Source organism: Curvibacter lanceolatus ATCC 14669 (assembly GCF_000381265.1).
In the GTDB taxonomy this organism is placed as follows: Bacteria; Pseudomonadota; Gammaproteobacteria; order Burkholderiales; family Burkholderiaceae_C; genus Curvibacter; species Curvibacter lanceolatus.
Genome location: NZ_KB906256.1, coordinates 170,564 through 380,084 on the forward strand (window position 1 = coordinate 170,564; position 209,521 = coordinate 380,084).

182 protein-coding genes, 1 other RNA gene, 2 pseudogenes and 1 riboswitch (1 of these 186 only partly in view) are annotated in these 209,521 nt (G+C 67.9%); of the genes and pseudogenes, 111 read left to right on the plus strand and 74 right to left on the minus strand.

Features of this window, described 5'->3' with window-relative positions:
• Positions 1-1,101 carry the 5' portion of a rod shape-determining protein RodA gene (rodA, locus tag F624_RS0109595; protein ID WP_019574081.1) on the minus strand. The gene continues 54 nt to the left of window position 1, outside the view, so 1,101 of the gene's 1,155 nt are visible here — the first part of the coding sequence; it begins with the start codon at positions 1,099-1,101; its stop codon lies off the left edge, out of view.
• 92 nt (positions 1,102-1,193) lie between these two features.
• Positions 1,194-3,296, minus strand: a complete 2,103-nt coding sequence (locus F624_RS32405; protein ID WP_019574082.1) for an HDOD domain-containing protein — start codon at positions 3,294-3,296, stop codon at positions 1,194-1,196.
• Positions 3,297-3,453: 157 nt separating this feature from the next.
• Between F624_RS32405 and F624_RS0109605 the strand changes: the two genes are divergently transcribed.
• The 5 genes from F624_RS0109605 to mtgA all read left to right on the plus strand — a co-directional run bounded on the left by F624_RS0109605 (position 3,454) and on the right by mtgA (position 8,661).
• Entirely contained in the window at positions 3,454-4,041 is a 588-nt protein-coding gene (locus F624_RS0109605) for a YqiA/YcfP family alpha/beta fold hydrolase (protein ID WP_019574083.1), read from the plus strand.
• A 14-nt stretch (positions 4,042-4,055) separates the two neighbouring features.
• On the plus strand, positions 4,056-6,116 hold the full coding sequence (locus F624_RS0109610) for a ribonuclease catalytic domain-containing protein (protein WP_019574084.1): 2,061 nt from the start codon (positions 4,056-4,058) through the stop codon (positions 6,114-6,116).
• A gap of 26 nt (positions 6,117-6,142) precedes the next feature.
• The gene (locus F624_RS0109615) at positions 6,143-7,003 is read left to right on the plus strand and encodes an energy transducer TonB (protein WP_019574085.1); all 861 of its coding nucleotides are present in this window, start codon (positions 6,143-6,145) and stop codon (positions 7,001-7,003) included.
• A gap of 79 nt (positions 7,004-7,082) precedes the next feature.
• Positions 7,083-7,913 (plus strand): shikimate dehydrogenase, encoded by an 831-nt coding sequence (aroE, locus tag F624_RS0109620; RefSeq protein ID WP_031254605.1) that lies wholly within the window; start codon positions 7,083-7,085, stop codon positions 7,911-7,913.
• A gap of 16 nt (positions 7,914-7,929) precedes the next feature.
• Entirely contained in the window at positions 7,930-8,661 is a 732-nt protein-coding gene (gene mtgA / locus F624_RS0109625) for a monofunctional biosynthetic peptidoglycan transglycosylase (protein WP_019574087.1), read from the plus strand.
• A 9-nt stretch (positions 8,662-8,670) separates the two neighbouring features.
• Here the strand turns inward: mtgA and F624_RS0109630 are convergent, their stop codons facing one another.
• Positions 8,671-9,291 carry a hypothetical protein gene (locus F624_RS0109630; RefSeq protein WP_019574088.1) on the minus strand — a complete coding sequence of 207 codons (621 nt, stop codon included), beginning with the start codon at positions 9,289-9,291 and terminating at the stop codon, positions 8,671-8,673.
• 131 nt (positions 9,292-9,422) lie between these two features.
• Between F624_RS0109630 and ruvC the strand changes: the two genes are divergently transcribed.
• Positions 9,423-9,974, plus strand: a complete 552-nt coding sequence (gene ruvC / locus F624_RS0109635; protein ID WP_027476225.1) for a crossover junction endodeoxyribonuclease RuvC — start codon at positions 9,423-9,425, stop codon at positions 9,972-9,974.
• Between the two features lie 133 nt (positions 9,975-10,107).
• Positions 10,108-10,425, plus strand: coding sequence for a hypothetical protein (locus F624_RS35745; RefSeq protein WP_019574090.1), 318 nt, complete (start codon positions 10,108-10,110; stop codon positions 10,423-10,425).
• A gap of 69 nt (positions 10,426-10,494) precedes the next feature.
• Here F624_RS35745 and thiC read toward each other — a convergent pair whose 3' ends face one another.
• From thiC to lpxC, 3 genes are all read right to left on the minus strand, one after another.
• The gene (thiC, locus tag F624_RS0109645; protein ID WP_019574091.1) at positions 10,495-12,360 is read right to left on the minus strand and encodes a phosphomethylpyrimidine synthase ThiC; all 1,866 of its coding nucleotides are present in this window, start codon (positions 12,358-12,360) and stop codon (positions 10,495-10,497) included.
• 109 nt (positions 12,361-12,469) lie between these two features.
• Positions 12,470-12,592: riboswitch (TPP riboswitch) on the minus strand.
• A 27-nt stretch (positions 12,593-12,619) separates the two neighbouring features.
• Entirely contained in the window at positions 12,620-12,796 is a 177-nt protein-coding gene (locus tag F624_RS35340) for a hypothetical protein (protein WP_019574092.1), read from the minus strand.
• Between the two features lie 23 nt (positions 12,797-12,819).
• On the minus strand, positions 12,820-13,743 hold the full coding sequence (gene lpxC / locus F624_RS0109655) for a UDP-3-O-acyl-N-acetylglucosamine deacetylase (RefSeq protein ID WP_019574093.1): 924 nt from the start codon (positions 13,741-13,743) through the stop codon (positions 12,820-12,822).
• Positions 13,744-14,053: 310 nt separating this feature from the next.
• On the opposite strand from lpxC, the gene F624_RS0109660 reads away from it, so the two are divergent.
• Both F624_RS0109660 and F624_RS0109665 read left to right on the plus strand, forming a co-directional pair.
• A complete protein-coding gene (locus tag F624_RS0109660) occupies positions 14,054-15,844 on the plus strand; it encodes a methyl-accepting chemotaxis protein (protein WP_019574094.1) in 1,791 nt (596 codons plus the stop codon).
• A 121-nt stretch (positions 15,845-15,965) separates the two neighbouring features.
• The gene (locus tag F624_RS0109665) at positions 15,966-16,982 is read left to right on the plus strand and encodes an SGNH/GDSL hydrolase family protein (RefSeq protein WP_019574095.1); all 1,017 of its coding nucleotides are present in this window, start codon (positions 15,966-15,968) and stop codon (positions 16,980-16,982) included.
• 72 nt (positions 16,983-17,054) lie between these two features.
• Here F624_RS0109665 and ftsZ read toward each other — a convergent pair whose 3' ends face one another.
• The 15 genes from ftsZ to mraZ form a co-directional block, all read right to left on the minus strand.
• Complete coding sequence (gene ftsZ, locus F624_RS0109670; RefSeq protein ID WP_019574096.1) at positions 17,055-18,290, minus strand: cell division protein FtsZ; 1,236 nt, start codon at positions 18,288-18,290, stop codon at positions 17,055-17,057.
• A gap of 226 nt (positions 18,291-18,516) precedes the next feature.
• A complete protein-coding gene (gene ftsA, locus F624_RS0109675; RefSeq protein ID WP_019574097.1) occupies positions 18,517-19,746 on the minus strand; it encodes a cell division protein FtsA in 1,230 nt (409 codons plus the stop codon).
• A 41-nt stretch (positions 19,747-19,787) separates the two neighbouring features.
• A complete protein-coding gene (locus F624_RS0109680; RefSeq protein ID WP_019574098.1) occupies positions 19,788-20,582 on the minus strand; it encodes a cell division protein FtsQ/DivIB in 795 nt (264 codons plus the stop codon).
• 6 nt (positions 20,583-20,588) lie between these two features.
• A complete protein-coding gene (locus F624_RS0109685) occupies positions 20,589-21,566 on the minus strand; it encodes a D-alanine--D-alanine ligase (protein ID WP_019574099.1) in 978 nt (325 codons plus the stop codon).
• Entirely contained in the window at positions 21,566-23,020 is a 1,455-nt protein-coding gene (gene murC, locus F624_RS0109690; protein ID WP_019574100.1) for a UDP-N-acetylmuramate--L-alanine ligase, read from the minus strand. The genes F624_RS0109685 and murC overlap by 1 nt, the downstream gene beginning before the upstream one ends.
• Positions 23,017-24,081, minus strand: a complete 1,065-nt coding sequence (gene murG / locus F624_RS0109695; RefSeq protein ID WP_019574101.1) for an undecaprenyldiphospho-muramoylpentapeptide beta-N-acetylglucosaminyltransferase — start codon at positions 24,079-24,081, stop codon at positions 23,017-23,019. The genes murC and murG overlap by 4 nt, the downstream gene beginning before the upstream one ends.
• Positions 24,078-25,352 (minus strand): putative lipid II flippase FtsW, encoded by a 1,275-nt coding sequence (gene ftsW, locus F624_RS0109700; protein ID WP_019574102.1) that lies wholly within the window; start codon positions 25,350-25,352, stop codon positions 24,078-24,080. Before ftsW ends, murG begins: the two co-directional genes overlap by 4 nt.
• Positions 25,349-26,995: a UDP-N-acetylmuramoyl-L-alanine--D-glutamate ligase gene (gene murD, locus F624_RS0109705; protein ID WP_019574103.1), complete on the minus strand. Its 1,647-nt coding sequence runs from the start codon at positions 26,993-26,995 to the stop codon at positions 25,349-25,351. The genes ftsW and murD overlap by 4 nt, the downstream gene beginning before the upstream one ends.
• Positions 26,996-26,998: 3 nt before the next feature.
• Positions 26,999-28,177 carry a phospho-N-acetylmuramoyl-pentapeptide-transferase gene (gene mraY / locus F624_RS0109710; RefSeq protein WP_019574104.1) on the minus strand — a complete coding sequence of 393 codons (1,179 nt, stop codon included), beginning with the start codon at positions 28,175-28,177 and terminating at the stop codon, positions 26,999-27,001.
• A gap of 30 nt (positions 28,178-28,207) precedes the next feature.
• The gene (locus F624_RS0109715) at positions 28,208-29,632 is read right to left on the minus strand and encodes a UDP-N-acetylmuramoyl-tripeptide--D-alanyl-D-alanine ligase (RefSeq protein WP_019574105.1); all 1,425 of its coding nucleotides are present in this window, start codon (positions 29,630-29,632) and stop codon (positions 28,208-28,210) included.
• An 8-nt stretch (positions 29,633-29,640) separates the two neighbouring features.
• A complete protein-coding gene (locus F624_RS0109720) occupies positions 29,641-31,164 on the minus strand; it encodes a UDP-N-acetylmuramoyl-L-alanyl-D-glutamate--2,6-diaminopimelate ligase (RefSeq protein ID WP_019574106.1) in 1,524 nt (507 codons plus the stop codon).
• Positions 31,164-32,897 (minus strand): peptidoglycan D,D-transpeptidase FtsI family protein, encoded by a 1,734-nt coding sequence (locus F624_RS0109725; protein ID WP_019574107.1) that lies wholly within the window; start codon positions 32,895-32,897, stop codon positions 31,164-31,166. Before F624_RS0109725 ends, F624_RS0109720 begins: the two co-directional genes overlap by 1 nt.
• Positions 32,894-33,193, minus strand: coding sequence for a cell division protein FtsL (ftsL, locus tag F624_RS0109730; protein WP_019574108.1), 300 nt, complete (start codon positions 33,191-33,193; stop codon positions 32,894-32,896). The genes F624_RS0109725 and ftsL overlap by 4 nt, the downstream gene beginning before the upstream one ends.
• A 61-nt stretch (positions 33,194-33,254) precedes the next feature.
• Positions 33,255-34,181 carry a 16S rRNA (cytosine(1402)-N(4))-methyltransferase RsmH gene (rsmH, locus tag F624_RS0109735; protein ID WP_019574109.1) on the minus strand — a complete coding sequence of 309 codons (927 nt, stop codon included), beginning with the start codon at positions 34,179-34,181 and terminating at the stop codon, positions 33,255-33,257.
• Between the two features lie 9 nt (positions 34,182-34,190).
• Positions 34,191-34,619, minus strand: a complete 429-nt coding sequence (gene mraZ / locus F624_RS0109740; RefSeq protein ID WP_027476242.1) for a division/cell wall cluster transcriptional repressor MraZ — start codon at positions 34,617-34,619, stop codon at positions 34,191-34,193.
• Positions 34,620-34,635: 16 nt separating this feature from the next.
• Here mraZ and F624_RS34820 point away from each other — a divergent pair, with 16 nt between their 5' ends.
• Complete coding sequence (locus tag F624_RS34820) at positions 34,636-34,908, plus strand: hypothetical protein (protein ID WP_157443401.1); 273 nt, start codon at positions 34,636-34,638, stop codon at positions 34,906-34,908.
• 16 nt (positions 34,909-34,924) lie between these two features.
• On the opposite strand, the gene hslU is transcribed toward F624_RS34820, so the two are convergent.
• The 7 genes from hslU to lepB all read right to left on the minus strand — a co-directional run bounded on the left by hslU (position 34,925) and on the right by lepB (position 43,081).
• The gene (hslU, locus tag F624_RS0109745) at positions 34,925-36,259 is read right to left on the minus strand and encodes an ATP-dependent protease ATPase subunit HslU (RefSeq protein WP_031254611.1); all 1,335 of its coding nucleotides are present in this window, start codon (positions 36,257-36,259) and stop codon (positions 34,925-34,927) included.
• A gap of 57 nt (positions 36,260-36,316) precedes the next feature.
• Positions 36,317-36,865 (minus strand): ATP-dependent protease subunit HslV, encoded by a 549-nt coding sequence (gene hslV, locus F624_RS0109750; protein WP_019574112.1) that lies wholly within the window; start codon positions 36,863-36,865, stop codon positions 36,317-36,319.
• A 100-nt stretch (positions 36,866-36,965) separates the two neighbouring features.
• Positions 36,966-38,825 (minus strand): STAS domain-containing protein, encoded by a 1,860-nt coding sequence (locus F624_RS0109755; protein WP_019574113.1) that lies wholly within the window; start codon positions 38,823-38,825, stop codon positions 36,966-36,968.
• A 36-nt stretch (positions 38,826-38,861) separates the two neighbouring features.
• Positions 38,862-39,347, minus strand: a complete 486-nt coding sequence (gene dksA / locus F624_RS36490; RefSeq protein WP_019574114.1) for an RNA polymerase-binding protein DksA — start codon at positions 39,345-39,347, stop codon at positions 38,862-38,864.
• 563 nt (positions 39,348-39,910) lie between these two features.
• Positions 39,911-40,966, minus strand: a complete 1,056-nt coding sequence (locus F624_RS0109765; RefSeq protein WP_019574115.1) for a CobW family GTP-binding protein — start codon at positions 40,964-40,966, stop codon at positions 39,911-39,913.
• 165 nt (positions 40,967-41,131) lie between these two features.
• Positions 41,132-42,334 carry a class I SAM-dependent rRNA methyltransferase gene (locus tag F624_RS0109770; RefSeq protein ID WP_019574116.1) on the minus strand — a complete coding sequence of 401 codons (1,203 nt, stop codon included), beginning with the start codon at positions 42,332-42,334 and terminating at the stop codon, positions 41,132-41,134.
• A gap of 81 nt (positions 42,335-42,415) precedes the next feature.
• The gene (gene lepB, locus F624_RS0109775) at positions 42,416-43,081 is read right to left on the minus strand and encodes a signal peptidase I (RefSeq protein ID WP_031254614.1); all 666 of its coding nucleotides are present in this window, start codon (positions 43,079-43,081) and stop codon (positions 42,416-42,418) included.
• Between the two features lie 186 nt (positions 43,082-43,267).
• Between lepB and F624_RS36580 the strand changes: the two are divergent.
• From F624_RS36580 to F624_RS0109785, 3 genes and pseudogenes are all read left to right on the plus strand, one after another.
• A pseudogene (locus F624_RS36580) lies at positions 43,268-43,951 on the plus strand (HlyD family secretion protein); the annotation flags it as partial.
• Positions 43,952-44,266: 315 nt separating this feature from the next.
• Positions 44,267-45,262 (plus strand): heme ABC exporter ATP-binding protein CcmA, encoded by a 996-nt coding sequence (gene ccmA, locus F624_RS35750; RefSeq protein WP_031254615.1) that lies wholly within the window; start codon positions 44,267-44,269, stop codon positions 45,260-45,262.
• Positions 45,259-46,410, plus strand: coding sequence for an ABC transporter permease (locus tag F624_RS0109785; RefSeq protein WP_019574119.1), 1,152 nt, complete (start codon positions 45,259-45,261; stop codon positions 46,408-46,410). The genes ccmA and F624_RS0109785 overlap by 4 nt, the downstream gene beginning before the upstream one ends.
• A gap of 13 nt (positions 46,411-46,423) precedes the next feature.
• Here the strand turns inward: F624_RS0109785 and F624_RS0109790 are convergent, their stop codons facing one another.
• The 4 genes from F624_RS0109790 to F624_RS0109805 all read right to left on the minus strand — a co-directional run bounded on the left by F624_RS0109790 (position 46,424) and on the right by F624_RS0109805 (position 50,126).
• On the minus strand, positions 46,424-47,389 hold the full coding sequence (locus tag F624_RS0109790; RefSeq protein ID WP_019574120.1) for a tyrosine-type recombinase/integrase: 966 nt from the start codon (positions 47,387-47,389) through the stop codon (positions 46,424-46,426).
• A 62-nt stretch (positions 47,390-47,451) separates the two neighbouring features.
• A complete protein-coding gene (locus F624_RS0109795; protein ID WP_019574121.1) occupies positions 47,452-48,150 on the minus strand; it encodes a DUF484 family protein in 699 nt (232 codons plus the stop codon).
• 35 nt (positions 48,151-48,185) lie between these two features.
• Positions 48,186-49,061 carry a diaminopimelate epimerase gene (gene dapF, locus F624_RS0109800; RefSeq protein ID WP_019574122.1) on the minus strand — a complete coding sequence of 292 codons (876 nt, stop codon included), beginning with the start codon at positions 49,059-49,061 and terminating at the stop codon, positions 48,186-48,188.
• 57 nt (positions 49,062-49,118) lie between these two features.
• Positions 49,119-50,126: a Bug family tripartite tricarboxylate transporter substrate binding protein gene (locus F624_RS0109805; RefSeq protein ID WP_019574123.1), complete on the minus strand. Its 1,008-nt coding sequence runs from the start codon at positions 50,124-50,126 to the stop codon at positions 49,119-49,121.
• 204 nt (positions 50,127-50,330) lie between these two features.
• On the opposite strand from F624_RS0109805, the gene F624_RS0109810 reads away from it, so the two are divergent.
• The 3 genes from F624_RS0109810 to F624_RS0109820 all read left to right on the plus strand — a co-directional run bounded on the left by F624_RS0109810 (position 50,331) and on the right by F624_RS0109820 (position 54,010).
• Complete coding sequence (locus F624_RS0109810; RefSeq protein WP_031254618.1) at positions 50,331-52,004, plus strand: MBL fold metallo-hydrolase; 1,674 nt, start codon at positions 50,331-50,333, stop codon at positions 52,002-52,004.
• A 77-nt stretch (positions 52,005-52,081) separates the two neighbouring features.
• Entirely contained in the window at positions 52,082-53,215 is a 1,134-nt protein-coding gene (locus tag F624_RS0109815) for an ATP-binding protein (RefSeq protein ID WP_019574125.1), read from the plus strand.
• 66 nt (positions 53,216-53,281) lie between these two features.
• Positions 53,282-54,010 carry a S4 domain-containing protein gene (locus F624_RS0109820; RefSeq protein WP_019574126.1) on the plus strand — a complete coding sequence of 243 codons (729 nt, stop codon included), beginning with the start codon at positions 53,282-53,284 and terminating at the stop codon, positions 54,008-54,010.
• A gap of 27 nt (positions 54,011-54,037) precedes the next feature.
• Here F624_RS0109820 and F624_RS0109825 read toward each other — a convergent pair whose 3' ends face one another.
• Positions 54,038-55,513, minus strand: coding sequence for a catalase (locus F624_RS0109825; protein ID WP_019574127.1), 1,476 nt, complete (start codon positions 55,511-55,513; stop codon positions 54,038-54,040).
• Between F624_RS0109825 and F624_RS35755 the strand changes: the two genes are divergently transcribed.
• Positions 55,397-55,807: a hypothetical protein gene (locus tag F624_RS35755; RefSeq protein ID WP_245573610.1), complete on the plus strand. Its 411-nt coding sequence runs from the start codon at positions 55,397-55,399 to the stop codon at positions 55,805-55,807. The genes F624_RS0109825 and F624_RS35755 overlap by 117 nt on opposite strands.
• 1 nt (position 55,808) lies before the next feature.
• On the opposite strand, the gene rnpB is transcribed toward F624_RS35755, so the two are convergent.
• An RNA gene (rnpB, locus tag F624_RS33380) (RNase P RNA component class A) lies at positions 55,809-56,269 on the minus strand.
• A gap of 130 nt (positions 56,270-56,399) precedes the next feature.
• Between rnpB and cysK the strand changes: the two genes are divergently transcribed.
• The gene (gene cysK / locus F624_RS0109830) at positions 56,400-57,317 is read left to right on the plus strand and encodes a cysteine synthase A (protein ID WP_019574128.1); all 918 of its coding nucleotides are present in this window, start codon (positions 56,400-56,402) and stop codon (positions 57,315-57,317) included.
• Positions 57,318-57,449: 132 nt separating this feature from the next.
• On the plus strand, positions 57,450-59,189 hold the full coding sequence (locus F624_RS0109835) for an NAD(P)/FAD-dependent oxidoreductase (RefSeq protein WP_019574129.1): 1,740 nt from the start codon (positions 57,450-57,452) through the stop codon (positions 59,187-59,189).
• A gap of 4 nt (positions 59,190-59,193) precedes the next feature.
• Here the strand turns inward: F624_RS0109835 and F624_RS0109840 are convergent, their stop codons facing one another.
• Both F624_RS0109840 and F624_RS0109845 read right to left on the minus strand, forming a co-directional pair.
• Positions 59,194-60,789, minus strand: a complete 1,596-nt coding sequence (locus F624_RS0109840) for a methyl-accepting chemotaxis protein (RefSeq protein WP_019574130.1) — start codon at positions 60,787-60,789, stop codon at positions 59,194-59,196.
• 92 nt (positions 60,790-60,881) lie between these two features.
• Positions 60,882-62,234: an amidohydrolase gene (locus F624_RS0109845; RefSeq protein WP_019574131.1), complete on the minus strand. Its 1,353-nt coding sequence runs from the start codon at positions 62,232-62,234 to the stop codon at positions 60,882-60,884.
• Positions 62,235-62,377: 143 nt separating this feature from the next.
• On the opposite strand from F624_RS0109845, the gene F624_RS0109850 reads away from it, so the two are divergent.
• On the plus strand, positions 62,378-63,544 hold the full coding sequence (locus F624_RS0109850) for a GlxA family transcriptional regulator (RefSeq protein ID WP_019574132.1): 1,167 nt from the start codon (positions 62,378-62,380) through the stop codon (positions 63,542-63,544).
• A gap of 24 nt (positions 63,545-63,568) precedes the next feature.
• On the opposite strand, the gene htpX is transcribed toward F624_RS0109850, so the two are convergent.
• From htpX to rnk, 4 genes are all read right to left on the minus strand, one after another.
• Positions 63,569-64,438: a protease HtpX gene (gene htpX / locus F624_RS0109855; protein WP_031254624.1), complete on the minus strand. Its 870-nt coding sequence runs from the start codon at positions 64,436-64,438 to the stop codon at positions 63,569-63,571.
• A gap of 200 nt (positions 64,439-64,638) precedes the next feature.
• The gene (locus F624_RS0109860) at positions 64,639-65,475 is read right to left on the minus strand and encodes a DUF3025 domain-containing protein (protein WP_019574134.1); all 837 of its coding nucleotides are present in this window, start codon (positions 65,473-65,475) and stop codon (positions 64,639-64,641) included.
• Entirely contained in the window at positions 65,460-66,491 is a 1,032-nt protein-coding gene (gene pyrC, locus F624_RS0109865) for a dihydroorotase (protein WP_019574135.1), read from the minus strand. The genes F624_RS0109860 and pyrC overlap by 16 nt, the downstream gene beginning before the upstream one ends.
• A 72-nt stretch (positions 66,492-66,563) precedes the next feature.
• Complete coding sequence (gene rnk / locus F624_RS0109870) at positions 66,564-67,004, minus strand: nucleoside diphosphate kinase regulator (protein ID WP_031254627.1); 441 nt, start codon at positions 67,002-67,004, stop codon at positions 66,564-66,566.
• A gap of 466 nt (positions 67,005-67,470) precedes the next feature.
• Here rnk and F624_RS0109875 point away from each other — a divergent pair, with 466 nt between their 5' ends.
• The 3 genes from F624_RS0109875 (at position 67,471) to F624_RS0109885 (ending at position 70,437) form a co-directional block, all read left to right on the plus strand.
• The gene (locus F624_RS0109875) at positions 67,471-68,025 is read left to right on the plus strand and encodes a TRAP transporter small permease (protein ID WP_019574137.1); all 555 of its coding nucleotides are present in this window, start codon (positions 67,471-67,473) and stop codon (positions 68,023-68,025) included.
• The gene (locus F624_RS0109880; RefSeq protein ID WP_019574138.1) at positions 68,022-69,320 is read left to right on the plus strand and encodes a TRAP transporter large permease; all 1,299 of its coding nucleotides are present in this window, start codon (positions 68,022-68,024) and stop codon (positions 69,318-69,320) included. Before F624_RS0109875 ends, F624_RS0109880 begins: the two co-directional genes overlap by 4 nt.
• Before the next feature lie 67 nt (positions 69,321-69,387).
• On the plus strand, positions 69,388-70,437 hold the full coding sequence (locus F624_RS0109885) for a DctP family TRAP transporter solute-binding subunit (RefSeq protein WP_019574139.1): 1,050 nt from the start codon (positions 69,388-69,390) through the stop codon (positions 70,435-70,437).
• A 99-nt stretch (positions 70,438-70,536) separates the two neighbouring features.
• On the opposite strand, the gene F624_RS0109890 is transcribed toward F624_RS0109885, so the two are convergent.
• The 7 genes and pseudogenes from F624_RS0109890 to F624_RS32415 all read right to left on the minus strand — a co-directional run bounded on the left by F624_RS0109890 (position 70,537) and on the right by F624_RS32415 (position 78,062).
• Positions 70,537-71,274, minus strand: coding sequence for an amino acid ABC transporter ATP-binding protein (locus tag F624_RS0109890; RefSeq protein ID WP_019574140.1), 738 nt, complete (start codon positions 71,272-71,274; stop codon positions 70,537-70,539).
• Between the two features lie 26 nt (positions 71,275-71,300).
• Entirely contained in the window at positions 71,301-71,966 is a 666-nt protein-coding gene (locus tag F624_RS0109895) for an amino acid ABC transporter permease (protein WP_019574141.1), read from the minus strand.
• The gene (locus F624_RS0109900) at positions 71,966-72,691 is read right to left on the minus strand and encodes an amino acid ABC transporter permease (protein ID WP_031254628.1); all 726 of its coding nucleotides are present in this window, start codon (positions 72,689-72,691) and stop codon (positions 71,966-71,968) included. The genes F624_RS0109895 and F624_RS0109900 overlap by 1 nt, the downstream gene beginning before the upstream one ends.
• 149 nt (positions 72,692-72,840) lie before the next feature.
• Positions 72,841-73,740 (minus strand): transporter substrate-binding domain-containing protein, encoded by a 900-nt coding sequence (locus F624_RS0109910; RefSeq protein WP_019574144.1) that lies wholly within the window; start codon positions 73,738-73,740, stop codon positions 72,841-72,843.
• A gap of 512 nt (positions 73,741-74,252) precedes the next feature.
• Positions 74,253-75,209, minus strand: coding sequence for a LysR substrate-binding domain-containing protein (locus F624_RS0109915; protein WP_019574145.1), 957 nt, complete (start codon positions 75,207-75,209; stop codon positions 74,253-74,255).
• 35 nt (positions 75,210-75,244) lie between these two features.
• Positions 75,245-76,186 carry a 2-hydroxyacid dehydrogenase gene (locus F624_RS0109920; RefSeq protein ID WP_019574146.1) on the minus strand — a complete coding sequence of 314 codons (942 nt, stop codon included), beginning with the start codon at positions 76,184-76,186 and terminating at the stop codon, positions 75,245-75,247.
• Positions 76,187-76,240: 54 nt separating this feature from the next.
• Positions 76,241-78,062, minus strand: a pseudogene (locus F624_RS32415) (ABCB family ABC transporter ATP-binding protein/permease).
• Between the two features lie 41 nt (positions 78,063-78,103).
• On the opposite strand from F624_RS32415, the gene F624_RS0109930 reads away from it, so the two are divergent.
• The 6 genes from F624_RS0109930 to F624_RS0109955 all read left to right on the plus strand — a co-directional run bounded on the left by F624_RS0109930 (position 78,104) and on the right by F624_RS0109955 (position 84,264).
• The gene (locus F624_RS0109930) at positions 78,104-78,523 is read left to right on the plus strand and encodes an acyl-CoA thioesterase (protein ID WP_019574147.1); all 420 of its coding nucleotides are present in this window, start codon (positions 78,104-78,106) and stop codon (positions 78,521-78,523) included.
• Positions 78,524-78,737: 214 nt separating this feature from the next.
• Complete coding sequence (locus tag F624_RS0109935; RefSeq protein WP_019574148.1) at positions 78,738-79,613, plus strand: branched-chain amino acid ABC transporter permease; 876 nt, start codon at positions 78,738-78,740, stop codon at positions 79,611-79,613.
• A gap of 6 nt (positions 79,614-79,619) precedes the next feature.
• A complete protein-coding gene (locus tag F624_RS0109940; protein WP_019574149.1) occupies positions 79,620-80,696 on the plus strand; it encodes a branched-chain amino acid ABC transporter permease in 1,077 nt (358 codons plus the stop codon).
• A gap of 8 nt (positions 80,697-80,704) precedes the next feature.
• Complete coding sequence (locus F624_RS0109945; protein WP_019574150.1) at positions 80,705-81,550, plus strand: ABC transporter ATP-binding protein; 846 nt, start codon at positions 80,705-80,707, stop codon at positions 81,548-81,550.
• On the plus strand, positions 81,547-82,407 hold the full coding sequence (locus F624_RS0109950; RefSeq protein ID WP_019574151.1) for an ABC transporter ATP-binding protein: 861 nt from the start codon (positions 81,547-81,549) through the stop codon (positions 82,405-82,407). The genes F624_RS0109945 and F624_RS0109950 overlap by 4 nt, the downstream gene beginning before the upstream one ends.
• 3 nt (positions 82,408-82,410) lie before the next feature.
• Positions 82,411-84,264 carry an AMP-dependent synthetase/ligase gene (locus F624_RS0109955; protein ID WP_019574152.1) on the plus strand — a complete coding sequence of 618 codons (1,854 nt, stop codon included), beginning with the start codon at positions 82,411-82,413 and terminating at the stop codon, positions 84,262-84,264.
• A 67-nt stretch (positions 84,265-84,331) separates the two neighbouring features.
• On the opposite strand, the gene F624_RS36225 is transcribed toward F624_RS0109955, so the two are convergent.
• Positions 84,332-88,057 carry a glycosyltransferase gene (locus tag F624_RS36225; RefSeq protein ID WP_019574153.1) on the minus strand — a complete coding sequence of 1,242 codons (3,726 nt, stop codon included), beginning with the start codon at positions 88,055-88,057 and terminating at the stop codon, positions 84,332-84,334.
• 160 nt (positions 88,058-88,217) lie between these two features.
• A complete protein-coding gene (locus tag F624_RS0109965; protein WP_019574154.1) occupies positions 88,218-90,584 on the minus strand; it encodes a penicillin-binding protein 1A in 2,367 nt (788 codons plus the stop codon).
• Positions 90,585-90,712: 128 nt separating this feature from the next.
• On the opposite strand from F624_RS0109965, the gene F624_RS0109970 reads away from it, so the two are divergent.
• Positions 90,713-91,876 carry an ABC transporter substrate-binding protein gene (locus F624_RS0109970; protein WP_019574155.1) on the plus strand — a complete coding sequence of 388 codons (1,164 nt, stop codon included), beginning with the start codon at positions 90,713-90,715 and terminating at the stop codon, positions 91,874-91,876.
• Positions 91,877-91,879: 3 nt separating this feature from the next.
• On the opposite strand, the gene F624_RS0109975 is transcribed toward F624_RS0109970, so the two are convergent.
• Positions 91,880-92,479: a lipocalin family protein gene (locus F624_RS0109975; protein ID WP_084679477.1), complete on the minus strand. Its 600-nt coding sequence runs from the start codon at positions 92,477-92,479 to the stop codon at positions 91,880-91,882.
• A gap of 265 nt (positions 92,480-92,744) precedes the next feature.
• Between F624_RS0109975 and scpC the strand changes: the two genes are divergently transcribed.
• The 15 genes from scpC (at position 92,745) to F624_RS36230 (ending at position 109,610) form a co-directional block, all read left to right on the plus strand.
• Positions 92,745-94,259 (plus strand): succinyl-CoA:acetate CoA-transferase ScpC, encoded by a 1,515-nt coding sequence (gene scpC, locus F624_RS0109980; protein ID WP_019574157.1) that lies wholly within the window; start codon positions 92,745-92,747, stop codon positions 94,257-94,259.
• A 52-nt stretch (positions 94,260-94,311) separates the two neighbouring features.
• Entirely contained in the window at positions 94,312-95,238 is a 927-nt protein-coding gene (locus F624_RS0109985; RefSeq protein WP_019574158.1) for a bestrophin family protein, read from the plus strand.
• Positions 95,239-95,338: 100 nt separating this feature from the next.
• Positions 95,339-96,757: a phospholipase D-like domain-containing protein gene (locus tag F624_RS0109990; RefSeq protein ID WP_019574159.1), complete on the plus strand. Its 1,419-nt coding sequence runs from the start codon at positions 95,339-95,341 to the stop codon at positions 96,755-96,757.
• 100 nt (positions 96,758-96,857) lie between these two features.
• The gene (locus F624_RS0109995; protein ID WP_019574160.1) at positions 96,858-97,850 is read left to right on the plus strand and encodes a tripartite tricarboxylate transporter substrate-binding protein; all 993 of its coding nucleotides are present in this window, start codon (positions 96,858-96,860) and stop codon (positions 97,848-97,850) included.
• 100 nt (positions 97,851-97,950) lie between these two features.
• A complete protein-coding gene (locus F624_RS0110000) occupies positions 97,951-98,475 on the plus strand; it encodes a 3'-5' exonuclease (protein ID WP_019574161.1) in 525 nt (174 codons plus the stop codon).
• 75 nt (positions 98,476-98,550) lie between these two features.
• On the plus strand, positions 98,551-99,309 hold the full coding sequence (locus F624_RS0110005; RefSeq protein WP_019574162.1) for a TetR/AcrR family transcriptional regulator: 759 nt from the start codon (positions 98,551-98,553) through the stop codon (positions 99,307-99,309).
• Positions 99,306-100,247, plus strand: a complete 942-nt coding sequence (locus tag F624_RS0110010) for an SDR family oxidoreductase (protein WP_031254636.1) — start codon at positions 99,306-99,308, stop codon at positions 100,245-100,247. Before F624_RS0110005 ends, F624_RS0110010 begins: the two co-directional genes overlap by 4 nt.
• The gene (locus tag F624_RS0110015; RefSeq protein WP_019574164.1) at positions 100,244-101,857 is read left to right on the plus strand and encodes an acyl-CoA carboxylase subunit beta; all 1,614 of its coding nucleotides are present in this window, start codon (positions 100,244-100,246) and stop codon (positions 101,855-101,857) included. Before F624_RS0110010 ends, F624_RS0110015 begins: the two co-directional genes overlap by 4 nt.
• A 59-nt stretch (positions 101,858-101,916) precedes the next feature.
• Positions 101,917-103,095 (plus strand): acyl-CoA dehydrogenase family protein, encoded by a 1,179-nt coding sequence (locus tag F624_RS0110020; protein ID WP_019574165.1) that lies wholly within the window; start codon positions 101,917-101,919, stop codon positions 103,093-103,095.
• A 21-nt stretch (positions 103,096-103,116) separates the two neighbouring features.
• A complete protein-coding gene (locus F624_RS0110025; protein WP_019574166.1) occupies positions 103,117-103,932 on the plus strand; it encodes an enoyl-CoA hydratase/isomerase family protein in 816 nt (271 codons plus the stop codon).
• The gene (locus F624_RS0110030; RefSeq protein ID WP_019574167.1) at positions 103,932-105,929 is read left to right on the plus strand and encodes an ATP-binding protein; all 1,998 of its coding nucleotides are present in this window, start codon (positions 103,932-103,934) and stop codon (positions 105,927-105,929) included. The genes F624_RS0110025 and F624_RS0110030 overlap by 1 nt, the downstream gene beginning before the upstream one ends.
• The gene (locus tag F624_RS0110035; protein ID WP_019574168.1) at positions 105,926-107,092 is read left to right on the plus strand and encodes an acyl-CoA dehydrogenase family protein; all 1,167 of its coding nucleotides are present in this window, start codon (positions 105,926-105,928) and stop codon (positions 107,090-107,092) included. Before F624_RS0110030 ends, F624_RS0110035 begins: the two co-directional genes overlap by 4 nt.
• Positions 107,089-107,574: a thioesterase family protein gene (locus F624_RS0110040; RefSeq protein ID WP_019574169.1), complete on the plus strand. Its 486-nt coding sequence runs from the start codon at positions 107,089-107,091 to the stop codon at positions 107,572-107,574. The genes F624_RS0110035 and F624_RS0110040 overlap by 4 nt, the downstream gene beginning before the upstream one ends.
• A 48-nt stretch (positions 107,575-107,622) precedes the next feature.
• Positions 107,623-108,519, plus strand: a complete 897-nt coding sequence (locus F624_RS0110045) for a beta-keto acid cleavage family enzyme (protein ID WP_019574170.1) — start codon at positions 107,623-107,625, stop codon at positions 108,517-108,519.
• Between the two features lie 122 nt (positions 108,520-108,641).
• Positions 108,642-109,610, plus strand: a complete 969-nt coding sequence (locus F624_RS36230) for a tetratricopeptide repeat protein (protein ID WP_157443403.1) — start codon at positions 108,642-108,644, stop codon at positions 109,608-109,610.
• 908 nt (positions 109,611-110,518) lie between these two features.
• Here F624_RS36230 and F624_RS0110060 read toward each other — a convergent pair.
• The 10 genes from F624_RS0110060 to F624_RS0110105 form a co-directional block, all read right to left on the minus strand.
• On the minus strand, positions 110,519-111,286 hold the full coding sequence (locus tag F624_RS0110060) for an enoyl-CoA hydratase (protein WP_019574172.1): 768 nt from the start codon (positions 111,284-111,286) through the stop codon (positions 110,519-110,521).
• A 52-nt stretch (positions 111,287-111,338) separates the two neighbouring features.
• Complete coding sequence (locus F624_RS0110065; RefSeq protein ID WP_019574173.1) at positions 111,339-112,199, minus strand: acyl-CoA thioesterase; 861 nt, start codon at positions 112,197-112,199, stop codon at positions 111,339-111,341.
• A gap of 29 nt (positions 112,200-112,228) precedes the next feature.
• Positions 112,229-113,125 carry an alpha/beta hydrolase family protein gene (locus tag F624_RS0110070; RefSeq protein ID WP_019574174.1) on the minus strand — a complete coding sequence of 299 codons (897 nt, stop codon included), beginning with the start codon at positions 113,123-113,125 and terminating at the stop codon, positions 112,229-112,231.
• A gap of 100 nt (positions 113,126-113,225) precedes the next feature.
• On the minus strand, positions 113,226-114,425 hold the full coding sequence (locus F624_RS0110075; RefSeq protein ID WP_019574175.1) for an acetyl-CoA C-acyltransferase: 1,200 nt from the start codon (positions 114,423-114,425) through the stop codon (positions 113,226-113,228).
• A 12-nt stretch (positions 114,426-114,437) separates the two neighbouring features.
• Positions 114,438-114,944: a DUF4442 domain-containing protein gene (locus F624_RS0110080; RefSeq protein ID WP_019574176.1), complete on the minus strand. Its 507-nt coding sequence runs from the start codon at positions 114,942-114,944 to the stop codon at positions 114,438-114,440.
• A 44-nt stretch (positions 114,945-114,988) separates the two neighbouring features.
• The gene (locus F624_RS0110085; protein WP_019574177.1) at positions 114,989-117,388 is read right to left on the minus strand and encodes a 3-hydroxyacyl-CoA dehydrogenase/enoyl-CoA hydratase family protein; all 2,400 of its coding nucleotides are present in this window, start codon (positions 117,386-117,388) and stop codon (positions 114,989-114,991) included.
• 44 nt (positions 117,389-117,432) lie between these two features.
• A complete protein-coding gene (locus F624_RS0110090; RefSeq protein ID WP_019574178.1) occupies positions 117,433-117,867 on the minus strand; it encodes a DUF2147 domain-containing protein in 435 nt (144 codons plus the stop codon).
• Between the two features lie 31 nt (positions 117,868-117,898).
• Positions 117,899-119,695: an acyl-CoA dehydrogenase C-terminal domain-containing protein gene (locus F624_RS0110095; RefSeq protein WP_019574179.1), complete on the minus strand. Its 1,797-nt coding sequence runs from the start codon at positions 119,693-119,695 to the stop codon at positions 117,899-117,901.
• Positions 119,696-119,699: 4 nt separating this feature from the next.
• Positions 119,700-120,425, minus strand: coding sequence for a TetR/AcrR family transcriptional regulator (locus F624_RS0110100; RefSeq protein WP_019574180.1), 726 nt, complete (start codon positions 120,423-120,425; stop codon positions 119,700-119,702).
• A gap of 199 nt (positions 120,426-120,624) precedes the next feature.
• Positions 120,625-121,491, minus strand: coding sequence for a siderophore-interacting protein (locus tag F624_RS0110105; protein WP_051107356.1), 867 nt, complete (start codon positions 121,489-121,491; stop codon positions 120,625-120,627).
• 61 nt (positions 121,492-121,552) lie between these two features.
• On the opposite strand from F624_RS0110105, the gene F624_RS32420 reads away from it, so the two are divergent.
• Positions 121,553-122,032: a MarR family winged helix-turn-helix transcriptional regulator gene (locus F624_RS32420; RefSeq protein WP_019574182.1), complete on the plus strand. Its 480-nt coding sequence runs from the start codon at positions 121,553-121,555 to the stop codon at positions 122,030-122,032.
• A 35-nt stretch (positions 122,033-122,067) separates the two neighbouring features.
• On the opposite strand, the gene F624_RS0110115 is transcribed toward F624_RS32420, so the two are convergent.
• Positions 122,068-122,883 (minus strand): SDR family NAD(P)-dependent oxidoreductase, encoded by an 816-nt coding sequence (locus tag F624_RS0110115; RefSeq protein WP_051107358.1) that lies wholly within the window; start codon positions 122,881-122,883, stop codon positions 122,068-122,070.
• Between the two features lie 124 nt (positions 122,884-123,007).
• Between F624_RS0110115 and F624_RS0110120 the strand changes: the two genes are divergently transcribed.
• On the plus strand, positions 123,008-123,991 hold the full coding sequence (locus tag F624_RS0110120; protein ID WP_019574184.1) for a LysR family transcriptional regulator: 984 nt from the start codon (positions 123,008-123,010) through the stop codon (positions 123,989-123,991).
• Here F624_RS0110120 and F624_RS0110125 read toward each other — a convergent pair.
• Positions 123,898-124,638: a Crp/Fnr family transcriptional regulator gene (locus F624_RS0110125; protein WP_019574185.1), complete on the minus strand. Its 741-nt coding sequence runs from the start codon at positions 124,636-124,638 to the stop codon at positions 123,898-123,900. The genes F624_RS0110120 and F624_RS0110125 overlap by 94 nt on opposite strands.
• Positions 124,639-124,783: 145 nt before the next feature.
• Here F624_RS0110125 and F624_RS0110130 point away from each other — a divergent pair, with 145 nt between their 5' ends.
• A complete protein-coding gene (locus F624_RS0110130) occupies positions 124,784-125,308 on the plus strand; it encodes an Mpo1 family 2-hydroxy fatty acid dioxygenase (protein ID WP_019574186.1) in 525 nt (174 codons plus the stop codon).
• A 30-nt stretch (positions 125,309-125,338) separates the two neighbouring features.
• On the opposite strand, the gene gntR is transcribed toward F624_RS0110130, so the two are convergent.
• A complete protein-coding gene (gene gntR, locus F624_RS0110135) occupies positions 125,339-126,364 on the minus strand; it encodes an HTH-type transcriptional regulator GntR (protein WP_019574187.1) in 1,026 nt (341 codons plus the stop codon).
• 168 nt (positions 126,365-126,532) lie between these two features.
• On the opposite strand from gntR, the gene F624_RS0110140 reads away from it, so the two are divergent.
• From F624_RS0110140 to F624_RS0110165, 6 genes are all read left to right on the plus strand, one after another.
• Positions 126,533-127,063, plus strand: coding sequence for a gluconokinase (locus F624_RS0110140; RefSeq protein WP_245573602.1), 531 nt, complete (start codon positions 126,533-126,535; stop codon positions 127,061-127,063).
• Complete coding sequence (locus F624_RS0110145; RefSeq protein ID WP_019574189.1) at positions 127,060-127,569, plus strand: TRAP transporter small permease; 510 nt, start codon at positions 127,060-127,062, stop codon at positions 127,567-127,569. The genes F624_RS0110140 and F624_RS0110145 overlap by 4 nt, the downstream gene beginning before the upstream one ends.
• A gap of 5 nt (positions 127,570-127,574) precedes the next feature.
• Positions 127,575-128,867, plus strand: a complete 1,293-nt coding sequence (locus F624_RS0110150; protein ID WP_019574190.1) for a TRAP transporter large permease — start codon at positions 127,575-127,577, stop codon at positions 128,865-128,867.
• A 72-nt stretch (positions 128,868-128,939) separates the two neighbouring features.
• A complete protein-coding gene (locus F624_RS0110155) occupies positions 128,940-129,962 on the plus strand; it encodes a TRAP transporter substrate-binding protein (RefSeq protein WP_019574191.1) in 1,023 nt (340 codons plus the stop codon).
• A gap of 105 nt (positions 129,963-130,067) precedes the next feature.
• Positions 130,068-130,943, plus strand: a complete 876-nt coding sequence (locus F624_RS0110160; protein ID WP_019574192.1) for a phosphate/phosphite/phosphonate ABC transporter substrate-binding protein — start codon at positions 130,068-130,070, stop codon at positions 130,941-130,943.
• A gap of 8 nt (positions 130,944-130,951) precedes the next feature.
• Positions 130,952-133,264: a PAS domain-containing sensor histidine kinase gene (locus tag F624_RS0110165; RefSeq protein ID WP_019574193.1), complete on the plus strand. Its 2,313-nt coding sequence runs from the start codon at positions 130,952-130,954 to the stop codon at positions 133,262-133,264.
• A gap of 71 nt (positions 133,265-133,335) precedes the next feature.
• Here the strand turns inward: F624_RS0110165 and F624_RS0110170 are convergent, their stop codons facing one another.
• On the minus strand, positions 133,336-133,905 hold the full coding sequence (locus F624_RS0110170) for a DUF7482 domain-containing protein (RefSeq protein ID WP_019574194.1): 570 nt from the start codon (positions 133,903-133,905) through the stop codon (positions 133,336-133,338).
• Positions 133,906-134,008: 103 nt separating this feature from the next.
• On the opposite strand from F624_RS0110170, the gene F624_RS0110175 reads away from it, so the two are divergent.
• Positions 134,009-135,235 carry a DUF2252 domain-containing protein gene (locus tag F624_RS0110175; protein WP_019574195.1) on the plus strand — a complete coding sequence of 409 codons (1,227 nt, stop codon included), beginning with the start codon at positions 134,009-134,011 and terminating at the stop codon, positions 135,233-135,235.
• 19 nt (positions 135,236-135,254) lie between these two features.
• On the opposite strand, the gene F624_RS0110180 is transcribed toward F624_RS0110175, so the two are convergent.
• Positions 135,255-135,533 (minus strand): hypothetical protein, encoded by a 279-nt coding sequence (locus F624_RS0110180; RefSeq protein ID WP_019574196.1) that lies wholly within the window; start codon positions 135,531-135,533, stop codon positions 135,255-135,257.
• 118 nt (positions 135,534-135,651) lie between these two features.
• The gene (locus F624_RS35345; RefSeq protein ID WP_019574197.1) at positions 135,652-136,320 is read right to left on the minus strand and encodes a TetR/AcrR family transcriptional regulator; all 669 of its coding nucleotides are present in this window, start codon (positions 136,318-136,320) and stop codon (positions 135,652-135,654) included.
• Between the two features lie 150 nt (positions 136,321-136,470).
• Here F624_RS35345 and F624_RS0110190 point away from each other — a divergent pair, with 150 nt between their 5' ends.
• The 10 genes from F624_RS0110190 to F624_RS0110235 all read left to right on the plus strand — a co-directional run bounded on the left by F624_RS0110190 (position 136,471) and on the right by F624_RS0110235 (position 148,991).
• Positions 136,471-138,231 carry a PHA/PHB synthase family protein gene (locus tag F624_RS0110190; protein WP_019574198.1) on the plus strand — a complete coding sequence of 587 codons (1,761 nt, stop codon included), beginning with the start codon at positions 136,471-136,473 and terminating at the stop codon, positions 138,229-138,231.
• Positions 138,232-138,999, plus strand: a complete 768-nt coding sequence (gene fabI / locus F624_RS0110195) for an enoyl-ACP reductase FabI (RefSeq protein WP_019574199.1) — start codon at positions 138,232-138,234, stop codon at positions 138,997-138,999.
• A 94-nt stretch (positions 139,000-139,093) separates the two neighbouring features.
• Positions 139,094-140,536 carry an efflux transporter outer membrane subunit gene (locus F624_RS0110200; RefSeq protein ID WP_019574200.1) on the plus strand — a complete coding sequence of 481 codons (1,443 nt, stop codon included), beginning with the start codon at positions 139,094-139,096 and terminating at the stop codon, positions 140,534-140,536.
• Between the two features lie 29 nt (positions 140,537-140,565).
• Positions 140,566-141,645 carry an HlyD family secretion protein gene (locus tag F624_RS0110205; RefSeq protein WP_031254647.1) on the plus strand — a complete coding sequence of 360 codons (1,080 nt, stop codon included), beginning with the start codon at positions 140,566-140,568 and terminating at the stop codon, positions 141,643-141,645.
• The gene (rbbA, locus tag F624_RS0110210) at positions 141,642-144,416 is read left to right on the plus strand and encodes a ribosome-associated ATPase/putative transporter RbbA (RefSeq protein WP_019574202.1); all 2,775 of its coding nucleotides are present in this window, start codon (positions 141,642-141,644) and stop codon (positions 144,414-144,416) included. The genes F624_RS0110205 and rbbA overlap by 4 nt, the downstream gene beginning before the upstream one ends.
• Before the next feature lie 3 nt (positions 144,417-144,419).
• Positions 144,420-145,544 (plus strand): ABC transporter permease, encoded by a 1,125-nt coding sequence (locus F624_RS0110215; RefSeq protein ID WP_019574203.1) that lies wholly within the window; start codon positions 144,420-144,422, stop codon positions 145,542-145,544.
• A gap of 110 nt (positions 145,545-145,654) precedes the next feature.
• The gene (locus F624_RS0110220) at positions 145,655-147,088 is read left to right on the plus strand and encodes a bifunctional enoyl-CoA hydratase/phosphate acetyltransferase (RefSeq protein WP_019574204.1); all 1,434 of its coding nucleotides are present in this window, start codon (positions 145,655-145,657) and stop codon (positions 147,086-147,088) included.
• Positions 147,089-147,122: 34 nt separating this feature from the next.
• Entirely contained in the window at positions 147,123-148,343 is a 1,221-nt protein-coding gene (locus tag F624_RS0110225) for an acetate/propionate family kinase (protein WP_019574205.1), read from the plus strand.
• 10 nt (positions 148,344-148,353) lie between these two features.
• Positions 148,354-148,599, plus strand: a complete 246-nt coding sequence (locus F624_RS0110230; protein WP_019574206.1) for an AbrB/MazE/SpoVT family DNA-binding domain-containing protein — start codon at positions 148,354-148,356, stop codon at positions 148,597-148,599.
• A complete protein-coding gene (locus F624_RS0110235; protein WP_019574207.1) occupies positions 148,596-148,991 on the plus strand; it encodes a type II toxin-antitoxin system VapC family toxin in 396 nt (131 codons plus the stop codon). Before F624_RS0110230 ends, F624_RS0110235 begins: the two co-directional genes overlap by 4 nt.
• A 16-nt stretch (positions 148,992-149,007) precedes the next feature.
• Here the strand turns inward: F624_RS0110235 and F624_RS0110240 are convergent, their stop codons facing one another.
• A complete protein-coding gene (locus tag F624_RS0110240) occupies positions 149,008-150,270 on the minus strand; it encodes a glutamate carboxypeptidase (RefSeq protein WP_019574208.1) in 1,263 nt (420 codons plus the stop codon).
• Positions 150,271-150,410: 140 nt separating this feature from the next.
• On the opposite strand from F624_RS0110240, the gene F624_RS0110245 reads away from it, so the two are divergent.
• The 10 genes from F624_RS0110245 to F624_RS0110290 all read left to right on the plus strand — a co-directional run bounded on the left by F624_RS0110245 (position 150,411) and on the right by F624_RS0110290 (position 160,842).
• Positions 150,411-150,869 carry an acyl-CoA thioesterase gene (locus tag F624_RS0110245; protein WP_019574209.1) on the plus strand — a complete coding sequence of 153 codons (459 nt, stop codon included), beginning with the start codon at positions 150,411-150,413 and terminating at the stop codon, positions 150,867-150,869.
• A gap of 73 nt (positions 150,870-150,942) precedes the next feature.
• Positions 150,943-151,716, plus strand: a complete 774-nt coding sequence (locus F624_RS0110250) for a bestrophin-like domain (protein ID WP_019574210.1) — start codon at positions 150,943-150,945, stop codon at positions 151,714-151,716.
• A gap of 187 nt (positions 151,717-151,903) precedes the next feature.
• Positions 151,904-153,583: a glycosyltransferase family 39 protein gene (locus F624_RS0110255; protein ID WP_019574211.1), complete on the plus strand. Its 1,680-nt coding sequence runs from the start codon at positions 151,904-151,906 to the stop codon at positions 153,581-153,583.
• A 27-nt stretch (positions 153,584-153,610) separates the two neighbouring features.
• The gene (locus F624_RS0110260; RefSeq protein WP_019574212.1) at positions 153,611-153,979 is read left to right on the plus strand and encodes an EamA family transporter; all 369 of its coding nucleotides are present in this window, start codon (positions 153,611-153,613) and stop codon (positions 153,977-153,979) included.
• Positions 153,980-154,000: 21 nt separating this feature from the next.
• On the plus strand, positions 154,001-155,107 hold the full coding sequence (locus F624_RS0110265; protein WP_019574213.1) for a DegT/DnrJ/EryC1/StrS family aminotransferase: 1,107 nt from the start codon (positions 154,001-154,003) through the stop codon (positions 155,105-155,107).
• Between the two features lie 19 nt (positions 155,108-155,126).
• Positions 155,127-156,107: a glycosyltransferase gene (locus tag F624_RS0110270; protein WP_019574214.1), complete on the plus strand. Its 981-nt coding sequence runs from the start codon at positions 155,127-155,129 to the stop codon at positions 156,105-156,107.
• Positions 156,104-157,087, plus strand: coding sequence for a formyltransferase (locus tag F624_RS0110275; protein ID WP_019574215.1), 984 nt, complete (start codon positions 156,104-156,106; stop codon positions 157,085-157,087). Before F624_RS0110270 ends, F624_RS0110275 begins: the two co-directional genes overlap by 4 nt.
• Before the next feature lie 31 nt (positions 157,088-157,118).
• Positions 157,119-158,162: a bifunctional UDP-4-keto-pentose/UDP-xylose synthase gene (locus F624_RS0110280; RefSeq protein WP_019574216.1), complete on the plus strand. Its 1,044-nt coding sequence runs from the start codon at positions 157,119-157,121 to the stop codon at positions 158,160-158,162.
• 284 nt (positions 158,163-158,446) lie between these two features.
• Positions 158,447-159,358 (plus strand): polysaccharide deacetylase family protein, encoded by a 912-nt coding sequence (locus F624_RS0110285; RefSeq protein WP_019574217.1) that lies wholly within the window; start codon positions 158,447-158,449, stop codon positions 159,356-159,358.
• A 68-nt stretch (positions 159,359-159,426) separates the two neighbouring features.
• Positions 159,427-160,842 (plus strand): MFS transporter, encoded by a 1,416-nt coding sequence (locus F624_RS0110290; RefSeq protein WP_019574218.1) that lies wholly within the window; start codon positions 159,427-159,429, stop codon positions 160,840-160,842.
• 13 nt (positions 160,843-160,855) lie between these two features.
• Here F624_RS0110290 and F624_RS33370 read toward each other — a convergent pair whose 3' ends face one another.
• Entirely contained in the window at positions 160,856-163,168 is a 2,313-nt protein-coding gene (locus F624_RS33370; RefSeq protein ID WP_019574219.1) for a methyl-accepting chemotaxis protein, read from the minus strand.
• A 305-nt stretch (positions 163,169-163,473) separates the two neighbouring features.
• Between F624_RS33370 and F624_RS0110300 the strand changes: the two genes are divergently transcribed.
• The 5 genes from F624_RS0110300 (at position 163,474) to F624_RS0110320 (ending at position 170,994) form a co-directional block, all read left to right on the plus strand.
• A complete protein-coding gene (locus F624_RS0110300; protein WP_019574220.1) occupies positions 163,474-164,013 on the plus strand; it encodes a putative pterin-binding protein in 540 nt (179 codons plus the stop codon).
• 15 nt (positions 164,014-164,028) lie between these two features.
• Positions 164,029-166,929: an HD domain-containing phosphohydrolase gene (locus F624_RS0110305; RefSeq protein ID WP_019574221.1), complete on the plus strand. Its 2,901-nt coding sequence runs from the start codon at positions 164,029-164,031 to the stop codon at positions 166,927-166,929.
• Between the two features lie 102 nt (positions 166,930-167,031).
• A complete protein-coding gene (locus F624_RS0110310) occupies positions 167,032-168,156 on the plus strand; it encodes a sensor histidine kinase (protein WP_019574222.1) in 1,125 nt (374 codons plus the stop codon).
• Positions 168,153-168,938 (plus strand): response regulator transcription factor, encoded by a 786-nt coding sequence (locus F624_RS0110315; protein ID WP_019574223.1) that lies wholly within the window; start codon positions 168,153-168,155, stop codon positions 168,936-168,938. The genes F624_RS0110310 and F624_RS0110315 overlap by 4 nt, the downstream gene beginning before the upstream one ends.
• 292 nt (positions 168,939-169,230) lie before the next feature.
• Positions 169,231-170,994 (plus strand): methyl-accepting chemotaxis protein, encoded by a 1,764-nt coding sequence (locus tag F624_RS0110320; protein ID WP_031254655.1) that lies wholly within the window; start codon positions 169,231-169,233, stop codon positions 170,992-170,994.
• Positions 170,995-171,133: 139 nt separating this feature from the next.
• Here the strand turns inward: F624_RS0110320 and F624_RS0110325 are convergent, their stop codons facing one another.
• Positions 171,134-173,371 (minus strand): NADP-dependent isocitrate dehydrogenase, encoded by a 2,238-nt coding sequence (locus tag F624_RS0110325; protein WP_019574225.1) that lies wholly within the window; start codon positions 173,369-173,371, stop codon positions 171,134-171,136.
• A gap of 519 nt (positions 173,372-173,890) precedes the next feature.
• On the opposite strand from F624_RS0110325, the gene F624_RS0110330 reads away from it, so the two are divergent.
• The 7 genes from F624_RS0110330 to F624_RS0110360 all read left to right on the plus strand — a co-directional run bounded on the left by F624_RS0110330 (position 173,891) and on the right by F624_RS0110360 (position 182,578).
• Complete coding sequence (locus tag F624_RS0110330; protein WP_019574226.1) at positions 173,891-175,042, plus strand: ABC transporter substrate-binding protein; 1,152 nt, start codon at positions 173,891-173,893, stop codon at positions 175,040-175,042.
• A gap of 59 nt (positions 175,043-175,101) precedes the next feature.
• Complete coding sequence (locus tag F624_RS0110335; RefSeq protein WP_019574227.1) at positions 175,102-175,977, plus strand: branched-chain amino acid ABC transporter permease; 876 nt, start codon at positions 175,102-175,104, stop codon at positions 175,975-175,977.
• Positions 175,974-176,972, plus strand: a complete 999-nt coding sequence (locus tag F624_RS0110340) for a branched-chain amino acid ABC transporter permease (protein WP_019574228.1) — start codon at positions 175,974-175,976, stop codon at positions 176,970-176,972. The genes F624_RS0110335 and F624_RS0110340 overlap by 4 nt, the downstream gene beginning before the upstream one ends.
• 5 nt (positions 176,973-176,977) lie before the next feature.
• Positions 176,978-177,724, plus strand: a complete 747-nt coding sequence (locus F624_RS0110345; RefSeq protein ID WP_019574229.1) for an ABC transporter ATP-binding protein — start codon at positions 176,978-176,980, stop codon at positions 177,722-177,724.
• Positions 177,725-177,726: 2 nt separating this feature from the next.
• Positions 177,727-178,488 (plus strand): ABC transporter ATP-binding protein, encoded by a 762-nt coding sequence (locus tag F624_RS0110350; RefSeq protein ID WP_019574230.1) that lies wholly within the window; start codon positions 177,727-177,729, stop codon positions 178,486-178,488.
• Between the two features lie 220 nt (positions 178,489-178,708).
• Complete coding sequence (locus tag F624_RS0110355; RefSeq protein WP_019574231.1) at positions 178,709-181,315, plus strand: chemotaxis protein CheW; 2,607 nt, start codon at positions 178,709-178,711, stop codon at positions 181,313-181,315.
• A 279-nt stretch (positions 181,316-181,594) separates the two neighbouring features.
• The gene (locus tag F624_RS0110360; protein WP_019574232.1) at positions 181,595-182,578 is read left to right on the plus strand and encodes a PDDEXK nuclease domain-containing protein; all 984 of its coding nucleotides are present in this window, start codon (positions 181,595-181,597) and stop codon (positions 182,576-182,578) included.
• An 8-nt stretch (positions 182,579-182,586) separates the two neighbouring features.
• On the opposite strand, the gene F624_RS33375 is transcribed toward F624_RS0110360, so the two are convergent.
• Both F624_RS33375 and F624_RS0110370 read right to left on the minus strand, forming a co-directional pair.
• Positions 182,587-183,468, minus strand: coding sequence for a glycosyltransferase family 32 protein (locus F624_RS33375; RefSeq protein WP_019574233.1), 882 nt, complete (start codon positions 183,466-183,468; stop codon positions 182,587-182,589).
• Positions 183,469-183,515: 47 nt separating this feature from the next.
• Positions 183,516-184,955 (minus strand): NAD-dependent succinate-semialdehyde dehydrogenase, encoded by a 1,440-nt coding sequence (locus tag F624_RS0110370; RefSeq protein WP_019574234.1) that lies wholly within the window; start codon positions 184,953-184,955, stop codon positions 183,516-183,518.
• A gap of 285 nt (positions 184,956-185,240) precedes the next feature.
• On the opposite strand from F624_RS0110370, the gene F624_RS0110375 reads away from it, so the two are divergent.
• The 22 genes from F624_RS0110375 (at position 185,241) to F624_RS0110480 (ending at position 205,259) form a co-directional block, all read left to right on the plus strand.
• Positions 185,241-185,513 (plus strand): cupin domain-containing protein, encoded by a 273-nt coding sequence (locus F624_RS0110375; protein ID WP_019574235.1) that lies wholly within the window; start codon positions 185,241-185,243, stop codon positions 185,511-185,513.
• 458 nt (positions 185,514-185,971) lie between these two features.
• Positions 185,972-187,048, plus strand: a complete 1,077-nt coding sequence (locus F624_RS0110380) for a hydrogenase small subunit (RefSeq protein WP_019574236.1) — start codon at positions 185,972-185,974, stop codon at positions 187,046-187,048.
• 27 nt (positions 187,049-187,075) lie between these two features.
• Positions 187,076-188,932: a nickel-dependent hydrogenase large subunit gene (locus F624_RS0110385; RefSeq protein ID WP_019574237.1), complete on the plus strand. Its 1,857-nt coding sequence runs from the start codon at positions 187,076-187,078 to the stop codon at positions 188,930-188,932.
• A 58-nt stretch (positions 188,933-188,990) separates the two neighbouring features.
• A complete protein-coding gene (locus tag F624_RS0110390) occupies positions 188,991-189,563 on the plus strand; it encodes a HupE/UreJ family protein (protein ID WP_157443405.1) in 573 nt (190 codons plus the stop codon).
• A 38-nt stretch (positions 189,564-189,601) separates the two neighbouring features.
• The gene (gene cybH, locus F624_RS0110395) at positions 189,602-190,351 is read left to right on the plus strand and encodes a Ni/Fe-hydrogenase, b-type cytochrome subunit (RefSeq protein ID WP_019574239.1); all 750 of its coding nucleotides are present in this window, start codon (positions 189,602-189,604) and stop codon (positions 190,349-190,351) included.
• Between the two features lie 4 nt (positions 190,352-190,355).
• Positions 190,356-190,982 (plus strand): HyaD/HybD family hydrogenase maturation endopeptidase, encoded by a 627-nt coding sequence (locus tag F624_RS0110400; protein WP_019574240.1) that lies wholly within the window; start codon positions 190,356-190,358, stop codon positions 190,980-190,982.
• Between the two features lie 4 nt (positions 190,983-190,986).
• On the plus strand, positions 190,987-191,316 hold the full coding sequence (locus F624_RS0110405) for a HypC/HybG/HupF family hydrogenase formation chaperone (RefSeq protein WP_019574241.1): 330 nt from the start codon (positions 190,987-190,989) through the stop codon (positions 191,314-191,316).
• Positions 191,313-191,819: a thioredoxin domain-containing protein gene (locus tag F624_RS0110410; protein WP_027476506.1), complete on the plus strand. Its 507-nt coding sequence runs from the start codon at positions 191,313-191,315 to the stop codon at positions 191,817-191,819. The genes F624_RS0110405 and F624_RS0110410 overlap by 4 nt, the downstream gene beginning before the upstream one ends.
• A gap of 12 nt (positions 191,820-191,831) precedes the next feature.
• Entirely contained in the window at positions 191,832-192,698 is an 867-nt protein-coding gene (locus F624_RS0110415; RefSeq protein ID WP_019574243.1) for a hydrogenase expression/formation protein, read from the plus strand.
• Positions 192,695-192,934 carry a rubredoxin gene (locus F624_RS0110420; RefSeq protein ID WP_019574244.1) on the plus strand — a complete coding sequence of 80 codons (240 nt, stop codon included), beginning with the start codon at positions 192,695-192,697 and terminating at the stop codon, positions 192,932-192,934. Before F624_RS0110415 ends, F624_RS0110420 begins: the two co-directional genes overlap by 4 nt.
• Before the next feature lie 16 nt (positions 192,935-192,950).
• The gene (hybE, locus tag F624_RS0110425; RefSeq protein WP_019574245.1) at positions 192,951-193,631 is read left to right on the plus strand and encodes a [NiFe]-hydrogenase assembly chaperone HybE; all 681 of its coding nucleotides are present in this window, start codon (positions 192,951-192,953) and stop codon (positions 193,629-193,631) included.
• Positions 193,628-194,761 (plus strand): hypothetical protein, encoded by a 1,134-nt coding sequence (locus F624_RS0110430; protein ID WP_019574246.1) that lies wholly within the window; start codon positions 193,628-193,630, stop codon positions 194,759-194,761. The genes hybE and F624_RS0110430 overlap by 4 nt, the downstream gene beginning before the upstream one ends.
• Positions 194,754-195,101 (plus strand): hydrogenase maturation nickel metallochaperone HypA/HybF, encoded by a 348-nt coding sequence (locus tag F624_RS0110435; protein ID WP_019574247.1) that lies wholly within the window; start codon positions 194,754-194,756, stop codon positions 195,099-195,101. Before F624_RS0110430 ends, F624_RS0110435 begins: the two co-directional genes overlap by 8 nt.
• Positions 195,102-195,169: 68 nt before the next feature.
• Positions 195,170-196,153, plus strand: a complete 984-nt coding sequence (hypB, locus tag F624_RS0110440; RefSeq protein WP_425387282.1) for a hydrogenase nickel incorporation protein HypB — start codon at positions 195,170-195,172, stop codon at positions 196,151-196,153.
• Between the two features lie 28 nt (positions 196,154-196,181).
• Positions 196,182-197,372: a Kae1-like domain-containing protein gene (locus tag F624_RS0110445; RefSeq protein WP_019574249.1), complete on the plus strand. Its 1,191-nt coding sequence runs from the start codon at positions 196,182-196,184 to the stop codon at positions 197,370-197,372.
• Entirely contained in the window at positions 197,345-197,626 is a 282-nt protein-coding gene (locus F624_RS0110450) for a HypC/HybG/HupF family hydrogenase formation chaperone (RefSeq protein ID WP_019574250.1), read from the plus strand. Before F624_RS0110445 ends, F624_RS0110450 begins: the two co-directional genes overlap by 28 nt.
• On the plus strand, positions 197,623-198,768 hold the full coding sequence (gene hypD / locus F624_RS0110455; RefSeq protein ID WP_019574251.1) for a hydrogenase formation protein HypD: 1,146 nt from the start codon (positions 197,623-197,625) through the stop codon (positions 198,766-198,768). Before F624_RS0110450 ends, hypD begins: the two co-directional genes overlap by 4 nt.
• Positions 198,769-198,794: 26 nt before the next feature.
• Positions 198,795-199,844 (plus strand): hydrogenase expression/formation protein HypE, encoded by a 1,050-nt coding sequence (gene hypE / locus F624_RS0110460; protein ID WP_019574252.1) that lies wholly within the window; start codon positions 198,795-198,797, stop codon positions 199,842-199,844.
• A gap of 88 nt (positions 199,845-199,932) precedes the next feature.
• Positions 199,933-201,378 (plus strand): sigma-54-dependent transcriptional regulator, encoded by a 1,446-nt coding sequence (locus F624_RS0110465; RefSeq protein WP_031254659.1) that lies wholly within the window; start codon positions 199,933-199,935, stop codon positions 201,376-201,378.
• Positions 201,379-201,382: 4 nt separating this feature from the next.
• Positions 201,383-202,393, plus strand: coding sequence for an NADH-quinone oxidoreductase subunit B family protein (locus tag F624_RS0110470; protein WP_019574254.1), 1,011 nt, complete (start codon positions 201,383-201,385; stop codon positions 202,391-202,393).
• A complete protein-coding gene (locus F624_RS0110475; RefSeq protein WP_019574255.1) occupies positions 202,390-203,850 on the plus strand; it encodes a nickel-dependent hydrogenase large subunit in 1,461 nt (486 codons plus the stop codon). The genes F624_RS0110470 and F624_RS0110475 overlap by 4 nt, the downstream gene beginning before the upstream one ends.
• An 8-nt stretch (positions 203,851-203,858) precedes the next feature.
• Complete coding sequence (locus F624_RS0110480) at positions 203,859-205,259, plus strand: PAS domain-containing sensor histidine kinase (protein WP_019574256.1); 1,401 nt, start codon at positions 203,859-203,861, stop codon at positions 205,257-205,259.
• 277 nt (positions 205,260-205,536) lie between these two features.
• Here the strand turns inward: F624_RS0110480 and F624_RS0110485 are convergent, their stop codons facing one another.
• On the minus strand, positions 205,537-206,472 hold the full coding sequence (locus F624_RS0110485) for a LysR family transcriptional regulator (RefSeq protein WP_019574257.1): 936 nt from the start codon (positions 206,470-206,472) through the stop codon (positions 205,537-205,539).
• Between the two features lie 135 nt (positions 206,473-206,607).
• Here F624_RS0110485 and F624_RS0110490 point away from each other — a divergent pair, with 135 nt between their 5' ends.
• Positions 206,608-207,372: an SDR family oxidoreductase gene (locus tag F624_RS0110490; protein ID WP_031254660.1), complete on the plus strand. Its 765-nt coding sequence runs from the start codon at positions 206,608-206,610 to the stop codon at positions 207,370-207,372.
• Between the two features lie 385 nt (positions 207,373-207,757).
• A complete protein-coding gene (locus F624_RS0110495; RefSeq protein WP_019574259.1) occupies positions 207,758-207,976 on the plus strand; it encodes a hypothetical protein in 219 nt (72 codons plus the stop codon).
• Positions 207,977-208,320: 344 nt separating this feature from the next.
• Here the strand turns inward: F624_RS0110495 and F624_RS0110500 are convergent, their stop codons facing one another.
• Both F624_RS0110500 and F624_RS0110505 read right to left on the minus strand, forming a co-directional pair.
• Positions 208,321-209,253: an AraC family transcriptional regulator gene (locus F624_RS0110500; RefSeq protein WP_019574260.1), complete on the minus strand. Its 933-nt coding sequence runs from the start codon at positions 209,251-209,253 to the stop codon at positions 208,321-208,323.
• Between the two features lie 38 nt (positions 209,254-209,291).
• Positions 209,292-209,521 (minus strand): integrase core domain-containing protein (locus tag F624_RS0110505; RefSeq protein WP_031254661.1); only part of this gene is annotated, 230 nt, incomplete at its 5' end.

Below are 209,521 nucleotides of genomic sequence, written 5' to 3' on the forward strand. Positions count from 1 at the left end.
CATGCCCAGCGTGACCATGGCCGTGCCCCCATAGCTGATGAAGGGCAGCGGCACCCCCACCACGGGCAGGATGCCGCTCACCATGCCCATGTTCACAAAGGCGTAGGTGAAGAAGATGCAGCACACGGCCCCGGCCAGCAGGCGCGAGAACAGGGTGGGCGCCTCCAGCGCGATCATCAGGCCACGCCCGACCAGGAACAGAAACGACACGATCAGGCACAGGTTGCCGATCAGGCCGAACTCCTCCGAGAAGGCGGCAAAAATGAAGTCGGTGGTGCGCTCGGGGATGAACTCCAGGTGGGTCTGGGTGCCGGCCATGAAGCCTTTGCCGAACACGCCGCCCGAGCCGATGGCGATCATGCCCTGGATGATGTGAAAGCCCTTGCCCAGCGGGTCGCGCGAGGGGTCGAGCAAGGTGCAGATGCGCTGCTGCTGGTAGTCGTGCAGCACCGGCCAGCGCACCCCATCGGCGCACAGCCGGGGCTCGAACCACACGACCAGGGCCACGCCGATCACCCCCAGCAGCACCGGCGGCAGGATCAGGCGCCAGCTGAGGCCGGCAAAGAAGATCACCGACAGGCCCGCCGCCAGCACCAGCAGCGAGGTGCCCAGGTCGGGCTGCTTCATGATCAGGCCCACCGGCAGCACCAGCAGCAGCCCGGCCACCAGAAAATCAAGGGGGCGCAACTGCCCCTCGCGGCGCTGGAACCACCAGGCCAGCATCAGCGGCATGGCGATCTTGAGGATTTCGCTGGGCTGGATGACCACCCCCAGGTTGATCCAGCGCCGCGCGCCCTTCTTGGTCAGGCCGAACAAGGCCACGGCCACCAGCAGCGACACCCCCAACACATACAGGGGCACGGCGAAGGTCATCAAACGCTGGGGCGGCACCTGGGCCACCACGAACATGATCATGCCCGCCAGGATCATGTTGCGCCCATGGTCGACAAAGCGTGTGCCATGGTCATAGCCGGAGGAGTACATGGTGAGCAGGCCAGCGCACACCAGCAGGAAGACGGCAAACGCCAAGGGCCCGTCAAAGCCCTGGAACAAGGGCATCAGACGCTGGCGCAGGGACGGCTTTTCAAAGACGGCGGACATGGCGCGATTATCGGCCCAGCGGCAAGTCAGACCGGCCGGCACGGCTTCTGCGCGCACCGGCAGACCCCAGCAGACCGCAGCAGAAGAGTCGCTCAAGCCGCCTTGTCGGGCCGGGCCTGGCGCAGGCGGAACAGCTGTACCAGTTGCCCGCCCAGCCGGCGCAGCAGCTCGCGCGAGCCCGGGTCCATCAACAAGGTGCCGGGCTCGGCCGCGTCGGCATACAACAGGGCGAACACCTGGTCACGGTGCAGCAGGGGCAGCAGCCAATAGGCGGCGGGCGGTGCGGGATCGCACAACCAGGCCGGCAATTGCCGGCGCAGCAACGGGTCAGACGCCACATCGGGCACCACCGCGAGTTCGCCGCTGCGGCAGGCCTGGCCCAGCGCCCCGCCCTGCCCCGGCCCCAACTCGACGCGGAAAACCGCTTGCAGCGGCGCCGCCCCCGTGCCCACGGCCAGGCGGGCCGACACGGCAGCGGCCTGGGGGTCGCGCAGGCAGAACACCACCCGATCGGTCTCCAGCGCGCCATGCAGGCCGGTGACCAGCTTGCGCAAGCCCTCGGCCAACGGCACCTGGCGGGCCGCATCGGGTTCGTCCAGCCAGGACTGCAGGCTGCGCTCTAGCGCGCGCAGGGCCTCATGCTGGCGGCCCAAGCGGCTCGTGCGGGCCTGGGTGGACGAGGGCCCGGCGGCTGGCCCCAAGGGTGCGGGCCGCGAATGGGTGACGGCCGGGGCTGGCTCGGCAGCGGGTGGCCGCACCCCAGGTACCGCCACCGCGGCCGCCTTGGGCGCCGAGACCACGGGCGCTGGCGCGGCCGCCTGCGCAGGCGCCGGTGCAGCCACGGACACGGGGGCCGCCGGGGTTGCCAAAGAGGGGGCTACCGCCGGAGGTACAGCTTGGGGTGCGGGTTGCGGTACAGCTTGGGTAAGGCTGCGCGTCTGGCTGGCCGGAAAGCCCAGGGCATCGGCCATGCCCTTGAGACGGGCCTGGGCCTGGATCACGCCGTCCTGGAAATCTTCGGCCGCCAGGCCCAGCACCCGGGCATAGCGGTCGGTGACGGTCTTGAGGCGCTGCGCCGGCTCGATGGTGTCGGGGCCGGTCAGGGCGGCGGTGAGGTCGTTGGCGGCCACGGCCAACCAGCGCAGGTACTCGCGCCCGGCCTGCGGGCGGCGGGCCGGTGGGCGCCCGAAGGGTCGGCGCATGCAATACAGCAGATCAGCGGGCAGGCCCCAGCTGCGGGCCACGCCGCAGCCGAAGTCCTCCAGGCTCAGGCCCAGGTAATGAAGGGCCGCCGTGACCTCGCCGCCCGAAAAGCGCCCCTCGGCCACGGCCCGCTCCATTTGCACCGCCTCGGCCGGAAAGTAATAGCCCAGCAGCATGCGGCCCAGGTTCTGGAACAGTGCGGCCAAAAAGGCGTCTTCGCGCAGGTGCGGCGAGGCGCACAGCTCGCTGGCCAGCGAGCCCGCCATCAGCGCACGCAGAAACTGGGTCTTGAGTTGCCCCGCATGCGCCTGATCGGGCATGCGCTCCAGCAGTTTCAGGCTCAGGGCCAGGTTGCGCACGCCATTGAAGCCCACCAGGCCCACGGCGCGCGACACCGTGGTCACCATGCCACTGACCTGGGCGTACTGCGCGCTGTTGACCACCCGCAACAGCTGCTGCGTCAGGGCCACGTCGCGCAGGATCTCGCGCGCCAGGTCTTCCAGGCTGTGGTCGTCGGAGCCGGCCACCTGCAGGATGCGCCCCATGGAATCGGCCAGGGCCGGAAAGTCGCCCTGGCGGCGCATGCGCGCCAGCAGGGCTTCGAGGGTTCGCGCCGCTGCCGTGCCGGCCCAGGCCGACAAGGCGGCCTGAAACTCGCTGACCTCGGCAAAGCGCAGCTCGGGCTCGGGGTTCAGGGCCCGGGTGATCTGGGCCTGCAACGGTGGGTCCAGGTTGCGCCCCCAGTCCTCGGGCAGGTCCTGGAAGCGCCGCTCCAGTGCGTCGTGCGAACGTGCCGCTGTGCGCTGCTCAGAGGCCGTGCCGGTGAGCATTTCGGCCAGCAGCACCCCGGCGGCAAACACGCCCTCTTCGGGGGTCTCGGCCAGGCCCTGCTCCCAGCGGGCCTGAGGCCAGGCCAGCGCGGCAGCCACCGCCTCGTGGGGCAGCAGGATCCCCGCCTCAGGTGGGCGGGCAGCGGACTGGGGCTCACTCATGTCGCAAAATAGAAGAATCGGGGCGTTTCAGGGCCGGGCAGGCAAGCGCCGGCCACGCCAGCCAGTTTAGGGCCAGTTGACCGGCCCCGGCCTCAACTGCAACCCCAACTTCAGACTTCAACCTGCCCGCCCGACGGCCCCAGCGCCAGACCCAACCATGCCCCACACCACCCATCTGCTGTATCTGCACGGTTTCCGATCCTCCCCGCAATCGGCCAAGGCCCGGCAGATGGCCGCGGCGGTGGCCGAACGGCACCCCCAGGCGCACTGGTGGTGCCCCCAGTTGCCGCCCTCGCCACGCGCCGCCGCCGAGCTGCTGAGCGAAGGCCTGCGCGACTGGCCCCACGCCCGCATGGCGGTGGTGGGCTCGTCGCTGGGCGGGTTTTACGCCTCCTGGGTGGCGCGCCAGACGGGCTGCCGCTCGGTGCTGATCAACCCGGCGGTGGACCCGGCGCGTGACCTGGCCCGCTACATCGGCGAGCAGACCTTCTGGCACCAGCCCGAGCAGCGCTTCTATTTCGAGCCCCGTTTTGTCGACGAATTGCGGGCCATGGCCACGGAAGGCCGCTGTGCCCCGGGCCCCGAACTGGCCCTGATCGCCAAGGGCGACGAGGTGCTGGACTGGCGCGAGATGAGCGCCCGCTACGCCCATGCGCGCCTGCAGGTGCTGGAGGGCGGCGACCATGCGCTCAGTGATTTTCCGGCCCACCTCGATGAGGTCCTGGGTTTTCTGGATCTGGTCTAGGGGACAATCGCCGCATGTACGCACTGTTTGATGAAGCCGGCAAATTTCAGGCCGGACGCATTCTGTCGGAAGCCGATAGCTCCCTGCAGGTGGAACTGGAATCGGGTAAGCGGGTCAAGGTCAAGGCCGCCAACCTGCTGCTCAAATTTGAAAAGCCCGCCCCGTCCGAGCTGATCGCCCAGGCCCAGGCCGCGGCCGAAGGCATCGAGCTGGAGCTGGCCTGGGAGTTCGCGCCCGAAGAAGACTTCGGCTTTGCCGAGCTGGCCCGCGACTATTTCAGCGAACAAGCCACCCTGGTGCAGCAGACCGCGGCCCTGTTCCGCCTGCACGAGGCCCCGCACTACTTCCGCCGCGCCGGCAAGGGCCGCTACAAAAAGGCCCCGGCCGAGATCGTGCAGCAGGCGCTGGCCGCCATCGAAAAGAAAAAGCTGCTGCTGCAGCAGATCGCCGACTGGGCCGCCGAGCTGGGCCGGGGCGAATGCCCGCAGCCGATCCGTGATCAGCTCTACAAGATCCTGTTCCGCCCCGACAAGAACGCGCCTGAATACAAGGCGGTGGTCGAGGCCTCGCGCGCCACCCAGACGGCCCCGCTGGACCTGCTGCGCCAGGCCGGCGCCATCGATTCGGCCTACCAGTTCCACTGGAAGCGCTTTCTGTTCGACAACTTCCCCAAGGGCACGGGTTTTCCGCCCCTGCAGGCCCCCGACATCACCGACGAGCTGCCGCTGGCGAATGTGCAGGCCTACTCGATCGACGACTCGCAGACCACCGAAATCGACGATGCGCTGTCGGTTCAGGGCCTGGGCAGCGGCACGGTGACCCTGGGCGTGCACATCGCGGCGCCCGGCCTGGCGCTGCACACCGGCACCCCGATCGACCAGGTGGCCCGCAACCGCCTGTCCACCGTGTACATGCCGGGCTACAAGATCACCATGCTGCCCGACGAGGTGGTGCAGCGCTACACCCTGGCCGAAGGCCGCGCTTGCCCGGCCGTGTCGCTGTACGTGAGTTTTGACGAGGCCAGCCTGGAGATCCAGGCCAGCGAAACCAAGCTCGAACGCGTGCCGATCGCGGCCAACCTGCGCCACGACCAGCTCGACAAGGTGGTCACCGAAGCCTGGATGGAGAGCGACAACCCGGGCCAGACCGAGTTGCCCGGCGGCATGACGCATGCCACCATGGCCTTTCTGTGGCGCCTGGCCAAAACCCTGAAGGCCCGCCGTGAGGTGGTGCGCGGCAAGCCCGAAACCTTCAACCGGCCCGACTACAACTTCCGCCTGGTCGGCAACGACGGCGCCGAACCCACCGGGCAGGAGACTGTGCAGATCAGCGTGCGCCAGCGTGGCGCCCCGCTCGACCTGATCGTGGCCGAGGCCATGATCCTGGCCAACAGCCACTGGGGCCTGTGGCTGGCCGAATGCGGCGTGCCCGGCATCTACCGCAGCCAGGCCAGCCTGGCGCCGGGCGTGAAGGTGCGCATGGGCACCAAGGCCCAGCCGCACGCGGGCATCGGGGTCAAGGCCTATGCCTGGAGCACCTCGCCCCTGCGCCGCTACACCGACCTGGTCAACCAGTGGCAGATCATTGCCTGTGCCCGCCACGGCAAGACGGCAGCCCTGGCGGCCCCCTTCAAGCCCAAGGATGCCGAACTGTTCTCGATCATCAGCGGCTTCGATGCGGCCTACAGCGCCTACAACGGCTACCAGGCCGGCATGGAGCGCTTCTGGACGCTGAAGTACGTGCAGCAGAACGCCATCACCGAGCTGACCGCCGCAGTCTTCAAGGAAGGCCCCAATGGCAGCGTGCTGGTGCGCGCCGACGACCTGCCCCTGGTGCTGGCGGCCCACGGCATGAGCGGCCTGCCGCGCGGCGCCCGGGTGCGGGTGAAGCTGGGTGAGATCGACGAGATCGCGCTCGACCTCAGCGGCACCATCGCGGAACGCCTCGACGCCGAGCTGCCGCTGGACGGTGCCGACGAGGACGAGGGTGACGACGAGCCGGTGGCCGGCCCGATCGCGATCGCGGTGGACGTGAACGAAGCAGAGCCCGCTGCGGGTGAAGCGAGCCCCGCCTGAAGCCCTGATCCAGACCCGCTCCAGCCGTGCGCGCCCTCGCCTTCCTGCACCACCTCAGCACCCTGCAGATCACGCTGGCCGTGTCAGCGCTGGTGCATGCCGGCCTGCTGACGCTGCGCATCGTCGACCCCGAGTCCTTCAACCGGGTGTTCCAGGACACCCCGCTGGAGGTGATTCTGGTGAACGCCAAGTCGGATGCCCGGGCCGAGCGGCCCACAGCCATCGCCCAGGCCAACCTGGCCGGCGGGGGCGAGGCCAGCCGGGGCCGAGCCACCTCGCCCTTGCCGAGCTCGGCGCTCAGCAGCGTGGGCGACACCCTCGAGGAAAGCCAGCGCCAGCTGGCCGCGCTGGAGCAACTGCAGGCCCGCATGCTGACCAGCGTGCACCAGCAGCTTGCCAGCCTGCCCCGGCCGGACCCGAACCGCAGCACCCTGACGCCCCAGGAGCAGGCCCAGGAAGAAAAACGCCGCCAGTTGCTCAAGCTGCTGGCCGAGATCGAGCGGCGCATCAATGAAGAGAATGCGCGCCCCAAGAAGCGCTACATCAGCCCGGCCACCCGCGAAGAGGTGTACGCCACCTACTACGACCAGCTGCGCCACAAGGTGGAAGACAAGGGCACCGAGAACTTCCCCGAAAAAGACGGCAAGAAGCTGTACGGTGAACTCACCATGACGCTGACCATCAACGCCAGCGGCCGCCTGCTGTCCACCGAGATCGTGCAAAGCTCGGGCAACCGCACCCTGGACCGGCGTGCCGAGGCCATTGCCCGCTCGGCCGAGCCTTTTGGCAACTTCAGCCCGGCCATGCGGCGCCAGGCCGACCAGATCGTGGTGGTGTCGCGCTTTCGCTTCACCCGCGATGAAACCCTGGAAGCCAACGTCCGATAATCGCGCCTGAATTCCGAGGCCCCCAAGCCAAAACCGAGACAAACCCGGCCTGCACACCAGGCCCCAGCCAGCCCTCTTCATGAGCCAAGACCACTATTGCGTGTTGGGCAACCCGGTTGAACACAGCCGCTCGCCCTGGATCCACACCCGTTTTGCCGAGCTGACCGGCCAGAGCCTGCAGTACGGGCGCCAGCTCGTCGAGCTCGACAAGTTCCACGAGACCCTGCACCGCCTGCAGCTCGAAGGCTGCAAAGGCTGCAACGTGACCGTGCCCTTCAAGTTCGAGGCGGCCCAGGCGGCCAAGGTGCGGAGCCCGCGGGCCGCGCTGGCCGGTGCGGCCAATGTGCTGAGCCTGCGCGCCGATGGCCTGTACGCCGACAACAGCGACGGCATCGGCCTGGTCAACGACCTGCAGAACAACGCCGGCGTGCCGCTGCGGGGCAAGGCGCTGCTGCTGATCGGCGCCGGTGGTGCCGCGGCCGGGGTGCTGGGGCCTTTGCTGGAGGCGGGCCCGGCCCGCCTGACCGTGGTCAACCGCACCCACGACAAGGCCACGGCCCTGGTGGCCCGCCACCAGGCGCTGGCGCAGAGCCACGGCGTGGCGCTGGATGCGCCGGCGCTGGAGGCCCTGCAGGGCAGCTTCGACGTGGTGATCAATGCCACCGCCAGCAGCCTGAGCGGCGCCGGGGTGCCTGTACCGGCCAGCGTGCTGCGCCCGGGCAGCCTGGCCCTGGACATGATGTACGGGCCCGCCGCGCAGGGCTTTCTCGACTGGGCACAGGCCCACGGGGCCCAGGGCCGCGACGGCCTGGGCATGCTGGTGGAACAGGCGGCCGAGGCCTTTGCGCTGTGGCGCGGTGTGCGCCCACCCTCGGCCCAGGTGTTGGCCGAACTGCGCCAGCAACTCTGAGCCGGACCGCCAGGCCATGAAAGCCCTGCTGCGTTGGAGCGCCTGTCTGTTGCTGGCCTGGCTGGCACTGGAGCTGTTCTTTGTGCTGCGGGTGGCCACGCTGGCCGTGCTGGACCCGGCCTCGAGCGCGTTTCAGCGCTCCGAGGCGGTGCGCATCCAGCGCGAGACCGGGCACCTGCGCTGGCAGCAGCAATGGGTGCCCTACGGCCAGATCTCGGACCACCTCAAGCGGGCGGTGATTGCCTCGGAGGACGACGGCTTCACCCAGCACGATGGCGTGGACTGGGAGGCCATCCAGAAGGCCTGGAAACGCAACGCCCAGGCCGAGGCCCGCGTGCAGGGCCTGCGCCCCGGCAACGGCAGCAAGACCCGCTCACCCAAGGTGGTGGGCGGCTCCACCATCACCCAGCAACTGGCCAAGAACCTGCTGCTCTCGGGCGAGCGCACCCTGCCGCGCAAGGCCCAGGAGCTGGTGCTGACGCTGCTGCTGGAGGCCTTTCTGAGCAAGCAGCGCATCCTGGAGATCTACCTCAACAGCGTGGAATGGGGTGAAGGGGTGTTTGGGGCCGAGGCCGCCGCCCAGCACTACTTCCGCAAGCCGGCAGCCAAATTGAACGCTGCGGAGGCGGCCCGACTGGCCGTGATGTTGCCGCGGCCCAAATACTTTGAACAACTGCCCAACTCGCCCTACCTGGCCAGCCGCAGCAGCGTGATCCAGGGCCGCATGGGCAACTCGATCCTGCCCTGAAGGGGGCGCTCACAACATGGTCTGACCCGTCGGCGGTTCGCCGCGCAGCCGGCGCTCGCGGCGTTCAAGGCCGCGGCGCCAACGCTCGATGCCCAGCACCAGACGCCGCGCCGCGTAACGCAGAGTCACCCCGGCCGCGTCCAGCAGCGCAAAACGACGCAACGCACCGCCAAGATCATGGCGCCACATGGCCGTGCACACCGCACTGAGAAAGCTGAGGGGCAGGCGCCCCCGCCGATGCAGGGCCACACGGGCATAGGTGGGCAGAAACAGGCTGGCCGGGTATTCACGGCGCTCGACGAACTGCCCAGGGTACAAGCCGATCGGCTGCAGCAGCCGCCCGCCCGGGTCGAACTGCACGCTGCTCAGGTCCAGGGCCTGTGCATCGTCAAAACGCACGGCCCAGTGGTCCACGAAATCGTCCTCGCCCACCACCCGCCAGCGCAGCAGGGTGACGGCCAAGCCCCGCTTGTGGGCGTCCAGCGCCAGGTCCAATGAGCATGAGAAGCAGCGCCCGCGCGCATGCACCGCCGAGCGCAGGCGGTGCCGGGCCGCCAGACGCAGCAGCAGGCGTTGCTGCGGCGTGACCTGGCGCGCGTCAGAGCGCGCACGCTCTGCTCTCAAGTTCATGAAGGGTGCCTCATCAGAAATTCGTTTCCGATTGTAAATCTGTGGTCGAACCGCCTCCGCGAGCCTGTGTCAGCGCTTGGCAAAGCGCGGCCGGCCAAGGCCTGGGTGAGACCCTCTACACTGGCGGCCTCATGAGAATTCTTGGCATCGACCCCGGTCTGCAGACCACCGGCTTTGGCGTGATCGACGTCCAGGGCTCACAACTGGGCTACGTGGCCAGCGGCACCATCAAGACCACCCACCTGGCCCTGGGCGACCTGCCCGGGCGGCTGAAAGTGCTGTACGACGGCATCCGTGAGGTGAGTGCCCGCTACCAGCCCGAGGTGGCCACGGTGGAGATCATCTTTGTCAACGTCAACCCCCAGTCGACCCTGCTGCTGGGCCAGGCCCGGGGCGCCTGTGTGACGGCCCTGGTGTCCTGCGATCTGCCGGTAGCGGAGTACACCGCCTTGCAGATGAAAAAAGCGGTGGTCGGTCATGGGCGGGCCGCGAAGTCGCAAGTGCAGGAGATGGTGCGGCGTCTGCTGCGCCTGCCCGGCTTGCCGGGCACCGATGCCGCCGATGCTCTGGGCATGGCCATCACCCACGCCCATGCCGGCCAGGCCATGAGTCGGCTGACCGAGGCCGGCGGCACCCTGCAACGCAAGACCCACGCCATGTACAAAAGCGGGCGCAGCTACTGAGGCCCTGAACCGGGGCGCAAATTGGGGGGGCATTTGCCATCTGCTCGGCGGTTTTGACAGGCCCATGTGGGTTACGCTCGACCTACCGCTGGCAGGGATTCTCCTGCCGGCCGGCACCGGCCCCCGATCACCCATGTTCTCCACCCTTGACGACGCTTTCGAGCTGCCCGCGGCCGAAGAAGCCCTTCCTTGCGCCGCTGTCGGCGCGGCCCCGGCAAGCCCGGTGACGGGCGTTGCGGCGACCGCCGAGGCACCCGTGACGCCGGTGACCTACCGGCTGGCCCTGTACAAACCGGGCAGCAGCGTGGAATGGCAAGGCCGGGACATGACCGTCAGCCACGTGCTGCTGCGGCGTGGCCGCCTGATGGTGTACCTGCAGGGCCACCCCGATCCGGTGGAGCCCGAAACCCTCACCATGCCCCTGACCCGGCTCGTCCTGCAGCGCACCTGAGTTCATCGACGGGCCACCTCACCCGGCCTGCGGGCAGGCAGGCCGGCGTGGGGTCAGCGGCCTGCGCGCTCAGGCCACCGGCTTGATCGGCACGTACAGGTCGCCCCCGCCGCGCTTGAACTCGTCGGACTTCTCGGCCATGCCCTGGGCGGCGAATTCACGCACCTCCTGGGTGATCTTCATCGAGCAGAACTTGGGCCCGCACATCGAACAGAAGTGGGCCACCTTGGCCGAGTCCTTGGGCAGGGTCTCGTCGTGGAAGTTGCGCGCCGTGTCGGGGTCCAGGCTCAGGTTGAACTGGTCCATCCAGCGGAAATCGAAGCGGGCCTGCGACAGCGCATCGTCGCGGGCTCGTGAACCCGGGTGCCCCTTGGCCACATCCGCTGCATGGGCCGCGATCTTGTAGGCGATGATGCCCTGCTTGACGTCTTCACGGTCGGGCAGGCCCAGGTGCTCCTTGGGCGTGACGTAGCACAGCATGGCCGTGCCCATCCAGCCGATCATGGCCGCGCCGATGGCGCTGGCGATGTGGTCGTAGCCCGGGGCGATGTCGATGGTCAACGGGCCCAGGGTGTAGAACGGGGCCTCGTGGCAGTGCTTGAGCTGCTCGGTCATGTTGGCCTGGATCATGTGCATGGGCACGTGGCCGGGGCCTTCGATCATGGTCTGCACATCGTGCTTCCAGGCCACCTGGGTCAGCTCGCCCAGGGTGTGCAGCTCGGCAAACTGGGCTTCGTCGTTGGCGTCCGAGCCCGAGCCCGGGCGCAGGCCGTCGCCCAGCGAGAAGCTCACGTCGTAGGCCTTCATGATGTCGCAGATGTCTTCGAAGTGCTCGTACAGAAAGCTTTCCTTGTGGTGGGCGATGCACCACTTGGCCATGATCGAGCCCCCACGCGAGACGATGCCGGTGCGGCGGTTGGCCGTCAGGTGGATGTGGGCCAGGCGGATGCCGGCGTGGATGGTGAAATAGTCCACACCCTGCTCGGCCTGCTCGATCAGCGTGTCGCGGAAGATCTCCCAGGTCAGGTCTTCGGCCACGCCGCCCACCTTCTCCAGCGCCTGGTAGATGGGCACCGTGCCGATGGGCACCGGGCTGTTGCGCACGATCCAGTCACGCGTGGTGTGGATGTTGCGACCGGTGGACAGGTCCATCACGTTGTCGGCGCCCCAGCGGATGGCCCAGACGAGTTTCTCAACCTCTTCCTCGATGCTCGAGGTGACGGCCGAGTTGCCGATGTTGGCATTGATCTTGACCAGGAAGTTGCGTCCGATGGCCATGGGCTCGACCTCGGGGTGGTTGATGTTGGCCGGGATGATGGCGCGGCCGCGGGCCACCTCGTCGCGCACAAATTCCGGCGTGATGATCTTCGGGATCAGCGCGCCCATGGGGTTGCCCTGCAGGCGCTTTTCGCGCGCCTCGTCGGCCAGGTACTGGGCCATCCATTCACGGCGGCCGTTCTCACGGATGGCGACAAACTCCATCTCGGGCGTGATGATGCCCCGGCGGGCGTAATGCATCTGGCTCACGTTGCGGCCGGCCTTGGCCCGGATCGGGCGGCGCTGCAGGCCCGCCGCCTCTTCACGCAGGGCCTGCAGGCGGGCATCCTCGGCGTCGCCCTTCTGGCCGTCGTCCAGGGCCACGCGGGCCCGGCCTTCGTAGGTCTCGGTGTCGCCCCGGCGGGCAATCCAGTCGCCGCGCACGCTGGGCAGGCCACGGCGCACATCGATGGCGGCAGTGGGCTCGGTGTAGGGGCCCGAGGTGTCGTACACCGTGACCTGCTCGCCATTGCTCAGGTCGATGCGGCGCATGGGCACGCGCAGATCCGGGTGCAGGGCGCCGGTCTCATAGACCTTGGTGGAGGCGGGGAAGGGTTCGCGGGTGAGCGACAGCAACTCGGCGAATTTCTCGCGGGCTTGGAGATCGGGAGCGTTCATGGTGTGGGTCCTTTCCGGCAGGCTGACTGAAAGCCCCGGAGTGAACCCTGCAACCGAGCCCCCTCGCCGGGGGTGTTGCGGCCCGCCGCCCTCCGCAGGGAGGGCTCGAGGCCGGAAGTTCAGCTCTTCTTACGCCGGTATTAACCGGATCAAGTTCGTCGGGTTCAGCGTGCCTGCTGGATTCGATCCAACAGCCGCCGTCTCAGCACATGGTGCACCCCGGAGCAGCGCGAAGTATACGCGGCACAGGGCGTCGGCGTCAGGCCAGTCGCTCGAGGATCAGCACCGCAAAAAAGACAAAGGCCGCGATCAGCGTCCACTTGAGCACGGTCCAGCCCCAGCGCTTGAAGCGGAGCTGACCTGTGCCGGCGTAAAACGCGAAGCACACCGCCGCGCCCAACAGCAGCATCAGCACCAACCAGCGAAACAACAGCATGAGGGAGGCCTGAGGAAAAGCGCCTACCAGGCGCGGGCAGGCTGGGCGAAGCCGGCCGGGGCCTGGCGCTCGTCCTCGAAGGTGACCATGTCCCAGCACTCGGGGTGGGCCAGCAGTTCGCGCAGCAGCCGGTTGTTCATGGCATGGCCCGAACGGAAGGCGGTGTACTCGGCCAGCAGGGGTTTGCCGATCAGGTACAGATCGCCCATGGCGTCGAGGATCTTGTGCTTGACGAACTCGTCGTCGTAACGGAGGCCGTCGCTGTTGAGCACCTTGTAGTCGTCCATCACGATGGCATTGTCGAGACCGCCGCCCAGGGCCAGGCCATTGGAGCGCAGCATCTCGAAGTCGCGCGTGAAGCCGAAGGTGCGGGCCCGGGCGATGTCGCGGCTGTAGTTGCCGCTGCCCAGGTCAAAGGCCACGTACTGGCCGGTGGAGTCCACCGCGGGGTGACCGAAGTCAATCTCGAAATTGAGCTTGTAGCCGTGGTAAGGCGTCAGGCGGGCCCATTTGGCCTGGGCGCCCTCACCCTCGCGCACTTCCACCGGATGCTTGACGCGGATGAAGCGGCGCGGCGCCTTCTGCAGTTCGATGCCGGCACTCTGCAGCAAAAACACGAAGGAGGCCGAGGAGCCGTCGAGGATGGGCACCTCTTCGGCGGTGATGTCCACGTACAGGTTGTCGATGCCCAGGCCGGCGCAGGCCGACATCAGGTGCTCCACCGTGTGCACCTTGGCACCACCGGCCGAGATGGTGGAGGCCAGCCGGGTGTCGGTGACCGCCTGTGCGGTGATCGGGATGTCCACCGGCTCGGGCAGATCGATGCGGCGAAAGACGATGCCGGTGTCAGGCTGTGCAGGCCTCAGGGTCAGTTCGACCCGTTGCCCGCTGTGCAGGCCGACGCCCACGGCGCGGGTCAGGGTCTTGAGGGTTCGTTGCTGCAGCATGGTGTCATTTTAAGTCGAGGCCATGCCCCCCGGGGGCGACAGGGGCATCGGGCGCCCCACGCCAGATCCAGCGTGAGTGCCATCTGCGAACTCTGCAAGAAAGCCGCCCTGCGGCCCGGTGTTGGGCCGCACAGCGAACACGGGTCAAGCCAACCCATGACCCAGATCATAGGGTCTTTACTTAATGGCCCGACCCGACTCCCCTGCCCCGGATCTCCCATTGAAAATAAGAGGAAACAGTGTGTAAAGCGCGTACATCAGGCCGCAAACCGCTCTCGATCCACCCCCTCATTTTTCAGCCCACTCCACCATGAACAAACTCAGTTTCAAAACCAAGATCCTGCTGCTGATGTCCATGGCCCTGCTGGCCATCGCGGTGCTGGCCATCGGCTCGCTGCTGCAGCAGCGGCGCATGATCATCGACGCCCGACAGGAACAGCTGACCACCGCCGTGCAAGGGGCCTACAGCATCGTGGCGGCCTACCAGGCCAAGGCCGCCAGCGGGGCCCTGTCGGTCGAGGACGCCCAGACCGCGGCCAAGAACGCACTGCGCGTGTCGCGCTACGGCGGCCCTGAAGGCAAGACCGAGTACTTCTACATCTGGACCCTGGACGGCAAGGGGGTGATGCACCCGATCAAGCCCGAATGGGAAGGCAAGGACATGGCCGGCCAGATCAAGGACGGTGCCGGTACCGACATCATCAGGCTGCTGGCCGACGCGATCCGCGCCAGCAAGGACGGCCGAGCCTTCGTGCCCACCCAGTTTGCGCGACCGGGCCAGCAGACCCTGGTGCCCAAGACCCTGTATGCCATCCGCGTGGAGCCCTGGAACTGGATGGTGGGCTCAGGGGTGTACACCGACGACGTCGATCAGATGGTGCGCGACACCCTGTTGTTCAACCTGGGCATCGTGGCCTTCGTGATCCTGGCCGTGGGGGGCATCGGCGTGCTGGTGTCGCGCTCCGTGATCCAGCAGATCGGCGGCGACCCGACCGTGGCCATGGCGGCCATGTCGGAAGTGGCCGAAGGCAATCTGGACGTGAAGATCCCGCCCTCGCCCGCCGGCTCGCTGCTCGACGTGCTGGAGCACATGGTGGTGTCGCTGCGCCGGCTGGTGACCGAGGTGCGCTCGGCCACCGACAGCATCGCCACCGCCTCGAGCGAGATCGCCCAGGGCAACACCGACCTGTCGCAACGCACCGAACAGACCGCCAGCAACCTGCAGGCCGCCGCCGGCAGCATGGAAGAGCTGACCAGCACGGTGCAACAGACCTCGGACTCGGCCCAGACCGCCAACCAGATGGCCAACTCGGCCGCCGAAGTGGCGCAGCGCGGTGGCCAGGTGGTGTCGGAGGTGGTGTCGACCATGGAAGAGATCAACGCCAGCAGCAAGAAGATCTCCGACATCATCGGCGTGATCGACGGCATCGCCTTCCAGACCAACATCCTGGCCCTGAACGCCGCGGTGGAAGCAGCCCGGGCTGGCGAGCAGGGCCGCGGCTTTGCCGTGGTGGCCGGCGAAGTGCGCAGCCTGGCCGGCCGCAGCGCCGAAGCGGCCAAGGAGATCAAGTCGCTGATCGGCGCCTCGGTCGAGAAGGTGGAAAGCGGCACCCGCCTGGTGGGCAATGCCGGCAACACGATGACCGAGATCGTGGCCAGCGTGCAGCGTGTGACCGACATCATCGGCGAGATCCGCGCCGCCACCTCGGAGCAAAGCCAGGGCATTGCCCAGGTGAACACCGCCGTCAACCAGCTCGACCAGATGACGCAGCAGAACTCGGCCCTGGTCGAGCAATCGGCCGCCGCTGCCGACAGCCTGCGCGAGCAGGCCATGCGCCTGACCGAGGTGGTGGCTCGCTTCCGCGTGCATGGCAGCGAGGTCGCAGCCCCCCGCCCCCGCCTCGCCCCCACAGCTCGCCCTGCCCCGGCCCGTGCCGCACCAGCCCCGCGTGTGAGCGCCTCCCCCGCCAAGGCCCTGCCCAGCAAGCCGGCCACGGCACCGGCCGTTGCAGTCAAAGCAACGCCAGCGCCAGCCCCCGCACCCCGCCTCAGCGCGGCCGCACCGGCGCAGAGCTCCGAGGGCGATTGGGAGTCGTTCTGAGCTGTTGCGAGGGGCTGCGGCACCGCCGGTGCCCCCCGAGCCAACCATCCGGCCGGCGCTCGTCCGGCTGAGCGCCGGGCCTTCCTAGAGTGGCTGCTTTCTTTTTCCAGGAGGCAGCACCATGAAGACGCCCACCCCACCCCGCCTGAGCCTCTGGCTCTCACTGGCCCTGCTGCTGAGCAGCTGCGGCGGCAGCGATGCCCCCACCGCCCCAGGCCTGCACGTGCAACAGGTCACCGTGTTCGGCGACAGCCTCAGCGATGTCGGTACCTATGGCCCCTTGACTGGCGAGGCCGCCAAGCCGGGCAAGTTCACGGTCAATCCAGGGCTGGTCTGGGCCGAAGTGGTGGCGGCCCGCTACGGGGTGACACTGAAACCCCGGCGCCTGGTCGGAGACGGCCCCCAGGCCCAGGTGGTGGGGGGCAACGACTACGCCGAGGGCGGCGCCCGTGTGGCCCTGCTGCCCGGTGTGAGCGCCCTGGGCCGCAATGATGATGTGACACCGGTGCGGGCCCAGATCTCGGCCCGGCTGGCCCAGGGGCCGATGGGCAGCAACGAACTGGTTCTGCTGGCCGCCGGTGGCAACGACCTCTACGCCCAGTTCGACGCCGCGTTCTGGTCGCGCCCAGCCGGGCAGGATGAAGGCGAGGCGCTGGCCCAGGCCACGGCGGGTGTCGAGCAGGCGGCCGACGATCTGGCAGCCGAGGTGCAGCGCCTGTTGCAACATGGCGCGCCGCTGGTGGTGCTGGGGCTGGCCCTCGACTTCTCCAGCAACCCCTTTGCGCAGCGCTGGCTCGATGAGAAGCAGCGGCGCCAGGTGCGCGCCTGGGCGCAGCGCTTCGAGCAGCGACTGCAGGCAACCCTGGGCCAGCCGCCCGGCCTGGTCTGGGTCGACTGGGGCCCGCTGGGTGAACGCATCGTGGCCCAGCCCGCCACCTATGGCCTGATCGATGTGCAGACCCCTGCGTGCAGCAACACCACGCCCTCACCCAGCGCCGTCTTCTGCTCTGCCGAGACCCTGGTGCAGCCCGCCGCCGCCGATCGCTTTCTGTATGCGGACGACTTTCACTTCACGCCCCGGGGCCACGCCCTGCTGGCCGAAGAGGTGCTGAAAAAACTCAAGGCCCTGGCACATTGACGTGCACAGGGCCTCTGGGCTTTGGCAGTGGGCCCCGCAGGGGGCCCATCCGACGAGGGGATCAGGCGGCGATCAGTCGGCTTGCTTGCGCAGGAAGGCCGGGATCTCCAGGTCGTCCATGCCACCCGACACCAGGGCGTCGACCTTGGCGGCGGCCTGGGTGCGGTTGGTGCGCCACACGCTGGGCACGCTCATGCTGCCGTAGTCCGAACCGCCCACGGTGCTGCCCATGCCCACCTGGGCCACGCCGCCCACGCTGCCACCGGCCGAGGCCACGGGCAGGTTGAAGCCGACGTTGTCGGTGCCGGTGCGCAGCACCTGCAGCGGAGGCGCGGCGCGCCGGGCGTTCTGGCGGCTCAGGCCGGTGGCCACCACGGTCACGCGGATGTTCTCACCCAGCGAGTCGTCGTAGGCGGCACCATAGATCACGTGCGCATCGGGCGATGCGTAGGCGTTGATGGTGCTCATGGCGAGCTTGGACTCGGACAGCTTCAGGCTGCCCTTGGCAGCCGTCACCAGCACCAGCACGCCCTTGGCGCCCGACAGGTCGATGCCTTCGAGCAGCGGGCAGGCCACGGCCTGTTCGGCGGCGATGCGGGCGCGGTCCGGGCCACTGGCCACGGCGGTGCCCATCATGGCCTTGCCGGGTTCGCCCATCACGGTGCGCACGTCTTCGAAGTCGACGTTCACATGGCCGTATTCGTTGATGATTTCGGCAATGCCGCCGACGGCGTTCTTCAGCACGTCGTTGGCGTGGGCAAAGGCTTCGTCTTGCGTGATGTCGTCACCCAGCACGTCGAGCAGCTTCTCGTTGAGCACCACGATCAGCGAGTCGACATTGGCTTCGAGTTCGGCCAGGCCATCATCGGCATTGGCCATGCGGCGCTTGCCTTCCCAGTCGAAGGGTTTGGTCACCACACCGACGGTGAGGATGCCCATTTCCTTGGCCACGCGGGCGATCACAGGCGCGGCGCCGGTGCCGGTGCCACCGCCCATGCCGGCGGTGATGAACAGCATGTGCGCGCCCGAGATGGCGGCACGGATGTCTTCCAGGGCGGCCTCGGCGGCATCACGGCCCTTGTCGGGCTTGCTGCCGGCGCCCAGGCCGCTTTGGCCCAGCTGGATGGTGCGGTGTGCCGCGCTGCGACCCAGGGCCTGCGCATCGGTGTTGGCGCAGACGAATTCCACGCCCTGCACATGACGCTGGATCATGTGCTCCACGGCGTTGCCGCCCCCCCCACCAACGCCAATCACCTTGATCTGAGTGCCCATGTTGAATTCTTCAACTTCGATCATTTCGATGGTCATCTTGTCGCTCCTGAATCTGCCTGCTTTGCAATTGCCAAAAATTTCTTACTGACGGAATTGTGACTTGCCTTGAGCGTCTTACGGCGGTCCTGTAGAGTGCCAGCGCCCATTTTTTTGCAGCGGCGGGCTGCCTCTGGCCAGCCAGCGTTTGCGAGGCGGCGGCCCCAAGGCCGGCACCCCCGAAAACGGGGCGCTTCCGGCCAGGAAAAGAGGCCGCTGGGCCATGTCAGAAGTTCCCCACGATGAAGTCCTTGAAGCGGCCGAAGGCCGTCTTCATGGAGCCACTCTTCTGCGCCACCTTGAAGCCGCGGATGCGGGCCTGGCGGGCTTCTTCCATCAGGCCCATCACGGTGGCGGCACGCGGCTGGGCCACCATGTCGGACAGGGCGCTGGAGTACTTGGGCAGGCCACGGCGCACCGGCTTCAGGAAGATGTCTTCGGCCAGCTCGACCATGCCCGGCATGACGGCACTGCCGCCCGTGAGCACGATGCCCGAGGACAGCACCTCTTCATAACCCGACTCGCGGATCACCTGCTGCACCAGCGAGAAGATCTCCTCAACACGCGGCTCGATCACGCCGGCCAGGGCCTGGCGGCTCAGCATGCGCGGGCCGCGGTCGCCCAGGCCGGGCACTTCGACCTGGGTCTCGGCATCGGCCAGCAGTTGCTTGGCATAGCCCGATTCGACCTTGATGTCTTCGGCGTCCTTGGTCGGGGTACGCAGGGCCATGGCGATGTCGCTGGTGATCAGGTCGCCCGCGATCGGGATCACGGCAGTGTGGCGGATCGCCCCATTGGTGAAGATGGCCACATCGGTGGTGCCGGCGCCGATGTCGACCACGGCCACGCCCAGTTCACGCTCGTCATCGGTCAGCACGGCCTGGCTGGAGGCCAGCGGGTTGAGCATCAACTGCTCGACATCGAGGCCGCAGCGGCGCACGCACTTGATGATGTTCTCGGCCGCGCTCTGGGCGCCGGTCACGATGTGCACCTTGGCCTCCAGGCGCAGGCCGCTCATGCCGATGGGTTCCTTGACGTCCTGGCCGTCGATCACGAACTCTTGCGGCTCCACCAGCAGCAGGCGCTGGTCGGTCGAGATGTTGATGGCCTTGGCCGTCTCCACCACGCGGGCCACGTCGGCCGGGGTGACTTCCTTGTCCTTGACGGCCACCATGCCGCTGGAGTTGAGGCCGCGGATGTGGCTGCCGGTGATGCCGGTGTAGACGCGGGTGATCTTGCAGTCGGCCATCAACTCGGCCTCTTTGAGCGCCTGCTGGATGCTTTGCACCGTGGCGTCGATGTTCACCACCACGCCGCGCTTCAAGCCGTTGCTGGGGGCCACGCCCAAGCCCGCCAGCTTGAGCTCGCCACCGGGCAGGACCTCGGCCACCACCGCCATGACCTTGGCAGTGCCAATGTCCAGGCCCACCACCAGATCCTTGTATTCCTTTGCCATATGTGTACCTGTTCTATTCTGTGTTGGTTGGGTCTGTGTTCTTATTTCTTGGGCAACTTGGGCACATCAGCGCTGACCGTGGTCACGCCGCGCAAGCGCAGCGCATAGCCTTCGGTGTGGCGCAGATCGGCCGATTCGAGCGAGCCCGGGCGGCGTCCGTAGCGCGAGGTGACCTGGGTCAGCGTGGCCACGAAGCGGCGCGTGCGGGCCAGCACCTCGTTGACGCTGCCACTGCCCAGTTCGATCGTGGCGCCCGAGTCCAGCGTGGCACGCCAGCCCCCCCGCGGGGTCAGTTCCAGCTCGGCCAGGTCGAGTTCGACCTGCTGCAGGATGGGGCGCAGGCGGCCATACATGTCGAGCACCTCGACCGATTGGCCGGCCGGGCCGTACAGGCGCGGCAGGTCGTCCTGGTCCACGTCGTCGACATTGGCCTCGAACACCTCGCCAAAGCTGTTGAGCATGCCCGAGCCACTCTCAGGCCCCCACAAGGCCACCGGCACATGCTCTTCGAGCGTGATCTGCAATTGATTCGGGAACTGGCGCCGCACTGCAGCATGGCGCACCCAGGGCACGCCTTCGAAGGCCTCGCGCACCTGGCGCAGGTCAACCGTGAAGAAGTTGCCCATCAGCTTGTGCGCCACGTTGGCGCGCAGGGTGACCGCGTTGTTGTGCGTGAACTCACCCTGCACCGACAGACTGCCGATGGAAAACGCCGGGTGCCGCAGCACCCACCAGCCGCCCGAGGCCACGACCAGGGCGACACAGCCCATGAACAGGACCGACGCGGTCAGGTTCATCAGCTTGACGTCCAGGGGTACGGCCAGGGGATCACTCATGGGGCATCAGGCTCCGGCTTGCGGTTTGACGGGGCTGTCGAGCGTGGCACCGGCCAGCACCTGCAGGCACAGGTCTTCGTAGCTCAGGCCGATGGCGCGGGCCGACATCGGCACCAGCGAGTGGCCCGTCATGCCTGGGGAGGTGTTCATCTCGAGCAGGAAGGGCTTGCGGTCACTGGCGCGGATCATCAGGTCGGCACGGCCCCAGCCGCGGCAGCCCAGGGCACGGTACGAGGCCAGCACGATGCGCTGGATCTCGGCCTCTTCCTCGGGCGGCAGGCCGCTCGGGCACTGGTACTTCACGTCGTCGGTGAAGTACTTGTTCTGGTAGTCGTAGGCGCCTTCGGGCGCGACGATGCGGATCACCGGCAGCGCCCGGGCCTCGGCGCCGCTGCCCAGCACCGGGCAGGTCACCTCTTCGCCCTCGATGAATTCCTCGCACAGCACGTCGGGGTCATAGCGGGCCGACAGCGTGACCGCGTCCTGCATCTGGGAATAGCCGCGCACCTTGGTCACACCGATGGACGAGCCTTCACGCGGGGGCTTGATGATCAGGGGCAGGCCCAGTTCATCGGGCACCTGGCGCACTTGCTCGCGGGTCTGCTGCTCGGGCGACAGCCACACATAGCGCGGCGTGGGCAGGCCCTCGGCGCTCCACAGGCGCTTGGTCATGACCTTGTCCATGGCCACACTCGAGGCCATCACGCCCGAGCCGGTGTAGGGGATGCCCAGCAGTTCCAGCGCGCCTTGCACCGTGCCGTCTTCGCCATGGCGGCCGTGCAAGGCGATGAAGCAGCGCTGAAAGCCATGCTTCTTGAGTTCGCTGAGGTCACGCCCGGCCGGGTCGAAGGGGTGGGCGTCCACGCCGCGCGACAACAGGGCCTGCAACACGCCCTGGCCCGACATCAACGACACCTCGCGCTCGGCCGAGGTGCCGCCCAGCAGCACCGCCACCTTGCCCAGATCACTTGCCTGGATGTTCATCAAACCTGCCCTCCCACACCACTCACAACACCACTCACCACACCTTGTTGTGCCTGCTGCTGCAGCCACTCCACCACCTTGGCCGGCACCCCGCCGATGGAGCCCGCGCCCATGCACATCACCACATCGCCGGCCCGGGCGTTGGCGGCAATCGCCTGCGGCAGCTCCTCGACCCGGTCGACGAACAAGGGCTCGACCTTGCCGGCCACACGCAATGCCCGGGCCAGTGCCCGGCCGTCGGCGGCCACGATGGGGGCCTCGCCCGCGGCATACACCTCGGTCAGCAGCACCGCATCGGCGTGGCCGATGACCTTGATGAAATCCTCGAAGCAGTCGCGCGTGCGGGTGAAACGGTGCGGCTGGAAGGCCAGCACCAGGCGCCGGCCCGGAAAGGCGCCGCGCGCGGCCGCCAGGGTGGCGGCCATCTCCACCGGGTGGTGGCCGTAGTCGTCGATCAGGGTGAAATGCCCGCCGTCGGCCGAGGGCAGCTCGCCATAGCGCTGGAAGCGCCGGCCCACGCCCTTGAACTGGGCCAGGCCGCGCTGCAGGGCCTCGTCAGGGATGCTGAGCTCGACGGCGATCGCCACCGCTGCCAGCGCATTGCGCACATTGTGTTCGCCGGCCAGGTTCAGCACCACGGGCAGGTCCGGCAGGGTGACGCCGTTGCGCCGTTGCACGGTGAAGTGCATCTGGCCGTCCACGGCGCGCACATCCACGGCGCGCACCTGGGCTTCTTCACCGAAGCCGTAGCTGGTGATGGGGCACTGCACGCGGGGCATGATCTCGCGGATGGCCGCGTCGTCCGAGCACAGGATGGCCGTGCCATAAAAGGGCATGCGGTGCAGGAAATCCACGAACGCCGACTTCAGCTTGTTGAAGTCGTGGCCGTAGGTCTCCATGTGGTCGGCATCGATGTTGGTCACCACCGCCATCACCGGCAGCAGGTTCAGGAACGAGGCATCCGACTCGTCGGCCTCGACCACGATGTAGTCGCCGCTGCCCAGCTTGGCATTGGCGCCAGCGCTGTTGAGCCGGCCACCGATCACGAAGGTGGGGTCCAGACCGGCCTCGGCCAGCACGCTGGTGACCAGGCTGGTGGTGGTGGTCTTGCCATGGGTGCCGGCAATCGCGATGCCGCGCTTGAGGCGCATCAGCTCGGCCAGCATGACCGCGCGCGGCACCACCGGAATGCGTTTTTCACGCGCCTTCAGCACCTCGGGGTTGTCGGCCTGCACGGCCGTCGAGGTGACCACGCAGTCCACGTCTTCAAGGTGGGCCGCGTCGTGGCCCACGAAGGTGCGGATGCCCAGGCCTTGCAGGCGGCGCAGGGTGGCGCTGTCGGCCAGGTCGGAGCCCGAGATGGTGTAGCCCAGGTTGTGCAGCACTTCGGCAATGCCGCTCATGCCGGCCCCGCCGAGGCCCACGAAATGGATGTGACGGATGGCGTGCTTCATCGGGCCAGCTCCTCACAGGCGCTCACCACCTCGGTGGTGGCTTCAATCTTTTGCATCTTCTTGGCTTGCTCTGCCCGCGCCAGCAGATCGGCGCGGGTGGTTTGGAGAATCAGCCCGGCCAGGTGCTCGGGCGTGAGTTCGGGCTGCGGCATCAGCCAGCCCCCGCCGGCTTCGACCAGGAAGCGGGCATTGGTGGTCTGGTGGTCGTCCACCGCAAAGGGGAAGGGAACATACACCGCTGCAGCGCCCACCGCCGCGATTTCGGTCACGGTGCTGGCGCCGGCGCGGCAGATGACCAGGTCGGCCTCGGCAAAAGCCGTGGCGGTGTCGTCGATGAAAGGCGTCAGTTCGGCCTGTACGCCGGCGGCACGGTAGGCCTCGCGCAGCGCGTCGATCTGTTTGGCGCCGCTTTGGTGGATCACCTGCGGGCGCTGGGCCTCGGGGATGCGGGCCAGCGCCAGCGGCACGGTGTCGTTCAAGGCCTTGGCGCCCAGGCTGCCGCCCACCACCAGCACGCGCAGCGGGCCACTGCGACCGGCAAAGCGCTCGGCCGGGGCGGGCTGCGAGGTGAAGCCGGCGCGCAGCGGGTTGCCCACCCAGCGGCCCTTGGCCATCACCTGGGGGAAGGCGGTGAACACGCGGTCGGCCACACCGGCCAGGATCTTGTTGGCCATGCCGGCCACCGAGTTCTGCTCGTGCAGCACCAGGGGCTTGCCCAGCAGCACGGCCATCATGCCGGCCGGGAAGGTGATGTAGCCGCCCAGGCCCACCACCACATCGGGCTGCACGCGGCGCACCACCTGCAGGCTTTGCCAGAAGGCCTTGAGCAGGCGCAGGGGCAGCAGGAACAGGGTCTTCAGGCCCTTGCCGCGCACGCCCGAGAAATCCACCGTCTCGAAGGTGAAGCCACGCGGCGGCACCAGCCGGCTTTCCATGCTGTCGGGCCCGCCCAGCCAGTGCACGCGCCAGCCGCGCTCGCGCAGGGCTTCGGCCACGGCCAGGCCCGGGAAGATGTGGCCGCCGGTGCCACCGGCCATGATCAGGGCGGTCTTGGTGCTCATACGCGGCCCCCCTTCATCATCACCTTGTTCTCGTAATCGATGCGCAGCACCACGGCGATGGTCACCAGGTTCATGAGCACAGCCGAGCCGCCGTAGCTCATCAGCGGCAGGGTCAGGCCCTTGGTGGGCAGTGCGCCCAGGTTCACGCCCATGTTGATGAAGGCCTGGAAGCCCATCCAGATGCCCACGCCCTGCGCCACCAGACCGGGGAACACCCGGTCGAGGGCAATCGCCTGGCGCCCGATGTGCATCATGCGGCGCGTCATCCACAGGAACAGACCGATCACGCACAGCACGCCCACCAGGCCGAACTCTTCGCCGATCACGGCCAGCAGAAAGTCGGTGTGGGCTTCGGGCAGCCAGTGCAGCTTCTCGACGCTGCCGCCCAGGCCGACACCGAAGATCTCGCCCCGGCCGATGGCGATCAGCGAGTGCGACAGCTGGTAGCCCTTGCCCAGCGCGTTGTGCTCGCTCCAGGGGTCGAGGTAGGCAAAAATGCGCTCGCGCCGCCAGGGCGAGGCGGCGATCATCAGGCCGAAGGCGCCCACCAGCACGGCCGCGATCAGGAAGAACATGCGGGCGTTGACCCCGCCCAGGAACAGAATGCCCATGGCAATCACGGCGATCACCATGAAGGCGCCCATGTCGGGCTCGGCCAGCAGCAAGGCGCCCACCAGGGCCACCGCAGCGCCCATGGGCCAGACGGCCTGGAAGAAGCGCTCTTTCACTTCCATCTTGCGCACCATGTAGTCGGAGGCATAGAGCAGCACGGCAAACTTGGCCAGCTCGGAGGGCTGAAAGCTCAGCGGGCCCAGGCCGATCCAGCGACGGGCGCCGTACACCACCTTGCCCACGTGCGGGATCAGCACCAGGATCAGCAGCACCAGCGAAACCACGAACAACCAGGGCGCGGCCTTCTCCCAGACCTTCATCGGCACCTGGAAGGTGAGCAGCGCGGCCACAAAGCCCATCACCAGCCACAGGGTGTGGCGGGTCAGGAAGTAGGTCGGCGTGTAATTGGCAAAGCGCGGGTTGTCGGGCATGGCCACCGAGGCCGAATACACCATCACCAGGCCCCAGGCCAGCAGGGCCACCGTGACCCAGACCAGCGCCTGGTCCACCCCCAGCATGCTGGCGCGCATCGGCTCGCCCCGGCCCTCGTCGGCCGACCAGGTGCGGATGGGCAGCACCTCGCCCGCGGCCTTGGACACGCCGCTGAACCAGCCCGAAAGCCGGCCCGAAAAGCCGAGGGTGGCGTTGCGCGTGTTCATGCGAAGCCGCCCTCCAGGGTCTGGCCAGCCTCTTCGGCCAGCAGCTGCACCGTGTCGCAGAACACGCGGGCCCGGTGGGCGTAGTTGTCGAACATGTCCAGGCTGGCGCAGGCCGGCGACATCAGCACCGCGTCGCCCGGCTGGGCCAGCTCGGCCGCCAGGCGCACGGCCTCGGGCAATGTGGCGCAGTTGTCGCAGCGCACACCGCTGTCTTGCAAGGCGGCAGCGATCTGCGGGCCGTCGCGGCCGATCAGCACCACGGCGCGGGCAAAGCGGCTGACCGGCTCGGCCAGGGGCGAGAAATCCTGCCCCTTGCCGTCGCCGCCCAGGATGACCACCAGGCGCCGGTCGGCGCCCAGGCCCTGAAGGGCCGCCACGGTGGCGCCCACATTGGTGCCCTTGCTGTCGTCAAAGTATTCAACCTCGCGCACCAGGGCCACCGACTCGACCCGGTGCGGCTCGCCCAGGTATTCGCGCAGGCCATACAGCATGGGGCCGATGGCGCAGCCGGCCGCGCTGGCCAGCGCCAGCGCCGCCAGGGCGTTGGTGGCGTTGTGGCGGCCGCGGATGCGCAGGGCATCGGCGGGCATCAGGCGCTGGATGTGCAGTTCTTCGGCTTCGTCCTTGCGGCGCTTGCGGGTTTCGTCGGCCTCGAGTGCGCGCACCAGCCAGGCCATGCCGTTGACCACCTCGATGCCGAAATCGCCCGGGCGCTGCGGCATGCCGGCACCGAAGGTGACGTGGGCGCGGATCTGGGGTTTTTGCAGCTTGACCCGCTGCGGCGCCGGCAGCATGGCCATGACCGCCGCATCGTCGCGGTTGAGCACCATCAGCGAGCGCTCGCCGAACACCCGGGCCTTGGCCTGGGCATAGGCCTGCAGGCTGCCATGCCAGTCGAGGTGGTCTTGCGTGACGTTGAGCACGGTGGCCGCGGTGGGCTCGAAGCCGGTGATGCCGTCGAGCTGGAAGCTGGACAGCTCCAGCACCCAGACCTGGGGCAAGGTGCCGGCGTCCAGGTGCTGTTGCAGCGTGTCGAGCAAGGTGGGGCCGATGTTGCCGGCCACGGCCACGGTCTTGCCGGCACGCTCGACCAGTTGTCCGGTCAGCGAGGTGACGGTGGTCTTGCCGTTGGTGCCGGTGATGGCCAGCACGGCCGGGGTGTAGGCCTTGCGGGCAGGCGCAGGTGCCTCGGCTTCGGGCGGAAGGTCGGAAGAAGGATGGGTCGGGCCGTCTGACGGGAGTTCAGCGGGGGTGTCAATCACCACCTCAGGCACATCTGTCACCACAGGCAGCTCGGCCAGTTGCGCCAGCGCGTGGGTGAACAGGCTCAGTTCGCCCCCCACCCACAGTCCGACGGCGCGCGCCGGTTCACAGACCGCGGCCACCGAGGCCGGCGACAGGCCGGGCGAGCGGAACACGGCACGCACATCGGTGCCTTCGACCAGCGCGGCGCTGAAGGGGCCGCCCACAAAGCGCACCTCGGGCCATTCGGCGTGCAGGGTGGCCAGTTGCGGCGGCTGTTCGCGGGTGTCGGCCACGGTCACGCGGGCACCCTGACGCGCGCACCAGCGCGCCATCGCCAGGCCGGACGCGCCCAGGCCCAGGATGAGCACGTGTTGATCTTGCAGGGAGGGCTGGCTCACGGCTTACCTCAGCTTCAGGGTGGTCAGGCCCAGCAGGCACAGCAGCATGGTGATGATCCAGAAGCGGACCACGACCTGGGTCTCTTTCCAGCCACACTTTTCGAAGTGGTGGTGCAGCGGCGCCATCTTGAGCAGGCGCCGGCCTTCGCCGTACTTGCGCTTGGTGTACTTGAACCAGCTCACCTGCAGCATCACCGACAGGGCTTCGACCACGAAGATGCCGCCCATGATAGCCAGCACCACTTCCTGGCGCACGATGATGGCGATCGTGCCCAGCGCACCGCCCAGGGCCAGGGCCCCGACGTCACCCATGAAGACCTGGGCCGGGTGGGTGTTGAACCACAAAAAAGCCAGGCCGGCACCGGCCATGGCCGAGCAGAAGATCAGCAGCTCGCCCGAGCCCGGGATGTGCGGGAACAGCAGGTATTTGCTGTAGACCGCGCTGCCCGTGACGTAGGCGAACACGCCCAGCGACGAGCCCACCATCACCACCGGCATGATGGCCAGGCCGTCCAGCCCGTCGGTCAGGTTGACAGCGTTGCTGGAGCCGACGATCACGAGGTAGGTCAGGATCACGAAGCCAAACACGCCCAGTGGGTAGCTGACCTCTTTGAAGAAGGGCAGCAGCAGGCCGGCCTTGGGCGGCAGGTTGACGTCAAAGCCCGAGCGCACCCAGGTGATGAACAACTCCAGCACGCGCAGGTTGGACACCTCGGAGATGCTGAACACCAGGTACAGCGCCGCCAGCAGGCCGATCACCGATTGCCAGAAATACTTTTCGCGTGAGCGCATGCCCTCGGGGTCTTTGTTGACCACCTTGCGCCAGTCGTCCACCCAGCCGATGGCGCCAAAGCCCAGCGTGACCAGCAGCACGATCCAGACGAAGCGGTTGCTCAGGTCCGACCACAGCAGGGTCGAGATGGCGATCGACAGCAGGATCAGCACGCCGCCCATGGTGGGGGTGCCGCTCTTGCTGAGGTGGCTTTCCATGGCGTAGCCGCGGATCGGCTGGCCGATCTTCAGGGCCCGCAGGCGGCGGATCACGGCGGGGCCGGCCAGCAGGCCGATCAGCAAGGCGGTGGTGGCGCCCATGACGGCGCGAAAGGTCAGGTACTGGAACACCCGGAAAAATCCGAACTCGGGCGACAGCGTCTGCAACCATTGGGCAAGACTCAGCAGCATGGTTGCTTCTCCTCAAATACAAACACAGTCTCAGGCGAGCGGCGCATGGGGCACCTCCTGAGCGGGGCGGGTGGCGGCTTCGATCGCCGCGATCACGCGCTCCATCTTCATGAAACGAGACCCCTTCACCAGCACCGAGGCATGGGCCGGTAAGGCGGCCAGCACCTCGTCGCGCAAGGCGTCGAAATCGGTGAAATGCCGGCCCCCCGCAAAGGCGCGGGTGGTTTCGGCGGTCAACTCGCCCAGCGTCAGCACCTGGTCGATGCCACGCTCGCGGGCGTAGGCGCCGACCTCGGCGTGGAAGGCCGGGCCCTGCTCGCCCACCTCGCCGAAATCGCCCAGCACCAGCAGGCGTGGGGCCGGCAGGCTGATCAGCACATCGATGGCGGCGCGCACCGAATCGGGGTTGGCGTTGTAGGTGTCGTCCACCACGGTCAGCGGATGGGCGGGGGCGCCCTCGCCCTCGCCCAACACGGCCTGCCAGGCGCGCGAGCGACCTTTGACCGGGGTGAAGGCGGCAATGCCTTGCTCGATGGCGGCCACCGGCACGCCGGCGCCCAGCGCGCAGGCCACGGTGGCCAGCGAGTTGCGCACGTTGTGCAGGCCGGCCAGGGCCAGGGTGTAGTTCAGCGCGCCGGCCGGGCTGTGCACCTGCACGGCCCAGGCCGCGCCGGTCCAGCGGGCCGAGCCGAGCGTGACCTCGGCGGCCACGCCGTCGGTGGCCGAGAAGCGCAGCAGCCGAGCCGCCGGGCCGGCCAGGCCGGCCCACAACTCGGCATAAGGCTCGTCGGCCGGGAACACCGCCACGCCACCAGCAGGCAGCTGGGTCAGCACCTGGCCGTTTTCGCGCGCCACGGCTTCCACCGTGCCCATGAACTCCTGGTGCTCGCGCTGGGCGTTGTTGACCAGGGCCACGGTGGGGCGGGCCAGCGGGGCCAGGTAGGCGATCTCGCCGGGGTGGTTCATGCCCAGTTCGACCACGGCGGCTTGGTGACCAGGGCGCAGGCGCAACAGGGTCAGCGGCACCCCGATGTCGTTGTTGAAATTGCCGGCCGTGGCCAGCGCGGCCTCGCCCCAGTGGGCGCGCAGCACCGAGGCCAGCATCTGGGTGGTGGTGGTCTTGCCATTGCTGCCGGTGACCGCGATCAGCGGGCCGGTGAAACGCTGGCGCCAGGCAGCCGCCAGCGTGCCCAGGGCCAGGCGGCTGTCGGCCACCTCGACACCGCTCAGGCCGGCCGCGCTCAGGCCACGTTCGGCCAGGGCGGCGCTGGCGCCGGCTGCGGCGGCCTGGGGCAGGAAGTCGTGGGCGTCGAAGCGCTCGCCGCGCAGGGCCACGAACAGGTCACCGGCCTGCAGCGTGCGGGTGTCGGTGTGCACCCGCTGCAAAGGGGTGTCGGGCTGGCCCAGCAGGCGCGCGCCGGGCAAGGCGGCGGCCACTTCAGCCAGGGTGAGCATGCAGGTCGTCAAAGGCCTTCTCCGTTGTGGCGCAGGGCCTCTTCAATGATTTGGTGGTCGGAGAACGGCAGGCGCACGCCTTCGATCTCCTGGTAGGCCTCGTGGCCCTTGCCCGCCACCAGCACCACATCGGCCGGAGCGGCCTGGGCCAGCACCTCGCGGATGGCGGCGGCGCGGTCCACCTGCACCTCCACGCAGTCGCGGTGGCTCAGGCCCAGCAGGATCTGGCTGATGATGAGTTCGGGCTTTTCGAAGCGCGGGTTGTCGCTGGTCACCATGACCGCATCGGCGTGCCTTTCGGCCACCGCGGCCATCAGCGGGCGCTTGATCGGGTCGCGGTCGCCGCCACAGCCGAACACGCACCACAGGCGGCCACCGCGCTCGGTCGCTGCCGGGCGCAGGGCCTGCAAGGCTTTTTCGAGGGCATCGGGGGTGTGGGCGTAGTCCACCACCACCAGGGGCTGGCCGTCGCCGCCGCGGCAATCCATGCGGCCGGGCACGGGCAGCAGGGTCTGGCAGACCGCCACCGCGTCGGCCAGGGGCACGCCCAGCGCGCGCTGGGCCGCGATCACGCCCAGCAGATTGCTGACGTTGTAGGCGCCGATCAGCGCGGTGTGCAGGGTGTGGCTGTGCTCACCCTCGTGGATCTCGAAGCTGAGGCCGCGCGCGCCATGGCGCAGGCCGCTGGCGCGCAGGCGGGCGGGCGCATTCAGCGACACAGTCCAGAGGTCGAGGGGGCTGGCCTGCAGGCGCTCGGCCAGCGCGGCGCCCTGGGCATCGTCCACATTGAGCACGGCGGCCTGCAGGCCGGGCCAGCTGAACAGCGCCTCTTTGGCCTGCCAGTAGGCGGCCATGCTGCCGTGGTAGTCCAGGTGGTCCTGGGTGAAATTGCTGAACAGGGCCACGCGCACGCGGCAGCCATCGAGCCGGTGCTCGGCCAGGCCGATGGAAGACGCCTCGATGGCACAGGCCTTCAGGCCCTGGGCCACGAAGCGGCGCAACTGGCGTTGCAGCAGCACCGGGTCGGGGGTGGTCATGCCCGTGCCGCTGATGTGGGCCAGGGGGTCGATCGCGCCCGGGGCGGGCACGCGGCCGGTGCCCAGGGTGCCGACCATGGCGCAGGGGTGGGCCACGGCGGCCGGCAGGTTGGACAGGGCCTGGGCCAGCCACCAGGCGGTGGAGGTCTTGCCGTTGGTGCCGGTGATGGCCAGCAGGTCGATCTGCTCGCTGGGGTGTTCAAACCACTGGGCGGCAATCAGGCCGGTGGCGGCCTTGAGACCTTCGAAACGGGCCACGGGCGCGTCGGTGGGCCAATCGGCCAGGGCTTCGACACCGCTGTCTTCGACCACACAGGCGACCGCGCCCTGGGCCAGGGCAGCGCGCACATAACGGCGCCCGTCGGTGGCGGCACCGGGCCAGGCGATGAAGGCCGCACCGGGGCTGAGCTGGCGGCTGTCGGGCACGATGTCGGTGGCGCCCTGGGCGCGCAGCCAGGACACCAGCTCGGCGGGGCTGTGGAGGGGCTTCAGCATCAGAAGGACTCCTCGACTTCCTTGGCCACGATCTGCGGCTTGACCGACAGGTCGGGCTGCACACCCATCATGCGCAGGGTCTGCTGCACCACCTCGCTGAACACCGGGGCGGCCACGGTGCCGCCGTAGTACTGGCCGGCGCTGGGCTCGTCGACCATCACGCCCACGATGATGCGGGGCTTGTCGATGGGCGCCATGCCCGTGAACCACGAGCGGTATTTGTTGCTGGCATAGCCCTTGCCCACCTGCTTGTGCGCCGTGCCCGACTTGCCGCCGACCGAGTAGCCCACGGTCTGGGCCTTCATGCCGGTGCCGCCCGGGCCGGCCGCCATCTGCAGCATCTTGCGCACCGCAGTGGCGGTCTGGGGCGAGAACACCTTGACGCCGCTGGCGCGGTTGTCGTTCTTGAGGATGGTGGCGGGGATGATCTCGCCGTCGTGGGCAAACGCGGTGTACGAACGCACCATCTGGAACAGCGAGGCCGACAGGCCATAGCCGTAGGACATGGTGGCCTGCTCGATGGGGCGCCAGCTCTTGTAGGGGCGCACCCGGCCCGACACGGCGCCGGGGAAGGAGATCTGCGGCTTCTGGCCGAAACCAAGCGCGGAGTAGGTGTCCCACATCTCGTGCGGGCTCATGCGCTGGGCGATCTTGGTGGCGCCCACGTTGCTCGACTTCTGGATCACGCCCTCGACCGTCAGCACGCCGTAGTTGTGGGTGTCGGTGATGGTCGATCCGGTGATGGTGAGGCGGCCCGGGGTGGTGTCGATGATGGTCTGGGGCGTGATGCGGCCCGCCTCCAGCGCCATGCCGACGGTGATCGGCTTCATGGTCGAGCCGGGCTCGAAGGTGTCGGTCAGGGCGCGGTTGCGCAGCTGCTCGCCGCTCAGGTTCTGGCGCTTGTCGGGCTGGTAGCTGGGGTAGTTGGCCAGGGCCAGCACCTCGCCGGTGCTGGAGTCGATCACCACCACGCTGCCCGCCTTGGCCTTGTTGGCGATCACCGCCTCACGCAGGCGCTGGTAGGCAAAGAACTGCACCTTGCTGTCGATGCTGAGTTCGATGTCGCGGCCATCCATCGGGGGAATCTGCTCGCCCACGTCTTCCACCACGCGGCCCAGGCGGTCCTTGATCACGCGGCGCGAACCGGGCTTGCCGCCCAGGTCCTTGTTGAAGGCCAGCTCGATGCCTTCCTGGCCCTGGTCTTCGACATTGGTGAAGCCGACCACGTGGGCCGCGCTTTCGCCTTCGGGGTACTGGCGCTTGTATTCCTTGCGCTGGTAGATGCCCTTGATGCCGAGCTCGGCCACCTTGCGGGCCACGGGCTCGTCCACCTGGCGCTTGATCCAGACAAAGGTCTTGTCTTCGTCTTCGAGCTTCTTGTTGAGCTCGGCCAGAGGCATCTCGATCAGGCGAGCCAGCTCGCGCAGCTTGACCGGGTCGCGGTCGACGTCTTCGGGAATGGCCCACAGGCTGGGCGCCGGCACGCTGGAGGCCAGGATCAGGCCATTGCGGTCCAGGATGCGGCCCCGGCTGGCCGGCAGCTCGAGCGTGCGGGCGAAACGCACCTCACCCTGGCGCTGGAAGAAGGCATTGGCCACCACCTGGATGTAGGCCGCACGGGCGGCCAGGCCGAGAAAGCCCAGCGCCACCACCGCGACGATGAATTTGCTGCGCCAGACCGGGGTCTTGCTGGCCAGCAAGGGACTGGAGGTGTAGAGCACGCTGCGGCTCATGGCTTGCCCCCTGCCCCGTCAGTCTGAGCATTGCCGCCGTACTGCACGTACTGGGTGATCGACGGCGCGGCATTGCGCATCTGCAGCTGCGTGCGCGCCAGCCGTTCGATGCGCGAGGGCGTGGCCTGGGCCCGCTTCTCGACTTGCAGGCGGTCGTTCTCGAGTTCGATCTTGCGCGCCTCGGCCTGGGCCTTGTCCAGCGCCATGAACAGGCGACGCGACTCATACTGGTTGTGCACCAGGTACAGCGCGCTGAGCACGATGGCCACCAGCAGGACCAGGTTGAGGCGGGTCACGCGCGCAGCTCCCCGCAGCCGGCGGCGGCAGCCAGGGCGAGCTCGGGCAAGCGCCAGGCGCTCATGCCACCTCCGTGCGTTGGGCCACCCGCATGATGGCGCTGCGTGCGCGTGGGTTGCGAGCCACTTCGGCCTCACCGGGCTTGATGCGGTCGAGCGCCTCGAATTTCATGGGCTGAGGTGCAGCAAAGGGGGCACGGCGGTCGTACACCTCTTTGGAGTGCTTGGCCACGAACTGCTTGACGATGCGGTCTTCCAGCGAATGGAAGCTGATCACCGCCAGCCGTCCGCCGGGCGCCAGCACCGACAGCGAAGCCTCTAGCGCTTGTTGCAGCTCTTCAAGCTCGGCGTTGATGAAAATCCGAAGAGCCTGAAATGTGCGCGTTGCAGGGTTCTGGCCCTGCTCGCGGGTTTTGACCGTGCCAGCCACGAGCTCGGCCAGCTCGGCGGTGGTTGAAATTGGGCCCCGTTCCTGTCGGCGAGCAACAATCGCCTTTGCAATCGGAAAAGCAAACCGTTCTTCGCCGTAGTCACGTATCACCTCCGAAATCTGTTGAACCTCCGCCGTGGCCAGCCACTCGGCCACGCTCTCGCCGCGCGTGGTATCCATGCGCATGTCCAGCGGGCCATCGAAGCGGAAACTGAATCCGCGCTGCGGGTTGTCGATCTGGGGTGAGCTCACCCCCAGATCCATGAGAACACCCTGGACGCTGCCCGTCGGCAGCTCGCCCAGGTGGCAAAAACCTTCGTGCCGGATGGAAAAACGCGCATCGGTGATGCGCGCGGCTTCCTGGATGGCATCGGGGTCTTTGTCGAATGCGATCAGCCGGTCATGCGGCCTCAGCCGCGAGAGCAGAAGGCGCGAATGGCCGCCGCGCCCGAAGGTGGCGTCCACATAGGTGGCCGGGCCGTCGGGCGGCGGGTTGCCCAGCAAGGCGTCAACCGCCTCGTCAAGCAGGACCGTGGTGTGTTGGAAAGGGTTGTCCACCGAGGGGCCTCAAAAAGAAAAGTCCTTGAAGACCTCGGGCATCTCGCCCTGCATGGCCTTGGCTTCCTGCTCGTCGTAGGTCGCCTTGTCCCAGAGCTCGAAGTGATTGCCCATGCCCAGCAGCATGGTGTCTTTGGCGATGCCGGCCGCCTGGCGCAGCTCGGGCGAAACCAGCACGCGGCCGGTACCGTCCATCTCGACGTCCATCGCGTTGCCCAGAAAGATGCGCTTCCACCACTGGGCGGACATCGGCAGCTCGGCCACGCGTTCGCGGAATTTCTCCCATTCAGGGCGCGGAAAGATCATCAGGCAGCCGTGGGGGTGCTTGGTGATGGTCAGTTGACCGGCAGCCGTCGCGCTCAGGACGTCACGATGCCGGGTCGGCACAGAAAGCCGGCCCTTCGCATCCAGACTCAGAGACGAAGCCCCTTGAAACACGACAGAACACCCCAGGTTGATTTCCGGCGCTCAAGTAGCGAAAACAGCTTTTGAAGGCACTTTTCACCACTTAATTGCACTTTTTTCCACTGTAGCAGGAAATGCTCACGCCGCAAGGGGACTTGCCACAATTTTTTGTAATGAAATCAAGGACTTAGAGACCAAACCGAAAGTCGAGCTTGGTCAAAAATCCTTCCAGGTGAAGCACTTAGCTCAGGCTCTGAAAGTGAACTGTGAAGCTCCAGTGAAGCCCGGCAACGCGCAGCGGCCCATTGCGGGCCACCTGTGAAACCGGGCTCGAATTGTCAGAGGATGTAACGCGACAAATCCTCGTCCTGGCTCAGTTCGGCCAAGCGTCCATCGACAAAGGCTGCGTCGATGCGCACGGTCTGACCCTGGAGACGGGCCGCGTCAAAGCTCACCTCGTCGAGCAGGCGCTCCATGACGGTGGACAAGCGGCGCGCACCGATGTTCTCGGTGCGTTCGTTGACCTGGAAGGCCGTCTGGGCCAGGCGGGTGATGCCTTCGGGGGTGAACTCGAGGGTGACGCCTTCGGTGGCCAGCAGGGCCTGGTATTGCTTGACCAGGGAGGCATGGGTCTGCACCAGGATGGCCTCGAAATCCTCGACCGAGAGCGACTGCAGCTCGACGCGGATCGGGAAGCGCCCCTGCAACTCGGGGATCAGGTCGCTGGGCTTGCTCAGGTGGAAGGCCCCCGAGGCAATGAACAGGATGTGGTCGGTCTTGATGATGCCGTACTTGGTGGACACGGCCGTGCCCTCCACCAAGGGCAGCAGGTCGCGCTGCACGCCCTGGCGCGACACCTCGGCACCGCTGCCTTCGCTGCGCGAGGTGACCTTGTCGATCTCGTCGATGAAGACGATGCCGCTTTGCTCGGCGTGGCTGAGGGCCTGGGCCCGGATTTCTTCTTCGTTGACCAGTTTGGCGGCCTCTTCGTCGACCAGCTGGCGCAACGCATCGGCGATGCGCAGCTTGCGCGTCTTGCGCTTGCCCTGCCCCATCTGGCTGAACATGCCACGCAGTTGCTCGGTCATTTCCTCCATGCCGGCCGGGCCCATGATCTCCAGGGGCTGCTTGTTGTCGGCCAGGTCGATCTCGATCTCGCGATCGTCCAGCTGGCCTTCACGCAGCTTCTTGCGGAAGGCCTGGCGCGCGGCGCCATCGGGCACCGGCTCGGCGGGCTCGCTGCCGAACACCGGGCGGGCCGGCGGGATCAGGATGTCGAGGATGCGGTCTTCGGCGGCGTCTTCGGCACGGGTGCGCACCTGGCGCTTGGCGGTTTCACGGGCCTGCTTGACGGCCACCTCGGCCAGATCGCGGATGATGGAATCCACGTCCTTGCCCACATAGCCCACCTCGGTGAACTTGGTGGCCTCGACCTTGATGAAGGGCGCGTCGGCCAGGCGGGCCAGTCGGCGTGCGATCTCGGTCTTGCCCACGCCGGTGGGGCCGATCATGAGGATGTTCTTGGGGGTGATCTCGGGGCGCAGCTTGGCATCCACCTGCTGACGGCGCCAGCGGTTGCGCAGCGCAATCGCGACCGCGCGCTTGGCACTGGCCTGGCCGACGATGTGGTTGTCCAGTTCGGACACGATTTCCTGGGGGGTCATGGAAGACATAGGCAGATCCTGGGGCGCCCGCCAGCGCCTGTGGCCAGACGGGCTGAAACGGGCAAATCAGTCGAGGGTCTCGATCGTGTGGTGCATGTTGGTGTAGATGCACAGCTCGCCGGCGATCGCCAACGACTTGCGCACCACCTGCTCGGGCGGCAGGTCGGTGTTCTCGATCAGGGCCTTGGCGGCCGAGTGCGCATAGGAGCCCCCCGAACCGATGGCCACGATGCCCTGCTCGGGCTCCAGCACGTCGCCATTGCCGGTGATGATCAAGGAGGCCTCGCGGTCGGCCACGGCCAGCATGGCCTCCAGGCGCCGCAGCACGCGGTCAGTGCGCCACTCCTTGGTCAGTTCGATGGCCGAACGCACCAGGTGGCCCTGGTGCTTTTCCAGCTTGGCCTCGAAGCGCTCGAACAGGGTGAAGGCATCGGCGGTGGCGCCGGCAAAGCCGGCCAGCACGCGGCCGTGGTGCAGCTTGCGCACTTTGCGGGCCGTGCCTTTGACAACGATGTTGCCCAGGGTCACCTGGCCATCGCCACCGATGGCCACCAAGACGCCGGAGGGGGTTTGCCGACGCACGCTGAGGATGGTCGTTCCGTGAAATTGTTCCATAGGGTTTTGAAATATGGGCGCGGCGCCAATTTGCAACGGGTCATCAACCGCTCATCGCGCCGCTGGTCAGCCCGAGCGCCCTGGGCGACGGGACGGGGGGTCAATCCTGCCGGGGAATCACCCTGGCATGCTCGTTGATACCGATGACATTGAAGAACACGGCCACCAGCCGGTTCAGGTGCTGGAATTGCACCTGGGTGCCCTCGGCCTGGCGAGCTGCAGCCCAGTTCAGCACCGAGCCCGCCGCCAGAAAGTCGATGCGTACCAGACGGGCGCAATCGACCACCAGCACGCGGGGAATCTGGTACCCCGGCAAAGGCACAGGCAAGGTGCCCTCGATGTCCGTGGTCACCTCACCCGCCAGCGCCACCGAGATCGGCGAAGACGCGCCCATGCTGGTGTCGAGCTGGGACATCTCGCCCACCAGTGCGGTCGGCGCAAATTCGGTCTGGTAGCGCGACGCCTGGGCCGGCACGATGTCCACCGTGGGCGGCTGGACGGACATGGCGGAGCCGTCACCCGAGAGGATCAGACACTCACAATACGGCGCCTGCCAGGACGGCGGCGACAACTCGTAGGTCACGCAGTAATCCAGCGCCACCAGTTCGAACTCTTCGGCACGGCCCAGCAGACGCAGCGACTCCATGCGCAGGCGCCACCAAGACGGTGGTGTGTCGGCGTGCCCGGAAGGGGTGTGCGCCCGCAGCAGGTCATCCAGCACGGCCAGGCCCTGCCAGCGCAGGCGCACGCGCGAACTGGCCCAGTCGGCCACCAGATCCGCCAGGGGATCCACCGCCGAGGGCTCAATGCGGCTCAGGCGCGTCCAATCAAGCAACCAGGGCGAAGCAGCCCGCTCGAGTGCGGTCTTGAGCGCCTGCAGCACTTCGGAGGTCAGTACCGGTGGAGCGATCCACTGGTAACCCGGCCCCTGATCAGCCACATCAAAGCTGTGCTGCCGTGGCCGCCCTGGCTCTTCCGGCCCATGACCCCACAGGGGACCGGACTTGCCAAAGATGCCGGCAAAGTCGATCGCAGCGCCGTCAAAACGCTCCTGCTGGCCGGTTGAGCGGTACAGGTCGAACAAAGCCATCCACAGCGGTTCGCGCCGGATCAGGCTGGGCTGGCGCAACAACTCCAGCAAGGCCGACTCTGCCGCCTCGACATCACCATTGGCGTAGCGGATGGCGGCCTCTTCGAGCTCGGGCAGGTGCACAAAAACCAGCGAATCGGGCACAAAAGACTGCGTCGGCCCGAAATCGATGCCGGCGGACGAGGCCTGCGGCTGCACGGCCGTGGGCGCAAAGGCCGGGAAATGAGTGGCGGGCTGGGTCGCATCCCAGCGCGTGCCGGCAGGAACGGTGCTGGGCATCAGGCTGCCCGGCTGGGTGGTGAAGTTGCGCAGCATCGACGGACTGACCGTCGAACTGGGCATGCTCAGGGGCATGGCATCGGAGGGGGCCACCTGCGGCTTGCCGGTGGGAGCGGGGGCCACGGCAGGCGAGGCGCTGGCCATCAACGGCGCGGCGGCAGAGTCCATCCCGAGAGGGCGGGTGGGCGCAAAGGCGTTGGGGGATACAGCGGCTGCACCGGGCGGCGGCTGCCCCTGCTTGGCGCGCCACCACTGCATCGACATCTGGGCCTCGATCTCGTCGATCTTCTTGAGGGTGCCTGCACGGTCTTCGATGCGCGAGGCCAGGCTGCTCTGAAAGAACGAGGGACGGGCCGGGTCAACCGGGGGGTTGAGGGCTTCGCGTTTGCGCAACTTGCGCAGTTGGTCGAACTCACGGCGGCGCACAAAGTCGTTGCGCCGCTTGCGCTCGATCATTTCCTTGAGCGCCTGCTTGTTGTACTGGCTGTCGCGGTCTTCCTCCGGCTGGTTCAGATCGCTCCAATTGGTGGTGGGGCTCGTGACGAAACGCACCACCTTGGACAAGAGGCCGGAGGGATCTTCTTTGGTCATCGGGACGCCAGCTACCAAGCCAAGGCGAACGCAGGATCAGTCGCCGAACATTTTCTGCTTGAGCTCGCGGCGCTGCTGCGCCTCGAGCGACAGCGTGGCGGTGGGACGGGCCAGCAAGCGACCCACGCCGATGGGCTCACCGGTTTCGTCGCAATAGCCATAGTCACCGGCATCGATGCGGACGATCGACTGCTCGATCTTCTTGAGCAGCTTGCGTTCGCGGTCGCGGGTGCGCAGCTCCAGGGCGTGCTCTTCTTCGATGGTGGCGCGGTCGGCCGGATCGGGCACCACCACGGTGTCTTCGCGCAGGTGCTCGGTGGTTTCACCGGCGTTGTTCAGCATGTCCTGCTTGAGACGGGTCAGCTTGAGGCGGAAGAAAGCCGTCTGCTTTTCGTTCATGTACTCGCTGTCGGGCATGGCGAGCACTTCTTCGTCCGTCAGCTGGTCAACGGACTTGGTCTTCCAGTTGTTGGCCAGCTTGGGGTCTTTCTTGATCGCCGAAAGGGCGGGCGAAGCGTTCATTGTCGTAGGCATGGTGTTGAGAAAGCTGGCTTTGGCGGCGGTAGACGCCACGGCTGAAGCCGTGGCCATGGATGGTACGGTTAATTGGGTCAGTCTGGAAGATGGGCGCGCACTGCGCTGCGGAGACCCATCTTCGGCGGGGGCAGGAACCTCGTTCCCGGCACGCACGGCTGACGCTGGGTTGGCCGGCTTGCGAGATACCGTCTTGGCCGCTTCCGGGGGTGCCGGAGGGGCTGCCGCCTTCACCGCCGCGCTGGCCGTCTTGGCCACAGCGGGTGCTGCCGTCTTGGTTTTGCTGGCAGGGGCTTTCAAAGACTGTCTCCTCGCAAGGCCGGCGCCATCGCCTCAAGCCCGCGTGCCGGCTTGAAAGAGCCGGTGCGCAGGCCCGCTCTTTGACCGGGGCGCGATTGTATAGGGATGCGCCCGCGCGCCGTCAACCGTTGCAGAATCGAGACATTCATGAGCCACCGCCCCCGCAAAAAGACGCAAGTCTAGGGCTTTTGCCCGCTCAGGCAAGCCCATCTGCTGCATTTTTGATACGGAATGACGATCGAGTCACGAACTCAGACGAGACACTGCTCCAACCCTTGCAAAAAGATGTCGCGCGGCAGGTCGATGCCGATGAACACCATCTTGCTGATGCGGGCTTCGTCCGGCCCCCACTGCGGCCCCAGATCGCTGCCCATCAACTGGTGCACGCCCTGGAAGATCACCTTGCGCTCGGTGCCCTGCATGTTGAGCACGCCCTTGTAGCGCAGCATGCGCGGGCCGTAGATGTTGACGATGGCGCCCAGGAAGTCTTCCAGCTTGGCCGGGTCAAAAGGACGTTCGGCCTTGTAGGCAAAGCTCTTCACGTCGTCATCGTGGTGGTGGTGATGGCCATGACCGCCGTGCTGGTGCGAGGGGTGGTTGCAAGCCTCGCCCGGGGCATGGTCGTGGTGATCATGGTGGTCGTGATCGTCTTCCTTCAGGAAGTCGGGGTCGATGTCGAGCTTGGCGTTCAGGTTGAAGCCACGCAGGTCGAACACCTCGCTGAGCGCCACCTCGCCGAAATGCACGGCCTTCTGGGCGGCGCGCGGGTTCATGTGGGCCAGGCGATGCTTCAGGGCCTCGACCTCTTCGGGCGCCACCAGGTCGGTCTTGCTGATGAAGATCTGGTCGGCAAAGCCCACCTGGCGACGGGCTTCCTGGCGGTCATTGAGCTGCTGGGCCGCGTGCTTGGCGCCCACCAGGGTCAGGATGGAGTCGAGCAGGTAGGTTTCGGCGATCTCTTCGTCCATGAAGAAGGTCTGCGCCACCGGCCCCGGGTCGGCCAGGCCGGTGGTCTCGATCACGATGCGCTCGAAATCGAGCATGCCTTTGCGGCGCTTGGCGGCCAGCAGTTGCAGGGTTTCGCGCAGGTCTTCGCGGATGGTGCAGCAGATGCAGCCATTGCTCATCTGGATGATCTGCTCTTCGGTGTTGCTGACCAGGATGTCGTTGTCGATGTTCTCTTCACCGAACTCGTTCTCGATCACGGCGATCTTCTGGCCGTGCGCCTCGGTGAGCACGCGCTTGAGCAAGGTGGTTTTACCGGAACCCAGAAAACCGGTGAGGATGGTGACGGGAATGAGGGCCATGACAGGACTTTCAGCAAATGAGAGACGGCGGAGGTGAGGCGGCGGCGACGGCGGCGGGCGCAGGGCCTGGGGGCAGACGCGGCGTGGGCATGCAACACCCGGGCCAAACCCCTGATCTGAGGAGTTTAGCCCCGGTTTTCAAGCCCTGCCGGACAAGGGTTGACCTCAGCGCCGCACCACCACCAGGCCCTTGAGGTACTCGCCCTCGGGGAAGGCGATGGTCATCGGGTGGTCCGGGGCGCCGCCCAGGCGTTCGGTGATGTAGCCGTCCACCCCGGCATCGCTGCCGGCCGAGGCCACGATCTTGTGGAACAGATCGGCACTGATACCGCCCGAGCACGAGTAGGTGAACAGCACGCCCCCAGGCGCCAGCAGCTTGAAGGCCAGGCGGTTGATGTCCTTGTAGGCACGGGCGGCCCGGTCGGCATGGGCCGCCGTGGGGGCGAACTTGGGCGGGTCCAGGATGATCGCGTCGAAGGTGCGCCCTTCGGCACCGAAACGGCGCAGCGAGGCATTCACGTCGGCATCCAAAAACTCGGCGCGCTCGGCGGCAAAGCCGTTCAGCGCCACATGGGCCCGGGCCCGCTCCAGGGCCGGGGCCGAGGAATCGATCGAGGTGACATGGCCCGCGCCGCCCGACAGTGCCGCCACGGTGAAGCCACCGGTGTAGCAATAGCAATTGAGCACCGTGCCGAACTGGCGCTGCCGGGTCACCTCGGCAAAGCGCTGGCGGCTGTCGCGCTGGTCCAGGTAGAAGCCGGTCTTGTGGCCCTCGGCCACGTCCAGCGTCAGTTGCCAGTCGTGCTCACGCAGGGTGATGCCGGTGGGCGCCGGTTCGCCGTCGGCCAAGGTGCCGCCACGCAACCAACCGGTGGCCTCGGGCAGGCCTTCCAGCGCGCGCGAACTCGCGTCCGAGCGTTCGTAGAGCTTGCTCAAGCCGGTTTCACGCAGCAGGGCATCGGCCAGCACGTCTTTCCAGCGCTCCATGCCGGCGGTGCCGAACTGGGCCACCAGGGTGTCGTCGTAGCGGTCCACCACCAGGCCGGGCAGGCCGTCCGACTCGCCGTGCACCAGGCGGATGCCATTGCTCTGCACATCGAACCAGGCACGCGCCGCGATGGAGCGCTGCACCGCCGCGCCCATGAAGGCGGCATCGATGCGCTGGGTTTCGTCAAAGCTCCAGACCCGTGCCTTGATCTTGGAGGCCGGGCTGAAGGCAGCCCAGGCCAGGAAGCGCCCGTCCGAGGCCTCGACGCGCACGGTCTCACCGGCGTCGCCACCGCCCTTGGCAATGGCCGAGTCAAAAATCCAGGGGTGGCGGCGCAGCAGCGAGCGCTCCTTGCCTTCGCGCAGTCGAATCGTTTTCATGGGGCGGAATTGTCCGCCCTTTTGCCGCTCGATCTAAAAATTCAACCGGTCAACCGCCCTCCCCGCACCTCAGAAGCTCCATCAGAGGCGTTGCCCAAAGCGCTCGAAGCGCGGCATCCAATGCCCCAGGATGTCGGCCGACACCAGCACGCCGCGGGCCTGGCCGATCAGCAAGGCCCTGGGCACGAAGCCGATGTAGCGCGAATCGGCACTGTTGTCGCGGTTGTCGCCCAGCATCAGGTACTGCCCCTCGGGCACGGTGACCGGGCCGAAGCTGGAGCGCGCCGACACGCCCTGCAGCCACTGCACCCGGCGCTGGTGGCCCTGGATGGACTCTGTCAGGCGGGTGGCGGGCCGCTGCACGCCGGGTTGCACGGGCTCGCTCAAGGCCTCGGCCTGCTCGTAGCGGGCCTGCTCGCCATTGATCCAGAGCACTTCATCGCGCATCTCGACCACATCGCCGGGCAGGGCCACCAGGCGCTTGATCAGGCGGGTGCCGTCCTGCGGTGACGAGAAGGTGACCACATCGCCGCGCCGCGGCTCACCCAGGTGGGCCAGCACCACATCGGTCAGCGGCAGCTTGAGGTCGTAGGCCAGGCGGTTGACCAGCACCACATCGCCCTCCAGCAGGCTGGGGCGCATGGAGCCCGAGGGGATGGGGTTCCAGTCGGCCACGGCGGTGCGGAACAGGCCGAAGCCGATCAGCAGCAACAGGAAGGAACGGTTGGATCGGAGCCAATGCCACATGGTGTTTTTGCCTTTCTCGGCAGACCGCCCCTCGGTGGGGCCATTCGTCTGCTCGGCCGCAGTATGGGGCCGGCGCGGTGGGTCAGAACGCCCGGCGCAGCGCGCTTAAGTTTGGGCTAAGCCACCGCCCCAGCAGCACTTGACATGCATCAAGCCCGCGCCGGGACACGACGACCAGAATGCCCCATGCCCGCCCTCGCCCACCCCTTCAGAAACGTCGCCTGGCGTCTGGCCCTGCCTTGCGGCCTGTTGACGCTGCTGGGCGCCTGCCAGCCCGCCCCTGAGCCCGCATGGTCAGGCTATGCGGAGGGCGACTATGTCTACATCGCCGCCCCCGTGGCCGGCACCCTGCGCGCGCTGCCGGTGCAAAAAGGCCAGACCGTGGCGGCCCAGGCCCTGCTGTTCAGCCTGGACGACCAGCCGGCCCAGGCCGCCCGCGCCGAGGCCGATGCCCGCCTGGACACGGCGCGCCACCAGGCCGACGACAGCGCCAAGGGCCGGCGGCGCGATGAGATCGCCGTGACCGAAGCCCAACTGGCCCAGGCCCGCGCCCAGGCCGAGCGGGCGCAGACCGAATGGCAACGCAACCAGCAGCTGGTGAACCAGTCCTTTGTCTCTCGCTCGCGCCTGGACGACGCGGCCACGGCCGCCCGCCAGGCCCAGGACCGGGTGGATGAGCTGCAGGCGGCGCTGCGCGTGGCCCGGCTGCCGGCCCGCAGCGATGAACAGGCGGCCGCCCAGGCCAGCCGCCGCGCCGCGGCACAGGCCCGCGAACAGGCCCTGTGGCGCGAGCAGCAGGCCCGCCAATACGCCCCGACCGCCGGCCTGGTGGCCGACACCTTCTTCCGCGTGGGCGAGTACGTGAACGCCGGGCAGCCCGTGCTGGCCCTGTTGCCCCCCCGAGCGGCGCAAGGCCCGTTTCTACGTGCCCGAGGCGCAGCGCGGCGCGCTGGCCCCGGGGCAGGCGGTGAGCCTGCGCTGCGACGGCTGCGGCGCGCCCATGGCGGCGCGCATCAGCTTCATCTCGCCCCAGGCCGAATACACGCCGCCGGTGATCTACTCCAACAGCCAGCGCGCGCGCCTGGTGTTTCTGGTCGAAGCCTTGCCCTCCCCCGCCGATGCCCTGCGCCTGCCGCCGGGCCAGCCGCTGGATGTGCGCGTGGACGTGAGCGCCGAGGCCAGGCCATGAACCCGGCGCCGGACGGGCAGGACGGGCCGGACGCCCCCCGCTGGGCCATCGATGTGCGCGGCCTGACCAAACGCTACAACGGTCGCGAGGTGGTGCGCCAGGTGAACCTGCAGGTGGCACCTGGGCGCATCTGCGGCTTTCTGGGGCCGAACGGCAGCGGCAAGACCACCACCATCCGCATGCTGTGCGGCCTGCTCACGCCCGATGCCGGCGAGGGCCAGTGCCTGGGGCTGGACATCCGACAGCAGGCCGCGGCCATCAAGCGGCAGGTCGGCTACATGACGCAGAAGTTCGGGCTGTACGAGGACCTGTCGATCCGCGAGAACCTCGACTTCGTGGCCCGACTGTTCGAGCTGGACCAGCGCCGCCAACGGGTGGATCAGGCGCTGGAACGCCTGGGCCTGGCCAGCCGGCAAAAGCAGCTGGCCGGCGCCCTGTCGGGGGGCTGGAAGCAACGCCTGGCGCTGGCGGCCTGCCTGCTGCACGAGCCCCGCCTGCTCTTGCTGGACGAGCCCACGGCCGGCGTCGACCCCAAGGCCCGGCGCGACTTCTGGGACGAGATCCACCACCTGGCCGCCGAGGGCATCACCGTGCTGGTGTCCACCCACTACATGGACGAGGCCGAGCGCTGCCACGAGCTGGTCTACATCGCCTATGGCGAGGTGCTGGCGCGCGGCTCGGCCCCTCAGATCGTGGCCGACTCAGGCCTGTGCGTGTGGTCGGTGCAGGCGCAGGTGGCTGGGGCCGATCTCGCCGCCCTGGTCGCACCCCTGAAAGCCGCCGAGGGGGTGCTCAGCGTGGCGGCCTTTGGCCAGTCGGTGCATGTGGCGGGCCGCGACCCGGCCCGGCTGCAGGCGGCGATCGCGCCTTGGCAGCAACGCGCCGACCTGCGCTGGGCGCCGGCCGAGCCCGATCTGGAGGATGTGTTCATCAACCTGATCGGGCGGGCGGCCGACAACTTTGGCCCCAACAGCCCCCAGGAGGCCGCATGAACCACGCCCGCGGCGAACGCCGCTTCAGCCTGGCGCGCATGCTGGCCATCTTCATCAAGGAATGCCAGCAGATGCTGCGCGACCGGCCCACCTTTGCCATGGCCGTGGGGGTGCCGATTCTGCAGCTGGTGCTGTTCGGCTACGCCATCAACACCGACCCCAAGGGCCTGCCCACGGCCCTGGTGAGCACCGATGCCAGCCCCATCGCCCGCAGCCTGGTGGCGGCGATGCAGAACACCGGCTACTTCCACATCACCCGGCAGCCCGCCAGCGAGGGCGAAGGCGATCGCCTGATTGAAGACGGCGAGGTGCAGTTCCTGATCGTGATTCCGCCGGATTTCTCGCGCCGCCTGGTGCGGGGCGAGCACCCGGCCCTGCTGGTGAGCGTGGACGCCACCGACCCCTCGGCGGCCAGCAACGCCGTGGCGGCCCTGGGCCAGTTGGCGCCCACAGCCTTGCAGCATGAACTGGTGGGGCCACTGCAGTCGCTGCGGCCGGGGGCGGCCCCGTTCGAGCTGCGCATCCACAAGCGCTACAACCCGGAGGGCCTGTCGCGCTACAACATCGTGCCGGGCCTGATCGGCACCATCCTGACCATGACCATGGTGATGCTGACCGGCCTGGCCATGACCCGCGAGCGCGAACGCGGCACCATGGAGAACCTGCTGGCCACCCCGGTGCGCCCGCTGGAAGTGATGGTGGGCAAGATCCTGCCCTACGTGGTGCTGGGCTATGTGCAGCTGAGCGTGATCCTGGCGGCGGCCTGGGCCCTGTTCGAGGTGCCCATGGTGGGCAGCTTTGCCTTGCTGATGGGCATGATCGGCCTGTTCATGCTGGCCAACCTGGCCGTGGGCTTCACCTTCTCGACACTGGCGCGCAACCAGTTGCAGGCGCTGCAGGCGACCTTTTTCTTCTTCCTGCCCTCGATGCTGTTGTCGGGCTTCATGTTCCCGTTCCGGGGCATGCCGGTGTGGGCCCAGCGGGTGGGCGAGGTGCTGCCGCCGACGCACTTTCTGCGCATCGTGCGCGGCATCCTGCTCAAGGGCAATGGGCTGGCCCAGCTCTGGCCCGAGGTGTGGCCGCTGCTGGCCTTTCTGGGCGTGGCAGGCGCCCTGGCGCTGCTGCGCTATCGGCAGACGCTGGACTGAGCCGCACCCGGCCTCAACAGTCGGGCTTGCTCTGCGGCCCCTTTTTGGGCGGGCCGCCCTTGCGGGCCCGCGGGTGGGCCGCGTCATACGCCTTGGCCAGGTGCTGGAAGTCAAGCCGGGTGTAGACCTGGGTGGTGCTGATGTTGGCGTGGCCCAGCAGCTCCTGCACGGCGCGCAGGTCGCCGCTGGACTGCAGCACGTGGCTGGCGAACGAGTGGCGCAGCATGTGCGGGTGCACCGCGGCCGGCAGCCCGGCCTGCAGGCTGCGCCGGCGCAGCCGCTGCCACACCGACTGCGGGGTCAGCCGGGTGCCGTGGCGCCCCATGAACAGGGCGGGCTGGGTGCTGGCGGCACCGGCGCCCGCGCCGCCGCGCAGCGTCAGCCAGCGCTGCAGCGCCTGCAGGGCGGCGCGGCCCAACGGCACGCTGCGCCGCTTGCTGCCCTTGCCCATGACATGCACCTCGGCCTCGTGCAGATCGACCCAGCCGCGCCCCTGCTGGTGCGCCTCGGCGCTGGCCTGCACGTCCAGCCCCACCAGCTCGCTGACCCGCAGGCCGCAGCCGTACAGCAGCTCGACCATGGCGGCATCGCGCGCCTCCAGCCAGGGGTCGTCGTCGGGGTTGTCGTGTTCGGCCAGTTGCACTGCCGCGTCCACCCCCAGGGCCTTGGGCAGGGGTTGGGGTGACTTGGGCGCGCGCACATCGGCCACGGGGTTGCTGGTGATCAGCCCTTCGCGCCCCAGCCAGGCGTAGAAACCGCGCCAGGACGACAACACCAGCGCGATGCTGCGCCCGCCCAGGCCGGCGCCATGCAGTTGGGCGGCCCAGCGGCGCACCTGGGCCGGGGGCACGGCGGGCAGGGCCAGGCCTGCGGTGCCGGCCAGGCTTTGCAGGCGGATCAGGTGCTCGGTGTAGAGGGCCAGGGTGCGGGTGGCCAGGCGCTTCTCGTAGCGCACGTGGTCCAGGTAGCGCTGGACCAAGGGCTGGACCAGGGGTGGGACCTGGGGCGGTTGAGCAGGCGCCGCGGCGTCCACGGGGCCGCTCAGTCGCGCAGGCGGGTCAGGGCGGCGCTGGCCAGTTCGGACATGCGCTCCAGGAAGTCGGTGCCCATGCCGCTGTGGAAGCGTTGCGGGTCGGGCGAGGCCAGCACCAGCATGCCGAAGGCCGGCGAGGCGCTGCCGATCGCGCCCACGCGCAGCGGCAGCAGGGCCAGCGAGACCACGGCCGCCGGCTCGGCCAGCCACTGCACCGCCTCGAAGCCCGGGTTGGCGCCGCAGAACGGGGCCGTCAGGGACGAGGCGAAGGTCTTGGCGTCGTCGCTCACGCCCAGGGCAAAGGGCTGCTCGGCGTGCGCGGCGGACACGCCCCACACCTTGATGGCCACCTGCGGCACCTGGAACTGGCTGCGCACATCGGCCGCGATGCGCTCGGGCAGCTCCAGCGGGTTTTCGGTGCGCAGCAGGCCCAGCGCCCAGCGCTGCAGCTTGTCGGCAATGATGGCGTTCTCGTTGCTGTGCCGGATCATGTCCATGATGCGGCCTTCGAGCGTCTTGATCTTGTCGCGCAGCATCTCGGCCTGGCGCTCTTGCAGGCTGACGGCCCGGTTGCCATGCGGGCTGGTCATCTGCACGCTGGCCAGCACCTCGGCGTGGCGCTCGAAGAAATCGGGCGAGTTGGCCAGGTAGTTGGCAATGTCGTCTTCGGTGATCGGGTTCATGCCAGGGGTTTGGATTGCGGTCATGGGGAGGGCGGGCTCAAGAAGACGGTCAGGAAAAATCAGAGGGTGTCGGGCACATCGATCTGGCCCTCGAACACGGTCACTGCGGGGCCGGTCATGCGCACGGGCTGGCCCAGGCCGGCCCATTCGATGGTCAGTTGCCCGCCGCGGGTCTGCACGTCGACTCGGGCGTCGAGCAGGCCCAGGCGGATGCCGGCCACCACGGCCGCGCAGGCGCCGGTGCCACAGGCCAGGGTTTCGCCCGTGCCGCGCTCGAACACGCGCAGGCGCACCTGGCTGCGCGACACCACCTGCAAAAAGCCTACGTTGACCCGGCGCGGAAAGCGCGGGTGGCTTTCCACCAGGGGGCCTACGGTGGCCACGGGTGCGGTGTCCACATCGGCCACCAGGGTCACGGCGTGGGGGTTGCCCATGGAGACCACGGCCGCGGCCACCGCATCCAGCGCCGGCTGGCCCGCCAGGGCCAGCGGCCACAGCTGCCACGCGCCCTCGGGCCGCGCCTGCAGGCCGGTGGCATCAAAGGGGATGTCGGCCAGCTCGAACACCGGCGCGCCCATGTCGACGGTGACGCGGCCATCGGGGTTGAGCACGGGCTCGATGATGCCGGCGCGGGTGTGCACGCGGATCGCGTCCTTGGTGGTCAGGCCTTTGTCGCGCACATAGCGGGCAAAGCAGCGCGAGCCGTTGCCGCACTGCTCGACCTCACCGCCGTCGGCGTTGTGGATGATGTATTCGAAATCGATGCCGGGGGCGGGGCCGGGGCGCACGGTCAGGATCTGGTCGGCGCCCACGCCGAAGTGGCGGTCGGCCAGGTAGCGGTAGTGCGCCGGGCTCAGGGGCAGGCGGGCGGCGGTCTCGTCGAGCACGACGAAATCATTGCCGGCGCCCTGCATCTTGGTGAAGCGGATCTGCATGCCCCGATTATCGGGGCTTCCGGCGCCGCAGCGAAAGCCGGGGCGCCGGGCCGGGGTTCACTCCAGGGTGATGTTGGCGGCTTTCACCACCTCGGCCCACTTGTGGCGGTTGGCCTTGACGGTGGCCTTGAACTGCTCGGGGTTCTCCAGGCGCACGCTGTTGCCCGCGCTTTCGAGCTTGGCCTTGACCTCGGGGTTCTCCAGCACCGCCTGTACCGCGCTGTTGAGGCGCTGCACGGTGCGCGCATCCGTGCCCTTGGGGGCAAAGATGCCGAACCAGATCGAGCTGTCGAAGCCCTTGGTGCCGGGCAGGCCGCTTTCGGCGATGGTGGGCACCTCGGACACCGCGCCCACACGCTTGGCGGTGGTCACGCCCAGCAGGCGCACCTTGCCGGCCTTGTACTGGTTCAGCACGGTCTGCACCTGGTTCATGATGCAGCAGGTCTCGCCGCGCAGCACCGCGGTCATGGCCTCTGGGCCGCCCTTGTAAGGCACGTGGATCATGTCCAGCCCGACCCGCGAGTTGAACTCGGCAAAGGCCATGTGAGTACCGGTGCCGTTGCCGGTGGAGGCAAAGTTGTACTTGCCGGGGTTGGCCTTGACCAGCTCGACGAACTCCTTGAGCGTCTTCACGTTGATCACATCGGGGTTGATGGTGAGCACATTCGACACGTCCAGCACCGGGGCCACCGGCACGAAGTCGTTCTCGACGTCAAACGACAGCTTCTTGTACAGCGCCGCATTGCTGCCGTGGGTGGCCGCGGTGCCGAACACCAGGGTGTAGCCATCGGGCTTGGCCCGGGCCACGTACTCGCTGGCAATGTTGCCGGCCGCACCGGGTTTGTAATCGATCACCACGGGCTGGCCCAGCTGCTTGCCCAGGGGCTCCTGGATGTGGCGCGCCACCACATCGACGCCCGAACCAGCCGGAAAGGTCATGACCAGGGTCAGCGCGTGCTGCGGCCAGTCGCCCTGGGCCAGCACCGGCCCGGCCACGCCGAGCAGGCCGGCGGCCAGCCAGTTGAAGCCATGGCGCCACAGGGGTTGGCGAAGGGTTGTTGTCATCAAGGCTCTCCCGAAATATCAGCAAAAGGGGGTGAAACGGAATCCAATGGAGTCGCAGCATTGTGACCAGATGCTCATGCTTTGCCGGTCTTTGCTTATGCCATCGGAACCACGAGCAAGCGCCGTGCCGGCCCCGGTGGCCTGGGGGAAACCCCAGTCCTGAAGGTGTCAGTGCCCGCAGCAGCGCTGCCGATAATGGCCCGCATGACCCGTTCAAGCCAGCTTTTGCACCCTTCACGCGAAACCGCCCCCCTGCGCCAGGCTGCCACCGTGCTGCTGCTGCGCGATGCCACCGGCCCCGATGGCCGGCCCGGCATCGAGGTGCTGATGACCCGGCGCTCGATGAGCGCCAGCTTTGCCCCGGGGGCCTATGTGTTTCCAGGCGGTGGTATTGATGCGACGGACGCAGCCTCGCACGCCCAGGCCCGGCGCCGTGCAGGCCAGAGCGATCTGAACCTGACACGCGCCATCGCCGCCATCCGCGAGAGTTTCGAGGAGCTGGGCGTGCTGCTGGCCTGGCAGGCCGATGGCCGCGCGGCCGATGGGGCCACCATTGCCCAACTGGACCGCAGCCAGCCCTTTGCCGCCCAATGCCAGGCCCTGGGCCTGCAGATGGCGGCCGACCAGGTGTTTGTGCTGGCGCACTGGATCACCGACCGCGACCTGCCGCGGCGCTTTGACGTGCCCTTTCTGGTGGCCCGCATGCCGGCCGACCAGACCCCGGTGGCCGACGAGGCCGAGCAGTTCGAACCGGTGTGGGTCAGCCCGGCCGAGGCACTGGCCCGGCACGCCGCCGGCCAGTTCTTCATCATCTTCCCGACCATCCGCACCCTGCAGCGGCTGCAGGGCTACACCACGGTCGATGCGGTGCTGGCCGCCTGCGCCAGCGAACAGCCGCTGTGGACCAGTTGCCCGCGTGCCGGCCTGCTCAATGGCCACGAAGCCCGTTACATGGAGCATGAGCAACCTTATGGCGAACTGGCCCTGGTCTGCCCCGACGGGCAGATCGTGCACGAGCTGGAATGGCAGACCGAGCGCCCGGTGTCGCTGTTGAAGAACGTGCAGCGCCTGACCGCCCCCAACCCGGGCGTGATGACCGGCCCAGGCACCAACAGCTACCTGGTGGGCGACCCCGACACCGGCTACATCGCCATCGACCCCGGCCCGGCCGATGCCGAACACCTGGAAAAGCTCTGGCGCGCCGCCGGAGGCGATATCCGCCACATCGTGTGCACGCATTCGCACCCCGACCACTCGCCCGGTGCCGCACCGCTGCAGGCCCTGTGCCGGCGCCATGGCCGCCCGGTGCCCGACATCCTGGGCCTGGCCTCGGCGCCCACCGCCCGTGCCGCCAGCGAATTCAGCCCCGAGCGCGCGCTGGCGCATGGCGAACGCCTGGTGCTGCAAGCCCCCGGTGAAACCAGCCCTCGCCACACCCTGGAGGTGCTGCACACCCCGGGCCACGCGGCCAACCACCTGTGCCTGCTGTTGCTGGAAGACGGCCTGCTGTTCTCGGGCGACCACATCCTCAATGGCAGCACCACCGTGGTCGACCCACCCGACGGCAACATGGCGGACTACATCAACTCACTCGATCTGCTCGACCAGGCCTGCGAGCGCGCAGGGGTGGACTTCATCCTGCCCGCCCACGGCTACGTGCTGGGCCAGGCGCGGGCCGCCATCGCCCAACTCAAGGCACACCGGCTGCAGCGCGAGGCCAAGGTGTTGGCCGCCATGCGCGAACGCCCTGAAGGCACGCCCGAGCAATGGGTGGAGCTGGCCTACGCCGACGTACCGACCCGCCTGTGGCCGGTGGCCAAGCGCTCGCTGCTGGCCCATGTGGAGCGCCTGCGCAGCCTGGAGGTGACATTGGGCTGAGGTCCAAAACTGCGACTTTTTTGCAGCCGGCTGGAAGAAAGTCGCGACTTTCTTCCAGTGCCCGATAAAATAGTCGCATGCAACGCGACTTGATGCCACTGATTCAACACGACCTGCTGCGCAAGGTCGTGCTGCTCAGCGGCCCCAGGCAGGTCGGCAAGACCACGCTGAGTCAGCAACTGATGGCGGATCGCCCGGGCAGCCAATACCTGAACTACGACGTGGCGGCCCACCGGGCCGTGATCACGGCCCAAAGCTGGCGCCAGAGCGCGCCGCTGCTGGTGTTCGATGAAATTCACAAGATGCCCCGCTGGAAGTCCTGGCTCAAGGGCGTGTGCGATGGCCGTCCACCCGAACAGCAGGTCCTGGTCACCGGCAGCGCCCGGCTGGAAACCTTCCGCCAGGCTGGCGACTCTCTGGCCGGCCGGACCTTGCGATGGCGTCTGCTGCCCTTGTCGGTGCGCGAATGGTGTGGGCAGCAACACGCCCAACCCGCCCAGGCTTTGACCCATCTGCTGAGCCGAGGGGGCTTTCCAGAGCCGGCCCTGGCCGAGACCGACGAGCAGGCCCAGCGCTGGCGCGCGGGCTACTTTGAAGGCCTGGTGCGCGAAGACGTGCTGGAGTTCTCGCGCCTGCAGGACATTCGGGCCATGCGTCTGTTTGCAGAAATGCTGCGCTCACGGGTGGGTTCTCCGCTGTCGCTGGCCTCTCTGGCGCGTGACCTGCAGGTGTCGCCCAGCACCCTGGCCCGCTACCTGGACATCCTGGAAGCCTTGTTCATCGTCTTCGTCGTGCGCCCTTGGCACCACAACATCGCCCGCGCCACCTTGCAATCGCCCAAGGTCTACTTCTATGACAACGGGCTGGTGCGGGGTGACGAGGGCCTGCGCTTCGAGAACCTGGTGGCCTGCCACCTGCTCAAGCAGGTTCAGTGGCAGCAGGACAGCCGAGGCAGCGCCAGCGGCTTGCACTACATCCGCACCAAAGACGGAGCCGAGGTGGACTTTGTCCTCAGCGAAGGCGAAAGCCTGACGCACCTGATCGAATGCAAGCTGAGCGATGCCAAGCCCCATCGTGCCTTGGCCCGGTTTGCCGACGCATGGCCAGAGGCCCAAGCGGTGCAACTGCTGCGTGAATGCCAGGTCGAGGCGGATCTCGGCCGGATCCAGCTTCGGGCTGCCGCAGATTGGCTGGCCCATCTGCAGGCCTGACACACGCCCCCGCCAGACGCGTAAACTCGGCCCCCCAGCCCGCCAGACGCGACACCCCCTCCCCCCATGAACGACCCCATCCGACTCTCCAAACACGTGGCCGACCAGGCCGCCTGCTCACGCCGCGAGGCCGAATTGCTGATCGAGGGCGGTTGGGTGAAGGTCAACGGGCAGATCGTGGAGGAGCCGCAGCACCGCGTGAGCCCTGGCAGCGACGAGGTGTGGGTCGACCCGCAGGCGCGCCCCGAAAGCGTGCCGCCGGCCACCCTGCTGTGGTACCGGCCCGACCCCAAGACCCCCTGCGATGCGCAGGCCCTGCAAGGCAGCGCCCCGATCAGCCGGTTTCCGGTGCGAGTGCTGAAACGTCACTTCACCCAGCAGCAGGCCATTGCCGGGCTGGAGGGCCTGGCCACCGGTCTGGTGGTGTTCACGCAGGACGGCCGCATGCGGCGGCGCCTGCTGGAGGACGAAGCCGAGATCGAGCAGGAATTCATGCTGGAGTTGCCGGGCCAGTTGACCAACGAGGCCATCGACCAATTGGCGGCACGCCTGCAGCAGGCCCGCCTGTGGCCCCTGGTGCCGGTGGTGGGCAAAGTGAGTCTGAATGCGCGCGGGCCGCAGGGCACGCGGCTGCGCTTTGCCCTGAAGGCCAGCAGCGCCCAAGGGGTGCTGGCCTTGTGCGCCCAGGCCGGCCTGCGGCCCCAGGCGCTGCGCCGCACCCGGCTGGGCCGGGTGGGGCTGACCGGGCTGGAGCCCGGCCAGTGGCGTTTCATGGGCCCGCACGAGAAGTTCTGAGCGGGCCCACCGCCTGCGCCAGGCGGCTTACTCGCTGAGGCGAGCCGCGCGGCGCTGGATCGAGGCCGGATCGACCGACAGGGCCTGGGCGATGGCCCGGCCGTAGTCGGCGTCGGCCTTGTAGAAGAAGGCCAGCACCGTGTCACGGGTTTCAGCGTTCTTCACCTGGCCCAGATCGCCAGCCAGGTTGGACACCAGGTTCTTGCGCTCGGCCGGGCTGAGGCTGCGGTAGAACTCGCCGGCCTGGCGGAAGTTCAGGGTCTTGCTGATGGCCGCTTGCTGCGTGCTGCCGGCCAGCGGCAAGGCGCTGGACTTGAACTGCGCGTCGTCCTTCACATTGACCTGGCGGCTGGGCTCGTAGTTGACCGAGCCACTGCGCTGGCCGGCATTCATGGCGCCGTCCTGGTTGTTCGAGACCACCTCGTTGCGCGGGCGGTTCACCGGCAGTTGCAGCGCATTCACGCCCACCCGGTGCATCTGGGTGTCGGCGTACGAGAACACACGGCCCTGCAGCAGGCGGTCTTCCGAGGCCTCGATGCCCGGCACCAGGTTGGAGGGCGCAAACGCGGCCTGCTCGGTCTCCTGGAACACATTGGCCGGGTTGCGGTTCAGGGTCATGGTGCCCAGCTTGCGCTCCGGCACCCCGGTCCAGATCTTGGTCGGGTCGAGCGGGTTGAAGTCAAAGCTGTTGAGCTGCTCGGGGCGCAGCACCTGCACGTACAGATCCCACTGCGGGTATCGGCCGCGTTCGATCTCCTGCATCAAGGCGCGGGTGGCGTGGTTGAAATCCTGCGCCTGCAGGGCGCTGGCTTCGGCCGCACTCAGGTTGTGCTCGCCCTGCACCGAGGCCCAGTGGAATTTGACATACACATACTGGCCCTTGGCATTGACCATTTTGTAGGCGTGCACGCTGTTGCCATCCATCAAATGGTAGCCCTTGGGGGTTCCATAATCCGAATAAAGACGCGTCAGCATGTGGGTGGCCTCGGGCACATGCGAGAAGAAATCAAAGAACCGATTCGGATCCTGCAAATTCGTGTCGGGCGCCGGCTTCAGCGAATGCACCATGTCCGGGAACTTGATGGCATCGCGAATAAAGAACACCGGCAGGTTATTGCCGACCAGGTCCCAATTGCCTTCGCTGGTATAGAACTTGGTGGCAAAACCGCGCGGATCACGCAGGGTTTCGGGCGAATGCTGGCCGTGCACCACGGTCGAGAAACGCACGAAGACCGGGGTTTCCAGCCCAGGCGTGAAGACCTTGGCACGGGTCAGTTCGGCCACATCGGCCGTGGCCTTGAACACCCCGTGGGCGCCGGCGCCGCGGGCGTGCACCACGCGCTCGGGCACGCGTTCACGGTCAAAGCGTTGCAGCTTCTGGATCAGGTGAACGTCTTGCAGCAAGGTGGGGCCAGTGGCACCCGCCGTCTGGGAGTTTTGATTATCACCCACCGGGGCGCCATTATCACGCGTCAGCACATCTGCCGAAGCAGCACCTGCCATAAAAGCAGAAACCATTACAGCACTTACAGAACGAAGCACAAAATCTCTCATGAAATTCAAAATCCAATCAATGAAGGGAAAATGATTCTAGGAGCAGGATATTCAGGCCCCGCTCATGACAGGGGCATTGTCGAGATAATAAAAATCAATCTAAAGAAATGCATTTCAGCCAAACACCACGGCTGGCGAACAGAAATGACAGAACCGGAAGTCAATAAAGAAAAAAACAGGTCGGATGGTCGGCCTGACCAGGGGGTTCGAGGTATTCCAGCGGCGTGGAAACGAATGAAATAAAGTGTGAAGTCAGCCGATAAGCCGGATTCTGTGCACCGTGCTTGCGCACGGCGTGACCGCCATTACTCTGGGCCGAGGGTCACCCACCCGGCTCGATGCTACCTACCCGCCAACTCTGCGGAACCACATCAACGTTGGCCTACTTGGTATTGCTGCGCGTAGAGATTGCCCGTTTCACCCTGATCGGTTCCCGATCAGGGTGGCTGGGGGGATCACGCTTGCGCGTGACCGGGTCGGTTGACACCGACCCCACTGTGGCTTGCGCCACAGCCCCCAGAACACCTTGGTCTGGAGTGGCCGAACAGACTCGTCTCTGTTGCTCTGATCCTCACCTCACGGTGGAGAGCCGTTAGCTCCTACGCTGTCCTGTGCAGTCCGGACGTTCCTCCAGTGCGGTGTTTCCACACGGCGACTTGCGTCGCCGCCCTTTCGGCTAGCACCAGCGGCGGTCTGGCTGACTTCACGGGCGCCATTATGACGGCAACGCATGAGCTTAGACCGGCAAACAGAGAACAAGCACGGCAGAATGTGCGGGTCACGGGCCGGTTCCGGCCCCTCCCCCGCCTCTTGCAACATCTACCTTGGAGTCCGCATGAAAGCCGACAACATTCTCCAGACCATTGGCAACACCCCCCATGTGCGCATCAACCGCCTGTTCGGCCCCTCGGCCCAGGTGTGGATCAAGTCCGAGCGCGGCAACCCGGGGGGCTCGATCAAGGACCGCATTGCGCTGGCCATGATCGAAGACGCTGAGAAGTCGGGCCACCTGCAGCCCGGTGGCACCATCATCGAGCCCACCTCGGGCAACACCGGTGTGGGCCTGGCCATGGTGGCGGCCGTCAAGGGTTACAAGCTGATCCTGGTGATGCCCGACAGCATGTCGATCGAGCGCCGCCGCCTGATGCTGGCCTATGGCGCCAGCTTCGACCTGACCCCGCGTGAAAAAGGCATGAAGGGCGCAATCGCCCGCGCCGAAGAACTGGCCGCCCAGACCCCGGGCGCCTGGATTCCGCAGCAGTTCGAGAACCCGGCCAACATCGAGGTGCATGTGCGCACCACGGCGCAAGAGATCCTGGCCGACTTCCCCGAGGGTCTGGATGCACTGATCACCGGCGTGGGCACCGGCGGCCACATCACCGGCACGGCCCGCGTGTTGAAGGCCAAGTTCCCCCAGCTCAAGGTGTTTGCGGTCGAGCCCACGGCCTCGCCCGTGATCTCGGGCGGCGCACCGGCACCGCACCCGATCCAGGGCATCGGCGCGGGCTTCATCCCGAAGAACCTCGACACCAGCCTGCTGGACGGCGTGATCCAGGTCGAAGCCGAGGCCGCCCGCGAATACGCGCGCCGCTCGGCCCGCGAAGAAGGCATTCTGGTGGGCATCTCCTCGGGCGCCACGCTGGCGGCCATCGCCCAGAAGCTGCCCGAACTGCCGGCCGGCGCCAAGGTGCTGGGCTTCAACTACGACACGGGTGAGCGCTATCTGTCGGTGGACGGCTTCCTGCCCGCGTAAATCGGGCCGGGCAAGCTCCGCAGCAGCGCCGTGGCCGTGAGGCCCGGCGCTTTTTTTGCGGCCGCCGGGGCGGCCCCTTAAAATCCGGGCCCCGCATTGCCTTTTGCTTGATCAACACAAGCCGGCCCGACCATGATCCGAATCTCCGAACTCAAGCTGCCCCTGTCCACCCTGCCCGAGGACAGCAGCACCCAGCCTGTGGAAGCGCTGCGCGCCCAGGCCGCCCAGATGCTGGGCATCGCCCCCGCCGACATTGCCACGCTGCATGTGCACAAGCGCAGCTTCGATGCCCGCAAGCCCGAGCTGCTGACGGTGTACATCGTCGACCTGACGCTGCAGGACGCCAGCGCCGAGGCCGCCCTGCTGGCCCGGCATGCCCAGCACCCGCACATCCTGCCCACGCCGGACATGGTGTGGCACCCCCCCGGCCACGCGCCGGAAGGCTTCCCCAGCCAGGCCAATGAGCGCCCGGTGGTCGTGGGCTTTGGGCCCTGCGGCATTTTTGCGGCCCTGGTGCTGGCCCAGATGGGTTTCAAGCCCATCGTGCTGGAGCGCGGCAAGACGGTGCGTGAACGCACCAAGGACACCTGGGGCCTGTGGCGCAAGAAGGTGCTCAACCCCGAGTCGAACGTGCAGTTCGGCGAAGGCGGTGCCGGCACGTTTTCGGATGGCAAGCTGTACAGCCAGATCAAGGACCCGCGCCACCTGGGCCGCAAGGTGATGGAAGAATTTGTGCAGGCCGGTGCCCCGGAAGAAATCCTGTACGTGGCGCGCCCGCACATCGGCACCTTCAAGCTGGTGAAGGTGGTCGAGACCTTGCGCGAACAGATCATCGCCCTGGGCGGCGAGATCCGCTTCGAACAACGCGTGGTCGATGTAGCGGTGGACGAGGGCCCCGAGGGCCGGCGCCTGCGGGCCCTCAAGGTGCTGGACGTGGCCAGCGGCCAGACCTACGAACTGCCCACCCGGCACGCGGTGCTGGCCCTGGGGCACAGCTCGCGCGACACCTTTGCCATGCTGCACCAGCGGGGCGTCTACCTGGAGGCCAAGCCCTTCTCGATCGGCTTCCGGGTCGAGCACCCGCAAAGCCTGATCGACCGGGCCCGCTGGGGGCGCCATGCCGGCCACCCGCTGCTGGGCGCGGCCGATTACAAGCTGGTGCACCACGCCAGCAATGGCCGGGCGGTGTACAGCTTCTGCATGTGCCCGGGCGGCACCGTGGTGGCGGCCACCTCGGAGCCGGGGCGCGTGGTCACCAACGGCATGAGCCAGTACTCGCGCAACGAGCGCAATGCCAACGCCGGCATCGTGGTGGGCATCGACCCGGTCGACTACCCCAGCGATGCGGCGGCCTTCGAATGGGCCCTGGGCGATCAGCAGCGCTGGCAGGCGCCGGCCGATGGCAGCGTGCACCCGCTGGCGGGGGTGGTGCTGCAACGCCAGCTCGAATCCCGCGCCTATGAGCTGGGGGGCAGCAATTACGAAGCCCCCGGCCAGCTGGTGGGCGATCTGGTGGCCGGGCGGCCGTCCACGGCGCTGGGTTCGGTGGAGCCCTCGTACAAGCCGGGGGTGAAGATGGGCGATCTGTCGCTGGCCCTGCCCGAGTACGCCATCACGGCCATGCGCGAAGCGTTTCCGGCCTTCGGGCGCAAGATCAAGGGCTTTGACCTGCACGACGCGGTGCTGACCGGGGTCGAGACCCGCACCTCATCGCCGCTCAAGATGACGCGCAACGAGCACTACCAGAGCCTGAACACGCGCGGCCTGTTTCCGGCCGGCGAAGGCGCCAGCTATGCCGGCGGCATCCTGTCGGCCGGCGTGGATGGCATCAAGGTGGGTGAGGCGGTGGCCAAAAGCCTGCTGGGCGCCTGAGCCCTCAGCCCAGCCGCAGCGGTGGCGGCGCCCCGGCCGTGCCAGGCAGGCGGAAGGTCTCCACCAGGTCCGCCAGTTGCTGGGCCTGGCTGCGCAGGCCTTGCGCGGCCGCGGCCGATTCTTCCACCAGCGCGGCGTTCTGCTGCGTGATCTGATCCAGGCGCACCACCGCTTCGTTGACCTGACCCAGCCCGCTGCTCTGCTCGCGCGCCGAATGGCTGAGTTCGGCCACGATGGTGCCCACCCGGGCCACTGAATCCACGATATCGCCCATGGTGGCGCCCGCCTGCTGCACCAGTTGGGCGCCGGTGCCCACCTCGCTGACGCTGCTGGCGATCAGGTCGCGGATCTCCTTGGCGGCGGTGGCGGCGCGCTGGGCCAGCACGCGCACCTCGCCCGCCACCACGGCAAAGCCGCGGCCCTGCTCACCGGCGCGGGCCGCTTCCACCGCGGCATTCAAGGCCAGGATGTTGGTCTGGAAGGCAATGCCATCGATCACGCTGGTGATGTCGGCAATGCGGCGCGACGAGCCCGAGATCGCGTCCATGGTGGCCACCACACGCTGCACCACCTCGCGCCCCTGCACCGCCACCTGGCTGGCCGAGGTCGCCAGGCCCTCGGCCTGCTGGGCCGAGTCGGCGCTGTGCTGCACCGTGCTGAGCAGCTCTTCCATGCTGGCGGCCACCTCTTCGAGGTTGGAGGCGGTCTGCTCGGTGCGGGCTGAAAAATCGTTGTTGCCCGCCGCGATCTCGTGGCTGGCGTTGGCCACCTGGGCGCTGGCGCTGCGCATGCCGGCCACCAACTCCACCAGGCGCGACTGCATGTGGCCCAGGCGGGCCAGCAGGGCCAGCACCTCGTCGCGCTGGCCGGCCTGCTCGGCCGGCACGGGCTGGGTCAGGTCGCCCTGGGCGATGTGCGCCGCCAGGCCCGAAGCCTGGTCCACCGGGCGCAGGATCGAGCGGGCCAGCCACAGGGCGCTGACCACGCTCAGCAGCAAGCCCACCACCGAGCCCGTGACCAGCAGGCTGATGCCCTGGCGCTGACTGCTGAGCGCGGCAGCCCGGGCCTCGGCCACGCGCTGGCGCTGGTGTTCGGCCAATTGATCGACAGCGGCGGCATAGCGATCGGCCGCCGGACGCAGCAACCCGCGAATCGAATCCTCTGAAACAGCCTCCCCTGCGGCCTTCTGCTTGACGAGCTTGTCGCGGGCCTCGCGAAAAGCGTTGCCGGCCTGGTCGATGGCGGTGAACAGATCGCGCGAGGCGGCATCGGTGGCCAGCGCATCGAGGCGCTTGCGCACCTCGGCCGAGCGCGCCGAGGTGGCCTTGCGGTCGGCATCGATGCGGGCGGCAAAGGCGGGGTTGTCAATCAGCAACAGGGTCTCGGCCCGGCTGGAGCTGATGACCACGATGGCGTGCAACTCGCGCGCCAGCAGGGCGCGCTCGGAGGAGTCGCCACCCAGATCGTCCGCAATGCCTTGCAGCTGGACCAGGCGCCACACCCCGATGCCCGCCGCCAACGACATCACCAGGCACACCACGCCAAAGGCCAGGGCCAGGCGTGGCGCCAGGCGAATCCGGGATGAAGCCAGCAAAGCCATACCGAAGCTCCAGGTTGGTGACAAAAGGAGCACCAGAATAGTTCAGCGGTATGACACTGCCAAGTGGAATTTCCGCGGCCTCCCGCGTCAACTTAGCTTCGGTTGAGGAAATCCAGCGCCAGCACGCTCAGGGAGCGCACGCCCATGGGCAGCGCGTCTTCGTTGATATCAAAGCGGGGCGAATGGTTGGTCGGGGCCGTGGCGGCCTGCTGGCCCTTGGGCGTGGCGCCCAGGAAGTAGAAGAAGCCAGGCACCACCTTCTGGAATTCAGAGAAGTCTTCTGATGCACTGACCTTGGGCACCACCACCGCCTGGCCGTTCATGGCCTGCTTGAGGGCGGGCAACGAAGCCTGGGTGAGCGCCGGTGAATTGACCGTGGCCGGGTAGGACACCGGACCAAACCGAACCTCGGCCTTGGCGCCGCTGCTCTCGGCGATCAACTGGGCTGTGTTGCGGATGCGCTTTTGAGCATCACTGCGCATGCCCTCATCGAAGGTGCGCAGGGTGCCCTGCATCTCGACCTTGTCAGGGATGATGTTGAAACGGGTGCCCCCGTTGATCGCGCCAATCGTCACCACGGCGGGTTCTTCGCTGATGTTGAGCTGGCGGCTCACCACGGTCTGCAGCCCCAGCACCACCTGGCTGGCCGCCACGATGGGGTCAACCCCGGCCCAGGGCGCCGAACCATGCGCCCCGCGGCCCTGCACATCGATGTGGATATCGTCGGCACTGGCCATCAGCGGGCCGCTGCGGTAGCCCGCCACACCCAGCGGGATGTTGGCCACGAGGTGCAGGCCGTAGATGGCCTGCACGTCCTTGAGCACGCCCTGCTCGATCATGGCCTTGGCACCGAAGCTGGGGGAAACGCCCTTGGCATCCGGCTCGCTCGGAGCGCCTTCTTCGGCGGGCTGGAAGATGAAGCGCACGGAGCCGTGGATCTGGCCCTTCATGGCCACCAGGGCCTGGGCCACGCCCATCAGGATGGCGGTGTGGCCGTCGTGCCCGCAGGCGTGCATCACCGGCACCTCCTTGCCCTGGTACTGCGCCTTCACCTGGGAGGCAAAGGGCAGGCCCGTGCCCTCGGGCACGGGCAGCGCGTCCATGTCGGCACGCAAGGCCACCAGCTTGCCCGGGTGGGCGCCCTGCAGGGTGGCCACCACGCCGGTGCCCCCCACCCCGGTCTGCACGCTCAGCCCCAGGCCGCGCAGGTGCTCGGCCACCAGGGCCGCCGTGCGCAGCTCCTGCCCCGACAGCTCGGGGTGGGCATGGATGTCGCGCCGCCAGGCCACGAGCTGGGGCGACACCTTGGCGATCTGCGCGTCCAGCGCCTGCAGGGTGGGGGCATCCACTCCCTGGGCCTGGGCGGCCGAGGCCAGAACCAGCAAGGTACTGGAGGCAGCCGCCTGGGCGGCACGACGGAACGAAGACGGTGAACGCAGTTTCATGGGGGTTTCGCCTTGGGCTGTTGGAAAACGTCCATGCTAGGGCCGCTTGTGTCACACAGAGAGCGCTGAAATCGCCATTGCTGCAGCCAAAATAGCCACTGACCGAGCTGCCGCCGCAGCGCTCACCGTCTCATCGCGAAACCATGCCGTCCACACGCACCCGCCCCCCTGCGCAGACCACCGCCCTGTCGCCTCGCCAGGGCCTGCATGTGGACATTCCGCTGCTGCCCCAGGCCACGCTGGGCAGCGCCCTGACGCTGATCGATCTGCTGCGCACGGCGCGCATGCTGGCCCAATTGCGCCTGGGGGCGCAGGCGCCCCCCATCAGCTGGCGCCTGCTCACAGCCGAGGGCGGTGCCTGGCCACCGGCCCCACCTGCAGCCTCACCCTCGGCCTCACTCGCGGCCCTGCACCCGGCGCCGCCCACCCTGGCCTCCCGTTTTGAGGACTACCTGGGCAGCGCCCCACCCACCGGACAAGGCGCGGTTCAACACGCCGTGTTCCTGCCCCCCATGCATGCGGCCGACATTCCCAGTGTGCGCGGCCTGGTCAAGGGCCAGGGCGTTCTGGTGGCGGCGCTGTGCCAGGCCCTGGACGCCGGCGGCCTGCTGGCCTGCCAGGGCAACAGCGCCTGGCTGGCCGCCGCCACCGGGCGCGCTGCGGGCCGTGCTCTGGTGCTGCCCTGGTTCTACGCGTCGGCGTTTCGGGACGAGCATCCGGACGTGATGCTGGTGGCCGATCAGGCCTGCGTGGCCGAGGCGCCCTGGTTCAGTGCGGCGGGTGCCGAGCAGTTGGGCGGGCTGGTCTGCGCCCTGCTGGAGCACAGCACCGGGCCCGGTCTGGCCCAGCTGTGCCGCCCGGCCTTCGAGTTCGACCCTGAGCGCAGCCGGGCCGCGGCCCAGGCCAGCCCCCAGATCCGCAAGACCCGCGACAGCACCCTGGCTCGGGCCATCGCCTGGCTGGAGCAGCACCTGGAGGCGCCCTACGACCTGGCCACCTTGGCGGCGGCTGCGGCGGTGAGCCCACGCACCCTGCTGCGGCATTTCCGCCAGGAGTTGGGCCGCAGCCCGCTGGACCAGCTGCACCGGATGCGCTGCGCACGCGCCCGGGTGATGCTGGAGATCACGCTGGAGAGCGTGCCCACCATCGCGTTGGCCTGCGGCTACAGCGACCCCCATGCCTTCCGGCGGGTGTTTGCACGCCACAGCGGGTGCACGCCTTCGGCCTACCGCGAAGCGCATGCGCTGCGGGCCCCGCGGGCCCGCTGGCGGCTGGACCCGGCGCAATGGGACAAGCAGGCCCTGTTGTGAGCCGACAAGGATCAGCCGGCAGGATCAGCTGGCCTGGAGGCGTGCGATGCGCTCTTCGATCGGGGGGTGGGTGGAGAACAGCTTGCCCAGGCTGCCGGTGATGCCCATGGCGGCCACGCTCTTGGGCAGCTCGCCGGGCACCATGCCACCCAAACGGGCCAGGGCATGCACCATGGGCTGCTTGCGCCCCATCAGCTGGGCCGCGCCGGCATCGGCACGGAACTCGCGCTGGCGCGAGAACCAGGCCACGATCATCGAGGCCAGGAAGCCCAGCAGGATGTCAAGCACGATGGTGGTGATCATGTAGCCGATGCCAGGGCCCGAGCGTTCGTCGTCGCCCTTGCGCAGAAAACTGTCGACGGCATAGCCGATGACGCGCGACAGGAACACCACAAAGGTGTTCATCACGCCCTGGATCAAGGTCATGGTGACCATGTCGCCGTTGGCCACGTGAGCGATTTCGTGGCCGATCACGGCTTCGACCTCTTCACGCGTCATGCCTTGCAGCAGGCCGGTGGACACCGCCACCAGGGCCGAGTTCTTGAAGGCCCCGGTGGCAAAGGCATTGGCCTCGCCCTCGTAGATGCCCACCTCGGGCATGGCGATGCCGGCCTTGTCGGCAAAGCGGCGCACGGTGTCGACGATCCAGGCCTCGTCGGGCGACTGGGGCTGGTTGATCACGCGCACGCCTGAGGTCCACTTGGCCATGGGCTTGCTGATCAGCAACGAAATGAAGGCGCCGCCAAAACCCATGATCAGGGCAAAGCCGAGCAGCGCACCGAGGTTGAGGCCATTGGCCGTGAGGTAGCGGTTCACGCCCAGCAGGCTGGCCACGATGCCCAGCACCACGACCACGGCCACGTTGGTGAGCACCAGCAAAAGAATACGTTTCATCAAAGCTCCATCTAGGGTTGTCGGACAGGTCTTGAAGACCGGGTCGCCGATCAGGCGGGCAACCGGCTCCCAGGGCCCTTGCGCAATGTGCTTTGTTGTGTGGTGCTTTGTGCAGGCCTGCGCAGGCCTTGTTCCGAAGATGGATCTTAGTGGGAAAAGTTCCTGCTGAATGACTCTGCGACATGCCCCGGGACGGTGCTTCAATGCGCCCGGTGACGGGCATGGACCGAGCCAGCACCATGCACGGCGCCACGCCCCGCTTCCAGCGGGCGTTGGCGGGCAGGCCGGAACACCCAGCTGTCCTGGTAGAAGCCCAGCGTCTCGTTGGCCGCCCACCAGCCCGGCACCCCGAGCACCGGCAAGGGCGCGAAGGGCTTGGTGGCCAGCTTGGCCGGTGTCAGATCAGCCGCCAGCCAGGCGTCCAGGGCCGCGGGGTGGAAGTCGCACTCGCCCGGCACGCGCCAGACATGGGCCGTGATGGCCTTGTAGGGGCGCACCAGTTGCTCCAGCAGGGCGTGGCCAAACAGCAGCAGCCGGGCCTCGCCCCACAGGGGCCGCAAGGGCCCGAACAGATCGGCCCAGCGGCGCTCCTGCAAGGCTTGCCACACCGGGTCGGGGGCCTGCAGCAGGGCAGCGTTCTCGTCAAAGACGGTCAGGGCGTCGCGCACGGGCCCGCGCAGAGAGCGCCCGGGGGCCGGGCCCGGGGCAGGACGGGCCAGCTCACGCACATGCAGGCGGTTGAGCTGCTGCTTGGCCAGAGGCCAATGCAGCCAGCACAGGCCGTTGAAGAAGTCGTGCAGGTTGTCGCGGGTGGGCACCAGGCCCTGTTCGTGGATGCCCTGCTCATAGGCGGCGGCACCGGCGGCCTGGGTCTGCGGCTGGAAGCGGCACGCCAGCCCAGCCGCCTGGGCCGCCTGGTTGAGCCCATCCGCCACCGAAGCCCCGGCCAGCGCCGTGGCGGCCAGCGGCTCGCCGACGGCGCGCCAGGGGGCCAGCCAGGGGGCCTCCCAGTCGATGTCGATCAGACCAGGCGCCAAGGCAGGGCTTCGCCGGCGCGCAGCGGCTTGAGTTCGGCCTGACCGAAGGTGAAGCTCTCGGGTGGGGTCCAGCTTTCGCGCTTCAAGGTGATGTGGCCGGTGTTGCGCGGCAGGCCGTAGAAATCGGCCCCGTTGAAGCTGGCGAAGGCTTCCAACTGATCGAGCCGGCCCACGCTGTCAAAGGCCTCGGCATACAGTTCGATGGCGGCGTGCGCGGTGTAGCAGCCGGCACAGCCGGTGGCGTGCTCCTTCAGGTGGGCCGGGTGCGGCGCGCTGTCGGTGCCCAGGAAGAAACGGGGGTTGCCACCGGTGGCCACTTCCACCAGGGCCTGGCGGTGCGTTTCGCGCTTGAGCACGGGCAGGCAGTAGTAGTGCGGGCGGATGCCGCCGGTGAAGATGGCGTTGCGGTTGTACAGCAGATGGTGGGCGGTGATGGTGGCGCCGGTGAAGCGGTCGGCCGCCTGCACGTACTGGGCGGCTTCGCGGGTGGTGATGTGCTCGAACACGATCTTGAGTTCAGGGAAGTCGCGGCGCAGCGGGATCAGCTGGGTCTCGATGAACACGGCTTCGCGGTCGAACAGGTCAATGTCGGACGAGGTGACCTCGCCGTGCACCAGCAGCAGCAGGCCCTCGCGCTGCATGGCCTCGAGCGTGGGGTAGATCTTGCGCAGATCGGTCACACCGGCATCGCTGTTGGTGGTGGCCCCGGCGGGGTAAAGCTTGCAGGCCACCACGCCGGCCGCTTTGGCCCGCACGATTTCTTCGGGCGGCAGCTTGTCGGTGAGGTACAGCGTCATCAGCGGCTCGAAGCTCATGCCGGCCGGCACGGCGGCGCGGATGCGGTCGCGGTAGGCCAGGGCCTGCTCGGCCGTGGTCACCGGGGGCTTGAGGTTGGGCATGATGATGGCTCGCCCGAACTGGGCGGCCGTGTGCGGCACCACGGTGTTCAGCGCGTCGCCATCGCGCACATGAAGGTGCCAGTCGTCGGGGCGGGTGATCTTGAGGAGGTCGGTCATGGGCGGGGATTTTCGCATTCCTGCGCCAGGGGCCGCGTGTACCGGCCCCTGCCCCGTCCCCGGCCTGCCGCCTCAGACCGTGAAATGCCCCGCCGCCTCGGGTTGGTACTCGATGGACACGATGATCCAGCAAGCCTCGCGGCCATCCGGGGTCTGCCACTGCACGGGCTGCCCCACCGGCCAGCCCAGCAGGGCCAGGCCCACGGGCGAGAGCACCGACAACTGGCCCTTTTCGGGCTGGGCCTCGGCAGGATAGGCCAGCGTGATGTGGCGCAACGGCCCGCCATCGACGGGCTGCACCGTGACGCGTGACTGCATGGTCACCACCCCGGGCGGGATGTCGCGCGAGGGCACGACGTCCGACTCGTCCAGCACGGTGGCCAGGGCGCTGGCCAGGGGTTCGGGCAGGGGCTGGCGCTCACGCAGACGGCGCAGGCGCACCTCGTCGAGTTCGGTCAGCACGCGGTGTTCAGCGGCCGATAAGGGGCGGGAAGCAGAGGGTTTGGAATCCATGGTCAGTTCGCTCAGGCAAGAATTCAGACAGAGAGGCACCGGCGTGGACCGGCCGGCTCGGTGGCTGGCGGCCAGGCTTCAAAGGCCAGGCCGCACTGGGGGCCCGGCGATTCAGCCAAAGGAACGAACGAATCACCGGGCTCGGGGGTCTGCGGCGGGGACGCCACGGCGCAAGGGGTGAAGTCGGATCGGATTCATGGAGGGGGATCTTAGAAGCGGAAGGCCGCCCCAGTGTTTCAACCTGTAAATGACCTGGAATGAACCTGGGGCCGCAGCGGTACTGCCGGGGACAAGACGCTACAAATGGTAAGACGATAATACCGATGCGCGCCTGGTGGATTCACCGCTACCATCGCCCGCGGTCGTCGCCGAGGCTGTTATCCGGGCCCTGCAGCGAACTGGCCCTCTGCTGCGCGCCATCCGTGTGCCGCGTTCCTGCGTTCCTTTGCCAACCCTGTTGCCCACCATGTCCTCTTCTTCTGCCAAGCCGCCCGAGCTTGACCCCGCCGCCCTGCCCGAGCCCGAGGCCGACGAACCCACGCGCGTGCCCCTGGCCATTGAAGACTGGCTGACTGTGCTGATCATGGCGGCCCTGGCCCTGATCACCTTTGCCAATGTGCTGGTGCGCTACTTCACCAATTCGTCGTTTGCCTGGACCGAAGAGTTCTCGGTCTTTCTGATGATCGTGCTGGCCCTGGTGGCCGGTTCGGCTGCGGTGGCGCGTGACCGCCACATCCGCATCGAGTATTTCTCGGACAGCGGTTCGATGGCCCGTCGGCGTGGTCTGGCCTGCTTTGGCGCCCTGATGGTGGCCTTGCTGTTCGGCGTGATCGCCGTGCTGAGCGTGCGCGTGGTGTGGGACGACTACCGATTCGGTGAAACCTCGCCGGGCATCGGCGTGCCGCAGTGGTGGTATTCGATGTGGATGCCGATCATCTCGGCGGCCATCAGCCTGCGCGCCTTTGGCCTGTTCCTGCGCCGCCTGCGCGGTGCCGTGGCCGAGGTGGAGGCGCAAGCATGATCGCAACCCTGCTGTTCATCGCCTTCCTGGCCATGATGCTGGCCGGCGTGCCCATCGGGGCCTCGCTGGGCCTGGCCGGTGCCGCCGCCATCGCGGCGGCCAACCTGGACGCCCAATGGTTCGGCCTGCTGGCCGTGCCGCAGAACTTCTACGCCGGCCTGGGCAAGTACCCGCTGCTGGCGATCCCGATGTTTGTGCTGGTGGGCTCGATCTTCGACCGCTCGGGCGTGGCGCTGCGGCTGGTCAATTTCGCGGTGGCCATCGTGGGCCGCGGCCCCGGCATGCTGCCCCTGGTGGCGATTGCCGTGGCCATGTTCCTGGGCGGCATTTCGGGCTCTGGCCCGGCCAATGCCGCCGCCGTGGGCGGCGTGATGATTGCGGCCATGTCGCGCGCCGGCTACCCGGCCAGCTTTTCGGCCAGCGTGGTGGGCGCCGCAGCGGCCACCGACATCCTGATCCCGCCCTCGGTGGCCTTCATCGTGTACTCGGTGCTGGTGCCGGGGGCCTCGGTGCCGGCCCTGTTTGCCGCCGGCATGGTGCCCGGCGTGCTGGCCGGTCTGGCCCTGATCGTGCCGGCCGTGTGGATGGCCCGCAGGCACAAGATGGGCGCGCTTGAATCGAGCCTGCCGCGCCCCGCCTTCTGGAAGAGCCTGCGCGAAGCGGTGTGGGGCCTGGCAGCCCCGGTGCTGATCCTGGGCGGCATGCGCGCGGGCTGGTTCACCCCGACCGAGGCGGCCGTGGTGGCCGTGTTCTACGGCCTGTTCGTGGGCATGTTCATCCACCGCACCATCCAGTTCCGCGACCTGTTCGTCATCTTGCGCGAGTCGGGTGAGCTGTCGGCCGTGATCCTGATCGTGGTGTCGCTGGCGGGCATCTTTGCCTACTCGCTGTCCACGCTGGGCATCATCGACCCGGTGACCCGCGCCATCGTGAACTCGGGCCTGGGCGAATACGGCGTGCTGGCCCTGCTGATCCTGCTGCTGATCACCGTGGGCATGTTCCTGGACGGGGTGTCGATCTTCCTGATCTTCGTGCCCCTGCTGCTGCCCATCGTGCAGTACTACAAATGGGATCCGGTGTGGTTCGGCGTCATCCTGACGCTGAAGGTGGCACTGGGCCAGTTCACCCCGCCGCTGGCGGTCAACCTGATGGTGTCCTGCCGCATCGCCAAGGTGCGCATGGAAGAGACCGTGCAATGGGTGGGCTGGATGCTGTTCTCGATGTTCCTCATCATGGTGCTGGTGATTGCCTTCCCCGAGCTGGCCCTGTGGCTGCCGCGGCAGATGGGCTATTGAGAGCGCCCTGCCACTCAGATTTCGATTCCGATTCCGTTCCCTACCGATTCGACCCAAGGAGACCTTCATGACGAAAAACACTTTCCAGACTTTCAAGCGCTCGCTGCTGGCGCTGGCCGTGGGCAGCCTGGCCCTGGCCGCGCTGCCGGGCACGGCCTCGGCGCAGAACTACAAGTCCGAGTACCGCATGTCCCTGGTGCTGGGCCCGGCCTTCCCCTGGGGCAAGGGCGGCGAGATCTGGGCCAACAAGGTGCGTGAACGCACCCAGGGTCGCATCAACATCAAGCTCTACCCGGGCGTGTCGCTGATCCAGGGCGACCAGACGCGTGAATTCAGCGCCCTGCGCCAGGGCGTGATCGACATGGCCGTGGGCTCGACCATCAACTGGTCGCCCCAGGTCAAGCAGCTCAACCTGTTCTCGCTGCCCTTCCTGATGCCCGACTACGCGGCCGTGGACTCGCTGACCCAGGGCGAAGTGGGCAAGAACCTGTTCAAGGTGCTGGATCAGGCCGGCGTGGTGCCGCTGGCCTGGGGCGAGAACGGCTACCGCGAGATCTCGACCTCCAAGCTGCCGATCAAGAAGCCCGAAGACCTCAAGGGCCTGAAGATCCGCGTGGTGGGCTCGCCCCTGTTCCTGGACACCTTCAGCGCCCTGGGTGCCAACCCCACCCAGATGAGCTGGGCCGATGCCCAGCCCGCGCTCGCCAGCGGCGCGGTGGACGGCCAGGAAAACCCGATCTCGATCTTCACCGCCGCCAAGCTGCACACCGTGGGCCAGAAGTACGTGACGATGTGGGGCTACATCTGCGACCCGCTGGTGTTCGTGGTCAACAAGGACATCTGGAACTCCTGGACCCCGGCCGACCGCGAGATCGTGCGCCAGGCCGCCATCGATGCCGGCAAGGAAGAAACCGCCCTGGCCCGCAAAGGCCTGGTCGAGGCCGACAAGCCCCTGCTCAAGGAGATCGCGGGCCATGGCGTGAACGTGGTGCAACTGAGCCCGGCCGAGCGCGAAGCCTTTGTGAAGGCCACCCGCCCGGTGTATGACAAGTGGAAGAACACCATCGGTGCCGACCTGGTCACCCAGGCCGAAAAGTCGATCGCATCACGGAAGTGATCTCAGGCGGGCGGCCCCTTGGGGCCGCCATGCAGGAAAAAAGCCCCGCCGGGAATCCCTGGCGGGGCTTTTTTCTGGGCGCGTGCAGCGCGGCGGGCCTCAGTGCTGCAGGATCTTGTTGAGGAAGTCCTTGGTACGGGGCTGGCGTTCTTCGGGCTTGTTGAAGAAGTCGTCCTTGGAGCAGTCCTCCAGGATCTTGCCGCCCACGTCCATGAAGATCACGCGGTTGCTGACCTTGCGCGCAAAGCCCATTTCGTGCGTGACCACCATCATGGTCATGCCTTCCTTGGCCAGGCCCACCATCACGTCGAGCACCTCACCCACCATCTCGGGGTCGAGCGCGGAGGTGGGCTCGTCGAACAGCATCACGATCGGGTCCATAGCCAGCGCGCGTGCAATCGCCACACGCTGCTGCTGACCGCCCGACAGCTGACCGGGGAACTTGTCCTTGTGGGCGATCAGGCCCACGCGCTCCAGGTACTTCAGGCCCTGCTTCTTGGCCTCGTCGGCACTGCGGCCCAGCACCTTGACCTGGGCAATGGTCAGGTTCTCGGTCACCGACAGGTGCGGAAACAGCTCGAAGTGCTGGAACACCATGCCCACATGGCTGCGCAGCTTGGGCAGGTCGGTCTTGGGGTCGTGCACGGCCGTGCCATTGACGTAGATCTCGCCCTTCTGGAAGGGCTCGAGCGCGTTGATGGTCTTGATCAGCGTGGACTTGCCCGAGCCCGAAGGCCCGCACACCACCACCACTTCGCCTTTGTTGATGCTGGTGGAGCAGTCATTCAGCACCTGAAAGCTGCCATACCACTTGGAAACGTTCTTGAGTTCAATCATGGAAATTTCTCACTCTCAATACCGCGTCAGCGGATGATGGCAATCTTCTTGTGCAGGTGCTTGACCAGCGAGGACAGGGCAAAGCAGATCACGAAATAGACCACGGCGGCGAGCACGTAGGCCTCGATCGGGCGGCCGAAGTTCTTGCCCGCGGTCTCGAAGCCCTTGAGCATGTCGTAAGCGCCGATGGCATACACCAGCGAGGTGTCCTGGAACAGGATGATGGTCTGCGTGAGCAGCACCGGCAGCATGTTGCGGAAGGCCTGCGGCAGGATCACCAGCTTCATGTTCTGGCCATAGCTCATGCCCAGCGCCTGCCCGGCAAAGACCTGGCCACGGGGGATCGACTGGATGCCGGCGCGCATGATCTCGCTGAAGTAGGCCGCCTCGAAAGCGATGAAGGTGATGGTGGCCGACACCTCGGCGCCGATGGGGCGACCGATGGCAAACGGTGCCAGCAGGAACACCCAAAGAATCACCATGACCAGCGGAATGCTGCGCATGCCGTTGACGTAGATGGTGGCCGGCACATCCAGCACCTTCTTGCCCGACAGGCGCATCAGCGCCAGCACCGTGCCGAAGATCACGCCACCGATGGTGGACACGATGGTCAGCAAGATGCTGAAGTAGAAGCCCTTGGCAACGAACTTGCTGATCAGGTCCCAGTTGTAGAAAGACAGGTCGAAGTTCATCAGTGACCCCCTCCGGTACCGCCCTGGACGATGAAGCCCGGGACACGCGAACGCTTTTCGATGAAGGCCATGATGCGGTTGATCACAAAGGCCGAGATCACGTACAGACCGGTCACGGCGATGTAGATCTCGATGCCGCGCGAGGTCTCTTCCTGCGCCTGCATGGCGAACATGGTCAGCTCAGACACCGACACGGCAAAAGCCACCGACGAGTTCTTGAAGATGTTCATGGTCTCGCTGGTGAGCGGCGGGATGATGATGCGAAACGCCATCGGCAGGATCACATAGCGGTAGTACTGCGGCGTGGTGAAGCCCAGTGCCATGCCCGCATAGCGCTGGCCGCGAGGCAAGGCCTGGATGCCGGCACGCACCTGCTCGGCGATCCGTGCCGAGGTGAAGATGCCCAGGGCCAGCACCACCAGGATGAAGCTGGGCACCTCTTTGAGGGCCGGCACAAACGCCGGGATCACGTGGTACCAGAGGAAGATCTGGACCAGCAGCGGAATATTGCGAAACAGCTCGACCCAGGCATTGCCGAGTCGGGTGAGCCAGGGGCTGTCGGGCAGGGTGCGGATGGTGCCGATCACCGAGCCCAGGACCAGGGCCACCGCCAGCGCCAGCAGCGCCACGGACACGGTCCAGCCCCAGGCCGACAGCATCCATTGCCAGTAGGTCGGGTAAGCCCCGCCGGGGTCTTGCAGGAAGACTTCCCATTGCCAGTTCATGGCCATACAGGCTTCTCCAGATTGAAAATTGAAAACAGGGAACCGGCCGGGCCCACATCAGCACCGGCAGCCAACAGGCTGCCGGTCTGGGGCCCGGCCAGGGCGGGCATCAGCTCACCCCAGGGGCAGGCGGACGCCGCAAGACGCCATCACTTCTTGGCGTAGTCTTCGGCAGGCTTGTCGTTGGGGTTGGCCCAGGCAGCCTTGGTGGCTTCGCTGGCCGGGAGGCCCACGCGGGTGTTCTTCGGCGGGATGGGTTGCACAAACCACTTGTCGTACAGCTTGGCCAGTTCACCCGACTTGGCCAGTTCCTTGATGGTGTCGTCGCCGAGCTTCTTGAAGGCCGGGTCGTCCTTGCGCACCATGATGCCGATGGGTTCGACGTTGAGCACTTCGCCCACGATCTTGTAGTCGGCCGGGCTCTTGGAGGTGGCGATGTTGCCAGCCAGGATCTGGGCGTCCATCACGAAAGCGTCGGCGCGGCCCGACTCGAGCAGCAGGAAGCTGTCGGCGTGGTCCTTGCCGAAGACTTCCTTGAAGTCGACGCCGGTGGCGCGCTCATGCTTGCGCAGCAACTGCACGGATGTGGTGCCCGTGGTGGTGGCCACGTTCTTGCCATTGAGCTGGGCGATGCCGGTGATGCCCGAAGCCGCCTTGACTGCGATGCGCACTTCTTCGACGTAGGCGGTGTCCAGGAAGGACACGTCCTTCTGACGGGCCACGTTGTTGGTGGTCGAGCCGCACTCGATGTCCACGGTGCCGTTCTGCACCAGCGGGATGCGGTTTTGCGAAGTGACCGAGACGTACTTCACTTCCAGCTTCTTGCCCACGGCCTTTTCGACGTTGGTGACGATGCGCTGGCACAGCTCGACGTGGTAGCCCACGTACTTGCCGTCACCCAGTGTGTAAGACAGGGCGCCCGAGGAATCGCGCACACCCAGGGTGATGGCGCCCGACGCCTTGACCTTGGCCAACGTGTCGTTGGCTTGGGCCAGGACGCTGCCCGTCGCCAGGGCGGCGACTGCGAAAGCGAGCAAATGTTTCTTCATGGAATCTCCTAGGAATGGGAACGATGAGATTAAGGGAAGGGTAAATTTTAGGGAACCAGCACCCAGGGAATACCCGGCGTCCCAGCATGCAAAAAATGCACTGAAGGAATCATTTCCTGGCCAATCCGGGTGCGCTACCCACCCCGACACGCGAGCCCGCCACCTGAACGGCAGGGCTTGGCATGTGGACGATCCAGACAAGCAGCCTTTGTGCCAGGGTAAGCCTCAAATGCAATGGATCAGACAGAATCAGGGAAAACGTGAGCCACCTTGAGCATCGCAGCGCACGCCGCAACGGCATCCGGATGAGTGGCATGCATGGAAGAAGAAATGGCTTGTCTCGGCACCGTGACGCATGGTGATGGTCCTGTTGTTCTTGGAACCCGTCACGCCTGTGTCTTGGACAGGCGGCAGGTTGGTGGGCCCAGACTGTAGAGAAGCGCCCGACCCAAGGCCAATGCCGGATTAAACGGGCCTCATGCAAAAAAAGCATGAATCCACCCCACTCGCGCTCAGACCGATTCGTCCGGACGCACCGTATTGGCCACCAGGTAGCGCCACAGGGCTTCGGCCCGGTCCTTGGGCGCCTCACGCCCGGCGGCCTGGGCAGAGGGCCGCTCACGGTAGGCGCGCAGCTCCATGGTGATCTGCAGGGGCGGGGCATCGGGCGGCAAAGCGCTGACCAGGCGCCGGGCCCGCAGGTCCTTGCGCACCGCGCTGAAGGGCAGAAACGCCACGCCATGGCCTTCCAGCGCCATGGCCTTGAGGCCTTCGGCCATGTCCGTCTCATACACGCGGTCGAGGTGAATGGCGGTGCCCGACTGTTTCAGCATCAACTCGACCATGCGCCCCAGGTAGGCATCGGGGGCATAGCCCAGGTAGGGCAGCAACTGGCCCGGGCGACCCGGCAGCAGGTACATGGGCCGGCCCTCGGCGTCGGGCTTCACATAGGGGGCCAGCACCTCCTGGCCCAGGCTCACCATGTCGTAGCGGTCGGGGTCGATCTGGAAGGGCTGCGAGGGGTGGTAGTAGGCGATCAGCAGATCGCAACTGCCCTCCACCAGGCGCAGCACCGCGTCGTGCACGTTGAGCGCGATCAGGCGGCTCTTGAGTGGCCCGAATTTCTCGCGCAGGGTGGTCACCCAGGTCGGGAAGAAGGTGAAGGCCAGGGTGTGCGGCACCGCAAACTCAACCACGTCCTTGCCCACGCTGGTGTGGCCGCGCAGCATGGCCCGGGTGGTCTGCAGCGACTGCAGCATCTCCAGCGACTGGGCGTACAGCGTCTCGCCAGCGGGCGTGAGGCGCGTCGGGTAGGAGCTGCGATCCACCAGATCGGCCCCGGCCCAGGCCTCCAGGGCCTGGATGCGGCGCGAGAACGCCGGCTGGGTCACGTGCCGCAATTGGGCCGACCGGCTGAAACTGCGGGTCTCGGCCAGGCTGACGAAGTCTTCAAGCCATTTGGTTTCCATGGGGGGCGATTATGAGCCGCCCCAGGGCACGCTGGTCACACCGGTGCCACCACACCCTGCCCCGAGTAATGCCCCTTGACATTGGCCAAAAACTGGTTGACTGAGCGCTGCACGGCCTCAGGCGACCAACCGGCCACATGGGGCGTGAGCACCACATTGGGGAGCCCGATCAGATCGGCCGGGGGTTGCGGCTCGCTTTCGTACACGTCCAGGCCGGCCGCGCCCAGGCGCCCCTCACGCAAGGCCAGCGCCAGCGCCGCGGTATCGACCACGCTGCCGCGCGCGATGTTGACCAGCACGCCGCGGGGGCCCAGCGCCTCCAGCACCGGCGCATTCACCAGGTGCCGCGTGGCCGCACCGCCGGGGGTGGCCACCACCAGAAAATCGGCCCACTCGGCCAGGGCCTGCAACTGGTCGAAGTAGCGGTAACCCACGCCTTCGCGGGGGCTGCGGTTGTGGTAGCCCACCTCGATGTCAAAGCCCTCGGCCCGGCGCGCGATCTTGCGCCCGATGGTGCCCAGGCCCAACAGGCCCAGACGACGCCCCGACACATTGGGCGGCAGGGGAATGGCCTCGCGCCAGACGCCCTGACGGGTCAGGGCATCCAGGCGCGGGATGCCGCGCACAGCGGCCAGCAGCAGGCCCAGGGCGTGGTCGGCCACGCAGTCGTCATTGGTGCCGGCGCCATTGGCCACCACCACCCCGCGCTGGCGGGCATGGGCCACATCGACCATCTCGTAACCTGCGCCCAGGGCGCAGATCAGTTGCAGCTGGGGCATGCGGTCCATCTCGGCCGCGGTCAGCCCCACCGCGCCCACGGTCAGCACCACCTGCACCTGGGCCCCGTGCTCGGCCACGGCCGCGGCCCGCTCGGCCGGGCTGGGGGCGTAGATCACCTGCAGCAGCTCGCCCATCTGGGCTCGGTGTTCTTCAGACAAAAAGTGGAGGGCCAACAACAAGGGCTTGGTCGGATTCATGGCAAGAACTCAAAAAACAAAGGAATGAAAACGCACATCGGCGCCGGCTCAGGATCACTCACCGCTTTGCTGCAGCGCCCACATGCGGGCGTAGCGGCCCTGCTGGGCCAGCAAGTCGGCATGGGCACCGCGCTCGATGATGCGGCCGCCCTCCATCACCAGGATCTCATGCGCATCGACCACGGTGGAGAGGCGGTGCGCAATCACCAGCGAGGTCTTGTTGCGCGCCACCGAGGCCAGCTCGGCCTGGATGGCGCGCTCGTTGGCCGAATCCAGGGCCGAGGTGGCCTCGTCAAAAATCAGGATGGGCGGGTTCTTCAGCAGGGTGCGCGCAATGGCCACGCGCTGCTTCTCACCGCCCGACAGCTTCAGGCCGCGTTCGCCCACCAGGGTCTGGTAGCCAGCCGGCGAGGCGGCAATGAAGTCGTGGATGCGGGCCGCGCGGGCGGCCGATTCCACCTCGGCCTGGCTGCTGCCGGGGCGGCCATAGGCGATGTTGTAGGCCACGGTGTCGTTGAACAGCACCGTGTCCTGCGGCACGATGCCGATGGCCTGGCGCACGCTGGCCTGGGTGACGGCCCGGATGTCGTGCCCACCGATCGTGATGCGGCCCTGCTGCACGTCATAAAAGCGGTACAGCAGCCGTGCCAGCGTCGACTTGCCCGAGCCCGAGGGCCCCACCACGGCCACCGTCTTGCCCGCCGGCACGACAAAGCTCACCCCCTGCAGAATGGGGCGCCCGCCCTGGGGGTCGTAGGCAAAGTGCACATCCTCGAAGCGCAGCTCAGGCGCCTCGCCGGGCTGCAGCGGCTGTGCGCCCGGGGCATCGGCCACCTCGCGCTCGCGCTCCATTAGGGTGAACATCTTGTCGAGATCGGTCAGGCTCTGCTTGATCTCTCGGTAGATCACCCCCAGAAAATTCAAGGGCACATACAGCTGGATCATGAAGGCGTTGACCATCACCAGGTCACCGAGCGTCATGCGGCCATCCACCACGCCCTGGGTGGCGCGCCACAGCATGGCCACCAGGCCCACCGCGATGATCAGCTGCTGCCCGGTGTTGAGCATCGACAAGGTGGTCTGGGCCTTCAGCCGGGCCAGGCGCAGGCGCTCCAGGCTTTCGTCGTAGCGGCGCGCCTCGAAGGTCTCGTTGTTGAAGTACTTGACGGTCTCGTAGTTCAGCAAGGAATCCACCGCCCGCGTGTGGGCAGCCGAATCGAACTCGTTGGCCTGGCGCCGCCACTGGGTGCGCCATTCGGTGACCTTGACCGTGAACACAATGTAGAAGGCCAGGGCGGCCAGGGTGATCCAGGCAAACCAGACGTCGAACTTGACGGCCAGGATGGACAGCACCAGGGTCACCTCGATCAGCGTGGGCACGATGCTGTAGAGCGAGTACGAGATCAGCGACTCGATGCCACGCACGCCGCGCTCGATATCACGCGTCATGCCCCCCGGTCTGGCGCTCCAGGTGAAAGCGCAGGCTCAGCGCGTGCAGGTGCTCAAAAGTCTGCAGCGCGATGCTGCGCGCCGCCCCCTGGGTGGCCTTGGCAAACACCAACTCACGCAACTCGGTGAACAGCGAGGTCGACAGCCGCAAGCCCCCATAGGCCAGCAGCAAGGCGGCCGGCACCACCAGCACGGCCTGCGGATCGCCGGGCTTGAAGGACATCGCGTCCACCAGCGACTTGAGCAGCACCGGCACGCCCACATTGGCCAGCTTGGCCCCCACCATGAAGCCCAGTGCGGCCAGCACACGCCACTTGTACTGCCACAGGTAGGGGAAGAGCCGTGCCAGGGTTTGCCAGTCGCGGGAGGGTGAGCGGTCGGCTTGTGAGATGGGCGCGGGGGGTGAGGATTCGCCAGAGCGGCGCATAGGGGACAATTCCAGACTTGTGAAACCACGAGATTGTGCCCATGTCCGACCGACCCAGTGCCCAGCGGGCCTTTGAAGAACCCCTGCCGCAAGACAAGGAGCTGGTGCTCAAGGTGATTCCAATGCCGGCCGACTGCAACGCCAACGGCGATATCTTTGGCGGCTGGGTCATGGCCCAGGTCGACCTAGCCGGCTCGGTGCTGCCGGCGCGTTACGCCCAGGGCCGCATGGCCACGGTGGCGGTGAACGAGTTCATTTTCAAGCAGCCCGTGCGGGTGGGCGACATCCTGTCGTTTTACGCCTCGATGGAGCGCATCGGCCGCACCTCGATGACGGTGCGGGTCGAGGTGTTTGCCGAGCGATTCCGGGCCCAGGGCCAGTACATCAAGGTGACCCAGGCCACGCTGACCTATGTGGCCATCGACGATCAGGGCCGCCCGCGCGAGATCCCGCGCGGCTGAGGCCCGCCCCTTCTGCCCGCCCTTCTACCCCAGGCGCGCGCCCGGCGATAGCGCCTTTTCCCCGATAGCCAGACCGCCCCTGCCGGCCTCACCATGCGCCAGCGGGTGGCGGTGCTCAGCCGCTCAGGGTTAGCCCCGAGTGTGTGGCCTTGGCCCCCGCCGCTACATTATTTATGCCAAGCAATCGCTTGGCATAAATCATTGGGGAGCCGATGTGCAATTCGTGCAACTGCTGATCAGCGGGGTCTCTCAGGGCTGCATCTACGGCCTGATCGCGCTGGGTTTCGTGCTCATCTACAAGGCCACCGAAACGGTGAGCTTTGCCCAGGGCGAGCTGATGATGCTGGGCGCCTTCTGCGGCCTGGGTCTGATGACGGTGCTGGGCTTTCCGTTCTGGCTGGCGGTGCCGGCCACCCTGGTGGCCATGGGGCTGTTCGGCATCGTGCTGGAGCGTGCCGTGGTGCGCCCCATCCTGGGGCAGCCCGCCTTCTCGGTGGTGATGCTCACCATCGGCATCGGCTACGTGCTGCGCGGCGTGGTCACGATGATCCCGAACATCGGCACCGACACCCACACCCTGCCCGTGCCCTACAAGGACCTGAGTCTGAACCTGGCCGGCCTGGTGCTGAACGCCGAACAGGCCGTGGTGATCGCCGCCACCGCCGTGCTGTGCGGCGGGCTGTTTGCGATGTTCCGCTACAGCAAGCTGGGCATCGCCATGCAGGCGGCCTCGCAGAACCAGTTGGCGGCCTACTACATGGGCATCCCGGTCAAGCGCCTCAACGGCCTGGTGTGGGGGCTGGCCGCAGCCGTGGCCTCGGTGGCCGGGTTGCTGCTGGCGCCCATCACCTTTGTGCACGCCAACATGGGCTTCATCGGCCTGAAGGCCTTCCCGGCCGCCGTGGTCGGGGGCTTTGGCAGCCTGCCCGGGGCCATCGTGGGCGGGCTGGTGATCGGCATCGTCGAGTCGCTGTCGGGCTTTTACCTGCCCGAGGGCTTCAAGGACATCGCGGCCTACATCGTGGTGCTGCTGATGCTGATGGTGAAGCCCAATGGCCTGTTCGGCGACAAGCTGCGTAAGAAAGTCTGACCCACCATGCGCTTTCTGTTCAAGACCGATTACGACCAGGACATCCGCCTGGCCAAACACGGCGGCCAGCGGTTCTGGTACGGGCTCTTGCTGCTGGCCCTGCTGGCCGCGCCCTGGCTGGTGCCCGAGTACTGGCTGGCCCAGCTCACCTTTGTGCTGATCTACGGCATCGTGGGCCTGGGTCTGATGCTGCTGGCCGGCTTCACGGGCTTGTTCTCCATGGGGCATGCGGCCTTTCTGGGCGTGGGGGCTTACACCCAGGCCGCGCTGTGTGGCCTGGGCTGGCCGTTTCCGCTGGCCCTGGCCTGCGCCGCCGCGCTGTCCGCCGCCGCGGGTCTGCTGGTGGGCTTGCCGGCCCTGCGGGTCAAAGGCATCTACCTGGGCATGGCCACCTTGTCGTTCGGCTTCATCGTCGAGGAGGTGTTCGCCCGCTGGGAGAGCGTGACCGGCGGCAATGCCGGCAAGCACGTGCAGGCCCCCGACTTCTTCGGCTGGAAGGCCGACAGCGCCGAATCGTTCTACTTTGTCTGCCTGGTGATCGCCGTGGCCAGCACGCTGGGCATCCTGAACCTGCTGCGCTCCCCCACGGGGAGGGCCTTCGTGGCCATCCGTGACTCGGAGATCTCGGCCCAGAGCATGGGCATCCACCTGGCCCGCTACAAAAGCCTGTCGTTTGCGCTGTCGGCGGCGCTGGCGGGCATGGGCGGAGCGCTTTACGCACACAAGCTGCAGTTCATCTCGCCCGACCAGTTCGACATCCTGCAATCAATCGACCTGCTGCTGATGATCGTGATCGGCGGCCTGGGCTCGGTGCATGGGGCCTTTCTGGGTGCGCTGTTCCTGATCTCGATGCCGCAGGTGATCGCCCTGTCCAAGGATTCGCTGCCCGACGCCATCGCCCAGGCGCCCGGCCTGCAGGGCCTGGTCTACGGCGTGGTGCTGATCGCCTTCGTGCTGTTCGAGCCGCTGGGCCTGTATGGGCGCTGGCTCAAGGTGCGCACCTGGCTGCAGATGTTCCCGTTCTACCGGAAAGGGATGTTCAAGCGCCAAAAATCCTTCCAGAAATCTGACCGGTTGAAATGAGGCCCCCGATGGACAGCGACATCCTTCTCTCGGCCCGCGATCTCAGCGTGCGTTTCGGCGGCGTGCTGGCGGTCAACAAGGTCAGCTTCGAGGTGCGCCAGGGCGAGGTCTTCACCCTGATCGGGCCGAACGGCGCGGGCAAGACCACGGTGTTCAACCTGATCAGCCGCATCTACACGCCCACCAGCGGCGAGATCGATTACGCCAGCGTCGAGGGCCCGGTGCGCCTGACCGAGCGCCCGCCGCACCAGATCGCCCGCCTGGGCATCGCACGCACCTTCCAGAACATCGAGTTGTTCGAACACGCCACCGTGCTGCACAACCTGCTGATCGGGCGGCACACGCACCGCGACAGCGGGCTGTGGAGCGACCTGTTCTTCACCCGCCGCACCCGAGAGGCCGAGCTGCGGGCCCGCCGCAAGGCCGAAGAGGTGATCGACCTGCTCGATTTGCAACACCACCGCGACGCCCTGGTGGCCGGCCTGCCCTATGGGGTGCGCAAGGTGGTCGAGCTGGCACGCGCCCTGTGCACCGAGCCGCGCCTGCTGCTGCTGGACGAGCCCTCCTCCGGCCTCAATGTCGAAGAGACCGAAGACATGGCCTACTGGATCCAGGACATCCAGAAAGAGCTGGGCATCACCGTGCTGATGGTCGAGCACGACATGACCCTGGTGTCGCGCGTGTCCGACCGGGTGCTGGCCATGAACCAGGGCGAGGTGCTGGCCCTGGGCAGCCCGCGCGAGGTGCAGACCCACCCGGGCGTGGCCGAGGCCTACCTGGGCACCATCGACGACGTGAGCAACCTGCGCCGCCCCGCCGGCGCCGGGGCCCGGTTTGAAAGGAAAGCCGCATGAGCGCCACCCTGGCCCCACCACACACCGCGCCACACACGGCACCACACACCGCCCCGCCCTCTTCGCCCAGCCAGGCCGTGGAGGCTGCACCGGCGGTGCTGCAACTGCTCAACGTGGAGAGCGCCTACGGCCCCATCAAGGCCATCCGCGGCGTCAGCCTGCAGGTGCGCGAAGGCGAGATCGCCACCGTGCTGGGCTCCAACGGCGCGGGCAAGAGCACCATCCTCAAAACCATCTCGGGCATCATCGACCCGCGCAAGGGCTCGATCAGCTTCCGCGGCCAGGACATCACCGCCCGCGACCCGTCGGCCATCGTGCGCCTGGGCCTGTCGCATGTGCCCGAAGGGCGCGAGGTGTTCCCGCTGCTGTCGGTGCGCGACAACCTGCTGATGGGCGCCTACACCCGGCACGACGCCGATGCGGTGGCGCGCGACATCGAGGCCGTGTATGGCTACTTCCCCATCCTGCGCGAGCGCGCAGCCCAGGAGGCCGGCCTGCTGTCGGGCGGCCAGCAGCAGATGCTGGCCATCTCGCGAGCCCTGATGGCCCAGCCCTCGCTGATCCTGCTTGACGAACCCAGCCTGGGCCTGAGCCCCAAGCTGACCAAGGAGATCTTCGAGATCGTGGTGCGCATCAACCGCGAACGCGGCACCACCATCTTGCTGGTCGAGCAGAACGCCAACATGGCCCTGAACGCGGCCGACCACGGCTACGTGCTGGAAAACGGGCGCATCGTGATGGAAGACAGCTGCGAGCGCCTGCGCGAGAAGGACGACATCAAGGAGTTCTACCTCGGCCTCAAAGACGACGGCGTGCGCGGTGAGCGGCGCTGGAAAAAGAAAAAGAACTGGAGGTGAGCCGTGACCGGACTCTGGAAACCCGACCGCCTGCAGCCCAGCACCGACATCGTGGTGCCGGGCGACACCATCCCCGCCCTGTTCTGGAACGCGGTCGAGCGCCGTGGCCCGCAGGTGTGGATGCGACAGAAAGAGCTGGGCATCTGGCGCAGCTGGACCTGGGCCCAGACGGCCGAGGCGGTGCGCGAGATCGCCGGCGGGCTGATGAGCCTGGGCTTTGCCCCCGGCGACACCGCCTCCATCCTGTCGAACACGGTGATCGAGTGGGTGCTGGCCGACCTGGCCGTGCTGAGCGCGGGCGGCGTGGCCAATGGCATCTACCCCACCGATGCCGCCCCCCAGGTGCACTACCTGTGCGATGACTCCCGCACCACGGTGCTGTTCGTGGAAGACGACGAGCAGCTCGACAAGGCCCTGGAAGTGCGCGAACAGCTGCCCCTGTTGCGCCAGATCGTGGTCTTTGACATGAAGGGCCTGCGCGAACTCGCCGACCCCGGCGTGATCAGCCTGGACGCGCTGCGCGAGCGCGGCCGTGCCCACCTGCAGCAGCACGCAGGCGAGCTGGAGCGCCGCGTGCAGGCCTGCCGCCCTGAGGATCTGGCCATCCTGGTCTACACCTCGGGCACCACCGGCAAACCCAAGGGCGCCATGCACACCCACGCCGGCCTGGTCTACACCGTGCGCGGCTACAACACCCTGATCGCCCGCGACGAGCACGACGAGGCCATGTGCTTTCTGCCTCTGTGCCACATCGCCGAGCGCCTGGGCGGCGAGTACTTCTCGCTCTACACCGGCACCCGGCTCAACTTCGTCGAGAACCCCGAAACCGTGCCCGAGAACGTGCGCGAGATCGCCCCCACCGTGTTCACCGCCGTGCCCCGGGTGTGGGAGAAGTTCTACTCGGGCGTGATGATCGCGCTGAAAGAGTCCAGTGCCCTACAGCAGGCCGTCTATGCCTGGGCCATCGGCGTCGGCACCCGCATTGCCGACCGGGTGCTGGCCGGGCAACCCGTGAGCACCGCGCTCAAGGCCCAGTTCACGCTGGCCCGTTGGCTGGCGCTCGACAACGTGCGCAAGCTCATCGGCATCCACCGCGCGCGCTTTCTGGTGACCGGGGCCGCCCCCATCTCACCCGATCTGGTCAAGTGGTACCTGGCGTTGGGTGTGCCCATGCTGGAAGTCTGGGGCATGACCGAGACCTGCGGCGCCGCCACCGGCGTGCCGGCCACACGCATCAAGCCCGGCTCGATCGGGCCGGCCGCGGGCTACAACGAGGTGCGCCTGGACCCGGCCACCGGCGAGATCCTGGTGCGCGGCCCCAACGTCTTCAAGGGCTACCTGAACCTGCCCGAAAAGACCGCCGAAACCATCACCCCCGACGGCTGGCTGCACACCGGCGACGTGGGCCAGGTCGATGCCGACGGTTACTACCGCATCACCGACCGCATGAAGGACATCATCATCACCGCCGGCGGCAAGAACATCACCCCCAGCGAACTTGAGAACGAACTGAAGTTCTCGCCCTACATCACCGATGCCGTGGTGATCGGCGACCGCCGACCCTACCTGACCGTGATCATCATGATCGACCAGGAAAACGTCGAAAAATACGCCCAGGACCACGATGTGCCCTTCAGCAACTACGCCAGCCTGACCCGCGCCCCCGAGGTGCAGCAGCTGATCCAGGGCGTGATCGACCAGGTCAACACCCGCTTCGCCCGCGTCGAGCAGATCAAGAAGTTCTTCCTGCTCGACACCCAGCTCAGCGCCGAAGACGAGGAGCTCACCCCCACCATGAAGCTCAAGCGCCAGCTGGTGCAGAAGAAGTACGCCGAGCGGATCGAAGCGATGTATTGACCCCCTTGCGGTCAACCCAGGCACCATGTGCCTGGGAGCCGCAAAGAGGTGGGCAGCCCGCGCGTGATCAGTGCGGGGTTTGGGGCGCCACCAGCCCGGCCAGGGTCTTGGCGGCGTTGGCGCGCGAGAAATGGCGCTGGATGTTGGCGCGCCCGTTGGCGGCCAGGCTGTTCCAGAGCGCTTCGTCGCCATACAGGCGCACGATCTCATCGGCATAGGCCTGGGGGTCGTCTGCCACCAGCAGGTCCACGCCCGGGCGCAAGCCCATGCCTTCAGAGGCCACAACGGTCGCCACCACGGGCAGGCCGTGGGCCATGGCCTGGTTGACCTTGCCCTTGACGCCCGCGCCGTAACGCAGCGGCGCCACCGAGATGCGGGCTCGCGCGATCAGCGGGTTGACATCTTCCACATAGCCCACGATGTTCACGCCCGGACCCGTCCTGGCCTGGATGCGCGCCGGCATGTGACTGCCCACCACGGTGAAGACCAGCTCGGGCAGGCGTGCATGGACCCGGGGCCAGACCTCGGCGAGGAACCACTCCACCGCGTCGATGTTGGGCGGGTGGCGGAAGCCCCCGATGAAGAGCAGGCCCTCGCGCTCGGCATAGCTGGGCCCGGCCGGCTCGACCTCGTGGATGTTGGACAGGATGCGCACATCGGCGCCCGGCACCTCCTTGCCCAGCACGCCGAGTTCAACCGGACTCACCACCAGGGTGACGTCGCAGGCGCGGATCACGCCCAGCTCCTGCTCGCGGGTCTTGAGGGCGGTGCCCATCAAGGCCGAGGAGTTCTCCAGTTCGGCCAGGCGCTGCTCGCGCAGGTAGTGCAGGTCGACCGTGTCGAACACGATGCGGGCCTGCGGTGCCCATTCGCGAATGCGCGCCATGTAGGGCGCCGCGATGTAGTGGCGGCAGAACAGGATGGTGTCGTACAGCTTGCCGCGCTGCTCCAGCAACTGGGCCACCGAGCCGATGTAGGGGGCGAACCAGACCTCGACCCCGGCCCGCTGCAGTTGGGCCACATAGGGCTGGCGGCATTCGAGGTTGTCGGCCACGAAGCTGACCTTGCAACCCTGCTCGACCAGCAGCTCCAGCATGGCCAGCATGCGCACCGAGCCCGAATCCTGATCGGGGGTGATCATGCAGGCCTCGACCACCAGCACGCGGGCGCGCGCCTCGCGGTCCACCTCGCGCTGCGGCTCCACGCCATTGAGGCGGTGGTGCTTGAGCACGCCTTCCCAACGCTTGAAGAACACTTCCTTGTTGATCACCTGGTGCCGCTTCACGCCCTGGGTTTCATCGGTGCCCGAGCTGATGCCCTCGTAATGCACGATGGTGCACTGCGGCTGGTAGTACACGCGCTGGCCCGCAGCACGCACGCGGAAGGCCAGGTCGGTGTCCTCGTAATAGGCCGGGGTGTAGGCCCGGTCGAAACCGCCCAGGGCCACCCAGTCGCTGCGCATGATGGCCAGACAGGCGCCCGAGCAGTAGTCGGCCTCGCGCAGGTAGTTGTAGATGGGGCGCTCGGGGTCGTCGCCACGGCCCCAGTTCCAGGCCGAACCGTCCTGCCACAGAATGCCACCGGCCTCTTGCAGCGTGCCGTTGGGATAAACCAGGCGCGCGCCCACCAGACCGGCATCCGAGCGGGTGTCGAACACCCACTGCAGCGCGGCCAGCCAGCCCGGCGTGACCTGGGTGTCGTTGTTGAGCATGACCAGCATGTCACCCCGCGCCAGGTCGGCACCGTGGTGGCAGCTGCCGATGAAGCCCAGGTTCTGCGGATTGCGCACCAGGCGCACGCCTTGCAAATCAGGCAGTGCCTGGGCCGCCGGGTTGGGCGAGGCGTCGTCGACGACGATGATCTCGACATCCGACAGGTCGGTGTGCTCGCCCAGGCTCTTCAGGCAGTTGAAGGTGTAGAGGTGCTGCTCGTAGACCGGGATCACGATCGAATAGCGGGGCACCCGGTCGGCCGGACAGGTGGCCAGGCTCAGCGGGGCAATCTCGGCCTGCGCCGGTGCCGGGCGCTGGGGCGCCTGGTACACGGGGGCATTGAGCTTGTCGTTGATGCGGCGCACCAGGGCCGCCGGCCCTTCGGTGCGCAGGATGCGCAACATCATGGGCAAGCGCTCGACGGCACGCCGGCCTTGACGGCGTGCGGCACCGGCCCGGGAGCGCAGGGCCTTGAGCACCCGACTCGCGAAGCGCAGCGGCCGGGTGACGCGCCAGGAGGTGCTTTGCTCCAACTCCTCAATGCGGGCCTGGCTGCGCACCAGGTCCTGGCCGCGGGATTCGAACAGACGCTCGACGCGCCGGGTTTCTTCCTGTTGGGCACGTGTCGCCGCCTGGGCCTCTCCGACCTGGCGCTGTGCCTCCTGAACCTCGCCACGCAGCGCCTGGATGTCGTCCAGGTAGTTGGTGAACACTTCTTGCCAAGGCCTGCCGACTGCTTCACTGGCTCGCGCCAGCAAGGCCTGCTGCGCCTCCACTTCGGCCAGGCGCTGTTGCAACACTTCACGCGCCTGGCGATGCCCACAGCGCACACCGTAGTCATACAGGGCTTGCAGCGGCAGATCCACGCCAGCAGGCACCGTGGCGCGCAGCAGCGACAGATCAGGCAGGGGATGATCCGGCATCCCGGGTTCAAACCCCGCCAGCGGCTGCATCAGCTTGTCGGCGTAGGCCTGGCGCAGGCGGGACTGGGTCGGCAGGTCGAGCCAGGGCTCGGCCTCGCCCAGGGCCGGGTGGTGTGGGCGCACGGCTTGCAACAAGGCCTGGTTCCAGACCTCGGCCGAGCTGTCGGCCGGCAAGAGGTGAGCGCCAGGGTGCTGGGCCAGGCGTTCGATCAAGGCGCCGCGGGCGCTGGCCACGATGGGCAGGCCCGAGGCCAGGGCGACGTCCAAGGTGTAGGCATACGTCTCCGGGTAGGGGCCAGGGAACCACAGCACATCGGCGCGCTCCAGGGCCAGTCGGTGCGGGAGATCAGCGTCGTCATAGGGACCACGCAACTGGATCGGCAACACCGGGGTCTCGTCGATCGGAGCCTCAGGGGCCCCCAGCAAAGTGAACTCCAGCGGCAACATCTGCTGACGGGCCGCTTCAGCACAACGGCGCAACACCTCCAACCCCTTGATGCGCGACAAGCCGCCCACCAACAGCACACGGGCACTGTGCACCGGGGCCGCCAACCATTCAGCCCGCGGCGGGTGCGCCAACACGGTGATGCGCAGATCGGGGAAATGGCTCAGCACCCGCTCGGCCACGAAGTTCGAGGGAGCCAGCACACGGTCGGCATCGACCAGCAGGCGGTGCATCAAGGCACGCCAGGTGGCCACCGGCAGGCCCCAGACATGCGGTCGAACCTGCTGGCAACGCTGGCAACCGGTCAGATCCGGCTCGCCACAGTAGCCGCCCTCGGGCGTGGACAGGTTGTACAGCGGGCAATATGCCAGATAGTCGTGCAGGGTGACGTCGTAAGGCAAGGCCAGCAGGCCCGGCAGGTCGAGCACATCGGCCCCGAAACCATCGACATGGTGGATATGCAACCGGCTGTAACCTTGCCCGGCCAGCACCGCGGCCAGGCGCGGCCACGATGCGGCACTCAAGACCTCTTCGCCGCCTTCGGCACGCTCCAGGCGCACCAGACCGGCACCGGCCGGTCGCAGCACATCGACCTGGGCGCGGCCTGACAGCAGCGCACGCAGATCGGCCACATGGCGCTCCACCCCGCCGCCCAAGGCATGGGTGATCCAGAGAAAGCGGTGCTGTCCTTGGGGCGCCAGGCCTGGCGCCATTTGTTTTTCTGTCGTCGACAAGACTGAGAACCCTTCAACATCAGTGACGCCGGTACCCCCCGCCTAGGCTCCGGGCTTCAGAGTCTTCCCAGCGTTGGCACCGTCGGCCAGGGTGAACCGGGCCGCGAGATTGTAAAACGGTGCTATGCAGGCCCCGCGCTCAGCGCGCAGCTTGGGCTGGCACCTCCACGGGCACCACCGGCCCGGGACCGACCACGGGCACCAGCGGCACCGGCGGGCTCAGCGCCAGGGCCGGGCTGACGATCTGGTCCTCCAGCCCCAGCGAGCGGATGAAGCCGCCATCGGCCCATTCGGCATAGCGCCAATCGCCATTGACCCGCACCACGCCCTCAGAGGGCTGCAGCTCCTGCACCGGCACGTTCTTGAGCGCCGTGCTCATGAAGTCGATCCAGGCCGGCAAGGCCAGGGCCGAACCCGAAGAGCGGCTGCCCAGGCTGCGCGGGGTGTCATAGCCCACCCAGGCCACGGCGGCGATGCGCGGCTGGAAACCGGCAAACCAGGCATCCACCACATCGTTGGTGGTGCCGGTCTTGCCATACAGGTCCGGGCGCTTGAGCGCGGCCTGCGCGCGGGCCCCCGTGCCTACCCGGGCCACGTCCTGCAGCAGGCTGGCGATCATGAAGGTGTTGCGCTGCGGCACCACGCGGTCGGCCTCGGTGAGCGTGATCTCGGGCGCCTCGAACACCGCCTTGCCCGCGGCGTCGCTGATGCGGCGGATGAACTGGGGCTTGACCTTCAGGCCGCCGTTGGCGATCACGGCATAGGCGCCGGCCAGCTGCATCGGGTTGGTCGAGCCCGAGCCCAGCGCCTGGGTCAGGTTGTCGGGCTGGCGTTCGGGGTCAAAGCCGAAGCGGCTGGTCCAGTCGCGCGCGGCCTGCGGGCCCAACAGCTGCAGCAGCCGGATCGAGACCAGATTCTTGGAGCGGATCAACGCCTGGCGCACGGTGATCGGGCCATCGGTGCTGCCATCGTCGTTCTCGGGCGACCAATCCCCCACATTGCTCAGCGGTGCGTCATTGACCAGGGTCTCGGGCTGCACCCCGCGCTCCATGGCGCCGGCATAGATGAAGGGCTTGTAGCTGGAGCCCGGCTGGCGCCAGCCCTGGGTCACGTGGTTGAACTGGTTGCGGTGAAAGTCAAAACCGCCCACCAGCGCACGCACGTCGCCATTGGCCGGGTCCAGCGCCACCAGACCGCCCTCGGCCTCGGGCCACTGGGTCAGCACCCAGCCCTTGCCTTGCTTCAGCACGCGCAGCACCGCGCCACGGCGCACGCGCAGCTTGTTGGACGCATTCGCTGCCAGGCCTGGCTGGATCTGGCGCAGGGCCGCCCCGTCCAGCTGAAGAACCTCACCGGAGGCCAGCACCACGGTGACCGCCTTGGGCGCCGCCTGGGTCACGATGGCCACGCGCAGTTCATCGTCATCGTCGTAGTCGGACAGGCTCTGGGCCACCGCAGGATCGCTGTCGGCCAGGCCGGCCGCCAGAGTCTCTTCGCCTTCGGGGCCACGCCAGGCCTGGCGCAGCTCGCGCTCGATCAGGGTGCGGCGCAGGGCCTTGTAGGCGGCCTCCTGCTCGTCGGCACGCAGCGTGGTCTCGACCTTCAGGCCGGTGGTGTAGCTGAGCTCACCAAACTGGGCATACACCTGCTGGCGGGCCATCTCGGCCACGTACTCGGCATGCACATCCACCTCATTGAGCTTGCGCACGACCAACGTCTGCTCCTTGGCCTGCTGGTACTGCGCCTCATTGATCACCCCCTGCGAACGCATGCGCGACAGCGCCACCAGTTGCCGCGCCCGGGCCCGCTCGGGGTTGCGGATCGGGTTCACAAAATAGGGGTTCTGTGGCAGGCCGGCCAACATGGCGCACTCGGCCGGCGTCAGCGCGGCCAGCGTCTTGCCGAAGTAGGTCTGCGCCGCGGCCTCGAAGCCATAGGCGCGCGAGCCCAGGTAGATCTGGTTCATGTACAGCTCCAGCACCTGGTCCTTGCTGAGCTGGGACTCGATTTTCAATGCCAGCAAGGCCTCCTTGAACTTGCGGCCCAGGCTGCGCGAGCGGTTCAGGAAGAAGGTGCGCGCCACCTGTTGCGTGATGGTGGAGGCGCCCTGCAGTCGCCCCCCCGTGACGATGGAGCCCAAGGCCCGCGCAATGCCGATGGGGTCGATGCCGTGGTGCTGGTAGAAGCGCGAGTCCTCCACCGCCAGCAGGCTGTCGCGCATGAGTGGGGGGATCTGGTCGATGCGCTGGTACACACGCCGCTCGCTGCCGAAACCACCGATCTCCACCCCGTCGGCGGTGTACACCCGCAAGGGCTGCTTGGGCTGGTAGTTGGACAGGGCGCTGGTGTCCGGCAGGTTCGGGTACATCAGCACGCCGGCCACCAAAGTCAGCACCGACAGCAGGGCCAGCGCCACAGCCCCCCAGGCCAGCACCCGGCGCCAATGCACCCGCAAGGCGCTGCCCAGGCGGGCCGGTCGAAGGGAGTCAGGGATTGAAAACCGCATGCGTGGAGTGTTCAGACAAAACGCCCATTATCGGCAAGCGCCCCACACCCCCATCCGTCCTAGGGAAAGTGCCGGTGGCGCGGGCAGGGCCGGGCCGTATAACGGACACACCCCAAAAGGAGACCCGAATGAAGAGACGTTTCGCCCCGGCCTTCGCCGTGCTCACCCTCAGCGCCACCGCCGCCCTGGCCCAGAGCCAGGGGGTCAGCAAAGACACCCTCGTGATTGGATCGATCCAGGACCTGTCCGGTCCGCTGGCCGGCTTCGGCAAGCAGGACCGCCTGGGCATGATGCTGCGGGTGGACGAGATCAACGAGCAAGGCGGCGTGAACGGCCGCAAGATCAAACTGCTGGTGGAAGACTCGGGCTACGACCCCAAGAAGGCGGTGCTGGCGGCCCAAAAGCTCGTCAACCAGGACAAGATCTTTGCCATGGTGGCGCACATCGGCACGGCCCAGAACCTGGCCGCCATGCCGGTGCAGTTCGACAAGAACGTGATCAACTTCTTCCCGGTCACCGCCGCGCGCGAGATGTACGAGCCCTTCCACCGGCTCAAGTATTCTTTCGCGGCCACCTATTACGACCAGATCCGGCTGGCCGCGCCGCAGCTGATCAAGGAAAAACAGGCCAAGAAGGTGTGCGCCCTGTACCAGGACGACGAGTTCGGCCTGGAGGTGCTGCGCGGCGGCGAGGCCGCCCTCAAGGCCATGGGCAGCGACTTTGCCGAGAAGACCTCGTACAAACGCGGCGCCACCGATTTCTCCTCGCAAGTGGCCAAGCTCAAGGCGGCCAACTGCGACTTCGTGGTGCTGGGCACCATCATCCGCGAGACCATCGGCGCCATCGGCGAATCGCGCAAGATCGGCTTCAACCCCACCTTCCTGGGGTCGAGCGCGGCCTACACCGACCTGATCCACAAGCTGGGCGGCAAGCCCATGGACGGGCTGTACGCCACCATGACCGTGCAGCACCCCTACCTGGACGAGGCCGCCCAGCCGATCCGCTTCTGGGCCAACAAGTACAAGACCAAGTTCAACGAAGACCCCACTGTGTTCTCGGTCTATGGCTACAACGCGGTGGACGCCTTCATCCGCGCAGCCCAGAAGGCCGGCCCCAACTTGAGCACCGACAGCTTCATCAAGGCCATGGACAGCATGGTCATCCCGCCCGACATCTTCGGCAGCCCCGAGGCCAGCTTCGGCCCGCAAAAGCGCCTGGGCAACAACCTCAGCCGGATCTCGCAGATCCAGGACGGGCGCTGGAAGGTGGTCTCGGATTACGTGAAGCCCTGAATCTCAAGGGGTGGGCCCCTGGGGCGAGCGCTCCAGGCGCCCCACGTCCAGCCCCTGCGCGGCCAGGCGCTTGAGCAAGGCCTCGTAGACCGGCGCCGGCACGCTGGGCGTGCGCGACAGCACCCACAGGTACTCGCGGCGGGGCTCGCTCACCGCGGCCAGCTGGTAGCCCTCGTCGAGGTCGATCACCCAGTAATCCCCCCACACCGCCGGAATGAACGACAACCAGGCCGGCGCGAAACGCACCTGCAGCCGGGGTGAATCGGCCGCACCGATCTGGCGGGCCTGCCCCACGGCTTTTTCGACGCTGCCGTCGGCCACACGGCACTGGTTGACGACGCGCACCGCCCCCTCCGGGGTGCTCTGGTACTCGGCCCGGGTGTCGGCCACGCACTGTTTCTGGAATCGGTTCGGAAACTTGGCCACCTCGTACCAGGTGCCCAGGTAGCGCGGCAGATCCAGCCGTTCGATCGACCGCAGCGCGGCCGGCTCCGCGGCCTGGGCCGAAGCGCTCAGGCCGCTCCCCCAGCACACACCCACCAGACACAGCGGAGCAAGCAGACGGCGCCATGCCGGCCGGGATGGCTTCAAAGAATGTGACATGAGAACCTTTTTTTGTTGATGCATCATCGTTTTAAGAAAAAGACAAGACTGCGCTGTCCAGCAGCAACTTGGCGTCAAGTATGTCGATACTGATATCAAAACAATTCTTTTCGCATCTAATTCGTCTTTTTACAAAAACGTATTTGAGCAAATGTTGTTCAGGAAACAGCAAGGGTTTCTACCAATTTGTAAGTTTCTGCCTGCTAGACTCCCGCGCTTCTGGCGCAATCCCAGACGCCAGCAAACCGACTGGAGACCTGACCGCATGAGCCCGACCGACCGCATCCGCAGCCCCGAACTTCTGTCCAAGGTGATGAGCGCCGAAGAAGCCGCCGCCCTGATTCCCCTGGGCGCCAACGTGGGCATGAGTGGTTTCACCGGAGCAGGTTACCCCAAGGCCGTGCCTCAAGCACTGGCCGAGCGCCTGGCCGCCTGCCATGCGGCGGGCCACACCGAGGCCCGCATCGGCCTGTGGACCGGGGCCTCCACCGCGCCAGAGCTCGATGGCGCTCTGGCCAAGGTCAACGGCATTGAAAAACGCCTGCCCTACCAATCCGATCCGACCCTGCGCAAGCTGATCAACAACGGCCAGGTCCGCTACCTCGACATGCACCTGTCGCACGTGGCCCAGATGGCCTGGTTCGGCTTCCTGGGTCACCTGGACGTGGCCGTGGTCGAAGTGGCGGGCATCCTGCCCGATGGGCGCCTGATCCCCTCGTCATCGGTGGGCAACAACAAGACCTGGCTGGACCAGGCCGACAAGATCATCCTCGAGGTCAATGAGCTGCAAAGTGCCGGCCTGGAAGGCATGCACGACATCTATTACGGCACCCAGTTGCCGCCGAACCGCAAGCCCATCCCCCTGACCCACCCCAGCGACCGCATCGGCGAGCCCTACCTGCGCTGCGACCCGGCCAAGGTGATCGCCGTGGTGCGCACGCGTCAGTCCGACCGCAACTCGGTGTTTGCCGCGCCTGATGCCGTGTCCGAGCAGATTGCCGCGCACATCATCGACTTCATGAGCCATGAGGTGAAGCAGGGCCGCCTGCCGGCCAACCTGCTGCCGCTGCAGTCGGGGGTGGGCAACATCGCCAACGCCGTGCTGGCCGGCCTCAACAAGGGCCCCTTCGAGAACCTGACCGCCTACACCGAGGTGCTGCAAGACGGCATGCTCGACATGGTGCGCTCGGGCAAGCTGAGCTTTGCCTCGGCCACCGCGCTGTCGCTGAGCCCGCAGGCCACCGAAGAATTCAACCAGAACATCGACTTCTACCGCGAGCGCATCGTGCTGCGCCCGCAAGAGATCAGCAACCACCCCGAACTGGTGCGCCGCATGGGCGTGATCGCCATGAACGCGATGATCGAGGCCGACCTGTACGGCAACGTCAACTCCACCCACATCATGGGTTCGAGCATCATGAACGGCATCGGCGGCTCGGGCGACTTTGCGCGCAACGCCTACCTGTCCTTCTTCGTCACGCCCTCGGTGGCCAAGGACGGCGCCATCTCCTGCATCGTGCCCATGGTCTCGCACGTGGACCACACCGAGCACGATGTCGAGATCATCGTCACCGAGCAGGGCCTGGCCGACCTGCGTGGCCTGGCGCCCACCGAGCGCGCCAAGCTGATCGTGGAACGCTGCGCCCATCCCAGCTTCCGCCCCCAGCTGCAGGACTACCTGGACCGCGCCGCCAAGAGCTCTTCGGGCCTGCACACGCCCCACCTGCTCAATGAGGCCCTGAGCTGGCACAGCCGCTTCCTCGAAACGGGCAAGATGTGACGATGACCGAGCCCTTGGTGCCACGCGGAACCCTTCCAGACGGGGGGCCTCCGTGATCGTCCGCGACCGGCCCAATGGGCTCAAGCTCTTCCTGCTGATGCGCGGCTCGATCATGCCGCGCATCTTCCGCGTGCTGGCCTTCAACATCCTGCTGGCCACGGTGGTCACCCTCACCCACGGGGCCCTGTTCCACACCAAGGTCACCCTCACCGCGATCCCGTTTTCGCTGATCGGCCTGCCGCTGGCCATCTTCCTGGGTTTTCGCAACACCGCCGCCTACGACCGCTACTGGGAGGCGCGCAAGCTGTGGGGCGAACTGGTGCTGCGCAGCCGCAACCTGGCGCGCCAGTGCCTGCACCTGATCGATGCCCCACCGGCAGGCCAGCCCGACCCGCGGCGCGTCATGGTGCTGCGCGCCGGGGCCTTCTGCCACGCCCTGCGCCTGCTGCTGCGCAACGGGGGCGATCCGCGCGAGCTGCAGGCCCTGGTCACCGCCGAAGAATGGGCGGCCGTGGCGCCCAGCAGCAACAAGCCGCAGGCCCTGATGATGCGCATGGGCGCCGATCTGGCGGCCTGCCGCCGCGCCGGCCTGCTGGGGCCCAATGAACTGGTGCACATCGATGCCACGCTGTCGGCCATGACCTCGGCCGCCGCCTCGTGCGAGCGCATCAAGAACACCCCGGTTCCGTTTTCGTACACCCTGCTGCTGCACCGCACGGCCTACGCCTACTGCTTTTTGCTGCCCTTCGGCCTGGTCGACACCCTGGGCTTCATGACCCCGGTGGTGGTGGCCATCGTGGCCTACACCTTCTTCGGCCTGGACGCTCTGGGCGACGAGATCGAAGAGCCCTTCGGCCTGCTGCCCAACGACCTGCCGCTGGAGGCCCTGTGCCGCCACATCGAGATCCACCTGCGCGAAGCCCTGGGCGAGACCGATCTGCCGCCCCCGCTGCAACCGGTCGACTACTGCCTGTTGTAACGCACCCCGCCAGCCGGCCCGCCAAACGCAAGCAGGTGTGACAACACGGCGGCCCGCCGCAGGCCGCGCCTAGAATGCGCCGCAACCCTGGGCCACTTTCATGCTGTTCGTTCTCACCCCCTTCGACTGGCTGACCCTGCACGGCTTGGTCACGGTGGTGTCGGTGCTGATCTATGTGGTCACCTCGCATGTGATGCGCCAGCGCCGCCACCCCACGGCAGCCATCGCCTGGGTGTTCTTCATCCTGCTGATGCCTTACGTGGCCTTGCCGGCCTACCTGACCTTCGGCTCACGCAAGCGCCAGCGCCCCACGCCACCGCCCAAGAGCCCCCCGCCAAGCGATGCCGCCCTGGCAGGCGATGCTGAGCAGCGCTGGGTCTGCGACACCCTGCTGGCCCTGGGCCAGGCCAGCCCCTCGGGTTACCACAGCCTGCAGCTGCATGCCGACGGCCACGAGGCCCGGCAGGCCTTGCTGAGCGTCATCGAAGGCGCCCGCCACAGCCTGGACATTGCCACCTTCATCTTGAAGGACGACGCCCTGGGCACCCCGGTGATCGATGCCCTGTGCGCCAAGGCGGCGGCCGGCGTGCGCGTGCGCCTGCTGCTGGACGGCCTGGGCAGCCTGATGGCCGGCCGCCCCCGGCTCAGCCGCTTCACCCGGGCCGGCGGGCAACTGGTGTTGTTCGTGCCGCCGCTGCACTCCCCCCTCAAGGGCCGCATCAACCTGCGCAACCACCGCAAACTGGTGGTGGCCGACGCCGGCGGCCCACAAGCCCGGCTGTGGTGCGGCGGGCGCAACCTGGCGGCCGAGTATTTCGAGGGTGAAGCCGGCCAAGCCCCCTGGCGCGACCTGAGCTTTGACCTGCAAGGCCCGCTGGTGGCCCAGGCCCACTGGCAGTTCGAGCACGACTGGGCCTTTGCCAGCGGGCGCCGCCCGCCGCCCAATCCACCCCACCCACCCCTGGCCAGCGCCCCCGCCCTCACCGGGCAGGCGCAGTGGGTGGCCTCGGGCCCCGACCAGGCCGACGACACCGTGTACGCCATGCTGCTCACGGCGGCCTACCGGGCCAGCCACCGGCTGTACCTGGTCACCCCCTACTTTGTGCCCGACCCGGCCCTGCTCAACGCCCTGTGCCTGGCGGCGCGGCGCGGGGTGCAGGTCGAACTGCTGCTGCCGGCCCGGTCCAACCACCGCTTGTCAGATGTGGCCCGGGCCCGGGCCCTGCGCGCCCTGGTGCAGGCCGGCGGCCAGGTCTGGCTGCTGCCCGGCATGCTGCACGCCAAGCTCGCGGTGGTCGACGACAGCCTGGCCCTGGCCGGCTCGGCCAACCTGGACAGCCGCAGCCTGTTTCTGAACTACGAGCTGATGGTGGCCTTCCAGTCCGCCCACGATGTGCAGCGCTTTGCCGCCTGGTTCGAGCACGAGCGCCAGGGTGCCCGCCCCTACCGGGCCCAGGCCCCGGGCCTGGTGCGCGACCTGCTGGAGGGCATGCTGCTGTGGGTGGGCTTCGAGCTTTAGCGCCAGACTTGAGCGGGTACGGCAGGGACTGGTTATCCCGGCCCGGCAGATGGGTGACATGCGCTTACATTCTTAGCTGCACTGAAATCCTGGAGCCTTTATGCACAAGCCCCGTCCAGATTGGGACCGCCGCCAGACCCTGCAAGCGCTGAGCCTGCTGGGTGCTGCAGGCCTGATCGGCACCGCCCGCGCCGAAGCGCCGCTCGAAGGCGGCACCCTGAAGATCGTCGTGCCCTACCCTGCGGGGGGCACCTCCGACCGCGCCGCCCGCCTGCTGGGCGATGCCCTGGCCCCGCGCCTGGGGGTGCCCGTGATCGTCGAGAACCACGTGGGCGCCGGCGGCCGGCTGGCCGCCCAGCAGTTGTGGCGCGACAGCTCGGGCCAGAACCAGCTGCTGCTGGCCAACCCCGCCACCATGCTGGTGGCCCCGCTGGTGTTCAAGGACGTGGGCTACGACCCCGACAAGGATTACCGGCCCGTGTCGCAGATCACCCGCTATTCCTTCGGCCTGGCCGTGGGCGCCGGGGTGCCGGTGCGAGAGTTCGCCCACCTGCGCGCCTGGATGACAGCCAACCAGGACAAGGTGGCTGCTGGCGTGCCCGCCACCGGCAGCCTGCCGCATTTCTTCGCCCTGATGCTGGGCGAGCAGTTGGGTCTGAGCCTGCCCATCGTGGGCTACCGCGGCTCCGCCCCCCTGCTCAACGACCTGATGGGCGGCCATGTGCCCGTGGCGGTGGACACGCTGGACGCCCTGGAGCCCCTGCACAAGACCGGCAAGCTGCGCATCCTGGCAGTGTCCAGCGACGAGCGCGCCGCCTCGCTGCCCACGGTGCCCACCTTCCGCGACGTCGGGCTCAAGCTGTCGGCACTGGGCTGGAACGTGCTCTATGCCCCGGCCAACCTGCCGGCGGCCCGGGCCCAGCGCATCGCCGCCGCCGTCACCGCGGCCATGGCCCAGAAAGACCTGCAGGCCCGCTTTGCCGCAGCCGACATGGAGCCTGTCAGCAGCACGGCCGAACAGACCCGGCGCATGCTCACGGCCTATGCCGCCCAGTGGACCCCGGTGGTGCGCAAGTCCGGCTTCCAGCCCTGAGCCAGCCCCTGAGCAGCCCTCTCATCAGGCCCCAAAGTTGCTAACCCCTGTGCAGGGCCGCCCAAGCGACCCTTCAAACCAACAAAGGGAGGAGCGAGGCATGCACGCAGACGCCACGCTGGAGGAGGCCACCCTGGCCCCCGCCGTGATCGATATCGAAGCCTCCGGATTCGGGCGCGGCAGCTACCCCATCGAGGTCGGCTTTGTGCTGCCCGATGGCGAGGCCTGGTGCAGCCTGGTCCGGCCCGAGCCAGGCTGGCTTCACTGGGACCCGTCGGCCGCGCGGGTGCACGGCATCACGCAGGAATGCCTGCTGAGCCATGGCCGGTCCTGTCGCGAGATCGCCGAACTGCTGAACCAGCGCCTGCGCGGCCTGACGGTCTACACCGATGGCTGGGCCCACGATTACAGCTGGATGGGCCGCCTCTATGAGGCGGCCGACCTGCTGCCCAGCTTTCGCCTCGACAACCTGTTCGTGCTGCTCGACGAGGCCCGGCTGGCGCACTGGGATGCCACACGCCAGGCGGTGGCCCTGCGCCTGCAACTGCAGCGCCACCGCGCCAGCGCCGATGCGCGCGTGCTGCAGGAGACGGTGCGCCAACTGAGCCAGCAGCCGCTGCGCTGATCCTGTGATTTGATCCTTTTATTTTCACAAAGCATCTGCTTGCTATAAATAAAAGGTTTTGTTATCGTGCCGTGCATGGATGCCACTGCACGCCGCCGCGCGACCCCCGAACCTCCACTGGAATCCCCCCAGAAAGCCGCCCCATCGGCCCCGTCTGCCGCTGCCGCTGACAGCCCCCCACCCAAAGCCAGCGAAACCAGCGAAGCGACCGAAGCCCGTCGCCCCCGTGGCCGCCCCCGCAAAACGGTGGAAGAGCTCGACGACGGCAACCGCCGCCGCGCCCTCATCGAAGGCGCCGCGCGCCTGTTCCGCACCCAGGGCTTCGATGCCACCAGCACGCGCGACATCGCGGCCGCGGCCGGCATGCACAGCGGCTCGCCCTTCTACCATTTCGAAAGCAAGACCGCCCTGCTGCATGCGGTGATGGACGAGGGCATGGTGCTGGCCCTGCACAGCCAGAAAAACGCCCTGGCCCTGCTGCCGCCCAGCGCCTCGCCGCGCGAACGCCTGCGCGTGCTGGTGCGGCATCACTTCGAGATCCTGCTCGGGCCCCACAGCGACTTCATCCCGGTGATGCTGTACGAATGGCGCTCGCTGAGCCCGGCCCAGCAAAAAAGCATTGCCCGCGTCAAGGACGACTACGAAGGCCTCTGGATGCCGGTGCTGCAGGCCCTGGCCGAGCAGGGCGCGCTGCAGGCCGAGCCGGCGGTGGCGCGGCTGTTCATCTTCGGCGCCCTCAACTGGTCGGTGCAGTGGTTCGACCCGCAGCGCGGCATGACGCTGGACCAGCTCACCGAGCAGGCCCTGGCCCTGTTCACCCGGGAGACCCCATGACTGCACCAGCCCCCTCGCCCCACTACCGATCCGTGTTCGCGCCAGGCCTCTTCAAGGACCAGGTGATCCTGGTGACGGGCGGCGGCTCGGGCATCGGCCGCTGCACCGCCCACGAGCTGGCCCGCCTGGGCGCCCAGGTGGTGTTGCTGGGCCGCCAAACCGACAAGCTGGCCACCGTGCAGGCCGAGATCGAGGCCGATGGTGGCCGCGCCAGCACCGAGCTGTGCGATATCCGCCAGGAAGACGCGGTGGTGGCCATGGTGCAGCGGGTGCTGGCCCGCCATGGCCGCCTCGACGGCCTGGTCAACAACGCGGGCGGCCAGTACATGACCCCGCTGTCGGCCATCTCGGCCAAGGGCTGGGAGGCCGTGGTCAACACCAACCTCACCGGGGGCTTTCTGGTGGCGCGCGAGTGCTACCGCCAACACATGGCCGCCCACGGCGGGGCCATCGTCAACATCGTGGCCGACATCTGGGGCTCGATGCCGGGCATGGGCCACAGCGGCGCGGCGCGGGCCGGCATGGTCAGCCTGACCGAGACCGCCGCGCTCGAATGGGCCGCCGACGGGGTGCGCGTGAACGCCGTGGCCCCGGGCTACATCGCCTCCAGCGGCATGGACCACTACCCGCCCGAGGCCGCCGAACACCTGCGCGCCATGCGCCAGACTGTGCCGCTGGGCCGCTTCGGCCACGAGGCCGAGGTGTCGGCCGCCATCGTCTTTTTGCTGAGCCCGGCCGCCAGCTTCATCAGCGGCAGCACGCTGCGCGTCGATGGCGCCCGGCCTCAGACCCGCCTGGGCTGGCCCATGGCCGTGCCCACACCGGCCCAGCGCGAACGCGCGGCGGTGCGCCCCTTTGATGGCTTTCACCGCGCCCAGGTACCGCGCGTGTTCGCCCAGACCGACACCCCGCCCCAAGCCCAGGAGCCCCAGCCATGAGCCGCTTCGAATCCCGCTGGAACCCGCAAGCCCCGGCCGCCCTGCAACGCCGCGAGGCCGTGCTGGCCCGGCTGGCCGCGCTGCGCGCCCTGGAAGACCGGGCCGCCGCCGCCTCGGCCCGATCGCGCCCGGTGTTCGAGAAACGCGGCCAGCTGCTGCCGCGCGAACGCGTGGCCCTGCTGCTCGACCCGGGCAGCGCCTGGCTGCCGCTGGCCACGCTGGCCGGCTACCTGTATGACGTGACAGACCCGGCCCGCTCGGTGCCCGGCGGCGGCATGATCGCCGGCATCGGCCAGGTGTCGGGCGTGCGCTGCATGGTGGTGGCCAGCGACTCGGGCATCGAGGCCGGCGCCATCCAGCCCATGGGCCTGGAAAAGATCCTGCGGGTGCAGGAGATCGCCCTGCAGAACCGGCTGCCCTTTGTGCACCTGGTGGAGAGCGCCGGCGCCAACCTGATGCGCTACCGCGTCGAGGGCTTTGTGCATGGCGGCAGCCTGTTCCGCAACCTGGCGCGCCTGTCGGCCGCCGGCATCCCGGTGATCACGGTGCAGCACGGCTCGGGCACCGCGGGCGGGGCCTACATGCCCGGCCTCAGCGATGTGGTGATCATGGTGCGCGCACGCTCGCGGGCCTTTCTGGCCGGGCCGCCGCTGCTCAAGGCCGCCACCGGCGAGATCGCCACCGAAGAAGAACTCGGCGGCGCCGAGATGCACTGCAGCGTGTCGGGCCTGGGCGAGTACCTGGCCGAGGACGACCGCCACGCCCTGGCCCTGGCACGCGAGGTGCTGGCCACGATCGACTGGCCGCCCCAGCCCGCCGCCCGGGCGGCCACGCCCCCGCTCTACCCCGCCGACGACCTGCTGGGCCTGATCTCGGACGACCTGCGCCAGCCGGTCGACATGCGTGAGGTGATGGCCCGCCTGGCCGATGGCTCCGAGCTGCTCGAGTTCAAGCCCCTGTATGGTGCCGCCACCCTGTGCGCCCAGGCGCGCATCGAGGGCCGGCCGCTGGGCCTCATCAGCAACAACGGCCCCATCGATGTGGCCGGTGCCAACAAGGCCACCCACTTCATCCAGTGGATGTGCCAGCTGGGCCACCCCATCGTCTACCTGCAGAACACCACGGGCTACATGGTGGGCAAGGACAGCGAGCAGGGCGGCATGATCAAGCACGGCAGCAAGATGATCCAGGCCGTGACCAACGCCACCGTGCCCCAGATCACGCTGCAATGCGGCGCCAGCTTCGGGGCCGGTAACTACGGCATGTGCGGGCGCGGTTATGCGCCGCGCTTTCTCTTCACCTGGCCACAGGCGCGCACCGCGGTGATGGGGGGCGAGCAGGCCGCCCGCACCATGCAGATCGTGACCGAGGCCGCCCTGGCGCGCAAAGGCCAGATCCCCGACCCCCAGCAGGCCCAGACACAGTTCGAGCAGATCGTGGCCATGTTCGAGGCCCAGGCCGATGTGTTCCACACCAGCGCCCTGCTGCTGGACGACGGTGTGATCGACCCGCGCGACAGCCGCGCCGTGCTGGCCCAGTGCCTGGCCCTGTGCGCCGAGGCCGAAGCGCGCCCCGTGCGGCCGATGCAGTTCGGGGTGGCCCGCATGTAAGCCCACGCCGCCAGAGGCCAGTCGCGCCCCTCTCATGAACGACAAAACGGAGACAAACCATGCAATTCACCCATGAGCACCGCGAGATCCAGAAGACGCTCAAGCGCTTCATCGACACCGAGATCAACCCCTTTGTGGACGAGTGGGAAGAGGCCGAGATCTTTCCGGCCCACGAGGTGTTCAAGAAGATGGGGCAGCTCGGCCTGCTGGGCCTGACCAAGCCCGAGGCCTATGGCGGCGCCGGCCTGGACTACAGCTACGGCCTGGCCATGACCGAGACCCTGGGCCACATCGACTGCGGCGGCGTGCCGATGGCGATTGGCGTGCAGACCGACATGTGCACCCCGGCGCTGGCGCGCTTCGGCAGCGACGAACTGCGCCGCGAGTTCCTGGCCCCGGCCATCGCGGGCGATGCGGTGGGCTGCATCGGCGTGTCCGAGCCCGGCGCCGGCAGCGACGTGGCCGGCATCAAGAGCGTGGCGCGCAAGGACGGCGACGACTACGTCATCACCGGCCAGAAGATGTGGATCACCAACAGCCTGCAGGCCGACTGGATGTGCATGCTGGTCAACACCGGCGAGGGCCCGGTGCACAAGAACAAGAGCCTGATCATGGTGCCCATGCGCGAGGGCCGCAATGGCCGCCTCACCCGCGGCATCGAGGTGGCGCGCAAGATCAAGAAAATCGGCATGAACAGCAGCGACACCGGCCTGATCTACTTCGACGAGGTGCGGGTGCCGCAGCGCAACCTGATCGGGGCCGAGGGCCAGGGCTTCATCTACCAGATGCAGCAGTTTCAGGAAGAGCGCCTGTGGGCCGCCGCCAGCTGCCTGCAGTCGCTGGAGAACTGCCTCAACGCCACCATCGAATGGGCCCAGGAACGCAAGATGTTCGGCGCCACCCTGGCCGACCAGCAGTGGGTGCAGTTCAAGCTGGCCGAGATGAAGACCGAGCTGGAGAGCCTGCGCGCCCTCACCTACCGCGCCTGCGAGCTGTATGTGCAGGGCCAGGACGTGACCGAGCTGGCCAGCATGGCCAAGCTCAAGGCCGGGCGCCTGAACCGCAGCATCCCCGACGGCTGCCTGCAGTTCTGGGGCGGCATGGGCTTCACCTGGGAGAACAAGGTGGCCCGCCTGTACCGCGATGGCCGGCTGGGCTCGATCGGCGGCGGCGCCGACGAGGTGATGCTGGGCATCCTGGCCAAGATCATGGGCATCGCCAAGCGCTCGCGCGCCTGAGACCCGCAGGAGGCACAGGCCATGTCCCACTTGCTGATCGACCGCCAGCCCCTGGGCCCGGGCTGGGTGGAACACTGGGTATTGAACGACCCGGCCAGCCGCAACGCGCTGACGGCCGAGCTGGTGCAGGCCCTGGGGCAAGCCTGTGCCCGGGCCGCGCACGACCCCGCCCTGCGCGCCGTGGTGCTGCGCGGCGCGGGCGGCAGCTTCTGCGCCGGTGGCAGCCTGGGCGGCTTTGCCAGCAGCCTGGGCCAGGCCCTGGCACCGGGCCAGCCCGACCCACTGGTGCCCATGAACCGCGAGTTCGGGCAACTGCTGGAGGCGCTGTGCGCCCTGCCCCAGACCCTGTTGGCCGCCGTGGACGGCCCCGCCATGGGCGGTGGCCTGGGCCTGGTGTGCTGCGCCGACTGGGTGCTGGCCACGCCGGGCGCAGTGCTGGCCGCGCCCGAGGTGACGCTGGGCATCGTGCCGGCCCAGATCGCCCCCTTTGTGCTGCGCCGGCTCGGCGACGCCCGGGCCCGCCGCTGGCTGCTGGGTGGCGAGCGCCACTCGGCCGAACAGGCCCTGGCCGACGGCCTGGTGACCGAGGTGGTGCCCGACCTGAACGCGGGCCTGACCCACCGCCTGCAGGCCCTGAGTGCCACCGCCCCCGGCGCCGTGGCGGCCACCAAGGCCTTGCTGCAGGCCGGGCAGCCGCCCCTGCCCGCCTGGCTGGACCAGGCCGCCCAGGCTTTTGCCAGCGCCTTGCGCGGCCCCGAGGCGGCCGCCGGCCTGCAGGCCTTTGCCCGCAAACAAGCTGCGCCCTGGCGCGCCCCTGATGGAAGTACGAGGGCCTGATGTTCAAACGACTGCTGATCGCCAACCGCGGCGAAATCGCCCGCCGCATCATCCGCACCGCCCGGGCCCTGGGCCTGGAGACGGTGGCCGTGTACGCCGAGCCCGATGCCCAGGCCCTGCACGTGCGCGAGGCCGACCAGGCCTTTGCCCTGGGCGGCGAGCGCTCGGCCGACAGCTACCTGCGGGTGGAGCGCCTGCTCGAAGCCGCCCGCGCCACCGGCGCCGACGCGGTGCACCCGGGCTATGGCTTTCTGAGCGAGAACGCCGACTTCGCCCAGGCCGTGCTCGACGCCGGCCTGCACTGGATCGGCCCGCCCCCGGAAGCCATCCGGGCGCTGGGCAGCAAGGCCGGTGCCAAGGCCCTGGCCCAGGCCCATGGCGTGCCCTGCCTGCCCGGCTATGCCGGCGAAGATCAACACCCCGAGCGCTTTGCCGCCGAGGCCGAGCACATCGGCTACCCCGTGATGGTGAAGGCCGTGGCCGGCGGCGGTGGCCGCGGCATGCGCCTGGTGCAGGCCCCGGCGCAACTGGCTGACGCCCTGGCCAGTGCCCACAGCGAGGCCCTGGCCGGCTTTGGCGACGGCCGCCTGCTGATCGAGCGGGCCCTGCTGCGGCCGCGCCACGTCGAGTTGCAGGTGTTTGCCGACCGCCACGGCCACGTGGTGCACCTGGGCGAGCGCGACTGCTCGGTGCAGCGGCGCCACCAGAAGATCATCGAGGAAGCCCCCAGCCCCGCCGTGGGCCCCGGCCTGCGCCAGCGCATGGGCGAGTGCGCCGTGGCCCTGGCCCGGGCCGCCGGCTATGTGGGCGCTGGCACGGTGGAGTTCCTGCTGGACGGCGACGACTTCTACCTGATGGAGATGAACACCCGGCTGCAGGTGGAACACCCTGTCACCGAGGCCCTGACCGGGCTGGACCTGGTCGAGTGGCAGCTGCGCGTGGCCCGGGGCGAGCCCCTGCCCCTGAGCCAGGCGCAGATCCGCTTCGAAGGCCATGCCATCGAGGTGCGCCTGTGCGCCGAAGACGAGCACTTCCGCCCCCACACCGGCCGCGTGCTGGGCTTTGCCGAGCCCCCTGGGGTCGTGCATTTTGAGAACCCCGACGCCCAGGGTGGGCTGCGCTTCGACCACGCGCTCGAGATCGGCACCGAGGTCAGCCCGCACTACGACGCGATGCTGGGCAAGCTGATCGCCCATGCACCCACGCGCGAGCAGGCCATCGCGCGCCTGCGCCAGGGGCTGGCGGCCACCGTGCTGCTGGGCCTGCCCAGCAACCGGGCCTTTCTGTCGGCCTGCCTGGACCACCCGGTGTTCCGCGCCGGCCAGGCCCTGATCCCCTTTCTGGCCGAGCACGGCGATGCGCTGCGCACCCAGCTGAGCGCCCACGAGGCCGAGCACCTGAGCGCGGCCTGGCCGGTGCTGCTGTGGGGCCGGCAGGGCCTGGCCACTGCCCTGGGTTGCCCGCTGGAGCGCCCCCTGCGGCTGCGCCACCGCGAGCGCGTGCACGATTGGCTGGTGCGCGAGACCGGCGCCGGCCGGGCCCTGGCCCGGCAAGGCGAAGCGGCCGCGCAAAGCATCGAACTGCAAGCCCAGCCCGGTGGCGGCTGGCTGCTGAACCTGGACGGGCGCCGCCTGGGCGTGCAGGCCGTGGCCGTGGGCCCGTGGCGCTGGCATGTGCAACTGGCCGGCGTGGACCTGTGGCTGGACGACGCCTCGTTCGAACCGGCCGGGCGCGGCCCGGCAGGCGCCCAGGCCCTGGAGCTGCGTGCCCCCTTCAACGGCCGGGTGATCCGCATCGCCGCCGAAGTGGGCCAGGTGCTGGCCGCCGGCGACGCGCTGGTGGTGATCGAGTCGATGAAGCTGGAGCACAACCTGGCCGCCGCCGGCCCGGCCCGCGTGGCCGAGCTGCTGGTGAGCCCGGGCCAGCAGGTCAGCCCCGGCCAGTGCCTGCTGCGCCTCGCGCCCCTCAACGCCCTGGTTCTGGAGGCCCAGCCATGAGTGAACGCCCCGACGACACCCTGCAGGCCGACCGGGCCGCGCTGAGCGACACGGTGGCCCGCTTTGCGCGCAGCGAGATCGCCCCGCACGTGGGCGACTGGGACGCGGCGGGCGAGTTTCCGCGCAGCCTGTACCGGCGCGCGGGCGATCTGGGCCTGCTGGGCCTGGGCTACCCCGAGGCCTATGGCGGCACACCGGCCCCCTATGCGCTGCGCCTGTCGCTGTGGCAGGCGCTGTGCCGGCACGGGGGCAGTGGCGGGGTGCTGGCCAGCCTGCTGTCGCACAACATCGGCCTGCCGCCCATCCTGCACCACGGCAGCGAAGCCCTGCGTGAGCAGGTGATCCCGCCGGTGCTGCGCGGCGAGCAGATCGCGGCCCTGGCCATCACCGAGCCCGGCGGCGGCTCGGATGTGGCGGCCCTGCGCACCACGGCCCGGCGCGAGGGCGACCACTATGTGATCGATGGCGAGAAGACCTTCATCACCTCGGGCCTGCGGGCCGACTGGATCACCCTGGCGGTGCGCACCGGCGAGCCGGGCAGCAAAGGGGCCGGGGGCCTCTCGGTGATCGTGGTGCCCGGCGCCAGCGCCGGCCTGACACGCCAGCCCCTGCAGAAGATGGGCTGGCTGTGCTCCGACACGGCACAGCTGCACTTTGACGGCGTGCGCGTGCCCGCCAGCCACCTGCTGGGCGAAGAGGGCGCGGGCTTTCGCATCATCATGGGCAACTTCAATGCCGAGCGCTTCGGCATGTCGGCGGCGGCGCTGGGCTTCAGCCAGGCCTGCTACGACGAAGCCCTGGCCTGGGCGCGCCAGCGCAAGACCTTTGGCGCCGCCCTGGTCGAGCGCCAGGTGATCCGCCACAAGCTGGTCGACATGCAGATGCGCATCCACTCGACCGCGGCCTGGCTGGAACAGGTGGCGGCCCGCGCCGACGCCGGCGACACCGGGGCCGACTGGGTGGCCCAGGTGTGCCTGCTGAAGAACCACAGCACCCAGACCATGCAGTTCTGCGCCGACCAGGCCGTGCAGATCCTGGGCGGCATGGGCTTCATGCGCGGCACGGTCAGCGAGCGCCTGTACCGCGAGGTCAAGGTGATGATGATCGGGGGCGGCGCCGAGGAAATCATGAAAGACCTGGCCGCACGACAATGGGGCTTATGAGCAAACCCCACGCCCCCCTGCCCCAGGCTTTCGAGCCCGAGTTCGAAACCGGCCTGAAGAAGATCTTCGAAGAAATGATCGTCTTCAACACCGTGCTCGGCCTGAAGATCACCTCGCTCAAGCCCGACACGGTGAGCGCGCGCATCGACATGAAGCACGAGCTGATCGGCCACTTCAGCTACAACCGCCTGCACGGCGGGGTGGCCGCTGCCGGGCTGGACGCCCTGGGCGGGCTGGCCGTGATGGCCGCCATCGGCGCCCGCCACATGGACGAAGCCCCGATGGAGCGGCTCAAGCGCTTTTCCAAGCTGGGCACCATCGACCTGCGCGTCGACTACCTGCGCCCCGCCATCGGCGAATTCTTCACCCTGCATGCCGAGGTGCTGCGCCTGGGCTCGCGCGTGGCCTCCACGCGCATGGAGTTCCGCGGCCCCGACGGCACCCTGATGTCGACCGGCACGGGGGCCTACATCGTTTCGTAACCCACCGGGCGGCCTCGCCGTGCCGGTCTCAGTCCCCAGGAGACATCCATGACCCACAGCGACAAGGCCATCATCACCTGCTCCATCACCGGTGTGCTGACCGACCCCGGCCAGCACCATGTGCCCGTGACCCCCGCCGAACTGGCCGCCGAGGCGCGCCGCGCCTACGACGCCGGGGCCTCGGTGGTGCATGTGCACTTCCGCCAGCAAAGCCCGGGCCAGGGCCACCTGCCGAGCTGGGACCCGGCCGTGGCCCTGGCCTGCACCGAGGCCATGCGCGAGGCCTGCCCCGGCCTGATCATCAACCAGACCACGGGCGTGGTCGGCCCCGACTACCAGGGCCCGCTGGACTGCCTGCGCGCCACCCGGCCCGAGATGGCGGCCTGCAACGCGGGCTCGCTCAACTACCTCAAGGTGCGCAGCAACGGCCAGTGGGCCTGGCCACCAATGATGTTCGACAACCCGCCGGCCAAGGTGCAGGATTTTCTGGACGTGATGCGCGAGACCGGCACCCTGCCCGAGTTCGAGTGTTTTGACGTGGGCATCGTGCGCTGCGTCGAGATGTATGTGCAGACCGGCATGTACAGCGGCCTGCCCGAGTACAACTTTGTCATGGGCGTGGAGTCGGGCATGCCGGCCGACCCCGATCTGTTGCCCATCCTGCTCAAGCTCAAGCTGCCCGGCGCCCAGTGGCAGAGCACGGTGATCGGGCGCGCCGAGATCTGGCCCGTGCACCGCCGCACCGCCGAGCTGGGCGGGCACCTGCGCAGCGGGCTGGAGGACACCTTCTACCTGCCCACGGGCGAGAAAGTGCCCTCCAACGGCCCCCTGATCGAGCAACTGGCCCGCTACGCCCGCGAGGCCGGGCGCGAGGTGGCCACGCCGGCCGAAGCCCGCCAGATGCTGGGCCTGGCCGCCTCGGCGCCGCTCGCTGTATCAAATTGATTCAACCTTGAAGGGCTTGAGTTGTCAGCCAAGTGGCACCATATGGCGTTTTGAAGCCGGCAGCCGAGTTCTGAGCACCACGCACGGAACCCGTTGCCAGCCGCTTGAAGGAGCCCCTGAACATGATGCTGACTGCCTTTACCCCCTCTCCTGCGAGCCCCGCCGGGGCCCGCAGCCGGCGCCTGCTGGCCGGCCTGGCCCTGGCCCTGGCGGCGTCGTTTGCCTGGGCCCTGCCCACGCCCAAGGACATCGAACAGGCCGTGAACGCCGGCGAGTACCGGCAGGCCGAAACCATGCTGCGCGAGGTGATCAAGGAAAAGCCTCAAAGCGCCAAGGCCCAGTACGAGCTGGGTGAGGTGCTGGCCCGCGAAGGCCGCAACATCGAGGCCCGCGCCGCCCTGCAGGAGGCGCAGCGCCTGGACCCCTCGCTGAAGTTCGCCTCCAGCCCGCAGCGCTTCACCGATCTGCTCAACAAGATCCCCAAGACCGATTCGCTGTCGTCGAGCGCGCCCGGCGCCTCGCTGGGTGGCTCGGCCCCCAAGCCGGCCCACGCCAACAACGCCCCGGCCGTGGTGAGCCAGAGCGCGCCGGCCCCGGCCAGCCAGGGCTCCTCGTTTCCCTGGGGCTACATCCTGATCGCCGGGGGGGTGCTGTTTGTGGTCTGGAAGCTGGCCACCCGCGTGCTGCCCTCGCCCAGCCCGGCCCCGGGCATGGCGGGTGACGCCGCCTTCGGCCGCGGCCCCGTGGCCCAGCCCGGCTTTGGTCAACCCGGTTACGGCCAACCGGGTTATGGCCAGCCCGGCTATGGTGTCCCGCCCAGCAGCGGCCCCGGCATTGGTGGCGTGGTGCTCGGCGGCTTGGCGGGTGCCGCCGCCGGCTACGGCCTGGCCAAGGTGCTGGAGCACGGCAACGAAGACCGCGGCAGCCACGACTCGGGCGGTGGCGGCGGTGGTGGCAGCAACCTGGGCGGTGGCGGCGGCTACAGCCCGATCGACAACCCGCCGGACTATGGCTCGTTCGATGCCGGCAGTGGTGGCAGCGACTCCTGGGACAGTGGGGGTGGGTCGTCGTCGGACGACAACAACTGGTGATGCGGGGTCATCGCCAGCGCCGGCCAGCGGTGTGTTTTGCATCGCTGGGGGCGGGATGAGGAAGCCGGGCTTGCCCGGCTTTTTGTTTTGGAAGGCTGCTTTCTGGGCTGTGGTGCAAGTGGCTGGTTTGCCTTGTCCACTCGTTGTGGGTTCTGTGCTGCCGCTGCGCTCTGTTCGTTCTGCTCTTCGTTTGAGGTCGGAGGCCGGGATTGCGCCCCGGCGGGCGCCTCACTTTCTTTGTCTCGCCAAAGAAAGTAAGCAAAGAAAGGCGACCCGACGTGCACGCCCTGCTGCGCAGGGTCCGCTGCGCTGCTCAACTTGGGCGGGGTCTCGCTAAACTCGCTGCGCTCAAACAGACGCGAGCCCTTTATCCGCCCAAGTCTGCGCTGCTCGCCGTGCCCGACGGGAGGTGGGGAGCGGGAACCGACGGCTGCTGCTGCGCAGCGGCGCCGTGTTGTTTCAATCAGAAGGCGCGGCTGCTTCGCAGCGCGGGGACGCACAAGCGCTCTGCCCAACAAATCAAACAGAGACACACCAACGCCGCTGGATGCACAGGCACGACCGATTTCGTCAGTGCGCTCGCAAGCTCGCCCGAACCCGATCCCGCTTGCCCCGTGGGGCAGGGCCGAGCAGCGGAGTGACAGGTGGATCAGGGCTCGCGTCTGTCTGAGCGCAGCGAGTTTAGCGAGACCCCACCTGGCGCGAGCAGCGCAGGGAACCACGAAGTGGCCCTGACTTCGGGTCGCCTTTCTTTGCTTACTTTCTTTGGCGAAGCAAAGAAAGTGAGGCGGCCGCCGGGCCGCAATCCCGGCCTCCGCCCTTCAACACAGAGCAGAAGGCACAGAGCGAAGCGGCAACACAGAACCCACAACAAGTGGAAAAGGCACACCCCTTTCAGGGCGCCCCCCTTAAACTTGGCTGAAATCCGGCCGCCGTTTCTCCAGAAACGCCGTGAACGCCTCCTTGGCCGCCGGCTCACCCAACATGCGGCCAAAGCTGGCCCCTTCTTCCGCCATGCGCTGGACCACCAGGGCCGACTGCCCGCCCTTCATGAGGCGCTTGGTCTCGACCAGCGAAGTCAGCGGCTTGGCGGCCAGTTTGCGGGCCACAGTCTGGGCCACGCCGTTGCACTCGGTCGGGGGCACCACGCGGTTCACCAAGCCCACCTCCAGGGCCGCTTCCGCCATGAAGGGCTCGCCCAGCAGCAAGGCCTCGGCCGCGCGGTGGTAACCCAGCATCTGGGGCACCAGCAGGCTCGAGGCGGCCTCGGGGCACAGGCCCAGGTTAACGAAAGGCATCGAGAAAGCGGCGTTGTCGCCGGCATAAACCAGGTCGCAATGGAACAGCATCGTGGTGCCGATGCCCACGGCCGGGCCGCAGACCGCGGCCACCACGGGCTTGGGAAAGGCGGCCAGGTTGTGCAGGAAGCGGAACACCGGCGAGTTCATGCCGGCCGGCGGCTTGTTCAGGAAATCGCCGATGTCGTTGCCGGCGCTGAAGATGGCGATGTCGCCCTGGAACACCACCACGCGCACCGCGGCATCGGCCTCGGCCGTGGCCAGGGCATCGGCCATGGCGGCGTACATGTCGGCGGTGATCGAGTTCTTCTTGTCGACGCGGTTCAGGGTGATGGTGCACACACCGGCTTCGGTGTGGATCAGGATGTCTTGGCTCATGAGGAGGGGCTCCTTGTGGGGGTGGGCAGAAAGGCGCAGGTTGTGACCCGGCCTATTCCTTGAAATAGACGATCTGGTGCGTGCTGACCAGCAGGCGGCCGGCCTGGTTCCAGAGCTGGGCGGTCTGGTCGAAAAAGCCGTTGCGGAACTCCTGGGCCCGGGCCTGGCCCAGCACGAAACCCGTGCCGGTGGCGGCCAATTCGGCCTGGCCGACATGGAAATACGTGGTGATCGAGACCGTGCCGGCCGGCACCCGCGAGGCCCGGCGCAGCCAGACGCGCGGAAAGAAGATGTCCGACAGGGCAGCCAGGGCCGGAAAGTCGAGCGGGCGAGGCGGGTCGTCGCGCATCCACAGCTGCGACAGGCTGTTGTCGCCCCGGCCGTCCCAGGTGTGCGGGATCACGCCGGTGACGGGGCGCATCTCGTAGCGATCGATCCAGGCCACGCCCTTGGGCGGGTGCATGCGCTCCAGCGTCTCAGGGGCGGGCACCTCGGGCATGGGCGTGTCGGACACGCTCCAGGTTTCGCGCCGCGCCGCCGTGACCGCTGTGGCCGTGGTGGTGACCACGGGCTGGCCCTCGGCATCGCGCTGCACGATGGAGATCGTCCAGTGCTGGGTGGAGCGGTTGGTGCGCACCGGCTGGGCCTGCACCTCGAACTCGCCCTCGGCCAGGGCCCCGGCGTAGTTCACGGTCAGCGACAGCGGCTCGCCCAGCAGGGCCGGGTGCTGCAGCACGGCCTGCAGGCAGGTGGCGGCGGTGGTGCCGCCAAACGGCCCCACCATGTTCCAGTAGGCAGGGCTGGTGTGGCCCTGGCTGATCTGCAGCGGGCCGGCAGCAACGCCGGTGTCGGGTTGGGGCTGCGGCTGAGTTGCCAGTTGCAGCGCGGTATCAAGCGGGTGGGTGGTGCTCATGGGGCAGAAGTGTGCGGCAAGGGGACGGATCAGACAGTCGAGTTTGTGACGTGCTGGCCCTGGCGCAGCACGGCCAGCGCGTTCAGGCTGGCAATGGTACGCGGCCACAGCGTGGCCCGGAACGACTCGCGGAACCAGCCGAAGTGCCCGATGCGGCGTGCCAGGGCATCGGCCGGGCGCACCACCTCGATGCGTTGCGGCGCGTTGGCATAGAAGCCGATCAGGCTTTGCGTGCCGCGCAGGGTCATCATCTCGTCGTCCTGCACCGACAGGGCCAGCACCGGGTAGCGCACCCGAGCATAGCTCTGCTCGGCCGCCGGGCCTTCGGCGCCCACGCTGTAGCGCGGATCCAGGCACCAGCGGCGCCACTGCAGGATCACGCCCGCAGGCAGATCGCCCACCTTGCCCAGGCGGCGGCCCGGAAAGTAGCCGAAACAGCGCGTGGCCAAGGGCACCAGCACCCACCAGAAATACGGCACGCTGCGCCGCAGGCGGGGCGCGTTGTCGCGCCAGTAGCCGCTGCCCGAGGCCAGGCTCAGCAGGCCATCGACCTGCTCAGGGCGCTGGAACAGGCCGGGCAGTTGCGCGCCCAGGCTGTGGCCCAGCAGGTACAGCGGCGCGCCGGGGCAGGCGGCGCGGGCCTGGGCCACCACGGCCTCGTAGTCACGCACCCAGTCGCGCAGGTCGGCCTGGAAGCCGCGCAGCGAGCCGCGCCAGGCCGCACCGCGCGATTCGCCCACGCCCCGGTAGTCGAAGGTGGTGACGCGGTAGCCCTGCTCGGCCAGCCAGCGCGCAAAGGGCTCGTAATAGGCCTGGCGCACGCCCATGGCGGCGCCCAGGACCAGATTGGCCAACGGGGGGGTGGCCGGCGCATAGGTGCGCACGGCAAGCGAGGCCGAATCGACGGCCAGAACCGAGGTCTGCATCACGGCGTGTCTCCTGTTGAAAGCAGGCCAGTCTGCGCTGGCTCAGTTCAGGGGGGCGGGCAGCCCGCGCTGTGGCCGCACCGCCCGGTTGAACGCGGGCTCAGCAGCGTTCGAAGATGCCGGCCGCGCCCTGCCCCATGCCCACGCACATGGTGACCATGCCGTACTTGAGCTGGTGGCGTTGCAGCGCATGCACCACGGTGGCCGAGCGGATGGCGCCCGTGGCCCCCAGGGGGTGGCCCAGCGCAATCGCGCCGCCCATGCGGTTGACCTTGGCCGGGTCCAGGCCCAGGGTGTTCATCACCGCCAGCGATTGGGCCGCGAAGGCTTCGTTGAGCTCGAACCAGTCGATGTCGTCCTGCTTCAGGCCGGCGTAGCGCAGGGCAGCCGGGATCGCCTCGATCGGGCCGATGCCCATGATGTGGGGCGGGACGCCCTTGCTGGCAAAGCTCACGAAGCGCGCCAGGGGCTTCAGGCCGAAGCGCTTGACGGCCGACTCGCTGGCCAGGATCAGGGCGCCGGCGCCGTCCGAGGTCTGCGAGCTGTTGCCGGCCGTGACCGAGCCGCGGGCCGCGAACACGGTCTTGAGCTTGCCCAGGCCTTCGAGCGTGGTGTCGGGGCGGGCGCCTTCGTCCAGGCTGACGGTGCGGGTTTTCAGGCTGACCTCGCCGCTGGCCAGGTTGGGGCGGCGCTCGGTCACCTCGATGGGGGTGATCTCGGCCGTGAACTCGCCGGCCTGCTGGGCCTTGAGCGCCTTCAGGTGCGACTGCAGGGCGAATTCGTCCTGCGCCTCGCGGCTCACCTTCCATTGCTGGGCCACCTTCTCGGCGGTCAGGCCCATGCCGTAGGCAATGCCCACGTCGCCGTCGCGCTCGAAGATGCTGGGCGACAGCGAGGGCGAGTTGCCCATCATGGGCACCATGCTCATGCTTTCGACGCCGGCGGCGATCATCACCTCGGCCTCGCCCACGCGGATGCGGTCGGCCGCCATCTGCACGGCCGACAGGCCGGAAGCGCAGAAGCGGTTCACGGTGATGCCGCCCACGCTGGTGGGCAGGCCCGCCAGCACCGCGGCCACACGGGCCACGTTCAGGCCCTGCTGGGCCTCGGGGATGGCGCAGCCGCAGATGATGTCTTCGATGCTGGCCGGGTCCAGATCGGGCACCTGGGCCAGGGCGGCCTTCAGGGTGGTGGCCAGCAGGTCATCGGGCCGGGTGTTGCGGAAGAAGCCGCGGTGCGAACGCCCGATGGGGGTGCGCGTGGCAGCAACGATGTAGGCTTCCTGGACTTGGTGGGCCATGGTGAAACTCCTTCAGTTCTTTTTCGGGCGGCTGGCGGGAACCCAGGCCCAGACAAATTCGCATTGCACCGGCTCGGCGCCGGTGTCGTCGGTGACCGTGACGGACACGCTCAACTCGCCCTGCTCGTTGGCCTGCATCCAGGCCGCCTGCTCGGGCGTCAGCACGGCCACGGCCTTGAGGCCGCCCTTGGCGCGCTGAAGCAGCTGCAAGCTGGCCCGCTTCAGCACCGGGGTGCAGTCATCGCGCACGTTCATGCCGATCACCAGGCCGGTGGCACTTTCCGCCAGCAGGTGGATGGCCGAGGTGTGCACGTCACCGCTCTGGTTGTGCAGGCGCGGGGCCGTGGCCAGGCGCACCTCGGCACGCTCGGTGCTGAGGCCCGCAAAGCGCACACCGACCGTGCCGGTGAAGGGCACGGCGCGGCGCAAGATGATGCTCTGCACCCAGCCCCGCATGAAGCCGGGGGCCTCGTCCAGGCGCATCAGCGAACGCTGCAGCTTGTTGGGCGGGCGGTCCATGGCGGGCAAGGCTTGGGGGCTCAAAGGCACGCTCGTCGGGCCGCTCAATTGCGCACCGGCTTGCCGGTGGACAACATGCCCATGATGCGTTCCTGCGTCTTGGGGTGCACGATCAGCGAGCAGAAGGCCTTGCGCTCCAGCGCCATCAGGTACTCCTCGCTGACCAGGGTGCCCGCATCCACATCACCGCCGCAGACCACGTTGGCGATCAGGCTGCCGATGTGGAAATCGTGCTGGCTGATGAAGCCGCCGTCGCGCATGTTGACCAGCTGGCCCTTGATGGTGGCCAGCCCGCTGCGCCCGGCCACCGGGAACAGGCGCTTGATGGGGGCGCGCCAGCCGCCGTCGAACAAGGCCTTGGCCTCGTTCAGGGCCACATACAGCAGCTCGTCCTTGTTGGGCACGATGAGGTCGCTGTCCAGCAGGTAGCCCAGCTTGCGCGACTCGAGCGCGCTGGTGCCCACCTTGGCCATGGCCGCGGCCGTGAAGCCTTCGGTCAGGAAGGGCAGCAGGTCTTTTCCGGTGGAGGTGGCGGCGTTCTCGGCGGCACGGCGTGCGATGTAGGTCAGGCCGCCGGCACCGGGCACCAGGCCCACACCCACTTCGACCAGGCCGATGTAGCTTTCCATGGCCACCACGCGGCGCGCCGAGTGCACGGCCAGCTCGCAGCCGCCGCCCAGGGCCAGGCCGCGCACGGCCGACACCACGGGCACGCCGGCATAGCGCAGGCGCAGCATGAGCTGCTGCAGCTCGTGCTCGGCGCCCTCGATCGCGTCCACGCCGGCGATCATGAAGGCCGGCAGCATGGACTGCAGGTCGGCCCCAGCGCTGAAGGGCTCATCGCCCGACCAGATCACCAGGCCCTTGTACTGCTGCTCGGCCAACTCGATGCCTTGCTGCAGGCCTTCGACCACGCCCGGGCCGATCGCGTGCATCTTGCTCTTGATGCTGGCGATCAGCACCTCGTCGTCCAGCGTCCAGAGGCGGATGGCCTCGTCCTCGTGCAGGGTCTTGCCGGCGGTTTCGAAGCGGGCCGAGCCGTCGCCCAGCAGGGCTTCAGGGAAGTGCTGACGCTGGTACACCGGCAGCTGGCGGCGCGGCTCGAAGGCGTTGGTGCTCGGGTTGTACGAGCCCTGGGGCGTGTGCACGCCACCGGCCTCGGCCACCGGGCCCTGGAACACCCACTCGGGCAGCGGTGCATTGCACAGCGTCTTGCCCGCGGCGATGTCTTCGTTGATCCACTGCGCCACCTGCAACCAGCCGGCCTCTTGCCACAGTTCGAAGGGGCCTTGCTTCATGCCGAAGCCCCAGCGCATGGCCTGGTCCACATCGCGCGCGTTGTCGGCGATGCTGGCCAGGTGAACGGCCGCGTAGTGGAAGCTGTTGCGCAGGATGGCCCACAGGAACTGGCCTTGCGCGCCTTCGGCGTTGCGCAGCAGCGCCAGGCGCTGGGCCGCGGGCTTCTTGAGCATGCGGCCATACACCTCGTCGGCCTTCTGGCCGCCGGGCACATAGTCTTCGCTTTCGAGCTCAAAGCGCAGCACGTCGCGGCCCACCTTCTTGTAGAAGCCGGCCTTGGTCTTCTGGCCCAGGTGGCCCAGCTCGAGCAGCTTCTTGAGCACCGCGGGGGTGCCGAAGCTGCCGTAGAAGGGGTCGCTGTCCAGCGTGAGGTTGTCCTGCAGCGTCTTGATGACGTGGGCCATGGTGTCCAGGCCCACCACGTCGGCGGTGCGGAAGGTGCCCGAGCTGGCCCGACCCAGCTTCTTGCCGGTCAGGTCATCGACCACGTCGTAGCTGAGGCCGAAGTTCTCGACTTCCTTCATGGTGGCCAGCATGCCGGCGATGCCGACGCGGTTGGCGATGAAGTTGGGCGTGTCCTTGGCGCGCAACACGCCCTTGCCCAGGCCGCTGGTGACAAAGCTCTCGAGCTGGTCGAGGATCACCGGCTGGGTGGTGGGGGTGGCAATCAACTCCACCAAGTACATGTAGCGCGGCGGGTTGAAGAAGTGGATGCCGCAAAAGCGCGGCTTGATGGCTTCGGGCAGCGCCTCGCTGAGCTTTGTGATCGACAGGCCCGAGGTGTTGGACGCCACGATGGCGTGCGGCGCCACAAAGGGGGCGATCTTCTTGTAGAGGTCGAGCTTCCAGTCCATGCGCTCGGCGATGGCCTCGATGATGAGGTCGCAGTCGCGCAGCTGCTCCAGATGCTCTTCGTAGTTGGCCTGGCCGATCAGGGCGGCGTCTTCGGCCACGCCCAGGGGGGCGGGCTTGAGCTTTTTCAAGCCATCGATGGCGCGCGTGACGATACCGTTCTTGGGGCCTTCCTTGGCCGGCAGATCGAACAGCACCACGGGCACCTTGACGTTGACGAGGTGGGCCGCGATCTGCGCGCCCATCACGCCTGCGCCGAGCACGGCGACTTTTTTCACTTGGAATCGGTTCATGAGATTTCCTGTTCGCTCAGGGCGCCCCGCAGGCGCCCCGGGCCTTATTCAATGCGTTGCCAGACCTGGGTACGGTAGAAGGGGCCGATGTAGCCGCGCACCTGCAACTGCTTGCCGCCTTCGAGCGGCACCAGGCGCACGGTGTATTCCTTGCCGTTTTCGGGGTCCAGGATCTTGCCGCCCTCCCACTCGGGCTTGCCCTCGGCCTGGCGCACGCCGCGGACGATTTCCATGCCGAGCTTGGGCTTGCCCTTGCGGTCGTCGCTGCACTGGGTGCACAGCGGCTCGGCCGAGCGGGTGATGGCCTTCTCGATGCGGCCGCTGAGCACGCCCGCGCCGTCGGCCGCGATGCGGATCTCGGCCTTGGCCTCGCCCGAGGCATCGTCCACGCTGCGCCACAGGCCCACCGGGGTGGTCTGCGCCAGCACGGGCCAGGCCAGCGCCATCAGCGCCGTGGCCAGAACGTTCTTGATCGTCATCGCGGTCTCCTGGGTGGGCGGCGGTTCAGGCTCAGGCAAACACGGCTTCGGTGTCCATCAGCACCTTGGAGCCGGCACGGGCGGTGCGCATCAGCGAAGCGGTTTCGGGGAACAGCTTGGCGAAGTAGAAGCGCGCGGTCTGCAGCTTGGCCTGGTAGAACGGGTCGGTGTTGCCGGCGGCGATCTCCTTGAGCGCGACCGAGGCCATGCGGGCAAAGAAGTAGGCAAACACCAGGTGGCCGGCCACGCGCAGGTAGTCGACTGCTGCGGCGCCCACTTCGTCGGGGTTCTGGAAGCCCTTGAAGCCGATCTCGGTGGTGAACTTGGTCATCTGGTCGCCCAGGTAGGCCAGCGGGTTGATGAACTCGGCCATCTTCTCGTTGACGCCTTCGGCCTCGACCAGCTGGGCCACCAGCTTGCCGAACTTCTTCAGCGAAGCGCCGTTGTTGCCCAGGATCTTGCGGCCCAGCAGGTCCAGCGACTGGATGGTGTTGGTGCCTTCATAGATCATGTTGATGCGGGCATCGCGCACGTACTGCTCCATGCCCCACTCCTTGATGTAGCCGTGGCCGCCGAACACCTGCTGGCAGGCCGTGGTGGCGGTCCAGGCGTTGTCGGTGATGAAGGCCTTGACGATGGGGGTCAGCAGCGCGACCAGCTCGGCCGAGTCCTTGCGCACCTTTTCGTCGGGGTGGTTCAGTTCCTTGTCGAGCAGCACGGCGCAGAAGCAGGCCATGGCGCGGCCGCCTTCGGCGTAGGCGCGGGCGGTCAGCAGCATCTTGCGCACGTCGGGGTGCACGATGATGGGGTCGGCCGGCTTGTCCTTGGCCTTGGTGCCGGTCAGCGAGCGCATCTGGATGCGGTCCTTGGCGTAGGCCAAGGCGTTCTGGTAGGCCACTTCGGTCAGGCCCAGCGACTGGTTGCCCACGCCCAGGCGGGCGGCGTTCATCATCACGAACATGGCGGCCAGGCCCTTGTTGGGCTGGCCCACCATCGTGCCCACCGCGCCGTCAATCACGATCTGGGCCGTGGCGTTGCCGTGGATGCCCATCTTGTGCTCCAGGCCACCGCAGTAGATCGGGTTGCGCTCGCCCACGCTGCCATCGGCGTTCACCTTGAACTTGGGCACCACGAACAGGCTGATGCCCTTGCTGCCCTGGGGCGCGTCCGGCAGGCGGGCCAGCACCAGGTGCACGATGTTGGAGGTCATGTCGTGCTCACCGGCGCTGATGAAGATCTTGTTGCCGGTGATCTTGTAGGTGCCGTCGGCCTGGGGTTCGGCCTTGGTGCGCAGCAGGCCCAGGTCGGTGCCGCAATGCGGCTCGGTCAGGCACATGGTGCCGGTCCATTCGCCGCTGGTGAGCTTGGGCAGGTACAGGCGCTTTTGCTCGTCGGTGCCGTGGGCGTGCAGGGCCTCGTAGGCACCGTGGCTCAGGCCGGGGTACATGGTCCAGGCCTGGTTGGCCGAGTTCATCATTTCGTAGAAGCACTGGTTGACCACGAAGGGCAGGCCCTGGCCGCCGTACTCGGGGTCGCAGGACAGGGCGGCCCAGCCACCTTCAACAAACTTTTCGTAGGCGGCCTTGAAGCCCGTGGGGGTCTTGACCTCGTGGGTGCTCTTGTCGAGCACGCAGCCCTCGGTGTCGCCGCTGATGTTCAGCGGGAAGGTGACCTCGGCCGCGAACTTGCCGCCTTCTTCGAGCACGGCATTGATGGTGTCGGCATCGATGTCGGCGTGCTTGGGCAGGGCCTTGAATTCATCGCTGACCTTGAGCACTTCATGCAACACGAATTGCATGTCACGCAGAGGGGGGGTGTAAGCAGGCATGGGATCACTCCTTGGTGCGGATCGGGGTTTTGGAAGAAACGGGGGTGGCCGGTGCGAGGTCGGTGGCGCCGTACCGGGCCAGGATGTTGTCGAAGCCCTGGGTGGCCTTCTGGATCGAGCCCGGGTGCTTCAGAAAGCGGGCCTCGTAGTGCAGTGCGAGGATCAGACCGTGGATCTCGAACAGCATCTGGTCCTCGTCCACATCGGGGCCGAGCTGGCCGTCGTGTTTGGCGAGGGTGATGGCACGCTTCATGGCGGCGTGCCAGGTCATGACGGAGCTGGCCAGCGCATCGCGCACCGGGCCGGGGCGGTCGTCGAACTCGACGGCACCGCTGATGTACAGGCAGCCCGAGTCGATTTCGACCGAGGTGCGCTTCATCCAGTTGGCGAACATGGCGCGCAGGCGCGGCAGGCCGCGCGGTGCCGACAAGGCGGGGTAGAACACCTCTTCCTCGAAGCGCACGTGGTATTCACGGATGACGGAGATCTGCAGCTCTTCACGCGAGCCGAAGTGGGCAAACACGCCCGACTTGCTCATCTGCGTGACCTCGGCCAGGGCCCCGATCGACAGGCCTTCCAGGCCGATCTGGGTGGCCAGGCCCAGCGCCGCCTCGACGATGACAGCCTTGGTCTGCAGCCCCTTTTGCAGCGCGCGGCCGCGGCGGGCCGGTGCAGCGGCCGCCGAGCGTGCAGTGCCCGGCGAGATGGCTGACGAACGAGTGGTGGACATGGATGGGCGGCTCACAAAATAAAACGAACGGTCGTGCTATTTTGCAGTAATTTTTGTGACAGCCCTTTGAATACCCCAAAGAATTTGAAGGAAATTGCCGACCGATCACAAGGGTTTACCCTTGGTTTCAACTCGGATCGGCTCAGAAGCAGGGCTTTCACCTGCCCACACCGTGTGCGCAGGCGGCCCCCGCCCGGCTTCAGCTCAGGTTTTCGTGGTGCCCAGAGAGGCCCTGGCGCCAGTAGGCCGAGACGCGCATCAGGGCCGCGGGCTGACCCAGGCCCAGCCAATGGGTGCGCAGCTCAGCCATGGTGAGGGCCTCACCGGCGGCCCACACAAAGGCATGGCCCTCGGGCAAGGGGGTTTCACGCACGGCCTCCAGCAGCCGCTGGCCCGGGGTGGCAGCGCCCCGCACCAGCCAGCGCAGGTGGACCTGGGCCGCACTGGCCAGCGCGCGCTGCTCCTCGGCCGTGGCCACCTCGATCAGGGCCGTGACGCGGGTGCCGGCTGGCAGCTCGGCCAGCCGGCGTGCGATGGCGGGCAGTGCGCTTTCATCACCCGCCAGCACATAGGCATCGTGCCCGGCCGGCAGCACCATCGAGCCACGCGGGCCACCCAGCCCCACCTCGTCGCCAGGCCGCGCGCGGGCGGCCCAGGTGGCCGCCGGGCCCTCGCCATGCAGGGCGAACTCCAGGTCGAGCTCCAGGGCCTGGGCATCGAAGTGCAACGGTGTGTAGTCGCGCATCACGGGGCGCTCGGCCTCGCTCAGGCCGGCGGGCCAGCTGACCCGGCCGTCCTGCAGCGTGGGCAGCACCAGCGGACGGCCCGGGGCCGGCGGCAGCATCAGCTTGAGGTGGTCGTCAAAACCGGCCGACACAAAGCCGCGCAGGGCCTCGCCGCCCAGGGTCACGCTGACCACGCCCGGGGTGGGCCGCCCCACGCGCAGCACCTGCACCCGGCGCACCGGGTTGGCGTGGCGCACACGCTGGGGCAGAAGATGGGCCGGCACAGCGGTCGAGGAAGCAGCAACAGGGGAAGAAGCGGGGGAAGAAAGTTCAGAAGTCATGGCAGAGACAGTTGTTTATTTGGTTGATATGATCAACCAATAATCCCCCTGAAAGTTGATAGTGTCAACCAAATCAGAAAAAACCACGACAGCGACAGGCGATCTGGAAGACGAAGTGCTGGAAAGCCTGCAGGCTCTGGTGTTCAGCCTCAAGGGCCAGCTGCGCCACAGCCTGGGCGAGCAGCCCCTGGCGCTGGCGCCCATGGAGTTGCGGGCCCTGCAGTTCTTTGTGCGCCACCCCGGGGCCAGCCAGCGTGATCTGGTGCAGCACAGCGGGCGTGACAAGGCGCAGATCGCACGGCTGATCAAATCGCTGCTGGACAGCGGCCACCTGCAGGCCAGCCCCGACCCCGAGGACCGCCGCAGCCAACGTCTGAGCCCCACGCCCAGCGGCCTGGCCTTGCACGGGCAATTGCACCAGGCCCGCCGCCAGGCCTTGGCCCGCAGCCTGACCGGGCTGGATGCGGGTGAGCTGGGCCAGTTGCTGGGCCTGCTGAAACGGCTGCGCAGCAACCTGGTCGCGCCCACGCCCCCCGCCTGAGTCGCCTCACTGGCGGCAGCGACAGCGCGGCTTTCTCAGATGAACATGCCGCCCGAAGCCTCGATGCGCTGGGCATTCACCCAGCCGCTGGCAGGCGACAACAAGGCCGCCACCACCTGACCGATGTCCTCGGGCAGACCGACCCGGCCCAGGGCGGTCTGGCTGGCCACAAAGCGGTTCAGTTCAGGGTTGTCGCGCACGGCGCCGCCGCCAAAGTCGGTTTCGATGGCCCCCGGCGCCAGGGTGTTGACGGCAATCCCGCGCGGCCCGAGTTCCTTGGCCAGGTAGCGGGTCAGCACCTCGATGCCGCCCTTCATGCTGGCGTAGGCCGCATAGCCCGGCAAGGCGAAGCGGGTCAGCCCGCTGGACAGGTTGAGAATCCGCCCGCCGTCGCGCAGCAGCGGCAACAGCGCCTGCGTGAGGAAGAACACCCCCTTCAGATGCAGGTTGAACAACAGATCGAACTGCTCTTCGGTGGTGTCGGCCACGCTGGCGTGCACCCCGATGCCGGCGTTGTTCACCAGGGCGTCGATCTGCGCCACCTGCCAGCGCTGGGCCAGGGCCTCACGCACGGTATCGGCGAAGGCCGCGAAGCGGGCCGTCATGCCCAGCCCCTGGCCCAGCTCCAGCTCGATGGCCAGGGCGCGCCGCCCCAGGGCCTCGATCTGCTGCACCACGTCTTGGGCCTGGGCCTGCTGGCTGCGGTAGGTGAACACCACGTCCATGCCCTGGGCGGCCAGGGCCAGCGCCATGCTGCGGCCCAGGCCGCGGCTGCCGCCGGTGATCAGGGCGACCGGGGCTGAGGTGCCCTCGGTCGTGGGGGGCAAAGTGTTCGAGTCAAGGGATGTCATGGCAGATCCTGGTTGAAGCGCCTGTGGCGCGGGAATGGGATGTCTGGCAGTCTATTGATCGATTCCTTGCCGATAAACCCACAGCATCCGACTTCACTGTTCAATATTGAATAACAATGAACCCATGAACCCCGTCGATGCCCTGCACACCTTCACCCGCGTGGCCGAACTGGCCAGCTTCACCCAGGCCGCGGCGCAGCTCGGCCTGCCCAAGGCCAGCGTGTCGCTGGCGGTGCAGCAACTGGAGGCGCAGTTGGGCACCCGGCTGCTGCTGCGCACCACGCGTCGCGTGCAACTGACCCCGGACGGCCAGGTCTTCTACGAACGCTGCAAGGATGTGCTGGCCGATCTGGACGAGTTACAGGGTCTGTTTCAGCAACAGCCCGCCCAACTGAGTGGCCGGCTGCGGGTGGACATGCCGGTGGGCACGGCGCGCCAGCTGGTGTTGCCCAGCCTGCCCGGCTTTCTGCGCGCCCACCCGGGTGTGCACCTGGAGCTGAGCTGCACCGACCGCCGGGTGGACCTGGTGCGCGAGGGCTTCGACTGTGTGCTGCGGGTGGGCCCGCTGGAAGATTCGGGCCTGATCGCCCGCCCTTTGGGCCAGCTGTCACAGAGCAATTGCGCCAGCCCGGCCTATCTGGCCGCGGCCGGTACACCCCGCCGACTGGAGGATTTAAGCCAGCACCAGTTGGTGCACTACCAGCCCCAGCTGGGCGGCCGGCAGACCGGCTGGGAGTGGGTGGACGAGCGCGGCCAGACCCGCACCCTGCCCATGCCCGGCTCGCTGAGCGTGAACAGCACCGAGGCCTACCAGGGCGCCTGCCTGGCGGGGCTGGGCCTGATCCAGGCGCCCACCGCCGGGCTGCGTGGCCTGCTCGAACAGGGGCTGCTGGTCGAGGTGTTGCCCGAGTTCCGCGCCCCGCCGCTGCCGGTGTCGCTGCTGTACCCGCATCGGCGTCAATTGGCGCGCCGGGTGCAGGTGTTCATGGATTGGCTGGCCGAGGTGCTGAAGCCTTACCTGGACGGTTCGTCCACCGGATCCGAACCGTCCCAGCCCTCGGACACGGCGCGCAAGGCCTCGAGGTCCAGCAACTCGATGGTGCCGTAGCGCAGGTGCAGCCAGCCTCGCTGCTCCAGCCCATGCAAGGCCTTGTTGATGGTCTGGCGGCTCACGCCCAGCATCAGGGCCAGTTGCTCCTGCGGCAGGCGGATCAGGCGGCGTGGCGCGCCGGTGCGACCGCCATAGCCCTGGGCCACCAGCCACAGGCGCTTGGCCAGGCGCAGGTCCAACGGCAACTGGGCGATGTCCTCCAGGGCCGAGAACATCAGGCGCAGCTTGCTGCTGGCCAGACGGGCCACGCTGCGCCAGTGCGCGGGGTGCTGTTCCAGCCAGTCCAGCAGCTCGTCACGCGGCACCAGTAGCACGGTGGTGTCGCCGTCGGCCACCACATCGTGGCTGCGCGGCTGGCCGTCGATCAGCGAGATCTCGCCCAGCCACTGGTAGGGCTCGATGAAGGCCAGCAGGGTTTCCTGTCCGCTGTCCTGCAACCCGCCCACGCGCAGGGCGCCAGCGGTGACGCAGCACAGCGCCCCTTCCACGGCGCCGCGGTGGAACAGGCGCTCGCCATCGCTCAGCACCCAGAGCCGACCCAGGGTCAGCAAAGCGGCCTGGAACTCAGGCTCGCACTGGGCATACCAGAGCTCGCTGCACAAGGCGGCGGCCAGGGTCTGGGCAGAGGTGGTGGACGGTTTCATCGGAAAACGGGGCCGCGGGATGCGGCGGCTGGACGGTCTGGAATGTATTGATTTTGACAGTCCTTCGCCCGCCACCTGCCTAGCATGCAGCGCAGACCCGTGCGCACCCTGCGCAGCGCGGGCCCCAGAACCAGGAGACAAGCCCATGAGAAACACCCAAGCCCTGCTGACGCAATACGCCCGCTACCACCGCGACCCACGCAACATCGCGACCCATTTCGTGGGCGTGCCCATGATCGTGCTGGCCGTGGGGGTGTTGCTGGCGCGGGCCTCGATCGAACTGGGCGGCTGGACCGTCTCGGCCGCCTGGCTGGCCTGGGCTGCCAGCACCGTGTGGTACCTGGGCCGCGGGCACCTGGGCGCGGGCGTGACGGTGAGTGCGGCCATCGCCGGCCTGATGGTGCTGGCCCATCCGCTGGCCGCCGGCTCCACCGCCAGCTGGCTGGCCTGGGGCCTGGGGCTGTTTGGCGTGGGCTGGGTGATCCAGTTCGTGGGCCACTACTACGAGGGCCGCAAGCCGGCCTTTGTGGACGATCTGGTGGGCCTGCTGGTGGGGCCCTTGTTCGTGAGCACCGAAGTGCTGTTTGCGCTGGGCCTGTGCCGCCCGCTGCGCCAGGCCATCGAGGCCGAGGCCGGCCCGGTGCAGCTGCGCACGCCGCAATCCGCGTGAACCGCCTGAACCGCCGACCTGCAGCGCGCCTCAGGTGCTCATGCGCACCACCAGCCGGTAATCGAGCACCACGCAGGGATGCTCGACCGGCTCGCCGCGCATCAGCTTGAGCAGCATGCCGGCCGCCTCGTCGCCGATGGTGGCCAGGGGCGTGTGCACGGTGCTCAGCGTGGGCAGCATCAGGTCGCTGCCGGTGAGGTCGTTGAAGCCCGCAATCGCCACCCGTGCCGGCACCGGCAACTGCAGCCGGTTGGCCGCCAGCAAGGCGCCCTGGGCCAGGTCGTCGTTGCAGAAGAACACCGCGTCCACCGCCGGTGACTGGCCCATGATCTGCTGGAACAGCCGCCCACCCAGCGCCATCGACGAGGGCGCCGGGTTCATCCACTCCAGCGCCGGGTCGTACAGGCCCGCGGCTTCCAGCGCCTGGCGCCAGCCCTGCTGGCGCTGCAGCGTGCGGGGGTCAAGCTGGGCCGCGGCAAAGGCGATGCGCCGGTAGCCGCGGTCCAACAAATGCCGGGTCATGGTGATGGCCGCCTCGGTCTGCGAGAAGCCCACGCTGTGGATGCCCTCGACCCGGCTGTTCTCCATCATGTGCACCACCGGCACGCCGCTTTGCATGATCAGCCGGCGCGTGGCTTCGGTGCGGTCAAAACCGGTCACCAGCAGGCCTGCCGGGCGGTGCATCAGTTGCTCGCGCAGCAGTTGCTCTTCTTCGCTCGGGTCGTAGTGGGTGATGCCGATCAGGGTCTGGTAGCCCGCCGCGCGCAGCCGGGCCTGTGCGGCTTCGAGCAGGCTCACGAACAGCTCGTTGGACAGCATCGGGATCAGCACCGCCACATGGGTGCTGCGCTTGGAGGCCAACGCCCGGGCCGCCGGGTCGGGCACATAGCCCAGCTTCTGGGCCGCCGCCTGCACGCGCTCGACCAGCACCGGGTCCACCGCCCGTTCGCCACGCAAGGCCCGCGACACGGTGATGGGGCTGACGCCAGCGGCCAGGGCCACATCGGCCAGGGTGACGCGGCCGGTGGCACGTTGGCGAGCAGGCGATCGGAGCATGGTCCTAGGGTTTGTACTTAATTGGAAACAAGACGGCCTGAGTAGGATAGCGCTATCCAACCCATGCACCACTTGAGGGTGTGCGGGCCATCATACATAAACTTTGCGGGACGGGCCGGTGCTCAGTGCAGGCCCTTTTTTGCAACCTTTTGGGATAGCGCTATCCATATGAAACCATCAGTTGTAGTCATGGGCGTTGCGGGCTGCGGCAAGTCCAGCCTGGGCGCGGCCCTGGCGGCGGCCGAGCACCTGCCCTTGATCGAAGGTGACGACCACCACAGCCCCGCCAGCCGCGACAAGATGAGCCAGGGCATTGCCCTGACCGATGGCGACCGCCAGGGCTGGCTGCAGACCCTGGGCCGCTTGCTGGCCGAACACCCCGAAGGCGTGGTGCTGACCTGCTCAGCCCTGAAGAAGGCCTACCGCGACCAGTTGCGCCAGGCCTGCCCCGGTTTGCGCTTTGCCTTTCTCGACATCGATCGCGAGCAGTCGCTGCAGCGCGTGTCGGCGCGGGCCAGCCATTTCTTTTCCAGCTCGCTGGTGGACAGCCAGTTCGCCACCCTCGAAAGCCCGGTGGGCGAAGCCGGTGTGCTGCGCCTGGACGCGCTGCAGGCTTTGTCCGCATTGCAGGCCCAGGCCTCGGCATGGCTGAATGAAGCCCCGGCCCTCACGGCCTCCAACCCCAAGGATTGCGCATGACCCAGCCCTCGGACCAACCCGGCCTCAGCCGCTTCCAGCGCCTGTCACACCACCTGATGGCGGCCTGCCTGGGCGTGATGGCCATCGCCGTGTTCATCAACGTCGTGCTGCGCTACGGCTTTGGCAGCGGCGTGGCCGCCAGCGAAGAACTGTCGCGCCTGCTGTTCGTGTGGATGGTCTTCATCGGGGCGGCTGCGGCCTACCCCGGTGGCGAGCACATGGCCTTCACCAGCCTGGCCGGCCTGCTGAAGCCCAAGCCGCGCGCCTTTGCCGTGCTCACCGCCGTGATCCGGCTGCTCACCGTGTGCGCCAGCGCCATGCTGGCCTGGGGCGCCTGGCAGCAGGTGGTGGTGGGGCTGGACAGCCATTCGGTGGTGCTGGGCTACTCGTCCGCGCTGCTGCCGCTGCCCGCCTTTCTGTGCTCGCTGGCCATCGGTGTGATGGCCCTGGCCGAGCTGATCCGTCGTACCCCGCTGGACCTCGGTCACGGCGCTGAAGTGGAGTGATTGCCATGAGCCCTGAAGCGCTCGCTTTCGTGTTTTTCTCGGTCGGCATGCTGGTGCTCATGGGCAGCGGCATGAACATGGCCCTGGCCCTGGTGCTGACCGGCGCCGGCATGGCCTGGGTGCTCGATTTCTGGGACACCCAGTTGCTGGCCCAGAACCTGGTGGCCGGCGTGGACAGCTTTCCGCTGCTGGCTGTGCCCTTCTTCATCCTGGCCGGCGAGTTGATGAACTCGGGCGGCATCAGCCGCCGCATCATCGACATGGCCCAGGCCTGGGTGGGCCACATCCGGGGCGGCCTGGGCTATGTGGCCATTGGCGCCGCCGTGCTGATGGCCAGCATGAGCGGCTCGGCCCTGGCCGACACGGCCGCGCTCGCCACCATCCTGCTGCCCATGATGCGCCAGCAGGGCTACCCCATGAACACCTCGGCCGGGCTGATCGCGTCGGGGGGCATCATCGCCCCCATCATTCCGCCCTCCATGCCCTTCGTGATCTATGGCGTGACCACCAACACCTCGATCTCGGCCCTGTTCGTGTCCGGCATCGTGCCCGGTCTGCTGATGGGCGTAGGCCTGATCTTCGCCTGGCGCCATGTGCTGCGCGGCATCGAGCTGCCGCAAGGCCAGGCCCTGCCGATGGCGCAGCGCCTGCGCATCACCGCGCGCGCCTTCTGGGCCCTGCTGATGCCCATCATCATCATCGGCGGCATGAAGTCGGGCGTGTTCACGCCGACCGAGGCTGCGGTGGTGGCGGCCTTCTATGCGCTGGTGGTGGCGCTGTTCATCCACCGCGAAATGAAGCTGCGCGAGATCCATGGCGTGCTGCTGCGCGCCGCCAAGACCACCGCCATCGTGATGTTCCTGTGCGCCGGCGCCCAGGTGGCCAGCTACATGATCACCCTGGCCGACCTGCCCAGCGTGCTCACCCAGTGGCTGGGCCCGCTGGTGCAGAGCCCGCGCCTGCTGATGGCCGTGATGATGATCGTGCTGGTGCTGATCGGCACCGCGCTGGACCTGACGCCCACCATCCTGATCTTTGCGCCGGTGATGCTGCCGATCGCGGTCAAGGCCGGCATCGACCCCGTGTACTTCGGCCTGATGTTCGTGCTCAACGGTGCCATCGGCCTGATCACGCCGCCCGTGGGCACGGTGCTCAACGTGGTGGCCGGTGTGGGGCGCATCTCGATGCACAGCGTGATCAAGGGGGTGAACCCCTTCTTGCTGACCTACGTGGCGCTGCTCACCCTGATGGTGGTCTTCCCGCAGATCGTGACCGCCCCTGTGGCCTGGTTGCGCTGACCCGATCAGCCCTCGGCCCCACTTCAGTCCTTCTACAGCCCTCTCGTTCCCCGTTTTTCTCAGGAGACAAGCATGAAAACCGTCCGTCGCACCCTGCTCACCGCCCTGGCCGCCGCCAGCCTGGCCAGCACCACCTTCAGCGCGCTGGCGCAGGACTTCAAGCCCCGCATGATCCGATTCGGCTACGGCCTCAATGAGCAAAGCAACCAGGGCCGTGCGGCCAAGGTGTTTGCCGAAGCCGTGGAAAAGGCCTCGGGCGGCAAGATGAAGGTCCGCGCCATCGGCGCTGCCGCCCTGGGCCCCGACACCCAGATGCAGCAGGCCCTGATCGGTGGCGCCCAGGAGATGATGGTGGGCTCGACCGCCACCCTGGTGGGCATCACCGCCGAGATGGCCCTGTGGGACACCCCCTTCCTGTTCAACAATGCGCGTGAAGCCGATGCCGTGCTCGACGGCCCTATCGGTCAGAAGGTGCTGGACAAGCTGCAGGACAAGGGCCTGGTCGGCCTGGCCTACTGGGAGAACGGCTTCCGCAACCTGACCAACAGCAAGCGCCCCGTGGCGCGGCTGGAGGATCTGAACGGCATCAAGCTGCGCGTGATGCAGAACAACGTCTACCTCGACAGCTTCAAGATGCTGGGCGCCAATGCGGTGCCGCTGCCGTTCTCGGAACTGTTCAGCGCCATGGAGACCAACACCGTCGATGGCCAGGAGAACCCCTACAACACCATTCTGTCGAGCAAGTTCTACGAGGTGCAGAAGTTCCTCAGCGTGACCAACCACGTCTACAGCCCCTGGGTGCTGCTGGTGAGCAAGAAGTGGTGGGACGGCCTGTCGGCCGCCGAGAAGAAAGTGCTGCAGGATGCCGCCCGCAGCAGCCGCGACTTCGAGCGCAAGGACACCCGCGAAGAAGCCACCCGCGCCCTGGCCGACCTGAAGGCCAAGGGCATGCAGATCAACGAACTGCCGCCCGCCGAATCGGCCCGCATGCGTGACAAGCTGACCAAGGTCAACGCTGGCATCGCCACCCAGGTGGGCATGGACCTGTGGCGGGATACCCAGGCCGAACTGGCCAAGTTGCGCGGCCAGAAGTAATCCACACACTCGGCGGGCGGGGCTCGCGGCGGGGCCGGATATGCCGGTAACATCGGGATACATCAACGGTCCGCGGACCAAGCCGCGACTTGCTGGAGCACCCCGATGGCCTATCCTCGAATTTCCCGCCGCCGACTCAGCCTCGCGACCGGGCTGGCCCTGTTGGCCGCCGGGACGGGTGCCCGTGCCCAGGCCCCGACGCCTGAAGCGGGCACCTACCGCTTCTCACCGGTCAACCAGTACGGCATCAACCTGACGGCCGCCTACTGGAACCCCATCATCGCCTACGTGTCCGAGAAAAGCGGCGTCAAGCTGCAGCTCAAGATCGGACGCACCTCGGCCGACACCACCGCCTACGTGCTGGCCCAGGAGGTCGAGTTCATCTTCTCCAACCACATGTTCAGCCCGGAGCGCGAAAAACTGGGCTGGAAGGTGTTCGGGCGCCGGCTCACCCCGCCGCTGCACGCCCAGATCGTGGTGTTGCAGGACTCCCCCATCACCGACTTGGCGCAGCTGCAAGGCAAGGACATGGCCTTTCCCGGCCCCGAGGCCCTGGTGGCCTACAAGTTTCCGGCGGCCCATCTGGCCAGCCGCAAGATCGAGGCCAAGCTGCTGTTCGGCGGCAACATGGACGCAGCCTTTGCCCAGCTCGTCAGCGGCAAGGTGGCGGCCGTGGGCACCAACTCGCAACTGGCCGAAGGCTATGCACGCCGCGAAGGCAAGAAGCTGCGTGTGTTGTGGGCCTCGCCGCCGCTGTACGACCTGGCCCTGATGTCGGCGGCCAACGTGCCCGACAAGGTGCAGAAGGCGGTGGCCCAGGCCTTCCTGGGCATGCACCAGGACCCGCGCGGGCGCGACATCCTGCAAAAAGCCTCCGAGCAGGTGGGCCTGACGGCCGAGGCCTATTTCACGCCCTCTGACGGCAGCGAGTACGGCGCTTACCGCGACTTCTACCGCACCGCCCCCCCCACGCTTCGCTGAGTCCGATCTTGCTGCGCCGACTGCTCCAACGCCTGACGCCCGGCTCGCTGGTCGGGCGCGTCTTCACCCTCTACACCGTCACCCTGCTGGGCTTCGTGCTGGCCGGCCTGGGCCTGTTCTTTCGCTACCAGATCAGTGAAGTGCTGGAGGACGAACAACTGCGGGGCGAGGCCCTGGGCTCCATCATCGCGCCGGTGATCGCCGACAGCGCCGTCATCGGCGACTACGACACCATCCGCCAGGTGCTGCGCCGCACCGTCACGCATTCGGTGCTGGCCATCGCCAGCTACATCGACCGCAGCACCGGGCGCATCGACGAGCCTTCGCCCTCTCTCCTGACCATCGAGCCTCCGGCCTGGCTGATCGAGTTGGTCGGCAAACGCCTGTATGACGTGAACCTGCCGATCAACGTGGGCGGCACTGACTACGGCGTGCTGCGCCTGAGCTTCGATGCGCGCGACATCGCCGGACGCATGTGGAGCCAGATCCGGCTGGCCTTGCTGCTGGGCGGCCTGGCCGTGGTGGGCGGACTGCTGCTGATCCGCTTTCCCCTGGTGCGCTGGCTGGGCAAGCTCAACCGGGTGCAGGACTATGAACGGGCCATGAACAGTGGTGCCCTGCCGGTCGAGATGCTGCATGGCGGCGAGCAGGCCCCGAGCGAATTCCGGCAGACCTTCGAGGTGCTGGGCCGCGCCGCGGCCAGCCTGCAATCTCAGCGGCACCAGGCCGAGGTCACGCTGGGCTCGATCGCCGACGCCGTGTTCACGCTGGACGCCGAGGGCACGATCACCCTGGCCAACCCGGCGGCCTGCCAGTTGCTGGGGTCCCCGCTCGACCGCGTGCTGGGCCAGTCCGCCTCTGCGCTGATGCCCCAGGTGGTGCCACGCTCCCTGCGGCTCGAGCCCTGGCGCGGCCGCCGCAGCAGCCTGCGCAACCGACACGACCAGGAGTTGGTGATCGACACCACCTTGTCGACCATCGTGGCGCCCGACGGCAGCACCCAGGGCTATGTGCTGGCCTGCCGCGACATGAGCGAGCAGCATGCGCTGGACCTGCGCCTGCGCAGCGAGCTCAAGTCGCGCGCCAGCGCCCTGGTGTCGCTGCGCCAGGTGCTGGAAGAGTTGACCCAGGAGGAGCAGGCCCTGGCGCGCAGCGCCAGCAGCGACGACCTCGAAGCCATCTCGGCCATGATCTCCACCCTGGTGCAGCGCCTGCAGGTGCGTGGCGAGCAGTTGCGCGCGATCTTCGAGCTCAGCCCCGACGGCTTTGTGTCTTTCGACGCCGAGCGGCGCGCCAGCTACGTGAGCCCGGCCTTCTGCCGCCTGACTGGTCTGACGGTTGAACAACTGGTTGGGCAACCCGAAACCGTGGTGGAGTTTCTATTGCAGCGCCAGGCCAACCCCAAGGCACGCTGGCACACTTTCGAGTCGCTGCGCCGCCAGTTGCGCCAGCCCGATGGAGCCGACGACGACTCGCGCAGCGTGATCGAGCTGTTGCGCCCTGCCAAGCGCGTGCTGCAACTGGGCCTGCGCGAAAGCCGCTCGGGCCTGATCTCCCAGGTGCTGCTGCTGCGCGACGTGACGCACGAAACCGAAGTCGACCAGATGAAGAGCGAGTTCCTGTCGACCGCTGCCCATGAACTGCGCACCCCCATGACCAGCATCTACGGTTTTGCCGAGCTGCTGCAGTTCCCGCAGATCAAACCCGAGCAACGCGACGACCTGGTCAAGACCATCCACCGCCAGTCCGAGCTGATGATCGCCATCATCAACGAGCTGCTGGACCTGGCCCGCATCGAAGCGCGCCGGGGCAAGGACTTCGAGATCGAAAGCCTGGACCTGGCCCAGCTGACCCGGCAGCTGATGCACGACTTCAACCCGCCGCAGCAGCGCCCGGCCCCCCAATTCGACGCCGGCCCCGAGCCCGTGCTGGTGCAGGTGGACCGCAAGAAGATGGCCCAGGCCATCGGCAACGTGCTGTCCAACGCCTACAAATACTCGCCCCAAGGCGGCGAGGTGAGCGTGCGCCTGGTCAGTGCCGAGCACGAGGGCGCCCCGGTGGTGGGCCTGGAGGTGCGCGACCACGGCATCGGCATGACCCCCGAGCAACTGAAGCGGGTCTGCGAGCGCTTCTACCGTGCCGACAGCTCGGGCACCATCCCCGGCACCGGCCTGGGCATGAGCGTGGTCAAGGAGATCATGGAGCTGCAGGGCGGGCGCCTGCAGATCGACAGCGAGTACGGTGTGGGCAGCGTGATCACCCTGTGGCTGCCCCGGGTCGTGGCCGCCACCGAGCACAGCGGCTGGGCCAACCTGAGCTGAGGCGCGCCGCGGGGCCGGGCCTTAGAGCGTGTTCAAAGTCTCCCACGGGCCGCGAGACATTGAACACGCTCTTAGCGCGGATCGACCGACACCCCCGGCAGAGCGCCGTGGCCCGGGATGGACACGATCGGGCAGTTCAGCACCACGCGGGTGGGCGTCACCGTCAGCAGGCCCTGCTCTGCGGCGGCCAGCACGGCCTCTTCCGAGCGCAATTCGCGGGCCTGTGCCGGTTGCAGCCAGCGCACCTCGGCCAGTTGCCACAGCGGGCTGTAAGAGCGGCTGAGGTTGCCGGCCCCCACGGGCTCGGGTGCGGACGCGAACACGCTGGCCTGTTTGAAATTGACAAAGCCATAGACCCGCGCCGTGGCGCCGGCGCGCCCTGCCGCCCGGCCTGAGGCGTCCTGCAAGGCCTGTTCCAGCAGCGGCGCGAAGTTGGCACCCTTGGCCTGGGCCACCCGCCGGTCCGACACATCGGTGGTCACATACAGCACCGCCTGTTCCTCGAACCAGGCTTGCTGCAGCGGCAGGTGTGCCAGCGGCGCCCTTGGCACGGCGGTACAGGCCATCAAGCTGGCGCACACAGCCCCGACCAGCCCTGCGCGCGACACGGCACGGGCACGCTGAACTGGCACAAAAAACATGGAACGACTCCTGATACGTGAATAAGACCTGGCTCGCAGTATGGCAGCCAGCCAACCGAAGCCGGGCTTAAACTGCCCCGATCGCCGCCCCCACCCGAACACCATGAAGCCCGTCGCCCCGCCCCCCGCCCAGGACACCGTGTCAACCCTGGCTGCCTACAACCAGGGCCGTGACCCGGAGCGCCTGGCCCTCAAGTACGCCAAGATGCGGCAAAGCCCGTTCATCTTCCTGCGCGGCGCCTGCCACCTGTTCTACAACGCCATCCCCCAGGTCGAAGCGCTCACGCATGCGCCGCTGGCCTGGGCCTGTGGCGACCTGCACTTCGAGAACTTCGGCAGCTACAAGGGCGACAACCGGCTGGTGTACTTCGACATCAACGACTTCGACGAAGCCGCCCTGGCCCCCTGCACCTGGGACCTGCTGCGCCTGCTGACCAGCCTGCAGTGCGGCGCAGCCGACCTCAAGGCCAGCGCGGCCCAGGCCCAGGCGCTGAGCCAGGCCTGCGTGAGCGCCTACCAGCAGGCGCTGCAGCGCGGCAAGGCCTTGTGGGTGGAGGGCGAAACCGCCAGCGGCGTGGTGGCCGAGCTGTTCGAGCGCCTCAAGGATCGGCGCCGGGTGGACTTTCTGAACCAACGCACGGTGCTGCGCAAGAACGGCCGGCGCCAGCTCAAGGTCGATGGCCAGAAGGCCCTGCCGGTGACGGACGACGAGCGCCAGCGGGTATCGGCCTTTGTGCAACGCCATGCAGCACAGCAGCCCAAGCCGGGCTTTTATGAGGTGCTGGATGTGGCGCGCCGCATCGCCGGCACCGGCAGCCTGGGCCTGCCCCGCTATGCGGTGCTGGTCGAAGGCAAGGGCTCGCCGGATGCCAATGTGCTGCTGGACCTCAAGACGGCCCAGCCCTCGTCGCTGATCCCGGCCTTGAACGCCCTGGGCGTGAAGCAGCCCGCTTGGGCTGACGAGGCGCAGCGCATCGTGGGCGTGCAAAGGCGCCTGCAGGCCGTGGACCATGCCTTTCTGGCGCCGGTGGAGTTCGAGGGCCGGCCCTGGGTGCTCAAGGGCCTGCAGCCCAGTGAAGACCGGGTGGACATGGCCCAGGGCAAGGCCAACCCCGAGGGCCTGCTGGCCACGGCCCAGACCCTGGGCCGCGTGCTGGCCTGGGACCAGCTGCGCGCCAGCGGGCGCAGCGGCTCGGCATCGGCCGATGCCTGGATCGCCTTTGCCCAGCAACCCCACTGGCCCGAGGCGGTGCTGGAGGCGGCGCTTCAGATGGTGAGCGTGACGCAGGCCCAGTGGCAGGCGTTCAGCGCCTCCTCACTGGGCCGCTGAGGGCGGGTTCACCTGAGGCTTATTTCTTCGCGTCGGCTTCGCACTTCTTGATCGACGAGGCCTTGGCGGCCCCCGACAGCGGCTTGCCGTCCTTGCTCACGGCCTTGCTCTCGCAGCTCGGTGCGGCAGCCGCACCGCCGGCATCGGCCTCGCACTTCTTCAGGAACGAGGTCTTGGCGGCGCCAGCCAGCGGCTTGCCGTTCTTGCCCACGGCCTTGGCTTCGCAATCAGAGGCCTGGGCCAGGCCGCACGTGGCCGCCAGCAGACCGGAAATCAGAACAACGATGAGTTTGGACATGAAAGAGCTCCAGAAAAAAGAAGGGGCGAACGGTTGAAATTGCCGCTTAACGATAGCACCGCCGCCTCATCTTTTATCCGCTTGTCTCCTCAAAATGACACACCAGCAGTGAACTCGGTCACATGCGTTCAGTATTGGCCGGAGTTTCCAGCAGCACGGCGAGCATTTCCACATAGCCATCTCGCGACGGATCGTCGGCTGTGCCGGGCAGGCATTGGGCGTCTTTGCCGAACAGCAGCTGCGTGACCATGGTGTGCAACGCTGGCGCCATGGCCAGCCAGGGGTGGCGCACCAGCAGGCTGTCGGCACAGCCCAGGTGGGCGGCCGCCCGGGCCAACGATTCGGCCAGCAGGCGTTGATGGGGCTCCACCACCTGTTGCTGCCACTGCTGCACCAGGTGCGGCACCCGCTCACTCTCGGCCACCAACAGCCGGAAGGTCGCCACCGTGCCTGGCTGACGCAGGCAGGCCTCAACCTGCCCCACCAGCCACTCGGCCACCCCACGTGCGGTGCTGGCGCCGCCGAGTGTGGGCAGATCCTCCAGATCGGGCAGGGTCAGCGAGCGCGACAGAAGGGCTTCGAACACCTCGTCCTTGCTGGCGAAATGCGCGTACAGCCCGCCTTTGGAGAGGCCACAGCGGCGGGCAATGTCGTCCATGCGCGTGGCGGCAAAGCCCCGCTCGGCGAACTCCTGCTGGGCCGCATCCAGGATCTGGCGCATGCGCACCTCGGGGGGCAGGCGCTGACGCGGCGTGGCGGGCGATCGCTCGGGGGCGAGAACGGTCATGGCGATGTCTCCGTCGTGGTCATGGCAGTGACTTGTTGATCATTTATTAGATACCGACCAGTCGGTCGTTAGTTTGATCCAGATCATCACCGGCGGTATGCGACTTGCCTAGAGTCAAGCTCATCCAACCAACGGAAGAGACCGTTCACCATGAGCACACCCGATTCCGCCGCCCAGGCCCCCAACGCCACAGAACAAGCCGCCACGGCCCTGGATGCGGCCTTCCACGCCGCGTTGGCACGCCACAGCGGCTCGATGTCGCTGGCCTCGCCCTGGCTGGCCGGGCTGGACTGGGCCATGCACCTGGCGCTGTCGCCCGGCAAACGCCTGGCGCTGGCCCAACTGGCCTGGCAGCAGGGTGAGCAGTTTGCCCGCTACGCCACCGAATGCCTGATGGCCGGCCCTGGCCCGGCACGCCAGTGCGTCGAGCCGCCCGCACGCGACCGCCGCTTTGCCGACCCTGAATGGCTGCGCTTTCCCTTCAACCTGCTGCACCAGGGTTTTCTGCTGAACGAGCAGTGGTGGCAGCAGGCCACCAGCGAGGTCTGGGGGGTGGAAAAGCACCACGCCGATCTGGTGGCCTTCGGCACCCGGCAGTGGCTGGACATGTTCTCGCCCGGCAACCTGCTGCCGGCCAACCCGGTGGTGCTGCACCGCACCCTGCAGGAGCATGGGCTGAACCTGCTGCGCGGCGCCTCCTTCGCCCAGGACGACCTGCAGCGCGCCAGCACGCACGAGCCGGTGGCGGGCACCGAGGCCTTCGAGGTTGGGCGCGACCTGGCCTGCACCCCGGGCGAGGTGGTGCTGCAAAACCGCCTGATCGAGCTGATCCAGTACCGCCCCACCACGGCCCAGGTGCACCCCGAGCCGGTGCTCATCGTGCCGGCCTGGATCATGAAGTACTACATCCTGGACCTGTCGCCCGGGAACTCGCTGATCCGCTACCTGCTGGACCAGGGCCACACCGTGTTCTGCATCTCCTGGAAGAACCCCACCGAGGCCGAACGCGACCTGGCCATGGACGACTACATCGAGCAGGGCTTTGAAGCCGCCTTGCAGGCGGTGCAGACCATCTGCCCGGCGCAGAAGGTGCATGCGGCCGGCTACTGCCTGGGCGGCACCCTGCTGGCCATCGCGGCGGCGGCCCTGGCGCGCGACGGCCGCGACGAGCTGGCCTCGATGACCCTGTTCGCGGCCCAGACCGATTTCAGCGAACCCGGCGAACTGGGCCTGTTCATCGACGAAAGCCAGCTCAGCCTGCTGGAGGCGCAGATGGCGCAAACCGGCACCCTGAGCGCGGGCCAGATGGCCGGCGCCTTCCAGATGCTGCGCTCCAACGACCTGCTGTGGTCGCGCCTGATCAACGAATACATGCTGGGCGAGCGCCCCGCCATGAACGACCTGATGGCCTGGAACGCCGACGCCACCCGCATGCCCGCGCGCATGCACTCGCAGTACCTGCGCCAGCTGTTCCTGAACAACGACCTGGCGGCCGGGCGCTACCGGGTCAAAGGGCACACGGTGTCGCTGACCAGCCTGCGCCTGCCGGTGTTCATGGTGGGCACGGTGACCGACCACGTGGCCCCCTGGCGCTCGGTCTACAAGCTGCACCACCTGAGCCCGGCCGAGATCAGCTTTGTGCTGACCAATGGCGGCCACAACGCCGGCATCGTCAGCCCGCCGGGCCACGCCCACCGCCACTACCAGTGCCTGACCCGCAGCGCCGACGGCGCGGCCCTGAGTGCCGACACCTGGCAGGCCCAGGCGCCCCAGGTCGAGGGCTCGTGGTGGCCAGCCTGGCGCGACTGGCTGGGAGCCCATTCCGGCGCTCCCGTCGCCCCGCCCGCCCTCGGCGCCCCCGAACACCCGGTGCTGTACCCCGCCCCCGGCCACTACGTGATGGAGAAGTGAATGACGCCCCCTCTGCAAGGTAAGCGCGGCCTGGTGGTCGGCATCGCCAATGAACACAGCATCGCCTGGGGCTGCGCCCGGGCCTTCCGCGATGCCGGGGCCGAGGTCGCGGTGACCTGGCTCAACGACAAGGCCCGGCCCCATGTCGAGCCGCTGGCCGAACAGCTGCAGGCGCCGATCCGCGCGCCGCTCGACGTGGAGCAGCCGGGCCAGCTCGAAGCCCTGTTCGACACCCTGGGGCGTGAATGGGGTCAGCTCGACTTCGTGCTGCACTCGATCGCCTTTGCCCCGATGACCGACCTGCACGGCCGGGTGGTCGATTGCTCGCGCGAGGGCTTTGCCCGGGCCATGGACATCTCGTGCCATTCCTTCATCCGCATGGCACGCCTGGCCGAACCCCTGATGACCCAGGGCGGCGCCCTGCTCACCATGAGCTACCTGGGTGCCGACGAGGTGGTGGCCAACTACGGCCTGATGGGCCCGGTCAAGGCCGCCCTCGAATCCAGCGTGCGCTACCTGGCCACCGAACTGGGGCCGCAGGGCATCCGCGTGAACGCGGTCTCACCCGGGCCCCTGGCCACCCGCGCGGCCTCGGGCATTGCCCACTTCGACCAGCTGATGAGCCAGGCCACGGCCCGCTCCCCACTGCGCCGGCTGGTGGGGCTCGATGAAGTCGGCGCCCTGTGCACCTTCCTGGCCAGCGACGGCGGCCGCGCCATCACCGGCGACACGCTGTACGTCGACGCTGGCGTCCACATCATGGGCTGAGCTTGCGATGCGACTGTTTTCCAATTCCCCTAGCGAACCTCGGCCACGGCTGAGCGCTTTGTCGAGCGCTTTGTCGAGCACTTTGTCGAGCACTTTGTTTTTGGCCCTGACCGGTGCCCTGCTGCTGGGCGCCTGTGCCCACACGCCCGAGCCCCTGGCTCTGCCCGCCGCCCCCGTGGCAGGGGTGTACGCCGAGGCCAGCTCACCCACCGACCCGGCCGCCCCCACGCTGGCCTGGCGCAGCTACTTCACCGACCCGGCGCTGCAGGCGCTGATCAGCCAGGCCCTGGCCAACAACCGCGATCTGCGCATCGCCGCGGCCCGGGTGCAGCAAGCCCAGGCCGCCTGGGGTCTGCAGCACGCGGCCAGCCTGCCTTCGGTGGTGGGCATGGCCGGCAACAGCCGGGTGCACCTGCCGGCCGGCATCAACCCGCTGGGCAGCACCATCCAGGCCAGCGGCGCCAGCCTCGGGCTGGGCTTTGTGAGCTGGGAGGTGGACCTGTGGAACCGCCTGGGCCAGTTGCAGGACGCCGCCGCCCAAAGCGCTGAAGCCGCCGAGCAGGCCCGCCGTGGCGCCGAGCTCAGCCTGGTGGCCCAGGTGGCGCAAGCCCACCTGGCCCTGGGCGAGCTGGACGAGCGCCTGGCCCTGGCCCGCCAGGCCGAGGCCAGCCGTGCCGAGAGCCTGCGCATCTTCACGCGCCGCGTGGCCATGGGCGCCAGCTCGCGTCTGCAACTGACCCAGGTGCAGACCCTGCTGACCCAGGCCCAGGCCCTGGTGGTACAGCTGCAGCAGACCCGCGCCGCCCAGGCCCAGACCCTGATCGCCCTGGTCGGCACCCCGCTGGAGCTGCCCGAACACGCCGACGCGTTGAGCCGCCAGAGCCCGGTGGCCCGGCTTCGCACGGGCCTGCCCTCCGAACTGCTGCAGGCGCGGCCCGACATCGTGGCGGCCGAGCACCAGCTGCGCGCGGCCCACGCCCAGGTGGGCGCGGCACGGGCGGCCTTCTACCCCAGCCTGACGCTGACCACCGCCCTGGGCACCACCAGCAGTGATTTCGACGGTCTGTTCCGCGGTGGCAGCAAGGCCTGGCTGTTTGCCCCCAGCCTGAACCTGCCGCTGTTTGACGGCGGCCGGCGCGAGAACAACCTCAGCCTGCAGCAGGCACGCCAGCTCGAGGCCGTGGCGCAGTACGAAAAAAGCATCCAGAACGCCTTCCGCGAGGTGAATGACGCCCTGTCGGCCAGCCACGCGCTGGAGCGACAGGTGCACATCGCCGAGGCCGCCCTGCAGGCCCAGACCGAGCGCGCACGGCTGTCCGAGCGCCGCTTTGACGCGGGCTCGGCCGCCTTTCTCGAGGTGCTGGACGCCCAGCGCGACCTGCTGTCCGCCGGCCAGCAACTGGTGCAGGCGCGGCGGGCCGCCATGGCCAGCCGCGTGCTGCTGTACGCGGCCCTGGGCGGCGGCACGCTGGCGGCGGCGGACGCCCCCCAAAGCCCCCCCTCCAGCGCCCCCCGGACCGCCACCGCCCAACCCTGAGCCCCCGTACGCCAGAGCCGAGTCACATCATGAAAAAGCCTTCTTCCCCTCTCCAGCTTCTCCCGATCGCCGTCGTCGTGGCCCTCGCCCTGGCCGCCGGCGCCTACGGCTGGACCCACCTGCGCGCCACCGGCCCCGGGCCGGGTTTTGTGAGCGGCAATGGCCGCATCGAAGCCACCGAGATCGACATCGCCACCAAGTCCCCGGGCCGGGTGCTCGACATCCTGGTCGGCGAGGGTGACCTGGTCAGCGCCAACCAGCCCCTGGCCCACATGCAGATGCAGAGCCTGGAGGCCCAGCGCGACGAAGCCCGGGCCCGCCAGCGCCAGGCCGTGACCGGCGTGGCCAGTGCCGAGGCCCAGGTGGCCATGCGCGAAAGCGATGCCGCCGCCGCCCAGGCCGCCGTGGCCGCCCGCGAGGCCGACCTGGACAACGCCCAGCGCCGGCTGGCGCGCTCCACCGACCTGAGCCGCGACGGCGCCGCATCGCAACAAGAGCTGGACGACGACCGGGCCCGCGCGCGCAGCGCCACGGCCGCCGTGGCCGCCGCCCGCGCCCAGCTGGCCGCGGCCCAGAGCGCGATCGCCGCTGCCCGCTCGCAGGTGGGCAGCGCCCATGCCGCCGTCGTGGCCGGTGACGCCACCGTGGCCCGCATCCAGACCGAGATCGACGACGGCACCCTGGTCGCCCCGCGCGCCGGCCGCGTGCAGTACCGCGTGGCCCAGCCCGGCGAGGTGCTGGGCGCGGGCGGCAAGGTGCTCAACCTGGTGGACCTGTCGGAGGTGAACATGGGCTTTTTCGTGCCCGAGACCGTGGCCGGCCGCCTGGCCGTGGGCAGCGAGGTGCACCTGGTGCTGGACGCCGCCCCGCAGTACGTGATCCCGGCCAAGGTGTCGTATGTGGCGGCCACCGCCCAGTTCACGCCCAAGACGGTGGAAACCGCCAGCGAGCGCCAGAAGCTGATGTTCAAGGTGAAGGCCCAGATCGACCGCGAGCTGCTGCTGCGCCACCTGCAGCAGGTCAAGACCGGCCTGCCCGGGGTGGCCTGGCTCAAGCTCGACCCGCAGGCCGAATGGCCTGCTGAACTGGCCGTGAAGGTGCCCCAGTGAGTGAGACCGGCGCCGCCGGGCAGGTGGGCCCGGCCCCCTGCGCCCGCCTCGACGGGGTGAGCCTGCGACATGGCAACACCCTGGCCCTGGACAACATCACGCTGAGCCTGCCCGCAGGCTGCCGCGTGGGCTTGATCGGCCCCGACGGCGTGGGCAAATCCAGCCTGCTGTCGCTGCTGGCCGGGGCCCGCGCGGTGCAGCAAGGCCGGGTCGAATCCCTGGGCGGCGACATGGCCAGCACCGCCCACCGCGATGCGGTGTGCCCGCGCATCGCCTACATGCCGCAAGGCCTGGGCAAGAACCTGTACCCCACGCTGTCGGTGGAGGAGAACCTGCAGTTCTTCGGCCGCCTGTTCGGCCACAGCCCGGCCGAGCGCCGCCGCCGCATCGACAGCCTCACGGCCAGCACCGGGCTGTCGCCCTTTCTGAGCCGGCCGGCCGGCAAGCTCTCGGGCGGCATGAAGCAGAAGCTGGGCCTGTGCTGCGCGCTGATCCACGACCCCGACCTGCTGATCCTGGACGAACCCACCACCGGCGTGGACCCGCTGTCGCGCAGCCAGTTCTGGGACCTGATCGACCGCATCCGCGCCGAGCGCCCGAGCATGAGCGTGATCGTGGCCACCGCCTACATGGAAGAGGCCGAGCGCTTCGACTGGCTGGTGGCCATGGACGCGGGCCGCGTGCTGGCCACCGGCAGCGCCCCCGAACTGCGCCACCAGGCCGGTGCCGACACGCTGGAGGCCGCCTTCATCGCCCTGCTGCCCGAAGAGCGCCGGCGTGGCCACCAGGCGGTGCTGGTGCCGCCGCTGGACGCCGCTGCCGACGAGCACGTCGCCATCGAAGCCCAAGGCCTGACCATGCGCTTCGGCGACTTCGTGGCGGTGGACCATGTGGACTTCCGCATCCGGCGCGGTGAGATCTTCGGCTTTCTGGGCTCCAACGGCTGCGGCAAGTCGACCACCATGAAGATGCTGACCGGCCTGCTCAGCGCCACCGAGGGCCAGGCCCTGTTGTTCGGCCAGACCGTCGACCCCAATGACCTGGCGATCCGCCGCCGCGTGGGCTACATGTCGCAGGCCTTCTCGCTGTACAGCGAGCTCACGGTGGAGCAGAACCTGGTGCTGCATGCGCGCCTGTTCGGCGTGCCCGAAGCCGAGGTGGCGGCCCGGGTGGCGCACATGGTGCAGCGCTTCAGCCTCAGCGAGGTGGTGGGCAGCCTGCCCGAGAACCTGCCCCTGGGCATGCGCCAGCGCCTGTCGCTGGCCGTGGCCATGGTGCACCAGCCCGAGCTGCTGATCCTGGACGAGCCCACCTCGGGCGTGGACCCGGTGGCACGCGACCTGTTCTGGCAGCTGATGATCGACCTGGCCCGCCAGGATGGCGTGACCATCTTCATCTCGACCCACTTCATGAACGAGGCCGAGCGCTGCGACCGGATCTCGCTGATGCACGCGGGCCGGGTGCTGGTGAGCGACACGCCGGCGGCCATCGTGCGCCAGCGCGGCGCGCCCACGCTGGAGGCGGCCTTCATCAGCTACCTGCGCGAAGCCACGGGTGAAGACGCCGACGCACCGGTGCCCGCCCCCACCGCTGCGGCGCCTGAAGCAGCGGTGCCCCAGCACCCCGGCACACCTGCACGGCGCAGGCGTTTCAGCCTGGCCCGGGCCCTGAGCTATTCGCTGCGCGAGGCCCTGGAGCTGCAGCGCGACCCGGTGCGCGCCACGCTGGCCCTGCTGGGCACGGCCATCCTGATGTTCATCATCGGCTACGGCATCAGCCTGGACGTGGAAGACCTGTCCTATGCCGTGCTGGACCGCGACCAGACCGTGCTGAGCCAGAACTACGCGCTCAACCTGTCGGGCTCGCGCTACTTCATCGAACGCCCCCCCATCACCAGCGATGCCGAGCTGGACCGGCGCCTGCGCAGCGGCGAACTGGCCGTGGCCATCGAGATCCCGCCCGGCTTTGCCCGCGACCTGGCGCGCGGCAAGACCGTGAGCGTGGGCGCCTGGGTGGACGGCGCCATGCCCACCCGCGCCGAGACCGTGCGTGGCTATGTGCAGGCACTGCACATGGGCTGGATCGCCGAGCAGGCCGAACAGCGCCTGGGCGTGCACCTGGGCACCGCCAGCCAGATCGAGACCCGCTACCGCTACAACCCCGATGTGAAAAGCCTGCCGGCCATGGTGCCCGCGGTGATCCCCATGCTGCTGATGATGATCCCGGCCATGCTGACGGCGCTGTCGGTGGTGCGCGAAAAAGAGCTGGGCTCGATCATCAACCTGTACGTCACCCCGGTCACACGCACCGAGTTCCTGCTGGGCAAACAGCTGCCTTATGTGGGGCTGGCCATGTTCAACTTCGCGCTCATGACGGTGCTGGCCGTGACCGTGTTCGGGGTGCCGGTGAAGGGCAGCCTGGCCACGCTCACGCTGGCCGCCCTGCTGTTCGTCATCAGCGCCACCGGCTTCGGCCTGCTGGCCTCGACCTTCACGCGCAGCCAGATCGCGGCCATGTTCGTGACCATGATCGGCACCCTGATCCCCTGCGTGCAGTTTGCCGGCCTGCTCAACCCGGTGTCCTCGCTGGAGGGCACGGGGGCCTTGATCGGGGCGGTGTACCCGGCCACCCACTTCCTGACCATCAGCCGCGGCGTGTTCAGCAAGGCACTGGACCTGGGGGCGTTGGCCGGTTCGTTCTGGCCGCTGGCGGCCTCGATCCCGGTGATCCTGGGCCTGGCCGTGGCGCTGCTGAAGAAGCAGGAGACCTGAGCCATGAGCCGACTCAAGAACATTGTCCGCCTGGGCGTGAAAGAGCTGTGGAGCCTGATCCGCGACCCAATGATGCTGGTGCTGATCGCCTACACCTTCACGCTGTCGATCTACGTGGCCGCCACCGCCATGCCCGAGACGCTGCACAACGCGGCCGTGGCCATCGTCGACGAAGACGGCTCGCCGCTGTCGGCACGCATCGCGCAGGCCTTCTACCCGCCGCACTTCAACACCCCGCGCCTGCTGACCCTGACCGAGATGGACGCCGGCATGGACAGCGGCGACTACACCTTTGTGCTGGACATCCCGCCCGACTTCCAGGCCGATGTGCTGGCCGGCAAGTCGCCGCGCGTGCAGCTCAATGTGGACGCCACGCGCATGAGCCAGGCCTTCACGGGCAGCAGCTACATCCAGCAGATGGTGAGCGACGAGGTGAACGAGTTCGTGCACCGCTACCGGGCCCCGACCGCGCTGCCGGTGGAGCTGAATGTGCACACGCGCTTCAACCCCAACCTGGAGCAGTCGTGGTTCGGCTCGCTGATGGAGATCATCAACAACGTCACCATGCTGTCCATCATCCTGACCGGAGCCGCCCTGATCCGCGAGCGCGAGCACGGCACCATCGAGCACTTGCTGGTGATGCCGGTGCGCCCGCTGGAGATCATGCTGGCCAAGGTCTGGGCCATGGGCCTGGTGGTGTGGAGCGCAGCATTGATCGCGCTGATCTTCGTGGTGCAAGGGACGCTGCATGTGCCCATCCAGGGCTCGTTGGCGCTGTTCATGCTGGCGGTGGCGCTGCACCTGTTTGCCACCACCTCGATGGGCATCTTCCTGGCCACGGTGGCCCGCTCTATGCCGCAGTTCGGCATGCTGCTGGTGCTGGTGCTGCTGCCGCTCGAACTGCTGTCGGGCGGCATGACGCCGCGCGAAAGCATGCCGCGCCTGGTGCAGGACCTGATGCAGGCGGCCCCCACCACCCACTTCGTGACCGTGGCGCAGGCCATTCTGTACCGCGGGGCCGGCCTGGACGTGGTGTGGCCGGCGCTGTTGGCGATCGCGGTGATCGGCAGCGTGCTGTTCAGCGCTGCGCTGGCCCGCTTTCGCAACACCATCAGCCAGATGGCCTGAAGCCACTGCCCCCGTGTCACGGCTCGGTCATGCCCAACACCGATACCTGGGCCTGACGCCGCGCCCGTGCTGACCTATCCTGTCCAACCACCCAGCTCCTGGAGTGCTCCATGCCCACTGAAACCAACACCCCCGTGCCGGCCGATGCGCTGCAGACCGTGCACAACCGCACCTTCGACCAGATCGCCCTGGGCGACACCGAATCCATCCGCCGCCAGCTGACGGCCGAGGACATCCAGCTGTTCGCCATCCTGTCGGGCGACGTGAACCCGCAGCACCTGGACGCCGACTACGCCGCCGCCTCGCGCTTTCATGGCGTGATCGCCCACGGCATGCTGGGCGGCGCGCTGATCTCGGCGGTGCTGGGCACCCGCCTGCCCGGGCCGGGCACCATCTACCTGAGCCAGAGCCTGCAGTTCATGGCCCCGGTGCGCATCGGCGACACGCTGGACATCAGCGTCACCGTGACCGAACGCGAAGAGACCAAAAAGCGCCTCAAGCTGGCCTGCGCCTGTGTCAACCAGGACGGCGTGACCGTGATCCGCGGCGAGGCCCAGGTGATCGCGCCCACCGAATCGGTATCGCGCCCGCGCAGCACCCTGCCCGAGGTGCACCTGAGTGCCGGCAACGACGGCCCGCGCCGCCTGCTGGCCGAGGCCCGCCCGCTGGGCCCGATCCGCATGGCGGTGGTGCACCCCTGCGATGCCCTGAGCCTGTCGGCCGCCCTGGATGCGCAGGCTGCCGGCCTGATCACCCCCATCCTGGTGGCGCCGCGCACGCGGCTGCAGGCGGTGGCCGCTGAAGCCGGCCTGAGCCTGGACGGCCTGGCCATCGAAGATGTGCCGCACAGCCATGCCGCCGCCGACCGCGCCGTCGAACTGGTGCAGCAAGGCCAGGCCGAGGCCCTGATGAAGGGCAGCCTGCACACGGACGAGCTGATGGCCGCGGTGGTGTCGGCCGAGCACGGCCTGCGCACCAAGCGCCGCATCAGCCACTGTTTTCTGATGCAGACCCCGGCCTACCCGCGGCCCTTCATCATCACCGACGCGGCCATCAACATCGCCCCCGGCCTGGACGCCAAGGCCGACATCGTGCGCAATGCCATCGAGCTGGCGCACGCCATCGGCGTGGCCCAGCCGCGCGTGGCCATCCTGGCCGCGGTAGAAACGGTCAACCCCGCCATGCCGGCCACGCTGGACGCCGCCGCCCTGTGCAAGATGGCCGACCGCGGCCAGATCAGCGGGGCCCTGCTGGACGGCCCGCTGGCCTTTGACAACGCGGTGTCGGCCGCGGCCGCCCACATCAAGGGCATCGAGTCGGAGGTGGCCGGCCGCGCCGATGTGCTGGTGGTGCCCGACCTGGAAAGCGGCAACATGCTGGCCAAGCAGCTCGAATACCTGGGCGGCGCCGCCAGCGCCGGCATCGTGCTGGGTGCCCGTGTGCCCATCGTGCTGACCAGCCGCGCCGACTCGCGCGAGAGCCGCATCAGCTCGTGCGCCATCGCGGTGCTGCTGGCCCACCGCTACCGCAGCACCCCTCCCTGAACCGGCTGACCGAACAAGCTGCATGAGTGCCCCCATGAACACCGCCCTGAACACCTGCATCCTGGTCCTGAACTGTGGCTCGTCCAGCATCAAGTTCGCCCTCTTCGACGCCAGCCGGCAGCCGCTGCCGCGCAGCCCGATCTGGGGCGGCAAGATCGAGGGCATCGGCGGGCCCCAGGCCACGCACACAGAAACCGGCCAGCCCCCGGTGGGCCTGAGCCTGGACCCGGCCAACCCCTACCACGCGGCCCTCGAACACATCGAGCGCCGCGTGCTGGCCCAGCCCGGCGCCCGGCACCTGGCAGCCGTGGCGCACCGGGTGGTGCATGGCGGGGCCAAGTACTTTGAGCCGGTGGCGGTGAACACCCAGGTGCTGGCCGACCTGCGCGAGTACATTCCGCTGGCACCGCTGCACCAGCCGTTTGCGCTGGAAGCCATCGAGGCCCTGCTGGAGCGCCAGCCCCACCTGCTGCAGGTGGCCTGTTTCGACACCGCCTTTCACCACACCCTGCCCCAAGTCGAGCAGATGCTGCCCCTGCCCTATGCGGCCTGGGAGCGCGGGCTGCGCCGCTACGGCTTTCATGGCCTGTCGTACGCCTACCAGGCCCTGGTGCTGCCCGAGCGCCACGGCGATGTGGCACGGGGCCGCACCGTGGTGGCCCACCTGGGCTCGGGCGCCAGCCTGTGTGCCATGAACGATCTGAAAAGCGTGGCCACCACCATGGGCTTCTCGGCCCTCGATGGTCTGATGATGGGCACGCGCTGCGGCGCGCTCGACCCGGGCGCCGTGATCTACCTGATGGAAATCGAAAAGCTGAGCCTGCAGCAGGTGGCGCATGTGCTGTACCACGAATCGGGCCTGCTGGGGGTGTCGTGCCTGTCGTCCGACCCGCGCGTGCTGCTGGCCCACGAGGCCAGCGACGAGCGCGCCCGCGCCGCGCTGGATCTGTATGTGCGCCGCATCGTGCGCGAGATCGGCGCCCTGGTGGCCGTGCAGGGCGGGCTGGACCTGCTGGCCTTCACGGCCGGCATCGGCGAACACAACGCCGAGATCCGCTCACGCATCTGCCGCCAACTGGGCTTTCTGGGCCTGCGTCTGGACGAGGCCGCCAATCAGCGCCACGCGGCCTGCATCTCGGCGCCCGACAGCACCGTGCGCGTGGCCGTCGAGCCCGCCAACGAGGAATGGGTGGCAGCCCGGGCTGCGGCTTTGCTGGTGGGGGTGGCGGTTGACGCCGCCGAAGGCAGCCACTAAGGTTCAGACCATGACCACTGCCACACTCAGCTCCAAAGGCCAGATCACCATTCCCATTGAGGTGCGGACCGAACTCAAGGTGAACACGGGTGACCGGGTCGAGTTTGTCCAGATCGCCCCCGGCCGCTATGAGTTCGTGGCCGCCACCCGCGACATCACCGAACTCAAGGGCATGTTCGGACCGGCGCAAGCCATGGTGACGCTGGAAGACATGGACGCGGCAGTGGCCCAAGCCGCAGCCGCCGCGGCGCGATGATCGGCCTGGACACGAACGTTCTGGTTCGTTACATCATGCAGGATGACCCCCTGCAGTCGGCCAAAGCCACGCAGTTGCTGGAGTCATTGGACGCCAACAACCTGGGTTTTGTGGCCTTGGCCAGCATTCTGGAGCTGTACTGGGTTCTGACCGCCAGCTACAAGCTCAGCCGGGCGCAGGCGGCGCAAGCCCTCGACGCCCTGCTGCACACCCGACAGATCCAGGTGGAGCAGGCAGATCGGGTCATCCATGCGCTGCGCGCTCACGCCACCGGCCAGGGCGATTTTGCGGACTGTCTGATCGAACGATCGGCCGCCGCAGCGGGCTGCACGCACACCCTGACTTTCGACGTCAAGGCAGCCCAGCACGCCGGCATGAAGCTCATCGCCTGAAGCGAGACTCAGGCCCTCAAGGCTGGCCCAGTTCCATCAGCAGCCGGGTGGCCAGGTACAGGCGGGGCACGATGGAGTCGACCTCGATGTATTCATCGCGGGCGTGGTAGCCAAAGCCGGCCAGGCCGAAGCTCTCGACCACCGCGGCCTTGCCCGAGCGGCTGGCAAAGCCCGCATCGGTGGCGCCGCCAGTCATGTCCACCAGAGCGAGCGGACGGTTGTCCAGTTCGGCATAGATGGCCTGGGCGCGCTGGGCCAGCGCACGCCCCGCTGCCGAGGCCACGAAGGGCGGGCGGCCGATCACCATCTGCACGCTGGTCTCGGTGTCGGGCACCACCTTGTTGCGCTGCACCGCCTCCTTGAGCTTGTCATTCAAGGCTTCGGCCGCGCCATTCTGGGTGGTGCGCACATCGGCGCCCGCCGTGGCCAGCTCGGGGATCTGGTTGCGCACCGTGCCCGATTGCGAGGTGGTCCAGTTCAGCTGGGCGCCGGGCACGCTCTTGGCAATGTCGCGTGTCTGCACCAACTGGTTCGACAGCTCGATCAGGGCATTGCGACCCAACTCAGGCGCGGCGCCGGCATGTGAGGCCTTGCCCTTGACCTGCAGCGTCACCGTGGCGGTGCCGGCAGCACCCAGCAACAGTGCTTCCTGGCGGGCCACGGCCTTGGCGGCGGTGGGCTCAAAGGACAGCACCACATCCTGCTGCGCGCCGAGGGCAGCAATGGTCTCGCCCGAACCGATCGAACCCACTTCTTCGTCGGGGTTGAACAGCACGGTCAGGGTGGCAAAGTCGGCCCAGCCCCGCTCGCGCAACAGGGCGAGCGAATGCAGGATGACGGCAATGCCGCCCTTGTCGTCGGCAATGCCCGGGCCATAGATGCGGCCGCCTTCCACCTTGTAGGGCTGGGTATTCAGAATGCCCGGCTGGTACACCGTGTCCATGTGCGCCTGCAGCATGAAGTGCTTGCGCCCCGTGCCCTGCAAGGTGCCGATCACGATGTCGGCCCCGGTGCCCGCCGTGGCCTTGCGGCGCTCGGTCTTGAAGCCCAGGGCCTGCAGCCGCTGTTCGGTGAAGGCCGCCATGCGCGCCAGGCCGGCCCCATCGGAACTGCCCGACTCGATCAGCACCATTTCGCGCAGGCTGTCGATGACCGCGGGCTGGGCTTTCTCGGCCGCCGCCTTCAGGGCAGCATCGGGCGCTGCGGCCACCCCGATGGAGCCTGCTGCCAGACACAGGGCAGTCAGCCAGCGGGCGGAGGGGGCAAAACGGATCGGCATGGGGAATCTCCTGGCAGTCGATGAAGGTTTGAGACAGTGGTGCGCAAACTATAGCCAGCTCGCACGGACTGGCTGCTCGCTCAGGTGACAGCGGCCGAAGGGCACAATATCGACCCCAATCCATACGCCCCCTGCCCCCCATGCCCCGCATCCAGTTCACGCTGCCCGAGCGCTTTCTTTTCTCGACCGACATCCAGATCTACATCAGCCACGTGAACCAGGGTGGCCATCTGGACAACGCGCAGTTGTTGACCCTGGTGTCTGAGGCCCGGGTGCGCTTTTTCAAATGGCTGGGCTACCGCGAGTCGGGGGTGGAGGGGCTGAGCATCGTGGTGGGTGACATCGTGGCCCAGTACAAATCCGAAGGCTTCCATGGCGAGACCATGCAGGTCGAGATGCTGCCCGAGGATTTCAACCGCTACGGCTTCGACCTCGTGTTCCGCATGACCGAGCGCGACTCGCGGCGCGAGGTGGCCCGCGGCAAGATCGGGGTGGTGTTTGTCGGTCGGGTCGATAAGAAGGTGACCCCGGTGCCCGAGGCCTTCCTCGCACGGCTGTCGGCCGCCAAGGCCGCTCAAGCCGACTTCACGGCTTCTTGATCCAGCCCCCTGGCGCACCACACGGGGCGTGGCACCATGGGCGGTCTTTTTGCCCCCTTCTCCTGAGCCCACGATGAACACCACCTCCTGGCTGGCCTACGACCACTATGCCTACGCCGCCTTTGCCGTGCTGGGCACGCTGGCGGCCGTGCTGTTCATCCAATGGGCGCTGCTGCGCTCGCGCTGGGCCGGCTGGCTGCAGGGCCTGCAGGGGGTGGCGCCGCCTTTCATCAACATCATCGGCGTGCTGTTCGGCCTGACCCTGGCGTTTCTGGCCAACGACACCTGGAGCGCCCACGACAAGGCGATGACGGCGGTCTACCAGGAGGCCGATGCCCTGCGCACCTTGCGCGTGCTGGGGCGTGACCTGCACGCACCGCTGCGCCAGTCGCTGGACGACGCGGTGCTGGCCTATGCCCGCGCCAGCGCGGCCGAGTGGCCCGAGTTGGCCCGGCGCGAGCAGAGCCCGGCGGTGCAGGCCCAGGGCGAGGCCTTGCTGCACTTGCTGGCCGGCCGGGCGGTGGAGCAGGCGGCCGGCGCCGGCGTGCAGGCCCAGATGCTGCGCGAGGCGCGGCTGCTGGCGGGCCAGCGCGACCTGCGCATTGCGCTGAGCCAGACCCACATCAACCCGCTCAAATGGCTGGGCATGGCGTTTCTGGGCTTTGTCACGCTGCTGTCGGTGGCGGTGGTGCACATCGACCGGCCCCGGGTGGTGGCCACGGCCACCGTGCTGTTTGCCCTGGCGGCGGCCCCCACGGCCACCATCGTGCTGATCCAGGGCAACCCCTTCCAGCAGCCCACGGCCGTGACCCCGGCACCGCTGCTGGCGGCCACCGGGAGCCCTTGAACCCAAGCGGCGGCCGCCCCGGGCGCCTCCTATAATCAGCGGCCTTGGGAACGCCCCTAGGCGTGGCCCGACCGGCCCCTGACGGCCGGCCCCCCCTTCAACACACCAGCGTGCGCGTGAAGTCCGTTGCGATGGCCCCACACCGATCCGACTCCCGCGCGCTGGCCACCCGTCAACACGCCGGCCGATGCCCCCTTTGAAACCTCAAGCCCCGGCCGGCAGGCCCGCCCCCGGCCCCGGGCTGCAGCGCGGCCGCGCCGGCCTCTGGACCTGGCTGGGCCTGTTCGCGCTGGCCCTGCTGTGGCTGGTGCCGCTGGGCACCCGGGCCCTGATCACCCCTGACGAGGGCCGCTACGCCACCCTGTCGCTGGGCATGCTGCACAGTGGCGACTGGATCACCCCGCGCCTGAACGGCCTGCTGTATTTTGAAAAGCCGCCCCTGCAGTACTGGGGCGGGGCGCTGGCCATGGCCGTGCTGGGGGTGAGCGATTTCAGCGCCCGGCTGTGGTCCGGCCTGGCCGGGCTGCTGACCCTGGGCCTGGTGGGCCACACCGCCAGCCGGCTGTGGGGCGAACGCACCGGCCGCATCGCGCTGCTGACCGGCGCGGGCACCACCTGGCTGGTGCTGAACAGCCATTTTCTGTCGCTCGATGCCGGCCTGTGCGCGGCCCTGACGCTGGCCCTGTGCGGCTTTCTGCTGGGCCAGCAGGCGCAGGCCGAAGGCCGGCCGCGCAGCGGCTGGATGCTGGCGGCCTGGGCCGGCCTGGCGCTGGCGGTGCTCAGCAAAGGCCTGGTGGGCCTGCTGATCCCGGGCGCGGTGCTGGTGCTGCACAGCCTGTGGCGGCTTGATTTCCGCATCTGGCGCGCCATGCGCTGGGGCCCGGGGCTGCTGCTGTTCGCCTTGATCACCGTGCCCTGGTTCTGGGCCGTGTCGGCGCGCAACCCCGACTTTGCCTGGTTCTTTTTTGTGCACGAGCACTTTGACCGCTACCTCAAGCCCGACCACAACCGCTCGGGCCCGGTCTGGTACTTCCTGCCCTTTCTGCTGCTGGGCTTTCTGCCCTGGACCAGCGCCCTGCCCTGGCTGACCCGGGTGCGCCGCAGCGACTTTGCGCCGAGCTTTCTGCTCTTGTGGGCGGGCTTTGTGCTGCTGTTCTTCAGCATCTCCAGCTCCAAGCTGCCCTCGTACATCCTGCCCATGTTCCCGGCCCTGGTGCTGCTGCTGGCCCCGGCCATCGAGCGCGCCAGCCAGCGGGCGCTGGCCTGGCACCTGGGGCTGCCGGCCCTGCTGTGGCTGGGTGGCGGCCTGGCCTGGCTGCTGGCCGAGCGCATCGCGGGCAGCGACAGCGACCCGGCCGTGGCACACACCCTGCTCAATGGCATCGGCCTGGCCAGCGGGCTGTTCCTGAGCGCCTGCGCGCTGGCCTGGTGGCTGCTGCGCCGCAACCGCCGCCTGCTGGCCGTGGGGGTGGTGGCCATCAGCCACTGCGCCTGCGTGCTGATCGGGCTGCAGGCGCACAACGGCTACGGTTTGCAGAAAAGCAGTGCCGAACTGGTGCGGGCGGTGCCCGAGGCCTTCGACCCGGCCGTGCCGGTGTACGCCGTGCGCAGCTACGACCAGACCCTGCCCTTTTACCTGCGCCGCCCGGTCACCCTGGTGGACTACCGTGACGAGTTCAGCTTTGGCGAGCAGCACGAGCCCGAGCGCTGGATCGCCAGCCTGCCCGAGTTCGTGGCCCGCTGGCAGGCCGAGCCACGTGGCGTGGCCTACCTCGAAGGCGACACGCTGACAGAACTCACTGCCCTGGGCCTGCAGGCCCGGGTGGTGCTGCGCGACGATCGCCGCGTGCTGCTGGCCAAGCCCTGAGCCCCTCCACCTCCCCCTCATCCCCCCATGAAAATCACCGACTTCCTGTTCGTTCTGGCCGGCGTGCTGCTCAATGCAGGTGCCCAGCTGCTGCTCAAATCGGGCGCCAGCGCGGTCGGTCCGATCCAGGGCTTCGAGGGCCTGCGCAACGTGGCCCTGACGCTGGCCTTCCACCCCGGGGTGATCGGCGGCCTGTTCTGCTATGTGCTGAGCGTGGTGCTGTGGATCGTGGCCCTGTCGCGCGTCGATGTGAGCATGGCCTACCCCATGCTGTCGATCGGGTATGTGGTCAACGCGCTGCTGGCCTCGGCCCTGCTGGGCGAGGTGATTTCGGCCCAGCGCTGGGGCGGCATGGCCGTCATCTTGCTGGGCGTCGCTATCATCGCCCGCAGCTGAACCTGCCTCTTGGAGCCTCTCTTGCAAGCCTTTCTGCCCTTCACCCGCCCCTCGATCGACGAAGCCACCATTGAAGACGTGGGCGCCGTGCTGCGCTCTGGCTGGCTGACCACCGGCCCGCGCTGCCAGGCCCTGGAGGCCGCGCTGTCGGCCCGCTTTGGCGGGCGACCGGTGCGCCTGGCCAGCTCGGCCACCGCCACCCTGGAGCTGGGCCTGCGCCTGGCCGGCGTGGGCCCCGGCGACGAGGTGATCACCACCGCCCTGACCTGGGTGGCCACCGGCAACGTGATCCTGCAGGTGGGCGCCCGGCCCGTGCTGGTCGACATCGACCCGGCCACCCGCAACTTCGACCTGGACCAGGTCGAGGCCGCCATCACCCCGCGCACCAAGGCCCTGCTGCCGGTGGACCTGGCCGGCCTGCCGGTGGACCGGCAGCGGCTGTACGACATCGCCCAGCGCCACGGCCTGCGCGTGATCGAGGACGCGGCCCAGTCCATGGGCGCGAACTGGGCCGGCGAAGAGATCGGCCTGAAGGGCGACCTGGTGTCGTTCAGCTTCCATGCAAACAAGAACATGACCACGGCCGAAGGCGGCTGCCTGGTGATGAACAACGAAGACGAAGCGCGCCGCTTCGAGCGCCTGCGCCTGCAGGGCGTGGTGCGCTTCCCCGACGGCAGCGCCGACGTGGAAGAGCTGGGGGGCAAATGCAACCTGACCGACGTGGCCGCGGCCATCGGCCTGGGCCAGCTCAAGCAGCTCGATGGCTTCAACCAACGCCGCATCGCCCTGGCCCAGCGCTATTTCGAGCTGTTCCCGCGCGATCTGGGTTTTGATTTGCCGCTGGCCGATTTCAGCCAGAGCAACTGGCACATGTTCCAGCCCCTGCTGCCCGTGGGCGTGGCCCGGGCCGACTTCATCGCCCGCATGCGCGAGCAGGGCATTGGCATCGGCGTGCACTACCCGGCCATGCACCTGTTCACGCTGTACCGCAAAATGGGCCACTTTGAAGGCCAGTTCCCGCACGCTGAAGACGTGGGCCGCCGCACCGTGACCCTGCCCCTGTTCCCGGCCATGGCCGACAGCGATATCGACCGCGTGTGCGCTGCCGTGCGCCTGGCCCTGTCCTGATTTTTCTGGTGAGCTGCCCTTGAACCCGACCCTTGCCTCCGCCCCGCCCGCCGACCGCCACCCGGATGACCCGGTGCTGAGCGTGGTGATCCCGGTCTACAACGAAGAAGACGGCCTGGACCAGTTGTTCAGCCGCCTCTACCCGGCGCTGGACCAATTGGGTCTGCGTTACGAAATCGTGTTCGTCAACGATGGCAGCCGGGACCGCTCGCCGGGCATCCTGGCCGAGCAGTTCGACAAACGCCCGGACGTGACCCGGGTGATCTTGTTCAACGGCAATTTCGGCCAGCACCGGGCCATCCTGGCCGGTTTTGCGCACTGCCGCGGCGAGCGCATCGTGACGCTGGACGCCGACCTGCAGAACCCGCCCGAAGACATCGCCACCCTGCTGGCCAAGATGGACGAGGGGCACGACTACGTGGGCTCGATCCGCCGCCAGCGCCACGACGTGGCCTGGCGCAAATGGGCCAGCAAGGCCATGAACCGCCTGCGCGCCAAGCTCACCCGCATCAACATCACCGACCAGGGCTGCATGCTGCGCGCCTACAGCCGCAACATCGTGTCGCTGATCAACCAGTGCGGCGAGATGAACACCTTCATCCCGGCCCTGGCCTACCAGTTCTCGCGCAACCCCGCCGAGGTGGTGGTGGGCCACGAGGAGCGCTTTGCCGGCGAATCCAAGTACTCGCTGTACAGCCTGATCCGCCTCAACTTCGACCTGGTGACCAGCTTCTCGGTGGTGCCGCTGCAGTGGTTCTCGCTGATGGGCATGGCGATTTCGGCCGGTGCCGGGCTGCTGGTGCTGCTGCTGATCGGACGGCGCATCGTGATCGGACCCGAGGAAGGCGGCCTGTTCACCCTGTTTGCGATTGCCTTCTTCCTGATCGGGCTGGCCCTGTTCGGCATCGGCCTGATAGGCGAGTACGTGGGCCGCATCTACAGCGAGGTGCGGCAGCGCCCGCGCTACGTGATCAGCGCCATCCTGGAGCAGAAGCGGTGAGCGCCAGCGGGCCCAACAACAGCGCCCCCAGCGCGGTTGTCTTCGCTTACCACAACGTGGGCGTGCGCCTGCTCAAGGTGCTGATCGACGCCGGGGTGCAGATCCGGCTGGTGGTCACCCATGCCGACAACCCGAACGAAACCATCTGGTTCGGCAGCGTGGCCCAGGTGGCGGCCGAGCATGGCCTGCCCTGCATCACGCCCGAGGCGGCCGACACGCCCGAGCTGCTGGCCCAACTGCAGGCCCTGGCCCCCGACTACCTGTTCTCGTTCTATTACCGCTACATGCTGCCCCAGGCCGTGCTGGAGGTGCCGCGCTGCGGCGCCTACAACCTGCACGGCTCGCTGCTGCCGCGCTACCGCGGCCGGGCCCCGGTGAACTGGGCCGTGGTGCGCGGCGAACGCGAGATCGGCGCCACCCTGCATGTGATGAACGCCAAGCCCGACCACGGTGCCATCGTCGACCAGCAGGCCGTGCCCATCCTGAGCAATGACACGGCCCGCGAGGTGTTCGACAAGGTCACGCTGGCCGCCGAGCTGGTGCTGGCGCGCTGCCTGCCCGGCCTGCTGGCCGGCACCGCCGTGCTGCAGACACAGCAGCACATCGCCGGCCAGTACTTCGGCCGCCGCACCCCGGAAGACGGGCGCATTCCGGCCACGGCCACGGCCTGGCAGACGCACAACCGGGTGCGCGGCGTGGCCCCGCCCGACTACCCCGGCGCCTTCTTCGAGGCCGACGGCCACCGCGTGCAGATCGACCGCACCCTGTGGGCCGGCGCGCCGGGCCCGGCGGAGCCCGACGCGGGCACGCTGCAGGCCGATTCCAGCCTGGCCCTGCTGGTGCAGGACGGGCGTCTGCTGCTGCGCGGCGCCGACGGCGTGCTGCTGCCGGTGCTGGCGGCGCGGCTCGATGGCAGCGCGCTGGACGCGGCCCGTTTTCAATCGCTTTACCCCGGGCAGGCGCTGGCACCCCGCGACTGAGCGAAAATCCCGGCATTGACAGGAAAAAATCTTGAAAAACGTCCTCATCCTCGGCGTCAACGGCTTCATTGGCCACCACCTGACGCGCCACATCATCGAAACCACCGACTGGCACATCTACGGCATGGACATGCAGTCCGAGCGCGTGCAGCCCTGGATGGACCACCCCCGCTTCCACTTCTTTGAAGGTGACATCACCATCAACAAGGAGTGGATCGAGTACCACGTGCGCAAGTGCGACGTGGTGCTGCCCCTGGTGGCCATTGCCACCCCGGCCACCTATGTGAGCGACCCGCTGCGCGTGTTCGAGCTCGACTTCGAAGCCAACCTCGAGATCGTGCGCCACTGCGTCAAGTACAAGAAGCGCATCGTGTTCCCCAGCACCAGCGAGGTGTACGGCATGTGCGGCGACGACGAGTTCGACCCCGAGGCCTCGCCCCTGGTCTACGGCCCGATCAACAAGCCGCGCTGGATCTACGCCTGCTCCAAGCAGCTGCTGGACCGCGTGATCCACGCCTACGGCCAACAGCACGGCCTGGACTACACCCTGTTCCGCCCCTTCAACTGGATCGGCCCTGGCCTGGACAACCTGCACACCGCCAAGGAAGGCTCCAGCCGCGTGATCACCCAGTTCCTGGGCCACATCGTGCGCGGCGAGCCGATCAAGCTGGTGGACGGCGGGGCCCAGCGCCGCTGCTTCACCGACATCGAGGACGGCATCCGTGCGCTGATGCTGATCCTGGCCAACAAGGACGGCTGCGCCACCCGCAACATCTACAACATCGGCAACCCGAGCAACGACCTGTCGGTGCGCGAGCTGGTGGGCGAGATGATGGCCCTGGCCGCCAGCATCCCCGAGTACCGCGACCACGCGGCCCAGGTCACCGTGCTGGAAACCACCTCGGCCGAGTACTACGGCAAGGGCTACCAGGACGTGGAACGCCGCGTGCCCAAGATCGCCAACACCCAGGCCGACCTGGGCTGGAAGCCTGAGGTGACCATGCAGGAGGCCCTGGCCCGCCTTTTTGAGCACTACAAAGACCAACTCGACAGCGCCCGCGGCCTGATCAATTGATGCTCCCCCCTGAGTCGCTTCGCGCCTACGTGCGGCCGCGAGACGCGGACGCTCTTCGCCCTGTCCAGCCCTGCGCAGGCAGGCCTGGAGCCGCAGGGCTCAGCCCCGACCGGGGGACGACACCATTGGCCGGGCCAAGCCCGCTCCAAGGTGTCCGCTGGCGTGGCCTGCTCCGCGGCCATTTGAACGTTGAGTGCTTTGGGGGTTCAGACATCGCCGGCTTTTTGCAGGCCGGCATGCGACCTTCTACCTTGAGAAATCTGCTGAATGACTGAGGCGAAGCCATGGGCGTGATTGCACTCAAGATCGATGTGGACACCTGGCGCGGCACGCGCGAGGGTGTGCCGGCACTGGCCAAGCTGCTGGAGCGGCTGGACGCGCCGGCCACCTTTTTGTTCAGCCTGGGGCCGGACCACACGGGGCGCGCGCTCAAGCGCGTGTTCCGCCCGGGCTTTTTCGGCAAGGTGGCGCGCACCTCGGTGGTCGAGCATTACGGCCTGAAGACCCTGATGTACGGGGTGCTGCTGCCCGGCCCCGACATCGGCCTGCGCGAGGCCGAAGGCCTGCGCGCCATCGCCCGCGCCGGTTTCGAGACCGGCGTGCACACCTGGGACCATGTGCGCTGGCAAGACAACGTGGCCGGCGCCGGCGAGGCCTGGACACGGCGCGAGCTGACACTGGCCGTGGAGCGCTACAGCGAGGTCTTCGGCGCCCGCCCCAGCGTGCACGGTGCGGCTGGCTGGCAGATGAACGAAGCGGCCTACCGCCTGCAGAAAGAGCTGGGCTTCAGCGTGGCCTCCGACGGCCGCGGCACCCAGCCCTACTGGCCTTGCGATGCCCAGGGCGAGGTGATCGGCCCGGTGCAGCTGCCCACCACCCTGCCCACGCTCGACGAGCTGCTGGGCCTGGACGGCTGGACCGTGGACAACGTGCACGAGGCCCTGCTGGCCCGCACCCGCGAGGTGGCGCCGCTGCACGTCTACACCCTGCACGCCGAACTCGAAGGCCAGAAACTGGCCCCGGTGTTCGAGCGCCTGTTGCGCGGCTGGCGCGAACAGGGCTACCGCTTTGCCACCCTGGGCGAGTGCGCCGCCTACCTGGAGCCGGCCCGCCTGCCGCGCTGCCCCGTGGGCCTGGGCACCATCCCGGGCCGCAGCGGGCAGTTGGTGGTGCAGCAGGCCGGGCTGGCACGCTGAGAGCCTGCCGCCCCACCCCGGCACGGCCCCGCCAGCACGTTTTGGCCCGCGCCGATATAGTCGGCGACATGTCCGCACCGCCAGCATCGCCCAGCGCCCGCCCCGGGCACACCCACTCACCCACCCCACCTGAAGACCCCGACCACGGGCTGGACCGCAGCGCGCTGCTGGCGCTGGCGGCCATCCTCATGGGCGTGGGGCTGGGCACGCTGGACACGGCCATTGCCAACACCGCGCTGCCGGCGATTGCCCACGACCTGAACGCGCCGCCGGCGGCCTCGATCTGGGTGGTCAATGCCTACCAGTTGGCCACCGTGGCCCTGCTGCTGCCATTTGCGGCGCTGGGCGACCGGATCGGGCCCCGGCGCGTGTTCATGGGCGGGTTGGCCTTCTTCACACTGGCCTCGCTGGCCTGCGCACTGGCCCCCACGCTGACGCTGCTGGCCCTGGCCCGAGGCCTGCAGGGCATGGGGGCGGCGGCCATCATGAGCGTGAACATCGCGCTGATCCGGCTGCTGTACCCGGCCTCGCGCCTGGGGCGCGGCGTGGGCATGAACGCGCTGGTGGTGGGGGTGTTCTTTGCGGTCGGGCCCACGGTGGCTTCGCTGGTGCTGAGCGTGGCCGACTGGCCCTGGCTGTTTGCCATCAACGTGCCGCTGGGCCTGCTGGCCCTGGGCTTCGGCTGGCACACGCTGCCGCACAGCACGCCCCGCGACCATGGCTTTGACCCGCTGACGGCGGTGTTCACCGCCCTCACCTTCTCCACCCTGATCGGCGCCCTGGGTGCGGCGGCCCAGCAAGAGCCCTGGCCCCTGGTGGCCATTCCGGCCAGCGTGACGGTGGTGGCCGGGGCCCTGCTGCTGTGGCGCCAGGCCGGGCACCCGGCGCCCATGCTGCCGGTGGACCTGCTGCGCCGGCCGCTGTTTGCCCTGTCGGTGCTGACGGCGCTGAGCGCCTTTGCCACCCAGGGCCTGGCCTTTGTCTCGCTGCCCTTTTTTCTGGAGCAGGTGCTGCACCGCAACCCGGTGGACACGGGTTTTCTGATGTCAGCCTGGCCGGTGGTGGTGGCCGCGGCGGCCCCCATTGCAGGGCGCCTGTCAGACCGGCATCCGCCCGGCCTGCTGGGGGGCATCGGATTGGCCGTGTTGAGTGTGGGCATGCTGTCGCTGGCCCTGCTGCCCGATCAGCCCGGCACGCTGGACCTGGTGCTGCGCCTGTGCGTATGCGGAGCCGGCTTCGGCTTTTTCCAGTCGCCCAATCTGCGCGCGCTGATGTCCAGCGCCCCACCCGAACGCGCCAGCGGGGCCAGCGGCATGATCGCCCTGGCCCGCCTGACCGGCCAGGCCACAGGTGCCGCCAGCGTGGCGCTGTGCTTTGCCTTGGGGGGCACGCATGGCGCCAAGACCGCCCTGGCACTGGGCTGCGGCACGGCCGCACTGGGGGCTGCGGCCAGCACGGCTCGGCTGTTCACGCGCGCACGCTGATCCGGCGACCCGCTCAGAAACCCAGGCGCTTGGCCGATGAGAGGGTGCTGACCACTTCGCTGGTGGCCTGCGCAAACGCGGTGCCAGGAGCCAGGGCGTCTTCGGCCTCGCGCATGCGGCGCTGGTTGATCAACTCGCCCACCTGACCCGCCACGCGGTGGAAGTGGGCGTGTCGCCCCACCAGGGCACTGAAGGTGGGGCGCTCGGCCAGTCGCTGGCCGTCGGCATAAATCCATTTGCCCAGGGCGCAGCAGTCATCGCGCGACAGCGTGGCGGTATCGACCTGGCTGCGCTCTTCAATCGCCTGGCGCAGCTTCACCTTCCACTGACGATGGGCGTCGATGATGGCGTCCACGTCCACGCCCTCGACCAGAGCCGCAGCCCGGTGGCCAGGCAGGCGGAACTCGTCCACCGTGGCCGCCATGGCCACCGCCACGCGGCGTTGCGAGCCGGCGGCTGCGGCCGTTTCTTCGACCAGTGCGGCGTTGGCCTGGGTGTTGCGGTCCAATTCCTGCACGGCCGCGCCGATCTGGGTCACGCCCAGGCTCTGCTCACGCGCGCCGTTGGCCACCTCGTCGAGCAGCGATTTCACGTTCTCGGCACTGGCCACGATCTCCTGCATGGTCTGGCCGGCCTGGCGCACCACGGCCGAGCCCGAGCTGACCTCTTCGCTGCTGCCGGCGATCAGGGTCTTGATCTCCTTGGCGGCCACCGCACTGCGCTGGGCCAGGCTGCGCACTTCGCCGGCCACCACGGCAAAGCCCCTGCCCTGCTCGCCAGCACGGGCCGCTTCCACAGCCGCGTTCAGCGCCAGGATGTTGGTCTGGAAGGCAATGCCATCGATCACACCGATGATGTCGCTGATTTTTTGCGACGAGGCCTGGATGCGCTCCATGGTCTGCACCACCGAGCCCATGACCTGGCCCCCGTGCTCGGCCGTGCTGGCGTTCTGCTGGGCGATCTCGGACGCCCGGCGCACCGATTCGGCCGTCATCTGAATGGTCGAGGTGGTCTGCTCCAGCGCCGCCGACGACTGCTCCAAAGCGGCCGCAGCTTGCTCGGTGCGGGCCGACAGGTCGGCCGTGCCCTGGGCGATCTCGGTGCTGGCCTGCACCACCTGGTCGCTGGCCTGCTGCACCTGGCGCACGGTGTCGGTGAGCGAGGTCTGCATGTGGCCCAGTTCCCGCATCAGGTCGGACACCTCGTCGCGCCCCTTGGTGTCGACCGTGGTGCGCAGATCGCCCATCGAGATGCTGAGCAGGAACTTGCGCAGCAGCTTGAAGCCGCCGGTCATCGAACGGTAGAAGCCCATGAAGAAATACAGGGCCACCAGCAGGCTCAGCACCGTGAGTGCCGCCGTCAGGCCCACGTGCAGGCGCAGCGCGCCCTCACGCTCGGCCAGCATGTCGTCGAGCACGGCCAGGTTCTGCCGCACCTGATCCGACTGGGCTTGCAAGGCCTCGGTGGCCAGCACGCGGAAGGCCTCGGCATCGCCCTGCACCTCGACCTGCCCCGGGGGGAAGCTGCTGCGCGCGGCGCCCTCCAGGCGCTGCAGCACGGCGGCGGCATCGGTCTTCAGGCGACCGGCGGCGGCCGGGGCCGCGGCACGCACCTTGTCGAGGTTGTCGGTGAGCAGCTGGCGCTCATGGGCCAACACACCCAGCAAGGCATGCAGCCTGGCGGCGGCTTCGGGCTTGAGCTGGCCGCTGGCCAGGGCGGCACGGCCCAGGCCACGCAGCTCGGCCGTGTCACGCAACAAGCCCGGGGGCTGCATCAGCGTGGCGCCCACCAGGTGGAACGAGGCCAGGTCAGAGTCCAGTGCCAGGCCCGATCCGTCGGTGACCTTGTCCTGCAATTGGCTGAGGGCAGCCGCCAATTTGTTCATGGCCGTGAAAACGGCCTCGGGCGTGCTGCTGGACTGGCTGGCCTCCTGGCTGGCCTCCAGCACCTGACGCAGGGCCGCACTGCTGCCCAGTCGCTCGCCGAGTTCGGTGTCCAGGGCCTGCAGCTTCTGCACGGCCTGCTGGTATTGCGCCTGGGCCTGGGCCAGTTCACCCCCGGCCTGGCCCGCGGCCGCATTGCGGGCCCGGTACCGCCAGACACTGGCGGCATCCACCACCGGGGCCAAGGCCTGGCTGTAACGCACGCCTTGCCGCTCGGTGGCAACAAAGTCCAGCTCGGCGTTCTTGGCGCTGCCGTAGGCGAGCAGCAGCCAGGCCACAGGCAGCAGGAAGGCCGCCGAAATCAAGGTCATCTTGGCCGGGAAACGCAGGCCACGCATCAAGGCGGCACCGGGCCGCCACAGGGAGGAATCGACAAAGCTCATGCGGGATCAGACAGGAGAGAGAGGGGGGTGAGGGTGAAGGGGCGCTGCAGGTGATGCCCTGCTTTTGTTGACACTTTGTCACAACACCCCCTCGGGTTTCCTGACATCCATCAAGAACAGCCGGGAAGCCCGTGCCGACGCTGCCCAGGGCTGGGCCTGGCTTGCAACCGCAAACACAAACGCGACCGCAACTGTCAAGTGGCCCGGTGATGCGCGCGACAGACAGCTGCGCAGCACGAAAGACACATCGGCAGGCAGGCGGCCATAATGTCCTGAAAGAACAATTCGTAACATGTGGGATTGAAATGGCACTCAAGTCCATGCGGCCCCCGGGCCGTCGCAGCGCCCTGCTCCGATTCGCTCTGCCCCTGGCATGGGCCCTGCTGGGGCGCAGCGCCGCCGCCGGCAAGCTGCCCGAGCCCACAGGGGCTGTGCTGCTGACCCTGTCGGGCCGGGTCGGTCAAGCCAATCAGGGCGCTCAGGCCGTGTTCGACCTGGCCATGCTGAGTGCGCTTGCGCAGCGCCGTTTCAGCGTCAAGACACCGTGGGATCCGCGGCCGGTCTCGTTCGAGGGCCCGCTGCTGCGCGAGGTGCTCCAAGCCGCCGAGGCCCGCGGCACCCGCCTGACCCTGGTGGCCGTGAACGACTACAAGGTGGAGGTCCCGATGGACGACCTGGAGCACTGGGACGTGGTGCTGGCCCTCAAGATGAACGGCCAGGCCATTCCGACGCGCACCAAAGGCCCGCTGTTCGTGGTCTACCCCTTCGACCAGGCCCAGGGCACTTTGCTGGACCAGTTCCGCGACCGCTCCATCTGGCAGTTGGTGTCGATCCGGATCGACTGAGCACCAGGACCCCCCATGAGCGCCAACGCCAGCACCCTCCGCACACCGGGGCAGCCTGAAACAGGCCGTGGCTTTTCGCTCCGGGTCTCGATCGCCACCGTGGTGGTGTTCTCCATGCTGCTGGTGGCCGTGGTGGTGATCGGCACCGGCTGGGTCGGCGCCCGGTCCAACGCGATCTTCACCGCGACACGCATGGCCACGGACGCGGGCAAATTGGTGGGTGAGCGGGCCAAGGGCCTGCTGGAGCCGGCCAAATCCACGCTGCGCCAGCTGACCTTCGACCCCATCACCACCGCACGCACGCTCGACGAACGCCTGGAGCGCATCTACGTGCTGTCGGAAGAGTTGGTGGCCAACCCGCTGCTGTCCTCGGTCTACGTGGGCTATGAGGATGGCGCGTTCTTGCTGGTCCGCCCGCTGGACCAGCCGGCCCAGCGCAAGCTGTTTGCCGCCCCGCCCAAATCGAACTTCATGGCCCAGTCGCGTGCGCGCGACCGCCAGGGCCGATGGCAGGGCGAGTACCTGTTTTTTGACACGGCGCGTCGGCTGCTGGAGCGCCGGGCCATGCCGGACTACCGCTTTGACCCGCGCACCCGCCCCTGGTACCAGGAGGCCCAGGCCACGGGGCAGCCCTCGCTGTCCGAGCCCTATGCCTACTTCACGACGCAGGAGCTGGGAGTCACCCTGAGCCAAATGAGCCTTTCGGGGCAGGCCGTGGTCGGTCTCGATGTGGTGCTGGACCAGCTCAGCCGGTCGCTGGCCGATCTGCGCGTGACGCCCCATGCGCGGATCGCGCTGATCAATGCCCGCCAGGAAGTGCTGGCCGACCCCGACCACCCCCAGGCCGGGCTGGCTGGGCAGGGCACCCTGCGGTTTCGCCGGGTGCAGGAACTGGGCGAGGCCGGGCTGAGCGCATTGGCCGAACAGGCCACCCAGCCAGCCCCCCAGGCCGGCCTGGGCCAAGCCCGCGTACTGCAGGTACAGGGGCAGGAGGTGCTGGGCCTGGTGCTGCCCTTTGAGATGTGGTCCGACCAGGGCATGCGCCTGCTGGTGACCGCACCGGTGGAGGAGGTGCTGGGCGACCTGAGCGCCAAACGGCTTCGCATCGTGCTGCTCGTTGTGGTGCTGGTGCTGGCCATGCTCGCCTTGAGCTGGCCCATGGCGGCGCGCATCGGCCATGGCATCGAGGGCCTCACCGCCAAGGCCCGTGAGGTGGCGCAGTTTCACTTCACACAGGGCGCCCTGCGCCCATCGGCTATCAAAGAGGTCAATGAACTGGCCGTGGCCATGCAGGGCATGAGCCAGACCATCGAGAGCTTTCTCAAGCTCAGCCACCAGATGGCCACAGAGCCCGAAGTCGAACACATGCTGGAGCAGGTGCTGCAGCAATTGGTGCAGGCCACGCGCAGCCAAGCCGGGGCGGTGTACCTGTGGGACGAAAGCGCAGGCTGCATGCAGCGCGCCGCAGTTCATGGCCAGCCGGCATCCACTTTCGAAGCCCGGTTGGCCGGGCCCGGCACCGCCGCCCCCGGGCCGGCCGGCGAACAGCGCAGCGAACTGCTGCTGCAGGGGCGCCAGGGCGACCGCCAGGGCCTGCTGGTGCTGCTGCACCAAGGCAACGATGGCCACGAAGGCCAGGCCTTTCAGCAATTTGTACAACAGCTCTCGGGCATGCTGGCCGTGTCGATCGAGACGCGTCAGCTGATCGACGCGCAGAAAAAACTGCTCGATGGCGTGATCCGCCTGATGGCTGACGCGATCGACGCCAAGAGCCCGTACACCGGGGGTCACTGCGAACGCGTGCCCGAGCTGGCCATCCAGATGATGGACCAGTTGCAGGCCGACACCACCGGGCCCTACGCGGGCTTTCGCCTGAACGAGCAGGAGCGCTACGCCTTTCAGCTGGGGGCCTGGCTGCACGACTGCGGCAAGGTCACCAGCCCGGAGCACATCGTCGACAAGGCCACCAAGCTGGAGCTGATCGGCAACCGCATCCATGAGGTGCGGCTGCGCTTCGAGCTGCTGTGGCGCGACGCCGAGATCGCCTGCTGGCAGGCCCTGGCCCAAGGGCAGCCCCCTGACGTTGCCCGGGCGGTGCTGGCCGAACGCCAGCACCGCTTGCAAGAGGACTTTGCCTTTGTCGCCGCCTGCAATCTGGGCAGCGAAACCCTGAGCGACGAGGCCATCGCCCGCCTGCATGCACTGGGGGCCCAGACCTGGCAGCGGCACTTTGATGACCGGTTGGGTTTGTCGGAAGAGGAGCTGACTCGCCTGCAGCACGCCCGCCCGGATGCCCCGGCCCTGCCCGCCAGCGAACCCCTGCTGGCCGATCGGCCCGAGCACTGCGTGCCCTGGGGTGAGCGGCGCCCGCCGGTGGAAAAAGGTGCTCCGGGCAATGTGTACGGTTTTGACATGCCCCTGCCCCTTTACAAGCAGAACATGGGCGAGCTGCACAACCTGTCGGTGCGCCGTGGCACCCTGACGGAAGAGGACCGCTTCCGCATCAACGAGCACATCGTGCAAACCTACACCATGCTCAAGACCCTGCCCTGGCCCCAGGCCCTGAGCCGGGTGCCCGAGCTGGCCGCCACCCACCACGAACGCCTGGACGGCCAGGGCTACCCGCGCCGCCTGAAGGCCGACCAGCTCGGCCTGCCCGAGCGGGTGATGGCGCTGGCCGATGTGTTCGAGGCCCTCACGGCGGCCGACCGCCCCTACAAGACGCCCAAGCCGCTGAGCGAAACGCTGGCCATCATGGCCCGCATGTGCCGGGAGCGGCACCTGGACACCGAACTGTTCCGATACTTTCTGCGCAACGCGCTGTGGCAGCGCCTGGCCCACAGCCACCTTCAGCCCGCACAGATCGATCACGTCGATCCGGCCTCGATCGAGGCCCTTCTGCCCCCCTGGACCTGACAGGGTTCGCGGCGACCAGCGCCATGCCCAAACGGGGTGCGCAGTGCGAAAATGGCAGTTCGTAAAGCGAAAAATGCCTTTCGTCAAATACACTTGCTCAAAATGAACGTTCCAGCAGACGCCCTGCGGGTCATCGAATTCCTGATGCAGAAGACCCCCACCATGATCGCCTACTGGGATCAGGACTTGCGCTGCCGCTACGCCAACGGCGCCTACCGCACCTGGTTTGGCGTGGAACCCGAAAACATGATCGGCACGACCCTGATGGACCTGCTGGGGCCCGAGCTGTTCGCCTTGAATGAGCGCTTCGCCAGAGGCGCATTGGCCGGTGTGGAACAGACGTTCGAACGGGTCGTCCCTGGGCCGGACGGGGTGCGGCGCAACAGCCTGGCCAAGTACATGCCCGACATCCAGAACGGCGTGGTGCAAGGCTTTGTGGTGACGGTCACCGAGATCACCCAGCTCAAGCAACTCGAAGAGGCGCTGGCGCGTGAAACCGCGATGCGCAAGGACATCGAGCAGCGCGCCCAGGAACTGTCGGACCTGCTGGTCGAACGCAGCGAGATGCTCGATGTGCTGGCCCACGAGGTGCGCCAACCCCTGAACAATGCCTCGGCCGCCCTGCAAAGCGCTCAGGCGGTGCTGGTCACGATTGCCCCCAGCGGCCTGACCCAGCGGCTGGAGCGGGCCCAGTCCGTGCTGCAACAGGTGCGCAGCAGCATCGACAACACCTTGGCAGCGGCCTCGCTGCTGGCGGGCCCTGGAAAGATCAACCGCATCGACATGGACATCGACACCTTTGTCCATGTCTGCATCCAGGACCTCGGCGAGGCCGATCAGCTCCGGGTCCGGGTGGACCGGCAAACCGCCACCCGGACCGCCTCGATGGACCTGGGCCTGATGCGGCTCGCCCTGAGGAATCTGCTGCTCAACGCGGTGCGGCACAGTCCGCCCGACACACCCATCGTGGTGCGGCTGGCAGACTCCGACGACCCTCTTGCACTGCTGATCGATGTGATCGATCAGGGCACCGGATTTGATCCGCAGGTGTTGGCTCACCTGTTTGAACGCGGCGCCCAGGGCCGCCACAGCCACGGGGGACGAGGCCTGGGGTTGTACCTGGTCCACCGCATCCTTGAAATGCACGGCGGACAGACCAGCCTGCTGCAGCAATCGGCTGCCGGCTCGACGGTCCGCATGATCTTGCCCCCTCAGGAAGACGAATGAACATGCTCAGCGAAATCACCGACATCACGGACGCCCAAGTTCCCGCATCCCACGCCACACAGGCCTCCTCCGGCCAGGCGCCGGCTGCCACCCTGCCGACCACGCTGGCCCTGGTGGAAGACGATCTGGAGTACGCCGAATACCTGGCCCAATACCTCAACGAGCAGGGCGTGGACGTGCGCCGCTACGGCGACAGCAACGACCTGCTGGCAGACCGCACGCCCTATGACTATGGCTTTTACCTGCTCGACCTGACCCTGCCCGGGGTGGACGGGGTGGAGTTGATCCGCATCCTGCGCAAGCGCACCACGGCCGGCATCATCGTGGTCACGGGGCGGCGTGACACCGACGTGTTCGAGCGGGTGATGGAGGCCGGCGCCGACATGCACCTGAGCAAGCCGGTGCGCTTCGAACAGGTGACCATGGCCATCAAGGCCGTGCAACGCCGCAGCAGCCCCAACCCGGTCCAGAACCCGGGCCTGAGCTGGAAACTGGACACCTTGCAGGCTGAATTGCTGGCCCCCGATGGAACCCGCATCGGTCTGAGCGGCACCGACATGGCCGTCATGGAGTGCCTGCTGGAGGCCCAGGGTGCCGTGGTCAGCAAGAACACGCTCAACGAGCGCCTGGGGCGCCCGCTGACCGAAGGCCCCGACAACGGCCTCAACGCCACCATCTACCGCCTGCGCCGCCGCATCGAGCAGGCCACGCCGCTGCACGTGCCGCTGCACAGCCAAAGCCGCAAGGGCTACCAGTTCAGGGCACCCCTGGTTCGGGTTTGAGCTGCCGCCGTCGGCGTCTCCGGAGGGTTGCTTCGGTGGCTGTCTATTTTTGGAACAAATGCAACTCGAACGTCAGCAGATCGTCACAAAAAATCATTTTTTAACAATTGCCGTCTATCATGGGCGTTGAAAAGCCCATTGAGGGTCAGCGGCGAAGATCACCATGACCGACTCAACGACAGAGGCTTTCAGTTTCTGATTGCTGTCACACCTCAAGGGCATCATTGCCGGAGCGCTCCATTTGCGACCGGCACCATGAAAAGCGATTTGAGAACCCATTCCAGAGGTGTTGATGAATCTTTCACATTTGTCGGTTCGTGGCCAGCTGACTCTGGCCTTCGGGGGCTTGATCGCCCTGGTGCTGCTGATCGCAGGGCTGGCCATCCAGGCCCTGGGGGCGTCCAACGCCGAGTTCGAGACCTATGTGAACGGCGTCAACCGGCGGGCCAAGCTGGCCGAAGAGGTTCACAAGGCCGTGGCCGGGCGCGCCATCGCGGCACGCAACCTGGTGCTGGTGACCCAGAGCGCCGATCTGGAGGCTGAAAAGGCCCTGGCCCTTTCAGCCCACAAAGCCGTGGGTGAACACCTGGCGCGTCTGAAAGAACTGGTCAAGGCCGCCGATGTGCCGGCCCAGGCGCGCCAACTGGTGGCCGACATCGAACAGATCGAGCAGGCCTATGGCCCGGTGGCACTCGGCATCATCGATCTGGCCCTGAAGGGGCAACATGACGCGGCGGTGGCCAAGATGAACACCGAGTGCCGCCCTCTGCTGGCCCGCCTGCTGGCCAAGACCGAGGAGTACGCCCAGATCACCGAAAAGCGAGCCCAGGCCATGGTGGCTGAATCTGAGGCCCATTACGCACAGCAACGCACCTTGATGATCACAGCCAGTCTGGCCGCCCTGCTCGGGGCCGCACTCGCGGGCTGGCTGATCACCCGCCGGCTGACCCAGGCCCTGGGGGCCGAGCCGGCCGAACTGGGCGAAGCGGCCCAGCGCGTGGCCGACGGCGATCTGGCCACCCCGCTGGCCAAGCTGAGCCAAGCACCGGCGGGCAGCGTGCTGGCCTCGCTGGGCGCCATGCAGGCCAGCCTGGTGAACATCGTGCAACAGGTACGCTCCGCCTCCGAGTCGATCGCAGGCGGCGTGACCGAGATCGCCACCGGCAACACCGACCTGAGCCAGCGCACCGAAGAACAGGCCAGCGCACTGCAGCAGACGGCCGCCACCATGGACCAGTTCGGTGCCACCGTGCGGAACAACGCTGACAACGCGCAGCTGGCCAACCAGCTCGCAGCCAATGCCTCCAGCGTGGCCAGCCGCGGCGGTCAGGTGGTGTCGCAGGTGGTGGACACCATGAACGGCATCCACGACAGCTCGCGCAAGATCTCCGACATCATCGGCGTGATCGACGGCATTGCCTTCCAGACCAACATTCTGGCCTTGAACGCCGCCATCGAGGCCGCCCGTGCCGGGGAGCAAGGTCGTGGCTTTGCCGTGGTGGCTGGCGAGGTGCGCACGCTGGCCCAGCGCAGCGCCAGTGCGGCCAGAGAGATCAAGACCCTGATCGGCAACAGTTCCGATCAGGTGGCCCAAGGCGCCCACCTGGTGGAACAGGCCGGCAACACCATGACCGAGGTGGTGCAGGCGATCCAGCGCGTGAGCGACATCGTGGGCGAGATCAGCTCGGCCAGCGCCGAGCAGAGCTCGGGCATGGGCCAGATCAGCCAGGCCGTGAACCAGCTCGACCAGACCACCCAGCAAAACGCTGCCCTGGTGGAAGAAAGCGCTGCCGCGGCCCAAAGCCTGGAAAACCAGGCCGCCCAACTGGTCCAGACCGTGGCCATCTTCAAGCTGAACACGGCTCACGCCGCGGTGTCCAGCCCAGCGGCCAGCTCCCTGCGCAGCCAGCCTCAGCGGCCCCAGGCAGCCCGGCTGGCAACGAGCAGGCCCGCCACCACGCCCCGCCCCGCGTTGACAGCCGCCAAAAAGCCTTCATCGCCCGCCCCTGCACCGGCCAGCGCCAGCCAGGGCCAGGATGACTGGGAAAGCTTCTGAGACTTGGCGAGCCTCAAGGCCACACACCGGGGCCCTGAGGCCATCCAGGCCTTGAACCCCACATGAAAAAACCCACCGGGCGCAGCCAAGGCCGCATCCGGTGGGTTTTGACTTGGGGGCTACCCGCGTGGGGCTCGCGTCAGGCCTTGACGGTGCCCAGGGCTGCGTTCAGCGTGGCGCTGGGGCGCATCACGGCGTCGAGCTTGGCGAAGTCAGGCTTGTAGTAGCCACCGATGTCGACCGGCTTGCCTTGCACCGCAGCGAGTTCGGCGACGATGGTCTGCTCGTTGTCGGCCAGGGCCTTGGCCAGGGGCACGAACTTGGCCGCCAGGGCCGCGTCTTCGGTCTGAGCGGCCAGCTCCTGGGCCCAGTACAGGGCCAGGTAGAACTGGCTGCCACGGTTGTCCAGCTGACCAGTCTTGGGCGACGGGTTCTTGTTGTTGTCCAGCAGCTTGCCGGTGGCAGCATCCAGCGTCTTGGCCAGGATCTTGGCCTGGTTGTTGCCAGTCTTGATGCCCAGGTCTTCCAGACTCACGGCCAGGGCCAGGAACTCGCCCAGCGAATCCCAGCGCAGGTGGTTTTCTTCCACCAGTTGCTGCACGTGCTTCGGGGCCGAGCCGCCGGCACCGGTTTCGTACATGCCGCCGCCGGCCATCAAGGGCACGACCGACAGCATCTTGGCCGAGGTGCCCAGTTCCATGATGGGGAACAGGTCGGTCAGGTAGTCGCGCAGGATGTTGCCGGTGGCGCTGATGGTGTCCAGGCCGCGGATCACGCGCTCCAGGGTGTAACGCATGGCGCGCACCTGGCTCATGATCTGGATGTCCAGGCCGGTGGTGTCGTGCTCATGCAGGTACATCTTGACCTTGGTGATCAGTTGCGCCTCGTGCGGACGGTACGAGTCCAGCCAGAACACCACGGGCATGCCCGAGTTGCGGGCACGGGTGACGGCCAGCTTGACCCAGTCGCGGATGGCGGCATCCTTGACCTGGCACATGCGCCAGATGTCGCCGGCTTCCACGTTCTGGCTCAGCAGCACTTCGCCGGTGGCCAGGTCGGTGATGTTGGCCACGCCGTCTTCGGGGATTTCGAAGGTCTTGTCGTGCGAGCCGTATTCTTCGGCCTGCTGGGCCATCAGACCGACGTTGGGCACCGTGCCCATGGTCTTGGGGTCGAAGGCGCCGTGCCACTTGCAGAAGTTGATGATCTCCTGGTAGATGCGGGCAAAGGTCGACTCAGGCATCACGGCCTTGACGTCCTTCAGACGGCCATCGGCGCCCCACATCTTGCCGCCGTTGCGGATCATGGCGGGCATGGAGGCGTCCACGATCACGTCGTTGGGCGAGTGGAAGTTGGTGATGCCCTTGGCCGAGTCGACCATGGCCAGTTCTGGCCGGTGCTCGTGGCAGGCGTGCAGGTCGCGCTTGATCTCGTCCTGCTTGGATTGCGGCAGGGTGGCAATCTTGTCGTACAGGTTGGCCATGCCGTTGTTCACGTTCACGCCCAGTTCTTCGAACAACTTGGCGTGCTTCTCGAACGCGTCCTTGTAGAAGATCTTCACGCAGTGGCCGAACACGATGGGGTGCGAGACCTTCATCATGGTGGCCTTGACGTGCAGCGAGAACATCACGCCGGTCTTGTGGGCGTCTTCGATTTCCTTCTCGTAGAACTCGACCAGCGCCTTCTTGCTCATGAACATGCTGTCGATCACTTCGCGATCCAGCAGCGAGACCTTGGGCTTGAGGATGACGGTCTTGCCGCTCTTGGTCAGCAGTTCCATCTTCACGTCACGGGCGCGGTCCAGGGTGATGGACTTTTCGCCGTGGTAGAAGTCGCCAGCGTGCATGTGCGACACGTGGCTGCGCGAGGCCTGGCTCCATTCGGCCATGCTGTGCGGGTTCTTGCGGGCGTATTCCTTGACAGCCTTGGGGGCACGGCGGTCCGAGTTGCCTTCACGCAGCACCGGGTTCACGGCCGAACCCAGGCACTTGTTGTAGCGCAGGCGGATGGCCTTTTCTTCTTCAGTCTGCGGGTTTTCCGGGAAGTCGGGCAGCTTGTAGCCCTTGGACTGCAGTTCGCGGATGGCGGTCACCAGCTGGTTCTGCGACGCGCTGATGTTGGGCAGCTTGATGATGTTGGCGTCGGCCTGCAGGGTCTTCTTGCCCAGCTCGGCCAGGGTGTTGGTCACACGCTGGTCTTCAGACAGGAATTCAGGGAACTCACCCAGGATGCGATTGGCCACCGAGATGTCGCTGGTGACGACGTCCACGCCTGCCGGGGCCGTGAAGGTGCGGATGATCGGCAGGAAGGCACTGGTCGCCAGCAGCGGAGCTTCGTCGGTCAGGGTGTAGATGATGGTGGGTTGCTGGGTACTCATTGCAGATCTCAAGAAGTGGTGCTGGACAAACGCCACCGGCCCCGTCAAAGACTTGGCCAGTGGTCACTGAAGAATGCTCCCCGATTTTGCTTGCTAGGGTCTGACCTCTGGGCAATTTTTTGCAACGACATCTCACAATGCGAAATTTCATACCCAAAAGAACCGATTTTTTGCTTGTGCAGTGCAACAAACCTTCTCGCCAAGACCGTGATCCATGCCCCAACTGAAGGGCTTGCCCACCGAGCCGAACCGGCCCAACGCGCCCCACGCCCCCCACCCACCACCAGCGCCAGACACCGCCGCCACGCATCCATGACGCCAGCCCCGCCCACCCGGCATGGCCCGTAGATACCCGTGAAACGGCCCTCTTGCGCCCAAACCGCGCGTTTATCGCGCAACTCAAGGAATCCCCTGCTTCCGCCGTCCGGCGAGCCCTTCTAGGCTTGCGCCCACGTCCTTGGCCTGCGGGCACGCACCGGCCATCGACACGCCTTCAGAACCACACCATCGGAGACAGACATGAGCGCAAACATGACCCCCTACCGCATCGTCCAGAAAGCCACCCTGCTCGGCGCGCTGCTGAGCACCGCCGCCCTGGCCCAGGCCCAGGACAGCGTCAAGCTGGCCAACCTGGTCGAGCTGTCGGGCCCCGGCACCACCGCGGGCACGCTGTTCAAGAACGGCGTGGAACTGGCCATCAAGGAGATCAACGCCAGCGGCGGCATCCTGGGCAAGAAGATCAGCTACACCACCGAAGACACCCAGAGCAACCCCGGCGTGGCCAAGGGCCTGACCCAGAAGGCGGTCGACAACGAGGTGTTCGCCATCTTCGGCCCGGTGTATTCGGGCTCGATCATGGTGTCGATGGCCGAGAGCAAGCGCGGCGAGGTACCCAACTTCACCGGAGGCGAGGCCGCGGCCATCACGGCCCAGGGCAACCCCTATGTGTTCCGCACCTCGTTCGGCCAGAGCGTGTCGTTTCCGAAGCTGGTGCGCTATGTCAACACCAAGTCGCAGAAGCTGGCCCTGATCTATGTGAACAACGACTTCGGCAAGGGCGGGCGCGACAGCCTGATCAAGCTGCTGGAGGGCACGCCCACCAAGCTGGTGGCCGACATCTCCACCGACGCCGGCCAGGTCGACTTCTCGGCCGCGGTGCTCAAGGCCAAGCAAAGCGATGCCGATGCCGTGCTGATCTACACCAACGAAGAGGAGTCGGCCCGCGCCTTGCGCGAGCTGCGCAAGCAGGGCTGGAAGAAGCCCATGATCGGCGAGACCACGCTGACCGGCCAGAAGGTGATCGAGCTGGCTGGCGACGCGGCCAACGGCGCAGTGGCCCACGTGGGCCTGACCATCGATGCGCCGCAACTGAAGGCCTTCGGCGCCAAGTACAAGGCCGAGTACAAGTCAGAATCCGATCACAACGGCATCAAGGGCTACACCGGGGTCTACATCCTGAAGGCCGCCATCGAGAAGGTGGGCAAGCTCGACCGCAAGGCCGTGGCGGCCGCCCTGCGCGGCGGCTGCTTCAGCACCAAACAGCAGCCCAACATCCTGATGGACGTGTGCTTTGACGACAAGGGCGAGCTGGACCGCGAGAGCTTCCTGGTCGAGGTGAAGAACGGCAAGGCCGAAGTGGTTCAAACCCTGCCGCCGCTGCGCCAGAAGTGATTGCCGGGCCGGCCAGGCCCTGCGCCCTGGCCGGTGCTCTTGTCTTGTCTGGATCCCCGATGACCGACTTTCTCCAACTCTTTCTGAGTGGCCTGTCCACCGGCAGCATCTATGCGCTGGTGGCCCTGGGCTTCACGCTGCTGTGGCAGGCCTCCGGCACCATCAACTTCGCCCAGGGCGAGTTCGTGATGCTGCCCGCCTTCATGATGGTGGCCATGCTGCACGCCGGCCTGTCGCTATCCCTGGCCTTTGCGATCGCCATCGTGCTGTCGTGCCTGGTGCTGGGCTGGCTGTTCAAGCGCGGCCTGGTCGACCCCCTTTTCAAGTACGGGATGATGCCCATCGTGGTGGCCACGATCGGGCTGTCGATCGCGATGCGCAACGGCGTGCGGGCCGGCTACTCGGCCGAACCGCAGCCCTTCCCGCAGGTGTTCCCCGACGTGGTGTTCGACGTGCTGGGCGTGACGCTGTCGGGCAGCGACATCGGCACCTTTGTTTTCGCCATTGCCCTGGTGCTGGTGACGCAGGCCTTCCTGGCCAAGACCGTGACGGGGCGCGCCATGCAGGCCGTGGCCCAGAACACCGAAAGCGCGGCCGTGCTGGGCATCAACGTGCCGCGCATGATCTTCTACACCTTTGCCATCAACGCCGTGCTGGCCGCTGCGGCCGCGCTGCTGGTGACGCCCACCTACCTGGCCAAGTTCGACATGGGTGAGGGCCTGGGCAACAAGGCCTTCTTCGCCGCCATCATCGGCGGCTTCAACAACAGCCGCGGCGCCCTGCTGGGCGGGCTGATCGTGGGGGTGTGCGAGAACCTGGCTGCGGCCTACATCTCGCCGGCCTACAAGGACGCGGTGGCCCTGGTGATCTTCATGGTGGTGATCCTGTTCAAGCCCCAGGGCCTGCTGGGCCGCAAAGAGGAGCGCAAGGTATGAAGAAGGCGCATGTGATCTTCGGCATCGCGGCCCTGGCCGCCATGCTGGTGGTGCCCGGGTTTCTGAAGAACTATGGCATCCACCTGTTCACCACCTGGCTGGTGTTCATCATTGCCACCATGGGGCTGAACCTCACGGTGGGGTATGCGGGGCAGAAGTCGCTGGGCCACGCGGCCTTCTTCGGCATCGGGGCCTACACGGTGGCGATCCTGCTCAAGGCCGGCATCAGCTTCTGGATCGGCCTGCCTGCGGCCGCCCTGCTGTGCTTTGGGGTGGGCCTGCTGCTGGGCTTTCCGGCCCTGCGCGTGCAGACCATCTACCTGGCCTTTGCCACGCTGGGCTTCAACACCGCCCTCTGGCTGGTGATGCGCAACGAAGAGTGGCTGACCGGGGGCACCTTCGGCATCAACAACATCGCCCGCCCCGGCCTGTTCGGCTTCAGCCTGGACGGCAACCTGGCCTACTACTACCTGGTATTGGCCTTTGCCGTGGTGCTGGGGGCCTTGTTGTGGGGCCTGCTGCGCTCGCCGTGGGGCAAGGCCTTCACCGCCCTGCGCGACAACCCGATCCGGGCCGAGAGCCTGGGGGTGGACATCCGCAGCTACACGCTGATGAGCTTTGCCATCGGTGCGGTGTACGCCGGCATCGCCGGGGGGCTGTATGCCTCGCAGGTGCAGTTCATTGACCCGGCCACCTTCACCGTGGGGTCGTCCATCATGATGTACCTGATGGTGGTGGTCGGCGGCCCGGGCTACTTCTTCGGCCCCCTGCTGGGATCGGCGGTGGGCGTGATCCTGCCCGAGTGGCTGCGCTTTGCCCAGGCCTGGTACCTGTTCGTGTTCGGCGCGGCCGTGGTGCTGTTGATGATCTGGTTGCCCGATGGCCTGCTGAGCGTGCCCGAGCGCCTGCGCGCACGGCGCCAGTCGCGTGAAGAATCGGCCGCCCGTGCGGCACGCGCCGCCACCCCCACCCCCTCGAATGGAGGCCAGGCATGAACCCCATGAACCAGCCCTTGCTGCAAGTGAGAGGCCTGAAGAAGGCCTATGGTGCGATCCAGGCCGTGGGCGGCGTGTCGTTCGACGTGCGCCCCGGCGAGATCTTTGGCGTCATCGGGCCCAATGGCTCGGGCAAGACCACGCTGTTCAACAGCATGCTGGGCCAGATCACGCCCGACGAGGGGCAGATCCTGCTGCACGGCCAGGACGTGTCGCGCCTGGGCCCGCTGGCGCTGAACCGGCGCGGCGTGGGCCACACCTTCCAGACCCTGCAGGTGTTCGGCAAGATGAGCGTGCGCGACAACCTCATCGTGGCGGCCCAGGAGCACCGGGGCAGCCTGCTCGGCCGCATGTTCGCGCCCGGCGACTCCGGCCTGGGGGCGCGTGCCGACGCGCTGATCGACCAGTTCCACATCCGCCACGTGGCGCACAAAAAGGCCGGCGAACTGAGCTACGGTCAGCAGAAGCTGGTCGACATCGCCATGGCCTTCATGAGCGAGCCCGATCTGGTGCTGCTGGACGAGCCCTGTGCCGGGGTCAACCCCTCGCTGGTGGGCGGCATCAGCACCCTGCTCAAGCAACTCAACCAGAGCCGCCGCGGCAGCTTCGTGGTGATCGAACACAACATGGATTTCGTGATGGACCTGTGCCACCGCATCATGGTGATGGTGGAAGGCCAGGTGATGGCCATTGGCACACCGGCCGAGATCCGAGCCAACAAACAGGTGCTTGACGCCTACCTGGGGAGCTGAACATGGCCACCATGCCCAACGCAGAGGCCTGCATCACCTTCGACAAGGTGACCGCCGGCTACAAGGATTTCATGATCCTCAACCAGCTGTCCTTCCAGGCCCGGCGCGGCGCCATCACGCTGCTGATCGGCCCCAATGGAGCCGGCAAATCCACCGTGCTGAAAACCCTGTTCGGCCTGCTCAAGCCCCGCCAGGGCCAGATCCTGCTGAATGGCGACAGCATCGGCGGCGCCAGCCAGAAGGAGCTGCTGGCGCGCGGCATCGCCTTTGTGCCGCAGGGGCGCAACCTGTTCGGCCAGCTCAGCGTGTACGAGAACCTGGAGCTGGGGGGCATCACCCTGGGCATGAAGACCACCCACGAGCGCATCCCCGAGGTGCTGGAGTTCTTCCCCCGCGTGAAGGAGCGCCTGCACTCGCGTGCGGCCTCGCTGTCGGGCGGGGAACAAAAGCAATTGGAGATCGGCCGCGCCCTGCTGCTGCGCCCCAAGGTGATCCTGATCGACGAGCCCTCGATCGGCCTGTCGCCCATGGTGGTGCTGGACGTGTTCAAGCTGCTGCGCCGCCTGGCCGACCAGGGCACCACCGTGCTGATGGTCGAGCAGAACGTGAAAAGCGCCCTCGCCTACTCGGACGATGCGATCGCCCTCGAGTCGGGCCGCCTGGTGCTGCACCGGCCGGCCGCCGAGATCTTGAGCGACCCGCACATGGAGCGGCTGTTCCTGGGCGGGGCGCACACCACGACGCAGGCTGCCACGGCGGCCTGAGATTGGCCGCCTCGCGCAATGCACCAAACAAGGGCCTGACGCACCAAAAAGGAGAGGCAAGCACCATGACGGCACAACCCCACCAGTCGCCGCCAAAATTCGCACAAATATGACAAATACGGATTGACTTTCATCACGAAAATTGCCACACAACCGGGCGCGACGGGCATAAGTTTTGCATCCCCTTCAGAAGAGCGACTGATGCTCGAGAAGGATCATCATGCCAGCCAGCCCACTGACACCCGCCCAGACCGAAGTCTTCATGCCCCACATGCGCGACGTGGGGCGCTGCGAGCGCTCGTTGCAGGAGCTGAATCTGATGTGGCGCATCATCGAAGCCTCGGCCAAGATGAACTGCCCGCAAGAGGCCCGCGCCATCCTGCCCACCATGGCGGCCACGCGCAGCAGTTTTGCCAAGCTCGAGAAGGAACTGGTGCGCAGCCTGGTGCAGGAGAAGGTCAGCAACGTGCTGACCGAGATCGGCACCAAGGCCCAGTATGTGATCGACATCGTGGTGCGCAACCTGTACGAGCGCACGGCCGATGTGGGCTTTCTGGCCACCGACCGGGAGCTGTGCAGTTTCGTGGCGGGCCAGCACGACGAACGCGGCCGCATCTACCACCGGCTGTGCGAGTACCGCAGCAAGTACACGGTGTACGACGAGATCATCCTGTTGGACACGGCCGGCAATGTGCTGGTGCAGATCGACCCGGCCACGCCCCTGGAGCACAGCAGCGACCCCCTGATCCAGCAGACCCTGGACAGCGACGGCTTCATCGAGACCTTCCGCGCCAGCGACCTGCGCCCGGGCAAGCGCAAGGCCCTGATCTACTCGCGCCGCATGCACCACCCCGACACCGGCGCGGTCGTGGGCGTGCTGTGCCTGTGCTTTCATTTCGAGCACGAGATGCAGGGCATCTTCGCCTCGCATGGCGACCCGGCGCGGCGCAGCAACCTGCTGTTGCTCGACGCTTCGCACGAAGTGATTGCCAGTGCCGACCCGCTGTGGATGCCGGTGGGCGCCCAGGTGCCGGTGAACCTGGAACACGCGCCCCAGTTGCGCCTGTTCGGTGGGCGCGAGTACCTGGTGCGCACCTTCAGCGCCGAGGGCTACCAGGGCTACCCGGGCCCGGCAGGCTGGCTGGGCCAGGTGATGATCCCCCTGGACGTGGCGTTCGGCCACAGCGAGCGCGACCTCATGAACAGCCTGGACCCCGCCTTGCTCAACGGCTTGCTGTCGCACGCCGACACCTTCTGCCCACCGCTGCACGACATCATGATGGCCGCGCGCCACATCCAGCGCATCGTCTGGAACGGTCAGGTGATGACGGCCGGGCAGACCGGCGACCTGCTCAAGCTCAAGACCGTGCTCGATCAGATCAGCGAGACCGGTAACCGCAGCAACGAGTTGTTCGAACAATCCATCCACGACCTGTACCAGACCGTGCTGGCCTCGTCGCTGCAGGACGCCGAGTTCACCGCCCACCTGCTGGTCGACCTGCTGGACCGCAACCTCTACGAACGCTCGGACGACTGCCGCTGGTGGGCCCTGACGCCCGAACTGCGCCAGGGGCTGGCCCAGCCCGAGGCCGACACGCCCGAGCGCATCGCCGCCATCCTGGGCTACATCAACCAGCTCTACACCGTGTACACCCGGTTGGTGGTGTACGACCGCCAGGGGCGCATCATCGCGGCCACCGGTGAAGGCGGCGCCGAACTGGCGGGGCAATCCATCTCGCCCGAGGCCTTGTCCAAGGTGCTGACCCTGGGCAGCCCCCAGCACTACCACGTGAGCCCCTTCGAGGCTTCGCCTCTTTACGAAGGTGAGCCCACCTACATCTACCACGCGGCCATCCGCCACCCCGAGCACGAAGACCAGGTGGTGGGCGGCATCGGCATCGTGTTCGATTCGGGGCCCGAGCTGGTGAACATGCTGCGCAGCGGCCTGGGTGGGCGCGAGCAGATGCAAGCCCTGTTCGTAGACCGCCAGGGCCGGGTGCTGGCCAGCACCAGCGCCGAACACCCCATCGGATCACAGCTCGACCTGACGGCCGCCGCACTGGCACTGGGCCATGGCCAGCACCTGTCGCGCATCACCACCCACCAGGGCCAGTACGCGATCGAGGCCTGCTCGGTGTCGAGCGGCTACCGTGAGTTCAAGACCAGCGACGGCTACCGCGAAGACGTGATCGCCGTGGTGTACCGCCACTTCGGCGAGGTGCGCTCCTCACAGATGCAGGCCAGCACCCGGACGTACTTCATCGAGCACGATCCAGCCCAGACCGGTGGGCTGGAGTTCGCCACCTTCTTCAGCGATGGCAACCTGATGGCCCTGCCCGCCGAATGCGTGCAGGAGGCCGTGTCCTTTGCCGAGGTGCGCACCACCTCGATGGGCTTGCGCACCGCCCAGATCGGCATCCTGGGCCTGCGCGCCGACCAGGCACCGCAGGGCAAGGCCAGCTTCATCTGGGTGTTCGACCTGGGCGAGCTGATGCATGGCCGGCGCTCGCGCACCACGCCCACCAGCCAGGTGATGGTGCTGCGCCACCGCGACCAGGCCCTGGGCCTGCTGGTGGACGACCTGCACGCCGTGACCCAGTTCGACCCCGCCGACATCGAACCCAGCCCTCTGGCACTGCTGTCCGAATCCATGCTGACCACCGAGGTCATCAAGGCCAACCAGGGCCGCCTGCTGATCCAGGCCGTGAATGCACCCCGCCTGTTCGACTGGCTGATCGACGGGATCGAGCCGCCGGGGCTGGCCGCCGGACGATCGTCCCAGGAAGCCGAGCTCTCCGAGGATGCCCTGGAGGCACTGGCCGGCTGAAGGGCGCAGGCCCACATTGAACCGACCTCCTGGGCCAGCTTTGGTAACGCCATTTGGAAGGCCAGATGATCACCAGGCATCGGGGGCGGATGACTGTGCCCCTGCGTCCGCCCAAAGCGCGCCATCTGAACAAGCGCCCTCCTACACTCGTTTGTCAAAACTCAAACGAAGGCCTGTGGCCCGATGGGAAGGATGGCGATGGCAAGCACTCAAAAGACGCGTCGCAAGACAGCCCTCTCAGCGGGGACCCCAGGCCACATCGAGCACGACTACGGGGCCTTGCTGGCCGAGGTGAAGACACGCATCCAGTCGGCACAACACGCGGCCTTGCGCGCAGTCAACACCGAGTTGGTCGGCCTGTACTGGGACATCGGGCGTTCGATTGTGGCGCGGCAACAGGTTGCAGGGTGGGGCAAGGCCGTGGTGGCCCAGCTGTCGACCGACCTGCAGGCGGCCTTCCCCGGCGTGGGTGGCTTCTCCATCCAAAACCTCTGGTACATGCGCCAGCTGTATCAGGAATACAGCACAAGTCCAAAACTCCAACCGCTGGTTGGAGAAATAGGCTGGGCACACAACCTGCTGATCCTGTCACGTTGCAAAGACGCGCAACAACGCGAGTTCTACCTGCGCATGACGCGCAAGTGGGGCTGGTCAAAGAACGTGCTGGCCCACCACATCGATAACCAGAGCTATGAAAAATCGCTGCTCGGGCAGACCCATTTGGAAAAGACACTGCCCCGGTCATTGCACGCCCAGGCCAGCCTCGCCATGAAGGATGAATACCTGTTCGACTTCCTGGATTTGGGCGAACAACACAACGAGCGCGCGCTGGAGCGCGCCCTCATGGCCCGCATCGAAGACTTTCTGCGGGCCATGGGCGGCATGTTCGCCTTCATGGGAAGCCAGTTTCGACTGGAGGTCGCCGGCCGTGAGTTCTTCATCGACCTGCTGCTCTTTCATCGACACCTGCGCTCGCTGGTCGCCATCGAACTGAAGATCGGGGAGTTTGAGCCAGAGTTTGTCGGCAAGATGCAGTTTTACCTGGCGGCACTCGATGCCCAGATACGGCATAAGGACGAAAACCCGTCGATCGGCATCATCCTGTGCAAAGAAAAACGGCGCACGGTTGTGGAATACGCCTTGCGCGATGCGCGCAAGCCGATTGGCGTGGCCACCTACGAAATCACCAAGACCTTGCCCAAAAATCTACGCGGCCAGTTGCCCTCGCCCGAAGCCATTGCGCGCCTGCTGGACAAGTTGTGACTTCTTGATCAGCCCTGGGCCTGCCGCCGCCGCGCCACCCGCTGCCGGTTGAGGATGCGCAGGCGCTCGGGCACGGCGGCCAGCAGGGCCTCGCCGGCATGGCGCAGGCGACGGCCCAGGGGCCAGGCCGGGTCGGCCAGCACCACCGGGGCGGTGAGTTCGCTGTAATGCCGGCGCCCAGACAGCTGCATGTGCGAGGTCTCGCGCGCCAGCGTGGTGTAGCGCAGGCCCACCTCTTGCGCCACGATGCAGCGGTGCGGATGCAGCGCCAAGACCGGGGCCAGGGCCTGGGTGTAGGCAATGGGGCCGGTCACACGCAGCACGCCCATCTTGCCCACGCCCTCGCGCAGCGGCGAGTACTGCTCGATGCGCTGCAGCACCTGGTGCAGCACGGCGCCCAGCAAGGGGTGGCGCGGTGCAGCGGCCAGAAACCACTGGATGTACTCGCCACCCACGGTGTGGGCCAGCTCGGGGTGCACGGTGTCACCGCCATCGCCCACCAGGTAGGTGTCATCGGGCTGCAGCAGCGCATCGAGCGGGCCTTGCAGGCCGCTTTTCTGGTCGAAGTACACGCCGCCCATCACATACAGCGCGAAGTAGCGGAACAGGTCGGCCCGCGCCGGGCCATAGGCCGGGTTGAGGCGCTGGTAGGCCGCCTGCAGCCGGGGCGTACCCCAGGCCTGGATGAACTCGGCCTGGCGCCGGTCGTCCATGATGTGCTGCTCCCAGCCCGGGTTTTGCGCCTGCAGCTGCTGCAGGTTGCGCTGGATCGATTCCGGCAGTTGCCCGGCGTCGGGCACGCAGTGGAAGATCTTGCGGCTGATCCGCCCCGGCGTGTCGGGCAGGGGGGCGTGGGTCAGGTCGTCGGAGTCCGGGTGGGGGCGGGTCATAGCGCCGTGATTCTGGCAGCTTTCGGCCCCGCCCCGATCCAGCGTGCTCAGGCGTTCATCACCGCCACCGAGCGGGTGTTGAGGTAGGCCTCCATGGCCTCCGGGCCGCCTTCCGAGCCGTAGCCCGAATCCTTGATGCCGCCGAAGGGCATTTCGGCCGAGGGCATGGCCGGCATGTTGACCCACAGCATGCCCACCTCCACCTTGCGCGACAGCAGGTCGGCGTTCTTGAGCGAGCGCGTGAAGGCGTAGCCCGCCAGGCCGAAGGGCAGGCGATTGGCTTCAGCGATGGCGTCTTCCAGGGTGTTGAAGCTGCGGATGGCGGCCATGGGGCCGAAGGGCTCGTCATTGAACACCTTGGCGTTCAGCGGCACGTCGGTCAGGATGGTGGGCTGCCAGAAGTTGCCGGCCTCGCCGATGCGGGCGCCGCCATAGGCCACGGTGGCGCCTTGCTGCACGGCGTCCTGGGTGAACTCGGCCATGGCGGTCACGCGGCGCGGGTTGGCCAGCGGGCCCATCTGCACGCCTTCGTCACGGCCGTTGCCCACCTTGAGCGACTGGGCGTGCGCCACCAGGGCGGCGGCAAAGTCGTTGGTGATGCTTTCATGCACCAGGAAACGGGTGGGCGAGATGCAGACCTGGCCCGCGTTGCGGAACTTGGCCGCACCGGCCGACTTGACCGCCAGGGCGATGTCGGCGTCCTCGGCCACGATCACCGGGGCGTGCCCGCCCAGCTCCATGGTGACGCGCTTCATGTGCTGGCCGGCCAGCGCGGCCAGCTGCTTGCCCACCGGGGTAGAACCGGTGAAGGTGATCTTGCGGATCACCGGGTGGGCGATCAGGTAGCTGGAGATCTCGGCCGGGTTGCCATAGACCAGGCCCAGCACGCCCGCGGGCAGGCCGGCGTCGGCAAAGGCGCGGATCAGCTGGGCCGGTGCGGCCGGGGTTTCCTCGGCGGCCTTGACGATCATCGAGCAACCGGTGGCCAATGCTGCCGCCAGCTTGCGCACCACCTGGTTGATGGGGAAGTTCCAGGGCGTGAAGGCCGCCACCGGGCCCACCGGGTCTTTCAGCACCATCTGGCGGATGGCCAGGTTGCCGCGCGAAGGCACGATGCGGCCATACACGCGCAGGCCTTCATCGGCAAACCATTCGATGATGTCGGCCGCAGCCAGGGCCTCGACCTTGGCCTCGGGCAGGGGCTTGCCCTGCTCCTGGGTCAGCAGCACGGCGATGTCGCTGGCGCGCTCGCGCATCAGGGCGGCGGCGCGGCGCATGACCTTGTTGCGCTCGATGGCGGGGGTGTCACGCCAGAGGGCAAAGCCGTCCTGAGCGGCCAGCAGGGCCTGGTCCAGATCGACCCGGCTGGCGTGCGCCACACGGCCGATTTCCTGGCCGGTGGCCGGGTTGAAGACGGCCAGGGTCTTGCCGTCAGCGGCGTCCAGCCATTGGCCACGGATGAAGAGTTGGGTGTTGGGGTAGGTCATGTGCGGCTCGGGGTCATGAGGGTTCACAGAAAACAGGAAGCCGGCCGCCCAGGCAGCAGCAAGGCCGGCGCCAGGGCCGCCCGCTCACCCGGCAACGGGTGCGCGCTTCTTGCAAGCTGCTGAGTATGCCGGCTTGCCGGCTTTTCTGCAGGACGCGGCCAACAGCCCGGCGTGGGGCTGCGCCAAGTCAAGCATTTGCGCCCTATTTCGGACATAGGGTCATTCAATAAGACGAACGGTTGTGGCACCCGATAATTTCACCCACCCCACCGACCAGGAGCCCGCATGCCCGAGACCTTTGAACACTTTCGCGACCAGGCCCTGGCCGAGGGCGCGGTCGAGGTGCTGGAGCGCCGCTGGGAACCCCTGCAGGTGGTGCCCCTGCACACCCACCCCTTTGAAGCCAGGGCCCTGGTGACCGAAGGCGAGATGTGGTTGACGGTGGACGGCCAGACCCGCCACCTGCGGGCGGGCGACCGCTTTGAACTGGCGCCGAACGTGCCGCACGACGAGCGCTATGGCGCGCAGGGCGCGGTGTACTGGGTGGCGCGGCGCTGAATCGCGCGCCCAGCCACACCGACACACCGACGCGCAGGCCGCCATCGCACCCCATGCCCGGGTTGGCAGCCCGGGGGCGGCGCGCCGGGTGCCGACTCCAGCCGCCAGGCCCGGCTCCAGGGCACAGCACAGGCCCGCAAAGGTGAGGCGGGGTGCCTCATGGCCCCTGAAAAGTCACCACTGCCAGTGATCAACCACCTTCCGATTTGCCCTCATCCCCGGAAGACAACCATCCACCTCGCCACCAGCCGATTTCAAAAGAGAAAATTCAGGCGCTGATTTTTCTTTGAATATCAAACACTTGCAGAAGCATCCTAGGGAAATCCCGTAAAACCCACGGGTCTGGCGCGTGATTTGCGCTGTATCAACACCTGCCACTTCTTTGCACAGGTGCTTGCCTGCAGGACCACCGGCAAAACCGGTCGGGTCCCCCCAAACAGCCTAGGAGACTCTCCCCCATGGAAACCTTTTACGAGGTCATGCGCCGCCAGGGCATCTCGCGCCGCAGCTTTCTGAAGTACTGCTCCCTCACCGCCACCTCGCTCGGCCTGGGCCCGGCCTTCGTGCCCCAGATTGCCCATGCCATGGAGACCAAGCCCCGCACGCCCGTGCTGTGGCTGCACGGCCTGGAATGCACCTGCTGCTCCGAGAGCTTCATCCGCTCGGCCCACCCGCTGGCCAAGGATGTGGTGCTGTCGATGATCTCGCTGGACTACGACGACACCCTGATGGCCGCCGCCGGCCACCAGGCCGAGGCCATCCTCGAAGAGATCATGACCAAATACAAGGGCAACTACATCCTGGCCGTGGAAGGCAACCCGCCGCTGAACCAGGATGGCATGAGTTGCATCATCGGCGGCAAGCCCTTCATCGAACAGCTCAAGCACGTGGCCAAGGATGCCAAGGCCGTGATCAGCTGGGGTTCCTGCGCCTCCTGGGGCTGCGTGCAGGCGGCCAAGCCCAACCCGACCCAGGCCACCCCGGTGCACAAGGTGATCTTCGACAAGCCCATCATCAAGGTGCCGGGCTGCCCGCCCATCGCCGAGGTGATGACGGGGGTGATCACCTACATGCTGACCTTCGACCGCATTCCCGAGCTGGACCGCCAGGGCCGCCCGAAGATGTTCTACAGCCAGCGCATCCACGACAAGTGCTACCGCCGGCCCCACTTCGATGCCGGCCAGTTTGTCGAGCACTTCGACGACGAGTCCGCCCGCAAGGGGTATTGCCTCTACAAGGTGGGTTGCAAGGGCCCCACCACCTACAACGCCTGCTCCACCGTGCAATGGAACGGGGGCACCAGCTTCCCGATCAAGGCCGGCCACGGCTGCATCGGCTGCAGCGAAGACGGCTTCTGGGACAAGGGCTCGTTCTATGAGCGCCTGAGCAACATCCCGCAGTTCGGCATCGAGGCCAACGCGGACCGCATCGGCGCCACCGCCGCCGGCGCCGTGGGGGCCGCCGTGGCCGCCCACGCGGCCGTCTCGGCCATCAAGCGCGCCACCCAGAAGCAAGACACCAGCCCAACCGCCTGACACCAGGCCAGAACAGGAAGACAAGACATGGGTGCTTACGAAACTCAAGGCTTCAAGATGGACAACTCGGGCCGCCGCATCGTGGTCGACCCGGTGACCCGCATCGAAGGCCACATGCGCTGCGAAGTCAACGTCGACAGCAACAACGTGATCCGCAACGCCGTGTCCACCGGCACCATGTGGCGTGGCCTGGAGGTGATCCTCAAGGGCCGCGACCCACGCGATGCGTGGGCCTTCGTGGAACGCATCTGCGGCGTGTGCACCGGCTGCCACGCCCTGACCTCGGTGCGTGCGGTGGAAGACGCGCTGGGCATCGTCATCCCCAAGAACGCCTACCTGATCCGCGAGATCATGGCCAAGACCCTGCAGGTGCATGACCACGCCGTGCACTTCTACCACCTGCATGCGCTCGACTGGGTGGACGTGGTCTCGGCCCTCAAGGCCGACCCCAAGAAGACCTCGGAGCTCCAGCAACTGGTCTCGCCGTCGCACCCGCTGTCTTCGGCCGGTTACTTCCGCGACATCCAGAACCGCCTGAAGAAGTTCGTCGAAAGCGGCCAGCTCGGCCCCTTCATGAATGGCTACTGGGGCTCCAAGGCCTATGTGCTGCCGCCCGAGGCCAATCTGATGGCCGTCACCCACTACCTGGAAGCGCTGGACCTGCAAAAGGAATGGGTCAAGGTCCACACCATCTTCGGTGGCAAGAACCCGCACCCCAACTACCTGGTCGGCGGCGTGCCCTGCGCCATCAACCTCGACCACGACGGCGCGGCCGGTGCCCCGATCAACATGGAGCGCCTGAACTTCGTCGAGGCCCGCATCCAGGAGATGATCGACTTCAACAACAAGGTCTACATCCCTGACGTGCTGGCCATCGGCACGCTGTACAAGCAGGCCGGCTGGCTGCACGGCGGCGGGCTGGCCGCCACCAATGTGATGGACTACGGCACCTATGAAAAGGTCATGGGCGACGCCCGCACCCGCCAGCTGCCCGGGGGCGCCATCCTCAACGGCAACTGGGACGAACTGCACGAGGTGGACCCGCGCGACCCCGAGCAGGTGCAGGAGTTCGTGCCCCACAGCTGGTACCAGTACGCCGACGAGACCAAGGGCCTGCACCCCTGGGACGGCGTGACCGAACCCAACTACGTCCTGGGCGACAAGACCAAGGGCACGCGCACCCACATCCAGGAAATCGACGAAAGCGCCAAGTACTCGTGGATCAAGTCGCCCCGCTGGCGCGGCCATGCCGTCGAAGTCGGCCCGCTGTCGCGCTACATCCTGGCCTACGCCCACGCCAAGAAGGGCCACGCCCATTGCCAGCGCGTGAAGGAGCAGGTGGACTTCTCGGCCAGCATGATCAACAGCGGCATCCCCAAGGCCCTGGGTCTGCCCGAAACCCAGTACAGCCTCAAGCAGTTGCTGCCCACCACCATCGGCCGCACGCTGGCGCGCGCCCTCGAGTCGCAGTACTGCGGCGAGATGATGTACGACGATTTCAAGGAACTGGTGGCCAACATCAAGGCGGGTGACACCAGCACGGCCAACGTCGAGAAATGGGACCCTGCCACCTGGCCCGCCGAGGCCAAGGGCGTGGGCACCGTGGCGGCACCACGGGGGGCGCTGGGCCATTGGATCCGCATCAAGAACGGCCGCATCGAGAACTACCAGTGCGTGGTGCCCACCACCTGGAACGGCAGCCCGCGCGACAACAAGGGGCAGATCGGCGCCTTCGAGGCCAGCCTGCTGAACACCCCCATGGTCAACCCGGAGCAGCCGGTGGAGATCCTGCGCACCCTGCACTCCTTCGACCCCTGCCTGGCCTGCTCCACCCACGTGATGAGCCCGGACGGCGCTGAACTGACCAGCGTCAAGGTGCGCTGAACACCCCGCCCGGCAACGACGACCAACGACCTCCGGAGACAACGCAATGAAGACACTGATGCGCCCCCTCATTCCCGGCCTGGCCCTGCTGGCGGCCGGCGCCGCCCAGGCCCACCCCGGCCATGGCGTGCAAGACCTGGCCCAGGGGCTGGCCCACCCCTTCCTGGGCCTGGACCACCTGCTGGCCATGCTGGCGGTGGGCGTCTGGTCCGCCGTGGCCCTGCCTGCCGGGCAGCGCCTGCTGGGGCCGGCCGTGTTCCTGCTGAGCCTGCTGGCAGGCGCGATGCTGGCCCTGGTGAACCCGGTCCTGCCCGGGCTGGAGGTCGCCATCGCGGCCAGCGTGGTGCTGATGGGCGCGCTGCTGCTGTGGGGCCAGCGCACCGGCGTGCGGCTCGGGCTGGCCGCCGTGGCCGGTGCCGGCCTGCTGCACGGCCTGGCCCATGGCGCGGAAGCCGGCGCGGGCGGGCTGTGGATGGGCTACGCCTTGGGCTTTGTGCTGAGCTCCGCCCTGCTGCATGGCCTGGGCCTGCTGACCGGCCAGGCGCTGACCCGGGTGCCGAGCTGGGTGCGCCAGGGCCTGGCCACGCTGCTGGCCGGCAGTGGCGGCCTGATGCTGCTCGGCCGCCTCTGAGGCGGCCTCTCCCCTCACTTTGATGAACGGGTACCACCATGTCATCCCCATCTGCCAACGAGGTTCCGCTGACGCCCGTCTCGGCCAGCGAAAGCCCAGCCGACGCGCTGCAGGTCGCCCAGGCCCGTGCGCTCAAATCGGTCTATGTCTACGAGGCCCCGGTGCGTGCCTGGCACTGGGTCAACGCCCTGGCCATCACGGTGCTGGCCATCACCGGCTACCTCATCGGTTCGCCACTGCCCACGGTCAGCGGCGAGGCCAGTGAGCACTTCATCATGGGCTACATCCGCTTCGCCCATTTCAGCGCCGGCTATGTGCTGGCCATCGGTCTGCTGGGTCGGGTGTACTGGGCCCTGGTGGGCAACCACCATGCGCGGGAACTGTTCTGGGTGCCCATCTTCCAGAAAGCCTACTGGCGCGAGATCGGCGTGCTGCTGCGCTGGTATGGCTTTCTCAATGACCGACCGGGCAAGTACGTGGGGCACAACCCGCTGGCCCGCTTCGCGATGGTCTTCGTGTTTCTGCTCACCACGGTGTTCATGATCGTGACCGGCTTCGCGCTGTATGCCGAAGGGGCGCAACGCGGCTCCTGGGCCGACAAGCTGTTCGGCTGGGTGATTCCCCTGTTCGGGCAATCGCAGGACGTGCACACCTGGCACCACCTGGGCCTTTGGGTGCTGGTGGTGTTCGTGATCATCCACGTCTACGCCGCGATCCGCGAAGACATCATGGGCCGCTCCAGCGTGGTCAGCACCATGATCTCGGGCCACCGCACCTTCAAGGACTGAGGCCGTGAGCGACGCCCCCCCAATCCTCTGCGTGCTGGGCATCGGCAACGTGCTGTGGGCCGACGAGGGCTTCGGCGTGCGCTGCGTCGAGGCCCTGCACCGGCGCTACGAGTTCGCCGACCAGGTGCGCCTGATCGACGGCGGCACCCAGGGCCTGTACCTGATCCAGCACGTGCAGGCCGCCTCGCGCCTGCTGATCTTCGACGCCATCGACTACGGGCTGCCGCCCGGCACCCTCAAGGTGATCGAGGGCGACGAGGTGCCCGCCTTCATGGGGGCCAAGAAAATGAGCCTGCACCAGACCGGCTTCCAGGAGGTGCTGATGCTGGCCAAACTCACCGAGCAGTTTCCACAGGAGGTGGTGCTGCTGGGCTGCCAGCCCGAAGAGCTGGACGACTACGGCGGCAGCCTGCGGCCCCGGGTCAAGCAGGCCCTGGAAGACGCCCTGGCGTTGGGCCTGGACAGGCTGCGCCAGTGGGGCGCCCAGCCCCGGCCGCGCGACACACCGCTGCCCGATCACGAAGCCATCACCTTTGCCGAGCTGGCGCTCAACCGCTACGAAGCCGAACGCCCGCCCGAGGCGCTGGCCTGCCGGGTCGGTGACGAGCGCTTCATGCCGACCGGAGCCTGATCCCATGTGCATCGGCATCCCCATGCAGGTCGTTCGGCTGGAGCCAGGCCACGCCCTGTGCACCGGCCCCGGCGAGTTGCGCCGCGTGCGCACCGCCCTGATAGGCCCCTGCCAGCCGGGCGATTGGCTGCTGGTCTTCATCGACAGCGCGCAGGAGATCCTGTCGCCCGAGCGGGCGCGCGAGATCCACGACACCCTGGCCTTGATGCAGGCGGCGCTGGCCGGCGAGGCCTGCGCCGAACCGGCCTTTGCCCTGCCCTCGAGCCTGAGCCGGGACGAACTGCTGGCCCTCTCGGGCCGCCCCGCCCTGCCCACCACCGGAGAACCCGTTTGAGCACCGACACCCCCTCTTTGCCCGTGAACCTGGTCCGCCTGCCCGTGCAGGCCCCGGTCACGCCGGCCGACACCCCGGCCCTGGTCGAGCGACTGATCACGCAGTTCAACGGCCAATGGGTCGACGAGCACAACCTGGACACCTGGGCCGCCGCCGGCGGCGACCGCGTGCTGCTGTTCACCGGGGACACCACCCGCTTCCCCGAAGGCCTGGATGTGGCGGTGGTGTTGCCGGAACTGCAGCAAGCCCACGCCGGGCGCTTCCAGATCGGCGTGGTGCCCCGTGCCAGCGAGGAACGGCTGGCGCGCCGCTTCGGCTCGCAACGCTGGCCCACCCTGGTCTTTCTGCGCGATGGCGGCTATGTGGGCGCCCTGAGCGGGATGCTGGACTGGGAGGATTTCGTGCGCGAAGTCGGCGCCACCCTGGCGCGGCCGATCAGCCGCGCCCCCGGCGTCGGCATTGCCGTGGTCTCGGGCGACGCTGCTGCCTCCCACTGCCATTGAAAGGGCTGCCGCATGAAAGACTTTCCGATTCCCGTCGTGGGCCTGGGCCCCGGCAGCCAGAGTGAAGAAGACACCCTGGACTACATGCCCATGCCCCAGGGCATGAGCACCTTCCACGCCCCACCGCTGCCCGAACCCGAGGACGTGGCCGATCGCGTGGGCGCGCACCGGGTGCTGCAGGCGGCCCTGAGCGCCCTGGCCGAAGTGCGCCACGGCGGCGCCAACCAGCGCCTCAGCCTGAACCAACTCGACGCTGCCGACCGGCAACTGGTGAACCAGGTGCTGGGTGAAGGCGAGGTCAGCGCCCGGGTGACCCCGCTGGGCGACGAGCCCACTGAGATCAACGTGCAGGAGTCCGTGTTCGCGGGCGTGTGGCGGGTGATCCGCTCGGTCCATGGCGTGCCGGTGGATGACCAGATCGAACTGGGCCCCATCCCCGAGGCCTTGCGCGAGGCCGCACAGCAGGACTGGCGCCCGGCACTGCCCGAATGGGCCGGCGCCCTGCCCCCGAATGTGCAGAACGCCCCCGCCGTGCTGGCCGAGATCGAAGACCACATGCAGGACTGGCAAGCCGGTCAGCCCGCCCATGTGGTGAACCTCACGCTCTTGCCCATGACGGTGGAGGACATCGGCTTTCTGGACCACCACCTGGGCACGGGGCGGGTGCTGATCCTGTCACGTGGCTACGGCAACTGCCGCATCACCAACACCTGCCGGCCCAACGGCTGGCGGGTGGTGTACTACAACTCGGCGGACACCGTGATCCTCAACACGGTGGAGATCACCGCCCTGCCCGAAGTGGCACTGGCCGCCCCGGAAGACCTGCAGGACTCGCATGAGCGCCTGCAGGAGGTGCTGCACTGGGTGGTGCAGGCATGAGCACCGGCAACGCCGCCCGCTTCGAAGGCAGCTACCTCGGAGACGCCGCCCGCCTGGCGCCGGGGGCGCGGCTGGAGTGCAAGATCTGCTGGTGGGTCTACGACCCGGCCCAGGGCGACCCGGTCTGGCAGATCCCGCCGGGCGTGGCCTTCACCGCGCTGCCCACGCACTGGCGCTGCCCGAACTGCGACGGCGACGCCGACCAGTTCATGGTGCTGGACGACGCCCCCCACTGAGACCCGCTGAGACCTGATGGTGCACGACATCCGCCACCCGCCCGATGCTGCCGCGCTGCTGCAGGCGCGCAGCCGCGCCCTGGCCTGGCTGTTCGAGGAGATTGCCCGCCACCGCATGGCCGGCATCCCCGTGCTGCACCCCTTGCTGCGGGTGCAGGCCCTGGGCTTTGAATGCGCACCGGCCGGGCCTGAGCCCCTGGGCGCGCAAGCGGCCCCCCCCAGGGGCGCGGTCACGCCGGGCCAGCCCGGCCGGCCCTCGGAGCACGGCAACCCCGCCCCGGCGCCTGAAGCCGGCGTGGGCGTGCTGATCACCCCTTGGTTCATGAACCTGGTCTGGCTGCCCCTGCAGCGCCAGGACGCGCCGCGGCATCCGGGGCGCAAACAGAGCCGCCAGATCGGGGGCGCTGACTTCGAGTTCATCTCGGCCTGGGACGACACCCTGGGCGCCTACGAAGCCTGCTCGCTGTTCTCACCGATGTTCGCCTTTGCCGACCATGCCGCCGCACAGGCCACGGCCCAAGAGGTGCTGCGGGTGCTGCGCCAAGCCACGGCACCGCAGGCCGGGGCTGACGCCAGGCCCACCGCAGGGAACACAGGGAACGCAGGCATCGCACGCGCCGCCTCCACCGAGGGGGAGGCGGCTGCCCCCATGCCGGCACGCCGGGCCTTTTTTCTGGGCCGGGGGGCCAGCGCATGAGCGAGCACCTGCCGCCCCCGGGCCTGGCCGGCCACCTGCGCCTGCGGCCGGGCCGGGCGCGCCCGGACAACCTGCACAGCACCCGCCAGGACTGGCTGGCGCGCCTGGCCCCCGGCCAGCCGGCTGACCAGTTGCCCGCGCTGGCGGGGCGGCTGTTCAGCCTGTGCGGGCAGGCCCAGCGCCTGTGCGCCAGCCTGGCCGTGCAGGCCGCCTGCGGCCAGCCGGCCGGGGAAGACCACGCCCAGGCCCTGGCCGCGCTCCATGAGGAAACCCTGCGCGAACACCTGCGCCGCATCCTGCTGGACTGGCCACGCCAATTGGGAGGCGAACCGGCCCACGCGGTGCAGGCCGCGAACGCATTGGCCAGCTGCCCGGCGCTGAGGCGCCCAGGATCGGGCCTGGGCGAGCTGCCGCAGTGGCTGGCCCATCACCTGCTGGGCCAGCCCGCCGAGCGCTGGCTGAGCGCCTGGGAGCTGCGCCCCGAGACCCATCTCAGGCAATGGTGCGACACGCACGACGGCTGGCTGCCCCGCCTGCTGGGCCAGGCCCGTGCCTGGACCGACCAGGCCCAGGCCGCCTGCCCGCTGCTGCCCTGGCCGGACGAGGCCGCTGCCCAGGCGCTGGCCCGGCGGCTGGCGACAGAGCACCGCTTCAGCAGTCAACCCGACTGGCAAGGCCAGTGCGCCGAAACCGGCCCCTGGAGCCGCCGCCACACACACCCTGCTCAAACCCTGGCCCCGGCAACGCCCTGGCTGCGCCTGGGCGCCCGGCTGGCCGAATTGATTCGCCTGGCACTGCCCGACGAGGCAGGGCGCTGCGGCCGCGGCTGGTTGCAGACCGCGCAATGGCCCATCGGCCCGGGCGAAGGGCTGGCCGCCGTGGAGATGGCGCGGGGCCTGCTGGTGCACCGGGTGCGCCTGAGCCGGGCCGACACGCAGGCCCGTGTGCTGGACTGCCAGGTGCTGGCGCCCACCGAGTGGAACTTCCACCCCCGGGGGTCGGTGGCCCAGGCGCTGGAAGCCTGGCCCGCCCATGGCGCGTCAGACCGGGTGCAGGCCCAGGTCCAGGCCCTGATCTGCGCGTACGATCCGTGCGTGAGTTATGAGATGGAGGCCCCCCAGCATGCATGAAGCCAGTCTCGCCGGAGGCATCCTCCAGCTGGTCGAAGACGCAGCCCGCCGGGAAGGCTTCCGACGGGTCACCCAGCTGCGCCTGGAAGCCGGCCAACTGGCCGGCGTGGAGGCCCGCGCGCTGCGCTTCGCCCTGGAAGCCCTGGCCCCGGGCACGCTGCTGCAAGGCGCGCACGTGGTCATCGAAGAACCCCCGGGTCAGGCCTGGTGCCTGCCTTGCGGCCTGACCGTGGCCCTGGCCCAGCGTGGCCAGGCCTGCCCGCATTGCGGGCACTTTCAGCTCCAGCCCACAGGCGGCACCGAATTGCGCGTGCTGGACCTGCAGGTGGAAGACGACTGAGCCCCGCCGCCACACGAGCCCGCCCTGCCCCCCACCCCGACATCACGAACCACCCCGAGGAGAAGCCCATGTGCGTCGTCTGCGGTTGCGCCAGCACCGCCTCCCCAAGCCAGGACCCTGCCCACCAACATGCCCACGGGCATGGCCACATGCATGGTCACATGCACGGTCACAGTCAGGGCCACGGCCATCACCACAGCGATGGCCCCGCCCCCACTCAGGCCCCCACCCAGGCAGAAACCGCGGCCGAGCCCCCGGTGCAGGTCAACGCCCTGACCGGTGACCTGCACTTTGGCGCCGGCGCGGCACGCGTGTCCGTGCCCGGCATGAGCCAGGCCCGGGCCATCAAGCTGGAGACCGACATCCTGGGCGAGAACAACCGCATCGCCCGCCTCAACCGCGCCCACTTCGAGGCCCATGGCGTGACGGCACTCAACCTGGTCTCCAGCCCGGGCTCGGGCAAGACCACGCTGCTGTGCGCCACCATCGAAGCCCTGCGTCGGCGCGAGCCGGGCCTGCAGGTGGCCGTGATCGAGGGCGACCAACAGACCAGCTTCGATGCCGACCGCATCCGCGCCACCGGTGCACCGGCCGTGCAGGTCAACACCGGCAAGGGCTGCCACCTGGACGCCCCCATGGTGGCGCAGGCGTTTGCCCAGTTGCACAGCCACGATCACGCCCACCACGGTCATCACGACCACGACCACCATCACGCTCACGCCCAAACGCACAGCCTGCTGTTCATCGAAAACGTGGGCAACCTGGTCTGCCCCGCGGTCTGGGACCTGGGCGAGGCCGCCAAGGTCGCCATCCTGTCGGTCACCGAAGGCGAGGACAAGCCGCTCAAATACCCCGACATGTTTGCCGCCGCCCAGCTGATGATCCTCAACAAGGTCGACCTGCTGCCCCACCTGCGCTTTGATGTGGCGCGCTGCATCGCGGCCGCGCGCCAGGTCAACCCGACCATCGAGGTCATCAAGCTGTCGGCCAGCACCGGCCAGGGCATGGACGCCTGGCTGAACTGGCTCAGCTGCGCCAGGGTGCCCGCCTGAACCCAGCGCTTTTGCCTGCGATGACCCCGTGACGCCTCCCGACCGCACCGCCCCCCAGCCCACCGTGCTCGCCTGCGGCGCCTGGCTGAAGAACCGCGCCTGCCTGCTCGGCCCGCAGGGCCTGCAGTGGTCCGCCCCACATGGCGACCTGAGCGACCCGCAGGCCTGCCATGCCCTGGAGGCCTCGGCCCGGGGCCTGGCGGCCCAGGCGCGCCACCGTGTGCAGGCGGTGGCGCACGATCTGCACCCTGATTTCTTCAGCACGCGGCTGGCCGTGCGCCTGGCCCACGAATGGGAACTGCCTGCGGTCGGGGTCCAGCACCACCATGCCCACATCGGGGCGGTGATGGCCGAACATGGGCTCGATCAGCCGGTGCTGGGCCTGGCCCTCGACGGCGTGGGGCTGGGCACCGATGGCGGCGCCTGGGGCGGCGAGCTGCTGTGGGTGAGCCCCGGCGAATGGCGCCGCCTGGGCTCCCTGAGCCCCATCGCCCTGCCCGGTGGCGACCGGGCGGCCCGCGAGCCCTGGCGCATGGCGGCAGCCGCCCTGCACGCCCTGGGCCGACTGGACGAGGTGCCCGGGCGCTTCGCCGCCCCGGCCGGCGAAGCCTGTGCGCGCGGGGTTCACACCCTGCTGCAACGGGGACTGAACTGCCCGCCCACCAGCAGCACCGGGCGCTGGTTCGATGCGGCCGCCGGCGCGCTGGGCCTGAGCATTCATCAAAGCGACGAGGCCGAGGCCGCCATCCGCTTGCAAACCCGCGCCGAAGCCTGGCTGGCCCAGCACGGCCCGCAGAGCCTGCCCACCTCGCCGGCGCTGCCGGTCTCGCTGAGCGGTCTGGACCTGCGCCCCCTGCTGGCCGAGTTGCTGGACACACCGCAGCTCGACGCCCCCCGAGCCGCGGCCCACTTTCACCGACAGCTGGCCCGGGGCCTGACCGACTGGGCCACGCTGGCGGCCGAAGCCACCGGCACCCGCTCGGTGTGCCTGGGCGGCGGCTGCTTTTTCAACCGCCTGCTCACCGAGCAGCTGAGCGAGGGGCTGCGCCAGCGCGGCCTGAGCGTGTACCGCGCGCTGAACCACTCCAGTGGGGACGCCGGTCTGGCCCTGGGCCAGGCCTGGGTGGCCGCCCACCAGATCCGGACCAGCGCCCCCCCGACCGAACCCGAAACCGCCCCCGAAAGCCAGCCATGTGCCTTGCCCTGCCAGCCCTCCTGATCGACATCCATGACGACCTTCAGGCCACCGTCGATCTGGGCGGTGTGCGCAAGACCATCTCCATCGCCCTGGTGCCGGATGCGCAGCCGGGCGACTACGTGATCGTGCACGTGGGCAACGCCATCGGCCGCATCGACCCCGAAGAGGCCGCCCGCACCCTGGCGCTCTTTGAGGAGATGGCCCACCTGAACGTTGAGCTGAACGCTCCGTTGGACACCCCCCTGCTCGACACCGAAACACCGCTCAGCCCATGAAATACATCGACGAATTCCGCAACGGCGATCTCGCCCGCCAGATCGCCCAGCGCCTGGCCAGCGAGGCCGACCCCGCCCGCCGCTACCACTTCATGGAGTTCTGCGGCGGGCACACCCACGCGATCTCGCGCTATGGCGTGGCCGAGCTGCTGCCCCCCAACGTGCGCATGGTGCATGGCCCGGGTTGCCCCGTCTGCGTGCTGCCCATCGGACGGGTGGACATGGCGATCCGGCTGGCCTTGCAGCATGGCGCCATCGTCTGCACCTACGGCGACACCCTGCGGGTGCCGGCCTCCGATGGCCTGTCGCTGATGAAGGCCAAGGCCCGTGGCGGCGACATCCGCATGGTGTACTCGGCCGCCGACGCCCTGGCCATTGCGCGCCGCAACCCCGAGCGCGAGGTGGTGTTTTTCGCCATCGGCTTTGAAACCACCACCCCACCCACCGCCCTGGTGATCACACAGGCCAAGGCCGAGGGGCTGCTCAACTTCAGCGTGCTGTGCTGCCATGTGCTCACGCCCGCGGCCATCACGCACATCCTGAATTCGCCCGAGGTGGCCCAGTACGGCACCGTGCCGCTGGACGGCTTTGTCGGCCCGGCGCACGTGAGCATCGTGATCGGATCGGCCCCCTACGAGCCCTTTGCGGTGGGCTACCGCAAACCGGTGGTGATCGCGGGCTTCGAGCCGCTGGACGTGATGCAGGCCATCCTGATGCTGGTGCGCCAATGCAACGAAGGGCGCGCGGTGGTCGAGAACGAATTCACCCGTGCGGTGGACCGCCACGGCAATCGCCACGCCCAGGCCCTGATGGCCCAGGTGTTCGAGCACCGGCCCAGCTTCGAGTGGCGCGGCCTGGGCGAGGTGCCCGACAGCGCCTTGCGCATCCGCGACGCCTATGCCACCTTCGACGCCGAGCGCCGCTTCGACCTGCCCTACCGGGCCGTGGCCGACAACAAGGCCTGCGAATGCGGGGCGATCCTGCGCGGGGTGAAAAAGCCCACCGACTGCAAGATCTTCGGCACCGTGTGCACCCCCGAGAACCCGGTGGGCTCGTGCATGGTCTCCAGCGAGGGCGCCTGCGCCGCACACTATTCCTACGGGCGCTTCCGCGACATCGCGATCGTCGCCGAATCGGCCTGATAAAAAGCCCCAAGGACCTGCCCCCCATGAGCCTGCGCAAAGACTACATCCGCCCCCTGGACATCCGCCACGGGCGCATCGACATGAACCACGGCGCCGGCGGGCGCGCCAGCGCCCAGTTGATCGAAGAGTTGTTCCTGCCCGCGCTGGACAACGCCTTTCTGCGCCAGGGCAACGATGGCGCCACCCTGCCCCTGCCCCCGGCCGGCCGCCTGGTCATGAGCACCGACGGCCATGTGGTGTCGCCGCTGTTTTTCCCCGGCGGGGATCTGGGCGCCTTGAGCGTGCACGGCACCCTCAACGACGTGGCCATGATGGGCGCCACGCCGCTGTACCTGTCGGCCAGCTTCATTCTGGAAGAGGGCTTTGCGCTGGCCGATCTGCAGCGCCTGGTGCAAAGCATGGGCCGGGCTGCACGCGAGGCCGGGGTGCCCGTGGTCACTGGCGACACCAAGGTGGTCGAACGCGGCAAGGGCGACGGGGTCTTCATCAGCACCACCGGTGTGGGCGTGGTGGCACCGGGCATCGATGTCAGCGGCGCCCATGCGCGGGCCGGCGACGTGGTGCTGCTGTCGGGCCCGATCGGCGAGCACGGCGTGGCGGTGCTGTCGCAACGCGAGTCGCTGGCCTTCGAGACCGCCATCCTGTCCGACAGCGCGGCCCTGCACACCCTGGTGGCCGACATGCTGCAGGCCGCACCGGGCCTGCACGTGCTGCGCGACCCGACCCGCGGTGGGCTGGCCACCACCCTCAACGAGATCGCCCGCCAGTCCGCCGTGGGCATGGTGCTGGAAGAGGCGGCCATCGAAGTGCTGCCCCAGGTCGAGGCCGCCTGCGAGCTGCTGGGCCTGGACCCGCTCTACATCGCCAACGAAGGCAAGCTGGTGGCGATCTGCGCCCCCGATGACGAGGCGGCCGTTCTGGCGGCGATGCGCGCCCACCCCCTGGGCCGGCGCGCCACGCGCATCGGCACGGTGAGCGCCGACCCGCACCATTTCGTGCAGATGAACACCCGCTTCGGGGGCAAGCGGGTGGTGGACTGGCTCAGCGGCGAACCGCTGCCACGCATCTGCTGAAGGCTCGCCAGCCCCCGGGAAAACAGCCCTGTGACCAGGCTGTGCCCCCCTTTACAATCCGCCAGCCCGCCCCACCACGACACCCACCATGAGCTCCACTGAATTGCTTCCCCTTGTGCTGGTGGTGGACGACGAGGTGCGCTCGCAGGAGGCGCTGCGCCGCACGCTGGACGAGGAGTTCCGGGTCCTGACGGCCAGCGACGCCGACGCCGCCCGCCGGCACATGGAGCAGCACGAGGTCAGCGTGGTGCTGTGCGACCAGCGCATGCCCGGCCTCAGCGGCGTGGGCTTTCTCAAGGAAGTGCGCGAACGCTGGCCCGACACGGTGCGCATCGTGATCTCGGGCTACACCGATTCGGAAGACATCATCGCGGGCATCAACGACGCCGGCATCTACCAGTACATCCTCAAGCCCTGGGTGCCCGAACACCTGCTGGGCACGGTGCGCAACGCGGTGGAGACCCAGGCCCTGCAGCGTGACACCCACCGGCTGCACCTGGAGTTGCGCAGCAGCACACCGGTGCTGCGCCAACGCGCCAGCGCCAAGCTCGACCGGGCCCGGGCGGTGTTTGACTTCGACCGCATCGAACGCGCCCCCGGCAGCCCGCTGGACGCGGTGTGCGAAGTGGCGGCCCGGGTGGCCCGCTACGACATCAGCGTGCTGGTGCTGGGCGAGTCGGGCAGCGGCAAGGAGTTGCTGGCACGCGCCATCCATTACGCCAGCCCGCGCTCCAGCGGGGCCTTCGTGGTGGAGAACTGCGCCGCCATCCCCGACACCCTGCTGGAGTCCGAGCTGTTCGGCCACAAGCGTGGGGCCTTCACCGGGGCCTATGAAGACCACCCCGGCCTGTTCCAGCGCGCCCATGGCGGCACGCTGTTCCTGGACGAGATCGGCGAAACCTCGCCGGCCTTCCAGGTGCGCCTGCTGCGCGTGTTGCAGGAGGGCGAGGTGCGGCCCGTGGGGGGCGCCCGGCCGATGCCGGTGAACGTGCGGGTGATCGCCGCCACACACCGCGACCTGGAGCAGCGCGTGCGCGAGGGCCTGTTCCGGGAAGACCTCTACTACCGCATTGCCGGGGTCAGCCTGACCGTGCCGCCGCTGCGCGAACGTGCCGGCGACATCGCCCTCATCGCGCACCGCCTGGTGAGCGACATCGGCGCCGAGCTGGGCCGCCCCGGGGTGCGCCTGAGCGACGAGGCGCTGGGCTGCCTGATGGCCTACCCCTGGCCGGGCAACATCCGCGAACTGCGCAACGAGATCGCCCGCGCCGTGGCGCTCAGCGACCGCGAGATGCTGGGCGCCAGCGCCCTGTCCAGCCGGGTGCTGCACGGGGCCGCGGGGCGCAGCAGCGCCATGCCCTCCGGCCTGCCCAGCGCGGGCACGCTGAGCGAGCGCCTGGACGCGATCGAGGCGGTGATCCTGCGCGAGGCCCTGCTGCGCCACCGCTGGAACAAGACCCGCACCGCCACCGAGCTGGGCCTGTCCCGGGTCGGCCTGCGCAGCAAGATGGCCCGCTTCGGCCTGGAAGGATGACCCCATGAACCCACCTGGCTTCACGGTGCTGTGGCTGCAGTCGGGCGGCTGCGGCGGGTGCAGCATGTCGCTGCTGTGCGCCCAGACCCAGGACTTCCACGGTCAATTGCGCAACGCGGGCATCGAGCTGCTGTGGCACCCCTCGCTGTCCTTGCCCAGCGGCCATGAGGTGATCGACCTGCTGCAGCGGATTCTGGACGGGCGCCAGCACCTCGATGCCCTGTGTGTCGAGGGCTCGCTGCTGCGCGGCCCCGGGGGCACCGGGCGCTTCCATGTGCTGGCCGGCACGGGCCTGCCCATGATCGATTGGGTGCGCCGCCTGGCCCGGCAGGCCCGCCACGTGGTGGCCGTGGGCAGCTGCGCCGCCTGGGGGGGCATCACGGCAGGCGGCGACAACCCCACCGAGGCCTGCGGCCTGCAGTACGAGGACGACCACGCCGGCGGACTGCTGGGGGCGGGGTTCCGCTCGGCCAGCGGCCTGCCGGTGATCAACATCGCCGGCTGCCCCACCCACCCGCAGTGGGTGCTGGACAGCCTGATGGCGCTGGCGGCCGGCGAGTTCGGCGCCGAACAGCTCGACGCCCTGGGTCGGCCGCGCTTTTTTGCCGACCACCTGGTGCACCACGGCTGCACGCGCAACGAGTACTACGAGTTCAAGGCCAGTGCCGAGAAGCCCTCCGACCTGGGCTGCATGATGGAGCACCGCGGCTGCAAGGGCACGCAAGTCCATGCCGACTGCAACACCCGGCTATGGAACGGCCAGGGCTCGTGCACCCGGGGCGGCTATGCCTGCATCGCCTGCACCGAGCCCGGCTTTCAGGAGCCCGGCCACCCGTTCCACGAAACCCCCAAGGTGGTGGGCATCCCGATCGGGCTGCCCACCGACATGCCCAAGGCCTGGTTCGTGGCGCTGGCCTCGCTGTCGAAATCGGCGACCCCCCGGCGGGTGAAACTCAATGCGGTGGCCGACCACCTGGTGGTGCTGCCCACGATCCGAAAGACGCGGCTCAAATGACACGCTTGCTGGTAGGCCCCTTCAACCGGGTGGAAGGCGATCTGGAGGTGAGCCTGGAGGTCACCGACGGCCAGGTGCGCGCCGCCTATGTGAATGCGCCCATGTACCGGGGCTTTGAGCAGATCCTGCAAGGCAAGGCGCCCATGGACGCCCTGGTCTATGTGCCCCGCATCTGCGGCATCTGCTCGGTCTCGCAGTCGGTGGCCGCGGCCCGGGCCCTGGCCGACCGGGCCGGCCTGAGCGTGCCGCCCAACGGCCTGCACATGAGCAACCTGGTGCTGGCCACCGAGAACCTGGCCGACCACCTGACGCATTTCTACCTGTTCTTCATGCCCGACTTCTGCCGCGAGGTGTACGCAGACCAGCCCTGGCACGAAGCCGCACAGCAGCGCCACGACCCCACCCACGGCAGCCGCAGCCGCGCCGCCCTGGCCGCCCGCGAGCGCTGGTTCACCCTGCTGGGCACCCTGGCCGGCCGCTGGCCGCACACCCAGGGGCTGGAGCCCGGTGGCAGCACGCGGGCACTGGAGGCGGTGGAGCGCGTGCGCCTGCTGGCGCAGTTGCGCGAGTTCCGCGCCTTTCTGGAGGAGCAGCTGTTTGCCGCACCGCTGGAGCAGATCAATGCGCTGGACAGCGAGGCCGCACTGCTGGCCTGGCATGCGCAAGACCCCTGGCAGGGCGACCTGCGCTTTTTCATGAGCGTGAGCCAGGCGCTGGGCCTGCAGCGCCTGGGCCCCGGGCCCGGCCGTTACCTGAGCTACGGCGCCTACCCCCAGGCCGGGGGTGGGCATGCGCTGCCCGGCGGACTGTGGCGCGCCGACTCGGGCCTGCGCGAAGCCCTCGATCTGGCGGCCATCCGGGAGGACGCCACCCATGCCTGGCTCAGCGATGCCGGAGGCCCGCGCCACCCGAGCGAAGGCCTGACCCAGCCGCTGGCCGACAAGGCCCACGCCTACACCTGGAACAAGGCCCCGCGCCTGGGTGGCGCCGTGGTGGAGACCGGCGCCATCGCGCGCCAGCTCTGCTCGGGCTCGCCGCTGGTGCTCGACCTGGTGGGCCGGCACGGTGGCACCGTCTACACGCGGGTGATGTCGCGCCTGCTGGAGCTGGCCCGTGTGCTGCCGCTGATGGAGGGCTGGCTGCGGGCCCTGCAGGGCGGTGAGCCCTGGTGCGTGAGTGCCCCGGCCCGCTGGGAAGACGGATCGGGGGTGGGGCTGACCGAGGCCGCACGTGGCGCGCTGGGCCATTGGCTGGAAGTGCGCGACGGCCGCCTGGCCAACTACCAGATCGTGGCGCCCACGTCCTGGAACTTCTCTCCGCGCGACGCCAGCGGCCAGGCCGGCGCCCTGGAGGGGGCCCTGGAAGGCGCGCCGGTGCGCCCCGGCGAGGCCACGCCGGTGTCGGTGCAGCACATCGTGCGCTCGTTCGACCCCTGCATGGTCTGCACCGTCCACTGAGCCCGAGCATGGCCGACGCCCGACCCCCCCCCGAGCGGCCCAAGGGCCTGGACTCGCTGATGCCCCATCTGCCCATGGACGGGGTGGACGAATCCACCTGGGTGGACGTGATCCAGAAGATGGACGAGGTCTACTCGCAGCTGATCAGCGACGAGATCGAGCTGGAGAAGAAGAACACCGAGCTGGAGCAATCGCAGCAATTCATCTTCAGCGTGCTGTCGGCCATGTCGGATGTGCTGGTGGTGTGCGACGAACACGGCCGCATCGAGGAGACCAACGCCGCCCTGTGCGAGCTGGTGGGCCGCAGTGACGAGGCCTTGCGCGGAGCGCTGCTGTTCGACCTGCTGGCCGATGAGGCCAGTGCCGAGCGGGCCCGCAGCGTGCTGGGCCACCACGAGGCCCCCCGGCGCGGCGAGGGCCTGGAGCTGATGCTGCTGGACGCCCAGGGCCACGCGGTGTCGGTGGACGCCAACTGCACCCCGCGCGTCGGGCCCAGCGGGCACCGCGCCGGCACGGTGTTCGTGGCCCGGCCCACCGCCGAACTGAAACGCGCCTACCACGAGCTGCGCAGCGCCCACGAGGCCTTGAAGCAGGCGCAGCAGCAATTGCTGCACTCCGAAAAAATGGCCTCGCTGGGGCGACTCGTGGCGGGCGTGGCCCACGAGCTGAACAACCCGATCAGCTTTGTGCTGGGCAATGTGCACGCCCTGAGCCGCTACAGCGAACGCCTGCAACGCTACCTGGGCGCCCTGCATGGGGGCGCCAGCGCCCACGCCATGGCCGACCTGCGCCAACAACTGCGCATCGATGCGCTGCTGGCCGACCTGCCCTCGCTGATCGAAGGCACGGTGGAGGGCGCCACGCGCACGACCGACATCGTCAACGGCCTCAAGCGCTTCTCGGCCATGGACCCGGAGGCGCGCAGCTGCGTCAACCTCTGCGAGGTGGTCGAGCGCGCCGTGCATTGGGTGCGCAAGGGCCAGGCCGCAGGCTTTGAACTGAACTGGCAGCCCGGTGAGCCCGCCTGGGTGATCGCCAGCGGCGGCCAACTGCAGCAGGTGCTGATGAACCTGCTGCAAAACGCCCTGGACGCCGTGGCCGGCGCCGGCATCGCCCCGCCGCGCCTGTGGATCGAGCTCAGCCGCAGCCCGCAGCGGCTGAGCCTGTCGGTGCGCGACAACGGCCCCGGCATCGCACCGGAGCACCTGTCGCGCCTGTTCGATCCCTTTTTCACCACCAAGCCGGTGGGCAAGGGCACCGGGCTGGGCCTGTCGATCAGCTACGGGCTGGTCGAGCAGCATGGCGGCCAGCTCAGCGCGGCCAACCACCCTGCGGGCGGGGCCGAGTTCGTGCTGACCCTGCCCCGGGCGCCTGAGCCGACGCCCTTGGCTGCGCCGTCGGTCCGCTGAGGGGCGCAGCCCGTGGCGGCTTACCCTCTTGTGCCCTTTCCGGCGCTGGCACTCTGCCGGGTCGACACACGAGCGGGTGGCCGCAGGTGGCAGAGGTCTGGCTCCGAGGCGTGTGGGTGTCTTTGCCAGATTGAATCCCGCCGTGATGACCTGCCCCTCGGGGAACGGAACTTCGGCCTGTACCCGGCGCCGCTGCGCGGTCGAAGGCCGGCGAAAGCGCAGAGGCGGTTTGACGACGGCGGGCCGGGACCGTCATGAAGGCGCTGGCGCTCGGGCGCTACGCGATGACGCTCCGACCCGATTCCGCATCTTTCCATGCGTCCCAGTAGGGCGGTGTCCCTATGGCGTTCCGCAGCGCCTCGGTCATGGCTCTCAGCTTGACCGAGGTGCGCCGCCCTTCGGGATGCGCCACGTAGATGAACTCGTGGGCGGTCGAGGCGCCGACCTCGATCGGTACCAAGTCGCCACGCCCAATGGCTTCGCCTGCGATGAAACCCGGTAGCAGCGAGATGCCGACGCCGGCCAGCGTGGCGTCCAACATCATGTCGCCGTTGTTCACACGCAGTGCCACCTTGGCGCGCACACTCTGTGTCCCAGACTCGCCCACGAACTGCCAGTCTGCAACGCCGCGGTTGACGTAGAAGATGCCCCGATGCGTGCGCAACGCCTCCACATCCGTCGGTGTTCCGTACCGCTCCAGGTACGCGCGGGAGGCCACCAACACGCGCTGGCTTGGCGCCAGCGTCCACGCGACCAAGCGTGAGTCCTCGATCACGCCATGGCGGACCACCGCGTCATAGCCCGCGGCTGAAACGTCTACGCGCCGATCATCGAGGTCAAGGGTGAGCTCAATCGCAGGATTGGCGATCAGGAACGGGTAGAGCGCAGGGCCAAGATGTCGTCGCCCGAAGGTGACCGGCGCAGAGATTCGCAGTGGGCCCGAAAGGGTGCCTCGGCGCTCGGAGATCTCGGCCGCGGCCTCCTCCATCTCCCGCATGATTCGCAAGGCTCGATCGAGGAATGCGGTGCCGTCCTCGGTAAGGCTGATCTTGCGCGTGGTTCTGTGCAGCAGCCTCGTACCCAGACTGTTTTCGATGTCGGCCAGGCGTTCGCTGACGACTGATTTCGATAGGTGCAGGCGTCGCGCGGCCTCACTGATCGAGCCCGCTTCGGCCACGGCCACAAAGCTGGCGATTCCCTCGACTTTGAGCATGATTGTTCTGGCTTTCCGGAAAGTAGTTCCGAGATTCGCAATCTACCGCGAACAGTGCTCGCTCGCCATACTGAATCCATGGCGACGAGATGCGAGATGTCCTGGCATCCGAGCCTCAACCGCAAGGAGATCATCATGGGACGTCTGTCCGGAAAAGTAGCCCTCGTCACCGGTGCCAGCTCGGGCATCGGCCGAGCCACCGCCAAGCTGTTCGCCGAGGAAGGCGCCAGCATCGTCGTCACCGCCCGTCGCGCCTCGGAGCTCGACTCGCTGGTCACGGAAATTCACGCTACCGGGGGCACGGCCGTGGCATTGGCGGGAGACGTGAAGTCCGAAGCCCACGCCAAGGCCGCCGCCGAACTGGCAGTGAGCCGCTTCGGCCGCCTCGACATTGCCTTTAACAACGCCGGCACGCTCGGCGAAGCCGGTCCCAGCACCGGTGTGTCAGAAGCCGGCTGGACCGACACACTGGCGATCAACCTGACTGGCGCCTTCCTAGGTGCCAAGCACCAGATCGCACAGATGGAGAAGACAGGCGGCGGCTCGGTGATCTTCACCTCCACCTTTGTCGGTCACACCTTTGCCTTCCCGGGCGTGGCGGCCTATGCGGCCAGCAAGTCGGGCCTGATCGGCCTGACACAGGCCTTGGCGTCCGAATATGGCCCGAAAGGGATCCGCGTGAACGCCATCTTGCCCGGCGCAGTGGACACCGACATGTACCGCGGCATGAACAACACACCGGAGTCGCAATCGTTCGTGACGAATTTGCATGCGCTCAAGCGCGTGGCAGCGCCGGAAGAGCTCGCTCGTTCGGTTCTGTACCTGGCGTCCGACGACTCCGCCTTCGTGACTGGAACCGCGTCGCTGGTTGACGGCGGCGCATCGATCACACGGACCTGATCGCTGACGCCCAGGCCCTCGAGCGCAGGGCCGCGCTCGGGGACTCTCGGCTGCGGAGCGCCAATGCCCAGGCGCTCGCTGACCCCGCACCGGTTTCAACGCCGATCAGAAGCAGGTACCTCTGACCTCGCGGCCATCGCCCAAACCCACCACGAAGGGCGGGCGTCGCCGCCAGGGCTTGGTTGTGGGTGTCACGGTCGTGATCGGTTGGAATAAGGTCTGTCGGACTCTTCCCAGGTGAGGCACTCGAGTTTTGAAGGCCTCAAGACCTGTCGAATGCGCTGACATTGTCCCGCCCGACATGCAACGTTTGAATAAGGTCTGTCGAGACTTGTAACAGGCACGGCTGCGCACGGCGCGCGGGAACTTCCGGCGCGGTGACTGGATGACGTTGTCAGAGGCCGACCGAGCGCAAGCCCCGCTCGATGTTGCCCAGTTTCCGTTCGACATCGACACAGGCGTCCTTCGGCGGCGCGGCGTCTTCATCTTAGAGCATCAGCAGCCACTGCTCTCGAACATAGGCGAGACCGAAGTCGAGAACGGCGTCCAAGACGAAGTGGTAAGCACCGTGCCTCAGCGCGAGGCGGACCAAGACCTCATCTGAGACATTGGGGTTAGACCAGACCAGCCCGCGAGCTGGGTCGGCCAGGGACGTACGCTTGCCTTGCATGATGCTGATCGGATCAGACAACGAACAGGCGCAGCGTACAGGCCGTAGATCCAACTGCAAACCGTTGGCTCGGCACTGACGCTCGCGTGCCAAGGGCGGCGCGCGAGCTGGCGTCACACCGAAACGCGCGCCTAGGCATGCGCCCCACACTGCTTCAACATTGAAACGCGACTCTCAGAGAGTCGCAAGTGTCGATGAAAGAGCGCGGACTTCGCGCCTGACTTTTGCCGTGGCTGTCGCCAGGTAAATGACGGTTTCATACAAGGGCATTTCGTACTTCACTGATTCCGAAATGCGCGCGGCGACTGACCCATGAACTTCTTGAACCCCATGCTGAAAGCGCTTACCGATTCGTAGCCAACCTGTGCCGCGATTTCACCGATGGGATTGCGCGTACGTTGCAACTGATCGGCTGCCAACAACATACGCCAGCGCTGCAGGTAGCTGATCGCGGGCTCGCCAACGGTTTGATGGAAGTGCAAGGCGAAAGCGGATCTGGACATTCCCGCTTCCTGCGCCAGCGTCGCCAAGGTCCAACGTTCAGCTGGCGCGACATGCACGGCATGCAACGCACGGCTGATCTTCGGGTCGCCCAGCCCCTGCAGCCAACCCTGGCTGGTCATTGCGCTCTGGCCAAGTTGCTGGCGCAGGACCAAGACCAGGATGGACAGTGATGTTTGCTGCGCCACCAGGCGTCCCCCGAGACGCGGCTCGCGAAGCTCGCTCATGATCACCTCCATCGCGGCATTCAATCTGGCCTGGTCTGGCAGTCCCTCAAAGTGCATGACCGCAGGCAGGGTTTCCAGAAACCGGCTGGCGTGGGCACTCTCGAAGATGAACATCCCGCCCAGGCCGTAAACCTCACCGCCTCCATTGATGGTCACCACTGCGCCCCAAGGCGCGGTCGCGAGGGTGCCGATCGCGTCTTGCGGCGGCAGATCGATGCGACTGCCCATCGAGAACGCCTGCTCCCGGGTCAGGACCACACAACTGCCAGCCTCCAGCCGGCGCGGCTGGGGCTCACCGTCAATGTGCATCCAGATGGCGCCTCGGGTGACTGCGTAGCAGCGCAAGCCTTTCATACCGGGGTACCGGAGTGCCCAGTCGCCCCCGGCATCCAAGGCCCGGAACATGTAGGTTGCGGGCCGCAGCACGTCCAGCACCTGAGTGAGCGGATCGTTGAAGTTCTCGTTGGTGGGAAACGCTGGCATGAATCGCCCCGGTTTTCAAGGAGGCTGTTTGGTTTAAGTCAGACCGCCACCGCGGTGGACTGACTGGCGAGTTGCCGATAGTAGTTTGCCTCGGCTTCTGCGGGCGGGATGTACCCGATGGGTTCGAGCAGGCGATGGTGGTTGAACCAGGACACCCATTCGAGCGTCGCGAACTCCACAGCCTCCTTCGTCTTCCAAGGCGCTCGGCGATGGATGAGCTCGGCCTTGTAGAGACCGTTGATGGTCTCGGCCAGGGCGTTGTCATAGC

Excerpts from the sequence above, each read along its gene's own strand:
- ftsW (WP_019574102.1), bottom strand. The coding sequence starts at position 25,352 with ATGAACACGCGCAACGCCACCCTCGGCTTTTCGGGCCGGCTTTCGGGC.
- F624_RS0110160 (WP_019574192.1), top strand. The coding sequence starts at position 130,068 with ATGGCCTATCCTCGAATTTCCCGCCGCCGACTCAGCCTCGCGACCGGG.
- F624_RS0110120 (WP_019574184.1), top strand. The coding sequence starts at position 123,008 with ATGAACCCCGTCGATGCCCTGCACACCTTCACCCGCGTGGCCGAACTG.
- F624_RS0110310 (WP_019574222.1), top strand. The coding sequence starts at position 167,032 with ATGAACGTTCCAGCAGACGCCCTGCGGGTCATCGAATTCCTGATGCAG.
- F624_RS0109715 (WP_019574105.1), bottom strand. The coding sequence starts at position 29,632 with ATGCTCACCCTGGCTGAAGTGGCCGCCGCCTTGCCCGGCGCGCGCCTG.
- F624_RS0110405 (WP_019574241.1), top strand. The coding sequence starts at position 190,987 with ATGTGCATCGGCATCCCCATGCAGGTCGTTCGGCTGGAGCCAGGCCAC.
- F624_RS0110095 (WP_019574179.1), bottom strand. The coding sequence starts at position 119,695 with ATGCCTGCTTACACCCCCCCTCTGCGTGACATGCAATTCGTGTTGCAT.
- F624_RS0109845 (WP_019574131.1), bottom strand. The coding sequence starts at position 62,234 with ATGAAACTGCGTTCACCGTCTTCGTTCCGTCGTGCCGCCCAGGCGGCT.
- murG (WP_019574101.1), bottom strand. The coding sequence starts at position 24,081 with ATGAGCACCAAGACCGCCCTGATCATGGCCGGTGGCACCGGCGGCCAC.
- thiC (WP_019574091.1), bottom strand. The coding sequence starts at position 12,360 with ATGAACGCTCCCGATCTCCAAGCCCGCGAGAAATTCGCCGAGTTGCTG.
- F624_RS0109850 (WP_019574132.1), top strand. The coding sequence starts at position 62,378 with ATGCCGTCCACACGCACCCGCCCCCCTGCGCAGACCACCGCCCTGTCG.
- F624_RS0110145 (WP_019574189.1), top strand. The coding sequence starts at position 127,060 with ATGACCCAGCCCTCGGACCAACCCGGCCTCAGCCGCTTCCAGCGCCTG.
- F624_RS0110065 (WP_019574173.1), bottom strand. The coding sequence starts at position 112,199 with ATGAGCACCACCCACCCGCTTGATACCGCGCTGCAACTGGCAACTCAG.
- F624_RS0110415 (WP_019574243.1), top strand. The coding sequence starts at position 191,832 with ATGAAAGACTTTCCGATTCCCGTCGTGGGCCTGGGCCCCGGCAGCCAG.
- F624_RS36230 (WP_157443403.1), top strand. The coding sequence starts at position 108,642 with ATGATGCTGACTGCCTTTACCCCCTCTCCTGCGAGCCCCGCCGGGGCC.
- aroE (WP_031254605.1), top strand. The coding sequence starts at position 7,083 with ATGAGCCAAGACCACTATTGCGTGTTGGGCAACCCGGTTGAACACAGC.
- F624_RS0109940 (WP_019574149.1), top strand. The coding sequence starts at position 79,620 with ATGCGCTTTCTGTTCAAGACCGATTACGACCAGGACATCCGCCTGGCC.
- F624_RS0109605 (WP_019574083.1), top strand. The coding sequence starts at position 3,454 with ATGCCCCACACCACCCATCTGCTGTATCTGCACGGTTTCCGATCCTCC.
- F624_RS0110485 (WP_019574257.1), bottom strand. The coding sequence starts at position 206,472 with ATGCTCAAAGTCGAGGGAATCGCCAGCTTTGTGGCCGTGGCCGAAGCG.
- F624_RS0110290 (WP_019574218.1), top strand. The coding sequence starts at position 159,427 with ATGTCCGCACCGCCAGCATCGCCCAGCGCCCGCCCCGGGCACACCCAC.
- F624_RS0110500 (WP_019574260.1), bottom strand. The coding sequence starts at position 209,253 with ATGCCAGCGTTTCCCACCAACGAGAACTTCAACGATCCGCTCACTCAG.
- F624_RS0110150 (WP_019574190.1), top strand. The coding sequence starts at position 127,575 with ATGAGCCCTGAAGCGCTCGCTTTCGTGTTTTTCTCGGTCGGCATGCTG.
- F624_RS0110190 (WP_019574198.1), top strand. The coding sequence starts at position 136,471 with ATGAGCACACCCGATTCCGCCGCCCAGGCCCCCAACGCCACAGAACAA.
- murC (WP_019574100.1), bottom strand. The coding sequence starts at position 23,020 with ATGAAGCACGCCATCCGTCACATCCATTTCGTGGGCCTCGGCGGGGCC.
- F624_RS0110010 (WP_031254636.1), top strand. The coding sequence starts at position 99,306 with ATGACTGCACCAGCCCCCTCGCCCCACTACCGATCCGTGTTCGCGCCA.
- ftsZ (WP_019574096.1), bottom strand. The coding sequence starts at position 18,290 with ATGACCATCGAAATGATCGAAGTTGAAGAATTCAACATGGGCACTCAG.
- scpC (WP_019574157.1), top strand. The coding sequence starts at position 92,745 with ATGAGCCCGACCGACCGCATCCGCAGCCCCGAACTTCTGTCCAAGGTG.
- F624_RS0109630 (WP_019574088.1), bottom strand. The coding sequence starts at position 9,291 with ATGAACTTGAGAGCAGAGCGTGCGCGCTCTGACGCGCGCCAGGTCACG.
- F624_RS0110350 (WP_019574230.1), top strand. The coding sequence starts at position 177,727 with ATGGCCACCATGCCCAACGCAGAGGCCTGCATCACCTTCGACAAGGTG.
- F624_RS0109660 (WP_019574094.1), top strand. The coding sequence starts at position 14,054 with ATGAACAAACTCAGTTTCAAAACCAAGATCCTGCTGCTGATGTCCATG.
- F624_RS0109820 (WP_019574126.1), top strand. The coding sequence starts at position 53,282 with ATGAACGACCCCATCCGACTCTCCAAACACGTGGCCGACCAGGCCGCC.
- F624_RS0110000 (WP_019574161.1), top strand. The coding sequence starts at position 97,951 with ATGCACGCAGACGCCACGCTGGAGGAGGCCACCCTGGCCCCCGCCGTG.
- F624_RS0109900 (WP_031254628.1), bottom strand. The coding sequence starts at position 72,691 with ATGAACTGGCAATGGGAAGTCTTCCTGCAAGACCCCGGCGGGGCTTAC.
- F624_RS0109930 (WP_019574147.1), top strand. The coding sequence starts at position 78,104 with ATGTCCGACCGACCCAGTGCCCAGCGGGCCTTTGAAGAACCCCTGCCG.
- F624_RS0110155 (WP_019574191.1), top strand. The coding sequence starts at position 128,940 with ATGAAAACCGTCCGTCGCACCCTGCTCACCGCCCTGGCCGCCGCCAGC.
- hybE (WP_019574245.1), top strand. The coding sequence starts at position 192,951 with ATGGTGCACGACATCCGCCACCCGCCCGATGCTGCCGCGCTGCTGCAG.
- F624_RS0110325 (WP_019574225.1), bottom strand. The coding sequence starts at position 173,371 with ATGAGTACCCAGCAACCCACCATCATCTACACCCTGACCGACGAAGCT.
- F624_RS0110100 (WP_019574180.1), bottom strand. The coding sequence starts at position 120,425 with ATGTCCACCACTCGTTCGTCAGCCATCTCGCCGGGCACTGCACGCTCG.
- F624_RS0110085 (WP_019574177.1), bottom strand. The coding sequence starts at position 117,388 with ATGAACCGATTCCAAGTGAAAAAAGTCGCCGTGCTCGGCGCAGGCGTG.
- F624_RS0109825 (WP_019574127.1), bottom strand. The coding sequence starts at position 55,513 with ATGGCAGGTGCTGCTTCGGCAGATGTGCTGACGCGTGATAATGGCGCC.
- F624_RS0110015 (WP_019574164.1), top strand. The coding sequence starts at position 100,244 with ATGAGCCGCTTCGAATCCCGCTGGAACCCGCAAGCCCCGGCCGCCCTG.
- F624_RS0110035 (WP_019574168.1), top strand. The coding sequence starts at position 105,926 with ATGAGTGAACGCCCCGACGACACCCTGCAGGCCGACCGGGCCGCGCTG.
- F624_RS0110205 (WP_031254647.1), top strand. The coding sequence starts at position 140,566 with ATGAAAAAGCCTTCTTCCCCTCTCCAGCTTCTCCCGATCGCCGTCGTC.
- F624_RS0109975 (WP_084679477.1), bottom strand. The coding sequence starts at position 92,479 with ATGTCACATTCTTTGAAGCCATCCCGGCCGGCATGGCGCCGTCTGCTT.
- F624_RS0109770 (WP_019574116.1), bottom strand. The coding sequence starts at position 42,334 with ATGAAAACGATTCGACTGCGCGAAGGCAAGGAGCGCTCGCTGCTGCGC.
- F624_RS0109610 (WP_019574084.1), top strand. The coding sequence starts at position 4,056 with ATGTACGCACTGTTTGATGAAGCCGGCAAATTTCAGGCCGGACGCATT.
- F624_RS0109910 (WP_019574144.1), bottom strand. The coding sequence starts at position 73,740 with ATGAAGAAACATTTGCTCGCTTTCGCAGTCGCCGCCCTGGCGACGGGC.
- F624_RS0110450 (WP_019574250.1), top strand. The coding sequence starts at position 197,345 with ATGTGCCTTGCCCTGCCAGCCCTCCTGATCGACATCCATGACGACCTT.
- F624_RS0110105 (WP_051107356.1), bottom strand. The coding sequence starts at position 121,491 with ATGACTTCTGAACTTTCTTCCCCCGCTTCTTCCCCTGTTGCTGCTTCC.
- F624_RS0110230 (WP_019574206.1), top strand. The coding sequence starts at position 148,354 with ATGACCACTGCCACACTCAGCTCCAAAGGCCAGATCACCATTCCCATT.
- F624_RS0110170 (WP_019574194.1), bottom strand. The coding sequence starts at position 133,905 with ATGTTTTTTGTGCCAGTTCAGCGTGCCCGTGCCGTGTCGCGCGCAGGG.
- F624_RS0110220 (WP_019574204.1), top strand. The coding sequence starts at position 145,655 with ATGCCCACTGAAACCAACACCCCCGTGCCGGCCGATGCGCTGCAGACC.
- F624_RS0110245 (WP_019574209.1), top strand. The coding sequence starts at position 150,411 with ATGCCCCGCATCCAGTTCACGCTGCCCGAGCGCTTTCTTTTCTCGACC.
- F624_RS0109995 (WP_019574160.1), top strand. The coding sequence starts at position 96,858 with ATGCACAAGCCCCGTCCAGATTGGGACCGCCGCCAGACCCTGCAAGCG.
- fabI (WP_019574199.1), top strand. The coding sequence starts at position 138,232 with ATGACGCCCCCTCTGCAAGGTAAGCGCGGCCTGGTGGTCGGCATCGCC.
- dksA (WP_019574114.1), bottom strand. The coding sequence starts at position 39,347 with ATGAACGCTTCGCCCGCCCTTTCGGCGATCAAGAAAGACCCCAAGCTG.
- F624_RS0109875 (WP_019574137.1), top strand. The coding sequence starts at position 67,471 with ATGTCCTCTTCTTCTGCCAAGCCGCCCGAGCTTGACCCCGCCGCCCTG.
- F624_RS0109665 (WP_019574095.1), top strand. The coding sequence starts at position 15,966 with ATGAAGACGCCCACCCCACCCCGCCTGAGCCTCTGGCTCTCACTGGCC.
- F624_RS0110475 (WP_019574255.1), top strand. The coding sequence starts at position 202,390 with ATGACACGCTTGCTGGTAGGCCCCTTCAACCGGGTGGAAGGCGATCTG.
- F624_RS0110045 (WP_019574170.1), top strand. The coding sequence starts at position 107,623 with ATGACCCACAGCGACAAGGCCATCATCACCTGCTCCATCACCGGTGTG.
- gntR (WP_019574187.1), bottom strand. The coding sequence starts at position 126,364 with ATGCTCCGATCGCCTGCTCGCCAACGTGCCACCGGCCGCGTCACCCTG.
- F624_RS0109990 (WP_019574159.1), top strand. The coding sequence starts at position 95,339 with ATGCTGTTCGTTCTCACCCCCTTCGACTGGCTGACCCTGCACGGCTTG.
- F624_RS35340 (WP_019574092.1), bottom strand. The coding sequence starts at position 12,796 with ATGCTGTTGTTTCGCTGGTTGGTGCTGATGCTGCTGTTGGGCGCGGCG.
- F624_RS0109795 (WP_019574121.1), bottom strand. The coding sequence starts at position 48,150 with ATGACCGCAATCCAAACCCCTGGCATGAACCCGATCACCGAAGACGAC.
- F624_RS0109805 (WP_019574123.1), bottom strand. The coding sequence starts at position 50,126 with ATGACAACAACCCTTCGCCAACCCCTGTGGCGCCATGGCTTCAACTGG.
- F624_RS0110090 (WP_019574178.1), bottom strand. The coding sequence starts at position 117,867 with ATGACGATCAAGAACGTTCTGGCCACGGCGCTGATGGCGCTGGCCTGG.
- dapF (WP_019574122.1), bottom strand. The coding sequence starts at position 49,061 with ATGCAGATCCGCTTCACCAAGATGCAGGGCGCCGGCAATGATTTCGTC.
- ccmA (WP_031254615.1), top strand. The coding sequence starts at position 44,267 with ATGAACCCGGCGCCGGACGGGCAGGACGGGCCGGACGCCCCCCGCTGG.
- F624_RS0109950 (WP_019574151.1), top strand. The coding sequence starts at position 81,547 with ATGAGCGCCACCCTGGCCCCACCACACACCGCGCCACACACGGCACCA.
- F624_RS0110175 (WP_019574195.1), top strand. The coding sequence starts at position 134,009 with ATGAAGCCCGTCGCCCCGCCCCCCGCCCAGGACACCGTGTCAACCCTG.
- F624_RS0110490 (WP_031254660.1), top strand. The coding sequence starts at position 206,608 with ATGGGACGTCTGTCCGGAAAAGTAGCCCTCGTCACCGGTGCCAGCTCG.
- F624_RS0109685 (WP_019574099.1), bottom strand. The coding sequence starts at position 21,566 with ATGAACATCCAGGCAAGTGATCTGGGCAAGGTGGCGGTGCTGCTGGGC.
- F624_RS0109815 (WP_019574125.1), top strand. The coding sequence starts at position 52,082 with ATGCAACGCGACTTGATGCCACTGATTCAACACGACCTGCTGCGCAAG.
- F624_RS0109680 (WP_019574098.1), bottom strand. The coding sequence starts at position 20,582 with ATGAGTGATCCCCTGGCCGTACCCCTGGACGTCAAGCTGATGAACCTG.
- F624_RS0110240 (WP_019574208.1), bottom strand. The coding sequence starts at position 150,270 with ATGCCGATCCGTTTTGCCCCCTCCGCCCGCTGGCTGACTGCCCTGTGT.
- F624_RS0109840 (WP_019574130.1), bottom strand. The coding sequence starts at position 60,789 with ATGGCTTTGCTGGCTTCATCCCGGATTCGCCTGGCGCCACGCCTGGCC.
- F624_RS0110255 (WP_019574211.1), top strand. The coding sequence starts at position 151,904 with ATGCCCCCTTTGAAACCTCAAGCCCCGGCCGGCAGGCCCGCCCCCGGC.
- hslU (WP_031254611.1), bottom strand. The coding sequence starts at position 36,259 with ATGTCTTCCATGACCCCCCAGGAAATCGTGTCCGAACTGGACAACCAC.
- F624_RS0110345 (WP_019574229.1), top strand. The coding sequence starts at position 176,978 with ATGAACCAGCCCTTGCTGCAAGTGAGAGGCCTGAAGAAGGCCTATGGT.
- F624_RS0110215 (WP_019574203.1), top strand. The coding sequence starts at position 144,420 with ATGAGCCGACTCAAGAACATTGTCCGCCTGGGCGTGAAAGAGCTGTGG.
- F624_RS0110420 (WP_019574244.1), top strand. The coding sequence starts at position 192,695 with ATGAGCACCGGCAACGCCGCCCGCTTCGAAGGCAGCTACCTCGGAGAC.
- F624_RS33370 (WP_019574219.1), bottom strand. The coding sequence starts at position 163,168 with ATGAGCTTTGTCGATTCCTCCCTGTGGCGGCCCGGTGCCGCCTTGATG.
- F624_RS0109725 (WP_019574107.1), bottom strand. The coding sequence starts at position 32,897 with ATGAGCCGCAGCGTGCTCTACACCTCCAGTCCCTTGCTGGCCAGCAAG.
- F624_RS0110355 (WP_019574231.1), top strand. The coding sequence starts at position 178,709 with ATGCCAGCCAGCCCACTGACACCCGCCCAGACCGAAGTCTTCATGCCC.
- F624_RS0110470 (WP_019574254.1), top strand. The coding sequence starts at position 201,383 with ATGAACCCACCTGGCTTCACGGTGCTGTGGCTGCAGTCGGGCGGCTGC.
- F624_RS0109720 (WP_019574106.1), bottom strand. The coding sequence starts at position 31,164 with ATGCTGAAGCCCCTCCACAGCCCCGCCGAGCTGGTGTCCTGGCTGCGC.
- F624_RS0109785 (WP_019574119.1), top strand. The coding sequence starts at position 45,259 with ATGAACCACGCCCGCGGCGAACGCCGCTTCAGCCTGGCGCGCATGCTG.
- F624_RS0109755 (WP_019574113.1), bottom strand. The coding sequence starts at position 38,825 with ATGACCAAAGAAGATCCCTCCGGCCTCTTGTCCAAGGTGGTGCGTTTC.
- F624_RS0110235 (WP_019574207.1), top strand. The coding sequence starts at position 148,596 with ATGATCGGCCTGGACACGAACGTTCTGGTTCGTTACATCATGCAGGAT.
- pyrC (WP_019574135.1), bottom strand. The coding sequence starts at position 66,491 with ATGACCGACCTCCTCAAGATCACCCGCCCCGACGACTGGCACCTTCAT.
- F624_RS0110285 (WP_019574217.1), top strand. The coding sequence starts at position 158,447 with ATGGGCGTGATTGCACTCAAGATCGATGTGGACACCTGGCGCGGCACG.
- F624_RS0110060 (WP_019574172.1), bottom strand. The coding sequence starts at position 111,286 with ATGAGCCAAGACATCCTGATCCACACCGAAGCCGGTGTGTGCACCATC.
- F624_RS0110225 (WP_019574205.1), top strand. The coding sequence starts at position 147,123 with ATGAACACCGCCCTGAACACCTGCATCCTGGTCCTGAACTGTGGCTCG.
- F624_RS0109970 (WP_019574155.1), top strand. The coding sequence starts at position 90,713 with ATGAAGAGACGTTTCGCCCCGGCCTTCGCCGTGCTCACCCTCAGCGCC.
- F624_RS0110385 (WP_019574237.1), top strand. The coding sequence starts at position 187,076 with ATGGGTGCTTACGAAACTCAAGGCTTCAAGATGGACAACTCGGGCCGC.
- F624_RS0109915 (WP_019574145.1), bottom strand. The coding sequence starts at position 75,209 with ATGGAAACCAAATGGCTTGAAGACTTCGTCAGCCTGGCCGAGACCCGC.
- F624_RS0110300 (WP_019574220.1), top strand. The coding sequence starts at position 163,474 with ATGGCACTCAAGTCCATGCGGCCCCCGGGCCGTCGCAGCGCCCTGCTC.
- hypE (WP_019574252.1), top strand. The coding sequence starts at position 198,795 with ATGAGCCTGCGCAAAGACTACATCCGCCCCCTGGACATCCGCCACGGG.
- F624_RS0109945 (WP_019574150.1), top strand. The coding sequence starts at position 80,705 with ATGGACAGCGACATCCTTCTCTCGGCCCGCGATCTCAGCGTGCGTTTC.
- lpxC (WP_019574093.1), bottom strand. The coding sequence starts at position 13,743 with ATGCTGCAGCAACGAACCCTCAAGACCCTGACCCGCGCCGTGGGCGTC.
- F624_RS36225 (WP_019574153.1), bottom strand. The coding sequence starts at position 88,057 with ATGGCGCCAGGCCTGGCGCCCCAAGGACAGCACCGCTTTCTCTGGATC.
- F624_RS0110140 (WP_245573602.1), top strand. The coding sequence starts at position 126,533 with ATGAAACCATCAGTTGTAGTCATGGGCGTTGCGGGCTGCGGCAAGTCC.
- F624_RS0110260 (WP_019574212.1), top strand. The coding sequence starts at position 153,611 with ATGAAAATCACCGACTTCCTGTTCGTTCTGGCCGGCGTGCTGCTCAAT.
- F624_RS0110040 (WP_019574169.1), top strand. The coding sequence starts at position 107,089 with ATGAGCAAACCCCACGCCCCCCTGCCCCAGGCTTTCGAGCCCGAGTTC.
- F624_RS0110320 (WP_031254655.1), top strand. The coding sequence starts at position 169,231 with ATGAATCTTTCACATTTGTCGGTTCGTGGCCAGCTGACTCTGGCCTTC.
- hypB (WP_425387282.1), top strand. The coding sequence starts at position 195,170 with ATGTGCGTCGTCTGCGGTTGCGCCAGCACCGCCTCCCCAAGCCAGGAC.
- F624_RS0109810 (WP_031254618.1), top strand. The coding sequence starts at position 50,331 with ATGACCCGTTCAAGCCAGCTTTTGCACCCTTCACGCGAAACCGCCCCC.
- F624_RS0110250 (WP_019574210.1), top strand. The coding sequence starts at position 150,943 with ATGAACACCACCTCCTGGCTGGCCTACGACCACTATGCCTACGCCGCC.
- F624_RS0110080 (WP_019574176.1), bottom strand. The coding sequence starts at position 114,944 with ATGGACCGCCCGCCCAACAAGCTGCAGCGTTCGCTGATGCGCCTGGAC.
- F624_RS0110130 (WP_019574186.1), top strand. The coding sequence starts at position 124,784 with ATGAGAAACACCCAAGCCCTGCTGACGCAATACGCCCGCTACCACCGC.
- F624_RS0109880 (WP_019574138.1), top strand. The coding sequence starts at position 68,022 with ATGATCGCAACCCTGCTGTTCATCGCCTTCCTGGCCATGATGCTGGCC.
- ruvC (WP_027476225.1), top strand. The coding sequence starts at position 9,423 with ATGAGAATTCTTGGCATCGACCCCGGTCTGCAGACCACCGGCTTTGGC.
- F624_RS0110340 (WP_019574228.1), top strand. The coding sequence starts at position 175,974 with ATGAAGAAGGCGCATGTGATCTTCGGCATCGCGGCCCTGGCCGCCATG.
- F624_RS32405 (WP_019574082.1), bottom strand. The coding sequence starts at position 3,296 with ATGAGTGAGCCCCAGTCCGCTGCCCGCCCACCTGAGGCGGGGATCCTG.
- F624_RS0109965 (WP_019574154.1), bottom strand. The coding sequence starts at position 90,584 with ATGCGGTTTTCAATCCCTGACTCCCTTCGACCGGCCCGCCTGGGCAGC.
- F624_RS0110430 (WP_019574246.1), top strand. The coding sequence starts at position 193,628 with ATGAGCGAGCACCTGCCGCCCCCGGGCCTGGCCGGCCACCTGCGCCTG.
- F624_RS0109765 (WP_019574115.1), bottom strand. The coding sequence starts at position 40,966 with ATGGCCCTCATTCCCGTCACCATCCTCACCGGTTTTCTGGGTTCCGGT.
- F624_RS0110390 (WP_157443405.1), top strand. The coding sequence starts at position 188,991 with ATGCGCCCCCTCATTCCCGGCCTGGCCCTGCTGGCGGCCGGCGCCGCC.
- F624_RS0110480 (WP_019574256.1), top strand. The coding sequence starts at position 203,859 with ATGGCCGACGCCCGACCCCCCCCCGAGCGGCCCAAGGGCCTGGACTCG.
- F624_RS0110180 (WP_019574196.1), bottom strand. The coding sequence starts at position 135,533 with ATGTCCAAACTCATCGTTGTTCTGATTTCCGGTCTGCTGGCGGCCACG.
- F624_RS0109890 (WP_019574140.1), bottom strand. The coding sequence starts at position 71,274 with ATGATTGAACTCAAGAACGTTTCCAAGTGGTATGGCAGCTTTCAGGTG.
- F624_RS0110115 (WP_051107358.1), bottom strand. The coding sequence starts at position 122,883 with ATGACATCCCTTGACTCGAACACTTTGCCCCCCACGACCGAGGGCACC.
- F624_RS0110020 (WP_019574165.1), top strand. The coding sequence starts at position 101,917 with ATGCAATTCACCCATGAGCACCGCGAGATCCAGAAGACGCTCAAGCGC.
- F624_RS0109835 (WP_019574129.1), top strand. The coding sequence starts at position 57,450 with ATGATCCGAATCTCCGAACTCAAGCTGCCCCTGTCCACCCTGCCCGAG.
- F624_RS0110305 (WP_019574221.1), top strand. The coding sequence starts at position 164,029 with ATGAGCGCCAACGCCAGCACCCTCCGCACACCGGGGCAGCCTGAAACA.
- F624_RS0110330 (WP_019574226.1), top strand. The coding sequence starts at position 173,891 with ATGAGCGCAAACATGACCCCCTACCGCATCGTCCAGAAAGCCACCCTG.
- F624_RS0110030 (WP_019574167.1), top strand. The coding sequence starts at position 103,932 with ATGTTCAAACGACTGCTGATCGCCAACCGCGGCGAAATCGCCCGCCGC.
- F624_RS0110315 (WP_019574223.1), top strand. The coding sequence starts at position 168,153 with ATGAACATGCTCAGCGAAATCACCGACATCACGGACGCCCAAGTTCCC.
- F624_RS0110335 (WP_019574227.1), top strand. The coding sequence starts at position 175,102 with ATGACCGACTTTCTCCAACTCTTTCTGAGTGGCCTGTCCACCGGCAGC.
- htpX (WP_031254624.1), bottom strand. The coding sequence starts at position 64,438 with ATGAAACGTATTCTTTTGCTGGTGCTCACCAACGTGGCCGTGGTCGTG.
- F624_RS0110495 (WP_019574259.1), top strand. The coding sequence starts at position 207,758 with ATGACGTTGTCAGAGGCCGACCGAGCGCAAGCCCCGCTCGATGTTGCC.
- cybH (WP_019574239.1), top strand. The coding sequence starts at position 189,602 with ATGTCATCCCCATCTGCCAACGAGGTTCCGCTGACGCCCGTCTCGGCC.
- lepB (WP_031254614.1), bottom strand. The coding sequence starts at position 43,081 with ATGTGGCATTGGCTCCGATCCAACCGTTCCTTCCTGTTGCTGCTGATC.
- F624_RS0110465 (WP_031254659.1), top strand. The coding sequence starts at position 199,933 with ATGAGCTCCACTGAATTGCTTCCCCTTGTGCTGGTGGTGGACGACGAG.
- ftsA (WP_019574097.1), bottom strand. The coding sequence starts at position 19,746 with ATGGCAAAGGAATACAAGGATCTGGTGGTGGGCCTGGACATTGGCACT.
- F624_RS0110370 (WP_019574234.1), bottom strand. The coding sequence starts at position 184,955 with ATGACCTACCCCAACACCCAACTCTTCATCCGTGGCCAATGGCTGGAC.
- cysK (WP_019574128.1), top strand. The coding sequence starts at position 56,400 with ATGAAAGCCGACAACATTCTCCAGACCATTGGCAACACCCCCCATGTG.
- F624_RS0110070 (WP_019574174.1), bottom strand. The coding sequence starts at position 113,125 with ATGCAGACCTCGGTTCTGGCCGTCGATTCGGCCTCGCTTGCCGTGCGC.
- F624_RS0110375 (WP_019574235.1), top strand. The coding sequence starts at position 185,241 with ATGCCCGAGACCTTTGAACACTTTCGCGACCAGGCCCTGGCCGAGGGC.
- F624_RS0110025 (WP_019574166.1), top strand. The coding sequence starts at position 103,117 with ATGTCCCACTTGCTGATCGACCGCCAGCCCCTGGGCCCGGGCTGGGTG.
- F624_RS0110435 (WP_019574247.1), top strand. The coding sequence starts at position 194,754 with ATGCATGAAGCCAGTCTCGCCGGAGGCATCCTCCAGCTGGTCGAAGAC.
- F624_RS0110005 (WP_019574162.1), top strand. The coding sequence starts at position 98,551 with ATGGATGCCACTGCACGCCGCCGCGCGACCCCCGAACCTCCACTGGAA.
- mraY (WP_019574104.1), bottom strand. The coding sequence starts at position 28,177 with ATGCTGCTGAGTCTTGCCCAATGGTTGCAGACGCTGTCGCCCGAGTTC.
- rnk (WP_031254627.1), bottom strand. The coding sequence starts at position 67,004 with ATGGATTCCAAACCCTCTGCTTCCCGCCCCTTATCGGCCGCTGAACAC.
- F624_RS33375 (WP_019574233.1), bottom strand. The coding sequence starts at position 183,468 with ATGACCCGCCCCCACCCGGACTCCGACGACCTGACCCACGCCCCCCTG.
- F624_RS0110125 (WP_019574185.1), bottom strand. The coding sequence starts at position 124,638 with ATGAAACCGTCCACCACCTCTGCCCAGACCCTGGCCGCCGCCTTGTGC.
- F624_RS0110075 (WP_019574175.1), bottom strand. The coding sequence starts at position 114,425 with ATGGCCCACCAAGTCCAGGAAGCCTACATCGTTGCTGCCACGCGCACC.
- hypD (WP_019574251.1), top strand. The coding sequence starts at position 197,623 with ATGAAATACATCGACGAATTCCGCAACGGCGATCTCGCCCGCCAGATC.
- mtgA (WP_019574087.1), top strand. The coding sequence starts at position 7,930 with ATGAAAGCCCTGCTGCGTTGGAGCGCCTGTCTGTTGCTGGCCTGGCTG.
- F624_RS0110380 (WP_019574236.1), top strand. The coding sequence starts at position 185,972 with ATGGAAACCTTTTACGAGGTCATGCGCCGCCAGGGCATCTCGCGCCGC.
- F624_RS35745 (WP_019574090.1), top strand. The coding sequence starts at position 10,108 with ATGTTCTCCACCCTTGACGACGCTTTCGAGCTGCCCGCGGCCGAAGAA.
- F624_RS0109885 (WP_019574139.1), top strand. The coding sequence starts at position 69,388 with ATGACGAAAAACACTTTCCAGACTTTCAAGCGCTCGCTGCTGGCGCTG.
- F624_RS35345 (WP_019574197.1), bottom strand. The coding sequence starts at position 136,320 with ATGACCGTTCTCGCCCCCGAGCGATCGCCCGCCACGCCGCGTCAGCGC.
- F624_RS0109895 (WP_019574141.1), bottom strand. The coding sequence starts at position 71,966 with ATGAACTTCGACCTGTCTTTCTACAACTGGGACCTGATCAGCAAGTTC.
- hslV (WP_019574112.1), bottom strand. The coding sequence starts at position 36,865 with ATGGAACAATTTCACGGAACGACCATCCTCAGCGTGCGTCGGCAAACC.
- F624_RS0109920 (WP_019574146.1), bottom strand. The coding sequence starts at position 76,186 with ATGAATCCGACCAAGCCCTTGTTGTTGGCCCTCCACTTTTTGTCTGAA.